This is a genomic window from Kushneria sp. Sum13 (genome assembly GCF_052692355.1).
In genome coordinates this window covers 1663086-1889729 of sequence record NZ_CP199847.1, presented here as the reverse complement: position 1 = coordinate 1889729, position 226644 = coordinate 1663086, and the positions used below count along the sequence as shown (strand labels likewise).

Sequence of the window (226644 nt, the reverse complement as noted above, 5' to 3'; positions counted from 1 at the left end):
GGCGTAAAGCCCTTCTTGTGACCGGCGTCCCCCGGGGTGAAGTAAAACTTCTCGTAAAACCCCGGATCATCCGGAATATGCATCTTGCGATAGGTACCGACCAGACCAAGGTCAGTATCCAGTACCACAGCGGTATTGTGATAAAGCCCCGGTGCGCGGCGCTCGAAAATGGAGCCCACGATGACGATATCGAGCTCTTTGGCCAGCTCACTCAGAAACTGTGTGGTCGGGCCTTCCAGCGGTTCTGCCAGATCAAAGACATCGGTGTCCTCACACTGACAGAAGTAGCGCGTGGCATGCAGTTCCTGCAACAGCACAAGACGCGCGCCTCGCGCGGCCAGTGCACGAATGCCTCGCTCGCTTTCCGCCAGGCTTCTGGGCTTGTCGTTCCAGGCTTTTTGCTGAACGATGCCGACTTCAATGCTTTCCTTCATTCCATCTCTCCGCACATCAGTGGTTGATCGCGTTTAGCGACCCGGCAGGCAGTTGCATGGTCAGGCAGTGCAGGCTACCGTGCTGTCGAATCACCTGCCTGCAGTCTATCGGGATGATATCGCGCGTCGGGAAGGCCTCCGACAATGCCTTGAGCGCTGCATGATCGGCCGGGTCGGCATAGGAGGGCACCAGGACCGCCCCATTGATGATCAAGAAGTTGGCATAGGTCGCCGGTAGACGGTGGCCGTCTTCCGGGTCAAGGCAGGCTCGCGGCCACGGCAGCGCAATCAGGCGGTAGGGCTCGCCATCAGTGCGTTGAAATGACCTGAGCTCACGCTCCATGGCCTTCAGGGCTTCAAAATGCGGGTCATTTTTATCATCGCAGCGGACATAGGCAATGGTGTGCTCATCGCAAAAGCGCGCCAGCGTATCAATATGGCTGTCGGTATCATCGCCTTCGAGATAGCCATTTTCGAGCCATAGAAAACGGTGGACGCCCAGCTGCTCTTCCAGCAGTTTCTCGACATTCGCCTGATCAAGATGCGGATTGCGATTGGGGTTCAAAAGACAGCTGCGAGTGGTCAGAAGTGTCCCGCAGCCGTCGGTCTCGACGGCGCCGCCTTCAAGGACCACCTGCTGCAGATTGTGTAGCCCGGGTTTGAAAATACCCTGATCTGCGAGGACTTTATTCAGCGCGTTGTCACGTTCGGCCGGGAATTTACCCCCCCAGCCTGTAAATCGGTAATCCAGCAGCAGGGGTGTGTCATGCTCGATGACGCTCAAGGGGCCATGGTCTCGCGCCCAGGTATCGTCACTGGGAGCGATGACCAGCGACAGCCGGTTGTCGGGCACACCAAGATTGGCCAGTGTCATGGCCAGGCGTTGACGCGTGCTGTCGTCCGGCAGGGTCACCAGTACATGCTGATAGCGCGCGATCACCTCGATCAGGGTGATAAACGTGGTTTCAATGGCATCCAGCAGCGATGCCCAGTCGCTGTCACGACCGGGCCAGCTGAGCATGATGGCCTGCTGGGGGGCCCATTCGGGTAGAAACTGACGGGGTGAAGAACCCTGATTCATGGCAACAGTGTTATCCGCTCGATCGGTGGGGCAGGAATCTGCAGGTGTTGGCGCATGGCCTGAGACGATATTTTACCACCGACAGGGATTAAGGCGACGCCTGATGCAGGGTGACTTAAAAGTCCGTACCATATCGGCTCCTGTCACTGGATCCCAGGCCAATAATGCTTGATCGAATTCCTTTCCTGATCGGGCTTCGCTATACGCGAGCCAAGCGGCGTAACCACTTCATCTCCTTTATCTCGCTGACCTCCATGCTCGGCCTGACGCTGGGTGTGGCAGTACTGATTCTGGTGCTCTCGGTCATGAATGGTTTTGACCATGAGCTGAGAACACGCGTGCTGGGCATGGTCCCGCACACTCGCATTGAAGCGCAAAACGGTGTCAATGACTGGCGCGCGCTGGCAGAGCAGATGCAACGACACAATCATGTCGTGGGGGCGGCACCCTATATCGAGCAGCAGGGCATGTTTTCTTCCAATGGTCAGACGCAGGGGGCAATGATTGAAGGCATCCTGCCCGAGGCGGAAGAGAAGGTCTCCATCATTGGTGATCACATGGTGGGAGGCGAGCTGGCGTCTCTTCAAAAGGGCAGCTGGAACGTCGTTCTCGGCAGCCTTCTGGCCAGAAATCTGGGCGTTGGCGTCGGCGACAGCGTGACCCTTCTGGTGCCTGAGGCATCGATCACGCCCGGTGGTGTGTTCCCGCGTTTGAAGCGCTTTACCGTTTCCGGCATCTTTCAGGTTGGCGCGCAGCTCGATGGTAGTCTGGCCTATACCAGCCTGGGGGACATGAAAACTCTGGCGCGGCAGCAGGGAGAGGCCCAGGGCATTCGTTTAAAGCTTGATGATCTGTTTCAGGCGCACAGCGTGACCCGTGACATCATCAATGGCATGCCGCCCGGCTATCGTGGGATCGACTGGACCTACACGCAGGGCAACCTGTTCCAGGCCATCCAGATGGAAAAGCGCATGATTGGTCTGCTGTTGATGGTCATTGTGGCCGTGGCAGCGTTCAATATTGTCTCGACTCTGGTCATGGTTGTGACCGACAAGCATGCCGACATCGCGATCCTGCGCACGCTGGGGGCCACACCACGCTCCATCATGGGCATTTTCATGGTGCAGGGCATTACCATCGGCATCATCGGCATTGTACTGGGCGTCATTGCCGGTATTGCGCTGGCGCTATCGATTGCCGACATCATCAGCTGGGTTGAATCCGTCTTTGGCATTCAGTTTCTGGATCCGAGCGTTTATTTCATCAGCTATCTGCCTTCACGCCTTGAGTTCTCGGATGTCATGGTCGTGACCGGGGTGGCCCTGCTATTGAGTTTTCTGTCGACCCTTTATCCGGCGTGGCGAGCTGCGCGGGTACAACCGGCCGAGGTGCTGCGCTATGAGTAGTCAACACGATGCGACAATGACAGAGCGCGACAACATGCTGGTCTGCCGAGGACTGAGCCGCGTTTATCAGGAAGGTCCGCAGGACCTGACCGTGCTGGACAATCTTGAGCTGACGGTGGCTGCCGGGGAGCGCATTGCGGTGGTGGGCAGCTCGGGCAGTGGCAAGACCACGCTGCTTAACCTGCTGGGAGGGCTGGATCACCCAACGCAGGGGGAAATCCTGATTGGCGGTCGCCCCATCAAGGGGCTTTCCGAGACGGCCATCGGTCGGTTTCGTAATCAGCACATTGGCTTTGTGTATCAGTTTCACCATCTGCTCGCAGAGTTCACGGCGCTTGAAAATGTTTCCATGCCGTTGATTATCCGCGGTCAGAGCCGTAGTGAAGCGGCCAAAAAAGCCAATGCACTGCTGGAAAGAGTCGGCATGGCGCCCCGAGGCGCACACAAGCCCGGTGAGCTTTCCGGCGGTGAGCGCCAGCGTGTGGCCATTGCCAGAGCGCTGGTTACAGACCCCAGCCTGGTGTTGATGGATGAACCGACCGGTAATCTGGATCAGGTGACGGCGCGCCAGATTCTGGATCTGATGGATGAGGTGGCCGAGCGTTCCCGCAGTGCCTTTGTGGTCGTGACCCATGACATGGCGATTGCCCGGCATCAGGATCGGGTGTTGCGTCTGGACAAGGGCCGCCTGGCACCTGATGTCATGATCTGATACTGATTTGATGCGCATTAAAAAGGCCCGCCAGCATTGCTGGCGGGCCTTTTATCGTCTGGACACTCTACTGTGTGTAAAGCCGCGGGTCAGTTTTGAACCGACATGACCGCGCCGCCATCCACACGAATGTTGGCGCCGCTGATAAACGAGCCACGTTCGGAGACCGCCAGAGCAATGGCTGCAGAGACTTCTTCCGGTTGGCCGCGACGCTTGAGCTTGATGCCGGGTCGCTCTTCTGCGAGAAAGCTTTCCACTGCCTCGTTAAGGGAGCAGCTGTTCTCTTTTGAACGCTTTTCCATCATGCCATCGGTCATGGGAGATTCAATGAAGGCAGGAGACACCGTGTTGCAGAGAATGCCGTTTTCCGCCTCTCCATAGGCCAGATTCTTGACAAATGTCGCCAGCGCGGCTTTGGACACGTTGTAAACCGCTTCATCCCAGTAGGGCTGTACGGCGTTTTCCGAGGTAATACAGACAAAACGTCCCCAGCCCTTGGCGCGCATGGTGGGGAAGGTGGCGCGCGCCATGCGCACGGCGGACATGAAGTTGATCTGCCAGGTGTCCGCGAAGTCTTCATCCTTCATGTCGAGTGGATGGCCCTTGGCGCCGGTAATGCCTGCCGTATGTACCACAATATCGATGGTACCAAAACGTTCGATGGCGGCCTGAGCCAGTGCATCGACATCTTCCTGACGAGTGATGTCGGCCTTGTAGCAGATAACGTCACCGTCGATCAGTGCGGCGTCCTTCTCAAGCTGCTCTATATCCATGTCAGACAGCACAAGCTTTACGCCTTCATTGGCCAGCTCACGTGCAGCAGCGAGTCCCAGGCCACCCTTGGCACCGGTAATGATGGCAACGCGATTGGTAATTCCCAGATCCATGATGTCGGCTTCCCTGTCGATAATGGATGGATGTGCCTGCAGGGCAGGCAGCATTAACATAGTTTAAAAAACGCCACAGAGACATGTTCATGTCTCTTGTCCGGTGTCGACAGGGCGCCTGCTTCAAGGACAGGGCCCTTCAAGGGCAGGTGTTATCGCTGGCGGCGGCGCTGACGACGCTTGCGCAAAACGCGCAGGATATGCCATCGCCAGCAAAGGCGCGTCAAGATGTTGGCCACAATGCCGATAACCAGCGCACAGACCAGTGACCCGATAATCAGGGCCGGCATCATGTCGACCACCTGATTGGCAAACCAGCTGACGCTGACCTCGTCAGGCAGGGCGCGGGGCGGGGTATGCAGTATCCAGGCGCCGGCGCGATAGGTGACATAGAAGACCACCGGCATGGTCAGCGGGTTGGTCAGCCATACCAGGGCGAGTGCCAGCGGCAAATGGCCACGCAGCCACCAGGCGCCGAGCGCTGCCACCAGCATCTGCCCTGGAATCGGCAGCAGGGCGCAAAAAAGCCCCACGGACATGCCATTGGCAATGCTTCGCCGCGTGACCAGCCAGAGGGCAGGGTTGCCAAGCAATGGATGAATCAGTCGGAGCGATTTTCGGCGCCGAATGGTCTCCGGGTCCGGTAGATAGCGTTGAATAAATCGGCGCAGCATCAGGCAGCGTCCAGACAGAACGAGGTCACCATTATCCCTGAACCCCATGGGTGAGGAAAATCTTTCTGAAAATCATGAGCGCCTTGTGCCCATTCGTCGTGAACTGATTGACTGTGTAGAAGGTATACGCCTTCCGCTGCTGTGTCTTGCGGCCATGATCGGTGCCCTGCTGGTACGTGTGCCGCAGGAGATATGGTTATGGGCGCTTGCCCTGATCTGGCTGCTGGCGGCGGCGCTGTATCACCGGGTATTGCTGCTCATGGCGGCGGTCCTGACCGTTGTGCTGTATCACGGCCTCGTTCAGTGGCCCGAACCTCTGGCGGATGGTCTGGCCAAACAGGATGTCACGCTGAGTGGACGTATTGTCTCGCTGGAAAGGCTCGAAGGGCGAATACGGCTGAGCCTGGCGGTCACGCGCTGTCAGGGTGCGCCTGAGCTGCCACGCTGTGACCATCTCAAAAACGTCCGCCTTGACTGGTATCGCCCCCCGGTGCTGGAGAAGGGAGATCGATGGCGTTTGACGGCGCGCTTGAAACCACCGCATGGCTTTCTCAATCCCGGTCGATTCGATTATGGCAACTGGCTCATGGAGAAGGGCTTTGGGGCCACCGGCTATGTGCGTGATGCAGACAACGCGATGCGCCTTCATGAGGGAAACGGGCCTGCGTTGACCGAGCGCTGGCTGACTTCACGGGTACACGATGATTTTACCCGGCGCTGGCTTCAGGCGTTAACACTGGGGGACGGCAAGGCGCTTGAGGCGTCGCAGTGGACGTTGCTCAGGGAGACGGGCACCACGCATTTGGCGGTGATTTCAGGTCTTCATGTTGGGCTTGTATCGGGCTGGGTGCTGCTGCTTGGCCGTTTTCTGGCTCGCCTTTGTCAGCCTTATCGCTGGCGCATGGTGATCTGGCCATGGGTTCTGGCGGGCCTGGCTGCCGTGGCTTATGCCGGTCTTTCCGGGTTTGCGCCGCCGGCCGTCCGCGCGGCCATCATGACGCTTATTGCCCTGTGGACTGCCAGTGGTCGTCATGCGCCCGGCGTATGGCAGGCTTGGTGGCTGGCGTTTCTGGTGGTGGTCATGAGTGCGCCGCTGTCATTGCTGCATGCCGGGTTCTGGCTTTCCTTTGGGGCGGTGGCCGTTTTGATCTTGGCGTGGCGTTGGCGGGAAAAACGTGTCTGGTGGTACACCATCCTTCGAAGTCAGGCGCTTTTGAGCCTGGCCACCGGCGGCGCAACGCTGATTTTGTTCGGACAGCTGGCAAGTTTTTCGCTGCTGACCAACCTCATTGCCATTCCCTGGGTCTCCATGGTGATGGTTCCTCTGGCCCTGCTGGGCTGGTTGCTGTCCCCCGTCCCGGGCGTCGGTCAGCTGCTCTGGTGGCTCTTTGGGCAAACTGCTCATCTTTTTGAAAGCGCTCTTGAGCAGGTACGGCAGTGGCAGCCCCACTGGCAGCCTGACTCTGATCAGATATGGCCGCTTGCCATCATGGCGTTATTGATCTGTCTGGTATGGCTGGTGCCGGGCCTTGCGCGGTCGTGGCGATGGATGGCCAGCGTCCTGACGGTTTCCTTGTGTCTTGGCGCAAGCAACACCCTGGCGCTTCGTAGCGGCGAATTGTCGCTGGTCATCCATGATGTCGGTCAGGGGCAGCTGATTGATATTCGCACAGCCCATGGCCGCTGGCTTTACGACAGCGGCCCGCGATCACGGTCAGGGTTCATGCCGGTGACCACGCTCTGGGATCAGACACAGCATTTCGACGGCGTTATCATCTCGCACGGGGATACGGATCATGCTGGCGGGGTGCCGGTACTCAAAAGCCTGCACCAGGTGGGCCGCTGGTGGTCACCGTTGTCGGATACCATTGACGTCGAAGAAATCACCCCCTGTCGTGCTGGCGCTTCATGGCGGGTCGATGGCGTGAATTTTACTTTCCTCTGGCCGCGCAGCAGGGCCACCATGCCGGCGGGCGAAAACGATCGTTCTTGCGTACTGCTGATCGAAACGCCCCACCATCGTGTTCTGATCACCGGTGATGCGGGCCAGGATGTTGAGTCCCGGATCGTTGCTCACTATCAAAAACCGGTTGATGTCCTCGTGGCAGGCCATCACGGCAGTCATGGCAGTTCTTCCCAGCGCATGATCGACATGCTTGAGCCGGCGCGGGTGATTTATAGTGCCGGTTATCTCAATGCCTATGGGCATCCCGCTGACAGCGTGGTCAGGCGGTTTCACCATGCTGGAAGCTGTCAGTGGAATACCGCCTTTGATGGTGCCATTGCCGTGACAAGTCGTGCTTCTGGAGTTCGGGTTGTTTCCTCGCATCCGGTCAGCGGTGTCGAAGCGTGTCGACCTAGGGTAGAATCCGGCCGGTGATTGCCAGGGGGCAGTCTTCGATCATGATTGGTCACGGCTCATCATGGAGCCAGGCGCCGTCCGCGCTGTGACATGTTCATCCGCTATCGCCATCAGCCAGGTAGGAGAGCCCGTGAAGTCAAACGCCAGCCTGACGCTGTACGCCCGTCTGCTGACCTATGTGAAGCCTTTCTGGAAGGCTTTTGCGATCGCATTGATTGGCAACGCCATTTATGCCGGGTCCAGTACTCTCATGGCACGTATCATGGAGTTTCTGACAGACGGTATACAAAATCCCGATGCCGATTTTCGTCAGGCCTTGCCCCTGATGATGATCGGCATCTTTGTTGCCCGTGGCTTTGGTACCTTTCTGGGGACCTATGGCATGGAGTATGTGGCGCGCAATGTGGTCCATCGTCTGCGCGTTTCGGTCTTCGACCAGATGCTGCATCTACCGGGTCGCTTTTACGATGAAAACAGCGGTGGCCACCTGATTTCTCGAGTGACCTATCACGTTGAGCAGGTCACCGGTGCGGCAACCAAGGCCCTGAACGTCGTGCTTCAGGAAGGCATGCTGGTGGTGGGGCTCACGTTTTATCTGTTTTGGGTCAACTGGAAGCTGATGTTGATCTTTATCGCGATCACGCCGCTGATCGGTCTGGTGGTGGCCTGGTGCAGCAAGCGCTTTCGCAAGCTCTCAAGGCGCATTCAGAAGTCGGTGGGAGAGGTGACGCATGTGGCTTCCGAAACCATCACCGGGTATCGCGTGGTGCGCACGCACGGGGCAGAGCAGCACGAATACGAGCGCTTTAACCGTGCGAGCCAGTACAATCGTGACCAGAGTCTCAAGGAGGCCCTGACCAAGTCCATCAGCGCACCAGTCATTCAGACACTGGTGGCCGTGTCGCTGGCAGTGCTGGTATGGCTGGCACTGGCCCCTGAACTATTGGGAAATATGAGCCCGGGGCAGTTTATCGGATTCATCACCGCTGCGAGCATGATCATCAAGCCCATCAAGTCGTTGACGGAAATCAATGGCGTTATTCAAAAGGGTCTGGCCGCCGCTCAGGAGCTTTTTGAACTGATGGACAGACCGCGTGAACCGGACAATGGCACGCACGATCCGGGCCGTGTTCAGGGGCGGGTCAGCTTTGAAGATGTCCGCTTTCGCTACGGCAGCGACCTGCCGGATGTGCTCAAGGGCATCAATCATGAGGTTCATGCCGGCGAAATGATTGCCCTGGTCGGGCGATCGGGCAGCGGCAAGAGCACCATGATGAATATGTTGCCGCGGTTTTATGATGCGACAGACGGTCGTATCTGCATTGATGGCGTGGATGTCCGCGATTATTCGATGCAGGCCCTGCGCCGCCAGATCGCGCTGGTGACCCAGAATGTGACGCTTTTCAACGCCACCATTGCCGATAATATCGCCTACGGCATTGATCATGCGTCACGTGAAGAGGTCGTGGCTGCCGCACAGGCGGCGTATGCCGATGAATTCATTGAGCGTCTGCCAAAGGGTTATGACACCCTGGTCGGTGACAATGGCGTCATGCTCTCCGGTGGACAGCGCCAGCGTATCGCCATTGCGCGTGCCATTTTCAAGAATGCCCCGATCCTGATACTGGATGAGGCCACCTCGGCGCTGGATACCGAATCCGAACGCTACATTCAGCGGGCCCTCGAAAAGGTTTGCGAGGGACGTACCACCTTCGTGATAGCCCACAGGCTGTCGACCATCGAACAGGCTGATCGCATTCTGGTCATGGATAACGGTGAGGTTATCGAATCCGGGAGTCATGCCGCGCTACTGGAGCAGGACGGTGCCTATGCCGCATTGCATCGCATTCAGTTCAGTGAGGAGCGAAGCAATGTCCCGGTGTGAGAGCTCAGCTGGGCTGATGGCGCCATGAAGCGCCTCGAACGGGCGTGGTACAGCGGCGCCCGATGGCCGGGTCTGCTGACACCACTGGAAGTCCTGTATAAAAACGTCACGGCTCGCCGGCGTCAGGCCTACCAGAGCGGCCGACGTGAAATATGGACATCGCCGGTACCGGTGATCGTGGTGGGCAATATTACTGTCGGAGGCACCGGTAAATCCCCGCTGACCGCGTGGCTGGGGCGCTGGCTGAAGGATAAGGGCTGGCAGCCCGGGATCATCTCGCGCGGGTATGGAGGTCATGCACCGCGCTATCCCTTCTATGTCAGCGACACCAGTGATGTGGCCCATGCCGGTGATGAACCTGTCATGCTGGCGCAGCAGACCCGGTTACCTGTCGTGGTGGACCCGGACCGTCCTCGTGCGGCACGTAAATTGATTGCGGCCGGCTGCAATATTTTGCTGTCTGACGATGGGCTGCAGCACCATGCGCTGGGACGCGATATCGAGCTGGTCGTGGTCGATGGCATGCGTGGGTTCGGCAATGGTTGCTGCCTGCCGGTCGGCCCGCTGCGCGAGCCACTTTCCCGACTGGAAGAGGTGGATGCCATTATCTCCAACGGCGATCTACAGTCTTCCGGTACGGTCGCGCAATATTCCATGTCACTGGTGCCCAGTGCATGGCGTCACCTCAATGATGGGGTTTGCTATAGTATCGACGCTCGTCCTTTCGATGGGCGAGTCCATGCCATTGCCGGCATTGGCAATCCCCAGCGTTTTTTTAAAACACTCGAGACGCTGGGCGTGGTGTTTGATCAACATCCGCTGCCGGACCATCATCGTTTTTCGGCGCAGGATGTGCGCTTTGCCGATAATCGCCCGGTGGTCATGACCGCCAAGGATGCTGTCAAGTGTCGTGCCTTTGCCAACGAGCGTTGCTGGTCGCTGGATATTGAAGCGTGCCCGGAGCCTGCCCTGATCAAGTGGCTGGCCTCGCGTCTTGAAAAACTTTGATGCAGGAGAAAGAGAATGGATCAGGAACTGCTTGCCATGCTGGTATGCCCTGAAAGTGGCGGAAAGCTTGAATACAACCGCGAGACCAATGAGCTGCTGTGTCGCGAAAGCGGGCTGGCCTATCCGGTGACCGATGGCATTCCGGTCATGCTTGTCAGCCGGGCACGGCGCTTGAGTGTTGAAGAGTCGCTGGGCAAACAGCCTGGAACATCGGCTGCATTATGAGTCAGGCCTTTACCGTCATCATTCCGGCCAGATTTGCCTCGCAGCGTCTGCCCGGCAAGCCGCTGCTTGAGATTGCCGGCAGGCCCATGATCGAGCATGTCTGGCAGCGTGCCATGACATCAGGGGCCTCTCGGGTGCTGATTGCCACTGACAACGAGCAGATTGCTGGCGTTGCGCGTGGCTTTGGGGCGGACGTTGTCATGACCCGTGAGGATCATGTCAACGGTACGTCGCGGCTGACAGAGGTCATCGACAGGCTTGATCTTCATGATGACGATTGCATCGTCAACGTGCAGGGTGACGAGCCGCTTCTACCCAGTGGCCTGATTGATCGCGTAGCCGAATCACTCAAGGCAGACGATGGGGCGGCGATGGCAACGCTTGCAGAACCCATTGCCGATCGAGCTACCCTGATGCGCACAAGCGTGGTCAAGGTGGTCTGCAGCCAGCAGGGGCGGGCCCTTTATTTTTCACGTGCGCCCATTCCCTGGGACCGTGATCGCTTTGATCCGTCGGATTCTGCTCACCCACCGGGAGAGCACGACCTGGGGCAGGGCTGGCTTCGACACATCGGTATTTACGCCTATCGCGCCTCGTTTTTGCGCGATTATCGAAATCTTCCAGTTGCGCCCATTGAAGCCTGTGAGCAGCTCGAACAGCTTCGAGCGCTCTATCATGGTTACGCCATTTCGGTGGCCGTGGCTACCGAGCAATATCCTGCCGGCGTTGATACGCCAGAGGATCTGGCACGTGTGCGTGAGCTGCTGACAAGGAGCTCAGATTGATTCGAGTCCTGTTTGTCTGCCTGGGCAACATCTGTCGTTCTCCCATGGCAGAAGGTCTTTTCCGCCAGGGGGTACAGCGCAAGGCCCTTGAGGATCGTATAGAGGTCGACTCCTGCGGTGTCGGCGACTACCACGTGGGGGAACCGCCCGACCCCCGAGCCCAGCGCGAAGCCCATCAGCGTGATGCTGATATCTCGGATCTGCGTGGCCGCGTCATTCGCCCGGATGACTTCGAGCGCTTTGACTACATCCTCTGCATGGATGCGGACAATCTGTCTGCCCTGAGAAGGATGGCTCCAAGGGATCGACGCGCCCATGTGGGATTGCTGATGGATTTTTCACACGAGGGGACAGGTGTGGAGATCGGTGATCCCTATTTTGGCAATACCGATAATTTCGAGCAGGTGGCTGATCAGATCGCTGCCGGCTGTCAGGGGCTGCTTGAGCATATCGAACGTCGGGAAGCACTGGGTTGAGGATGCAGTATGGCGTTTCCCTGAAGTCCCGCAACACGCTGGGTTTTGAGTCCCGGGCGCAGGCACTTGCCGAAGCCGACTCGTTGCTTTCCCTTCGTCGTGTCCTTTCTGCCGGCCGTCACCGATTCAGTCGCATTATCCCTCTGGGTGGCGGCAGCAATGTCGTCATGAACCCCTGTATTGATGGACTGGTGGTGCGCTATACGGGGCAGCGCATCTGGCAGGAGCCTGTCAGCGCGAATGAGGCGCTCTGGCATATAGAAGCGGGCGTTGACTGGCACGCGCTGGTTGAGAAAACCACCTCGGCTGGCTGGTGGGGCATCGAAAATCTGGCGCTGATTCCGGGATCGGTGGGCGCGGCGCCCATACAGAATATCGGCGCCTATGGCAGCGAAATCGGTGATGTCATCGACAGCGTGCATGTCATGCACCTTGATGATGGCCGCTACGAGATACTGGATCGGGCGAAGTGTGACTTCGGTTATCGACACAGCGTGTTCAAGACGACACTGGCTGGAAGGGTCATGGTCGTCAGGGTTGTCCTTAGACTTCATCTCGACGGCAAACCGCGTGTCGGCTATGGCGATCTTGCTCGCCGTCTGCCGGAAAATCCCGGTCCGAGTGATGTGGCCACGGCCGTGGCGGCCATTCGCCAGGAAAAGCTGCCTGACCCCCGCAGGCTGGGCAATGCCGGAAGCTTTTTCAAAAATCCTGTGGTACCCACCGAACGGGCTGAAGCCCTGATGACGCAGTGGCCTGCCATGCCGGTCTGGTCGACCGATCAGGGCACCAAACTGGCCGCCGGCTGGTTGATCGATCAATGCGGCTGGAAGGGCTATCGCAGCAATGGGGTTGGGGTTCATCAACAGCAGGCGCTGGTACTGGTGCATTACGGTGACGGCAGCGTGAGCGATCTACTGGATATGGCAAAACGTATCCGTGCGTCTGTTGAAGCACGCTTTGGCGTTATGCTCGAGATGGAGCCCGGTATTATTGGACAGTAAGATGCAAACTTGGGAATTGCAGACAAGGCCCGGATTCTGCAGACAAAAAAGGCCCACTCCATTGGAGTGGGCCTTTTCGATGCGGGTCAGGCGTTATTCACCAGAAGTCTGGTTATCACGCTGCTCGCGCTGCTGCTGACGACGACGTTCACGCGGATCATTATGTGCGCGGCGACGCTGACGCTGCTGAGAAGCGGCTTCCCTGGCGGTGGCTTCGTCTTTCACTGACGTGGTGTCAGAGCCTGTCGCCTTGTCGGCGTTTTTTTCAGCACTGGGTGATGCTTTGTCACTGGCGCCGGTAGTGGTCTCGCGCTTGCTGCTGGACGAGGCCGTGGAGGCTTCAACGTTTGCAGGCCTGGTGGCATCGATCGACGACGGTTTTTCAGCGTCTTTGGCAGTGGCAGCACTGGGCTTCTGTTCTGCTACCTGTCCGGCTTCAGGCGCTGTCGGGCTTTTCGGTGCGGATGTTTCCGCGGCCTTTTCGCGCGAGGTCACACTCTGCTTGTTGATGTCACGCGTCGGCGCCTCGCTTGAAGCTTTGGCCGTAACGGACGCTTTGGCTTCCTGCGATACCAGATGAGGCTGCTCACGCGGAGTGGCTTCATTGGCAACAGCCGGCTTGCCTGCGTCGGTCGCTTCCTTTTTGGCGTTGGAAGCCGGTTTGGCAGATGATGCTTCCTTGACGCTATCACCAGGCTTTTGAGTGGTGCTGTCTGCAGCCGTTGCGGTTGCATCTACCGGAGACTGTTGACCACTTTCCCTGACGGCTTTCGTGTCGGTCATGGCCGCAGCTTTATCCGACTTTGCAGAGGCCGCTTCGCCGGAGGGGCTGTCACCGGTCACATCGTCGCCTTTTGGCGACGTTTTGGCAGCGACCTTGTCCTGCTGCTCCGTATCAGCCTTTTGGACCGTATTGGCGGCAGACCCTGTGGTCTCGGCAGCCTTGCTCGTCTTGACACCTTTCTGATCAGAGGTGGTTTCGGCGGGCAGCGGTTCACGACCAAAGGTGGCGCTGACGGATTTGCGACCATTTCCTGAGGTAGACGGTGTCTTGTCTTCAGTGGCCGGCGCCTTGTCGTCAGAGCCTGAGGCTGTTTTCTCCGGCGCAGGCTTTGGCGCTTTGGAAGTGGCGCCGTCCGTGGTGGAAGCGTCACTGGTTTGAGCCGCCACTTTCGAATTGGTGCTGGTGGGCTCACTGGACGTCGCAGCGCTCAAGTTTGCCTGACTGGCAGTTTCTTTCGTGGCCACCTCTTTCGCAGCGTCTTCAGGAGCAGCAGAGGCTGCCGACTGGTCGGCTTCAGCCTGCAGGCGTTCCTGCTCAGCGACCGCTTCCGGGTTCAACGCCTGCTTGCGGCTGCGCTGACGCGGGTTGTTGCGGGTACGACGCGGCTTGCCGTCATCGCTGTCCTGAGACGCAGCGGGCGAGGGCTGGGCACGTTCATCCTGGGCACCCTCCGTTTTGGCAGGGGCCTCGGAGACAGGCTTTTTACGCTCGCTGTCTTCACTCGCCTTGTCAGTGCTCTTTTCTGTCGCGGCACCTTGCGGGCGCTTGTCGCTACGCTCGGGAGCGGTGTTGTCGCTTTTTGGAGTTGAAGCGCTTTGCTGACGCTTGTCATTGCGCTCGGCACTGGCGTTATCTGACTTGTCCGGGGCATTGTTTTGCTGGCGCTTGTCATTACGACCGCTCGCGTTATCGCCCTTGTCGGACTCGCGTGAAGGTCGGTCGCGACGGCTCTTGTCATCACGGCCCTTGTCAGAAGCGGTGCGTTTTTCGTTACGACCGTTTCTGCTTCCAGCGCTGTCGTCACGCTTTGTGCTGTCACGACGGTTATTGCGCTGTTCGCCATTGCTGGATGAAGATTTCTGCTCATCGCGGGCGATATTGTCCTGCGGGGCCGGCTTTGGTTTTTCTTCTCGCGCGTTTGGTGCCTGCCGGGTGCTTTCCTTCTGGGGCTCGGCGCTTGTCGTTTCCTGCTTGCTGCTGCTTTCATCGCTGCCCATCAGGCGATTGAAGCCTTTCATCAGACGGCTCAAAAAGCCTGAAGGTTCTTCTTCGACCGGGGCTGCCACGGGCTCGGGGGCCGGTGTGCGGTGGGCCACCGACCGAACCGCGGCTTCAGTGCGCTTGACGGGTTTGCGATAGGTTTCGCTTTCGTCTTCAGGGGCTTCGAAGTCGTCCGACATTTCAAAGCTCGAGCGCGCGGCCTCTTCAGGGTCGACCTGATCATCACGGTAGCGCTGCACGTCGTAATGCGGTGTTTCAAGTTCGGGCTGGGGCAGCAGCATGACGCGTACCCCCTGACGACGCTCGATGTCGGCCAGAACGTTGCGCTTTTCGTTGAGCAGGTAGGTCGCAACCGGTACCGGCAGCATGGCACGGATCTGTGAGCTGCGATCCTTCATTGCCTCTTCCTCGATCAGTCGCATGATCGAGAGTGACAGTGAGCGGACATCGCGAATGGTGCCCTGACCGTTACAGCGCGGGCACACCACGCCGCTGGTTTCGCCCAGCGATGGACGCAGGCGCTGACGTGACATTTCCATGAGACCGAAACGCGAGATGCGACCAATCTGAACGCGAGCGCGATCAAGCTTGAGGGCATCCCGGACGCGATTTTCGACTTCGCGCTGATTGCGGGCCGGGGTCATGTCGATAAAGTCGATCACTACCAGGCCGCCAATATCACGAAGACGCAGCTGACGGGCAATTTCGTCGGCAGCCTCGAGATTGGTCTGCAGTGCCGTTTCCTCGATGTCACCACCCTTGGTGGCGCGTGAGGAGTTGATGTCGATGGAGACCAGTGCTTCGGTATGGTCGATGACCACCGAGCCGCCTGAAGGCAGTTTCACTTCACGCTCGTAGGCCGTCTCGATCTGGGATTCGATCTGAAAACGAGAGAACAGCGGCACGTCATCGTTGTACAGCTTGATCTTCTGCTGATACGACGGCATGACCTGCTTGACGAAGTTAATGGCTTCTTCGTGTACGTCGGTATGGTCAATCAATACCTCGCCGATGTCCTGACGCAGGTAATCGCGCATGGCACGAATGATGACGTTGGATTCCCGATAAATCAGGAAGGGGGCCGAGCGCTTGCCGGCTTCTTCGGTAATGGTTTCCCAGACCTGCACCAGATAGTCCAGATCCCACTGCAGCTCCTCGGAGGAGCGGCCAATGCCGGCCGTACGAACAATCACGCCCATTTTTTCGGGCATGTTGAGCTGGCTCATGGCCTCCTTGAGTTCGGTACGTTCATCGCCTTCAATGCGACGAGAGATACCGCCGGCTCGCGGATTGTTGGGCATCAGGACCAGAAAACGACCGGCCAGACTGACAAAGGAGGTCAGTGCCGCGCCCTTGTTGCCGCGCTCTTCCTTGTCGACCTGGACAATGACTTCCTGGCCTTCCTTGATCACTTCACGAATATTTGGGCGACCGTTGCCGGAAGGCTCTTTCGAGAAATATTCGCGCGAGATTTCCTTGAGCGGCAAAAAGCCGTGGCGGTCAGCGCCAAAGTCGACAAAGGCAGCTTCAAGGCTGGGTTCAACACGGGTAATGCGTCCGCGATAGATGTTGGCCTTTTTTTGTTCGCGGGCACCGGATTCGATATCGAGGTCATAAAGTCTTTGACCATCGACCAGCGCGACTCTCAGCTCTTCGGGCTGCGTCGCGTTGATAAGCATGCGTTTCATATTGTCTCACTGACTGAGCGTACCGTCAGACAAATGCCGTGCCACAGGGGTTGTTAAACCTTGTCATTGAGTGCCTGTGGCGCCGGGCATCGGTGACGCCGAATCGCGGGCCAGAGTGTTTGTGCTCAGCGCATGTCTACAAGTATGTTTCAATTCCACGGGCGTCATACAGACAGGCCCCGGAAAGGCTTCATGATCATGTTGAGTACGTGACCGCCTGAAGACATGTCGCGGCAGCATGGTTGCTTAACCGGTCTTCCAGTAGGGCGGTCACACCTGGTAACCATCAATTCAACAGCACCGGCTTTCGGTACGGAAATGGTTTATCCCGTGATGCAAAATCCGGGTGCTTCAATACTGCCAGGTGTCAGGCATTGATAACCCGACGACTGTTCTGTTGCTTCGGCCTGCGTGTCATCTATTGCAGGCGCTATCAGGTCTTTTAAACCTTAAGGAAGCCCCCGGAATATAACAGTAAACCCTGGTGCCCACAATCAGGGTCATCACGGCGTTATTTCGCTACAATGCCGCCCCTTACAGCCGGTAAAAGAGGAAGCAGACATGGCCGAGGGGCGTGGAGTTCAGTGGCTTGAAATTGACGAGCATCATGATGGACAGCGACTGGACAATTTTCTTCTTGCCCATCTCAAGGGCGCGCCTCGTACCCTGATTTATCGCATCATTCGTCGTGGCGAAGTGCGCATCAATGGTGGGCGTTGCAAGGCCAGTCAACGCCTGGCTATCGGGGACCGTATCAGGGTACCGCCACTTCGGCTAACGCCTCAGGAGGCTGTGCAGGACGTCAGTGACAATTTGCGTCATGTTATCGAGCGTAGTCTTTTAAAGGAGACGCCGGACTGGATGGTGTTCAACAAGCCTTCGGGGCTTGCGGTGCATGGTGGCAGCGGGGTCAAGATCGGGTTGATAGAGGCGCTGCGCCAGATACGCGATGACCTGCCTTACTTGGAGCTGGTGCATCGACTGGACCGCGACACCTCGGGCTGTCTTCTGGTGGCCAAATCTCGCGATGCCCTAAATTTCCTCAGCGATGAGCTGCGCGGCCATCGAATGCAAAAGCATTATCTCGCTCTGGTCGAGGGGGCGTGGTCCGTTAAGCAAAATGAAGTGGATGCGCCGCTGCTGCGCTTTGAGCTGCCCAATGGGGAGCGTCGCGTACGTGTGGATGAAACCGGCAAGGCTTCCAAAACGCGTTTTATGCTGATCGAGTCGTTAAAGGGTGCCTCGCTGATAGAAGCGGAACCCGTGACCGGGCGCACCCATCAGATCAGGGTGCACGCTGACCATGCCGGGCATCCGCTGCTCGGTGACACCAAATACGGCAGTGTGTCCGGCGAGCGTCTGGCCAAACGCTGTGAGCTGTCCCGTCTTTTTCTGCATGCCAGAATGCTGGGGTTCACCGACCCCGCCTCAAAACAGCTCGTCCAGATGCAGGCGCCCTTGAGCGACGACCTGCAAGGCGTACTGGCACGCTTGCGCTAGCACAGTGATCAGGCGGATTTCCCCGAGAGTACAAATGGAGCACGACAGTGATGCGTTATCGTCTGATCATCTTTGACTGGGATGGCACGCTCATGGATTCGGCGGATCGAATCGTGGACTGCATGCAGCGGGCCGCTCTGGATGTTGACTGGCCTGCGCTGAGCCGTGAGGCCGTACTCGATATCATTGGTCTCGGGTTGCCTGAGGCCATTGCCCGATTGTGTCCAGGCATTGATGACGCAAGGGCCGAGCATCTTCGCCAGTGTTATGCCCATCACTTTGTAACCGCCGAGCGGGAAGGTCCTGTCCTGCCTTTTTTTGAGGGCGTGGAGGCAGGACTCGCTCGGCTGAAAGCCGCCCCCGGCGTCAAAATGGCCGTGGCCACCGGCAAGAGTCGGCGAGGGCTGGATCGCATTTTTGCCGAGCGGGACTGTGGTCACTGGTTTGATGGCAGCCGCACGGCCGACCTGACCCGGTCGAAACCTGATCCCCTTATGCTGATTGAGCTGCTGGAGACGCTCGATATGGCGCTTGAAGATGCCGTCATGATTGGCGACAGCGTTCATGACATGGGCATGGCACAGGCGCTGGGCATGGACCGGGTTGCCGTGACCTGGGGGGTTCACGATGCCAGACAGTTGAATGCGTTCTCGCCCATATGCGTGGTGCAGGATTTTCATGAGCTGATGGACTGGCTGGAGACAGCAGACTGCCAGCGCACAGGGGTAGAAAAGGCATGAGTGATCAAAAGGATCAATGGACGGGTCGTGAACGGGCGGGCGAGGGCGCAGCGACGGCAGGTCAGTCTCACGAGGGCGTGAGTCGTGAGGCCCTGATGGAGCGATGGCTGCTTGAGATGGTGCGCGAGCAGCGGCGCAGCCGACGCTGGAAGATTTTCTTTCGCCTGCTGTTCTGGACGTTCTGGATCATGGTGGCGGCCACTGTGGCATTCATGGCGACCGGTGAGCAGGAATCGCTGACCGGCAGGCAGGTTGGGGTGGTCAGGATTGAAGGCGTGATCGACAGTCAGTCGCCGGCCAGTGCTGACAGGGTCATTCGCGGTTTGAACAACGCCTGGCAGGGATCGGAGAAGGCTGTTGTGCTGGACATCAATAGTCCCGGCGGGTCGCCGGTGCAGTCACAGCGCATTTATGACGAGATTCGTCGTCTTCGCAGTACCGGTGACAAGTCCATCATTGCGGTCATCGAGGATATCGGTGCCAGCGGTGCCTACTATATCGCCTCCGCGGCTGACGAAATTTATGCAGCGCCGGCCAGTCTTGTCGGCTCCATCGGAGTGATCTATTCGGGTTTCGGACTTGAAGGGGCCATGGAGAAGCTGGGGGTCGAGCGGCGCGTGTTCACCGCAGGCGACAACAAGGACATGCTTGATCCGTTTCAGCCCGTCAGTGAAGCACAGCGGCGCTTCTGGCAGCATGTGCTGGATCAAACGCACGATCAGTTCATCAGTGCCGTCAAGGCCGGCCGTGGGGATCGGTTGTCAGACGATCCCGAGCTTTTTTCGGGGCTGGTCTGGACCGGGGAAGAGGCCGTGGACAAGGGGCTGACGGACGGCCTCAAAAGTGTTGGTGATATCGCGCGTGACATGACCGGTAGTGCAGAGACGACGGACTATACCCAGAGCGGCGATCCGCTGGAGCAGATCTCGCGTCACCTTGGCCGAATGGCGGCACAGTATCTCGGCATCAATTTCCATGCAGGAGAATCGCCTGTTCGTCTGCGTTGAGCCATCGCCGAACAGGCTGGCGTCACCTGCGCCCTGTTACTCGAGTAGCGGGTTGACGCCGGCCTCACGCAGCAATCGACACAGGGCGATCAGGGGTAGTCCGATCAGGGCGCTTGGGTCAGTGGTCTCGATACGCTCGAAAAGCGCTGTGCCCAGTTTCTCCATATAAAAGCCGCCAGCGCTATCGATGGCCGGCTCTTTTGTGAGATAGCCTTCGATTTCCTCTGGGCTCAGGGTTCTGATATCGACCGTTGTGAGATCGAGATGCGTCGTGCAGTGGCCGCAACGTGTGTCCAGCACCGCCAGTCCCGTTAGAAAGCGAACGCGTCGCCCTGAAAATCGTTGCAGCTGCTGGCGGGTCGCATCGAGGCTGCCCGGCTTGCCCAGAAGATCATTGTCGAGACTTGCGACCTGGTCGCTGCCGATGATCAGATGATGCGGATAGTGCTCTGCCAGCGCCCGGGCCTTGTCACGCGACAGACGCTCGGCCAGCATGCAGGGCGTTTCGCCGTCCCGGGGTGTTTCATCGATATCGGGTGCGTGGTGGTGAAAGGGCAGTCCGAGACGGCCCAGCAGTTCACGGCGTGAATGAGAGCCGGAGGCAAGAACAAGCAGGGACATTATCTCTCCTGAAATGGTGGTCCGTGAAATGGACTCAAGGATACCATCGCCATTTTAAATAGCGTCGGCCGCTCCAGGCACATCATTTGCAACAACTCTTTTGACACTTTCACAGACAATCCCTATTATTGCGCGCCTATGTCAACCACGCGACTACCCAAAACGGTCGAGCCCTATCGGCTTGCTGCCAGCGGCGAACGTCTGGAAGGGAGAATCATTCTCTCTGCCATGCCTCGTATCGTCGATGCCATCGGCCGGCAGGAGGCCGAATGTCATGTTGTCATGACGTTTGATCTTGATGCCCAGCGTCAGCATTATATCGAAGGCTCACTGGTGGCCGATGTCGAGATGCCCTGTCAGCGATGTTTGCAGGCCATGCCGGTTCATCTGGAAAGCACTTTTCTGCTTGGTATGGTGACCAGTGATGAGCGTGCAGCGACGCTGCCGGCACGTTACGAGCCGGTACTTGTGGAAGACGAGCATCTGGCTTTGCTGCCGGTTGTCGAGGACGAACTGCTTCTGACACTTCCGCAGGTGGTTTATCACGATGATGCGGATTGCGCCGTTTCTCGTGATGCACTGCAAAGTGGTGACGAAGTCGAGCAAACGCCGGCGCGAGCCGATAACCCGTTCAGTGTGCTTCGTTCCCTGAAGGATCACTGAGTCTTTTTTGACGTTACGTTACAACCGGAGACAACCCAATGGCTGTCCAAAAGAATCGCAAGTCCCGTTCCAAGCGCGGTATGCGTCGTGCACACGATGCACTGACTGCCCCGGCGCTGTCCCAGGACAAGGAAACCGGTACTACCCATCTCCGTCATCATGTTGCACCTGATGGATACTACCGTGGCCGCAAGGTCATTGACGTCGAAGAATAAATGATTCGGGCGATGCCGCCCTTGCGTATCGCCATCGACGCCATGGGCGGGGACTACGGTCCCCGCGCTACTGTTCCGGGAACAGCCCTTGCCCTGGCGCAAAGGCCGGATGCAAGCGCAACGCTTTATGGCAAGCGCCATCTGATTGATGTCGAACTCTCCCGATTGCCCGCTACCCTTCATCATGTCCGTGATCGCATCGATTTCATTGAAGCCGGTGACCGTCTTCCTGTCGACATGACTCCTTCTCGTATCTTGCGCGATGCTCCCTCTGGCAGTCTTCATGCATGCCTGGCGGCTCTGCGTGCCGGTGAAGCACAGGCATGTGTCAGCGCTGAGCATACCGGTGCCATCATGGCGCTGGCGCGGCGCGATGTTGGTATGCTGGCCAATGTGGCGCGTCCTGCCATCAGTGCCGCCATCCCGACCATCTCTCAAAGACCCTGCTACATGCTTGACCTTGGCGCCAATGTGGATGTCCGCGCAGAGCATCTCGTGGACTTTGCCTTCATGGGCGCGGCCATGGTCAGACTCGTGGACAGCATTCAATTGCCACGTGTCGGGCTTTTGAACGTGGGCACGGAAAGCAGCAAGGGAGAGCGTCGTGTACGAGAAGCGGATGCCCTGCTTCGCGCCCATGAACGCTCACATTTTGAATATGTTGGTTATGTGGAAGGGGATGCTCTTTTTACCGGCAATACCGATGTTGCCGTCTGTGATGGCATGGTGGGCAATGTTGCGCTTAAAAGCAGTGAAGGGCTGGCTCGAATGCTGGGTACACGACTTCGTGGAGAGTTTCAGACCGGCTGGTATGCCCGAATGGTAGGTTGGCTGGCCACACCGGTGCTGCGTCGTTTCATGCAGGAGCTCAACCCTGTGCGATATAATGGCGCCAGCTTTCTGGGGCTCAAGGCGACCGTGGTGAAAAGTCACGGCAGTGCACAAGCCGAAGGGTTCGCCTATGCTGTGCGCCGTGCCGTGGATGAAGCCACGATGAAGTTGCCGGAAAGACTGATGCCATAAGGTCATTTTCGTATGGCGAAGCCTGAAGTGAGCCGGCATCATGGTGTTTATAAAGCTTCGCTTATTTAATCTTCAATGAGTTAGTACAGGTGAATCAGATGAGCAATGCCCTCGCCCTGGTCTTTCCCGGTCAGGGTTCTCAGCAGCTGGGCATGCTGCGAGAGCTCGCCGAACGTTACAGCGTCGTAAGAACGACCTTCGAGGAGGCTTCTGATGCGCTGGGGTATGACCTCTGGCATGTCACTCAGGAAGGCCCTGAGGCGGCGCTTAACGCCACTGCCTGCACGCAGCCGGCGTTACTGACGTCCAGCGTGGCCATCTGGCGTGTGTGGCAGGAGCTGGAAGGCCCGCGGCCGGCGGCCATGGCCGGTCATAGTCTGGGTGAATACAGCGCCCTGGTCTGTGCCGGTGCGATGAGTTTTGCTGATGGCGTTCGACTGGTCCGTTTGCGCGGCGAAGCCATGCAGGACGCCGTGCCGGCAGGTCAGGGCGGGATGGCAGCCATCCTCGGCCTTGATGATGAGGTCGTGGAGGCGGTCTGTGCCGAGGCGGCTCAGGGCAGCGTGGTCTCTGCTGTCAACTATAACTCGCCCGGACAGGTCGTGATTGCCGGTGAAAAGACCGCGGTCGAGCGGGCCATTGCCCTTTGCCAGGAGCGCGGCGCTCGTCGTGCCATGCCCCTGCCGGTGTCTGTGCCTTCACATTGCGCACTGATGAAGCCCGCCGCCGAGCGTCTTGAACAGGCCATGGCCGACATCGACCTTCGCCAGCCCCGCTATCGTGTTATCCAGAATGTGGATGCCGCATGGCATGATGATCTTGATACCATCAAGGCGTGCCTGGTTCAGCAGCTGTATCGCCCGGTGCTCTGGACGCGCTGCGTCGAGACACTTTGTGAGCAGGGCGCCAGCATCTTTATCGAGTGTGGCCCTGGCAAGGTGCTGACCGGGCTGGGCAAGCGCATCGCTCGTCAAAGCCGCGGGCTGGCGGTGAATGACCCCGAATCATTGACGGCCGCCATTGAGCTGGCAAAAGAGATGCCGGAAAGCCGCTAATGGCGTGTCAATGCAGTACACCCAAAAGGGACAGTAAGCATGAGTGAAGCAAGAGTGGCACTGGTTACCGGTGCAACACGCGGCATTGGTCAGGCCATTGCTCGTGAGCTGGGTCGACAGGGCCATACGGTCATTGGTACGGCCACCAGCGAAGACGGCGCACGCCGCATCGAAGATGATCTTGCCGCGCATTCAATTGCCGGTGCGGGCATGGTGCTCAACGTGACCGACAGTGCGGCCATCGATCAGGTGCTCGGCGAGATCACCGAGCGTTTCGGCGCGCCCCTGATTCTGGTCAACAATGCCGGTATCACTCGTGATAACCTGTTGATGCGAATGAAGGATAACGAGTGGGATGAGGTTCTGGATACCAACCTTACCTCCGTCTATCGTGTCTCGAAGGCATGTCTGAAGGCCATGACGCGTGCGCGCTTTGGTCGCATCGTCAATATAAGCTCTGTTGTCGCCACGCTGGGCAACGCGGGTCAGAGTAACTATGCTGCGGCAAAGGCCGGCATGGAAGGCTTTACTCGTTCACTGGCGCGTGAGCTGGCCTCTCGCAATGTTACCGTTAACGCCGTGGCGCCCGGTTTCATTGCCACCGACATGACCAGTGAGCTGCCAGAGAAACACAAGGAATCATTGCTGAATCAGATTCCGCTGTCGCGTCTGGGGCAACCCGAAGAGATTGCAGCGGCGGCGTGTTTTCTGACCAGTGATGTCGCCGGGTATATCACCGGTGAAACGCTGCATGTCAATGGCGGTATGAACATGCGCTAGAACCGGCAAAGGACGCTGTTGCGTCCGAGAAAGACGGTCTATAAACTACCGCCAGTTTTGATCTGGCGACTCGTAAACCAGGAGTGATGATAAATGAGTACCATCGAAGAGCGCGTTAAAAAAGTTGTTGCCGAACGTTTGAACGTCAAGGAAGAAGAGATCCAGAACAGCTCTTCCTTCACTGAAGATCTCGGCGCCGACTCGCTCGACACCGTGGAACTGGTAATGGCTCTCGAAGAGGAATTCGATACTGAAATCCCCGACGAAGAAGCTGAAAAGATCACGACCGTTCAGGAAGCGATCGACTACATCGTTGCCCATCAGTAAGTTTTTGGCGCGATCCGGCCTTTTGGGCCAGGGTTGACCCGTAAAGCCGCCCCCTCTGGGAGCGGCTTTATTTTTAGATGGTATTGACCGGTGAATGGCACATGCTGCGCCGGCCCTTTCAAGCTCATCAAGGGTGTATCAGTCAGAGACCGAGACGACAGAATCGGTATAATGGCCAGGATATATCATGCAGCAGGCGGTCGGGTATCCAGCAGGAATTCAGGCTCTCGAGCGCACTCATCTGTCTTTTTTGGAGGAAAAACGATGCCTCGCAGAAGGGTCGTGGTGACCGGCATCGGTCTGGTAACACCGGTAGGTCATACAACGGATGCTACCTGGGAAAGTATCAAGGCCGGTAAAAGCGGTATCGGATCAATTGAGCACTTTGATGCCAGTGGTCTGAATACCCGCTTCAGCGGTGCCATAAAAGGATTTGATCCAGCGCCCTGGTTTAATCCCAAGGATGCCAAGAAGATGGATCTCTTTATCCAGTATGGCATCGCGGCATCCGTTCAGGCGGTTCAGAACTCGGGGATTACCTGTAGTGAAGAAAACGCCCATCGCATCGGGGTTGCCATCGGTTCCGGCATTGGTGGATTGCCAATGATCGAGGCCAATCACCAGTCGCTGTTGAAGTCGGGGGCACGTCGTATTTCTCCCTTCTTTGTGCCTGGTTCGATCATCAACATGATCGCTGGCAATCTGGCCATTCAATTTGGTTTCCGTGGGCCCAACATCGCCATTACTACGGCCTGTACTTCCGGGACGCACAATATTGGTTATGGCGCCCGCACGATTGCCTATGGCGATGCCGATGTGATGGTCTGCGGTGGTGCCGAGATGGCCAGCACGCCACTGGGCGTGGGCGGCTTTTCTGCCGCGCGCGCGCTTTCAACTCGTAATGATGATCCTCAGGCCGCCAGTCGCCCCTGGGATCGCGACCGTGATGGCTTCGTGCTTTCCGATGGTGCCGGAATTCTGGTGCTGGAAGAGTATGAGCACGCTAAAGCGCGTGGTGCCGACATTCTGGCGGAATGCACAGGCTTTGGCATGAGTGATGATGCCTGGCACATGACAGCACCGCCCAGTGACGGCGCCGGCGCTGCAATGGCCATGAGCAACGCCATTCGTGATGCCGGGCTTGATCCCTCAAGCATTGACTACATCAATGCCCACGGTACTTCCACGCTGGTAGGGGATGTTGCAGAGAGTCTTGCCATTGAAAAGGTCCTTGGTGCTTCAGCACGCGATGTGGCCATCAGTTCGACCAAGTCCATGATCGGGCATCTGCTGGGCGCTGCAGGCGCTGTCGAGGCGGCCTTCTCCATTCTGGCGCTGCGTGATCAGGTCGCACCACCGACCATCAACCTGGACAATCCCGATGAGCAGTGCCGTCTGGATTATGTGCCGCATACCGCACGTGAGATGAAAATCGAGCATGTGCTGTCCAACTCGTTCGGGTTTGGTGGCACCAACGGCTCGCTGGTGTTCTCGCGCATCTGATGACAGGGGACGCTGGCATGACGGGCACGGATAGCGGTGACCCCATGGTTGCCGTGACCGATCGAGGGCTGGCGTACGGCGACGGCCTTTTCGAGACCGTGCTGGTAAGAGATGGTGTGCCTCTGCTCTGGAATGAGCACTGTGCTCGCCTGTCGCGGGGCGCTGGGCGCCTTGGTTTTGAGGCGCCTTCCCGCGCGTGGCTGGATGCATTGCCCGGGCAGGCGCCGCAGGGGGAGCATGTACTCAAGATCATGCTGACTCGCGGCAGCGGTGGGCGTGGTTATCGCCCGCCAATACCGGCCGAACCGCGCTGCTACTGGCAGCTCATTCCTTTCAAGCCCATGCCCGAGCGGTGGGAGAAGGGCGTGAGCGTTCGACTTTGCCGCCTGCGGCTTGCGCGTCAACCAGCGCTGGCGGGCCTCAAGCACCTCAATCGGCTGGAAAACGTGCTGGCTCGGCAGGAATGGCAGGATGATGCCATTGCCGAGGGTATTCTGCTCAACGACCGTGATCAGCCCATCGAAGCAACGGCCATGAATCTGGCCTGGTTTGATCAGGGGCAGTGGTGGACGCCCGAGCTCACCGAATGTGGCGTAGAGGGCACGCTGCGTCGTGCCCTGATCGATAAGGGACTGCTGAGCATCGCTAGGGCAGGGGATGCTCCGCTGTCCAGGTTTCTGAATTCGCAGAGTGCGTGCCTTTTCAATTCCGTACAGGGCCTGTGGCCGATCGTTGAGTGTTTCGATTCGGATCATCAGCATGTGCCCGGTCAATGGCCCATCGATGGCTCGGTTCGCCGTCTTCAGGATAGCGCGCACACGCTGATGGGCTATCAATCCAATTTTCCAACCTCCTGATCAGAGTTTCATGTATGCGATGGTTAAAGGGTGTGCTTCTGGTACTGGTCATTATGGCGGCAGCCATTGGCGGGGGCTGGCTCTGGTGGCAGCACAAGCTGGATGCGCCGATTGCGCTGCAATCGTCGACGGTCTATGAAGTGCGCGCCGGCATGGGCGCCCGACAAATCATCAATGAACTTCAGGATCGTGGCATCATTGATGAGCGCTGGCCGTATCAGCTGCTGGGCGTCATCGAGCCTGCCCGTTTGAGAGCCCTGCGTGCCGGTGAATTTGAAATCCTGCCTGACATGAATGCCCATGCGTTGCTGGGCAAGCTGTCCAGTAATGATGTTGTTCGACATCGACTGACCATTCCTGAAGGGCGCACCTTTGCCCAGATGCGCAAGATTCTGAATCAGGCCGAACCGCTTGAGCACAAGACCCGTGACATGAGCGATGAAGACATCATGGCCGCGCTAGGGGAGAAAGGTGAATTCCCGGAAGGCTGGTTTTTCCCGGACACCTATCAATGGCTCAAGGGCGCCTCGGATCTTGAGCTGTTCAAGCGCGCTCATGACCGGATGGTCAGCACGCTCAATGACATCTGGGCCGAGCGCCAGCCTGATCTGCCGCTCGATAGCCCTTATCAGGCGCTGATTCTGGCGTCACTGATTGAAAAGGAAACCGGGGCTCCCGATGAGCGTACCCGGATTGCGGGTGTGTTCGTTCGCCGCCTTGAAAAGGGGATGCGTCTGCAGACGGACCCTACCGTGATTTACGGGCTGGGTCAGGCCTACAGCGGGTCCTTGACGCGTGCCAATCTGACCGAATCCACGCGCTGGAACACCTATGTCATCAATGGGTTGCCGCCCACGCCCATCGCAATGCCCGGGCGTGCTTCGCTGGAAGCTGCGGTCAATCCGGCAGACGGTGATGCCCTCTATTTCGTTTCAAAGGGAAATGGAGAGCATCAGTTTTCTGCCACGCTTGAAGAACACAATGCGGCGGTGCGTCGCTATATCCTCAATCGTTGAGAGTTGTAATGACCCAGCAAGGCCGATTTATCACTCTGGAAGGCGGGGAAGGTGTCGGCAAGAGCACCAATCTTTCCTTCGTTCGCGATTATCTGCAATCCCGTGGCATCCGTGTGGTCACCACGCGTGAGCCCGGTGGCACGCCCATGGCCGAGCGTATTCGCGCACTATTGCTTGCCGATGACGCACAGGAGCCACTGGACGATCTGGCAGAGCTGTTGCTGGTGTTTGCCGGTCGTGCCCAGCACCTGGCGCAGGTGATCCGCCCTGCGCTTGCCCGGGGGGATTGGGTCATCAGTGACCGCTTTACCGATGCCACCTTTGCCTATCAGGGCAGTGCTCGCGGGATTGCTCAGGAGCGTATTGCCATGCTCGAGCAGTTTGTGCAGCGGGGACTGACACCTGACCTCACGCTCTGGCTGGACATGCCGATCACCCATGCCGCCGATCGTCTGGTGGCGCGAGGTGGCGAGCGTGATCGTTTTGAACGTGAGCGCGGTGATTTCTTTGAGCGGGTACGCCAGGGATACCGCGCGCGTGCCGAGCAGGCCCCGGAGCGCATGGTGGCGGTAGATGCCGCCCAGCCGCTCGAGCAGGTCCAGCGTGATATTGCCACACGACTTGATCAACAGCTTACGACATGGAACTAACGCCCTGGCCCTGGCAGACCTCCATCTGGCAGCGCCTGACCGCGCTGGCAGATGAATCGCGTCTGCCGCATGCGCTCATGCTGACCGGACCGTCCGGGCTGGGAAAGGAGCGTCTGGCACAGGCACTGATCGCGCGTCAGCTCTGTCACTCACCGGGCGACACGGCCTGTGGCCAGTGCCACGCCTGTCAAATGCTGATGTCGGGATATCACCCCGATCTTCTGGAGATCCTGCCTGCCGACCGAGGCAAGCAGATTCGCATTGATGCCATTCGTGACATTAACGCCTTCGCGTCTCAGACGGCTCAGCAGGGGGGATACCGCATTATCCATCTGGCGCCTGCCGAGGCGATGACGGTGGCGGCCTCCAATGCGCTACTGAAAAGTCTCGAAGAGCCGGGTAACGACACACTGTTTATCCTGCAAAGCGATATTCCCTCTCGAACGCTGCCGACCATTCGCAGCCGCTGCCAGCAGTGGGCTCATCCTCAGCCGGGGCGTGATGTATCCATGGCGTGGCTGGCACACGAGCTTGAAGATCAGGAGCAGGCAGCGTTCTGGTGGCAGGTGGCCGGCGGTCGCCCGCTGCTGGCACGCGATCTGGCCGCACCTGAGGCTCGCCAGCTGCGCCAGGAGCTGCGGGAACTTTTCGAATCGCTGGTACGTGGCGGGGATCCGGTGGCAGAAGCTGCCCGTCTGGACAAGCAGGCCCTGCCCGATATTTTATGGCACGGCGTACTGTGGCTTGAGGATCTGATTCGTTTGGGCGTGTCCGGTGACATGGACAGTGTCCGCAATCGGGATCTTTTGCCGCTATACCGTCAGGCCCTCAAAAATGCCCGCGTTCGCGACTGGTTTCGCCTGCTGGATTACGCTCATGAACAGCGGCGTCTGCTGGCAGGGGGAGGCAACCCCAATGCGCAACTGGTCATCGAATCCTGGTTGATCCGATGGTCGGCCCTGTTGCGTTCCTGATCCAGAGCGCAACTTCTCGCACAAACGGCCGATAAGGGAAGCGTCATTTTCCCATCAGGAGGTTTGCGTGAGCGCCAGAGCATTGTCTTTTACGTTCAACGACACCAATGCACTCAGAACAGCCTGGATACCGCTTTTCGAGCGCGGCGGTCTGTTCCTTCCCACCCGTGTGCGTCATCGGCTGGGGCAGCGGGTCTATCTGCTGCTGACACTGCCGGAAGAGCCTGACGCGCGCCCGGCATCGGGAATCGTTGCCTGGATATCGCCGTCAGGGATGGCCGGTCAGCGAGAAGGCGGTGTGGGTGTTCATCTCGATGCTGAAGAGCAGGTGCTGCGCGAACACATTGAAGCGCTGCTGGCCTGACGACGCCCCCAATTCGATTCGCCCAATGCGTGTTTATTTATACCGTTATCTTGTTGTTCAAGGTTGCTTGAACCTGAAAGCGGCGAAACGGCATCTTTGATCCCCGTAAAAGTCGATGATCTGCGATAATACCCGGTCTGTATAGCTTCCAACCGGGTAGGTTCAATGAGCCAGTTAACCGAACAATTGTCGTGGCCTTCGGTACTGATCGATTCTCACTGTCATCTTGATCGTCTTGATGCTGAAAGCGGCAGCGTGGATGATGTGCTGTCACGTGCGCGCGCCGCTGGTGTACGCGGTTTTCTTGCCGTTGCCACCACGCTTGAGGGCGTGCCGGCGCTGGCCGAGATTGGCCGTCGTCATGATGACGTCTTTTTTGGTGTCGGTGTCCATCCGATGCAGCGTCTGGAGCGCGAGCCTACGCTTGAAGAGATCAAGGACTGCATCGATCGATTCGAGCCGGTGGTCGTTGGCGAAATCGGGCTGGACTTTCAGGCCGACGAGCAGGGTAGTCTTCGCGTGTCTCGGGAGATCCAGTTAAGCCGCTTTGAGCATCATCTGCGTGCTGCCCATGACGCTGAACTGCCGGTCAGCATTCACACACGCTCAGCGCGTGAAGAAACGCTGGAAATGATTGAGCAATATCTCGACCCGAATGTGGGCGGCGTATTGCACTGCTTTACCGAAGACGTGGAGATGGCACGCCGCGCCGTCGCTCACGGCTTCATGATTTCACTTTCCGGTATTGTCACCTTTGCCAGTGCCGAAAACGTACGTGCGCTGGCTCGGGTGCTCCCTCTGGATCGACTGCTGCTGGAAACCGACAGCCCGTGGCTTTCGCCGGTGCCTTACCGAGGGCGGGCGAACGAGCCGGCGCGCGTGCTCGAAGTGGCCCGCGTCATCGCTCGCGAGCGCAATATCAGTCTTGATGAAGTGGCCATGCAGACCACGGCCAACTTTCATCGCCTGTTTCGTCGGACTGCGCCTTTGCACGACGCCGCTGCACAGCTCACCAATGCCTGAGGAGCCTGCCATGTCACTGGAGCGCCTGCTGACGGTTCAGACCAATGATCAGCCTCTGCCGCTGGAAGAATGGGATCCGGCGCTGTCGGGGGCGCTGGACATCCGGGTGGATCGTTCGGGTATCTGGTGGCACGAGGGCGCGAAGGTCGCGCATCCACGGGTGCTGCGTACGTTGTCACGCCTTCTTCGACGTGAGGCCGACGGTCACTACTATCTGGTCACACCGGCTGAAAAATGGCGAATCCGGGTCGAGGATTATCCATTGCTGATTGTGACGGCAGTCTGTCAGGAAGACCCGGATGCCGGCGCCTGCTGGCAGCTGACCACCCAGACCGGTGAGCACGCTACGCTGGACAGTCATTGTCGCCTGATCACGGATGACGAGACGGACATTCCCCGAGTCATCTGGCGTCATGGTCTTTCGGCACGCCTGTCGCGCCAGTGCTGGTATTACCTGGTCGAACAGGCCGAATGTTTTGAGGACGCCCGGGGGCACCTGCACATGGGGCTTCAAAGCGGCGGCCACTGGCATGCACTCGGGTCACCGGTCGTGCCAGACGATATCCCTAAATCGCCATCATGAGGCTGACCGAACAGCAGCAGGCCGTGGTTCAGCACGGCCAGGGGCATGCGCGGGTTTTTGCCGTGGCCGGTGCCGGCAAGACATCGACGATGGTGGCGCGAGTGCTGCATCTCATGGCGATCGGGACGCCGGCGGATCGGATCATGGTGTTGATGTTCAATCGCGCGGCGCGTGAAGATTTCGCTGCGCGACTGCGCATGCTGGCGCCCGCTGGAAGCCGACTGCCTCAGGTGCGCACCTTTCACTCCATCGGGCATCGGCTGGGACAGAGTCTGGTGCGCTGGGGGGCGCTTCCAGCGCGTCGGTTGATCGAGGGAGAGTGGCAGCGAGAGCGTCTGGCGCGTCAGGTGCTGCAACAGCTGCTCGTTGACGAGCCCGCACAGCTGGCGCTGGCACTGGAAGAAGAGCGAATCGAAGCGCTTTTGCAGTTCTGTGATCTGGTCAAATCGGAATGCCTGCCACCGGCCAGACTCCACGAGCGTGGTGATTACGGTGCCGATACCGAGCACTTCGTGCCGGCCTTTCTGGAGATGGAGCGCCAGATGCACGGGCAGGGCGTCATGACCTATGCCGACCTGCTGTATCGACCGCTGCGGGCGCTGATTCGCGATGAAACGGCGCGAGGGCGTATTCAGGGGCGGCTTGATCACATCATTGTCGATGAGTACCAGGATATTAATGAGGTTCAGCTGCGTCTTTTATCGATGCTGGCGGGCAATAGTGCCAGCGTCATGGCGGTCGGCGATGCCAACCAATGTATCTATGAGTGGCGCGGGGCGCGTCCGGATGCCATGAACGCCCGCTTTAGCGAGCTTTTCGGGGCGCCGACCGATTACCCACTGAGCTGGACCTTTCGTCATGGCCATGCCGTGTCGCTGATGGCCAATCATGTGATTCGCGCCAACAAGGGGGCGGCTAACCAGCTCACGCTATCGGCCCCCGACAATCCCGAGACGCAGGTTGAATGCGACAGCGGCGGCGCACGTCTGATCAATGTGTTAAAGGGATGGCAGGCGCAGGGGCGTGATCTGAAGGAATGTGCCGTGCTGGTGCGCAGCTGGTCGCTCAGTGTCCCCGTGCAGCTGCGTCTTTTAAGAGACAATATTCCCTTTCAGCTGGGACAGCAGGATCGTTTCGTGTTTCGTTTGCCGCTGGTAAAGGCCTTGGCAGGGTATCTGGAGTTGACCCGTCGTCCGGAGCTTTTACAGGACAGCGAGCATCTGCTGTTGCTTTATAGTCAGCCCAGCGCCTTTGTCAGCCAGGAGCGCCTTGCCCCGCTGACGGCTGAACTTGCCCGCACCAATCGCTGGCCCGAGCAGCACATCGTTCTGGACGGCCTGAAACCCTTTCAGCGTCGACATCTTAAAAAGCGCTGGGCACTGCTGCAGAAACTGCCTTCCATGCGTGAGCAGGCGCCTGCTGATGTACTGTCTCATGTCGTCGACACTCTGGAGGCCGAAAAGCTTTTACGGCGTGCTGCAGCCCGGCGCGACAAGGGTGAAGAGGATATCCGCCTGCTGGATGTTCTGATCGAGCAGGCCGGGGAGCTGGCTGACGACCCGGATGCCTTTATTGCACTGCTCAAAAATCCGGTCATTAATCAGGAGCAGGGCGTGTTGCTGTCGACCGTTCATGGTGCCAAGGGGCTTGAATGGCCGCTGGTGGCGCTGGCCGGGCTTAATGAGGAGGATTTTCCTCTCTATTCCAGAGAAAATCCGCTGACGCCTCAGGCGCTGGAAGAGGAGCGGCGGCTCTTTTATGTCGGCATTACCCGGGCCCGCGAACGGCTGCTGCTGCTGTCTGATCCGGCGCCCCATCGCATCAGCCGATTTGTGGAAGAGGCCGCCTTTGAAGACAGTGTCAAAGTGACCCGTGCCATTGCAGCAGAGCCGGAGGCTGCCCCCGGGGTGCGCGACCCGGCGCTGGTTAATCGCTATCTTGAGGGTATCGGTGCTGATGCCTCATGTCGTGCCAGTGCCGGGCAGAAGACACCGGCAATACTTGCGCAGGCCGAGGACTGGCGGCCCGGAGAGCAGGTGCGTCACGCCGTATTCGGAGAGGGGCGCATCGAGCTGGTGGAAGGCGAGCGTGAGCGCTGTGTGCTGGAAGTCATGTTTCATCGGGCCGGCCGTCGCCGGTTAATTGCTTCACGCGCGCCGATCGAGCGCGTCAGTTAAATTCAGGGAGTTTTCATGACCACTGCACTGACAGATGTCACAACACTTCTGATGTGGCAGCGAGACAGCACCCCGCTGGTGATTCTGGACTGTCGGGCGCGACTGGATGACGCCCAGGCAGCGTCACGACTTTATCAGGAAGGTCATTTACCCGGTGCGCTGCTGGCGGATATGAATCAGGATCTTTCCGCGCCGCCGGGCGGTGCCAAGGGGGGGCGTCATCCGCTGCCGTCCCCTGACGCCTGGCAGAAGACGCTTCAGAACTGGGGCATTACGCCCGAGACCCGGGTCGTCGTTTATGACGATCTGGGCGGACAGCTGGCCGCGGCGCGCGCATGGTGGATGCTGCACTGGGCCGGTCACGACAATGTGTTTGTGCTCAATGGTGGACTCCAGGTCTGGCAGGCCGTCGGTGGCGCGTTGGAGCATGACATGGCCGAGTTACCGGCGCCCAGCGACTGGCAGTGTGAATTTCAGCATCAGATGGTGGCCAGTGCCGATGATGTGGCCGCAGGCGATGCCCTGCTGCTCGATGCCAGACCGCCGGCGCGCTATCGCGGCGAAAGCGAGCCGATCGATCAGGTGGCCGGCCATATTCCGGGTGCTGTTAACGTTCCGGGCGCTTCGCTTCTGGGCGGAGATAACTGCATGGCAGAGAGTGAGGTCCTCGAAAGGCTGATACCGGCCACCGGGCAGTCAAGCATCGCCTACTGTGGTTCCGGCATCTCCGCCTGCATGATCATTCTGGCGCATGCCGCGCTGAGCCGGCCGTTGCCAAGACTTTATCCAGGGTCATGGAGCGAGTGGAGCCGTGATCCGGCGCGTCCGGTGGCCACCGATACCAGTGCACCGATAGCCTGATCGACGAAGCATGCATGAAAAAGCCCCCGATGTTTTCAAACATCGGGGGCTTTTTTGTCATTTCCGGTCGGGTAAGTCTCTACATATTAGGATAGCCGGGGCCATTGCCGCCTTCCGGCGTGACCCAGCGGATATTCTGGGACGGATCCTTGATATCGCAGGTCTTGCAGTGAATGCAGTTCTGGAAGTTGATCTGAAAACGGGGCGTGCCGTCGCTGTCCTCGACCACTTCGTAGACGCCGACCGGACAATAGCGCTGGGCGGGTTCTGCGTAGCGGGGCAGATTAACGCTGATCGGAATGCTCGGGTCGCGCAGCTGCAGATGACAGGGCTGATCTTCTTCGTGATGTGTATTGGAAAGATACACCGAGGAAGGCTTGTCAAAGGAGAGCACGCCGTCGGGGCGCGGGTAGTCGATCCTTTCTACGGTGTCAGCAGCTTTCAGCTGCGCGTGGTCTGCAGTGGTGTCATGCAGCACGGGCAGGGGCAGACGCAGTTTCTGCTCCACAAAATTCCATACGCCCCCCATAACCATTCCGAAGCGGTGCATCGCCGGACCAAAGTTGCGATGTCTGGCAAGCGCCTCATGGGCCCAGCTGTCTTTAAAGCGCTTGCTGAAGTCGTCGAGCGTTTGGCCACCTTCCTCGCCGCCAGAAAGCGCTGCGACCACGCTTTCGGCGGCCAGCATGCCGGACTTCATGGCCATGTGAAGCCCCTTGATACGCGAAAAATCCAGCGTGCCGGCATCGCAGCCGATCAAAAGGCCACCGGGAAAGGTCATCTTCGGCAGACTGTTAAGGCCACCCTTGGTAATGGCACGTGCCCCGAAGGCCAGTCGCGTGCCGCCCTTGAGATGACGCGCGATTTCCGGATGGTGCTTCATGCGCTGAAATTCATCGAACGGGGAGAGCCAGGGGTTGTCATAGGCCAGATCCACAATCAGCCCGACCATGACCTGGCGGTCACTGCCGTGATACAGGAAGCTGCCGCCGTGCGCCTCGGAAGACAGCGGCCAGCCTGCCGTATGTACTACCAGCCCGGGCTCGTGCTGCTCGGCAGGCACCTCCCAGAGTTCCTTGAAGCCGATGGCATAGTGCTGTTCATCGCGCCCGGCTGCCAGATCAAAATGCTTGATCAGTTCCTGCCCAAGGTGGCCACGCGCGCCTTCGGCAAAGAGGGTGTGGCGCCCGTAAAGCTCGATACCCGGCTCATGTGAAGGTTTGGAATTGCCGTCATGATCAAGGCCCATATCGCCGGTAATGACGCCGGTAATTTCCCCATGGTTACCAAACATCAATGACTGAGCGGCAAAGCCCGGGAAGATATCAACGCCCAGTGCTTCTGCCTGTTCAGCCAGCCAGCGGCACAGATCGCCGGCACTGATCAGATAGCTGCCCTCGTTGAGCATGGAAGGCGGGATCAGCGCCTCGGGAAAGCGTATCGACCGCTCGCTGTCACGCAGATACAGCACCTCATCGCGCAGCGCCGGGGTATGCAGGGGCGCACCACGGTCCTTCCAGTCGGGAAAGAGCTCCTCAAGTGCGCGCGGATCAAAGGCGGCACCTGACAGGATGTGTGCGCCCACCTCGGCACCCTTTTCCAGTACGCAGACGCTCAGCTCATGCGCCTGCGCATTGGCGGCCTGCATCAGGCGACAGGCTGCGGAAAGACCGGCAACGCCTGCGCCGACAATTACCACATCAAATGACATGGACTCTCTGTCCATTGAGCAACTCCTTGCGTGATTCATCCCCCCATCCTGATGACGTATGGCGTGTTACACTAACGCTTTTGGATGGCAATGATTCTCAGCCGCTTTCGGGAGCAGCCTGGGGGCTGGATAATGCCTGATTATCGCATCAAGTCGGGGTCCGGCCCAATTCGAAGCCTTTTTTTCAGAGGCAATCTGTTGTCTTGAGCTGTTCTGGTCCCCATGTAGACTGACTGTCATCCTGAGAGAACCGCCCCGAAGCTCCCCGTGCATAGAAGATGGGCGGTCATGTTTACGAATTTCGAGATATCCGACACCACGAGGAAGGCATGAAAGTACTCGTCGCCATCAAGCGCGTGATTGATCACAACGTCCGGGTGCGCATCAGGGAAGACCACAGCGATGTGGACCTGACGCACGCCAAAATGGCCATGAACCCGTTTTGTGAGATTGCGCTTGAAGAAGCCGTCCGTCTCAAGGAGCAGGGCATCGCCGATGAGGTGGTGGCTGTTTCCATCGGCGACAAGAGCGTGCAGGAGCAGCTTCGCACAGCCATGGCGCTGGGTGCCGACCGCGCATTGCATGTCAACAGTGACACCGCGGTCGACTCACTGGGCGCTGCTCGGGTGCTGGCCGAAGTGGTCAAGCGTGAAAATCCGGGTCTGGTACTGCTGGGCAAGCAGTCCATCGACAGCGACAGCAGTCAGACCGGCCCCATGCTGGCCGCGCTGACGCAACTGCCGCAGGCCACCTTTGCCTCAAAAATCACCATTGATGGTGATCGGCTGGAGGTCACTCGGGAAATCGATGGCGGGCTGGAAACGCTGGCCATGTCGCTGCCGGCTGTTGTCACGACGGACCTGCGTCTCAACGAGCCGCGCTATGCCAAGCTGCCGGCGATCATGAAGGCGAAAAAGCGCCCCATTGAAAGTCTGGAAATTGACACGCTGGGAGTTGACGTGACCCCACGCCAGACGCTGATTCGGGTCGATATCCCGAGAGAGCGCCAGGCCGGAGTGCGCGTGGATTCAGTGGATGAATTGATTGATAGACTCAAGAACGAAGCGAAGGTGATCTGATGAGCGATACACGTATTCTGGTCATCGCCGAGCAGGAAAAGGGCCATCTCTCCAGCGCGACGGCGCGCGTCATGGACGCTGCTTCACGCCTTGGTGGCGTGGTCGATGTACTGGTGGCCGGCAATCAGGCCAATGAGGCGGCTCAAAAGGCGGCGCGCCTGACCGGCGTTTCCGGTGTGATCAGCGTGGAAGACAGCGCTTTTGATCATATGCTGGCGGAAAACATGGGGGCGCTGATCGTGTCACTGGCCGAGCCCTACACCCATCTGCTGTGCGCCTCGACCACCAGTGGGCGCAATGTCATGCCGCGCGTGGCAGCGCTGCTGGGTGTTGGGCAGATCTCTGATGTCATTGCCGTTGAGTCCGCTGACACCTTCGTCAGACCCATCTATGCCGGCAGCGTGCTGGCCACCGTACGCAGTCTGGATGACAAAAAGGTCATTACCATTCGCCCGACCGCCTTTGAGCCGGTCGGCGAGCAGGACGCGGCCAGCGTTTCAAGCGCGGCCAGTACCGGTGATCAGGGGCTGGCGACCTTTATTGATGAACAGCTGGCTGGCGGTGAGCGCCCCGAGCTGGGTGGCGCCCGTGTGATTATCTCCGGCGGTCGAGGCCTTGGCAGTGCCGAGAATTTCCGCCTGATCGAAGGTGTGGCAGACCGGCTCGGCGCGGCTGTAGGCGCCTCGCGCGCTGCCGTGGATGCCGGCTACGTGCCCAACGACCTTCAGGTCGGCCAGACCGGCAAGATGGTCGCGCCTGAGCTCTACATCGCCGCCGGTATTTCCGGGGCAGTGCAGCATCTTGCCGGCATGAAGGATTCAAAAGTGATCGTGGCCATCAACTCCGACGAGGAAGCTCCGATTTTTCAGGTGGCCGACTACGGTCTGGTCGCTGATCTGTTTCAGGCGCTGCCCGAGCTTGAACGCAAGCTTTGATCCGCGGTCTGAACAATGATCATGAGCCGGCTTCGTGCCGGCTTTTTTGTGGATGGCGTATCGGGCCACTAAAAAGCCGCCCGGCATGGCGATGTTAGCGATGATCATTTGATAATTGTTCTTGTTTCTATTAAGTTGCCCTGGTTATCCGATATCGCATATTCGGATTGTCCCCATTTTTACTGTACGCCTCTTCCTGGAGAATCATGTGAGGACCCACCGTCGTAATTGTTGTCTCAGAGGCGCTGCCTTTTCCCTATTGACGATAATGGCATTACCGACACTGGCAGGGGCGTCGTCACTTCGTGATGAAACCGCGCAGCAGCAGCAACAGCAGCAGGCCATTCAGACGCGTATCGATCAGGCAGATGACGAGACCCGCGAGCTTTTGATCCGCCTTCGCGACGCGCAGTCATCAACGCAGCGGCTGGAACGCTACAACGATCAGCTTTCCTCGACACTGGAGGAGCAGCAGCAGCGAATCGAGCGCCAGCAGCATGCACTGGAAACACTGGGCGAGACCCGTGAGGCGCTGCCAGACACCCTGCAGGACATGCTGGACCGCCTGCGAGCCCTGGTAGAGGCCGATATTCCCTTTCGCCATGCCGAGCGTGTGGCCCGCCTTGACGGCCTTGAGAAAACGCTGGTCGATCCTGCCATTTCCAACGAGAAACGCATGGAGCAGCTCCTTTCTGTCTGGCGTGCAGAGCTTGACTACGGGCGCAATATGGACAGCTGGCGTGGCCAGTTGACACAGGGCAATCAACAGCGCGATGTCCAGTTTTTACGCATGGGCCGTATCGGGTTTTATTACCTTACCCCCGATGGCGAGCAGGGCGGTGTCTGGAAAAACCGGGATCAGCAGTGGCATCCGCTGGACAACGCCGAACGTGCCGAGGTCAACCGCGGTATTCGCATTGCCAATGATCAGCGTGCTCCCGAGCTTCTGTCGTTACCGCTTTCCATTGAACCGGGGCAGGCATCGTCCGAATCCGCGTCGCAGGGGGCATCCTCATGAAGGTGGTCAAACATATGAACGGGCCTCTGGTTGGTGCCGCACTGGCCCTGATGGTGGGCATCTCTCTGCCGGTGTCTGCTGCCGAACCGTCAGCCCCCTCACTGGAAGATATTGTCCAGAACTATCAGCAGGGTTCTGCCCAGGCGCAGCAGCGTGATCTGTCGCGTCTCAATACCCTGCTGGATGATCGGGAGCAATTAAAACAGGCCGTGACAGACGCCGAGGCAAGTCAGCAAAAGGCGCAGGCGCGTCGCGACAGCCTCGACAGCACCCGAAAGCGTCAGGAAAAGGCCATTGCCGACATCAACGAGCGGCGCAGCAGTGAAGGCGACGATCTTCAGCCCATGTTTGATCGCTTGCACCATGAGATCGACGATACCCGGGAAAGCCTGCACAACAGCTGGTTGACGCTGGGCAGTGATATTCGCCTGCCGTCGCTGGACGACTCAAGCATTGCCTCCACCGAGGATCTCGAGCAGTACGCGCAGTCGATGAGCCAGCTGATCGCGCGCAGCGCTCAGGGCGAACACCTGCAACTGCCCGTGGCCGGAAAAAACGGCGATATTACCCAACTTGACGTGGTGCGTCTGGGGGGCATGAGCGCGTTCAGTGAAGGCGACCTGTTGCGGGCGCCAGCAGATGATCGACCGTTGGCCGTGGCAGCGCATACGCCGGGCAGTGTCTCAAGCCAGCTCGAAGCGCTGGCCGGTGGTCAGAGCGATATCATGGCCCTTGATCCTACCAATGGTGAGGTGCTTGACGCGCTGGCGCAGCAGCCTTCGCTGCTCGAGCGCATCAAGCAGGGCGGTGTGATCGGCTACATCACGCTGGCGTTGGGGGGCGTGGGTCTTTTGATTGCCCTGGCCCAGTTTGTATGGCTGGCGCTGGTCAGTGCGCGTACTCGTCGCCAGATGCACCAATTCGAGGATCTACGCAGCGATAATCCGCTGGGGCGCGTGCTCAAGCGCTTTGGGCAACAGCAGCGCTACCATGAGCCGGAAGTGCTCGAGGCCCGAATGGATGAAATGCTGCTGGCCGAGCAGCCAGGCCTTGAGCGCGGTCAGGCGGTCGTCAAGGTGATTGCTGCCATCGCTCCCCTGATGGGGCTTCTGGGTACGGTCACCGGCATGATTGGTACCTTTCAGGCCATCACGGTGTTCGGCAGCGGCGATCCCAAGATGATGGCCGGCGGTATCAGTCAGGCACTGGTGACCACCGTGCTGGGTCTGGTCGTGGCCATTCCGCTGTTGTTTGCCAACACCGCCCTCAACAGCCGCAGCCGCCGCCTGATGAACCTGCTGGAGCGACAGGCCAGCGCCCATCTGGCGGATCGCATGGACGAGCAGCACTCAGGGCTTGAAGCCGAAACCCGTCTGCATGGAAGTGCCACATGATTGAGGCGCTGGTGCATCCCATTGCACGGCTGGCCAGCGCCGGTGGCCCGGTGCTGGTGGTCATTGCCCTTGTCGCCGTGCTGCTGTTTACGCTTGCACTTGAACGGCTGATCTACTGGCAGTGGCGCTATCGGCGACAGCGCCAGGCACTGATTACCCGCTGGCAAAAGCGACATGAGCATGTCAGCTGGAGTGCCCGTACGCTGCGTGAATGCTGGTGCGGCGAACTCATCAGTGCGCTGAGAGCCTCACTGCCGTGGCTGAAGCTGCTGGTGGCCCTGTGCCCGCTGCTGGGGCTGGTGGGTACCGTTACCGGCATGATCCAGGTGTTTGATACGCTCTCCATCACCGGTGTGGGCCAGGCGCGCAGCATGTCGGATGGTGTGGCCCGTGCCACGCTGCCCACCCTGGCTGGCATGGCGGTGGCTGTGGTGGGCATCCTTTTTACCAGTCGGTTTGAACATATCGTGCGACGTGAAGATCAGTATCTTCACGATCGACTGACCCGAGCCACGGAGATCGATCATGCGTAGACGGCGAACTCGCATGGAAGAAGACACGACCGCTATCGACCTGACGCCGATGCTGGACGTGGTCTTCATCATGCTGATCTTCTTTATCGTCACCACCAGCTTTGTGCGTGAAAGCGGGGTAGACATTGACCGCCCCGAGTCGAGTGAAGCGACGCAGCGCAATGACACGCAGGTACTGGTGGCCATTACCTCGGAAGGGGCGGTCTGGGTAGACGGTCAGGCCGTGGACAGCAATGCCGTAGGTGATCGCGTGCGGGAAGCGCTGTCGGGAAGTGACGGCAACGTGGTCATCCAGGCCGATCGCGCCTCACAGACCGGACTTTTGATCCAGACCATGGACCGCATCCGTCAGGCGGGTGTTGAAAATGTGGCGGTGGCGGCGTCGCGAGGAGAAAACTGATGCGTCAGGCGCTTGCGCTGCTGGGCGCGCTGGCCCTTGCACTGCTGCTGTTCTGGGGGCTGGCGTTGATGGTCGCCCCGCCCGAGCCACGTGAAACGCCTCAGGAGACCATGACCATGTCGATCGTTGACGACGTGGCCGCGCCTGCCAAAGCGCCCGAGGCTTCGACCGATATCGCTGCGGCCGCACCGCCTCCGCCACCACCCGCGGCACCGGCGCGACCGGCGCCGGCGCCCCAGCCGGCCGAGGACGTGCAAAGTGATATCCAGCTCAAGACACAAAAGATCAGTGAACCTCAAGCGCCGGACGTCAAGATGAATGATGATCTACCGGAACTTGACGTCGAGCGGCCCGAGCCGACACCTGAACCAAAACCCGAGCCCAGGCCACGTCCGACACCGACGCCGCCCAAAAAGCAGACCACGCCCACGCCATCGTCTCAGGGCGCGCAGCAAAGCGAGCAGCAGGGTGAGCAAAGTGGGGGGACGCCGGAGGGGGCAACGGCTCAGGGCGGCGGCGTGGTACAGGCACAGCCTACCAGCCGGGTGCAGCCGGAATACCCCATGCGGGCAAGACGGCGGGGTGAAGAGGGCTTCGTCGAGATGAGCTTTATCATCAATGCCGATGGCAGTGTCGATGAAAGCTCCATTCAGGTCACGGCATCAGAGCCCGGCGGAGTATTTGACAGCGCTGCCCGTGATGCCATCGAGCAGTGGCAGTTCCCATCTCGTGATGCGCCTGCTCGTACGCGTCAGCGGCTGGTCTTCAAGCTGAGGTAATGCCATGTTTCGACACTATTGCCTTCGTCGTGTGAATCAACGGCAGGGCCGTTTAAAAGCGCTGATGGCCATGGGCATCAGCCTTGCCATGCTGTTGGGCGGCGAGCAGCGGGCTCTGGCCGCAGGCCCCGCACTTTCCCAGCAGAGCATCGACAGACTGCAGGGGCTTGAGCGCGAGCTTTCCGCCGGTCACTACCAGCAGGTTGTGGAAACGGCGCGTTCTCGCGCCGCCAGCGCTGGCAGCCGCCATAGCGATCAGTGGGCTCGTGCACTGTATCTACAGCTGGCGGCCAGTGCTGCACAGCGCATGGATCAGCCCGGCAGGGCGGCCGATCTGCTCTATCAGGCGCGTAGTATCGATACGGCGCCTCTGACACAGCGCCTGCAATGGCTCGAGCAGGAAGCGAAGCTGCGATTGAAGGCCGGCCAGCTTGATCAGGCGGCGGCGCTGTTTGATCGCTGGCAGGGTCAGGCATCGCTGACGGTGGATGATCTCTGGCTGGGGGCGCGCATTCATGCTCGTCTTGAACAGTGGGATGACGCCCTTCACTGGGTCACCCTGGCCCGCCAGGGGAACTCAATGTCGGACAGTGATCAACTGGCCCTGGCTGCGAGCATCTATCAGCAGGCCGGGCAATTTGAAGCAGCCTCTGATGTGGTCGAAGCCCAGCTTGATCAGGATGACAGTGACCCGGCCCGCTGGCAGCAGGCGGCTGCCCTGTATCAGCGCATCGGCCAGCCCGGCCGGGCCGCAGCGCTCTGGGAGGCTGGCTGGCAACGGGGTATTCTCACGGGCGAGAAAGCGTTACTGACGCGGGCAGAACTGCATATGGCCGGTGGGACGCCGGCGCGTGCTGCCGAGATGCTCTCGCAGGCGCTCGACAAGGGAGATCTCGAAGACAGTGATGCACACCGTCGGCTGGTGGCACGGGCCTGGGCGCAGACGCGCGATCATCAAAAGGCATTACAGGCCTGGCAGGTGGTTGCCGAGCGCACCGATGACGCCCACGACTGGTACATCCTGGGGGATCTCGCCTATGGCTGGGGAATCTGGTCGCAGGCCGAGCAGGGATTTGCAAAAGCGCGTGAGAAAGGGGCAGACAATCCCGGCCAGTTATTGCTGATGGAAGGGGTTGCGGTTTACGAGCAGGGCCATCTTGATCAGGCGCAGCAGGTTTTTCGTCAGGCCGAAAGGTTTGATGACAGTGCCGATCAGGCAGGCCAGTGGCTGGCGCTGATCGATAATGATCAGCGGGCGGCCGACAGGTCTTCATGAAGGCTCATGCGTTGAAAGACACCCGGCCCGCAACAGGGCGGGCCGGGTAGTGGGTCATCGCTTTTGATACGCCGCCGGAAGCGCTACTCAACTGCCAGCGTGGTCCAGACCGGGGCATGATCGGAAGGCCGCGTCATGGCGCGCAGTTCATAATCGATGCCGGCATCCTGCACGCGGGGCGAAAGCCCGGTGCTGGTCAGGATGTAATCGATGCGAAGCCCGCGTCTGGGATCGCGCTCAAAGCCCTTTGAGCGGTAGTCAAACCAGCTGAACAGATCGTCGCGCTGCGGATAACAGCGACGATAGCTGTCTTCAAGCCCCCATGAGGTCAAACGCTCGAGCCAGCTGCGCTCCTCGGGCTGAAAGCTTGTCTTGCCTTCTCTTAACCAGCGCTTGCGGGCGGGCTCACCAATGCCGATATCGATGTCGGCAGGCGAGATATTGAAGTCGCCCATGACCGCGATCAGTTCATTCGGCTGGTGGTTTTGTTCCAGATGGCGCGAGAGCTGGTCATAAAAGTGACGCTTGTTGGGAAACTTGGTCGGGTGATGAAGGCTCTCGCCCTGCGGAAAATAGCCGTTGTAGACCGTCAATGGCCCGGCAGGCGTATCGAGGGTCACCGCAATCATGCGGCGTTGCGCCTCATCGTCATCATCCGGCAGTCCAGGCTGCACCTGCGTTGGCGCCGCCCTTGTGAGCATCGCCACGCCGTAATGACCCTTTTGACCGTGATAGTGCACGTGATAGCCGAGACCGGCCACGGCATCGAGGGGAAACTCGCTGTCCTGAACCTTGGTCTCCTGCAGGCCGATGACATCGGGTGCATGAGCCTCGACCAGCGCTTCAAGCTGATGCTGGCGGGCGCGAATACCGTTGATATTGAATGAAACCAGGCGCATGTCAGCTGTCTTGTGATGAATCGGTCGAGGCGTTGGTGTCCTGCGAGTGCAGCGGCAGGGTCATGGCCTCACGGCGCTGTCGCTCCAGCTTGCTGGCGGCCTGCGCCTTGCGCTGGTCGCGTTTTTTGGCCGCAAATCGCGGCGTGGACTGTAACTGGTCCGGATTGTCATGCCGCCAGCGGCGGTAATCCTTGCGCTTGCCGGTACGGATGGTCACCTTGTCGGCCAGCGAGCGCGTCTTCTTGCGACGGGTCATAAAAACCTCTCGTGTCTCGCCTGAAGCAGTGTGCTGCAGTGGCGTGCAGTTTAACAATTTGCGCGCGCGCTGGCTTGCCCCTGACACGGTTGATGCACAACTCGGTCGGCGGTGCTGATACAATGGCTCGGTATCTTGTCTATTCATCTCAAGCCAAAGTGATCGCAGCATATGAGTGAGTCGGAAAACTCTCAGCCGGCACAGACGTCGGCGGAGGCTCCCGCCAATGCCAATCGTCGGCCCAAGCGCCGCCGTCGCAAGCCCCGGCGCAGCCAGTCCCGTAACAACGCTCAGACCGGCAGCGTGCAGGAAAACCAGGCGTCAGGCAGCGAAGGCTCGAATGCCCTGCCGGAAGTCACCGCCGTGGCCGGCAAATGGCGTTTTCAGGATTTTAACCTGCCGATGCCGCTGATGCAGGCCATTGCCGAGCAGGGCTTCCATTACTGCACCCCGATTCAGGCCGAAGCGCTGCGCCATACGCTGTTGGGTGGCGACGTGGTTGGCAAGGCCCAGACAGGCACCGGCAAGACCGCGGCCTTTCTGATCTCGATTCTGGCCTATTTTCTGGAAGAGCCGGCGCCGGATGGCCAAAAGCCCGGGGCACCCCGAGCGCTGATCATCGCGCCGACGCGCGAGCTGGCATTGCAGATCGAGAAGGATGCCAGGGCGTTGATGACCCATACCTCGTTGAGGGTGGCCAGCGCCGTGGGCGGCATGGATTACCAGAAACAGCGTCAGAAGCTTGAAAAGCCGCTGGACATTCTGGTGGCCACGCCCGGACGTTTGCTCGACTTTCATCAAAAGCGCGACGCCGACCTTTCCCAGGTCGAGGTGCTGGTGCTTGATGAGGCCGATCGCATGCTGTCGATGGGATTCATTCCGGACGTCAAGCGCATCATTCGAGCCACGCCAAAAACCGAGGAGCGCCAGACCTTCCTGTTTTCGGCGACTTTCACCCAGGACATTCTCAACCTGGCCAGTCAGTGGACGCATGAGCCTGCGCATGTCGAAATCGAAGTCGATGCCAGTGCAGCGGCCAACATTGACCAGCGGGTATATCTCGTCAGCGACGCCGAAAAATTTACCATTCTCAGGCGGTTGATAGAGCGGGAAAAGCTGGAAAAGGTGATGGTCTTTGCCAATCGACGTGATCTGGTGCGAAAGCTCGATGATCGTCTGCGCAAGGCAGGCATCAATGTGGCCATGCTGTCAGGCGAGGTGCCGCAGAAAACACGTGTGAGCACACTCGAGCGTTTCCGTGAAGGCAAGGTTGCCGTGCTGGTCGCCACCGATGTTGCCGGCCGTGGCATTCACATCAACGATATCAGTCACGTGGTCAACTACACGCTGCCCGATGACCCGGAAGATTACGTTCATCGTATCGGACGAACCGGCCGTGCTGGTGCACAGGGGACCTCGATCAGTTTTGTTGGCGAAGAAGACGGCTATGCACTGCCGGAAATCGAAGCCTACATCAAGGATCGGCTCCCCTGTCAGCAGCCACCGGCCCATCTTCTTACCGATGACTGACCACGCCGTGTACCACAAGGCGGAGAGGCACCGTGCTCGACGACGCGCTTAAACGCGATATTCAGGCGGCCTATCGACGCGTGATTGAAGCGCGCTCGCTCAGGCCCCGCTATGGTCAGCGCCTGATGATGGCTGAAATCGCCCGAACGCTTGGTGACATCAAGACCGACGAGCAGGGCAAGCGTGTCAGTCAGGAGCATGTCTGCGTGCTGGAAGCCGGTACCGGTACCGGCAAGACACTGGCCTATCTGCTGGCGGCACTGCCCATTGCCAAGGCACAGGGCAAACGCCTGGTAGTGTCCACGGCGACTGTCGCCCTGCAGGAGCAGGTGCTCCATCAGGATCTGCCGATGCTCAAGGCCAGCAGCGGGCTCGATTTCGAGTATGCGCTGGCCAAGGGGCGCGGGCGCTACGTCTGTGTGGCCAAGCTTGATCAGCTGATGGATGGGGTAGAAGACAACCCGACCATGTCGCTGTTCGAGCAGAGCCTGGTGAGCAGTCAGGAGGATATTGGTGAGCTGGCCCGGGAACTGGCTGAAGCCTATGGCAGCGGTGAGTGGCAGGGCGATCGTGACAGCTGGCCACAGGCCATTGCTGACCCGCAGTGGCGCCGCCTGACGGTCGATCATCGCCAGTGTACCAATCGGCGCTGTGGGCACTTCGGCGCCTGCGCCTTTTTCCGTGCCCGGCGCGGCATGGATGAGGCCGATATCATCGTGGCCAATCACGATCTGGTGCTGGCCGATCTGTCGCTGGGTGGCGGCATTGTGTTGCCCAACCCGAAGGATACGATCTACGTCTTTGACGAGGCTCACCATCTCCCGGACAAGGCGCTTGAGCACTTTTATCACCGTCAGGGGGTCAATGCGGCGATGCGCTGGCTGGGCCAGCTCAAGAAGTCACTGACGGACCTCAACACAGGGCTTGGCGCACAGCACACGATTGCCCGTCTGCTGGGGCAGTTCCCGGAGCTTCTGGCCAGCATCGAGCCCCGGCTCGGCGACGCCTTTCGACTGGCACAGCCTTTGGCCGAGCGCACGCCCGAGGACAACGAGCGGCTGCACTATCGCTTTACCATGGGCCGGTTGCCGGCGGCCTTTCGTGATCTGGCCCAGCAGCTTGTCACGCCCTTTGCCGAGCTGTCGCGGCATCTGGAGACCATCAGCGATATCCTTCGTGAAAGCCTTGATCCGGACAAGTCAACGGGGCTTGCCCGGGAGCAGGCCGAGGCCTGGTTACCGCTGATCGCGCTGGTGCATGGTCGCGCTCTTGAGGCGCACGCGCTCTGGCAGGCCTTTGGTGCTGATGAGGTCGAGGATGCCCCTCCGCAGGCGCGCTGGCTGACATTTGAGCAGCGCCCGGGCGAGGCGGAGCTGACCTTTTCGGCCAGCCCCGTGAGTGCTGCCGAAACACTGGCCCGCTATCTGTGGGGCAGCTGTCACGGCGCAGTGCTGACGTCCGCTACCCTGACGGCACTGGGGCGCTTTGACCGCCTTCAGGAGCGGGCGGGGCTTGCGAATCGCTATCGCTACCAGAGTTTGCCCAGCCCGTTTGACTACTCGCGTGCCGTGCTGTCAGTGCCGCGTGAGGCCGTTGACCCGGGGGATCGCGATGCGCACGAAAGTGCCATCGTCAACTTTATTGAAAACCTGGGTGAGAGTGAGGCGGCACTGGTGCTCTTTTCGTCACGCAAGCAGCTTCGCGCAGTCGTGGCCAGACTCGACAAGGCGCTCGCGCGCACGCTGTCCCAGGATGACATGCCGCGGCGGGAGCTGATCGAGCGCCATCGAAAGCGCATCGATGAAGGGAAGGGCAGCATCATTCTCGGACTGGCCAGCTTCGCTGAAGGCATTGACCTGCCGGGTGACTATCTGACCCATGTGGTTATCACGCGCCTGCCCTTTGCCGTGCCTGATGACCCGGTAGGGGCGACGCTTGCGGAATGGATCGAGTCGCGAGGGGGCAATCCCTTTATGCGCATTTCAGTGCCCGATGCCTCGATCAAGCTGGTGCAGGCCTGCGGGCGATTGATTCGCAAGGAAGTCGATACCGGTCGGATCACGCTGCTCGATCGGCGCGTTCTGACCCGTCGCTATGGCCGGGCGCTTCTGGATGCCCTGCCGCCGTTTCGGCGGGAGATTGAAGGGGCGGGCGCACCTGCCGCCCCCCTTGCTTCCTGATCAACATTTCTGATCATGATCAACAACAGGACATAAAAAACCCGGCCATGGCCGGGTTTTTTATGTGCGCTGTGTGCTTGAGCAGTGCTGCCTAGCGCTGGCGCGCCTTGAGCGGCTCGCTCAGCTTGTTGTCGACTTCCAGCAGCAGCTTCTCGGTGGTTTCCCAGTCGATGCAGGCATCGGTGATCGACACGCCATATTCAAGCTGTGCCGGATCGCTGGTCAGCTTCTGGGCACCCCAATTAATGTGGGATTCAATCATCAGCCCCATGATGGAGGTGTTGCCTTCCAGAATCTGCTGGGTGATGTTTTCAACCACCAGCGGCTGCAGGGCCGGATCCTTGTTGGAGTTGGCATGGGAGCAGTCGACCATGATATTGGTCTTGAGGCCTGCCTTTTCCAGCTCCTTCTCGGCCAGAGCCACGCTGACGCTGTCATAGTTGGGCTTGCCGTTGCCGCCCCGCAAAACGACATGAGCGTTGGCGTTACCGCGGGTACGAATGACGGCGACCTGACCCTTCTGATCAATCCCCAGGAAATTATGCGGCGAGGCGACAGAGCATAGCGCGTTCATGGCCACATCCAGGCTGCCATCGGTGCCATTTTTGAAGCCGACCGGACCCGAGAGACCCGAGGCCATCTCGCGATGCGTCTGTGACTCGGTAGTACGTGCGCCGATGGCAGACCAGCTGATGCAGTCCTGCAGATACTGCGGCGAGATCGGATCCAGAGCTTCGGTGGCCAGTGGCAGGCCCATTTCACAGAGTTCAACGAGCAGGTTGCGCGCCAGGTGAAGCCCTTTCTGGATGTCAAAGGAGTCATTAAGGTGCGGGTCGTTGATCAGTCCCTTCCAGCCTGTCGTGGTGCGGGGCTTTTCAAAATAGACACGCATGACGATAAACAGCGAGTCACTGACACGTTCTGCCAGCGCTTTCAGGCGTTTGGCATAATCCTGTGCGGCTTTTGTGTCATGAATGGAGCAGGGGCCGATGACGACAAGCAGGCGAGGATCCTCACCGCTGAGAATACGTTCGATCGTGCGACGGCTCTCGATAACGGTGCGCTCGGCTTCCTCCGACAGGGGAATCTCGCTTTTGAGCGCCTCGGGCGTGATGAGCACATCCTGAGAGAGAACGTTTAGATTGTTGACCTGTTGCTGTGACATGAGCGTGCAATCCGGCAGTGCTTGGGAGTCAAAACGAAGTGTGATCTGCATGATACGTGGCTGGTGGAGAATACTACCATGGAACCCGGACACTTTTTTGTGGTCTCAATACTTTACAGTTTCCGGGAGTTTCGTATCCGGTAGAGGGATGTCGACTTGATGAGGCGTCGATAAAGGGGAACACTTACGCCATGGATCAAGGCCCGGAGCTTTCAGGTTATCACTATGATTTTAATTGTTTGTTACTTTCCTGACGGGCCTGAAAAGACAGGTTCGAAGGGGTTGAACCCTGTCGTTGCGGGGGATCGCGAATGGGGTTAAAGGAAACGGATCACCAGCTGGTCGAGCGGGCACAAAAGGGGGACAACCAGGCCTTTGATCTTTTGATACGCAAGTATCAACACAAGGTGATTGGTCTGATAGGTCGCTACGTGCACGACCAGGCAGAAGTACATGATGTGGCACAGGAAGCCTTCATCAAGGCTTACCGGGCACTGGGACGCTTTCGTAACGAAAGCGCCTTTTATACCTGGATGTATCGCATCGCCATTAATACGGCGAAAAATTACCTTGTCGCCCGTGGACGTCGTCCACCCAACAGCGACATGGATATCAGTGATGCAGAAGTGCTGGATCAGAGCGGGCGGCTGGCAGATATCGACACGCCCGAGTCGGCCATTGCGCGTGACCAGCTCGAGAAGGCCGTATTCGAGGCCATCGAAAATCTGCCCGAGGATCTGCGAACGGCCATCACGCTTCGTGAGTTCGACGGCCTTTCCTATGAGGACATTGCCAGCATCATGCAGTGTCCCGTAGGGACCGTGCGCTCACGTATCTTTCGTGCCAGAGAGGCCGTGGACAACCGAATCAGGCCGCTGCTTTATCCGGAGCAGCAGGACGACATGGTACGTGAACACTGATGCCTGCCATGAAAGGATCCATGAACAGGAGAATGGCTGTTGAGAAGTGAGCCATTGGTAAAACTTAATCGATTTTGGACTGTCTACCATAGCGTGACGATGCGTCACGACAGGTTTGAGGGTGTCTGGGTATGAATCAGAAAGTACGGGAATCCCTTTCGGCATTGATGGACGGCGAGTGCAGCGAGTTTGAAACTCGCCGTGTGCTCAAGTCGCTGTCTGAAGATGCGTCCGAAGAGGCCGATACCTGGCGTCGTTATCATCTCATGCGCAGCGTCATGCAGCGTGAGAGCGCCATTGATGTATCGACCGACCTGTCTGCCTCCATCCGGGCGCGCCTTGAGCAGGAACACATGGAAGAAGGCGCCGTGAGTCAGGAAACACACCGGCGTACGGTGCCGTTTTCCTTCATGGGCAGCGCTGCCATTGCGGCCGCTGTCAGCCTGATGGTCATGACCGGGGTTCAGGTGTATCGGGCCAATACGGGCGTGGAAAGCGTGCCCGGCAGCGGCGGTACCAGCAGCCTGGCGTCAAGTGACGCGACCCTCAATAACGGGGCCGTGGTTGGCGGTGATGGGGCAATGGCGTCGCTGGCGGCCTTTCGTGGCACCGGTGCCGAGAGCGGTAACGTGATGCCCATCGGTGCACAGACGTCCTGGTTCATGGCGCCGGGCGAAGAGGATGCGGCGCGCAACGATCGCCAGCAGGCTGAAGTGCTTCAAAACTATCTGAATCGACATGTCGAACAGGCAGGCTATCGCAGCAATGTCTGGATGGCGAACATGCAGGGGCTGGCACCTGCCAGCGGCGAGTAAGGCGGACCTTTAAGCAATGCGACAGTGGTTTTGTGCTTCTCTGATGGGCGCTGTGCTGTTTTCTCCCCTGTCTGCCGTTCAGGCTGATGCCGGCGAGCCTGGCAGCAATGGCAGGGCACAGATCTCCTGCAGTCAACTGGACCAGGAGGTGGGTGACAAGGGGGATCAATGGTTCAGGCGCAGCCTGGTGGCCGAGCGTTGTCATGCCTTTCAGGCGGTGGCACTGCGGCTGGGCATGGGGTCGCTTCGCACCTTTCTCTTTGAGCATCGTATTGATGACGGCCAGGAGCAGGAGCGCATCCAGTTTCTTGACGGTCCTGCTGAAACCATTGAGCACCAGGGGCACTCTCCCGGACTCTGGTGGACGCAGCGCCCGGATGGTTCTGCGCATCTGGCCTCGATTGATGACACCGTGGAGCAGCTTCAAAAGCATTATGATTTCAGGCTGATTGCGCGCGATGTTGTCGCCGGTCGCAGGGCCGTCGTGCTTGATGTAACGCCTCGCGATGACCAGCGCCTGCCGCATCGGCTATGGCTGGATATTGCCAGTGGGTTACCGCTTCGACAGCAATTGTTGAATGCTCAGGGACAGGCCGTGGATACCGTGCAGATTGTGCGCATCGACTCGCTGGTACGCGCTCAGGGGAAAATTTATCTTCAGGAACCTGACAGCGATGACATGCTGGATGCTGCCTGGCAGCCGGACTGGTTGCCGCAGGGATTTTATCGCCAGCCGGCAGCACTTGATGTCACATTGAATGATGCAAGCATTGAGCGCGAAATCTATAGCGATGGTCTGGCAACGCTCAGTATCTTTGCCGGCCCGGTCAAGGACAACACGGCCCTGCGTGAAGGGGTTCATCAACTGGGCAACTTCCGTGCCGCTGCACGTCATCTGCAACACGATGGCCAGTCATGGCAGGTCATTGCCGTGGGGGCCATGCCGGCAAGTGTGCTTACCCATGTCGTGTCTCAGGTACATCTGCAACCGGCAGAGGATGGCGGACAGCCAGCCAGTAGTGAGACGTCTCCCTGAGTGGTCAGGTGGGGCACGCTGAGCTTACCCGAGAGAACATGGTCAGATTAGCCGGAACAGATCCGCCAAATTGCCGAAATCAAGAAACTTAATTCATCCTTAAGGGTCTACAGGGTGTTACAGGGCGAGCCTGCTCTTTCTGATGATGTCTGTCTCTGCTACCGCCATAGCCAATATGAGTATCCGGAGTCCCAAGATGGCCGATCTCTTATTTAATGACCTGACCGCTACTGATGCTTCTTCCCGTCGCTCGCCTGTCTATCGCTGGCAGGCCCTGTTTTTATTGATGCTGTTGATGACAGCGCTCATGTTCCTGTCCTTGCCGGCCAGAGCCGTTGAGCAGAAAAATGGATTGCCGGATTTTACCGCACTGGTTAAAAGCGCTGCTCCAGCCGTGGTTAATATTTCAACGACCCGGGAGGCGGCTGCGCGCGCCGGCATGATGCCGCCCAATCAGCAACTGCCAGACATCTTTCGTCATTTCTTTGGTGATCAAATGCCGCCCGGATTCGGCGGCATGCCTGACCAGGGGGGAAGCAGAACGCTGAGCTCACTGGGGTCGGGTTTTATCATCAGTGATGATGGTTATATCTTGACCAACGCTCACGTGATCGATGGTGCTGATACTGTCACGGTCCGGCTCAACGATCGTCGCGAGCTGAAGGCTAAAGTGATCGGGCAGGACCAGAAAACGGATATCGCCCTGATCAAGGTGGATGCCAGCGGTCTACCCACGCTCAAGATGGGGGATTCAGACGGCCTTGAAACCGGTGAATGGGTTGCCGCCATCGGTTCTCCCTTCGGTTTTGATCACTCCGTGACGGCCGGGATCGTCAGCGCCATCAACCGTACCCTGCCGACCGACAGCTACGTACCCTTTATCCAGACCGATGTGGCCATCAACCCGGGCAATTCGGGTGGGCCGCTGTTTAATCTTGATGGTGAAGTTGTCGGCATCAATTCCCAGATATTCACGCGCAGCGGCGGCTTCATGGGCGTGTCCTTTGCCATACCGATCAACGTTGCCATGGATATCGCCGACCAGCTCAAGGACAACGGCCACGTTGATCGAGGCTGGCTGGGTGTCGTCATTCAGCCGGTTTCCGATGACCTTGCCGACTCCTTTGGCCTGGACCGTGCCCGCGGTGCCCTGATTGCCGATGTGGCGCCGGACAGTCCGGCGGCAAAATCGGGCCTGCGCTCCGGCGATATCATCCTCAAGGCTGGAGACAGCGACATCGATACTTCTGATGCGCTGCCGCGTCTTATCGGTCGTGTATCTCCCGGTGACAGTGTCGACCTGCAGGTACAGCGTGATGGCAAGGAGCAGACGATCGAGGTCACGGTGGGACAGTGGCCTGACACTGACGGTAATACCGATGACGTCACTCAGGCCGGCAATGACAGCATTGGGCTGGCCGTCTCTGGCCTGAGCGCCGAACAGCGCCAGCAGCTGGGGATCGATGCCGGTGTGCTGGTTCAGCAGGTGGCACCGGACAGCGCAGCTGCACGTGCCGGGCTACAGCCGGGTGATGTGGTGGTTGAGCTGGCAGGCAAGCCGGTGGATTCCGTCAGTACGCTGCGCAAGCTGGTCGGTCAGCTCAACGACAAAAAGGCGGTTCCCGTGCGTATCAATCGCGACGGCGCCACGCTTTTTGTTCCATTGAGGCCGGGTTCGCGTTGATCGTTCGTTTCAATCGAGGGGGCCCCGGGTGGGCCCCTTCATGTGTCACCTGACGCGTATTGCTTTCAGGGCGTCCATCAAGGCACTGCCTATCACCTGATACGCCAACACGCTACAATGCGCCCATTTTCGGCCATGGACAGTATCGGCATTCAATCCGGCACTGACCTTTCATGGCTTACGACGCTTTAACAGGTGATCACCTCGAATGACGAATGACGCAAGCAACGGGACGCTGAAACACATCCGCAACTTCTCGATCATCGCCCACATCGACCATGGCAAGTCGACACTGGCCGATCGTATCATTCAGATTTGCGGCGGGCTGACCGAGCGCGAGCTCAAGGAGCAGGTGCTCGACTCCATGGAAATTGAGCGTGAGCGCGGCATCACGATCAAGGCGCAGTCGGTCACGCTGGATTACAAGGCCGAGGATGGCACGGTCTATCAGCTCAACTTTATCGATACTCCCGGGCACGTTGACTTTTCCTACGAGGTATCACGCTCGCTGTATGCCTGTGAGGGGGCGTTGCTGGTGGTGGATGCCGGGCAGGGCGTCGAGGCGCAATCGGTCGCCAACTGCTATACCGCCATCGAGCAAGGGCTTGAAGTACTTCCCGTACTCAACAAGATGGATCTGCCTCAGGCCGACCCTGAAAAGGTCATCCACGAGATCGAAGAGATCATCGGCATCGAGGCCGCCAACGCGTCTCGCGTTTCGGCCAAGAGCGGTCTTGGCATGGAAGGTCTGCTTGAGCAGCTCGTCCAGGTCATTCCGCCGCCCAGGGGTGATATTACCAAACCCGTTCAGGCGCTGATCATCGACTCCTGGTTTGATAATTATCAGGGGGTGGTTTCACTGGTTCGTCTTTTTGACGGTACGCTCAAAAAGGGCGAAAAGATCCTGATGAAATCCACCGGGCGCGAGTGGGAAATCAACGATATCGGCATCTTCACACCGCGCCAGACCAGCACCGGAATGCTGCGTGCCGGCGAGGTTGGGTACATTGTTGCCGGTATCAAGGATATCCATGGTGCCCCGGTAGGCGACACCATTACCCACGCCAAGACACCCCAGGTCGAGCGTTTGCCGGGCTTTCAGAAGGTCAAGCCGCAGGTGTACGCCGGCATGTTCCCGATCAGCTCCGATGACTACGAAGATTTTCGTGATGCGCTCGAAAAGCTCGCGCTCAACGATGCCTCGCTGGATTACATCCCGGAAAACTCGGATGCTCTGGGCTTTGGTTTCCGCGTCGGATTTCTGGGCACATTGCACATGGAGATCGTGCAGGAGCGTCTGGAGCGGGAATACGATCTCGATCTGCTCACGACAGCGCCGACCGTTATCTATGAGCTTGCGATGGAGAGCGGAGAGCTTTTGTACGTCTCCAACCCCTCCAAGCTGCCCGACATGTCTTCGGTTCAGGAAATCCGTGAGCCTATCGTGCGTGCCAATATTCTGGTGCCTCAGGAATACGTGGGTAACGTCATCAACGAATGTGTGGTTCGTCGCGGTGTCCAGCTCGACATGCAGGTGCTGGGCAGTCAGATGCAGCTGGTTTACGAACTGCCAATGAGTGACGTGGTGATGGATTTCTTCGACCGATTGAAGTCCATATCGAAAGGGTACGCTTCGCTGGATTACAGTTTCGAGCGCTTCGAGGCTGCCAAGCTTGCACGCCTTGATGTATTGATCAACGGCGAGCGCGTTGATGCGCTGGCCACCATTGTGCATCGCGATCAGTCGCATCATCGTGGCCGCGCTCTGGTCGAAAAGATGCAGGAAATGATCCCGCGTCAGATGTTTGATGTGGCCATCCAGGCAGCACTGGGGGGGCATGTCGTGGCACGTTCCACCGTCAAGGCGTTGCGCAAGAACGTAACGGCCAAGTGTTATGGCGGTGACGTGTCGAGAAAGCGCAAGCTGCTGGACAAGCAAAAGCAGGGTAAAAAGCGCATGAAGCAGGTCGGCAAGGTCGAGATCCCGCAGGATGCCTTCCTGGCCGTACTGAAAGTCAATGATTGAGCGTAGCGCAGGCTTCGCTCCCGTGAGTCGGGAAAGCACGTAATGGATTTTTCACTTCTGCTGGTGGTAGCCGTCCTTGTGACCGGGGCGATCTGGCTGCTCGATATCGTTGTACTGCGCCGCAGGCGCAAGCCCTCTCCGGGGGGCAGCCGGCCGCCGGGAGAAGTGACCCATGACACTGCAGTGCCCGGGGCGCCAAAGGAGCCCTGGTATGTGGACTATTCCAGAGCCTTTTTCCCGGTGCTTCTGGTGGTGCTGGTACTTCGCTCCTTCGTCATTGAGCCCTTCCAGATCCCGTCGCGCTCCATGGAGCCAACGCTTGATGTGGGAGATTTCATTGCCGTCAGCAAGTTCTCCTACGGCCTGCGCCTGCCGGTGATCAACACCAAAATTCTGGATATCGGCGAGCCCGAGCGTGGCGATATCATGGTGTTTCGTTTTCCGGGAGATACCTCGGTCAACTACATCAAGCGCGTGATCGGCGTGCCGGGAGATCGCATTCGCTATCAGGACAAGCAGCTCTACATCAATGGTCAGCCGGTTCGAAAGGACCTGCTGGATGACAATAGCGTTGATGATACCCAGGCGCTTTACCGAGAGTATCTCAAGGGCGCCGAGCATCACATTTTCAATAATCTGGATGCGCCCGGTCCGCAGATGAGTGAAGTCACCGTTCCGCCCGGTCACTATTTCATGATGGGCGACAACCGCGATGACTCCAACGATAGCCGCTACTGGGGCTTCGTGCCGGAGGAGAATATCGTGGGACGTGCCTTTGGCGTCTGGATGCACTGGAACGGTGGCCTGCCGGACTTCACGAAGGCCAGACTGCTGCACTAAAAGTGTCTCCCTTTCTTTCCGTCGGAAGGTTCTGATGGAAAATCCCATCTGACAGAAGCTGTCGAAGGACAGCTTCTGTTATCATTTATGCCTGTTTCATTGATCAAAGCGACTATCTCGTGAGCAGTTCCCTCAAAATCCTCAGCGACCGTCTCGGCTATCGTTTTGACGACAAGAGCCGTCTTGAACTTGCCCTGACGCACCGTAGCTACGGCGGTGCCAATAATGAGCGGCTCGAGTTTCTGGGCGACTCCATCGTCAATTTTGTCGTGGGTGAGGCGCTTTATGCGCGTTTTCCACAGGCACGCGAAGGGCAGCTATCAAGACTCAGAGCGCGGCTTGTAAAGGGAGAAACGCTGGCCGAACTGGCACGCGAATTCGAACTTGGCCAATTTCTGCGCCTGGGCTCGGGTGAGATGAAAAGCGGCGGCCACCGACGCGATTCCATTCTGGCTGACGCTGTGGAAGCCATCATCGGCGCCATCTATCTTGATAGTGACATGGTCATTGCCAGACGCTGTGTGCTGTCCTGGTATGAGGCTCGGTTGAACGCACTCAATCTTGAGGATACCCAAAAGGACCCCAAGACCCGGCTGCAGGAGTTTTTGCAGTCTCGCCAGATCCCTCTGCCGCGTTACGAGGTGCTCAATATTGAAGGGGAGGCTCACGCCCAGCAGTTTACGGTCAGCTGCCATGTAGACGTGCTCAAGGCACCGACCAGTGGCTCCGGTGCCAGTCGACGCCACGCCGAACAGCAGGCAGCCGAGCAGGCGCTGGCACTGATCGAGTCGGCCAGGCGATGATTGCTCGCCCTGACACGCCTGACCCCTCACACGCCATACTTTCAACACCGGACACACGTTAACGTGGAGCATTTCATGAACGATATCACCACGGACGACTCTCCCGAATCCGGTGCGACCACGCGCTGTGGATTTGTGGCCATTGTCGGCCGCCCCAACGTGGGCAAATCAACCCTAATGAATCGCATTCTGGGTCAAAAGATTTCCATTACCTCACGGCGCCCGCAGACAACCCGTCATCAGGTCATGGGCGTCAAGACAGAAGCCGACATGCAGACCATCTATGTGGATACGCCCGGTATTCACATCATGCAAAAGGATCGCAATCGGGCCATCAACGCCTTCATGAATCAGGCGGCGACTCAGGCGCTGAGGGACATCGACTGCGTGGTCTTCATCGTGGATCGCACGAAATGGACCAATGAAGATGATGTCGTGCTCGAGAAGCTCTCTCACGTGCAGGCACCGGTCATCGTGGCCGTCAACAAGGTGGACTGGATCGAGGACCGTGCCAGGCTCATGGAATGGCTTGCCGAGCTTGAAAAGCGCCGCAACTTTGCCGCCATCGTGCCGATCTCGGCGCGTCATGGCACCAACGTTGAGGCACTTGAAGCCGAAGTGGCCAAACATCTGCCTCAAAATGTTCATTTCTTCCCCGAAGATCAGATTACCGATCGCAGCCAGCGCTTTCTGGCCGCCGAACTGGTTCGTGAAAAGGTCATGCGCCAGCTGGGTGACGAGCTGCCCTACCAGATGACCGTGGAAGTCGAACAGTTTCGCGATGAAGGCCACATCATTCACATCCATGCCCTGATGCTGGTCGAGCGCGATGGTCAGAAAAAGATCCTGATTGGTGAGGGGGGCGAGCGCATCAAAAAGATCGGTCAGGAAGCCCGTCTGGAGATGGAAAAGACCTTTGACTGCAAGGTCATGCTCAAGCTCTGGGTCAAGGTCAAGCGTGGCTGGTCCGATGATGCCCGTGCTCTGAAAAGCCTTGGTTACGATCTGGACTGATCATGGAACTGCAGCCGGCGTATCTGCTGCACCGCCAGGCCTGGCGTGAAACCAGCGCACTGGCCGATATTCTGACGCTGCGTGATGGCCGTATACGTGCCGTGGCACGCGGCGTCATGCGTCCGGGCAGTCGAACGCGCCATCGGCTTCAGCCCTTTACACCGCTGCATTTGACCTGGCAGGGGGAAGGCGAGCTGAAGACGCTGAGAGTCATCGAATCCCAGGGGCCCGGGGCCATGCTGGCAGGAGAGGGGCTTATCTGCGGGCTTTACGCCAATGAGCTGATGACCCGTCTTTTACCGTTATCGTTGCCGGTCGATACCCTGTTTGCCTTTTACGCCGCGCTGCTTGAGGCCTTGCCCTTTCCCGAACGCCGCAGCGGTGCGCTCAGGCGTTTTGAGATTACGCTGCTTGAGGCGCTCGACAGTGAGCCGGTCTTTCTTGATGAGCAGGATCGACCGCTGGCGCGTGAAGGCCGCTATCTTTATAACCCTTCCCTGAAGCGGTTTTACCCGGCGCCCCCGGACGGGCCTGCCTTTGATGCGCGTGCACTGGGCTGGCTTGCCCGTGGAGACTGGGATTCCCCGGGGCTTGCCGGTACTGCGCGCGTGCTGACGCGCCAGGCGCTGGCGCCACTGCTGGGAAGTCGAGCGCTGCGATCGCGTGAACTGATGAATGAACTGATGCGTCGCCGCCGAACCGGCGTGCACTGAAGGAGAACCCCATGTCTGACCAAGTCGCCAACAACCTGCCACCCCGAATTCTGCTGGGCGTGAATGTCGACCATATTGCGACGCTGAGGCAGGCACGTGGCACACGGTTTCCTGACCCGGTGCAGGCTGCCCTTGTCAGTGAAGAGGCCGGCGCTGATGGTATTACCATGCATCTGCGTGAAGACCGCCGCCACATTCAGGACCGCGATATCGAGCTTGCCATGCAGATGCTCAATACGCGCCTCAATCTTGAAATGGCCGTGGACGAGGAGATGATCGTACTGGCCGAGCGTCTCAAGCCCGCCAATGTCTGTCTTGTGCCTGAAAAGCGCGAAGAGCTGACCACGGAAGGCGGACTTGATGTGGTCGCTGGCGGTGAGCGCATTCGCCATGCCTGCCAGCGGCTCAAGGCCGCCGGCTGTGAGGTATCGCTGTTTATCGACCCCGAGCCTGATCAGATTCGAGCCGCCTTTGATGCCGGGGCTCCTGTCATCGAGCTGCACACCGGTGCCTGGGTGGAAGCGTCACGTGAAGACAGTGATGTCGAGCTTGCCCGTATTGCTGCAGCGGCGGAAATGGCCCACACCCTTGGCATGACCGTTAACGCCGGCCACGGGCTTCACTATCACAATGTAGAAGCCATCGCGGCCATGCCCTGGTTTCATGAACTTAATATCGGCCATGCCATTGTGTCGCGTGCGGCATTGACTGGTCTTAATGATGCCGTTCGCGAGATGAAGCGTCTGATGGTTCAGGCGCGCACCTTCAGCACGTTCGAGCAGCCGACCTGAAGACGTCAATCCCCAAGACAATGCGTTAAGCGGGCCGCGCTATAATAGGCTCTTTTCTGGCATCCCGTTGATTCTGGAGCGCTGCATGGATTACCCCACAATTGAATCCACCATCGGGCATACCCCGCTGGTGCGCCTCAAGCGCATCCAGGTGGGCAGCAACACGCTGCTGGCCAAGCTTGAAGGTAACAATCCTGCCGGCTCGGTCAAGGACCGCCCGGCACTGTCGATGCTCACCCACGCCGAGGCGCGTGGTGAGATTGCCCCCGGTGACACGCTGATCGAGGCGACCTCAGGCAATACCGGTATTGCGCTGGCCATGGCCGCCGCCATTCGCGGCTACAACATGATCCTGATCATGCCGGATAGCGCCAGCAGCGAGCGCAAGCAGGCCATGGCAGCCTACGGCGCCCGACTAATCGAGGTCACAAGGGATCAGGGCATGGAAGGCGCACGAGACATGGCCGATGCAATGATTGCCCGTGGCGAAGGCAAACCGCTCAATCAGTTTGCCAACCACGACAATCCTCTGGCGCACTTTGAGACCACTGGTCCCGAGCTCTGGGCGCAGACAGGGGGCAATATCACCCATTTCGTCAGTTCCATGGGCACGACCGGGACCATCATGGGCGTGTCGCGTTATCTGAAGTCGAAAAATGAGGCAATCCAGATCGTGGGCCTTCAGCCCGAGGATGGAGCCAGCATTGCCGGAATCCGGCGCTGGCCTGAAGCCTATCGTCCGAGCATCTTTGAACAGGCACGGGTCGATAGAATTCTCGACATCGGACAGCAGGAAGCCGAAGAACACATGCGGCGTCTGGCGCGTGAAGAAGGCATTCTGGCCGGGGTTTCCTCGGGCGGTGCACTGGCCGGTGCCCTTCGTATTGCGCGTGAAGTCGACAACGCCGTGATTGCCTTTATTGTTTGTGACCGGGGAGATCGTTATCTCTCCACCGGTCTTTATGCCCCGGAGCAGCACTGATCATGGCCATGTTGGGACAGCGTCGTCAGCAGCGCCCCGCGACGCGAAAGCGTCTGGAATCACCGGGTGCCAAACGTGACGACGAAGGCAGTGTCGTGATCGAGCGTCTGGCACATGATGGACGAGGCGTGGCGCACAATCTTGATGGCAAGATACTTTTTATCGAGCAGGCGCTGCCTGGTGAAGAAGTCGAGGTGGCCGTGCATACCCAGCACGGTCGGTATGATGAAGGCCACGTGCGCCGAATCCTCAAGGCATCCGATGAGCGCGTGACGCCGGGCTGTGCCCATTTTGGCCGCTGTGGTGGCTGTGATCTGCAGCATCTGGCGATCGAAGGCCAGCGTCGACACAAGCAACAGGTGCTTCGTGAGCATCTGGCGCGTCATGACATCACACTGCCCGACCCGTTATCACTGGCGGCAGAGGCGTGGGGATATCGCCGACGCGCACGGCTGGGGGTTCGGGTCGGCAGCGATGATCGCATCCATATGGGCTATCGCGTCCGTGGACAGGATCGTCTGTTCAATATCGAGCAGTGTCCGATTCTCGATCCACGCCTTGAGGCGCTGCTTCAGCCGCTCAGAGCCCTGCTCGAAACGCTGGAAGTGCCGCGGCGGGTAGGGCATATCGAACTGGTGGCCGGTGATGATCATGTCATGATTACCCTGCGCCAGCTTCGTCGTGTTCCCGGTGATCTGGCACGCTGGCAGCAGTTTGCTCGTGAGCAGGATCTGCTGTTGAGTCTTCTGTGCGGCGAAGGTGAAAAGCCGGTGGCAGAGCGTCTGGACGACAAGCCTGACGTCTGGCCGCACTACCGAGCGCTGCCTGGTGATGATGCTTTGAGCATCCAGGTGCAAAGCGGCGATTTTCTCCAGGCCAATGCCGGGGTCAACCATCAGCTGGTCGCGCAGGTGCTTGACTGGGCCGAGGTTCACCAGGATATGCCGGTGGTGGACCTGTTTGCTGGGGTGGGTAACTTTTCCCTGACGCTTGCCGCTGCCGGAGCGCAGGTAATCGCCTACGAAGGTCGAGAATCCATGGTGCAGCGCCTGCGCGATAATGCCGAAAGCGCTGGCGTGTCGGCACGCATCGAGGCGCGCTGTACGGATCTTGCCAGTGCGCCGCCGGGCCTTGAGACGGCATCACTGGTCGTGCTGGACCCGCCCCGTGCCGGTGCCCAGGGCATCTGTCAGGCACTGGCGGAAAGCGGGCCGTCGCGGGTGCTTTATGTGTCCTGCGAACCGGCCACACTGGCACGCGATGTGCATCTATTGGTAAGCGGTGGCTATCGTCTGGTCAGGGCAGCAGTGGCCGACATGTTTCCGCAAACGGCACATCTTGAATCGCTGGTGCTGCTCGAGCGTCAGCCTAAATAAAAGACATGACGGGAATCGCGTTACATGGTCAAGGTTCGCGAAGATCAGCCGCTCGATGCCGATGGACGGGTCGATATCACGACCTGGATGACCCATCTTCAAGGCGAAGTCACCCTCAAGGACCCGGCCGAGCTTGAACGCGCCTGTCGGTTTGCCGCGAAGATCAATCAGGAGGCTGCCAGCCAGCAGCCTGCCTGGCGTGACATCTATTCCGCCTTTCGTATCGGCCTTGAAATGGCCGATATCCTCAGTGAGCTCAAGCTTGATCAGCAGGCCATCACGGCTGCCGTGCTGTATCGCAGCGTGCGCGAAGGGCTGACGCGCATTGAAGTGATCGAGCGCGAGTTCGGCTCTGAAGTCTCCAGTCTGATCGATGGCGTGCTGCGCATGGCCGCCATCTCTCAGCTGCAGGCGCCGGATCAGGCCATGACGCAGCACAATCAGCAAGAGAACCTGCGCAAGATGCTGGTGGCCATGGTCGATGACGTGCGGGTGGCGTTGATCAAGATTGCCGAGCGCACCAGCATGTTGCGTCAGGTCAAGGATGGCTCTCGCGAGCGCGCCCTGCGTGTGGCGCGCGAAGTCTTTGATATCTATGCGCCGCTGGCACACCGGTTGGGGATTGGCCAGATCAAGTGGGAGCTCGAGGATCTTTCCTTTCGCTACCTGCATGAAAGTGATTACAAGACCATCGCCAAACAGCTGGCAGAGAAGCGGCTGGATCGCAATCGCTACATCCATGATGTCGTGGACACGCTCAAGCGACTGCTCGAGGCGCAAAACATCACGCGCTACGACCTCTCCGGACGTGCCAAGCACATCTATTCGATCTGGCGCAAGATGAAGCGCAAGCACATCGACTTTTCACAGGTCTACGATGTGCGCGCCGTTCGGGTGCTGGTGCCGGAAGTTACCGATTGCTACACCGTGCTGGGCATCGTGCACTCCCTCTGGCATCACGTTCCCAACGAGTTCGATGACTACATCGCCAATCCCAAGAAAAACGGCTATCAGTCGCTGCATACGGCCGTCTTCGGGCCCGAGGGCAAGGTGCTGGAAATCCAGATCCGTACCTTCGCCATGCATGAGGATGCCGAGCTTGGGGTGTGCGCGCACTGGCGCTACAAGGGCACTGATGTCGACTCCAAAAGCCGCAGCTACGAGCAAAAGATTGCCTGGCTGCGTCAGGTGCTGGAGTGGCAGGAAGAAGTGGGCGAGCTGACCGATCTCACCGAAGGGCTCAACTCGGATATCGCCCCGGATCGCATCTACGTCTTTACCCCGGAAGGCCATGTCATCGACCTGCCGCGGGTGGCCACACCGATCGACTTTGCCTACCGGGTGCATACGGAAGTAGGCCACCACTGCCGTGGCGCGAAGGTGGATGGCCGCATCGTACCCCTGACCTACCAGTTGAAGACCGGGCAGCAGGTGGAAATCCTCAATGCCACCCAGGGCGGGCCAAGTCGTGACTGGCTCAATCCCTCGCTGGGATATGTCTGTACCTCGCGGGCGCGTGCCAAGATCCAGTCCTGGTTCAAGCTGCAGGCACGCGAACAAAACGAGGAAGAAGGGCGGGTTCTGCTGGAGCGCGAGTTTCGTCGTCTGGACCTGGAGCGTCTGGATCGAACGCGACTGGCCCAGGCGGTCAATTACAACACGCCCGAAGACATGTACGCCGCCATTGGTGCCGGCGATCTGCGTATTGGCCAGGTGCTCTCCCAGGCGCAGCATCTTTTCGGTGAAACCGAAGACGTCGATGAGCTTGATCGTCTGCTGGCGCGACCGCGGCGCCAGGGCGTGCGTGAAAGCACCGATACCATCACCGTGCTCGGGGTGGGCAACCTCAAGACGCAAATGGCCAACTGCTGTCATCCGGTGCCGGGTGACGACATCGTAGGCTTTATCACCCAGGGGCGCGGCGTCACGGTACATCGCCAGGACTGTCCCAATATCCTGCAGCTTCGAAGTGATGAGCCCGCCCGTGTGGTTCAGGTGGAGTGGGGCCAGCAGCAGCCGATTCAGTATCCGGTGGATATTGAAATCAAGGCATGGGATCGCTCCAATCTGCTGCGCGATGTCACCGGTATTCTCTCCAATGAAAAGGTCAACGTGCTGGGTGTGAACACGTCGACCAACCGTGACGATCACATGGCCACACTGAAAATCACCCTCGAGGTATCCGGTCTGGATGTGCTGTCAAAAGTGGTCAACCGGATCGGGCAGCTGACCAATGTGACCGATATTCGTCGACTGCGTCAGGGCGGGGGCAACCTGCAGTAGTCTCGGCGGGCTGCCATTTTCGGGATACAAGGATCCTTTGATGCAAGACACACACCGCTATACGCTTGATGATCTGCTGACACTGATGCAGGTACTGCGTGACCCGCAACAGGGCTGTCCGTGGGACGTTGCCCAGCACTGGGAATCGATCGTGCCTCACACGATTGAGGAGGCTCATGAAGTGGCCGACGCCATCGAGCGGCGCGCCTTTGACGAGTTACCGGGTGAACTGGGAGATCTGCTGTTTCAGATCCTCTATTACGCCCAGTTTGGCCGTGAGGAAGGACGCTTTGATTTCCACGATATCGTCCATGTACTGACGACCAAGATGGTCGCCCGCCACCCGCACGTCTTTCCCGATGGCCATCTCGATTCGCGCCGACAGGGCATGCCCGCGGCCAACGTGGACACTTCCGAGGTCGGGCAGCGCTGGGAGCGTCGCAAGGCCGATGAGCGTGACGCGCGGGCGGCAACCTCGCTTCTTGATGATATTCCGCTGGCACTCCCGGCACTGACGCGGGCCGGCAAGCTCTCAAGTCGTGCTTCCCGGGCGGGTTTTGACTGGCCCGATCATCGCGGTGCGCTGGACAAGGTTCGAGAAGAGCTGGCCGAGCTTGAAGTTGAAATTGACGCCGGTCATCAGGAGAACATGAGTGCAGAGCTCGGCGATCTTCTCTTTGCCGTTGTCAATCTGGCCCGCCACCTGAATATCGATCCGGAACAGGCACTTCGGGGTACCGGCAAGCGTTTTGAAAGCCGCTTTCGCCATGTCGAAAATGCCGTGCGCGCCAGTGGACAGGCCATCGAAAGCACCGAAATCGATCGCCTGGAACGTTACTGGCAGGACGCCAAGCGCATCGAACGCGAGTCGTGATGATGATGGTCTGCGACTTCGACTTTGGTCGTAAGTCATTGTTGTAGTGTTGTTGTTGTTCCCCGACCGCGTCAGGCTCTTGCTTCCTGTCATGAGCCTCGCGGAGTCTTTCATGCAACACGTTTCTTCTTCTGACCCTGAAGGTGTCTCTTCAGGGGAGGCCCCCACTAACGATCAAGCGCTGGAAGACAATGTGCTTCATGCCTCCCTGCGTGAGCATGTGCGTCTGCTCGGCGACAGTCTGGGACATACCATTGCCGACGATCTAGGCACCGAGTTTGTCGACCAGATCGAGAAGATTCGGGCACTGGCCAAAAAGGGTCGCAAGGACGCCGGTGCGCGTGCCGAGCTGATCGACTATCTGCGAGCCCTGCCTGAGGAGCGCATGCTGCCGGTCACGCGCGCCTTCAACCAGTTTCTGAATCTGGCCAACCTGGCCGAGCAGCACTATCGCGGCCGCTTTCGGCGGGTCGAGGATTATCGCCCGGGCACGCAGCCACGCCTGGACGAGCTGCTCGAACGTCTGACTCAGGCCGGACATGACGGTGAGGCGCTGCTTGAGCGGATTGCCTCAATGCGCATTGAGCTTGTGATGACGGCGCATCCGACCGAAGTCGTCAGGCGGACCCTGATTCGCAAGTACGATGCCATCGAGACCTGCCTGCGGGAAATCAATGGCAGTGAAGAGTATCCCGAGCGTGTGGATCAATTGCAGGGCCGGTTGAACGAGCTGGTCAGTCAGGCCTGGCACACCAGCGAAATTCGCGCCGAGCGCCCAACGCCGGTCGATGAGGCGCGCTGGGGGCTGGCGGTCATCGAACAGTCGCTGTGGCAGGCGGTACCGGCCTTCTATCGCGAGCTGGATCAGCTGCTGCTGACGCGTGCCGGCCGTCGTTTGCCGCTGGAGGCTGCCCCCATTCGGTTTGCATCATGGATGGGCGGTGATCGCGACGGCAATCCCAATGTGACCTCAAGCGTGACACGTGAAGTGTTGCTGCTCGAGCGTCACCGCGCGGCGGAAAGCTTTCGGCGCGACGTTCAGCAACTGCGCCTTGAGCTTTCAATGTGGAAGGCCACGCCCGAGCTGATAGAGCTGGCGGGCGGCCCCTGTCCCGAGCCCTATCGGAAGGTGCTCAGCGATCTGGAGCAGCGACTGGCGGCGACCCGTGACAAGGCCCAGATGATCTGGGAAGGGCACGGCTGGAGCGGCGAGCGGCCCACGGTGGATACCCGTGAGGCATTGCAGGCACCACTGGAGGCCTGTTATCACTCTCTGATGGCCTGTGGCCTCGATGTGATCGCCAACGGAGCACTGCTGGATACCCTGCGCCGGGTGGCCTGCTTTGGCACCACCATGACGCGTCTGGATATCCGCCAGGAATCTACGCGTCACACGCAGGTGTTCGAAGAGTTGACCCAATACCTGGGATTGGGCAACTACGCCGACTGGGACGAACCGGCCCGACGCAAATTCCTGCTTGATGAACTGAACTCGCCGCGCCCGCTGATTCCTGCGCAGTGGCCCTGCTCGGGCGATGTGCGCGAGGTGCTCGATACCTTTGAGGTCATTGGCTCGGAGTACAGCGAGGCCTTGGGCTCCTACGTGATCTCCATGGCCGGTCAGGCCAGCGACGTGCTCGCGGTGGCACTGCTCATGAAGGCAGTGGGGGGGCGGGTGAGCCTGCCCATCTCGCCGCTTTTCGAAACGCTTGACGATCTTGATCGTGCCGGTCACGTGATCGATGACCTGCTTGGCATGTCGGAATATCAGGCGCTGATCGATGCCCGTCAGGAAGTGATGATCGGCTACTCGGATTCGGCCAAGGATGCCGGGCAGCTGGCGGCAGCCTGGGCGCAGTATCGTGCTCAGGAGCGGTTGGTCAAGGTATGCGATGGGCACGGCGTGACGCTGACGCTTTTTCACGGCCGTGGCGGTACGGTCGGACGTGGGGGCGGTCCGGCGCATGCGGCCATCCTTTCCCAGCCACCGGGATCGGTGCAGGGCAGTCTGAGGGTGACCGAGCAGGGCGAGATGATTCGCTTCAAGTTCGGTCAGCCCAGAATTGCGGTGCGCTCCATGGAGATTTATCTCAGCGCGGTGCTTGAAGCCACACTGTTGCCACCGATCGAGCCGAAGCAGGAATGGCGTGAAGAGATGGATCATCTGGCCCGCCGCGCCCACCAGGTGTACTCGGGCATCGTGCGGGAAGATCCGGCCTTTGTGCCCTATTTCCGGGCCGTGACACCGGAGACGGCGCTTTCCGGCCTGCCGCTGGGCTCTCGACCGGCCAAGCGTCGTGCCTCTGGCGGTGTTGAAACGCTCAGAGCCATTCCATGGATTTTTGCCTGGACACAGACACGGCTGATGCTGCCGGCCTGGCTGGGCAGTGATGCGGCCTTTGCCGAGCGCAGTGACAGCGAGGAGGGCATGGCGCGGCTGCGCGAAATGATGAACGAGTGGCCTTTCTTTGGCACATTTCTGGACATGCTTGAAATGCTGCTGGCCAAGGCCGATGCCGAAATCAATGCCTATTATGAGGAGCGTTTGATCGATGATGACGATTCTCGCGCTTTGGGCACCTCACTGCGAGCGCGACTCGAGGGGCTTGAAAAAACACTTTTGCGTATCCGTGAGCAGGAACATCTGCTGGAACATGCGCCGATGATCCGTCAGGCCGTAGACGTGCGAAATCCCTATATTGATCCGCTGCACGGCCTGCAGGCCGAACTCCTGTACCGAAGCCGGGAGCATGAGGGCAATATGTCGCCGGATCTGCAGCGGGCCCTGATGGTCACCATGGCCGGCATTTCGGCAGGGCTTCGCAATACAGGTTAAGCATCGCTGCAGGGGCAATGACACGAAGCATGGATAAAGAATTGTGTTGTTGACCTTGAAAAGCCGGCGTTGGCACCTAATGTCTTATAGGACGTGCACAGGGGTGGCCCGCCATTTCCTGTGCCCTCAACTTGATGATGATTGCGGGCAGGTACATGCAGTCGTCAGTTTAAACCCGCTCAGCGAGCGAATAAGGAGTTTGACCATGGCTTATAAGCTTCCCGAACTGCCCTATGCATTTGATGCACTCGAGCCCCATATCGATGCGCAGACGATGGAAATTCACCATGGCAAGCATCACAACACCTATGTGACCAATGCAAACGCTGCGCTGGAAAAGATTCCTGAAGATCTGGCAGGACTCGAAGCGCCCGAGCTGCTCAAACAGCTGGATCGCGTTCCGGAAGAGCAGCGCACCGCCCTTCGCAACAATGCCGGTGGCCATGCCAACCATTCACTGTTCTGGGAAATCCTGACGCCCAACGCGCAGGGCCTGAAGGAATTTCCGACGCTGATGAATGACATCGAAAAGACCTTCGGCAGCGTCGAAGCCTTTGCAGAGAAGTTTGAAACGGCTGCCAAGGGCCGTTTCGGCTCTGGCTGGGCATGGCTGGTGGTTAAAAATGGCAAGCTGGAAATCGTTTCCACTGCCAACCAGGACAGCCCGCTGGCCTCCGCCACTTACGGTGGCCATGATGCCACGCCGATTCTGGGTGTAGACGTGTGGGAGCATGCCTACTACCTGAACTACCAGAACCGTCGTCCTGACTATCTCAAGGCGTTCTGGAACGTTGTGAACTGGGCAGAAGTTGAAAAGCGCTACAACGCTGCGAAGTAAGCACCTGATGCGCTGACAGACCCGTCTGTCTGCAACCCGCCCTGGCCATCGCCAGAGCGGGTTTTTTTATGGGCACTCGTTGGATGGGGCACTCATTGATGACGTGACAGACCAGGCGTGACCCGACGCCCTGCACCGGTCGTTATTGTTTGGTACGACCTTTTGAAGTGCTTCGTCCAGTGCTTTTACGGGCGGTTGACGTCGAACGCCGCGCACTCTTTTTGCGGCGAGCCGGCGTTTTTTGGTGGCCATTCGAGGTGGGCTGCTCACCTCCGGCCTGCTGCATGGCCTGATCAAGGCGTGCGGCATCGACGGCACTGACCAGTGTGTTGAGTTCGGCGGCCATGTCATCAAGAAAGGAGGTCAGCGTATCGCTGCCTTCTCGCACGCGTGACAGGCGCTGCTCCCAGAGCGCCGTTCGCTCGGGCCCGGAGAGACTTTCGGGCAGGGCATCGATCAGGCCACGACCGCGTTGGGTCGCGCGAATGGCGCCTGACTGGCGGTAAACATACTCACGGGTCAATAGTGTCTCTATCATGCTGGCCCGCGTGGCCTCTGTCCCCAGACCGTCCGTTTCCTTAAGCGTTGCCCGTACGGTGTCATCGGTCACATAGCGTGCCACATGCGTCATGGCATTGATCAGGCTGGCATCGGTAAAGGGCTCTGGCGGCCGTGTCTGGCGCGTTTGGACCTCGCACTGCGTGACCCGAGCGTTATCGCCCTGCGTCATGGCCGGCAGGGTGGCATCGTCATCGGGCGTATTAAAAAGCGCGCGCCAGCCGACCTGAAGAATTTCGCGGCCCTTCGTCATGAAGAGCTCTTCAAGGGCTTCTAGCGTGACGCGGGTATCCCGGTATTCAAAAGGGGGATAGAACTGGGCCAGCACGTTGCGTACCACCAGCATATAAACGTTTTGCTCCTCTCGGCTCAGGGTCTGCCAGCTCGGCGTCTGTCCGGTCGGTGCAATGGCGTGGTGGGCGCCGATCTGCTTGTCGTTGAAGGCACGTGATACGCGCGTGGTATCAATGCCCGCATGCCACTGTTTGAGGGTGTCCTCGCCCTGGCAGGCCCTTTGCAGCGTGGCATCGATGCCCTTGAGATAGTCTCGTGGCAGATAACGACAGTCCGAGCGCGGGTAGGTAATCAGACGGTGCCTTTCATACAGACGCTGGGCACAGTCGAGCACCGACTGCGCCGACATTTTATAGCGTCGCGCCGCATCGATTTGAAGTGTTGAGAGCGAGTAGGGCAGCGGCGCGCTCTGACGCTGATGCTTTTGTTCAACGCTTTTGATGATGGCGGGCTGGTCGGGCAGTTTCACTGCCAGGGCCTGAGCGGGTGCCGCATCCAGAAGGCGACCCTGATCATCAAGGCGATGTTGTTCGCCCGGCTGCCACCAGGCGCGGACAGTGCCATTGCGCGTGGCAAAATCGGCCCATAGCGGATAGAAGTCGACCGGCTGAAACTTCTCGATGGTTCTGTCACGGCGCACGATCAGGCCGAGCAGTGGTGTCTGTACCCGACCGATGGAGAGCACGCCCTTGATGCCGGCCTGCTGGCCGGTCACCGTCCATGCCCGGGTCAGATTGATGCCATATAGCCAGTCGGCCCGGGAGCGGGTCAGAGCGGCCTGATAGAGCGGCTGAAAACGCGCATTGTCTTCGAGTGCCTGCCAGGCCCGCTTCACGGCGGGCGTATTCATGTCGCTTATTAGAAGGCGCTCGACCGGTCCCTTCCAGCCCAGATACTCAATGGTTTCCTGCACGAGCAGCTGGCCTTCGCGGTCGGGGTCGCCGGCGTGGACAACCCGGTCTGCCGACTTGATCAGGCGGCGCAGGATGGCAAGCTGCCCGCGGGCCTTTGGTCGAGGGGTCAGCTTCCATTTCGAGGGGATAATGGGCAGATCATCCAGTCGCCAGCGCTTCAGGCGCTCATCGTAGGCTTCCGGTGCGGCCTGTTCGAGTAGATGGCCAAAGCACCAGCTGACCGTGATGTCGGTGCTGCTCAAGGCGCCTTCCGATTGACTGAAGCGCCCGGGAAGCGCCGAGGCAATGGCGCGACCCAGCGAGGGTTTTTCGGCAATAATCAGTTGCATAATTTCAGTTCAATGCCCTTTTGGCCTTGATCAGTGCCCGGTACCAGCGCCTTGGTACGGTGCCAATGCCCGCCGGGCGCTGGCTGAGCAGGCTGATGTTGCGATGGGCGGTCTGGTCGATGTTGGACAATATGTTCAGCGTTGAGGGACGCGCCCCGTACTGTCGGATCAGAAACTCGATCGCTTCGGGTTCAAGGGCCACCCGGTAATGGCGCACCAGAGCAATCGCCAGTGATTCGGCGCTGCGAGACAGATCATCGTTGATCTCGTTGACCATGGCGGCCCCGAGGGCGGTCTTGGCCGCCGCCGACAGGTCTGGTTCAAGATGACCGAAATAGGCCGCGTTGGTGGCATTGATGGCCCGCTGGACTTCCGGGCGTGACAGATGAATATACGGTTCGAGGGCCAGAGCGATCTCGATGGCCAGGTGCTTGGCCATGGCGATATGGCCGCTGGCGGAGGTCTCCTGCGGACCATGGTCCTGCTGGTGGTAACGTTCACGGTCTGCGCGAGTGTTATTGAGATAGCGCGCCAGGTGGCGGCAGACGCGTGCCTTTTCGCCATCGGTCAGTTCGATATGGTTTTCATGAATACGAAGCCCTCGCTTGCCCGGTCCAACCTGCAGATGGGTGGCCTTGTCGTTCATCTGTTCGGTAATGGCTTCCCAGCGCTGTGAGTGACGAATGAGCGTGGCATGGCTGCGGGCGATCTGACCATAGTTTTCCTGCACGCTGCGAAAGAGCTTCAGGGCATTGGTTAAAATTTCGGCACGCTCGCGCAGCTCCGGGCGCAGGTCGCTGCGACCGTATTGCACGCCACTGGCCAGATGCTCGATCTGTTCGGCAAGCGCATCCATGGCCTGGCGACAGCGGGCGGTGAGGGTCTCGGCGCGAAGGCCGGCGGCAGCATCCTCGACCAGCGTGCCCGACTGCTCTGCAAGATATACGGTCAACGCCTTGAGACGGGAAAGACCGGTAGCCTGCTGGATGCGATAACGAGAGCGGGTCTGTTCAAGGGCATCGAGCGCTCGGGCCAGATGCCACCGTCCGCGATACTCAAAGGTCAGCATGGGAATGCGACGACCGCAGAGCAGCTCAAAAGCCAGAATGATCATTTCCTCGACGTCCTGCAGCGTCATGAGCAGGGCGTTGTCCTGCTCGATGGCGGCCAGCACGCGTTCGATGAAGTTCTCATCGCGCGCCACACCCTGGTGCAGATCCGGTGCGCGTCCAGCAAAGCGGTCACGCAGCAGGGAAATGGCCTCCGGTGCCACGTCGGCCAGTTCGTTGAGCCGTGGGTCGATATGGTCACGATACAGGGCGACCAGATCACGAATGCGGGACTGCATGCCGATACGGCGGTAAACGTCGATCTGTGCAATGCGTCGGGCGCTTTCCTCGTCATCGAGCAGTTCAAGCGCTGCAAGCTGGACGCCTTCGGGAGCCAGATCATGCTTGCGAAGCAGCATGGCAGCGGCCTCACGCCGCCGGGCGTCGCCTTCAAGGCTTTCAACGATCAGATTGCGGGTGATCAGCACCAGTTCCGGGAGTGTATCGAGCACCTGAGATACCCGGGCGGCCGCACGTTCATGCTTGCGCCCTCGGGTCAGGTGGTGCGCAAAGTTGGCAATGATCCCGGCAAGACCCGTGATCAGGGCATAGCTGATGAAAAATACGTAGTTTTCCATCGATGGGCCGCGACCATAGCCGAGCAGATAGCCGACCCAGGCGCCCAGCAGCGTCACCGGGCCACTGACCCACAGAATCTGCATGGCGCTGTTGGTCCAGGGGACCTTGTTCATCGCCTGGGTAATGCGGCGGATGCGGTCGCGTCCTTCGCGCTCAAGGCGAACGCGAGGCTCATCGGGATTTGTGCGTCGGCGAAGCAGTAAACGGGCTGAAAACAAGCGGGTATTTCCGAAACTGAAGTGGGCGTCGTGACGCAGGGGCTGCTTCCAAAACATGCATGGAAGGTCTGGCTGATCCCCGTCGGGTAGTCAGTCAGGCAAACATGGTGGCGTTATCATGAGACGCAGGCAGTCAGCGTGATAGCATAAGCGTGATCATGGTGGAGGAACAATATGCTGGCAGCCTGGGTGGACCAACTCCTTGGGTTTTCGACGGGAGCACTTGAAGCCATACGTCGTGAAGAGCGCTATCCCTCACTGATGGGCTGGGCAAGAAAGGAAGGGGCGGAGCTGCTTGGTGGAGACGTGGCCCTGGCGCAGGCCCTGGCGCCGGTGCTCTGGAACCAGATGCCCCTGCAGCGCCTTGGTTATCACATCGAGACGCTGGCGGTCCCGTCACCTCAGGAACCCTGCTGGTGCGACTCCGGCAAACGATATGCCGACTGCTGTGATGGGGTCATGCTGCCGGGACAGGTCCCTCCGCATCTCATGTGGATGCTGTTGCTTCAGCGCCTTCGCGGCAAGGCGCTGAATGAGGCGCTGGCCTCCGATCATGTGCCGGCTCAGGCGCTGCTTGAGGCTGGTATCGTCAGTGCCGAGGGCGGACAGCTTGGGCGGGCGCAAACCATCCTGGAGGCGCTTTTCAATAACGCCGACTGGGAAGGGTTGCCGCTGGAAAGTGAACCGGCCTTTGAGCTTTTAAGCGATGTTTATCAGGAACGCGGCTTTACGCGTAAAAAGGCGGCCCTGATGGACAGTGCCGTTGAATACGGCCCGGGGTTTCTTCGTGGAGCAGCGTTGAAGCGGCTATGTCTGCGCTATCTGGACAGCGACGATCTGCCCAGTGCGCGCGAGACGTTCATACGCACCCTGGAAACCATGCCCAACGAGCCGGCGCTTGCCTATCTCGAAAGCATGCTGCTGTTGCATGAGGGGCGGCCCGAGCAGGCGCGCGCGCGCGCTGATTTCTGGCGCCGTCGATTACTGCATCGCAGTGACCTTGATGAAGATCAGCAGGCCTTTCTCGAACAGCTCGCTGAAGACCCCGAAGCCACCCTTGCCGAGCAGATGATTTACGCTGACGAGGAACTTGCCGAGCCTCTGGAGACACTGACTCGGCTGTTGCAGGAGTTTACCGAGGGGCCGCGGCTGTCGCTTTTGATCAATGCTGACGGACGTCTTGAGTACCAGCAGGACGATCTGGATCACGCCCGCTATGGGATGTGGCAGCAGCACTTTACGAGCGAGAATGAAGAAGCGCCCGGCAGTGGACTTCAGGGCGACCCCTGGCGTGATGCAAGGCCCTGGCTTGATGCGCTGTGTCTTCACCCGGAGTGGCTGTCGACCCCGGCCATCCTTCAGGAGCTTGCCATGGCGCTGGCCGGACGTTTTGGCAATCTGCCATGGATGTTTCAGTCCGTTTTCTCACCGTTGGCGCAGCGCTTCGAGACATGGCTTGCTGCCGTCGAGCGGGCCGAAAGCCCTTTTGTCTGGGGCGACGGTGATAACCATGTCCTGTTCCGGCTTGGGCTCGGGTTGATCATCGGCATGGAGCGCGGCGCTCGTGAGCAGTCACGACAGCTGGCTGAACGGCTGATTCGCCTGGATGGTGAGGACAGCATGGGGCTACGTGAGCTACTGCTGGAGCAGCTTCTAAGCGATGGTCAGAATCTGCGAGCCCTGACGCTTATCGAGGAGATCGAGCGCACCTGCGACGAGGACGAGCCCTGGCTGGGATTGCTGCTGGGCAAGGCGCTGGCGCTGTACCGACTGGCGCGGCTTGAAGAGGCGCGCCATGCCTTGATCATGGTTAAGCAGGCCAACCCCTGGATGCTCAAGCTGCTGGTTCGCGATAATCCTAGGCGAGAGCCCGTCACCGGTAACTCACCGGCCCCGGGGTCACGGGCTGAAGCATGGCAGTACCGCGTCCTTATGCGGCCTCACTGGGTCGCGACGCAGGGCGCGCTGCGCTGGGTGGATGCCAGACTAAAAACGAGCGTTGAATAACGAGCGTTAAGTAACGCCATGGCGGCCATGGCGTTACCTGTCCGCGCTTGTGTCTACTGCCGATTGGGTAGAAACACCCACATCTGACCGGGTTGCTTCATGCGTCCTGCATTGAGGCTTGCCTCGTCACCATGACCCCAGAAAAAGTCAGCGCGCACGGTGCCCTTGATGGCACTGCCCGTATCCTGCGCCAGCATCAGTCGCTGCATGCGCTGATTGGACAGCGGGCGCGTGGTGGAAAGAAACACCGGCGCACCCAGCGGGATCTGTTTGGGATCGATGGCGATGCTGCGCTCCGGGGTCAGCGGCACACCCTGCGCGCCGATCGGGCCATCGCTGTTTTTGTGTGTGCTGTCAAGCTCTCTGAAAAAGACGAAGCGGGGGTTAACGTTGAGCATCTCCTGAACTCGGCCGGGGTTGGCATTGGCCCATGCCTTGATGCCCGGAAGAGTGGCCTGAGCCGGCGTGATCTCGCCGTGATCAAGTAGCCAGCGGGCAAAGGACTGAAAGGGCTGGTCGGTGGCACCGGCAAACCCGACGCGCATTTCGCCGCCTTCAGCCAGCTTGATGCGACCCGACCCCTGAATCTGTAAAAAGGCAGCTTCGACCGGGTCATCCACCCAGACCAGCTCCCGGCCATGCAACACGCCGCTTTTGATCAGCTGGCTGCGGCTGGCGGCCATGAGGCTGCTGCTTCCCATGTTGCGATACAAGGGCACCTGATAAGGGCCATGCCGCGTACGTGAGCCTCGAAGGACCGGCTCGTAATAACCGGTAATGGTGCCGACCGTGGACCCATCGCTGTTGCTCAGGGTAAAGGGCGTAAAGCGCTGTTCGAAATAGCGTCGGATGGCGCGACTGTCCAGCGGATCAACATGGCGGGCATCGTTACAGACCGAGGCCCAGTCAGGCTTGCGTGAAAGCTTTTCGCAGCTGGTTTGAAAGGCACTCCATGCACTCAGAAGATTGTCGTCCTGCCAGCCGGGCAGCTGTTGCCAGCTGGTCGGGTGCATGGGCGTGCTCGAATCAGTGTATTGAGGCGTTTTGGCGGGCTGAAAGCCGGTCTGGCCGGTGGAGCAGGCGGCCAGCACCGCGCCTGTCAATATCAGGCAGGTGCCTCGGGCAACCAGACGAGTCAGCCGTAAAAGGCCCTGAGGGCGAGAAGTGTTATCAGATACAAAAGGCAAGATCAGGGTCTCTTCTGGGGGCGTGGCCAGGGCCTTTCGCCCGTGGAACAGTAAAGGCGTTAAAAAGCATTACCGGGTGGGCGGGTCGGTAATGTCGCGCCATTGGCGAAAATACCAGAGGATCATGAGCCCCGGAATAGCGGCCAGCGTGCAGATCAAAAAGAATCCATCCCAGCCTACAGCGTCTGACAGGATGCCACCGGGAGCTGAAATCACGACTCTGGGCAGCCCCATGATCGAAGACAGCAGTGCATACTGGCCTGCTGTGAATCGCTTGTCGGTCAGGGCGGCCATAAAGGCCAGAAAGGCAGCGGTGCCCATGCCGGCCGCGGCGTTTTCAAGACTGACCACCGTTGCCAGTACCGGAATCGAGTGGCCGACATGATTGAGCCAGATGAAGCCGGCGGTGGACGCCATTTGCAGGAGTCCGAACCACCACAGCGAGCGGTAGATACCGATGCGCAGGATCACCAGACCGCCCAGAAAGATACCGCCCAGCAAGGGCCAGAAACCAAAGATCTTGACCGTGGCGCCAATTTCGGCGTTGGAAAATCCAAGCGATTTGTAAAAGGGGGTGGTTAGATTGCCGGCAACTGAATCTCCCAGCTTGTAGAGCAGGATGAACAGCAGCAGCCAGAGTGCGCCCGGGCGCGTCAGGAAGTTGCGAATGGGATCAAGGAAGGTATCCCGCCAGTTTTGCGGGTGCATGGAACGCTGCGCGCTCGGCTCGGGTGCCATGAGGGTGACCAGCATACAGGCGCCCAGCAGTACCGCCATGGTCAGGTAGGTCGCACGAAACCCGATGCTGTCGGCAAGCATCAGGCCACCTCCGGAGGCAAACAGCATCCCGGTGCGATAGCCATAGGTGTAAAGGCTGGAGCCGATGCCGAGTTCCTTCTCGGGCAGGTGCTCGCGGCGATAGGCATCGATGATGATGTCCTGCGTGGCACTGAAAAAGCTGATGCCCAGCGCCACAACACCCACGGTCAACGGCGCCAGCCCCGGGTCGGAAAGGGCCAGCGCCACAATCAAGGCGGTCAGCAGCAGCTGGGTCAGCAGCAGCCAGCCACGACGCCGGCCCAGAAAAGGCAGTTCAAAGCGATCCAACAGCGGCGCCCAGAGGAACTTGAGCGTGTAGGGAATGCCGATCAGCGCCAGCAGGCCGACGGCGTCCAGAGAGACGCCGGCATCCGTCATCCAGGCCTGAAGCACACTGCCTGTCAGCAACAGGGGCAGGCCTGACGCGAGCCCCATGAGGAACGTGATACCATGGCGCGCAACGGCGGCCCGGGCTGTAGCAATCGAAGTCAACGGTGTTATCCAGAAAGTCGCGGGCATTTAAATGGCGCGCCGATTCTCTCAGACCGGTGCGCTGACGGCTACTGACCGGGGATGGTTTTAATGAAGACGACAGGACCTGAAGGACTGCGCTGGTACGCCGTTCAATGCAAGTCAGGCGAGTCCTTTCGTGCTGCCGAACACCTGAACCATCAGGGCTACACGGTCTTTCATCCTGTCATGCAAAGGGAAAAGCGTCAGCGCGGCAAAACCGGGCAGGTACTTGAGCCCCTGTTTCCCTGGTATCTCTTTATCCGAATGAATCCGCTTCAGGATAACTGGGCGCCCGTTCGTTCCACGCGAGGGGTGATCAAACTGCTGGCCTTTGGTCGAGAGCCGGTGCCGGTGCCGGATGCGTTGATCGATACCCTGCGCCAGCAGGTCAGTGATCAGGCGATGGTTTCAAAAGAGCCTCGTTTTCAAGCGGGCGAGCGGATCGAAATTACCGACGGGCCTTTCAAGGCGCTGGAGGGGCTGTTTGTTCATGGCAAGGAAGATGAACGCGTCGTGGTTCTGCTCAATATCCTGCAGCAGGAACACCGTATAACCCTTCAGTCCCGTCAGATTCAGGGCTCGCCAAAGTCCTGAAGCGGTTGTGTCACGAAGAAGGCTCTAGCTGTCTACCCACCAGCGGGCATCCCAGCTTGTCATCACCTGCTCCGGATAGCGCGTCTTGCCAAGACTGCCGTTATATCGCGCCAGAGCGCGGGTAATGTCTCCCTTTTCGACCTTGAGATACCACGCCAGAATCGTGCAGCCATAGCGCAGGTTGGTATCAGGGTCGAAGAGGTTGTCACTGTCCCTGCCGATCTCCTTTTTCCAGAAGGGCATGACCTGCATGAGCCCCTGTGCGCCGGCGCTCGAGCGTGCCCGTGACGTAAAACGACTTTCTACATCAATCACCGACAGTACCAGTTGCAGGTCCAGTGAGGCGCGCAGGGCTTCACGCTGAATGCTTTTTAGCAACTCAAGGCGTTGATGCGGGTCGGAAAGGTAGATGGCCAGACGCCGATTCATGTCCGTCATCCAGACCTCGGCTTCAAAATGATCATCAAAGTGCTGATCATTGGCTACGGCGCTGGAAAGCTGTCGGATCAATTGCGCTGATACATGCGCTTCCGGCACTGCGGCTGCTTGGGTCATGGGCGCAAAAAGGGCGCCTGTCACCAGACAGGCGCCCCATAGGCATGCTCGAAAGCCGGCGTTAGGCCAGCTTTTGACAAATGAACTCGATGGCCTCCTGTTGCGCCACCATTGTAATATCGTCGTCACGCCTTCCCTTGTACTCCAGTTCACCTGTTTTCAGGCCGCGATCTCCGATCACGATACGGTGGGGAATGCCAATCAGCTCGAGATCGGCAAACTTGACGCCCGGGCGCTCGTCACGATCATCCAGCAGGACTTCGACGCCCCTCTCGTTGAACGCGTTGTAGAGGCGCTCGGCCTCATCACGAACGGCCTGCGACTTGTGTGCATTCATCGGTACCAGCGCCACCTGATAGGGGGCGAGGGTGGCAGGCAGGGCAATGCCGCGCTCATCATGGTTCTGCTCGATGGCAGCAGCGACCACGCGGCTGACGCCGATGCCATAACATCCCATCTGTAGCGGTACGCTGTCTCCGTTCTCATCAAGAACGGTCGCGCCCAGTGCCTCTGAGTACTTCGTGCCGAGCTGGAAAACATGCCCGACTTCGATGCCACGCGCGATCGAGAGCGTGCCCTGGCCATCCGGTGACGGGTCGCCGGCGACAACATCGCGAATGTCGGCCACTATCGGCAGGGGCAGGTCGCGCTCCCAGTTGATGCCAAAAAAGTGTTTGCCATCAATGTTGGCGCCTGCACCGAAATCACTCATGACCGCCACGCTGCGATCGATGATCAGGGGTATTTCAAGGCCGACCGGTCCAAGTGACCCGGGACCTGCGCCGACGGCCTGGCGAATTTCTTCTTCATTGGCCATGACCAGCGGAGATGCCACCTGCTCCAGGTGCAGCGCCTTGATCTCGTTGAGCTGATGATCACCACGCACCATCAACGCCACTAGTCCGCCTTCGGTGCCATGAACCATCAGGGTCTTGACAGTCTTCTCGATCGGCAGGCCGTGTTTTTCCACCAGCGCTGCGATGGTTTTGGCATCCGGTGTATCGACCTCATGCATGTTTTCTTGAGGCGCTGCCCGTTCCTGACGATCAGGCAGTGCTTCGGCCTTCTCGATATTGGCGGCGTAATCGGAGCCCGTGGAAAAGATCACGGCATCTTCACCCGAGTCGGCCAGCACATGGAACTCATGAGAGCCGCTGCCCCCGATCTCGCCGTTGTCAGCCTGCACGGCACGAAAATCAAGGCCCAGACGCGTGAAGACGCGAACGTAGGCGTCATACATTTTCTGGTAGGAGGCCGCCATCGCTTCCTGGCTGATATCGAAGGAATAGGCATCCTTCATGATGAATTCACGTGCCCGCATGACGCCAAAACGGGGCCTTGTCTCATCACGAAACTTGGTCTGTATCTGATAGAAATTGCAGGGCAGCTGGCGGTAGGAACGCACTTCGTTGCGCACCAGATCGGTAATGACCTCCTCATGGGTGGGGCCATAGCAGAACTCACGATCGTGGCGGTCACGAAGGCGAAGCAGCAGATTGCCATACTTGTCCCAGCGGCCTGATTCCTGCCAGAGTTCGGCGGGCTGTACCGACGGCATCAATACTTCCTGGGCACCGGCTCGGTCCATTTCCTCGCGTACGATCTGCTCTACCTTGCGCAGCGTTCGCAGCCCAAGTGGCAGCCAGGTGTAAAGGCCGGAAGCCAGTTTTCGAATCATGCCGGCACGCAGCATCAGTTGATGACTGACAACCTCAGCGTTGGCGGGCGTTTCCTTGAGCGTGGATAGCAACAGTTGACTGGCGCGCATGAACCGAATGTTTCCCTTGGGCCGGATGAAATGAACCGCATTGTACGAGTATTCGTTGCCTGTCGGCAAAATGCGTTTCCAGTATTGTGCAATGATGGTATGTGTTTACTCATGCTGTGCGCTCAATCAGACAGCAGGAGCGCTCATTGAGCGTGCATTGATGACAACAGACAAGGAGATACCATGCAGCGTCGATGTTTCGGTGTGGTCATGACTGTTCTGATGCTGATGCTGGCAGGATGCGCGGGAAGGGATGATACGGAATTTGTCTGGCAGCCCCCCAGGGTCAATGATCAGGGCACTCAGGCAGGTCAGAGGGCCTGTATGCCAGGGCCTGACGGTCCCAGCAGCTGTAACCGATAAAGCCTTTACTGACAGATCGTCTTTAATGCCGGCTTAGTGGCCCATAAAAAAACGGCACCCGAAGGTGCCGTTTGTTCAGAACCTTTCGACAATCGTCGATTAGAACTGTACGCCAACCGAAGCCATGGCAGCGTCGATCTTGTAGTCGCTGTCCATGTCATAGCGCGTGTATTCAGCACGTGCAAAGACCGGAACGGTTTCGAACTGGTACTTGAGGCCCAGACCGTAAACCGGGTCAGTGCCGTACTGGTTGCTGGCCGGACCTTCCTGAGCATTGGCCTTCCAGTAAGCAGCACCAACGCGTGCATAGCCGGATACGCCGTAGAACAGGGGCAGCTCGCCGATGGCACTCAGGCTGTAGGCCTTGGTCTGGTAACGGCCGTTACCCTGATCGGTGCCGTAATCAATGTCACCCAGATCGGCGTAGTTGATTTCGGTAGAGAACCAGTCGTTGAACTTGTAACCAACGAAGGCGCTCTGAGCAGTGTCGTTGTTGTCAGTGATGCGATCGCCTGACAGGTTGCCACTGCTGAAGCTGTTGACGTCAGCATCATGGACCTGCGCGCTACCCACGCCAACACCTGAATAGATGCCGGAGTTGGTGTCAGCCATGGCCATCGGAGCGGCGACCAGGGAAGAGGCGAACAGCGGTGCTGCGAAAAGTGCGAATTTTTTCATGATGATCTCCTTGCATGAAACCTTTATTGACTGGAGCGTCCTGCTCCATGACAAAATCGATTCGGTGAGCTGTTATTACTCGAACAGTGTTTTCAAAAACATTTTTAGCATGAGAATCGATTCACGTAAAGACTAGAATGCATCAGTCTGTTCGATGACGACGTTTGCAAAAATTTCTACTCAATACGGGCTGACAGTATAGCAACAGTCTGCGTTTTCGCCCGGCGTCGGTCCGTATTGCGTTTCCAGACGTACTGACAGTGGGGAAGCTCATCCTTTCACCGGTACAATTCATCAGTACAATGTCTTTCTTAGCGGTTCTGCCTCCACAGTATCGCCTTTATTCTCGTGTCCTCTTGCCTGGTTTTGATATGTCTGACGACCTGATGCCTGCCGAACTGCTCGACTTTCTCCCTTGCCGAACTCCCCAGCTGTGGGTGGATGCAGCGCTTGGCAATGAGCGTCTTTTAATGATCGATCACGCCCAATGTGAAAAAAAGGCAGCCTCCACGGCCATGAGCCTGATGTATCGCTATACCAGTCGTGCAGATCTTTTGACCAAGATGTCCCAGCTGGCGCGCGAAGAGCTGCTTCATTTCGAACAGGTCGTCACGCTGATGCGCGAGCGTGGCATTGCCTATGAACACGTGTCGGCGTCACGCTACGCGCAGGGCCTGCGTGAGCATGTTCGAGAGCAGGAGCCGGGAAGGCTGATTGATGTACTGATCGTGGGCGCTTATATCGAGGCACGCTCCTGTGAGCGTTTTGCCTGTTTGATCCCTCACCTTGACGACACGCTGGCGAAATTTTATCGCAGCCTGGTGAAATCCGAAGGCCGACATTTTGAAGACTATCTTGAGCTGGCCGCACAGTATGCCGATGAGCCCATCGATGTGCGGGTGGCGTTTTTTGGCGAGGTTGAAAGATCGCTGATCGAGTCGCCGGATAGCGAGTTTCGCTTTCACAGCGGTGTTCCGGCTGCTGCCTGACAGGTTGCGCAGGATGGCTGTCAGATAAAGGACGCCCCATCACGGGGCGTCTTTTTTGTCAGTCTTGAGATAGTTTCGAAAGACGGAAGCTCGACAGCGTCAGGGTCGTGTCGTCCAGGCGAATCTCCCAGCCTTCATCCCTGCCATGATGCCAGTCACCCAGCACGTAGCGTTTGGCACTCTGACCGTCTTGCAGGGACAGGTCATGCACATCAGGGCGATGTGTGTGGCCCTGGATCAGCGTGCGAACATCGTACTGCTGCATGATGTCTTCAACGGCATCCTGACTGACATCCATGATGTCATCGGATTTACTGCCATTGGCACTGCCTGAGCCTTCACGCATGCGATCTGCCAGCAGACGGCGCTGTTCCACCGGCAGGGCCAGGGTTTTCTGCTGCCACTGCGGATCACGCGTCATGGCGCGAAACTGCATGTACTCACTGTCCTGTGTGCAAAGGCTATCGCCATGCATCAAAAGGGCAGGTGTCTTGTCATCAATGGTCATGATGGCGGGATCATCGATCAGTACGGCACCGGTGAGTTCGGCAAAATGCTCACCCAGCAGAAAATCGCGATTGCCGTGCATGACATATAGATGTCTGCCGCTGTCACTGAAGCGGCGCAGGGCATCAATGATCTGTTGCTCAAATTCGCCGATGGCATCATCGCCGATCCAGCTTTCAAAGAGATCGCCCATGATATAGAGCGCATGAGCATCCCGGGCACGATATTCCAGATAGTTCAGAAATGCGCGGGTCAGCTCCGGAGCGTCCTGCTGCAAGTGCAGATCGGCAATAAACAGTGTCGTCATGACCTCTCCTGCTTGAAGGGCGCAGTGTTGTGCTGCGCCTGAAACATTATTGTCCGGTGATCGGATCAGGCATCGACCAGACGAGCAGATTCGATGACAACGTCTTCTGCGGGGACGTCGGCGTGACCATGGCGGCGTGTAGTGGCCACACCCTTGATGCTGTCCACGACGTCCATGCCTTCAATCACCTGGCCAAAGACGCAGTAGCCCCAGCCGGGAGGGGTAGGAGAGGTATGGTTCAGAAAGTCATTGTCGGCCACATTGATGAAAAACTGGGCCGTTGCCGAGTGCGGGTCACCCGTGCGGGCCATGGCGAGATGGCCACGGGCGTTTTTGAGGCCGTTGTCGGCTTCGTTCTTGATAGGCTCGTGAACCGGCTTTTGAGAGAAGTCGGTATCAAATCCGCCGCCCTGGACCATGAAGCCATCAATCACGCGGTGGAAAAGCGTGTTGTCATAGTGGCCTTCACGGACGTAACGCTCAAAGTTGGCCGCCGTCTCGGGCGCCTTGTCATGGAAAAGCTCGATTTTGATATCGCCGGCACTGGTAGACAAAATGATCATGAAAAATTCTCTGAAAAAGCAATAAAAGGACAGCTTCAGGGCAGCTACGCAGGAGTGTCGCGCATCGGGCTGGCGCTTACTCGTGACGTCGGTACTGATACCTGCATGGCATGGTCCCGGGCGCTCACGCTATAATAGCGGCTTTGTCCGGGCAGGCGAAACCGCGCCTGCCGGTATCCGTTGTCAACAAGGTCTGATCACGCCCCATGAGCTCAGAAAGCACCAGCGCACCGAATTTCATTCGTACACAGATTCGTGAAGAGATCGAGCAGGGGCGCGTTGATACCATCGTGACGCGCTTCCCGCCCGAACCCAACGGCTTTTTGCACATCGGTCATGCCAAGTCGATATGTCTCAATTTTGGCCTTGCCGAGCAGCTCGGTGGGCAGTGTCATCTGCGCTTTGACGACACCAATCCCGCAAAGGAGGAGCAGGTCTACATCGATGCCATTCGTGAAGACATCGAGTGGCTTGGCTTCAAGTGGAGCGGTGAGGTGCGTTATGCCTCCAGCTATTTCGACCAGCTTCATGAATGGGCCTGCCAGCTGATTCGCGATGGACTGGCCTATGTCGACGATCTCAATGCCGAACAGATGCGCGAATATCGCGGCACGCTGACAGAGCCCGGTCGGCCCAGTCCGTGGCGTGATCGAAGCGTTGAAGAGAACCTGGCCCTGTTCGAGGGCATGAAAAACGGTGAGTTCGCAGAAGGTGAGAAGATACTGCGTGCCAAAATCGATATGGCCTCACCCAATATCAATCTGCGCGACCCGACCCTTTACCGCATTCGTCATGCCGTGCATCACCAGAGCGGTGACAAGTGGAAGATTTATCCTTCCTATGACTTTACGCATGGGCAGTCTGATGCCATCGAGGGCATTACACACTCCATCTGCACGCTGGAATTTGAAGACCATCGGCCGCTCTACAACTGGTTTCTGGACAATCTTCCAGTACCGGCTCGCCCGCGGCAGATTGAATTTGCGCGTCTCAATCTTAATTATACCGTTACCTCCAAGCGCAAGTTAAAGCTGCTGGTAGATCAGGGCGTTGTCGACGGTTGGGATGATCCTCGCATGCCGACCATTTCCGGCATGCGCCGTCGTGGCTATACACCTGCCTCGCTTCGTAAATTCTGCGACATGGTTGGCGTTTCCCGCGCGTCCGGTGTTGTCGACATTCAGATGCTTTATCACGCCATTCGCTCGGATCTGGAAGACAACGCCCCCAGGGCCATGTGTGTCATGAAGCCGCTCAAGGTCGTGTTGACCAACCTGCCCGAAGATCATGAAGAGATCTTTGAAGTGCCCGGCCACCCGGCACGCGAAGACATGGGCATGCGTCAACTGCCGCTTAATCGTGAAATCTGGATCGACCATGAGGATTTCATGGAAGAGCCGCCGAAGAAGTTCTTCCGTCTGGCGCCCGGCAAGGAAGTGCGCCTGCGCAATGCCTACGTCATTCGCTGTGATGATGTGATCAAAAACGAGCAGGGCGAGATAGAAGCACTGCACTGCAGTGTCGATCTGGAGACGCTGGGTCAGAACCCGGAAGGCCGCAAGGTGAAAGGGGTCATCCACTGGGTCAGTGCTCGTCACGGTGTCGAGGTTGAAGTGCGTAATTACGACAACCTGTTTCAGGTCGAAGCACCGGACCGCGACAAGGACGTTGATTTCCTTGAGCACCTCAACACTCAGTCCCTCGAAACGGTTTATGGCATTGGCGAGCCTTCGCTTGCACAGGCTGGCGCCGAGCAGCGTTTTCAGTTCGAGCGTGTTGGTTACTTCTGTGCCGATCGCCATGATCACAGCGGTGACAGGCTGGTCTTCAATCGTACGGTCAGCCTCAAGGATGGCTGGGCGAAGGCACAGAACAAGACAAACTGAAGGGGAGTATCCGCGTGCAGATTTACAACACCCTGACGCGTCAGAAAGAAGTCTTTGCTCCCATCGATGCCGGCAATGTGCGCATGTATGTCTGCGGCATGACCGTTTATGACTACTGTCACCTTGGGCATGCGCGCATGCTGGTGGCATTTGATGTCATTACCCGCTGGCTGCGTACCAGCGGTTATGGCCTGACCTACGTTCGCAATATTACCGATGTTGATGACAAGATTCTGGTTCGCGCCCGGGATAACGATGAATCGATCGAGGCGCTGACAGGGCGCATGATCGATGCCATGCATGAAGATGAGCGCCGGCTTGGCGTGTTGCCGCCGGACCAGGAGCCGCGTGCTACGGCACATATCGATGACATCATTGTCATGATCAGGACGCTGATCGAGCGTGGCTACGCCTACCATGCCGATAACGGCGATGTGTTCTATCGCGTTCGCCGTTTCGAGCAATATGGTGCGCTTAACAATCGCAATCCCGATGACATGCGTTCCGGCGCTCGGGTCGATATCGATCAGGCCAAGGAAGATCCGCTGGACTTCGTGCTCTGGAAAAGCGCCATACCGGGTGAGGCCAGCTGGCCATCGCCGTGGGGAGCAGGGCGGCCGGGCTGGCATATCGAATGCTCGGCCATGTCGACCTGCTGTCTGGGCAATACCTTCGATATTCATGGTGGTGGACCGGATCTTGCCTTTCCTCACCATGAAAACGAGATTGCTCAAAGCGAGGCGGCGACCGGAAAAAAGTACGTTAACACCTGGATGCACGCCGGGGCCCTGCGTGTTGATAACGAGAAGATGTCCAAGTCGCTGGGTAACTTTTTCACGGTGCGTGACGTGCTCAAGGAGCATGATCCTGAAGTGGTGCGTTACCTCCTTGTGGCCAGTCATTATCGCAGCGCCATCAATTACGCCCCTGACACCCTCAAGGACGCCCGACGTTCACTGGAGCGGTTTTATAACGCGCTGGAGGGTGTGAAGGTCGTTAAAGGCGAGGTCAGTGGTGATTTTGATGCACGTTTTACCCAGGCCATGAATGATGACTTCAATACGCCCGAGGCGTTGGCCGTCATGTTCGAACTGGCACGTGAGGTCAATCGTCATCGCGATGACGCCATTCAGGCCGGGGCTCTGGCCTTCGAACTGGTGCGTCTTGGCAATATTCTGGGACTTCTGGAACGTTCGCCTGAAGACTTTCTCCAGGGAGTACCGTCCGATATCGATGACAAGTATATTGCTGGTCAGATTGAAGCGAGAAATGCAGCGCGCCGGGGGCGGGATTTTGCTGAAGCCGACCGCATTCGCGATGCGTTGGCGGCACAGGGCATTATCCTGAAGGACAGTCGCGAAGGCACGACATGGGTCAGCGAGACCCTGTAGCGGCGACGCGGGATCCGGTTTGAAAGGGTCCTGAGCCCAATTAAAAGGCCCCGCCATTGGCGGGGCCTTTTAATGTCCGATGGGCCGATATAACAAGGTCGGCCTTGCTCAGCTGTTGTCGTGCAGGTCGGCAGCCATCAGTGTATTTTCAAGCAGTGAGGCTACGGTCATTGGACCGACCCCGCCCGGCACCGGAGTGATATGAGACGCGCGCGCCCTGGCGCCTTCAAATTCCACATCGCCGGTCAGTTTGCCGTCAGCGGTGCGATTGATGCCGACATCGATCACGATGGCGCCCGGGCGAATCCATTCACTCTTGACCAGATTCGGGTTGCCCACCGCCACGATCAGCAATTCTGCGCTCTCAACATGTTGTTGAAGGTTGCGTGTAAAGCGATGGCATACGGTAATGGTACAGCCTGCCAGTAGCAGTTCGAGCGCCATCGGGCGACCAACAATGTTGGAGGCGCCAACAATGGTGGCTGTCATGCCTCGCACATCAAGCTGGTGTTCGTTCAGCAGTGTCATGACGCCCATCGGGGTGCACGGACGCAGGGTGGGCATGCGCTGTGCCAGACGGCCAAGGTTATAGGGGTGAAAGCCGTCAATGTCCTTGTGGGGGTGAATGCGCTCAAGCAGGGGGCGCGCATCCAGATGACCGGGCAGGGGCAGTTGCAACAGGATGCCGTCCACGCTGGTATCCGCGTTGAGCTGATCTATCAGCGCTTCCAGCGCATGTTGTGTGGTCTCTGCCGGAAGCTGGTGCTGAAATGACAGGATGCCGGCCTGTTCGCAGGCGCGATGCTTGTTGCGGACATAAACCTCTGATGCTGCGTCATCGCCTACCAGTACCACAGCCAGACCAGGCACTCTTTTACCTTCCCGGCGCCGTTCGGCCACCTGCTGGGTAACTCTTTCACGCACCTTCTGTGCCGTGGCCTTGCCATCAATCAACTGTGCACTCATCTATATTCTGTCCTGGTGACGATTCAAGCGAGCTTCGCTCATTAGTGCTGCAATTGTCGCATCCCGCCGGGTGCAGTCAATGAATGTTCTTTGCAGGGTCGACGAAAGCCATGAAAGCACTCTCTGACAAGTTATGCTTGACCCCGTCCGGTTATCAGGTAAAATGCGCCTCGCATTGGCAGCGGCCTCGGCAGAGGTGCTGGCGTATCGGGATATAGCGCAGTCTGGTAGCGCGCCTGCTTTGGGAGCAGGATGTCGGGGGTTCAAATCCCTCTATCCCGACCAACCTTTTGATTTCAGTAGGGTTTTTGGGATCGCAGGTTGACAGCAAAAGCCACGGTCAATAGAATGCGCCCATAGCTCAATCGGATAGAGCAACGGCCTTCTAAGCCGTAGGTTGCAGGTTCGATTCCTGCTGGGCGCGCCAATTGAAGTGCAGCATCTTGCTGCAAGTGAAGTCAAAAAAAGTAATGGTGGGTGTAGCTCAGTGGTAGAGCCCCGGATTGTGGTTCCGGTGGTCGTGGGTTCGATCCCCATCATCCACCCCATTATTTTTAAGCACTGCTGGATTGGCAGTGTATGTATCTAAAGTGTTTGTGTTTAAAATGGTGGGTGTAGCTCAGTGGTAGAGCCCCGGATTGTGGTTCCGGTGGTCGTGGGTTCGATACCCATCATCCACCCCATTATTTTTAAACACTGATGATTGTCAGTGTTTGCATTGAAAAGGGCGGCCCTGTGGGGTCGCCCTTTTGCTTTGCGTGTCATCTGTCGAAGGGTTGTTCGGGAATCGGAGTGGTTTACTGACGTTCAGTGAGTAAAGAAATTCCAATTTTCCCCTTGAAATCGTATTAATCGGTGCCAATTAAGGCTTCGAGCTTGCCAGCATCTGATGGGGTTCTTAAAATCTGCGCCCTTGAGTTTTTTATTTCGAACACGCCACCTGAGTGGGTAGAGGATCATTCATGCAAGTTTCAGTCGAAACGACTTCACCGATCGAGCGTCGCGTAACCGTTCAGGTCCCGGCTCAAGAAGTGGACAACAATGTCGATGAGCGACTCAAGGATACTGCTCGTCGTGTACGCTTGGATGGTTTCCGTTCAGGGCACGTCCCCATGAGCGTTGTTCGCCAGCGTTTTGGTCGTGATGTACGCAATGAAGTCGTTGATGAAGTCATGCGCCAGCATTATGTGCGCGCCATCACCGAAAACGAGCTTAACCCGGCGGGCTATCCTTCACTGGAAGCCACCGTTAATGAAGCGGGCAAGGACCTTGAGTTTGTCGCAACTCTGGAAGTTTATCCTTCCATTGAGTTGACGCTGCCTGAAGACGAGCAGATCGAGCGTCCTCAAGCCGAGATCAACGATGCCGATATCGATGAGATGATCGAGACACTGCGCAAGCAGAATGCCCGGTGGAACGACGTTGAACGTGCGGCAGCTGATGGCGATCAGGTGACCATCGATTTTGAAGGCTTCCTCGGTGAAGAAGCCTTTGAAGGCGGCAGCGCCGAAGGCCATCAGCTGGTGCTGGGCTCCAACAGCTTTATTCCCGGCTTTGAAGAGCAGCTGGTCGGTGTTCAGGCTGGAGACGAGCGGGAAGTGACGGTTACCTTCCCCGAAGACTACCAGGCCGAACATCTGGCAGGTCAGGAAGCGCGTTTCAAGACCAAAACGCACAAGGTTCAGGCTCAGGAACTTCCTGAAATCGACAGCGAGTTCATGTCCCGCTTTGGCGTTGAAGATGGCGACAGCGACAGCTTCCGTACCGAGATTCGCAACAATATGCAGCGCGAGCTGGATAACGCGATCGACAATCGTGTTCGTCAGCAGTTGATTGATGCCCTCAAGGCGCGCAACGAAGTATCGGTACCCAGCTCTCTCATTTCTCAGGAAGTCGAGGGTCTCAAGCGTCAGGCCGCACAGCAGTTCGGTCTGGGCGATGATTTCGACGTGTCTCAGCTGCCTGATGAGCTGTTTGCCGAGCAGGCTCGTGGTCGCGTTGAAGTTGGCCTGCTTCTGGCAGAGGTGGTCAGCCACTTCGAACTGGATGCTGATGATGCCGAAATTCGTGCCTTCATCGAAGAGCAGGCCGGTCAGTTTGAACAGCCTGAACAGGTTGTCGAGCAGTACATGAGCAACGAGCAGATGAAAAATCAGGTGAAATCTGCTGTGCTGGAACGCAAGGCCATCGACAGTCTGCTGGAAAAGGCAAATGTCGTTGAGACGCCCATGAGTTATCAGGAAGCACTTCAGGCCGCGCAACAGCAAGAAGCTGACGAAGCCGAAGAAACCGAAGAGCAGGCCGGCTGATATCTGGCGTCACAGCCATACTCAGGCTGGCAGTCAGGACCCGGCGAAAGCCGGGTTCTATCATTGGCCCACATCACTGTAAGGTTGCTACATGAGAAGCGAGTCTGATATTACCAATGCTGGCGGGCTGGTCCCCATGGTGGTGGAGCAGAACGCACGTGGCGAGCGGGCCTACGATATTTACTCCCGCCTGCTCAAGGAGCGTGTCATTTTTCTTGTTGGCCCGGTCGAAGACTATAGTGCCAACCTGATTGTGGCACAGCTGCTCTTTCTGGAGTCGGAGAATCCTGACAAGGATATTCATCTCTATATCAATTCTCCGGGTGGTTCAGTGACTGCCGGCATGTCGATCTATGACACCATGCAGTTTATCAAGCCCAATGTTTCAACGGTCTGCATCGGTCAGGCCGCCAGCATGGGTGCATTGCTGCTGGCCGGTGGCGCAGAAGGCAAGCGCTACTGTCTGCCGCATTCACGCATGATGATTCACCAGCCGCTGGGTGGTTTCCAGGGCCAGGCCAGCGATATCGAAATTCATACGCGTGAAATCCTGACGATTCGGCAGCGTCTTAACGAAATTCTGGCGCATCATACCGGGCAGGATATCGACAAGATTGCGCGTGATACCGATCGCGATAATTTCATGAACGGCGAGCAGGCTGTCGAGTACGGCCTGATCGACGCAACGCTGGCACATCGCCCGGTATCCTGATAGCGTTGATTCAGAGTCTGACCATGATGGCGTGCCAGTGCGCCGCCATCTTCAAGAGGTACGCGAATGGCTGACGGCAAAGGCAAGGACGAAGGCGGCAAGCTGCTTTACTGTTCATTTTGTGGCAAAAACCAGAATGAAGTACGCAAGCTGATCGCTGGACCCTCTGTTTACATCTGCGATGAATGTGTTGATCTATGCAACGACATCATTCGCGAAGAGGTCGTGGAGTCCGAAGCGTCTTCCGACGACGAGCGTCTTCCTGCTCCGCGGGAAATTCGCAACACGCTTGATGATTATGTGATCGGTCAGGACCGCGCCAAGATGGTGCTCTCCGTTGCCGTATATAATCACTACAAGCGTTTAAAGGTAGGTCAGCAAAAAGGCGATGATCGCGTTGAGCTGGGCAAGAGCAATATTCTGCTGATCGGTCCGACCGGTAGCGGCAAGACGCTGCTGGCAGAAACAATGGCTCGCCTGCTGAATGTTCCGTTTACCATTGCTGATGCCACAACGCTGACCGAAGCCGGCTATGTAGGGGAGGATGTTGAAAACATCATCCAGAAACTCCTGCAAAAATGCGATTACGATGTAGAAAAGGCACAGCGTGGCATTGTCTATATTGATGAAATCGACAAGATTTCGCGCAAGTCGGACAATCCTTCCATTACACGTGACGTGTCAGGTGAAGGCGTGCAGCAGGCACTTCTCAAGCTGATTGAGGGTACCACTGCCTCCGTGCCCCCTCAGGGTGGGCGCAAGCACCCGCAGCAGGAATTTTTGCAGGTTGATACCGGCAATATCCTGTTTATCGTTGGCGGTGCTTTTGCCGGGCTGGACAAGGTCATCAGTGATCGTGCCGAGCGTGGTGGTATCGGATTTAACGCTGTGGTCAAAAGCAAGGATACCAACAAGGGCGTTGGCGATATCCTGGCAAGCGTTGAGCCCGAGGATCTGGTCAAATACGGACTTATCCCGGAGTTTGTCGGCCGTTTGCCGGTCATCGCAACGCTCAATGAGCTTGATGAGCAGGCGCTGATTCAGATTCTCACCGAGCCCAAGAACTCCCTCATTCGTCAGTACGTTCGCCTTTTCGAAATGGAAGGCGTTGAGCTGGACTTCCGTGAGGATGCGCTCAAGGCTGTGGCCAACAAGGCCATGGTAAGAAGAGCGGGCGCTCGTGGGCTTCGTTCAATACTGGAATCCGTACTGCTGGATACCATGTATGAAATCCCCTCCGCCGAGAATGTTGTCAAGGTGGTCATCGATGAGACTGTCATCAATGGCGACAGCAAACCGTTGCTGATCTATGCCAACCAGCAGGAAAGCAAGCTGGTCGTTGGCGACGATCGATAGTCAGCAAGATGACGCTTGACCGGGGGGCCGCCATGGCCCCCCAGTCATGTCAGACTCCTGTCCGGTAAGCGGTTGTAATTCCTGCCGTCATCCCCATATTGATGCCATCAAAGTCGCTTCGTGCGGCCCACACACAAGATTCGAGGTTGTCTGCGATGGAGCGTAACCCCGCACAGACGTTAAACATACCCCTGTTGCCGCTGCGAGACGTTGTTGTTTACCCGCAGATGGTCATACCGCTGTTCGTGGGTCGCGAGAAATCGATTCGTGCCCTGGAAGCGGCAATGGCGTCGGACAAGCAGGTATTGCTGGTCGCTCAGCGTGACGCCGGTCAGGATGATCCCGAAGTTGAAGATCTTTTCGACATCGGCACCATTGCCAGTGTGATGCAGCTGCTGCGTCTACCCGACGGTACCGTGAAGGTGCTTATCGAAGGCAGCTCTCGTGCTGACATCACGGATGTTGATGACGGTGATGAAGAAAATGGCTATCCGGTGGCCAGTGTTACCCTGAGAGAAAGCGAGCCTCTCAATGAGCGCGAGCAGGAATCTCTGGTACGTGTGCTGCTCGATCAGTTTGAGCAATATGTGAAGCTTTCTCGCAAGGTGCCCAATGAGGTGCTGAGTTCGCTTCAGGGCATCGAGGATGCCAGCCGACTGGTTGATACCATTAGTGCTCATCTGTCTCTTGAGATTGGCGACAAGCAGTCCCTGCTCGAGATGGACAAGGTTCGTGATCGCGTTGAGCATCTAATGACGCTGATCGAGTCCGAGATTGATCTATTGCAGGTAGAAAAGCGTATCCGCTCCAGGGTCAAGGAGCAGATGGAGAAATCCCAGCGCGAGTACTATCTCAATGAACAGATGAAAGCCATCCAGAAGGAAATGGGTGAGCTTGAAAATACGCCCAACGAGGCGGATCAGTACGAGCAGAAGATCGCCGAATCCGGCATGTCGGCCGAGGCCGAAGAGAAGGCCCGTCAGGAGCTTAACAAGCTCAAGATGATGGCGCCGGCGTCTGCTGAAGCCACGGTAGTGCGTTCCTATCTTGACTGGATTCTGGCAGTTCCCTGGAAAAAGCGGACTCGCGTTCGCCATGATATTGCTCATGCCGAACAGGTGCTGGAAGAAGATCACTATGGGCTGGAAGAGGTCAAGGAGCGCATTCTTGACTATCTCGCCGTGCAAAAGCGCGTGCGCAAGCTGAAGGGGCCGGTACTGTGTCTGGTCGGCCCTCCCGGCGTTGGCAAGACATCGCTGGGTCAGTCCATTGCCCGAGCGACCAACCGCAAATATACGCGACTGGCACTGGGCGGCGTTCGTGATGAATCCGAGATTCGCGGTCATCGACGCACCTATATTGGCTCCATGCCCGGCAAGGTATTGCAGCGCATGAGCAAGACCGGCGTTCGTAATCCGCTTTTCCTGCTGGATGAGATCGACAAGGTGGGTATGGACCACCGCGGTGATCCTTCCTCAGCGCTGCTTGAGGTGCTGGATCCCGAGCAGAACGACAAGTTCAGCGACCATTATCTGGAGCTGGATTACGATCTCTCGGATGTCATGTTCATCTGTACTGCGAATTCGATGAATATTCCCGGCCCGCTTCTGGACCGCATGGAAGTCATTCGTATCCCGGGGTATACGGAAGACGAAAAACTTGGCATCGCCAGACGGTATCTGGCTCCGAAGCAGCTCAAGGCCAATGGTCTGAAAAAGGATGAGCTGGTGCTGACAGATGAAGCACTGCTTGAACTTATTCGTTACTACACTCGTGAAGCGGGTGTTCGCGAGCTTGAGCGCCAGATTGCCAAGGTGGCGCGCAAGGTGCTGCGCGAGCGCATCGGTAACGAGGTCTCGAAGGTTGGCCAGACGGAGGCTCAGCACCTGGAAGCCGCCGACATCGAGCGCTATGCTGGTGTGAGGCGCTTTAGCTACGGTCTGGTTGATCAGGCCCCTCAGGTGGGTCGAGTGACCGGTCTGGCATGGACGTCTGTGGGTGGTGAGATTCTCAACATTGAGTCCGTGGTTACCCCGGGCAAGGGCCGTGTCAACAAGACAGGCTCCCTGGGTGATGTCATGAAGGAGTCGGTCAGCGCTGCGCATACGGTTGTGCGCTCGCGAGCTGCCCAGTTTGAAATCGACCCCGAACGGTTTGAGAAGGAAGACCTTCATATCCACGTGCCGGAAGGGGCCACGCCCAAGGACGGTCCGAGTGCCGGTATCGCCATGGTCACGGCGATGGTGTCTGCCTATACCAATCGGGCTGTGCGCGCCGACGTTGCCATGACAGGTGAGGTCAATCTGCGCGGTGAAGTCATGCCGATAGGAGGCCTCAAGGAGAAATTGCTGGCCGCCCGACGCAGTGGTATAAAGATTGCACTGATACCTGAAGAAAATCGCCGCGATCTCAAGGAAGTCCCTGATGCCATCAAGGATGCACTTGATATTCGACCCATGCGCTGGATCGATGAAGTCCTTGAAGTTGCTCTGGTACAAAAGGGCGATGACGATTTTGAAGAGACTCGGGTAGAAGAAAAAAATACTTCTCAAGCGTCTGTAAATACTCATTAGGGTTATTTTTGATAAATGTTGGCCGGCAAAGCCTGAAATGACGGGCTTTGTTGCCAACATTGCTTGACGGTATTTATGGTCGTTGATATAAAATGCGGCTCGTTATGATTGCGTATGCTGTTCGATTGCCGCGCTTAATCCTAGCAACGATTGTTATAGTCAAGGGGTGAAGAGTGAATAAATCCGAGCTGATTGAGGCTATTGCTGCTTCTGCAGATATTCCCAAGGCAGCGGCCGGTCGGGCTTTAGATGCCATGATCGATTCCGTTACCGATAGCCTTAAGCAGGGTGATTCCGTGGCACTGGTAGGTTTCGGAACATTCAGCATCAAGGAGCGGGCTGCACGTACTGGTCGCAACCCGCAGACTGGCAAGACCATTGAAATCAGCGCTGCCAACGTGCCCAGCTTCAAGGCCGGCAAGGCGCTGAAGGACGCTGTCAACTGATAGCGGTGTTAGCTGCAATGGAAGGCTTGTTTTTAAGTGCCTTCCCTGTATGAAATAAACGCATCGTGAAAACGATGCGTTTTTTTATGGGCAGGTCCGGACTGAGAGTGACTTCAGTCAGATCCCGGCTTATGGCGTGTCGGTTTGCGTCATGTGTCGTTATAATCCTTCGCCACACCCCTCCATCATCCATCAATTTCAAGGGCCTGCTGCATGCTGCAAAAGATCAGAGATCGGGCACAGGGCTGGATCGCCAGAATAATCGTGGCTCTGATCGCGCTGACATTTACGCTATTTGGCGCAGAGTCGTTACTGAGCTATTTCAATGGTAGCCAGCGTGACGAAGCTGCTTCTGTCAATGGTGAGAAAATCAGCCGTCAGACGCTAGATACTGAGGTTCAGCGCGCCGTACGCTCAGGGCGCGTACCGCCTGAACAGCAAAATGAAGCGCGACGAGCCATTCTGGATTCCCTGATTACTCGTACGGCCATCGAGCAGTATGCCCGAGAGGGTGGCATGAGCTTTTCAGATCAGCAGGTCGATCAGCTTCTGGTCAACCGACAGGAGTTTCAGGACAGCAGCGGACACTTTTCTGCCGAGCTCTTTCAGCGAAGGCTGAGTAGCGCCGGTTATACCCCTGAAGAGTTTCGTCGCCAGCTTCAGGAAGACATGCTTACCCAGCAGCTTCAAAATGGCCTGATTACAGGTACTTTCCTGCTGCCTTCGGAAATCAGGCATCTGGCGAAGCTTCGCTATCAAAAACGCGATTTTCGTTATGCCACGTTGAATGACAGCGCGCTCGAGCAGCCGGTCAACGTCAGCGATAAGGAAGTGCAGACCTGGTACGATGCCCACAAGGAAGCCTATCAGCGTCCTGAAGAGGTCAAGCTTGAATACGTTGTGCTCGATCGTCGCCAGCTGCCCGAGAATGATCAGCCCGTGGATGAGCAGCAGCTGCGCCAGCGCTATGAGCAGCACCGTGCGACAGCCCCACGTGAAGTGTCAGACATTGTAGTGACCTTCGGTGGAGAGCGAACGCGTGAGCAGGCGCAACAACGCGTTGACGACGTTGAAGCCCGCCTACAAAAGGGTGGGGATTTTGCCGAGCTGGCCAAACAGTACTCTGACGACCCGTCCAGTGCCGACAAGGGCGGTCGAATGGGCGCCGTCAGTGAAGGCATCTTTGGCCAACCCTTTGATGAGGCCGTTGCCTCCATGGCACCGGGTGAGGTATCTCAGGGCGTGGAAAGCGACGGTGTCTTTCATATCATCCGTGTTGATGACATCGCGATCGAAAGCTTTGATGACATGCGCGATGAGCTCACCAAAGAGGTTCGACAGGAGCAGCATGACGAGCGCTTCCAGCAGCTTGCCCAGCAGCTCAGTGACGAAAGCTTTTCGGCCGATGACCTCAAGGGAGTTGCCAACCGTCTGAAGCTGCCGCTGAAGCACACCGATTGGGTGTCACGGGATGATGAGTTCGAGGATGACAATGCCGTGCTGGGTGAAGCCGGTGTCATGGATGCTGCCTTTACCGATGACGTTCTCAACAATGGCTACAACAGCGAGCCTGTAGAGCTGGGTCAGGATCGCCGCGTGGTGCTGCGTGTCACCGAACATCGTCCGGCCACTACGCTGGCGCTGGATGAGGTCCGTGACCAGGTCAGGGGCTCGGCACTTCAGGAAAAACGTCGTCAGGCACTTGCCGACCAGGCTGAAAAAATGCTGGTGGCCCTTCGTCGTGGAGACACTCCCAAAGGACTTGAGTGGCAAAAGGTCAGTGGCATGACGCGTGACGGGCAGGGGGATCTCTCTGCCGATCTGGTCAATGCAGCTTTCGGCATGCCGCAGCCGCATGATGGTCAGCCAGGGTATGGTCATGCCGCCACAGATGAGAAACAGGTGATTTTTGCCATCGATCATGTGGACGACGATGTCAGCGACGATCAGGTCTCGGCCATGTCGGATGGCCTCTGGAATGCCCAGGCAGGACAAACGATCAGCGTCATGACAGATGCAATTCGTAACCATGCCGATATCTCGACAAATTAAATAGTCTGCTATCTTTCTCAGGGCGCAACTCGTGTTGCGCCTTTTTTTATATCTGGTGATTTATTCACCTCATTGTTGGCACCCCTTTCAGGGCATGCAGGAGCGTTTTATGACCCAGTCACGCTATTTTACGATCAGTGAGTATCCCGAGGGTCTGCCCGAGCGGTCTCTTTTTCAGCTTGAAACACAGGAACTGCCCGAGCTACAGGAAGGGGAAGTGCGTGTTCGCAATCACTGGCTTTCCGTGGACCCTTACATGCGCGGGCGCATGAGTGGTTCCAAAACGTACATTGAGCCCTTTGAGCTGAATAAACCCATGCAGGGTGGGGCATTCGGCGAGGTGATCGAATCACGTCACCATACGCTCAAGGAAGGCGATCGGGTCATTCATATGGGTGGCTGGCGCGATGTGGCGCAGCTTGATGGTGATCAGGTGCAGCCGCTGCCGGACATTGATGTACCGCCGCAGGCCTTTCTGGGCGTTTTGGGTATGCCGGGGATGACGGCCTGGGCCGGATTGACCCTTGTTGCCGAACTCAAGTCGTCTGACACCGTATTGATTTCGGCTGCCAGCGGCGCCGTGGGCTCGCTGGCAGCACAGCTGGCGCATCAGAAAGGGTGCACGGTCATTGGCAGTGCCGGCAGCCAGGAAAAGCGTGAGTGGCTTGAAGCGCGCGGTATCAAGGCCGTCGATCACCACCAGAGTGCTGATGATATCAAAAAGGCCCTGAAGGAAGCCGCACCGCAGGGTGTCGATGTCTATTACGAAAACGTGGGCGGCCCCATGCTTGAGGCAGCTCTGGATGTCATGAATGATTTCGGTCGCATAGCGGTGTGCGGCATGATTTCACGCTATAACGAATCGGCGCCCTCTGCGGGGCCGGCCAATATTGCCGCCGTGCTGACCAAACGTCTGCGCATGCAGGGCTTTATTGTCTATGAATGGATCAAGGGACACGAACAGGAGTTCTACAAGCAGGTGGGTCCGCTGGTGGCCGATGGCAGCATCGAATATCGCGAAACCGTGGAAGAAGGGCTGGAGCGAACTCCGGATGCTTTCCTGGCCCTGTTTGAAGGCAGCAATCAGGGCAAGATGCTGGTCAGGCTGGACTGATCTCTGGCTACTTGCGGGCACTTGATGCCATGACTGAACCCGCCGTGTGCGGGTTCAGTTGTTTTACGGCGTGCTGCCTGCTTCAAGCAGCGCAATATGGTGAAGCGCCTCATTTCGGGTATGGCCACAAAGCTCGCGGTCATAACTGAAGTCGTGACAGACCTTCGGTCGGCGAGCATCACCAAAAAGCCGGCAAAGATTGTCATCATCAAGCTGGATGCAGCGAATGCCTGCCGGTTTGCCCTGCGGCATGCCGGGTATTGCAGAGCTGATGGAGGGCGCAATGCAGCAGGCGCCGCAGCCCGGGCGGCACCCGGTCTGCTGGCTTGTCGCGATCACACCATGTAGCCCATCACTCATGCTCATGTCAGGTCCCGAGCACCATGTGCGGTGGCCACGGCACCCTTGTCGATCCCTTCAAAAGCCTGCACTCGAACACTGCCACCATGCAATGAGGCGATCTCCTGCGCCATCCAGTGGGCAATCTGTTCGACCGTGGTGGGGGTCGGCAGAATTTCGGCCCGTTCCTGTGGCAGCCGTATCGCAAAACGCCCCTGTGCCGATTCATATCCAACATGATACATATCGTTGTCTGTATCCATCAGATCGGCCCGATCAATCAGGTAGATATCTTCAAGACGCTGTGACCACTGTGTTTCGAGCGCTTCACTGCGCTGCCCGTTATGCCAGATGGCCAGACGGGAGCGATGACCATGCGCAATGCGCTGGCAGTTGCCCTTGTGACGTCGAAGGCCGTGACTGTACGTGTAGCCGCCGGCCTCATGGGGCTCTTCCCGCAGGGTCACGCGTATTTTTTCGACCTGCGCCGGCGGGCGCCGGGAAAGCTCCGCGGACAGATAGTCCCCCAGCCGTTCCGGGGTGATCTGCTGCCAGGGCAGCAGGGTATAGGCCTGGCGTGGTGCCCGTAGCTCCATGGGCCACGGATGACGGGTCTGCAGGCGAAGCCCCTCATTGCACTCAATGACCGTGATGTCATGTGCCTTGGTAGGTACCAGCAGGGTATGGTCCACGGTGCTGTCGATACGTGACTTGACCCAGGGTTTGACATCCCCGAAATCAAACAGCATGCCGTCTTCACCCAGCGACCCCTCCAGCTCAACATCGATATGGTAGCTGGCGCCGACCAGGCCTCGTTGTGGACACCAGATGGACACATCCAGCGCGCTGAGCGCGTTTACGAAAAGAATCATCAATCAATACCTGCAATCTTGTGTGTCTGCAGGGAAAGGCGCCACTGCGGGTTGGTCATGCAATACGCCACCGTGTCGGCCATGGTATTGCCTGTCTCACCGCGAGGGGCAAGGTCCATGGGCTGCAGAAAAAAGTGGTCAAACTCGAGCGCCCTGAAACGCTCGGGGAGCGCATCGGCCTGCGGATAAACGAGCTTGAGCTCATTGCCGGACAGCTGCTTGAGTTCGGCGCGCCCCTTGGGACTGACGCAGAGCCAGTCGATACCCTCAGGGGCCGGCAGCGTGCCATTGGTTTCCACCGCGATTTCAAAACCACGCTCATGGATGGCCTCAATCAGGGCACTGTCCAGCTGGAGCAGGGGTTCCCCACCAGTAAAGACCACGTAGGGGCGCGCGTGATCGTCACTCCGAGGCCACAGGGCCGCAATATGGTCTGCCAGTTCAAAGGCCGTTCGAAAGCGACCGCCATTTTGGCCATCGGTGCCGATAAAATCGGTATCACAAAAGCGGCAGATACTGCTGGCACGGTCCTTCTCGCGCCCGGACCACAGGTTACAACCAGTAAAACGACAGAACACCGAAGCACGTCCGGCCTGACCGCCTTCACCCTGCAGGGTGTAAAACGCTTCCTTGACGCTGTACATGGCTACACCTCCCGCGTGAGGCTGGTCTGGCTGCGATAGGGCAGCGGGTCCACAAGGCCTTGTGATGCAAAGGCCTGAAGACGCTCGCGACAGCTGCCACATTCGCCACAGGCAAGCGCTTCACCCAGATAGCAGGTCCATGTATGGGCATAATCAAGGCCCATTTGCAGCCCTTCGGCAAGGATGTCGTCCTTGCTGGCATGTAGATAGGGGGCACGTATTTCAACGGGCGTATAGTTGGCAATCGCTGCAACATCGTTCATGCGCGCCACAAACTCGGGGCGACAGTCAGGGTAGATGGCATGATCGCCCCCGTGTGCGCCGTAATAGCAGATCTCTGCTTCCAGATTAACGGCATGACCGATGGCCAGAGACAGCAGGATCATGTTGCGGTTGGGGACGACGGTCGCCTTCATGTTGTCTTCGGCGTAATCGGCCCGCGGCATGGGCTGGCTGGCATCGGTCAGGGCCGAAGCACCGATAAGTCCATGAATGGCGCGTATATCCACGACCTGATGCGCAACGCCCAAAGTCTGACAGACCTGACTTGCAACATCGAGTTCGCGCGCATGGCGCTGACCATAATGGAAGGAGAGGGCGTGAACGTCATACCCCTCGCGCAGGGCGCGATGTAAAACGGTGTAGGAGTCCATGCCGCCGGAATAGATAACGACGGCGCGTGATGCGTTCTGTAATGTCATGACGGAGAATTTCTTTGCCGATGGGAATCGACGCCCGGGATCCGGTCCGGGCGAATGAGGGGCGGCATTCTAACGCCAAACCGGGAGTGTGTCAGCAATATATTTTATACCGTTATCTTTGGTGTGCTGTTTACACAAAGGAGTGACGGGCAAAATATTGGAAGAAATGGCGTTAATGACGAACGGGACGAGCAAGCACCATCAGTAAACACAGGGTCGAAAAGCGACCCTGTGTTTGAAGGGCATTTAAAGATCGTGCCCCAGTACGACCGAGCGAATGGCCGAGAAGCTGTGGGCTTCGGGCGGATGATCCAGATTAACCCCCAGTGCGTTACTGACTTCGCGGGCAGAAATCACGCCGCGGATACGAAGGCCGCCATGTTCATCATGATCGGTCACCAGCACATGACGATCTCCTGACGTTTTCAGGGTCTGCACCAGATCGCCCAGCGTGGCGCGTTCAATGCGCTCGTAGTCGATGGAGTGCATGTCTTCACGTGCCAGCTTGATCATGTCGACCGTCACATCTGCCCTGGCAATACCACGCTCCTGCATGGCGCGTGTCACGGCGCTGCCGCCAAACAGGATGCGTGCGCTGATCACACCGGTAAACTCGCCCTGATCGTTGAGCACCAGCAGCATGTGAATGTTGTTTTGCTTCATCGTCTGCAGGGCATCATCAACGCCGCTTTCCGACGAGACAGTGAAGGCACGGACCTGCTGGAAGTCTGTCAACAGCGCCAGCGCCGAGCTGTCCATGTTCAGCGAGGCAGAAGCCGTATGGTGGCCCGGGCGACAGATGCTGGTGACGCTGTCCATTTCCTTGAGAGGCAGAGGACTGTAGGGCGTAGGGGTAGTGTTCATGAGCGTCTCCTGTGCAAGCCTTGTCAGGCATTTTACTCAAACATGAAAGACCGAAACCGGCATGACTCGATTACAGATGGGCCTTTAAATCGCCCCGGACCGCATCGACAAAGGTAATGAAACGGGTATCGCGATCATCATCGCTGCGATCGACCCGACAGCCCAGTTGCATGGTGTTTTTGACCAACAGCTCATCAAAAATATCCAGCGTCACCGCGTTGGCCGGCCTTGACCCTGGAGTGATGGCCCCGTGTTCCAGCGTAAAGGTTTCAAGCAGGGAAGCCCTGACTCGGGTAGTGCCACCTTCCGAGATGACGCGACGTACGAAAAGCCAGCCTTCGCAGGCCAGTTCTTCACCGTTGTCCTGACGGCGGCTGAACAGCGTACGGTAGCAGGCACCTTCAGCGGCGGCCCGCTCGGCCATGCTTTTGTAAGAGGCCGCCATCCTTGTCGCCATGGCGCCTGACTTTGCAAGCTTTTGCACGGCGCCGCGATGTTCCTGATCCAGTTTTTCCTGTCTGGAAAAACGCTGCCAGTGCCGGTATTCCTCTAAGATTGAAGTCACATCCATCCCTGTTTTCGCGGCCAATAATAGTGTCGGGGGCTATCTTGCCGATACACAGCGCTTCTCGCCAGCCCGGCCAATAAAATATGGCCTGTCACGGCGCTAAAATCGAATGATGCACCATCAGCGATGACTTGTCCCCGCTGCAGGGCCATTGCCGTAATGGCGTATCAGGCAGACCGGCCCGCCATCCGTTACAATCAAAGAATCTGACAGACTGACACTCGTGGGAAGCAAACCAAGATGATGACAAAGACATGGATGGGCGTGGCCGCGCTGACCCTGATGACAGGGTGCGTCTCCGGGCAATATATAGTGGATGATCAGGTCTCCGAGAGCCGGGAGATTCATCCCGTGCAGGGAGCGGATGGCAACTATCTGGGGTCCTTCGCGGTACGCAGGCCCTACACGGAAGTGACGCCCATGCAGCTTGAGCAGTGTCTGAATGCAAGCGTTGAGCAGCGTCAGGTCACTCTTGCAGCCGGAAAGCTGCGTCAGTTGACAGACCAGAGTGATGAGATGGCCTTTAATGGCATGTCCGATGATGGCAATAACGAAGTGTCGGGCGTTACTGGCGTCACGCACTACGAGGGACGTGATCTGGCCTATCGGCTGGATATTCAGCGTCTGCCGGAAGCCAACTATTATTATTTCGACCGTCTCGGTGAAGCGAGCACCGGGCAGGATAATCAGTTTGCCCCGATTGGCGCCTGGAGCAGCGCCGCACCCCTTCAGGCAAGCCAGGGGTTTGAAGCGGTTGCCGATCAAATGCAGTCCTGTCTGGAAAAGGTCGCCAGTAATACGCCGGGCGAAGACCCGACCGGCTGGCAGCCACAGCCCTGACCCTGATGTCCGGGGCAATCTCCCTTGAAAAAAGGGCCTCTTCCCAAAGAAGAGGCCCTTTTTATATGCCGGACGGATAGGTGAATCGGGTTAGAACGCCACAATCTGCTCCAGGAATCGAGGCCCGAGCGCCGGCTCCATGATCAGGGCAAACACGACGCCGTAGGCAGCCCCCCACAGGTGCGCGCTGTGATTGACGTTATCGCCCCCGCGACGGCCGGCATAAATCGACCAGCCGGTATAAACAATGGCAAAGACAATGGCCGGTACCGGAATCACCAGAACATAAAGCGTGGTCCAGGGGGCGGCCAGAATGAAGGCAAACAGCACGGCTGACACGGCCCCTGAAGCCCCCAGACTTCGATAGTTCGGGTCATGGCGATGCGCCAGATAGCTGGGCACGATGGCGGCAATGATGCCGCCCAGATAAAACCCGATAAAGCCGGCCACACCGATGTAGGAAACAAAAAAGCGCTCGATGGCGCGCCCAAAGAAAAAAAGCGTAAACATGTTGAAAAAAAGATGCGCGCTATTGGCGTGCACGAAGCCGTGGGTCACGAATCGATACACCTGACCTCGCACCACGGCCGGCGGCCAGAAAAGCAGCTTCTCAATCAATCGGTGATTGGTAAAGCAGGGGATGGAGACCGCGCAGGTCACCGCAATGAGCAAAAGCGTCAGCGTCATGCCTTTCTCGCCTTGAGGATGAGATGGGTTTGATCATAACGCAGAGCACATCGCTGTGCGCGTGTCGCTGGCAGGTGTTCCTGTGGTCAGTCTCTGTCTGTCTCGTTTATGCTGAAAGCCGGCATCACGACAAGACCAATAACGATCCGGAGGCACCCATGAGCGGCTATCACCATGATATCGGCAGCAAACGCTACCGCTTTGAAAACCTGAAAACGCTGATGGCCTGCGCCACGCCCGAGCGCTCCGGCGATCAGCTGGCAGGCATTGCCGCGAAGGACAGCGAGACACGGGCTGCAGCGCAGCTGGCGCTGGCGGAAGTCCCGCTCACGCAATTTCTCGAAGAGATGCTGGTGCCCTATGAAGACGATGAGGTCACGCGCCTGATCGTTGATGGCCATGACCGGGAAGCCTTTGGGCGCATTGCCCACCTGAGCGTGGGCGAGTTTCGCAACTATCTGCTCTCTCATGAAGTCGACAGTGATGTGCTGGCGGCCCTGTCGCCGGGGCTGACCCCTGAAATGGTGGCCGCCGTGGCCAAGATCATGCGTTTGCAGGATCTGGTGCTGGTCGCGCGCAAATGTCGAGTGGTCACGGCCTTTCGCAATACGATCGGGCTGGAGGGACGGCTGTCGACCCGGCTACAGCCCAATCACCCCACCGATCATCCAACCGGCATTGCGGCCAGTATTCTGGATGGGCTGCTCTACGGCAACGGAGATGCGGTGATCGGCATCAATCCGGCGACCGACAATACCGGCGCGGTCGTGACGCTTTTGAAGATGCTCGACGACATCATCAGCCATTACGAGATTCCCGCCCAGAGCTGTGTGCTCACTCATGTCACCACCGCGATCGAGGCCATCAACCGCGGCGCACCAACGGATCTGGTCTTTCAATCGATTGCCGGCACTCAGGCGGCCAATCAGGGCTTTGGCATCGATCTGGCCCTGTTGCAGGAAGGCCAGGACGCGGCGCTATCGCTGGGGCGCGGTACGGTCGGCAATAACGTCATGTACTTTGAAACGGGTCAGGGCAGCGCGCTGTCGGCCAACGCTCATCACGGGGTCGATCAACAAACACTTGAGGCGCGGGCCTACGCGGTGGCGCGTCGATTCAATCCTCTGCTGGTCAATACGGTCGTGGGCTTTATCGGGCCCGAGTATCTTTTCAACGGCAAGCAGATCACGCGTGCAGGGCTGGAGGATCATCTCTGCGGCAAGCTGCTGGGTGTGCCAATGGGGTGTGATGTTTGCTATACCAATCACGCCGAAGCCGATCAGGATGACATGGACGCCCTGTTGACCCTGCTGGGCGCCGCCGGCTGTAACTACGTGATGGGCATTCCCGGTTCTGATGACATCATGCTCAATTATCAGACCACCTCCTTTCACGATGCCCTTTACGTGCGAGAGGTGCTGGGGCTGCGCGCGGCACCCGAGTTCGAAGCCTGGCTTGAGACCATGGCGATCACCGACCGGAAGGGCAGAATCATCGTGGATCAAAGCCTGCCAGCCCCCTTTGCCCATGCCCTGACACGAGCGAACTGATCGGAGAGCCACCATGACAGACAAGTCACAGCCCCCCGAGACAGGCACGCCGCGGACGGTGATCACCAACCCCTGGCAGCCACTGCGTGAGCACACCGATGCCCGTATTGGGCTCGGTCGTGCCGGCGGCAGCCTGCCCACCGCGCCACATCTGGCCTTTCAGCTGGCCCATGCCCAGGCACGTGATGCCGTTCATCTGGCACTCGACACCGAGAAAATGATGGCCGAGCTCGAATCGCGGTTTGACAGCGTCGTTCGCCTGCACAGCCAGGCAGGAGATCGCAGCGAGTATCTGCGTCGCCCGGATCTGGGGCGACAGCTCAGTGATGAGAGTGTGGAGCAGCTCACCGGCATGAACGTCGCGCAGTGCGATCTATCGATCACGGTTGTGGATGGTTTGTCGGCGCGCGCCGTGCACGAACATGCCGCAACGCTGCTGGATCACCTGATCCCGGCATTTGAATCGCGCGGCTGGTCGGTGGGGCCGGTAGCGCTTGTCGAGCAGGGGCGTGTGGCCATTGGTGATCCGGTAGGCCAGGCGCTGGGGGCGCGCATGGGGCTGGTGCTGATCGGTGAGCGGCCGGGACTCAGCTCACCGGACAGTCTGGGCGTCTACTTCACCTGGGGCCCGCGGGATGGTCGGCGCGACAGCGAGCGTAACTGCATCTCCAATATTCGCCCGCGTGGCCAGTCGTTTGACGCGGCGGCAAAACTGGTCCTGTATCTGCTGGATGAAGCCAGCCGCCGTGAGCTTTCGGGCGTCGAGCTCAAGGACGACTCGGTTGTGGACTCCGAGCTGGGGGACGGCAATCAGGGTAATTTCCTGCTGCCTCGGGATCAAAAGTCCTGAACCGGCGTTACCGAATCGGCCGATGTCAAAACATCCTCCGGCATCGGCCAGCGGGACCAGTCAATTGCTGCCTCGACGTGATCGGCCAGTCGGTCGATTTCCCTCATGCGATGGGCGTCGTAATCAAAATGCGCCGGTGCTGCAAGCCCGGCCCATGCCAGCAGCACGTTCAGCGTGGCCGGATGATCGAACACCCCGTGCAGGTAGGTGCCCAGAATCTGACCATCCTCGGAAATGGCGCCATCCAGCCGGCCGTCATCAAGCGCAAATACCCCGAGGGAAAGACCTTCGCCCAGACTTTCGCCCACATGAATCTCGTAGCCCGTAACCGGGGCCCGCGCCTCACCCAGCAGGCAGTGCCCGGTCACGCGATGCAGCTGCTTGGTGGCCTTGAGCGTCGTGGAAAGGTTCAGCCAGCCCAGGCCCGCACTGCTGCCGGCCGAGCCTTCCACGCCGTCCGGGTCGTCAATGTGTGTGCCCAGCATCTGATAGCCGCCGCAGATACCGATGATCCGGCCACCATAGCGCAGGTGGCGGGCAAGTGCCGCGGACCAGCCCTGCTCACGCAGCCAGTCCAGATCGGCGCGAACGTTCTTGCTGCCCGGCAGAAGGATCAGATCCGCTGTGTCGAGCTCTTCAGGACGGCGCACAAAGCGCACATTGACCTGGGGGTGCAGGCGCAGGGCGTCAAAGTCGGTGTGGTTACTGATGCGCGGCAACAGGATGACCACAATGTTGAGCCCGTCCGCAGCGCCGGTACTGTCACCGGCGCGGGACAGGCCGTCTTCGGCTTCCAGGTGCAGGTCTTCAAGCCAGGGCACCACGGCCAGCACCGGCTTGCCGGTACGTGCCTCGAGCCATTCAAGGCCGGGTTTGAGCAGATTGATGTCGCCACGGAAGCGATTGATTACCAGACCCACGACCCGCTCGCGCTCCGAGGCGCTGATGATGTCCAGTGTGCCCACCAGATGGGCAAATACGCCCCCGCGGTCAATATCGGCCACCAGAATGACCGGGCAGTCGACGGCTTCGGCAAAGCCCATGTTGGCCAGGTCATGGGCGCGCAGGTTGATCTCGGCGGCGCTGCCGGCGCCTTCCACCACAACCCTGTCATAGCGATCAACGAGCCGCCCATGGGCCGCCACAACCTGTTTCAGCAGTTGAGGTTTATAGGCGTAGTACTCGGCTGCTTTCATGTGGCCGATGGCCTGACCCGCCACAATGACCTGAGAACCCTGATCGCAGGTGGGCTTTAACAGCACCGGATTGAAATCAACGTGGGCGTCCACTTCGGCCGCCATGGCCTGTACCGCCTGGGCGCGGCCGATCTCGCCACCATCCACCGTCACGGCACTATTGAGGGCCATGTTCTGCGGCTTGAAGGGGGCAACCCTGTGCCCGCGGCGCGTCAGTATCCGACACAGGGCGGTCACCAGCGCACTCTTGCCGGCATCCGAGGTGGTGCCCTGAACCATCAGGGTGCGGGATGCCCGAAAACGCTTCGGCTGACTCATGATGCACGTTCCTCCTGCTCGTCGATGCCCAGCAGCAGGTCGCGCAGGCGTTCGTGATACTGCTCGGGAGACTGCCACAGGCCTCTGGTGATGGCCTCCATCAGCGTCTCGCCCATTTCCTTGAGTGCCTGCGGATTGTGATCGTTGAGAAAACGCTGATTGTCCGGATCCAGTACCAGCGCATCGGTAATCTGTTCGTACTGGTAGTCACTGACCAGCGCCGTGGTGGCATCCCAGGCAAAGAGATAATCTACACTGGCCGCCATCTCGAAAGCACCCTTGTAACCGTGGCGCTGCATGGCGCTGATCCACTTTGGATTGGTCACCCGTGAGCGCATGACCCGGTTGAGTTCTTCCTTGAGGGTGCGCATGCGCGGGCTGGCGGGGTTGGCGTGATCGCCGAAATAAAGCGCGGGCGTGGCACCCTGCTGGCGGGCAGCGGCGCTCATGCCGCCCTGAAACTGGCTGTAGTCGCCGGAATCGAGCAGGTCATGCTCACGGTTGTCCTGGTTCTGGACGATGCCTTCAAGCGTTGAGAGCCGTTTTTGAAAGGCCGCCATGGCAGGCTCTCCATCGACTTCCTTGCCGTAGGCGTAGCCGCCCCAGTTGACATAGGCGCGCGCCAGATCCGCCTCATCCTGCCAGTGGCCGTTATCCAGCAGCTTCTGCACGCCGGCCCCGAAGGTCCCTGGGCGGGCGCCAAAAATGCGAAAGCCGGCCTGGCGCCGCGCGGTGGCCTCATCGACGCCTTCCGCCAGCAGTGCCTCGCGCCGTGCCTCGACGTTAGCGGCGATGGTGTTGCCATTGCCGGGCTCGTTGAGATCGACAAGCTTTTGCACCGCGCTGTCATATAGCGCCATCAGCCCCGGGAAGGCGTCGCGGAAAAAGCCCGAGACCCGCAGGGTCACGTCTACTCTGGGGCGGCCGAGCAGAAAGCCCGGGATGATTTCAAAGTCGATCACACGCTGTGAGCCCGAAGCCCAGATCGGGCGTACCCCCATGAGGGCAAAGGCCTGGGCGATGTCATCGCCCCCCGTGCGCATGGTGGCGGTGCCCCACACCGAGAGTCCAAGGCTTGTCGGATAGTCGCCATGCTCCTGAAGATGTCGCATGACCAGCGCCTCGGCCGATTTTTGCCCCAGCGTCCAGGCCGTTCTGGTGGGCATGGCGCGACTATCCACGCTATAGAAATTGCGTCCGGTGGGCAGGGTGTCGAGTCGCCCGCGGCTGGGCGCGCCGCTGGCGCCTGGTGGCACGAATTTGCCTGAAAGGCCATCCATCAGCGCCGAGAGTTCATTGTCCACGCTTTGATGCAGGACCGGCAGCAGCGTCTCGCACATGAAGTGGATCACGGCGTGCGTCCGGGGCCAGTCAGCCTCACAGGGCAATCCGGCCTCCGAAGAAAGCACGTGCTGCTCGATCAGCTGCGCGCCAAGAAGTTCCAGGCGCTCGCGAGTGTGCGCTGAACTGCGCCAGCTGGTGGCCTCCAGATCGGCGAGGCATTCAGGCCATGGTCCCTGCCAGGGCCGGGCTTCAACGGCCAGCGGGTCGAAATCTTCATGTATTTTAAAAAGCCCCAAATCCCTGGCCATCGCCTGCAACAGGCTTTGCTCGTGGGGCTTACTGCCCCGCGACAGGCGCACCAGCGCCATAAGGGTGTCACGCAGTGAGGCATGTTCGGGTAGCTCGCCGAGCACGTGCAACCCGTCACGAATCTGAGCCTCCTTGATGTCACAGAGATAGTTGTCCAGCGCGTCCAGCAGGGTCTGATCGTCTTCCAGCGCTTCATTGATCGAAGGCCTTGTGCCTGCACTGGCTGAAGGGGACAGGCTCAGTTCCTCAAGCACATGGGTATGGCGTACCCGCTCGATGATCGCCTCGCGCAGGAACTGCTCGCGGCGCTGATCCAGGCCGAGGGCCTGATAATACTCATCGGTCAATCGCTCGAGTTCGGCCAGGTCATCATGGATGCCGGCACGCGTCATGGGCGGCATCAGGTGATCGATAATCACGGCCTGCGTTCGACGCTTGGCCTGAGCGCCTTCCCCGGGATCGTTGACGATAAACGGATAGAGATGCGGCATGGGACCCAGCACGATATCCGGCCAGCAGGTTTCTGACAGTGCCGTACCCTTGCCGGGCAGCCACTCGAGATTGCCATGCTTGCCGACATGCACGAAGGCATCGACGCCATAGACGTGGCGCAGCCAGAAATAGAACGCCAGGTAGCCGTGGGTCGGCGGCAGGTCCGGGTCGTGATAGGCCGCGTTCTGGTCGATATCAAAGCCGCGCGCCGGCTGCACGCCGACAAAGGTCTCGCCCAGTCGCATGCCGGCAATCATCAGGCGCCCCTGACGATAGAGCGGATCATTTTCCGGGGTGCCCCATCGCTCAAGTACGGCCTGCTGACAGACGGCGGGCAGGTGCGCGAAATGCTGACGGTAGGTCTCAAGCGCCAGGCTCTGTGCCGCCGGCCGGGTCTCGATGCCGGTCGCGTCATTGGTCACGGTCTGCGTCAGCCATTCGATCAGCGCCGTCGGGTCGTGGGGCAGGGCCTGTCCGACCGGATAGCCTGTCTCGCGCAGGCGATGCAAAATGTTGAGCGTCGAGGCCGGCGTATCAAGTCCCACGCCATTGCCGATACGAGCATCGCTTGAGGGATAGTTGGCCAGCACCAGCGCAATACGCTTGTCCTGGTTGGCTTTCTCGGCAAGCCGGACCCAGCGTCGGGCCAGCTCGGTGACAAAGCGGGCGCGTTCCTCATGAAGCTGATGAATCACGATATCGTGCTGACAGCGCGTGGAGTGATAGTGCGCTGACTTGAAGGCAATCGGGCGGGTGATGATACGTCCGTCCAGCTCCGGCAGGGCGACCTGCATGGCAATATCACGCGGCCGGAGCCCAATGGGCTGCGCCTGCCAGTCCTCGAGCGTGGTACCCACCATGATCAGCTGCAAAATGGGGATGTGGCGCGTCCAGGGGTGCTGATAGCCGGCATGCGTGGCATCAGTACTGCCGGCCAGCGCAAAGCCGGTGGTGTTGAGCATGATCGAGGCATTGCTCTGCTCGATCAGTTCATCAAGGGTGTCCAGACACAGGCGTTCCTTGAGCGAGGCCACGGCGACCGGTAATACGTTGAAGCCGCCTGCTTCCAGAATACCGATCAGGCCGTCGAAAACGCTGGTGTTGCCCTGCTGGAGATGGCTTCGGTAAAACACCAGTGCTGCCACCGGACGCGCCGGCTGCCAGTGCGCCTGCCAGTCAGCCAGAGTGACGTGACCGGGAGAGGCGTTGTGATCATCGAGCGGGGCGTGCAGAACTACTCGCGGCAGCGGTTGGGGCTCCCGCCATGTCCGGGGCCGATCCAGGAAGCGATCATCCAGCCAGGCGAGCAGGGCGCGGGTATTGTCGATGCCGCCTTCACGCAGATAGCGCCATACCCGGCGTGCGTCCTGATAGCTGACCGTGCCGGCCTCGAGCAGGCTTTCATCCTCGACGTCTTCACCGGGCACCACGATCAGTGTGCGGCCATCCCGCTGTGCCCACTCCTTTAACTGCTCAAGACCATAGGTCCAGTAGGAAGCGCCACCCAGCAGGGAGAGCACCACTACGCGGGCGCCCTTTGGTGCCTCATCGCCCCGGCTGTCCAGCACCCGGTCGCGATAGAGATCAAACGCGGCGGGTTTTAACAGGTTCATCCAGTTGGCCAGGCGAATACTGGTGTCGTGCTCGACGTCATCGGCCTCGATCACGGTGGCCAGCAGGGCCAGGGTGCTGTCAGCGGCGGACAGCATCACCAGTTCGGCAGGCGACTGACCGAGATCGACAATGCCATTGTCATCGCTGAACCCGCCGGGCTGGGCGGCGAAAAGGTGCATTCATCACACTCCGCTACGGGGCTTTCAGGTTTTCGGCGCTGGCTGATATCAACCAGTGTGTTCGTGGTGCTCGGCTTCGGACAGTGCGGCCTGCAGGCGATCACGATCCAGACCCTTGCCGATCACTACCAGCCGGGTCTGGCGCGTCTCGTCGCTGCGCCACGGCCGGTCGAAGTGGTGAGTGAGGCGGTTGCCCACGGCATGCAGTACTTGACGCATGGGCTTGTCGACATCGACAAATCCCTTGACCCGATAGATGGTCTGCTCGATCAGTGCCTGCTCCAGCGCTCTGACCAGGGTGGGGCTGTCCACGCTGCCCAGCGTCACCACGCAGGAATCAAAATCATCGTGGGCATGATGGTGTTCGCGCCCGTGAGCGTGATGATCATCATGATGGGTGTGAATGTCGTCGGCCCGGCCTTCCGAGGCCAGCTGCAGACCCATAACGGCAGCCACATCCACTTCGCCATGCGTGGCCCAGAGCGTTTTGACCCGCTCGGGAAGCTCCCCGCGTAGCTGTTGCTCCACTACCCGGCGCGCCTCGTCGTCCAGGGCGTCGCCCTTGCTGATGATGACGAGATCTGCCGAGGCGAGCTGGTCATCGAGCAGCTCCTGCAGGCTCGGATCATGATCCAGACTCTCGTCGGCCTGACGCTGCGCCTCGATACGCTCATGATCATGAGCGACCCGTCCGGCGGCCAGTGCCGGGCCATCAACCACAGTGATGACGCTGTCGACCGTGCAGAACTGTTTGATGTCGGGCCAGTTGAACGCCTGTACCAGCGGCTTGGGTAGTGCAAGGCCCGAGGTCTCGATCAGGATATGATCGATCTGGTCGCGTCGCTCGACCAGCTTTTGCATCACCGGTAAAAACTCCTCTTCCACGGTGCAGCAGATACAGCCATTGGCGAGCTCGAAAACGCCCTGTTCGCGCTCAACGGCATCTTCCTCACAGCCTTCAATCTGACAGCTGCGCACCAGCTCGGCATCGACATCCAGCTCGCCAAACTCGTTGACGATCACGGCGATACGCTTGCCGCCGGCGTTGCGCAAAAGGTGTGACAACAGCGTGGTCTTGCCGCTGCCGAGAAAGCCGGTGACGACGGTAGCAGGGATCTTGTGCAGCTCGGGGCGTGATTCGATAGAGGACATGAGGTTCTCCTGACAATAAAAATTATTCGGCAAGGGCGGTCATTGACGCTGATACCGCCAGCGCACAGGTGGCCTGCGCGCACTGTTGCCGGTTAATGAGCAGTCGGGCCGACGTGCCCATCTGCTGGCGGATGGCGGCCAGTGCTGCAGCCTCGGCGACACCGGGCACGCCATGGAGGCGCCAGGTGGTGTCGCTGACATGGCTCATGGCGGGCTCGCTGTCTCTCAAGGCCTGCGCCGGCAGGGCGATCAACGGGCAGCGCCAGGCTTTTGCCAGTGAGGCGATGGCCGTTTCATGCTGGCGGCCCGCCAGGGTTGCCAACAGCGTGATCTGGCCCGGCTGTGCCCTGGCCATGGCCAGTGTGGTCATGGCCAGTGCCATGAGTGCGTCAGGTGGGCAGTCGCGTCGGCAGCCCACCCCCATGGCGATAGGACCGACCTCAGCGGACATGCGGGCCTCGAGCATTCTGCTCCAGAGAGCGTGTGGTTTCTTCTGCGCCCAGCAGGGCTGCGATGGCCTCGGGATTGGAGGGAAAGAACAGATGCAGATAGCTGGCCGTGAGTCGGCCTCGGCGGAAGATCGCCTCGCCCGGTGCCGGATGGCTGGCGCGCCGACCGTGCGCGATCGGTGTCAGCGTGTCGTGACTTCGCGAGTGATGGTGAGCATGCCCCCGAATCTCGCCTTCCGGCAGGGGCGCACTCTGCATGCCCTGACAGCCCCGTTTGGTGCGCATTTCGCCATGTCCTGGCAGCACGCCGGCCATGGGATGGCAGGTGCCGTGCTGGTCGGTCAGGGTCTGCTGTAGATAGAGCATGCCACCGCACTCGGCCAGAATCGGCAGGCCGCGGGCATCAAGGTCTCGAATGGCCTCGCACATGCCATGATTGGTGCCAAGCGCTGCAGCATGTAGTTCCGGATAGCCACCCGGCAGCCACAGCGCATCAAGGTTATCCGGGAGCGTCGCGTCATGAAGTGGTGAAAACCGGCAGAGCTCGGCGCCCATGGCTTCCAGCAGTCGGGTATTGGCCGCGTAGATAAAGCTGAAGGCAGCATCCTCTGCAACGCCGATCCGTTGGCCGCTCAACGCTTGAGGCGGCGTGTCGATATTCTGCGGTTTGAAGGCGACAGCCGGGGGCAGTTCGGTCAGCTTTTGTCCTTCAAGGAGATCGGCGGCGGCATCGAGTCGGGCTTCCAGCGACAGATTGTCAGGATCATCCTGCTCGCCGGGCTGGACCAGACCCAGATGACGCGAGGGCAGGGCAAGGTGCTCTTCTCGGGGCATGGCGGCCAGCAGCTGGACATCGTCGGGCAGGCTGTCTTCGATCAGCTGGCGGTGTCGCTCGCTGCCGAGTGCATTGGCCACCAGACCATGAAAGGTCATTTCCGGACGATAGCGCGCCAGCCCCAGCCCGATGGCGGCGACGGTCTGGGCCATGCCGCGGGCGTTGATGACACAGGCCACCGGGATATCAAAGGCAACCGCCAGATCGGCACTTGAGGGCGTACCGTCATGGAGCCCCATGGCGCCTTCGATCAAAATCAGATCTGCTTCAAGGGCGGCGCGATACAGCTGCTCGCGACAGAAGGCGTCGCCTGCCATCCATAGATCAAGGGGCTCAACCGGCGCCCCCGAGGCCAGCGCCAGGATCTGTGGGTCCAGATAATCCGGCCCGGTCTTGAAGACCACCACTCGGCGGCCCTGACGGCGGTGATAGCGCGCCAGCGCGGCGGTCATGGTGGTCTTGCCCTGACCCGAGGCCATGGCAGAGAGGAACAGTGCGGGGCAGTACGCGATATCCTGCATCAGTATTCGATCCCCGCCTGCGCCTTGACGCCAAGTCGGAAGGCATGGCGCTCGTCGTGAATGACACTGATGGTATCGGCGATGTCCTGAATCTCGCGGGCCATGGTGCGCCCGGTGATCATCACGTTTTGATGCTCGGGACGCGCCTTGAGTGCCCGGGCGACCTGCTCGGCATCAAGATAGCCGTACTTGATCATGTAGGAGAGCTCATCAAAGAGCAGGAAGTGATACTGCGGATCACCGAGCAGTGTCTCTGCCAGTGCCCAGGCCTCCTGAGCAGCCTGGCATTCCCGTTCGGGGTCGCGCACTTCCCAGCTGAAGCCATGGCCCATGACGTGGAAGTCGACCTGCGGGTGGTCGTTGAAAAAAAGATATTCGCCGGTGGCGCGTCGCCCCTTGATGAACTGGATCACCGCGCAGCGCTGACCATGACCCATGGCGCGTGCCATGGTGCCAAAGGCCGAGCTGCTCTTGCCCTTGCCATTGCCCTTGAGCACGATCAAAACGCCGCGCTCCTGATCGGCGCGAGCGATACGCTCATCAACGATGCGCTTTTTGGTCGCCATGAGTTGCTGATAGCGATCGATGCCCTGATCGCCGGTGCTATCGTCGCTATTGCTGTTGTCACTGTTGGTATCATCACCAGGGTGCTGATTCACGGTGTTCTCCCGGGTGCTGTTGTCGTAGCAGGTTGAGAAGGCGATGAGCTCGAGGTATCTACACTCAGGGCATCAAGGATGTGACAGGTGGCGGCCAGCGTTGTGGCCAGCTCCCGCGCCCTGCCCAGTGTGTCGCCTTGGGGGGCGCAGTCCACGACGTGTGTCTCACAGCCAAACGGGGTGAGTTCAAGATCGTCCCGGCTGCGGGCATCGGTCAGTATCCAGAGACGCGTCGTTTCAGGTGTCTGGTGCTGAAGTCGGGTCAGGCGCTGGCGAGTGTCATCCAGTCCGCGTCGTAGTGGGGTGCCACCGCCCGGCACGAGGTTGTTGAGCAAAGGCGTGATCGTGCGTGGCGCGCGCCGGGGGGCCATGACTTCGGTGACGCCATCGCCGCCCAGGGTTATCAGCATCAGCTGTTCGCGAGCAAGATAAACGCTGGAGGCAATCTGTGTGACCAGCGCCATTGCTTTCTCGAGCTGACGTGTTCGTTGACTGTGGTTCTGACGGTTCAGGCTGGAGCCGGAGATATCGAGAACAATGCAGGTCAGTCTGTCTGGGCGGCGACGTTCGCGCTGCCAGACCAGTGACGGCAATGAATCAAGCGGCGAACCGGCGTAGGGCATCGCTGCCTTGCGCAGGCTTCCAGGCCAGTCGATGCGCGGTCGCCCAATGGCGTCACGGCCTTTTATTCGTGCCCCCTGCTGTCGAATTTTCGATCTACTCGGGAGTGCACTACTTGAGGGGGACGGAAGCTTGATATGCCAGCCGGTGGCGGTGTCCAGAGCAGACGATGCGTGATCGGCCGGCAGGTTGCCCCAGTCACCGCTGCCCGGATCATGATCATCACGATCCGGGTCAGCGCCACGCTGCTCGTCGCTGTTTGCCGAGGGCAGTTGCCGTTCCGGCCCGCTATCGGGTCGGGTGGTCGACGCATCGTGGCTGGAGGTCAGATCCGGACGATGAGGGGCATCGGTAGGGGGACGACGGCCCGGGTAGCGTCCTGTCCGAGGGGAAGGCGTCTGGTCAGATGATGACTCGTGCTCGGAGCCAGCGTTGTCTTTTTGATGGTTACCCTCATTCCCCTGATTGCCATCAGAGCCGCCTTCCGGCGTGGTGTCCGCTGCCCACTGAGGAGCACGATGCGCCATGACCAGTGCGGCCAGCGCATCGATGTCTTCCAGCGTCACGGTCTGTCGTCCCTGCCAGGCGGCATGGGCCAGCGCGCCACGACGCCAGGCCAGATCCGCGCGAACGCCTTCCACGCCGGCCTCAACACAGCGTGTGGCAATAATTCGGGCGAGATCCGATGGCAGGGTGACTGTCGAGAGGCGGTGGCGGGCAGTAGACAGTCGCTCACGCAGCAGCGCCTGTTCTTCCTGCCAGTCAGCCATGAAAGTATCCGGATCACGATCGAAGGCCAGCCGGCGTTCAACAATCTGCAGGCGCTGCTCGATATCCGGTGCGGGGTGATCCAGTACGGCGAGCCCGAAACGGTCCAGCAGCTGCGGACGTAGTTCGCCTTCATCGGGATTCATGGTGCCGATCAACAGAAAGTCCGCGGGATGCTGATGGCTGATACCGTCGCGCTCGACATGGTTGATGCCGCTGGCGGCTACATCGAGCAGCAGATCCACCAGCGCGTCGGGCAGGAGGTTGACCTCGTCGATATAAAGCACGCCTTCGTGGGCACGGGCCAGCAGCCCGGGCTGGAAGGCGACCTCGCGCTCTCCAAGGGCGCGGCCCAGATCCAGCGTGCCGGTCAGCTGTGCTTCGTCGGCCCCCAACGGCAGGGTCACCAGCGAAGATCGTGAAAAGGGCAGCAGCTCGGCAAGGCTTCGCGCCAGCGTTGATTTGGCTGTGCCCCGCGGACCGCTTACAAGTACCCCCCCCAGTCGGGTATCCAGTGCTGCCAGAATAAGGGCCAGCTTGAGGCGGTCATGACCGGTGACAGCCGTGAATGGAAAGAGCGGGCGTGGGGTGCTGGTCATGTCATCTCCATAAACGCAGAGACGTGATAACGCGACATGACTGTCCGCCACCTGCTCACATGATGAGGGGGCGTCAATAAGCGCAGCGGCTGTCGGCACGGGCAGCCACCTGATAAGGAAATACGTCACTTGTGTGCTCCTGCGTATCGACCCGTACGCGTGGCAGTCATTACTGATGATGCCGTGGGCATCACCACCCTGTATCATCGCCGGGCCGGTCTCCGGGCTGACGAGCTGGCGGACACGATGTCTGCCGGGCTGAAGCACCTTCCCGACTCATTGGAGTCAGTGGTCACGCACAAGGCGTCTGCTTCAAGCCACTCGATTACCGTTGCGGGGACAGCAGTGAACTTGCATCACTTTCCCGATTATCCCGTGCAGACTGCACGGGCACCCGAGCGCTGCTCATCGTGAGCCGGGGCAATGATGGAGTCAAGTCCGGCACGAGGGTGTGTTCGGGCGGGCAGTACAGGGGTGTATCCCTTTATCGTTGTCCCACTGCCGGGTGCCTGGTAGCGTCTGTACATGTTTACCCGAGTCAATGTCATGACCTTTAATATTTCGCCCCCTGACAATGCCAAAGATGCCGGTATTCAGGCCCATATCGATAGCCGACTGAAGCCCCCGGGGGCACTGGGTACGCTGGAGGCTACCGCGGCGTCGCTGGTGCGTATTCTGGGGCCTTCAAGCACCACCATTAATGCACCGGCCATGCTTCTTTTTGCCGGCGACCATGGTGTGGCGTTCGAGGGCGTTTCCATTGTAGAGCCCTCAACCACCCAGTTGATGGTGCATCACTTCCTCGAGGGGAGTGCCGCCATCAACGTTTTCTGCCGTCAGGCCGACCTGGCATTGAAGGTCATCGACTGTGGGACGCTCACCGTGCATGAGCCGCACCCACAGCTTGTCAGCCACCGGCTGGGCGAGAAGACAGCGCCTTTCCACCGGGAGCCTGCCATGACTCTGGAGCAGCTCGATACCGGTTTTGACAATAGCCGACGGCTGGTCGAGGAACTCCATGCCGACGGCTGCAATCTGATCGCCCTGGGTGAGATGGGGATTGGCAACACGACCAGTGCCAGCGCTCTGATGGCGGCGTTGACGCATTTGCCGTTTGAGGCGTGCATCGGTGCCGGCAGCGGCGTGACGCCCACCATCATGAAGCGCAAGCAGGACATCGTGCAGCTGGGGCTTCAACGCCATGCACAAAGCCTGGAGGATCCGCGGCTGGCGCTGGCGGCCCTGGGCGGGTTCGAGATCGTGAGTATGGTCGGGGCGATTCTGGCCGCCGCTGAAAAGGGCATGGTGATTCTGGTGGATGGTTTTATCACGACCGTGGCCGCGCTGTGTGCCTGTCGTATTGCCCCGGAAGCGCGCGGTTATCTGATCTTCTCGCACTGTGGCGACGAGCGCGGTCACAGGCCATTGCTGGATCAGCTCGAGGCGGCACCGCTGTTGCACATGGGGCTGCGACTTGGAGAGGGCTCGGGTGCTGCGCTGGCACTTCCGCTGCTGCGCTCGGCGCTGGCCTTTTATTACGAGATGGCCTCGCTTGAAGAGGCTGGTCTGACGCTATGACACGCAAGGCCCTCGCCCGTCAATGGCAGTGGGGCTGTCTGGCGGTGAGTTTTCTGACTCGCCTGCCAGTGCGTGTTCATGGTGACGTGACCCCGCAGGCACTGGGGCGCTGTCATCGCTGGTTTTCACTGGTCGGGGCGCTGATTGGACTGGCGCTTGCGCTTGTCTACTGGAGTCTGGTGCAGGTTCTGCCTGTGTCGATTGCAGTGTTCATGACGCTGGGGCTGTCTCTCTGGCTGACAGGGGCCCTGCACGAAGACGGGCTGGCGGATTGCATGGACGGCCTCGGTGGTGGGCAAACCGTGGCTCAGCGGCTGGCCATCATGAAGGACAGTCGGGTCGGCAGCTATGGCGTACTGGCGCTGGTCATCAGTCTGGTCGGACGCTGGTTGCTGTTGAGCGCTATGGCGCAGCAGGACACCATGCTGGTGATGATGGCCCTACTGACGGCTCATGCTCTGAGCCGTGGGCTGGCAGCCTTCATGATGGGCATGCTGCCGTATCTGCGATGCGATGGTGACAGCAAGGTGCATGCACTGACCGGCCATCAGCGTCTGGAGGATCGTGTCTGGCTGACCGGCGTTGCTGCGTTTGTTGCCGTGTTTTCTGCCGGCGTGGGGTCGGGCATCCTGCTGCTTGTGGTGACGGCACTCTCGGGGCTGGTCCTGTATGGCTGGTTGAAAAAACAGCTTGGCGGCGTGACCGGCGATGCGCTGGGCGCCGTGCAACAGATTACCGAAATTCTTTTATATCTGGCGCTGGTGATGGTTCATGCATGAGTTGATTCTGGGGGGGGCGCGCAGCGGCAAGAGCGTCCATGGCGAAGCGCTGGCGGTTCAGAGTGCCTGTGAGGTCACCTATATTGCGACGGCGCAGGTATACGATGACAGCGAAATGCGCGCCCGTATCGAATCCCATCGCGAGCGCAGACCTTCTCATTGGGTGCTGGTAGAAGCACCGCTGAGCCTTGGTGAAGCCATCGAACGTCATGCCCGGGCTGATCGTCTGCTGCTGATCGACTGCCTGACCCTCTGGCTGACCAACCTTTTACTCGAGGGCGATGAGCGATTCGTACAGGAACGTGCTCGATTGCTGGAGGTGCTTGATCACGCTCCGGGGCGTGTCGTGATGGTCAGCAATGAGGTGGGGCAGGGTGTGGTCCCCATGAATGCCCTGTCACGACGTTTTGTGGATGAAGCCGGCCAGCTTCATCAGGTATTGGCATCACGGTGTCAACGCGTCTGGTGGGTGGTGGCCGGCCTGCCACAGTGCCTCAAGGGCAACGTGACATGAGCTTTCAGACCCTGATGATCGATTGCCTGCGTCACGGCGCCTGTGAAGGGCCTCAGGAATGTTTGCGCGGCCATACGGATGTGGCGTTGAGCGCGAAGGGTCATGAACACATGCTGGCGGCAGCAAAACGGTTGCCGCGACCCCATGCCATTCTCTGTTCGCCGTTGATTCGCTGCAAAAGGGTTGGCGAGTTACTGGCACAGGACTGGAACGTGCCCTTGCATGTCGTACCCGAAATCATGGAGATGAATTTTGGAGACTGGGATGGGGTAGCCACGCAGGATCTGCTGCAACACGCCCGCCCGGCGCTGGAAAATTTCTGGCGTGACCCGCAGGCATTTCCACCCCCCGGGGGAGAGAGCCTTGATGATTTTCTGGCCCGCATCGATCAGGGGTGGCAACACCTTCTTGTGAAGGGCATGACGCTGGCGGACAAGGGCCAGCAAAAAAAGGAAGAGGGCCCGGTACGCCTTCTGGTCTGTGGCCATGCCGGTGTCATTAAAAGCTGGATGGCAATGCGGCTGGGTATGCCTCTAACTCAGGGCAGCTATCTCCATCGCTTACATTTGCCCTATGCCGGTGTCGCACGTCTACGAGTCGATATCGATCGACAAAGCGGCGAGCAGTTTGAACAGTTATATGCGCTTGGTTCATAAGATGACCCCCAGCCGTAAGAACACATTAAAATTATACCGTTATCTTTTATGTTGCTAACCATTTCGTTATCTTTAATTGTTGATCAACTGTTGGGGGAACCTTGTCGGTTTCATCCACTGGTCGGGTTAGGGCAGTGGGTCACCGCTGTTGAAAAATGGGTTTACCCCCAAAAAAAGCGACATTTCAAAACACTTGTTGCCGGGTTCGTAGGCTGGTTCGTGGTCATCACGCCCATCATGCTGGCCACCCTTTGGGTGGATCAGATTGTTGAGGGTTTCTGGCATGAGCTGCTGGCGGTCCTGATACTTTATCTGGCCATTGGACGACAAAGCCTGATTGAACATGCCCGGCGCGTTTACCAACCGCTTTTAAAAGATAACCTTGAGGCTGCACGTCAACAGGTCGCCATGCTGGTCAGTCGGGATACCCAGCAGCTGGATGCTTCCGAAATATCACGCGCTACCTGTGAGTCGGTGCTCGAAAACGGCAGCGATGCGCTTTTTGCCGCGATTTTCTGGTTTGCCGTCGCCGGAGTCCCGGGGGTTGTCCTTTACCGGGTGGTCAATACGCTCGATGCCATGTGGGGCTATCGCAGCGAGCGCTATCTCTATTTCGGACGCATTGCTGCACGTGCAGATGATGTCATGAACTGGATACCGGCTCGATTGACCGCGTTTTCCTATGCACTGGCCGGCTGGCACTGGCAGGCCACAAGAAACACCTGTGGCACAGCCATGCGATGCTGGTGGAAGCAGGGCAGAAGCTGGAAAAGCCCCAATGCCGGGCCGGTCATGGCTGCCGGTGCCGGGGCGCTGGGGATACAGCTGGGCGGTGGCGGTATCTATCACGGCAAACGTGTCGAAAGCCCGCTGCTGGGCATCGGGCGTCCTGCGGCCCCCCTTGATATTGAGCGCGCCTGCACACTGATCTGGAGGGCGTTGCTGATCTGGCTGACCGCACTGTTCATTATCGCGTGGATATTGTCATGACCGTTGCACCTGACGCTTCTCCCTTACACGGTGGTCGACTGTTTGAGGTCAGTCGTCGTTATGGTATCGAGCGACGTGACTGGCTGGACCTGTCTACCGGAATCAATCCCTGGCCCTATCCGATCACGCCTATCAATGCGAGTGCCTGCCAGGCACTGCCGGATCAGGATCAGGCGCTTCATGAAGCGGCGGCGCGCTATTATCTGGGCAGCTCGCTCGGGGCTGGCGAAAACGGCTTTTCAGCGTCACTGATGCTTTTGAACATTCCCGGGTCGCAGTGGGCCATCGAGCACCTGCCACGCTGCATTGAATCGGGAACAGTGGCCCTGCCGGATATCGGCTACCGGGAGCATGAATGGGCCTGGCAGCGGGCCGGGCACCAGACGCTTTTGTACGATGCCGACCGCCCTGAAGCCGTGATTGAAAAAAAAGCGGATACAAACAGTCTGCGGGCCGTGGTTGTCATTAACCCCAACAATCCCGGTGGGCAACATCTATCGCCAGGCACTCTGCACGCGCTGGCCGCCGAGCTTCAGCACAAGGAAGCCGTGTTGATTGTCGATGAAGCCTTTGCTGATGCAACGCCCGAGCAAAGCCTACTGCCCGATATCGCTGATAACGTTATCGTACTGCGCTCGCTGGGCAAATTTTTTGGCCTGGCCGGCCTGCGTCTGGGTACCGTCGTGGGGCGAGCACAATCAGACGTCATGACGCATTTATCGTCTTTACAGGGCCCCTGGCAGGTCACATCGCCGACTCAACAAGCCGGCATGGAAGCCTTTTCGGATGATGCCTGGCAGTGCCAGATGAGAGGGCAGCTACAACGAGCCAGCCAACAGCAGGGACAGTGGCTTGAAAGACAGCTCAAGGCTCATGGCGATATCCTCCGCTGGCGTCAAAGCGCACTATTCAATGGATTTGAGATGTCGCTTGAACATGCCAGCCAGTGGCATGAGGCGTTTTTACCTCAGGGCGTACTGACGCGGCTTTGGTTGATGAATGAACAACGCGCTATCTTGCGCTTCGGATTGCATGATGAAAGTGCAGACGCCATTCGTCATCTGGAGCAGGCAATGTCAACGGCCCAAAAGATCATGGCGGCGCGATCATGAATCAACACGCATATAGCGGGGCACAAAGAGAGGCGATCTATCGCGTCATTCGTGAGCGGCGTGATATGCGCCATTTCCTGCCTGATCCGGTAGATCAGGACGTGATACAGCGTATGCTCGAGGCCGCCCATGACGCGCCAAGCGTAGGGTACATGCAGCCGTGGCGATTCGTCTGTATTCAAGACCCCGCACTGCGTGAGGCCATGGCGCAGATGGTCGATGATGAGCGTCACGCCACGGCGCAGGCACTTGATGAGCGCGGTCAGGCGTTTTTGAAGCTCAAGGTTGAAGGGATTCGTGAATGCCCGGAGTTATGGGTCGTGGCACTATGCGAGGCGCGCGAAAAATATGTCTTCGGGCGACGCACGCTGAACGAGATGGATCTGGCCTCTGCCAGCTGCGCGATCCAGAATCTCTGGCTGGCCGGTCGGGCCGAAGGTATCGGTGTGGGCTGGGTGTCACTTTTTGATCCCGAAGCGCTGAAATCACTGATTCAGGCCCCCGAGAGCGCATGGCCCATTGCCATTTTATGCATCGGCCATGTCGATGCCTTTTATAGCATGCCCATGCTGGAGCAGCAGGGGTGGGACCAACGCCGTTCGCTCAAGGATTTGATCGGCATTGATGGCTGGCCCGAATAGCGGCGTTTTCGAAAGCATTCTGGCAGCTCAGCGCTTCGAATCACGAGCCTGTCGGTAGGGTCTCTGCAATAAACTCGTCGGACTGCATGCGCCACATTGAGGCAAAGACACCGCCCTGACGGCGCAGCTCGCCCGGCGAGCCATCCTCTATAATACGACCCTGCTCCATGACCACGATGCGATCGAAGTTGGAAATGGTCGATAGCTTGTGAGCGACAGCGTGCACCGTGCGGCCCTTGATCAGGTCGTTGAGGCCAGCTGAATTTCTCGCTCCGAGTGTGTATCCAGGGCTGATGTCGGTTCATCGAGCACCAGAATGGGGGCATCCTTTAAAAAGGCGCGCGCAATCCCCAGGCGCTGACGCTGGCCACCTGACAGTCGTACGCCACGCTCTCCGATCATCGTGTCATAGCCATCCGGCAAAGTTCGAATGAACTCATCACACCAAGCCTGCCAGGCAGCCTTTCGTACTTCCTCATCGCTGGCTTCGGGACGTCCATACCAGATGTTTTCCATGATTGAGCGGTGAAAGAGCGCGCTTTCCTGCGGGACTACTGCCATGGCCGCCCTCAGGCTGTCCTGATCCACCTCCTGAACGGGCTGTCCATCGATCAGAGTGTGTCGGCAATGGCCCCAAACTGCTGCGAAATATCCACCAGTGCCAGCGCCAGATCACGCGAACCATGCAAAATACGAAATGTCAGGGCACTCACCACCATATCGCCGGCGGTTATCGCTTCCTGATGCCATAGCCAGAACGCCCAGAAAATCGACGCAGGGTGGGGTGACGTTCCAGGTCAGCGTTGAAAGAATGCTGTTGGTCGAAGCACCGGTCGCTGAAATACGCGCCCCTAGTGCCCCGGTTGATTGACGATTGAAATATCGCATCGACTGCCCGGTAAGATAGTGGAAAAGATCCACTCTCAGTTCGGCACAGGTAGATACGATCACTCGGCTTCCAAACCAGCCGCTGCCTCGCCATAGCACGCTTTCCAGCACAATCAGGGCAATAACTCCCTGCGATCCAGTTATCGGCTTCAAAAGCCTGTCATTAATTCGAGACAAAAAGGCATGAAGTGTTAATTATCACCATTACAAATGATTAACAATCCATGCGTATCAATGCCATGGATGTTCATGCCCTCGTAGGGAGCATCTGATTTTCATTCGATCATTTGTTAAATCATGAGATGCGCTATATTGAATCGTGCAGGACTTATCGACTCAAGGAGGATGCTGGATGTCATTTATTAAAAAAGGGGCCACCACGCTGGCCATAGCAGGCGCCATGTTTGCCGTGGCAGGCTGCTCAAGCTCCGAGCCGAAACAGCAGGATCCCAATATTGACAGTGTGATCCAACAATCCGAGCAGGGCTATCGCAATACAACGGTCGGCTACAGCTTTACTTATCCTGAAAATTGGCAGAACAGCGTTGTCCAGCGCGATACGTTTGAGTGGAATGATCAACGCATTGATGCGCAGAACATGGCAGTGTTCTATTACAAGAATTTCGAGCTCAATAACACCCCTGAACCCTTGCTGGCTCTGGCGACCTATCCGCAACAGGAGTGGGAGCAGATGCAGCGTCAGGCGAAGGATCGTAGTGGCTCAACGCCGCCTTATGTCATCGCCACCAAGGACGATCAGGTACTGGTCGCCTACATCAACACACAAAATCCATATGATGCCGGTTCCAGGCAGGGTCAGGAGTACGCTCGTCACGTCCTGACACCCGGGCAGGTCCAAAGCGCCATCAACTGGTAAACCGGTATACTGGCGGGGCCCTGAGGGGCTCTGCCATTGAGACCCTGCCAATGGATCCTGTCTCCCTGATTGTGCTTTCCTTTCTATTGCCTCCTCTGGCGGTCTATCTGGCTGTCGGTATCGGCGACCCTTTCTGGCTGAATCTGCTTCTTACCCTGATGGGTTATGTACCCGGTATTATTCATGCCCTCATCGTTGTCACATGACCTGTCAAAAAAGGTGCGCATTTCGTTTATGATGCGGCCTTTGCTCAATACTTATCGGAGTCCATGAATGCTCAAGCGATTCGAGCGCAATGACAGCGGTCATGACTATGTCGTTGGCGATCTGCACGGGCATTACGCATTACTCGAGCGTGAACTGACCCGAGTTGAATTTGATACCGGCAAGGATCGGCTTTTTAGCGTGGGAGATTTAATCGACCGCGGCCCTGATTCCCTGAAATGCTTGGAGCTGGTACATCAGCCCTGGTGCTTTGCGGTAACCGGCAATCACGAAATGATGGCGCGCAATGCACTGTTTGATAATCATTGGGGACAGTGGTTAAGCAATGGGGGAGAGTGGTCTCGGGATCATGACAAGGTCGTGCTGAGAAACCGCCTCGCAGACGCCATGATGAAAATGCCGCTGGCGTTCGAGATAGAGACCTCAAACGGTACGGTGGGCATCGTTCACGCCGAGCCTCCAAAGGACTGGGCGGACATTCGCAAGACATCTCGTGAAACGCTTCTCTGGTCGCGACAGCGCATCGAATCCGGTCTTGATGACGTTGTCTCCGGCATTGACGCCGTAGTGGTGGGGCATACGCCCGTGCCTGCGCCCAAAACGCTTGGGAACGTACGCTACATTGATGTTGGGTCGTTTTTCAGTGGTCGCGTGTGTCTGGAAAAACTCGAAGACATCGCTGCCTTGATGAAAAAGGACGGGAATCCCTGAATGTTCGTGAACTACCTCTTTCCTTTTGCATAACAGTGATGTAGGATACGCCCCGTTCTCGCAAATATCGGGAACAGCGTCGGGGCGTAGCGCAGCTTGGTAGCGCGCCACAATGGGGTTGTGGAGGTCGCAGGTTCGAATCCTGTCGCCCCGACCAAAAGTTTGATGAACAAGCCGCTTCAGGTTAATCGCCGAGGCGGCTTTTTCGTGTCCAGACGTTGGCGAAATGATATTGGCAGGTCTCTTTTACAACCGCATTTTCATGTCACAAGCATTCGCTTGTCCGATAGGGTGAGTGAGCCAATACATCAGGAGACAGGGCGATGAAAAAACTTCCCGGAATGCTTGTCGGCACAATAATTGGTCTGGTGGCGTGGTGGCCGACCCAGAGCATGGCATCTGCCATTCTTCTCGGCGTGGCCTGCGGTGTGGCATGGGATCTCTGGCGTAAAAAATCTTCATAGACTCTTCGTAACTGAACTCGAGAGCCCTACAAAAATACCAGGGACAAGGCTGCCGAGTCGCGGTTATGCTGACGCGCGCGGCCGGTAAACTTGCCTGCTGCTTAAGAAGCATTAATCTTCAGTCATTGCAGGCTCAGGAGAAAAGCGTGGCTCGTCAATTGAAAAGCGCTACACGAGGACTGATCATCATGACAGTCCTTGCGACATTGTCAGGTTGTTCCCTTTTTTCGTCAGATAAACCGGAAAGCGCTGCAGCAGTGCCGCCACCGCCATCGCTGATTGGATATAACGGCATGAGCATGTGCCAGCCCTACAGTGACAAGCTCTGGGGAAATTTTCTGATGATTGGCAAGGTGGTTTCTATCGATTCCCCGCAAAACATGCATGTCAACATTTTGCGTTCCGAAGCCATGAAGCATCCTGCCATCCAGATGACCGGCTATCCGCGTCAGATCATCGATCAGCGCCAAAAGTGGTATCCCTGCGAAGGGCAGGGGTAAGCACGATGGGGTAGATTCTGATAATGGCATTCATTGTCAGATTTACGCCAAAATCCCGCAAAAAGTGCGGTATACTGTTTACATATGATTACTGCTTGATGAGGAGCAGTGACAGTTGGCTTATCCTGACTAAACGGCTGACTGTCCAAACCTCACACCGCCTCCTTGAGGCGGTTTTTTTTGGCCACTGCTCAGTAGATGCCACATCCTCTCAAATAAAAATTATTCTCTTTTGCATTGATTTCCTTTTCAGGATCGTTCAAAGTGTTTCTCAGACGCCGCGGCGTCTGATTCATTTCGGTATGTCAGGTGCTGAAATGGATTCTCTCCTCATCATCAGGTCCTTTCGCCGCCTTTCCTCTGGAAAGGCGGCTTTTTATGGTTCGCTTCCATGGCATGCAGGCATTGAGACGCTGAGCTATCCTGCGGCTATGACGCACGGCAAGCCCTCGTCAGGCGACGTACCCGCAAAGGAGACCGATTCATGGCCTACGCCAATATTGTCGACAGCAACAACAATGTGATCGACCTTTACTATCAGGATTGTGGTCAGGGGCCGGCAGTGGTGCTGATCCACGGTTGGCCGTTGAGCCACCGCATGTGGGAGTACCAGATCAATGCCCTGACCGAAGCCGGCTATCGCTGCATCGCTTATGACCGTCGCGGCTTTGGTGACTCGGAAAAACCCTGGAATGGTTACGACTACGATACGCTGGCCGACGACTTGGAAGGGTTGCTTGAGCATCTGGATCTTGCCGATGCCACCCTGGTTGGTTTTTCAATGGGTGGGGGGGAAGTTGCACGCTATCTGGGACGCCACGGCAGCAAACGTATCCGCAGTGCCGTGCTGATCGGAGCCGTGCCGCCTTACATGCTCAAAACCGATGACAATCCCGAAGGCGTGGATCAATCAATTTTTGATGACATGCTGGCCAATGTGAAAAAGGATCGCCCCGGCTTTCTGGGTGGGTTCGGCAAACTGTTTGTCAATCATGATGGTCGAGCACCAACGCTTTCCGATGAGCTTTTGGCCTACAATCAGAGCATTGCCAATTTTGCCTCTCCCAGAGCCACGCAGGAATGCATCAAGGCCTTCGGCTTGACGGACTTTCGTCAGGATCTGGAAAGCATCGATGTGCCCACGCTGGTCATTCATGGCGACGACGACCAGATCGTGCCGCTGGCCAACAGCGGGCAACGCTCGGCAGACATGATTAAAAATGCCCGGCTTGAGATCGTGAAGGACGGCCCACATGGCCTGAACTTCACTCATGCTCAGGAACTTAATGCGCTGCTGATTGATTTTCTGAAGCAGGGGCGTTAATCAAAAAACGAAGTAATCACTAAAAAAATTCGGCCAGCGGATGGGCTGGCCGTTAGACATGATACCTGTCGCTGTTACCGGAAGTCGTGCCAGGGTTAATCAACCTCCTGTTGCCATCGAACTCCCTGTCAGTGTGCTTCCCTGCACAATGTTTTTCTCTTTTCCGGCAAAGACATCATGACCGGCTAAAATGACAAAAATATGATGGCAACGTGTCTTTTTGCAAAGGCCGAGATAGCAATCAACACACTCACTTTCAGCTTCTAAGCTGTCAGGCATCGGGCCATTATCATGAGCGAACTTAGAACCACACTGGTACAGGCCGATCTTCGCTGGGAAGATATCGACACCAACTGCCAGCTGCTCGATGAGTGGCTGCAGGAGGTCACTACCAGCGATCTGATCGTTTTGCCGGAGATGTTTGCAACTGGGTTTACCATGGCGCCTGAGCGCATGGCGCAATCCATGCAGGACAGTCAGGCCGTGGCGTGGATGCAGCAAACAGCGCAAACCCACAACGCCGTGGTTACCGGCAGTGTGGCCATTGCTGAAGATGGGCACTACTTCAATCGTCTCATCTGGGCCCGGTCGGATGGCACCATGGCGACTTATGACAAGCGCCATCTCTTTCGAATGGGGGAGGAAAACGAACACTATGGTATGGGAAATCAGCGTGCCATCGTGGAGCTCAACGGTTTCAAAATTTTGCTGACGGTGTGCTACGACCTTCGCTTTCCCGTGTGGTTACGCAATGTTGATTGTGAATACGATGTTCTGGTGTGTGTTGCCAACTGGCCATCGGCCAGGCGTATGCCATGGCGCACACTGCTGCAGGCACGGGCCATCGAGAACCTGAGCTATGTGATCGGTGTCAATCGCGTTGGCGATGATGCCCGCGGGCTGAACTACAGCGGTGACTCGATGCTGATCGATTATCGCGGTGATGCCCTGATTGATGAGGCGCGCGATCGCGCCTTTGTGCGTACGGGTGTGATCGGCAAGCAAAGCCTTGACGACTTCCGTGAAAAGTTTCCTGCCCATCACGATGCTGATCGTTTCACGCTGCATATGTGACGGCATTCTCATCCTCATGCAAAAGTCCCGGCCGCTTGCCGCGCCCGGGACTTTTGCATGACCGCGCCAACGCAGCCCGGATCAGCTCGAACGATAAAACGCTGCCTTTATAAGCTGGCGAGTATAGGCATGGCGTGGTCGCTCGATCACCTCCTGTGTTGTGCCGTGCTCGATCATCTCACCATCCTTGAGCACCATCAGGCGATGGGCCATGGCACGAACCACTGACAGGTCATGACTGATAAACAGATAGCTGAGCTTTCGTTCGTGCTGAAGCGCGCGCAGCAGTTCAATCAGCTGGCGCTGAATCGTGCGATCAAGCGATGAAGTAGGCTCATCAAGTACCAGAATGCCGGGGGTTAAAATCAAGGCGCGCGCCAGCGCAATACGAGCACGCTGGCCACCTGAAAACTCATGCGGATAGCGTGTCAGTACCTTCGCGTCCAGACCGACCGATACCAGCGTCTCGATCACTCGCTCACACACCGCATGTCGGTCCAGTTCGGGAAAGTGAAAGCGCAACCCTTCACTGACGATCTCCTCAACGGTCATGCGAGGTGACAGCGCGCCGAAGGGGTCCTGAAACACGATCTGCATGTGCCGACGTTCAAGGCGCAGCGCACGGCTACCCAGCACATCAAGGCGGGTATCGCCCAGCCATATCTCGCCACTTGAGCCGATCAGCCTCAACAGCGCAAGCGCCAGCGTACTCTTGCCGGAGCCGGATTCGCCCACAATGCCAAGTGTTTCCCCCTGATATAGCGTCAAGGAAACAGGTTTCAGGGCCATAAAGGCAGCAGGTCGAGGCTGCAAGAGCCGACGGGGCCGTTGAAAGGCGACCGACAGATTCTTCGCCGACAACACCTCGGGTGCGTGTATTGGTATGGGTGCCGGTTTGCCTTCCGGCTCGGCATCAACCAGGGCCTGAGTATAAATACTGGTGGGGCGCGACAGTACTTCTCGAGTGATTCCGGTTTCCTGCACACGTCCATGGTGCAGTACGCATACCCGATCAGACCAGTGACGCACTAAATTGAGATCGTGCGTGATTAAAAGCATCGCCATGCCCATCGAGTCAGCCAGTTCACGCAACAGCGAGAGGATCTCGCGCGCCACGGTGACATCAAGCGCGGTGGTGGGCTCATCGGCGACCAGAAGCTCGGGGCGATTGGCAATCGCCATGGCGATGACCACGCGCTGGCGCTGCCCGCCGGAAAGTTCATGAGGCCAGGCGTTGATCAACTGCTCGGGGCGCGGCAACCGCACCTGCTCCATCAGTTCAAGGATTCGCGCGCGCAAAGGCGCCCCGCGCAGCGGATGGTGCAGGGTAATGGCCTCACCGATCTGCCGACCGATGCGATGCAGCGGGTTGAGCGCACTCATCGGTTCCTGAAAGACGACGCCCACCCGGCTGCCATGCAGAGTTTCCCAGTCACGGTGGGACAGCGTTTCAAGCCGGGTGTCTCCCAGAGAGCGCCTGCCCTCAACACGAATGCCTGCCGGCACCAGATTTAGCGCGGCCATGGCCGTCATGGTTTTGCCAGAGCCGGATTCTCCTACCAGGGCCAGCGTTTCACCGGCCGCGACACTCAGGCTGATACCATGCACGATAGGGGTGTCATCAGCGAACACGCGCAGTTTTTCCAGCAACAACACGGTTTTTTCGCAGGCGTTGTTCATGATGACGCGCGACCTCCTACGGAAAGTACGGCATGGCGCGGGTCAAAGGCATCACGCAGCCCCTCGCCAATAAAGATCAGCAGCGAGAGTAAAACGGCCAGTGTCATGAAGGCCGTTAGTCCCAGCCAGGGTGCCTGCAGGTTGTTCTTGCCTTGGGCCACCAGCTCGCCCAGCGAGGGCGACCCCGGTGGCAGGCCAAAGCCCAGAAAGTCGAGCGCCGTCAGCGTGGTGATCGCGCCCGTAAAGATAAAGGGCAGAAAGGTCAGCGTGGAGACCATGGCGTTGGGCAGGACGTGGCGCCACATGATCAGCCGAGCCGGTAACCCCATGGCGCGCGCAGCGCGCACATAGTCAAGGTTGCGTGCGCGCAGGAACTCGGCGCGCACGATATCGACAAGCCCCAGCCATGAAAAGGCGATCATGATCAGCGCCAGCCACCAGACGCTGGGCACGACCAGACTGGAAAGAATGATCAGGATAAAGAGCATGGGCAGGCCGGCCCATAGCTCGATGACGCGCTGACCGACCAGATCTACCCGGCCACCGAAATAGCCCTGCACAGCGCCCACGATAACGCCAATCAACACCGACCCCAGCGTGACAAGACCGGCAAACAGCACCGACAGTCGAAAGCCATGGATGACGCGCGCCAGCACATCGCGCCCCTGGTCATCGGTGCCCAGCCAGTGCGCAAGGCTCGGCGGTGACGGGGCAGGGGTATCAAGTGCCATATCGATACTCTGCCAGGAAAACGGGATGGGAGGCTGGATCAGCCATCCCCTGGCGTGAATCAATGCCTGCACGGCCGGATCACTATAAAGCGCCGTGGTGGGCAAAAAGCCCCCAAAGGCGGTTTCGGGATAGTCCACAAACAATGGCCAGTACCACTGACCGTCAAAACGCACGACCAGCGGTGTGTCATTGGCAATCATCTCGGCGGGCAGGGTTACCAGCAGCAGTGCCAGAAACAGGGCGCTGGCGACCATGGCCCGCCGATTGCCACGAAAAGCGTCCAGCCGACGGCGCATGAGGGGAGAAAGCCGAAAAAACGAGATATTGGCCAAGGGCTAGCTCTCCCGCCGTTCAAAATCGATACGCGGATCGATCGCCACATAGGTCAGATCAGAGATGAGCTTGAGCACCAGGCCTATGAGCGTAAAGAGAAAGAGCGTGCCAAAGATGACCGGATAGTCTCGCTGCAGCACGGCTTCATACCCAAGCATCCCGAGTCCGTCGAGCGAGAAAAGCACCTCGATCAAAAGCGCCCCAGTGAAGAAAATACCCACCAGTGCAGAAGGCAGGCCCGCAATCACGATCAGCATCGCATTGCGAAACACATGACCATAAAGCTGGCGTCGCTCGGAGGCGCCCTTGGCACGCGCGGTCATCACATATTGCTTGTGAATCTCTTCAAGAAAACTGTTGCGGGTCAGAAAGGTCAGGGTGGCAAAACTGCCGATGGTCAGGGCGGCGACCGGCAGGGCGATATGCCAGAAATAATCGAGGATTTTCCCCCACCATGAGAGCTGGTCAAAATCGGGCGAAGTCAGTCCGCGCAGCGGAAACCAGTCGAGATAGCTGCCACCGGCAAAGACCACGATCAACAGCAGCGCGAACAGAAAGCCCGGAATGGCGTAGCCCACGATCACCAGTGCCGAACTCCACAGATCAAATCGGCTGCCCTGACGTACTGCCTTGAGAATTCCCAGCGGTACGGAGACAAGATAGACCAGCAGCGTGCTCCAGAGCCCCAGAGAGATGGATACCGGTAGTCGATCAATGATCAGCGTCGTGACTGACTGGCCCCGAAAAAAACTCTCGCCGAAATCCAGCCGGACGTAGTCGCCCATCATCATGACAAAGCGCTGCCACAGGGGCTTGTCGAATCCGAACTGCGTATTGAGTTCCTCGATGAAAACAGGATCGATACCGCGTGTACCGCGGTTGGCATCACCGCTGGCCACAACGCCATCGCTGCCGCCACCCAGTGCTGCACTCGAGCTCATTCCTTCGATACGCGACAGCATCTGCTCGACCGGGCCGCCGGGGGCGGCCTGCACGATCATGAAATTGAGCAGCAGGACCGCCAGCAGGGTCGGCACCATCAACAGCACCCGCATTACGATATAGCGTGCCATGAGCGCTACTCCTGATGGGCATCCACCGTGTCGGCGCCCTGAGGGTCGACCCACCAGCTGTCGAGATCCAGGCCGTATTCGGGACTTTGATCGGGCATGGCAATTTTTTTCCAGTAGGCCAGGCGTGTGACCGGCGAATGGTACTGGGGGATGACGTAAAATTCCCAGCGCAGGACACGATCCAGAGCCGCTGCGGCAGCCTCCAGATCCCTGCGTGAATCGGCTCGAATGATGTGATTGACCAGATCATCAATGACCGGACTCTTCAAACCAATCAGGTTGCGACTCTGAGGCTGGTCGGCATACTCACTTCCCCAGTACTCGCGCTGCTCGTTGCCGGGGTTATTGCTCTGGGCAATGACAGTCGTCGTCATGTCAAAATCGAATTGACGCATTCGTACCAGATACTGACTTGAATCCACGGTACGCAGGTTGACCTCCACGCCCAGGCGCGCAAGATTGCGCACCATAGGCAGCGCCATGCGCTCGAGTCTGGCGTCACTCAGGAGCAGCTCAAAGCGCAGCGGCCGGCCGGTATCCCGGTTGATCATCCGGTTGTCCTTTACCTCATACCCGGCTTCATTGAGAAGCGCCAGTGCCTTTTTGAGTCTGGGGCGCAGCGCCTCGGGTGCTTCAATGGGCAGAGGAGATTCAAACACCTCCCGGGGCAGCTGGTCGCGCCAGGGCGATAGAAGAGCACGCTCGGCGGCGCCCGGCACCCCTGTGGCCTCCATCGAGGAGTGATCGAAAAATCCACGTGTGCGGGCATAGAGACCGTAAAACAGATTGCGGTTGAGCCAGTCGAAATCAAACGCCAGCCCCAGTGCCTGGCGAACACGCCGATCCTTGAAGATCTCCCGACGCTGGTTCATCACAAAGCCCTGCATGGGCGCGGGATTGTGATCCTCGATTTCGACACGCTTGATCAGTCCCTGGCGCGCAGCCGGGAAGTCATAACCGGTGACCCAGTGACGTGCGGTGGTCTCGATACGAAGATCAACCCGACCGGCTCGAAAAGCGGTCAGGGCAACGCTGGGGTCGCGGTAGTAATCAAAGATCAGGCGATCAATGTTATATCGCCCCTTGTTGACCGGCAGGTCCTTGCCCCAATAGTGATCGTCACGCTGGTAGACAATGCGCTGACCGGGTTGAGTGGAGGCAATGCGATAAGGGCCGGAGCCCATCAGGGGATTAAGCGTGGGCCGCGTGATATCACGCCCCTGAAGGTCTTTTGCTGACAGTACTGGCATCTGCCCAACAATCAGCGGCAGCTCACGCGAATTATGTTCGCCAAATTCAAAGCGCACGGTGCGTGGGGAAAGTCTTTTGATCCCGGCGACATCGGCATAGTAGGCCCGATACATGGGCGAGCCCATGGTCTTCAGGGTCTCGAAGGTAGTGACAACATCCTCGGCCGTCACCGGGCTGCCATCATGAAAGTGGGCCCGGGTGTCCAGATCGATTTCCATCCAGCGCCGGTCCGGGTCCAGCCGAATCCCCGCCGCCAGCAGCCCGTAAAGGGTAAAGGGCTCACCCGGGCTTTCCACCATCAGGGTATCGAAGGGCAGTCCTCCCATCGAAGTGAGCCCGTCGGCAGGGTTGCCACGCACGATAAAGGGATTGAGTGAGTCAAAGCTTCCCGGTGCCGAACGCACCATGTCACCGCCTTTAGGGGCATGCGCATTGACCCAGGGAAAGTGGTCAAAGCCGTCAGGAAGTGCCGGAGTGTCATAGAGCGAGAGGCCATGCACGGTGGGCACATCGCCGACCGGGGTTGCCTGAACCCCGCCAGCGAGCAGCGCCATCATGAGCACGGCCCAAAGCACGCCATACCCTCGAGTCATGCGTGCCATGTCATAAAGGCGCCTTCAAAACCGATCTTTCCAGGCACGCAGGGTGGCGAAGGTGGCCAGTGCATCATGGCTCTCTCCCTGCTCGGATACACCACGCTGTACACTTTCAAGATGCGCCCGCATAAAGGGGTTGATAAGGCGCTCACGGCCGATGGTGCTGGGCAGGGTGGGGCGGTCCAACGCGCGCGCCTTTTGACACTCGTCGAGCAGGGCATCGCGAGCGCTGTTGTCCGGCTCGGCGGCCTGAGCAAATTTCAGGTTGGACAGCGTATATTCATGTGCACCAAAGACCAGCGTGTCATCATCAAGCTCGGAAAAGCGGGTCAATGCCTGATGCATCTGCTCGGGGGTGCCTTCGAAAAGACGGCCGCAGCCACCACAAAACAGGATATCGGCACAAAAGAGCAGCGACGGTGTACCGCTGGAAAGAAACGAGATGTGATCCAGTGTGTGGCCGGGCGTGGCCATGACCTCAAAGTGGCGTCCCATCAGTCGAAAGCGATCACCTTCTCCGACAGTGTCATCGATGCCGGCAATATCGGGGTTGTCCGGGCCGATGACTCGCGGGGCGTAGCGCTTTTTAAGCTCGGCAAGCCCGCCGGTATGGTCCTTGTGATGATGGGTGATCAGGATGGCGTCAAGGCGTGCGCCCGTGCGCTCCAGATAGTCGATGACCGGCTGTGCTTCGCCCGGGTCGACAACGACAACGCTGCCCGAGTTGTCCTGTTCCATCACCCAGATGTAATTATCCTGGAACGCCGGCAGTGGTTTGACGGTCAACATGACAATCCTTGATGAAGTAGGTTGAAAAAAGGGTATAAGGTGCCCGATATGGCGAGCGTGTCGGGTAACCGTCAGCCTCGATAACCGGGGTGGTCATTTAATGCGATAACCATGCGATCAGGGGCTTTGCATGTCAAATCACCACGCAGATCAGGCAACGTTCAGTGAACAGTTTCTTGCCGGACAGCGTTACTGGCAGACCTCCCATGGCAGGCGACAGTGGCAGGCCGAAAAACAGTGCCTGCATCAACTGCTGGCACGATCCGGCGTGCAGCATGCGCTCGAGCTGGGTGTGGCGCCGCCACTGCTGGCCCACGACAGTATTCGCCACCGCATTGGATGGGCACCACAGCGCGAGCTGGCCGAACACCCCTCGACACTCATCTGCCGCCCGGAAGCCCTGCCGCTGGCCGATGAGTCACTGGAGCTGGTGCTTGTTCATCATCTGCTGGAAGTGGCCCCTCAGCCCACCCATGTGCTGCGTGAAGCTGCACGGGTTACCAGCGACAGCGGTCGCCTGATTTTAATCGGCTGGCATCCGCTGGGCATCGCAGGCCCTGCACGACTCAAGCGATGCCAAGAGCGCTTTTATCAGCGTAGCCGCTGGCTGACGCCGGGACGACTGCGCGACTGGTTGAGGTTTATCGATTTCAATATTGAGCGCATCGATTACTGCGGCTTTGTGCCCTTTGAAAATACGCCGGACTGGCTGCTGATGGAGCACTGGGGACGGCATCATAATCTCCCCCTTGGCCGGGCATGGGTCATCAGTGCCAAACGCCAGATGTGTCGCATGATCCCGCTTAAAAAGCGCTTTGACCCCGCTGCCATGCTCGGCAGCAAGGTGTCTGCGTCTGCGCTGGCCTGCAGGCGCTCTGAGTCATCTGAATCGCTTTATACTGTCTTGCCGTCTGTAACGCCTGAAAAGCCACTCCCTGGTCCCGCCGGTCATGTTCACCGCGAAAAATGCAGCTCGGCAGCCTCCCCGGGTGTCATGGCATAATGGCGTCCTGATACCGGATACCACGAGGCGCGCAGTGAGTGATGACGCAGTGAGTGATGACATGCGTCCCCATGTCATTATCCATACTGATGGTGGGTGTCGGGGCAATCCCGGCCCGGGCGGATGGGGTGCGGTGCTGCGCAGCGGCCCTCATGAAAAGTGCCTGAAGGGCAGTGAGGCGCATACGACCAACAATCGCATGGAACTGATGGCCGCCATCTCCGCCCTGCGGGCATTGACCCGCCCTTGTCGAATTGAGCTCTGGACCGATTCGCAATACGTCCGTCAGGGCATTACCCAGTGGATCCATAACTGGGTCAAAAAGGACTGGAAAACAGCTTCAAAAGCGCCGGTCAAGAATGCCGAACTCTGGAAGATGCTGTTGGAAGAGTCTCATCGACACGATATCGAATGGCACTGGCTCAAGGGCCATGCCGGCCATGAAGGCAACGAGCTGGCCGACCAGCTGGCCAATGCTGCCATGGATGAACTTAAAACCCGCGAGAAAACGTCATGAGACAAATCGTTCTTGATACGGAAACCACGGGCATTGAGGTCAGGGACGGGCATCGCCTGATCGAAATCGGCGGCGTCGAGGTCATTAACCGCCGCCTGACCGGGCGACACTATCATCAGTACGTCAACCCCGAACGTCCCATCGACCCGGAAGCCATTGAAGTGCATGGCATTACCGATGCTCGCGTGGCCAATGAGCCTTTATTTGCAGACATTGCCCACGAGTTCTGGGCGTTTGTTCAGGGCGCTGAACTGGTGATCCATAACGCCCCTTTTGACGTTGGCTTCATCGATCACGAATTTGCCATGGTCAACCGGGCGCGCGGCAATGATGCGCTGGGCCCGCTGGCGTCAAAATGCAGCATCCTCGACACCCTGAAGATGGCCCGTGACCGCCATCCGGGGCAGCGCAATAGTCTGGATGCACTGTGCAAGCGCTACGATATCGATAACGGTCATCGTGAGCTGCACGGCGCCCTGTTGGACTCCGAAATACTGGCTGACGTCTATCTGGCCATGACCGGGGGGCAGACCGCACTGACGCTGGGTGCCGAACGTGACAACGACAGCAATAACAGCGGCCACACGGGATTTTCCATTCGCCGGCTGGCAGCCGACCGTGCGCCGTTGCGAGTCATTACCGCCAGTGACGAGGAAGTGCAGGCGCACCAGCAAAAGCTGGCCAAACTGCGTGAAAAGGGTATCTGTCTCTGGGACAAACTGGGGGGTTGAGGTGCTGACACGCGATATTCGAACGCTTGGCAACTGCCACGAAGGCTATCTGATTCGTATCGGTGAGCATGGCATTGCCGACAATGGACAGGGCGGAGTCCTGCAGCCTCGCGCTCGCTGGCCTGACGGCGCCATTGCCATCGGGTACTGGCACGAGGTGCCGGTGGCCGTATTGTCAGAGCCCGGTGATGAGCATTGGCTGCCGGCACGTCACTGGCTGGGCGCACTGCCCGAACAATCCTTCGGGCTTCTATCCACGGCGCTCCAGATTGTGCGCTGGTCACAGGATCATCGATTCTGCGGACGCTGCGGTACCCGCATGCGGCGTCGCCCCGGCGAGTTCATGATGGCGTGTCCTGCCTGCAGCTTTCGAAGCTATCCCAGAATATCGCCGTGCATTATTACGCTGGTAACCTGGCGTGATCAGCTGCTGCTGGCACGCAGCCCACGTTTCCCCACGGGACGCTTTAGCACGCTGGCCGGATTTATTGAGCCGGGAGAATCCGCAGAAGAGGCCGTACGCCGCGAGGTTTTTGAAGAGGTCGGTGTCAGAGTGGGGCGGGTCAGCTACTTCAAAAGCCAGTCATGGCCGATGCCGCACTCTTTCATGATGGGGTTTTACGCCGAAGCCGCCAGCCGTGAACTTCATATCGATGGGGTCGAGATCGAGGCAGCGGACTGGTTTACCGCCGATCAGTTGCCGGGATTGCCGCCATCCTATTCCATCTCGAGCGCCCTGATCGAAAACTTCCTTAAAGGGAGTGCGGTCCGGGAGTAGACCATCAGGGCATGGTAGTACTGGCTCAAGCGTCGTTGCGACGTCGAAAAAGGCGCGTCAGGCGAGAGGCCAGCATGATGTCGCCACGTGCGCGCACCTTACCGGACATGACGGCCTGCATGCCGCTGAGCTCCTTGTTGATCAGTCGCTCAAAGGTACGAGTGTCTGTCATCAGCGTGACGGAAGGGGCGTCATGATTGCCTTCCTGAACATTTAACGTTCCGTCATTGATGACAACGAAATAGCGGGGCCCTTCATCCAGCTCGAGCTGCAGGGTCTCGTGAACACCCGCTGCTGCTTCTGCGTCAAAGCGTTCGTGAAGTTTTGCAATAAGCGGTGCGGTATCGACCATCTTCATATCCGGTTGATGATTAAAAAATACATGATAGCCATTTCATGGCTCGCGATGTCTGGTCTTCAGCACATTCAGACGTCATGTGCGATGATGGCGCGCATTCTATCCGTTATACCCGGGAGGTGAAAAACGTGGGCGAATGGTTATCCAGCTACGCGCTGTTTCTGGCACAGAGCGTCACGGTCGTCGCGGCCATTGCCGTGATACTGATGCTTGTGGTTCGAGCGCGTGGCCAGCGCCAGGAACGCGGCGCCAGACTTCATGTGCGTAACCGCGGAGAATATTTTCGGCGCCACCGCGAAACACTTGAGGATGCCACTCTTAAAGAAGGTGCGCGCGAGCGTAACATCAAGGCTCGATTGAAGGCGCGCAAGGCAGAACAGAAAACAGCCAAAAAACATGAACAGGCTGATGAGCGTCGCAATACCCTCTGGGTGCTGGATTTTGACGGAGACCTTCGCGCCTCGCGTGTACCGGCCTTTACAGAAGAAATTACCAGTATCCTCATGACGGCAAGCTCTGGAGACGAAGTGCTGGTGCGCCTGCAGTCCGGCGGGGGGCTGGTTCATGCCTATGGTCTGGCCAGCGCTCAGCTGGACCGCCTGCGCGAGGCCGGCCTCAAACTCACGGTCAGCGTCGACAAGGTGGCCGCCAGCGGGGGCTACATGATGGCCTGCTGCGCCGATCATTTAATTGCCGCGCCCTTTGCCGTGATTGGATCGATTGGCGTCGTCGCTCAGATTCCCAATCTGCATCGCCTGCTCAAGAAAAACGATGTCGACGTCGAAATTCTGACTGCCGGACGTCACAAGCGTACGCTCACGATGCTGGGCGAAAATACCGAAGAAGGGCGTCAGAAGTTTCTGGACGATCTGGAAAAGACCCATGATCTATTCAAGTCGTGGGTGGCAAGCCGGCGCAAGACGCTGGATATCGAGCAGGTCAGTGAAGGTGATATCTGGTACGGCCAGCAGGCCATTGATCTGGGATTGATCGATGAGGTCAATACCAGCGAGGCATGGCTGCAGGCACGCAGCGATCAGTGGCAGATTCTGGAAGTCGGTCTCAAGCCGAAGCGCTCGATGCTTGAGCGTCTTGGAAAGGGCGCCGAAGGGGCGATTGAGCGTGGCGTCGACCGAGCCATCGATCGCGTGGTGCGGTTGCGCTGGGAAAAACAGTAGCGCCTTTTGAAATATTAGCGTCTTTTGAAAGACAAGCGGCCTGCCCATGTCAGGGGGCAGGCCGCTTACTCAAACCACGTACCAGAATCAGGACCGATCAAGTCCTGCCAGCGTATCGATGACTGCCTCGGCGTGCTTGCCACGCAGGGAGTAATAGATCGTCTGGGAAGCACGGCGTGTGTTAACAAGCTCCTCACGGCGCAGGACAGCCAGATGCTGTGACAGGGCCGACTGGCTCAGGTCCAGTTTGCTGTTCAGTTCCGAAACGGACATTTCACCTTCCCTGAGAAGACAGAGAATGCGCAGTCGGTTTTCGTTGGCCATGGCCTTGAGCAGCGGTGCAGAATCGAGAATGACCATTTCGCACCCCGCTGTCGCGATCGGTGCAGTGGCACATACACTCATTTTTAACTCCTTGTGAAAAAAAACGCTCTGCATGTTGGTGCGCTATTGTCCAAATATTGTGTCTGGCAACCTTCGGCGTCCCAACAGTGCAGTACCGTGTGCCATGGCATCGATGAATCGATTAACTCGCTCATCAAACAGCCTCTGGATTAGCGCTCACGGTTAGATGATTTTATACCTTTCTGGTTCACATAAATCGATTAAAAAACCCGACAATGCTCATATTTGACTATGCCAAAATGCGTATTGCGCTTTTTGTGCTCTGCATTTTTCATATTCTGGTGATTGCAGCCAGTAACTATCTTGTTCAACTGCCCATCACGCTTGCGGGCTTTCATACGACCTGGGGCGCTTTCAGCTTCCCCTTTTTGTTTCTCGCCACTGATCTTACCGTTCGTCTCATGGGTCGGCGTGCGGCAAGACGTCTCATCGCCCGCGTCATGCTGCCGGCACTGGTGGTTTCCTATCTGATTTCCGTGCTGTTTCAACAGGGGCAGTGGCGAGGTCTGGAGTCCCTCTGGTCCTTTAATCTTTTTGTCGGCCGTATCGCGCTGGCAAGCTTTATGGCCTATGTCCTGGGTCAGGCACTGGATATCCTGGTGTTTGATCGGCTGCGACGAATGTCGCCCTGGTGGCTGGCCCCGGTAGGTTCCACTATTCTCGGCAATCTGCTGGATACCTTTATCTTCTTTTTCGTGGCGTTCTGGCATAGCCCTGACCCCTTCATGGCCGAGCACTGGATTGAAATAGCACTGGTCGACTATGGTGTGAAACTCACCATCAGCCTGCTGTTGTTTCTTCCCCTCTACGCCATGTTGTTGATCTGGCTACAGCGTTGCCTGCTTCGACTTTCCGGCGTGGAACAGTCTTCCAACGTGGAAACGCAGTCATCTGATGGCAGGGAACACCGGTGATGCAGGTTCAAAAGCGATCAGGGCATCATGGCATTGACAGGAACAGGGTGACGGAGACTTCATGAGTATCGAGCTTCACTACGCGGATTCGGGTGTACCGGAACAGGCAGGGACCTTGCCACTCGTGGTTTTGCACGGCCTTTTCGGCAGCGCCGACAACTGGCGCTCTCATATCAGGCACTGGCGTCAAACACGACGTGTAGTGGCCGTGGACCTGCGCAATCATGGCCGCTCGGGCCATACGCCCGGCATGCGTTATGAGGATATGGCAGCCGATGTGCTCAGCGTCATGGATCAGCTGGATATACAACAGTGTGACCTGCTGGGGCACTCCATGGGGGGCAAGGTGGCCATGACCCTGGCCAGATGTCACCCGCAGCGCATTGCCCGCCTGATCGTGGCCGACATTGCCCCCATCGCTTATGAGCACGGTCATGACGATATCTTTCGTGCCCATCGACTGGTCGAGGATGCCCTGCCAGAATCGCGCAAGGAGGCCGATGAGGCCATGGCAGAGGCCATCGACAATCGCACCACAAGGCAGTTTCTGGCCACCAATCTGATGCGTGACGATCAGGGGATTCTGGGCTGGCGTGTCGGGCTCGACTTTATCGAAGAAGGGTACGGCGACATCGTGGCGCCACCGGGAGGAGAGGCTCCCTATACAGGACCGGCGCTGGTGCTGCGCGGTGAACATTCCGACTACGTCACAGACGACGCGCTGCCCGTGATTGCCGATATCATGCCGGCATCAAAAGTCGACACCATCAAGGGCGCCGGCCACTGGCTCCATGCCGAACAGCCCGAGGCCTTTATTCAGGCCATTGATGCCTTTTTGAATACTGACCGAAGCAGGTAACACGGCGCGCTCATTATCCCGCCGGGTCCTTACTCTTCGAGCGGGATAATGCTGATGCCCTCATGTTCGTTGACAAGAAAGCGCGTCAGGATCTTATAGGTATCGGCATCAAAGGCGATATCTTCTACAGCCGGCGCCGCTTTCAGATCTTCCACACTGCCGAGATAGCACCAGTGGTCCACCAGGTGGTAAACCACTTCCCGATCACTGGCCATTTCTTTGAAGGCCACGCGGCCCTCCCAGGGCCAGTGTCTGATACGCAGGCTTTCAAGCGCATCGCGAGCGCGCAGGGTATGCGATTCCAGACTTTCCTGATCGCAGCAGGCGCCGGCACAGCGTCCGATCTGATAGGCAAAGCAGCGCCCCTTGCCTCGCTCCAGCCCCATGACGCGCGGGCATAGGCGCTGCTGTTCCACGATGCTTGTCAGCGCCTGAGTGGCCTCTCTTCGCGACCGAAACATACCATAGCGTGTACCTGACACATCCTCGTGCAGCGTCTTTTGTCCGGCCAGTTGCGGCGCCTGCGCGTCCGTTGGCCAGTACCAGGTATGAAGTCCGGCGCTGCGGCGTAGCCGGCGGTTATAAATGGGGGAGAGCTGTTTGATCAGACGTGCCTCAAGCAGCTGCGCTCCAAGATCGCCTGCGGTTTCATGCCATTCAAGATGACGCGTCTGCTGACAGATTTTCATCTCACGATCGTTACGGTGATCGTTATTGAAATGGCTCAACACTCTGGAACGCAGATTGATGCTCTTGCCCACATAAAGGGGCAGCTGGTTATGTCCATAAAAAAGATAAACGCCAGGCCGGGAGGGGATCTCATCGAGAAGCCCGGGGTCAAGCTGCGCGGGAAGACTGCGCCGACGCTCCTGATCAAGTACCTGGGTCTCGATCTGCTCGGTACAGTGATGTCTTGACCAATATTGCCAGACAGAGAACAGCGTCATCGTATCCCCCATTGCCCGGTGGCGTGGCGGATGCGGCTCGAGTTGATAACGCGTCAAAAGAGCGTCCAGACCATGATGGTGCGAGCTCTTGTCCAGCGCTCGCGACAGCTTGAGCGTACAGACGACGCGTCGCCGGAACTCGCGCCCCATCCGTCGAAACTCGTTACGCAAAAAGCTGTAATCAAAGCGAGCGTTATGGGCAACCAGCCAGCCGTCTCCCAGCCACTGTTCGAATCTGTCGGCGATGTCCTCAAACGCCGGCGCCCCCGCCACCAGCGCATTGTCGATACCGGTCAGCGTGGCAATACGCTCGGGGATATCAATGCCCGGGTCCACCAGCGACTCGAAGCGATCAACAATCCGGCCATCCAGTACACGAAGGGCTGCAATTTCGGTAATACGGTCCCGCGTAGCGCGCGTGCCGGTAGTTTCAAGATCAATAAAGATCAGCGGCGTATCCGCCAGTGGCGGGTGCGTCTGCCCCCTTGGATGAGACGACATGACCGGAGTCTCCCGACGCCTGTAGCGTCGTGCTGGAACACAAAAAATGAACACGCCTGCAGACAAGCCATGACGGCCGCAGGCGAAGCACTTCATTCAGGATAGGTAGTGAAGATAGGTAGTGAAACGTCAGGACGGGAAACGAGAGGCGCTAACGGCTGGTCATGCGAGAAATGGAATCAGGCACCAGGTGGGGATTATCGGCCAGAAAGCGATGCATGGCGGCGACGGTTTCATCGCTGCAGTGATGCTCAATACCTTCGGAATCGGCACGTGCAATGCTTTCGGGCACCCCAAGGGCCAAAAGCGCCTGCAGCACGACACTGTGGCGTGCCGCCACCTTGTGGGCCAGTTCTTCTCCCTGCTCGGTCAAAAAGATACCCCGGTAGGGACGCGCATTGACCAGCCCATCACGCTTGAGCCGCGTAACGACCTTGGAGACGGCCGCCGGGCTGACACCGAAACGGTCAGCAAGATCACTGGCACGCGCTTCCCCCAGATGACGATGCAGATGCGCGATTTCCTCCACATAGTCCTCTACCAGTTCACGCTGGTGATCCTGGCGCACGCGCTCAAAATGTTCGTGGTGGGACGTTGATGGCATGACTCTCTCTTGATCGATCGCCGAAACGGAAATAAAAGTAACACATAAAAGTTGACTATTATAATAAGGATTGTAAACAACGCCGTATTCAACAACCCCTGTCCCGAGCTGTCCCCGGACCTTTATTTCAAAGCCCCGTGACCCTTTTTATGTACTCGAGTTTTACCCTGCTTTTCGCTCAGACTTTTTGCCGTCATGTCTGTGCTTTTTCCGACACTTTCATGAGTGCTTTCATAAAAAGATGAAAACATTTCCCTCACTCGCCGGCTGCATTGACGTCTTCGGCCAGACGGTCGACAGGTACCCGCTTTTTAATCACGCCGCGATCCAGCAGAAAGCTTTCGAAGTCCCGGTAGCGGGCCGTATCAAAAGCTGCGGGGCGCAGTGAAAATCGAGCAATGCTGGCCTCCCATGCCTTGTGATTGACCTCATTGTCCAGCGACGAATCGTAGGCCTTGAACAGCGTCCAGCTCTGCTCGGGATGGTTTACGATCCACATCGTGGCCTGCTCGATGGCCTTCATGAAGCGCGAGACCATCGGGCGTTTTTCATCAAGTGTTTCGGTATTGGCCAAAAAGATCAGCTCATCATAGATGGGCACGCCCTGCTCCTCGATAAAGAAGGCGCGACCTTCGACGCCTTCCTGTGCCAGCTGGGCCGGTTCAAAATTGCGAAAGGCGCCTGTCACCGCATCGACCTGTCGGCTTAAAAGGGCAGGGGTGAGGGCAAAGTTGACGTTGATGGGCTCGATGTCACTCATGGCAAGGCCTGAATGATTCAGCATCGCTTCCAGCAAAACCTCCTCAACGCCACCCACCGAGTAGCCCACTCGCTTGCCCTTGAGATCGCTGAACTGATGAATATCGCTGTCAGCGCGCACCATCAAGACATTCAGCGGTGTACCGATCAGCGTACCGACGCGTTTTACCGGCAGCCCCTCGTCGACCTGTAAATGAAGCTGGGGTTGATAGCTCACGGCCAGATCCTCCCGGCCGGCGGCCACCAGCTTGGGCGGCGCGGTCGGGTCGGCGGGCGTGTCGATGGTCACCTTCAGACCAAGATCGCGGAAAAACCCTTTTTGCTGGGCAATGATGATCGGCCCGTGACTGGGATTGACGTACCAGTCCAGCATCAGGCGAAGGGACGCCTCGGGGGGAGAGGACAGCGGCGCTGGCGCATTTTTGTCAGCACGCTCGTCGGCCCGGGCAACCCCGGTCAGCAAAACGGCGATAAGGGCTGTCCAACACAGCCGATCCAGCATTTTTTTCATGTTATCTCTCCATTGATAAGCGCGTGCCTGCCGGTACTATCCGGCTGCCAGGGCATGGCCAGACGGCACAAACGGTCGACCGTAAAATAAAGCGTGATAGTGATTGCCAGCAGCACGATCAGGGCAGCAAACATGAGATCGGTCTGCATGCGGCCGTTGGCCTGCAGCATGAGATATCCAAGACCGGCGCTGGAGCCAACCCATTCGCCGATAATGGCGCCGATGGGGGCAGCCGTGGCGGCCATGCGGAGTCCCGAGGCCAGCGACGGCAGGGCCGCCGGCAACCGGACATAAAAAAGCTGACGATGCGCACTGGCGCCCATGGTGGTGGCCAGATCAAGCCAGCCGGTCTGTGTCTGACGCAGGCCGTCGTAACAGGTCGAGGCAATCGGGAAATAGATGATCAGGGTCGCCATGACGACTTTCGATCCCGGGCCGTAGCCGAACCAGAGGACCAGCAGCGGGGCAATGGCAAACACCGGTATCGCCTGAGTCAAAAGCAGCAACGGCAGCACGGTCGAGCGCAGAAAGGCCCAGCGCGACAGCGTCAGTGCCGTGACGGTGCCCAGAAGGGTTCCGCACAGAAAGCCGGCCACGATTTCACCAAGTGTGATCAGCGCGTGATGCCATAAAAGCCCGGACTGTGCGACCAGAGTTTGCATAACGCTTACGGGCGCCGGCAGCATATAGCGCGGTACACCGCATAGGATGACCAGCTGCCAGAGCCCTGTCAGCACGACAGAGGCCAGAATCAGGCGCATCAGGGCCGGACAGGGAAATCGTGTCATGACGCCTGCTCCGTCAGGGCGTTTAAAAGCTCGCCGTGATGGCGACTCATGGCAGGCGTCGCCGGGTTACGCGGTGGGTTGCCCTCGGGCGGCAGAACACGCTCGACCCGCGCAGGGCTACCTCGCATGACCAGCAGTTGATCCCCCAGACGCAGCGCTTCAAGGGGATCGTGCGTCACCATCAATACAATACGATCCGCCAGCAGCTCACAGGCCTGAGCGTGAATATCCAGACGGGTCATCGCATCCAGTGCGGCGAAAGGTTCATCCATTAACACCAGCGGTGCCTGTTCAAAAAGCGTCCGTGCCAGCGCCACGCGCGCACGCTCTCCACCGGAAAGCGTTTGCGGATAGCGCCGCGCAGCCCGGCCCAGCCCGACTCTTTCAAGAAGCGCCATGGCACGATCACCCTCCTGCGGCTCACCGCGCATGACCGCCCCCAGTTGAACGTTATCAATCACACGTCGCCAGGGTAGCAGGAGATCCTGCTGACCCATCCAGGCAATACGCTGATCAAAAGGGCGGTCGGAGTTATCGACCAGTGTCAGATATGCGTTACTTGAGACGTCAAGCCCTGCGATCATGCGCAAGAGCGAACTCTTGCCACAGCCGCTTCTGCCCAGAAGACAGCTCCAGCTGGATGCGGGAAGTGACAGGAATATATCGTCAAAAAGCACTCGAGCATCGAAGGCAAGGTGTGCGTTGAGTACACGAAGCCCATCAGGCACGAGAGAATCGGAAGATGAAGCTGATGGTCGCATGAAAGCCCTGTTGAAAGGGCGAAGGGCACGGCTTGCGTGATTCGAAATCCCTCCGCCGGCATGAACCGGATCAGGTAATGGGCGCTTTTTGAACGCCTTGCGGGTTGTGGCTGGCCACTCTCAGCATCGATATGTGTCGATACACCCCGTTCGAACACCGCCGAGTCTAGCGCCTTGCGTTAGTGCTCACCATGATTTCATGCGTAAAAATGCCATTATCAGAACAATCGACATAAAGGACTTTTTTATAAGGGCGTTATTTGCATACTAAAGGGAGGGCAAGCGTTTCCTGAGCACTTCATCAACAAGGACTGCCTTTGCATGACACCACCGTGTGAACTGACCGAGCGACTCTCGTTTTTTCTGGGACGACAGCTCATTGCCCAGCCACTGGACTGGGCAGATGCCTCCAACTGGCGCTGGAAGAGTGAGGCACTGTCGCCGGAAATGATTCGCATGGCGCGAACCAGCATCAACGACCCCTTCTGGCACGGGCTGTGGGCGCTGTTCGGGTTTGATCGCTGGGCGCATGCTGAACACCTGACGCGGCTGGCTGGTAATCTGCCGGGGCATTTACCCATGCTGCCGCTGCCCATGACATGGCTGGGCGAGCTTCAGGGGGCCCCGATCTGGAGTCTGCCCTGGCGCGCCGGGCGTACTGCCACCATGGACATATCGTTCACCTCAAGGCTTGGGGAACAGATCGGGCGTCTTCATGGTGTGCCGGTATCGGGCTGGGGACACCCGCTGGCAACCATATGGCCCCTGTCTGCCTGGCCACAGAAAGCAAAACGCTATCTTGATCAGTATGTGCCGCCAGAGGTACTTCACGATCTACCCGCTCGGATCCCTGTCCCGGATGCTGCGGTATGGTGTCTGCCGGATCTGCGCGATGACCAGTTCATCCAGGGGGCTACCGACTGGTGCTGGAGCGACTGGGAAGCGCTGGTATGGGCGCCTCGCGAGTTTGACTGGGCCCTGATCGAGCTTTTGATTACCGCCCCTGATCAACAGCGTCATTTTCTGGACCGCTACTGGCACTTCTGCGAAGTCATTGACATCAGGGCGCATCGATTGATCTGCCGGGCCATTCTATGGCGATTCAACTGCTTTGGGCCTTGTCCCTGGACACAGATACGCGACGCTTCCAACTGGCTGGACTATCAGTGAATCCACCCTTGATATGAAACGTTCGATCATGGCCATTCAGAGGCGTGGATGATAATGGGCAGAGTTCATGGCACACTACTGCTTATTACAAGAGGTTATTAAAGAGACGCCGTGACCGACTTTAACAGCATATTCCTGATTGGTGGGTTACTGGTGGCCATGAGCATTCTGGCCAGCCGGGTATCTGCGCGTATTGGCCTGCCGCTGCTTCCCCTGTTTCTCGGTATCGGCATGCTGGCAGGCGTCGATGGCCTGGGTCTGATCAATTTCAGCGACTACAACCTGGCCTATCTGATCGGCCAGCTGGCGCTGGCCATGATTCTATTGGACGGTGGTCTTCGCACACGGATGAAGACCTTCAGGGTCGGTCTGCGACCGGCGCTGTCGTTGGCCACCCTGGGCGTTTTTCTGACCAGCGGCCTGACCGGTCTGTTTGCCATGTGGGTCTTTGATCTCAGTGTATTTCAGGGACTATTGGTCGGGGCCATCGTTGGTTCCACGGATGCCGCGGCCGTATTTTCAATGCTCAGCGGACAGGGGATTCGCCTTAACGAACGTGTAGGGGCAACGCTTGAGATCGAGTCGGGCACCAATGACCCGATGGCGATCTTTTTGACCCTGATTCTGTCGCAGACCCTGGCCGGGTCCATCGACAGTATCTCCGGTACGCTTTTAATGTTTGTCGAGCAGTTCGGCATCGGCGCTGTGGCCGGCATTGCCAGCGGCTGGCTTCTGGGACGTTTATTGCGCTGGCTGGATCTGGCGCCCGGGCTTTATTCGCTTCTGGCAGCGGCCATGGGATTTAGCGTCTTTGCGTTGACCAACATGCTGGGCGGCAGCGGTTTTCTGGCCATCTATCTGGCCGGCGTCATGATTGGCAACATCCGTGGCAAGCATCTCGAGTTCATTTTACCCGTCCATGACGGTCTCGCGTGGCTGAGTCAGATCGGGCTTTTCCTGACGCTGGGTCTTCTGGTGACGCCCAGTGAAATGGTCGACTATGCCTGGTCCAGCGTCATGGTGGCCGTGGTTTTGATCTTTGTGGCACGTCCCCTGTCGGTACTGCTGAGCCTTAAACCCTTTTTTGGCTTTCGCTGGCGAGAATTGGCCTTTATCTCCTGGGTAGGTCTGCGCGGGGGCGTGCCGATCGTTCTGGCCATTTTTCCGGTCATTGCAGGAGTCGAGAATGCCTCGCTCTACTTCAACGTGGCTTTCTTCGTGGTACTGATCTCGCTGGTACTGCAGGGCACCACCATCGGCCATATGGCCCGCTGGCTCAGGGTCGAAATTCCTGCAGAAACCGCGCCGGCTCGACGCCGATTGCTGGGCGTGCTGCCTGAAGATGACTACGAAATGTTCGTCTACAAGGTGGACAGCAAACGCGTTGAAAATACCCCGCTTAGAATGCTTCGCTTTCCTTCCGGTGCCGTGGTGGCCGCCGTTTTTCGTGAACACGTCATGATTCATCCTACCGGCAGCACGCGATTGCAGTCCGGAGATGTGGCCTGTGTGATTGCCCGAACCCACGACCTCAATGCCATCAATCACCTGTTCAATGGCGATGCAGAGCTCAAGCGCGAGCGCGATTTCTTCGGCGCCTTTGCCCTGTCGGGAGAGGCCTCAATGGGCGATGTGGCCGATGCCTATGGGTTGACACTGTCACGCTGGGAGCGTGAAGAAACGCTGGGCGCCTTTATTGCGCGTCGCGTTGGGGGCTATCCGGTTGTGGGCGATGATATTGACTGGCACGGTATTCACTGGGTCGTGCAGGACGTGGAAGGCAACAATGTGACGCGAGTGGGACTGAGACTACATGGCTAGTTCAGCGCTCGTCAGTGCTCGAACACCAAAGCGCCCGCTATTAAGCGGGCGCTTTGGTATCAAAGTGGCCAATCAATTCATGACGCGCCACTTATTGTTCTTTTGCGAGGTCGGCGGCAACGGCTCATCATCATGATCGAGCTGAATGCGCGTCGACTCATCCAGTAAATCGCCCTGAGGCGTACATTCCTGAAACTCACCAGCATGGCCCGGACGATCCCCGACATCAAAGATACCGGGCGGGTTGTCGCCCTGATGTTCGCCTTCCCGATCCATGTTGCCCTTGGTAAAACCGCGTCCGCTGTTGGCCATTGGAGCTTCTCCCTGTCATTTGATGCCACTGAAATGAGACTAGGCAAGGCAGCATCACTCTGCAACCAACGACGCAATGTCAAAAGTCTCAAGAATAGAAGGGCAAAAGGGTGCAGAACGAAACATCAGCGCCCGCCAGCGTCTCCAGTACTGTTTAACTGTCGAAACGCATGCATGGCACTGTCATTGATGCCCTGCTGGCGATAACAGGCTTCAATGTTGATAAAGACTTCCAGCATGTCCTGATCAAGGTAGAGCTCGTCTACTTTGTCGCCGCCCTGCCAAAGCTCCAGGCAGGTGGCACCCGAGTCACAGGGCTGCTGAATGACTTCGCTCGGAAAATGCTCACGGGCAGTATCAAAAGCTCTTTGCAAACGCACAGGTGTCAAAGCCATGGCCTCGGTATGCGGGTTGATGGCTTGACAGTAAGGGCAGATGAATGGATTGTAAATTTCTAATCCAGAAAAATTAATGCCTGAAGCTTGCAGGGTCTGGTAGCGAAGCGTTGGATGACAGGTATGTGCCGGACCATGGACAACTATTCGCCTGCCCATGGACAACCCTCTGAAACGGAAAAATCCTGCCAATCGATAATTGGCAGGATTTTCAAATAGTGGCGGAGGGACAGGGATTCGAACCCTGGAAGGGCATTAACCCTTGCCGGTTTTCAAGACCGGTGCATTCAACCGCTCTGCCATCCCTCCGGCTTACGGCGATGCATCTTAACAGCCTGTCAGCAAAGGTCAAGGAGCTTAATTCAATCAAAAGGGTCATAACTTGCAGAGACGGCGTTTGAAGCTCATTCTTGGTTAAAATTCCACCATAATCAGACACAAGGCAGGGAGTGATCCATGGTCGATAGAACCTATGGAGTCTCGCAGACCGGGACCAGAAGCGTTGAGTCACACAAGGTATTGCGCAATACCTACATGCTGCTTGCCATGACACTGCTGTTCTCGGCCGTCACCGCCGGGATCGCGATGTCGATGGGCATCCAGCGCATGAATATTTTTGTCTTTTTCATTGGCGCCTACGGACTGATGTTTCTGGTCCACAAAACCGCCAATTCGGCAGCAGGGCTGCTGGCGACCTTTGCGTTTACAGGCTTTATGGGCTTCACCCTCGGGCCGATCCTAAGTGCCTACCTGACGCTTTCCAACGGCCCTCAGCTGATCATGACGGCGCTGGCCATGACCGCAGTTACCTTTGTTGGACTTTCAGCCGTGGCGCTGATTACCCGCAAGGATTTCAGCTTTTTAAGCAATTTCATCATGGCCGGTGCCATTGTGCTGATTCTGGCCATGGTCGTGGCGATGGTCTTCAACATTTCCGGTCTGGCGCTGGCAGTGTCAGCAGGTTTTGTCCTCTTTGCCTCGGCCGTGATTCTGTTTGAGACAAGTCAGGTGATCCATGGCGGACAGGACAATTACATTCTGGCCACCATCAGCCTCTATGTCGCCATCTACAACCTGTTCATCAGCCTGCTGTCGATTCTGGGCCTGACCTCCAGCGACTGAACCAGAGCGACACCATGATCTGTTAACATGGAACCCTGCCTTCGGGCAGGGTTTTTTGGTTCCACAAGGCTTGTTTCAGGAGAGTTGTCTTGGTCTCTCAAGGATTGACCTATGCCCTGATGGTGCAGGGGTCCCCCTATAGCCAGCAGGCGTCTCATAGCGCTCTACGGTTTGCCGAGGCGCTACCGGCGCAGGGGCATCGTGTGGCAGCGGTCTTTTTCTATCACGATGGCGTTTATAATGCCGCCAGCATGATGACACCGCCGAGGGATGAGCCTCATCTTCTCGAGCGCTGGCGAGCGCTTCATCAGACCCAGCAGTGCGAGCTTCTGGTCTGCGTAGCTTCGGCCGTGCGCCGTGGCCTGCTGGATGAAGGCGAAGCGCGCCGCCATGGGCATTCACACCCGACGCTTGAGGCGCCCTTTGAACTGACGGGACTGGGGCAGCTCATGCAGGCGGCACTTCATCACGACCGTTTGATTACCTTTGCGCCTTGAGGCAGACATTACGGGCAGGGCAGTAACATCATGGATTCAAAAAGCATACTGGTGATCGTGCGCCACCCACCGCATGGCTCAAGCTGGGTACGCGAAGGGCTTGAAGCGGCCCTGGTCGGGGCCGCACTGGGGCAGCCGCCAACCCTTCTTTTCAGCGGAGATGGTGTTCTGGCGCTGCTGGCCCATCAGCAGCGAGGCGCACTGGGTCAAAAGGGCAGTGCCGCCATGCTTGAAGGGCTGTCGCTTTATGACATCGAGCCACTCTGGTATGACCAGGGCTCGCTTGAAGACCGCGGTCTAGCCGTCGACCAGCTGATGTCAGGGTGTCAGCAGGCCTATATTGCTGACATGATTGCCAAACACGACGTGGTCATGAGTTTTTAATACGCCATTTTCTTTATCGACGAGTGTCCCCATGAGCACGCTTCATCTGATCAACCGATCTCCCTTTAGCACCAATATCCTGCAGGAGCTTGCTGCTGGCGTATCGCAGGGCGATCATGTGCTGCTGGTCGAGGATGGCGTCTACGCAGCATCCGGGACGCTACTGCACGCCCTGCCCGAAGGCATTGAGCTCTGGGCACTCGAAGAAGACTGCGTGTCGCGTGGGGTCACATCCTCCGACACCTCAAAAATGGTCGACATGGCAGGCTTTATCGCCTTGACCGCCACTACGCATCGCACCGTCAGCTGGTTTTGACCCTCGGGTCAGCTTCGCTTTTTTATCGCCATAATCTCTTTCATTTTCCAAAGCGCCAGAACTCATGACCCCGGACACGGACACCCTGACACTTGCTGATGGCACGATCATCGCGCTTGATAGCGACGGCCACCTGCAGGATCTTGAATGCTGGTCTCCTGAAGTGACCGAAAAAATGGCCGAGCACGAGGGCCGCATACTAACGCCCGAACATTGGGAAGTTATCGAGCTGCTGCGTGATTTTTACGCCCGCTTTGAGATGGCCCCGGCCATGCGCGCCCTGGTCAAGGCCACTCGCCAGCAGCTGGGTGAACAGAAGGGCAGCTCGATTTATCTGATGTCGCTTTTCCCCGAAAGCCCGGCACGCGTGGCAGCACGCCTGGCCGGGCTGCCACGTCCTACCAACTGCCTTTAGGTCGATCGATTGAATTTTCTTGCCCACGCCGAACTGGCACGACACGGCAGCGACGTTTTCATGCTGGGTAATCTAGTGGCCGATGGCATCAAGGGAACGGCGACAGCAGATACCGAACTGGCCCGGGGCGTACGGTTTCACCGTAAAATGGATGCCCTGATCGACCAGCACGAGACGACCCTGGCGCTCAAACAGCAATCCCCCAGCGCGCAGCGGCGTGTCTGCGGCATTGCCCTTGATATCGTCTGGGATCACTTTCTGGCCAGGCTGTATCACGATGAGCATTTGAACCAGCGCGTTTATGGCATCCTGACCCGACATGCGTCCATGATTCCCGAGCGGCAGGCGCGGCTTTTTGAGCACCTGTGCCGTGAAAACTGGCTAAAGGGCTATGGGGATTTTGGTTTTACCTGTCGCGCCATCGCAGGGGTAGGGACGCGTCTCTCGGGCCCCAATCGGCTTGCCGAACTGACGCCCTGGCTGGAAAGAGAATATTCGCTGCTGGAAGACGGTTTTCACGAGATCTGGCCATGGATGCAGCGTGCGGCATGCGAACATGCCGCAACATTAGCTGACCAGTAAAAGACACCTGACGCGCTCACCCGGCATGATTTTCGAGTGGGCCTTGATCACGGCCAGTGCATTGGCCGTCACGCAGGAGCGCAGGATGGAGGAATCCTGATCTTCAAACGCGTGCGCGCGGTAGCTGTCCCCGTCCCACTGCAGGGTGACGCGCATGTAATGATCGCGCCCGGCAGTTTCGGTCTCGAAATCCGCTTGAGCGGTGACCTCCGGCAGGGCATGCATCTCTTTACAGCCCTGCAGGCCGCCCAGAAGCGGGCGCAAAAAAAGCCACGCACCGACAAAGCTCGATACCGGATTGCCCGCCAGCCCCACAAAGCGACACTGATCAATGTGCCCCAGCGCCAGCGGCTTGCCGGGGCGAATCGACAGACGCCAGAGATCCAGCTCTCCCAGTGATTCCAGCGCACGACGGACATGGTCGGCGTCCCCGACCGAGACCCCCCCGGTAGTGACAATGACATCGACCTGACGAGAGGCACGATCAAGTGCCTGTGTCATGGCGTCGAGCGTATCCGGCACCTGCTCCACCAGCGAGAGCTCGGCCCCAAAGCGCACCAGAAGATCCATCAGCATGAATCGGTTGCCGTTATAGATCTGTCCGGGGGCCAGCGACTCTCCCGGCAGCTTCAGCTCATCACCGGTAAAGAGCAGCGCCACACGCGGCTTGCGATAGACCGGCACCTGGTCAAACCCCTGACCTGCCAGAAATCCCAGCGCGGCACTATTGAGCCGCGTGCCCTGAGATACAAGCTCTGTACCGGTAGTGATTTCTCGACCCTTGATGCGGACGCTGTTGCCCGCCGCAAGACCGGCAGGAATAAAAGCGCCATCATCACGGACATCCACCTCCTCCTGCATGATGACGCTGTCGGCGCCATCGGGCAGAGGTGCCCCGGTGAAGATTCGTGCACAGGTACCGGCCTCAAGCGGCAGCGCCTGCTGGCCGGCCATGATGCGCTGACTGACGGGCAGCACCTTGCCACTGTCCGCGGCACGCAGGGCATAGCCATCCATCGCGCTATTATCAAAGGGCGGCGTATCGTGACGGGCATGAAGCGTTTGCGCCAGTACGCGGTCACCGGCCACTTCAAGCGCTACCCATTCGCACGCCAGCGGTGCGAGCCCCCTTGAAAGCGAGTCGAGTGCCTCCTGTGGGGTATGCAGCCGACTGCCATCAGCCATGCTGCCTCCGTCCGGGAATCACCAGATTGGCAAAGTTGCAGGGCTTGTGTCGGCTATCGAGCTGTTCGGCAAGAATGCCGTTCCAGCCGGTACGACAGGCGCCGGTCGAGCCGGGCAGGCAAAACACCGCTGTATGGTTGGCAAAACCTGCCAGCGCGCGGCTTTGTATGGTAGAGCTGCCGACATCATCCTGCGAGAGCCGACGAAACATCTCGCCAAAGCCTTCGATATGGCTATCAAATAAAACGCTGACGGCTTCGGGCGTGGAGTCCCGGCCGGTGAAACCGGTCCCCCCGGTGGTGATCACGATCTGTACCTGCGGGTCGGCAATCAGGCGCGCCACTTCTGCGCGAATCTGATAGAGCTCATCACGAATGATCTGTCGAAAAACGCAGCGGTGACCCGCGTGCTCAAGCGACTCGATCAGCAGGGCGCCGGAACGGTCGCTGCTTTCATCGCGAGTGTCGGAAATCGTTAAAACGGCAATCTCGAGCGGGATGAAGTCGTCACTCACGAGGAGGGTTTCTCCTTTGCGTTCTGACGTGCTTCAAGTGCCTTGAGCTGTTCATCGGTGGCCGGCGGCTGGTGATGCGCCTTCCATTCGCCGTAGGGCATGCCATAGACATGCTCTCGGGCGCTGTCCAGATCCAGCTCGACATGACGCTCTTCGGCAGCCGTTACCAGCCACTTGGAAAGGCAGTTGCGACAGAAGTCGGCCAGAATCATCAGGTCAATGTTTTGTACGTCACGATTGTCATCGAGATGCTTGAGCAGACGACGAAAGGCGGCTGCCTCAAGCTCGGTCCGGGTCTGCTTGTCCAGTTGTTCCATGTTCAGCTCCTGTAAGCGCCCTGAAGGCTGAAAGCCAATGATAAGAAGAGGGCAAAACCATTGTAGGCCGTCATTACGGCCTGGTGTAGTGACAACAGGGGTGACGACAGGGCCGGCATGTCAGGCGCGCTCACCCGGCGCACATACCGACAGTACCAGGGCATCGGTATCGCTGATGGATACCTTGGCGTGGCCCATGTCGCTGTCGAAGTAGAGACTGTCACCGGCGTCGAGCTGAAGAGGCTCATAAAACTCGCTGTAGAACAGAATAGAGCCCTCCAGCACCAATAAAAACTCTTCACCGCCATGACGCACCCAATCCGGAAATGCCTCGATGCTGCGGGCGCGAACGATCGTCTTGAAAGGCGTCATCAGCTTTTGCGCCAGCTGTGCCGATAAAAGCTCATGCTCGTAGGTGGGCGTCGGGTGCTGTTCTCCCTGGCCGCTGCGCGTCAGCTCACGCCGGCCGGCATTGCAGGGCGCGCTGCGCGGGCTCTTCAAAAGCTGGGGCATATCCAGCTCAAGCCCGATCATCAGCTTTTGCACGACTACAAAACTGGGGGATACCAGATCGTTTTCAATCTTGGAAAGCGTTGAGCGTGCCACCCCGGTGCGCCGGCTGACCTCTTCGAGCGTCAGCTGCTGGGCACGGCGAATTTCACGCAGACGTTCCCCCAGCCGCAGGGGTTCGACAAAGGGTTTTTGCCCGCGGGCGACCGTCATGCCGGCCCCTGCTTTTGCCTCACGATCTGTCATTCTGGACGGATATCCTTGTCGACGCCGAGCGTGTGTACCGTCAGGGCGCCAGCCGGCTTTTCAGCCAGTGACCATCGGATGTCCGCAAGCGGTAGCGGATTCGATCATGAAGGCGGCTGGGCTGGCCCTGCCAGAACTCGACCATGACCGGCACCACTCGATAGCCCCCCCAGTGCGGCGGCCGTTCGACCTCATTGTCCTGATAGGCATGTTCAAAGCGATGGGTACGCTCATCGAGCCATTGGCGGTTCGGAATTTCAACGCTTTGCTGAGAGATCCAGGCGCCCAGCTGACTCGCTCTCGGGCGCGAGTGGAAATAGGCATCCGAGGCTTTTTCAGAGACCTGCTCCACGTGCCCTTCAATACGGACCTGACGCTGCAGGGTCGGCCACCAGAACACCAGCGCTGCGTGAGGACAGCTGCCCAGCTCGCTTCCCTTGTGGCTTTGATAGCTGGTGTAGAACACCATACCGTTTTCATCGAAGTCCTTGAGCAGCACGATACGCGCGTGTGGCACGCCTTCATTGTCTGCCGTGGCCAGCGTCATGACGTTGGCGTCATCTCGCTCGCTTTCGACTGCAGCGTTGAGCCACTCGGAAAAAAGAGGCCATGGCGTTTCAGGCGTATTGTCACGGTCAAGCGTCTCCCCGACATAATCGCGACGCAGATCAGAAATGGTGCTCATAAGCGGTTTCCTTGAAGCTTCGGGAGGCATCATCCGGTCTGCCTCGCAATGTTGTTTCGGGCCTGATCCAGTATCCTGCCCGGGGATCACCCGGTGCCCGGGGGATTATCATTGCGTTGCCAGCGATGAATGTACAACGCATAGCTGCCGGCACTGAGCAGCAGAGTCAGGGCAGAAAGCGCCTCGACCAGGCCCAGCCACCACAATCCCGGCAGCTGCAGCATGACCGCCCCCTGAATGATATAAAGCACGCTGACAAACGCCAGCCAGCCGTAGCCGCGCCGGCGCTCGGTGCGCAGTACAATACCCAAAAGCGCCAGCGGGGCGAGCCGCACCAGCACGGGAAGCAGTGTTTCGGTGCCACCTCGTTGTGACAGGATCACCCCCGTGAGCAGGGTCACGGCCATGAGCGTGATCCAGCTGATTATCACGACCCGACGCGCCCTGTGTCTGGCGCCGCTGGCGCCATAGCGCTGCTCAAAGGTACGAAACAGCACGGTTACTGCCCTCGCGTCGCTTCAAGTGCCAGCGCCAGACGTGCCAGACGCTTGCCCTGAGCCATGGCCAGCGCGCGCTCGTGCTCGTCGATGCTGCGGTCATTGTCAGGTCCGGCAAAGTGACTGGCCCCGTAGGGGGTGCCGCCGGTACGCGTGGTAAACATTTCATCCACGCTGTAGGGAATGCCTGCGATGACCATGCCATGGTGCAAAAGGGGATTCATCATCGTCAGCAGGGTGCTTTCCTGACCACCATGAATGCTGGACGTCGAGGTAAAGACCGTGGCCGGCTTGTCGACCAGTGCACCGTTGAGCCAGAGCGTACTGGTGCCATCCAGAAAGTGCTTGAGCGCCGCTGCCATGTTGCCAAAGCGCGTAGGGCTCCCCATGGCAAGCCCTGCACAGTCACGAAGATCATCATGACTGGCATAGACAGGCCCTTCATCGGGGATATCGCTGGCCACCGCTTCACATTCGGCAGACACCGCGGGTACTGTGCGAAGGCGCGCCTCGATACCGCCTACCGATTCAATGCCTGCGGCAATATGGCGGGCAATATCACGTGTCGCGCCCTGCCGGGAATAATAAAGCACCAGTACGTAGGGTCGGGTCATGACATATCCTTGTGGGAACGATAGAGACCAATTCTGGCAGGAATGCCACCATTGTGCCCATTGAGGCCCAGGTTGTCAGGCCACACCGTCTTCAGATTCGATTGGCCAGGGCGCCAGCCAGTCGCTATGTTTCAGGGAGACATCAAGTGGTTATCGTCAGGAGCGGGACAAGGTGAGACGCTTTTCCATACCCCAACCCTTGTGGCTGTTGCTGACGCCGTTCAGGGCCATGATCAAGCTCGTCAAACGCTTTAATGCTCATGACGGCCTGCAGACAGCAGCCTCGCTGACGTACACCACACTGTTTGCCGTGGTGCCGCTGACCACCGTGGTGTATGCCCTGTTTGCAGCGATCCCCGAGTTTCAGGATGCAGGGGATCGTATCCAGCAGTTCGTGTTTCAGCAGTTTGTCCCGGAAACGGGGCAGACCATTCTGGATACGCTGCGCGGGTTTACCCAGCAGGCACGTGGGCTGACCATGGTCGGCGGCGTCTTTTTGCTGATCACCTCTATTTTGATGATGATGACCGTGGAAAGCGCGCTCAATCGAATCTGGGGGGTGCGTCATAATCGACATGGATTGATGGGGTTTCTGGTGTACTGGGCCGTTTTGACGCTGGGCCCCATTTTGATTGGTAGCGGCTTTCTGCTGTCTTCCTATCTTGCCTCCATCAGCATATTGAATTCGGCAGCGTCCTGGCTGGGCGGCAGTGATTTCATTTTGCACTTTCTCCCGCCGATCCTTAGCTTTCTGGCGTTCTGGTTTATCTACATCACCGTGCCCAACGCGCGTGTGCGCTTCAAGCATGCCGCGGCCGGCGCGCTACTGGTGTCGATTTCGCTGGAGCTGGCCAAATGGGGCTTCTCCCTCTATGTCACCAACTTCCCTTCCTACCAGATCCTTTATGGCGCCTTCGCCGCCGTGCCACTGTTTCTGCTCTGGATATTTTTGAGCTGGTTCATCATTTTGATGGGGGCAGAGCTGTCTGCCTGGCTGGGAGAAACCCAGCATGCCGACTGGCGTCGCTGGCCGCCGTTCTGGCAGGCCATGGGCATGCTGACCCTGCTGCATGAGAGACAAATTCGCGGCGAAGGGGCATTGCGAGCTTCAAATGTGCGAAGACGACTGGGAGGGCACTATCACAAGCTGTTGAACGTGTTGTCCGAGCGGGGCTGGATCGTGATCAGTGCAGAGGATGAGTGGGTACTGGCCAAATCGCTTGATACCCTGACGCTTAGTGAAGTCGTGGCCGGCCTGCCCTGGGACATGCCCGAACACTATCGGCCACCGGAAGGCTATAATGCGCTGGCTGACCTCATGCGCGCCGCGCATCAGCGCTATCATGAGGCGCTGGATGTTTCGATGACATCAGCCCTGAACAACCAGGCCGGCGATAAAACGCCTGCCACTCCATGACGGCATTTGCCGGGAGGCTCGGCACTTCATATCCTGTTCCCGATGCGACGCTCTGACATTGATGCTGCGTAACCCACAGCAAACCCTGTTCGAACGACAAGCCTGCTGGTGACGCTGCCAACAGGCGAGGAGTAGCCCGATGAATGCCAATCAACGCGATGAGCAGCTTTTTTTCAGCGAAATGGCCGACGTCATCCCGCTCAACAAGGGGCGCAACCGCGCTGATGCTGGAAGTACCGGCGCGCGAACGCCCAGCGATGCCCAGCTGGCGCGACGTGCCAGTGCTCAGGATGGCGAGCAGGAGAGCAACTTCCTGTCCGATGAGTTTGTCGACCTGCTGCCGGCCAACGATCCGATCGAGTTTCGACGCGACGGTATTCAGACCGGCGTTATCGAGAAATTGCGCCATGGCGGCTACCAGGTCGATTCCCAACTTAACCTGATCAAGCGACCCGTCATCGAGTGTCGTCGAGAGCTTTTTAACTTCATCCGTCAGGCGCATCACCATGAACTGCGCTGTGTGATGATCATCCACGGCCGTGGCAAAAGCGATGAGAGCCATGCCAACGTGGTGCGCTCCTATGTGGGCAAATGGCTTGAGCAGTTTGATGAAGTGCAGGCCTATGTTACGGCCCAGCCGCGTCACGGCGGCATCGGTGCCACCTATGTCATGTTGAGAAAGGCGCCCCGTGCACGCCAGCGTAACCGTGAAGTGCATCAGCGCCGTCGCGCGCCCTGAGCACAAGCTTTACGACTATCGATCAAAAGACCGTTAACAAAAAGACCGCCAGCAAAAAGGGCCTCTTATCAAGAGGCCCTTTTTCGTTGCCAGGCTCATGCTACTGACGGGACGTTACGGCTATTCGTCGGGGTTATAGGAGAGAATCGGCGACAGCCAGCGCTCCATGGTGTCGCGCGACATGTCCTTGCGCGCGGCAAGCGCATCGATCTGGTCGCGGCTGATCCGCCCGGTCGAGAAATAGCGCGACTGCGGGTGCGAGAAGTACCACCCGGACACCGCGGCCGCCGGCCACATGGCAAAGCTTTCGGTCAGCGTCAGTCCCGTGTTTGCCGTGGCGTCCAGCATTTCGAACAGGGCGGCCTTTTCCGTATGGTCCGGGCAGGCCGGGTAGCCAGGGGCAGGACGAACGCCCTGATACTTTTCGCTGATCAGGTCGTCGTTGTCCAGCGTCTCCTCCGGGACATACCCCCAGTGCTCGCGGCGCACGCGCTCATGCATGTGTTCTGCCAGTGCCTCAGCCAAACGATCTGCCAGCGCCTTGACCATGATGGCATTGTAGTCATCGCCGTTTTGTTCATAGTGCCTTGCCAGCTCATCCGCGCCATGGCCTGACGTTACGGCAAATCCGCCGATCCAGTCCGCACGACCGCTCTCTTTCGGTGCCACGAAGTCGGCCAGGCTATAGCAAAGGCCATCGCGGTTTTTGGTGGTCTGCTGGCGAATATGATGAAGCTGATGAATCACCTCGGTGCGAGACTCATCGGCGTAAACCTCGATGACATCGTGATCGACCGTGTTGGCCGGCCAGAAGCCGATCACGCCACGCGCCTGCAGGTGGCGCTCGTCGATGAGCTTGTCGAGCATGGCGGTCGCATCCTGATAGAGATTGCGGGCGGCCTCACCGACCACATGGTCTTCGAGAATTTTGGGGTACTTGCCCGCCAGCTGCCAGCTCATGAAAAAGGGCGTCCAGTCGATGTACCTGACCAGCATGCGCAGATCGATGTCATCAAACACCCGCAGCCCGGTGAAGGCCGGTCTGGGCGGCTCATAGTCGGCCCAGCCCCCATCAAAGCGCCGTTCACAGGCCTGGGCGTAGTTAAGATCGGCTGATTTCGGGCGTCGCTTGCTGTTACGTTCCCGCACCTTTTCATACTCGGCGCGAATCTCGCCGACGTAGGCTTCCTTGAGTCCGGGCGAGAGCAGCTTGCTTGCCACGCCGACGGCGCGCGAGGCGTCGGTAACATAAACCACGGGATGGCTGTAGGCCGGCTCGATCTTGACCGCCGTATGGGCCTTGGAGGTGGTGGCGCCCCCGATCAGAAGCGGAATATCAAAGCCCTGACGCTCCATTTCCTTCGCCACATGCACCATCTCATCCAGCGACGGTGTGATAAGGCCTGAAAGCCCGATGATCTGAGCGTTATGTTCGCGCGCGGCCGCAAAGATTTTCTCGGCGGGCACCATGACGCCCAGATCGATGACCTCATAGTTATTGCACTGCAGCACCACGCCCACGATGTTCTTGCCGATATCGTGTACATCGCCCTTGACCGTGGCCATGATGATGCGGCCCTTGCTGTGATCCTCATCACTCTTTTCAGCCTCGATGTGCGGGATCAGGTACGCCACGGCCTGTTTCATGACACGTGCGGATTTCACCACCTGCGGCAGAAACATCTTGCCGGCACCGAACAGATCACCCACCACGTTCATGCCGTCCATGAGCGGGCCTTCGATCACCTCGATAGGGCGGTCAGCACGCTGACGCGCCAGTTCGGTGTCTTCCTCGATATAGCTGGTAATGCCCTTGACCAGCGCATGCTCGATACGCTTTTCGACTTCCCAGCTGCGCCACTCGAGATCCTCCTTTTTCTGAACGCCGCTGCCGTCATCCTTGTAACGCTCGGCAATGTCCAGCAGCCGCTCGGTGGCATCCTCGCGGCGGTTGAGCACCACGTCTTCCACTGCATCGCGCAGCTCCTGAGGCAGATCGTCGTACACCGCCAGTTGACCGGCGTTGACGATGCCCATGGAAAGCCCAGCATGAATGGCGTGATAGAGAAAGACCGAATGAATGGCTTCACGAACCGTGTTGTTGCCGCGAAAGGAGAAGGAAACGTTAGAGACACCGCCGGAAATCATGGCATGAGGCAGGTGCTGCTTGATCCAGCGCGTGGCCTCGATGAAATCGACCGCGTAATTGTTGTGCTCCTCGATGCCGGTAGCGATGGCAAAGATATTGGGATCGAAGATGATGTCTTCTGCGGGGAAATCGATCTCGTCGACCAGGATGCGATAGGCGCGCTCGCAGATTTCGGTCTTGCGCGCCATGGTGTCGGCCTGACCCTGCTCATCAAAGGCCATGACCACGATGGCAGCGCCAAATCGGCGGCACTGTTGTGCCTGGTAGCGGAAGCTGTCTTCGCCTTCCTTCATCGAGATCGAGTTGACGACGGCCTTGCCCTGAACGCACTTGAGGCCGGCCTCGATGATCTCCCACTTGGAGGAGTCGATCATGATGGGCACGCGCGAGATATCCGGCTCGGAGGCGACGAGCTTGAGAAAGTGCTCCATGGCCCCCTTTGAGTCGAGCATCCCCTCATCCATGTTGATATCGATGACCTGAGCGCCGCTTTCGACCTGCTCAAGGGCCACTTCAAGCGCGGTATTGAAATCCTCCTCCTTGATCAGCCGTTTGAAGCGGGCAGAACCGGTCACGTTGGTGCGCTCGCCGACGTTCACGAACAACGATTTTGCATTGATATTGAACGGCTCAAGCCCCGAGAGACGACAGGCCGGCGCAATATCGGGCACCTTGCGCGGGGGAAGGTCGGTCATCACCCGCTTGATCGCGGCAATATGCTCAGGCGTCGTGCCACAGCAGCCGCCCATGATATTGACCAGCTGCTGCTCGCCAAAGGTGCGCACGATCTCGGCCATCTCATCGGCTTCCTGATCGTATTCGCCAAATTCGTTGGGCAAACCGGCATTGGGATGGACCGATACATGGGTGTTGGCGCGTCGTGAAAGCTCTTCCAGGTAGGGCCGCAGGTCCTCTGCGCCAAGTGCGCAGTTGAGCCCTACGCTGATCGGGCGAGCATGACGTACGGAATTCCAGAATGCCTCGGTCGTCTGTCCCGACAGCGTCCGCCCGGAGGCATCGGTGATGGTGCCCGAGATCATGATGGGTACGCGGTAGCCGAGCTCTTCAAACAGCACATCGAGCGCGTAGATGGCCGCCTTGGCATTGAGCGTATCGAAAATGGTCTCGATCAGGATCAGATCACTGCCGCCTTCGATCAGAGAGCGCGCCGCTTCGACGTAATTGTCGACCAGCACCTCGAAGGTGACGTTACGCTTGGAAGGATCATTGACGTCCGGCGAGATGGAAGCCGTGCGGCTGGTCGGCCCCAGCACGCCGGCGACAAAGCGCGGTAGCCCCGTTTCCAGTGCCACCTCATCGCACACGGCGCGGGCAAGCCGGGCAGCTTCGTAATTCAGCTCAACCACCAGCTCCTCGGCATGATAGTCCGCCTGGGAGAGCCGGGTGCTGTTAAAGGTATTGGTTTCAATAATATCCGCACCGGCTTCCAGGTACTCGCGGTGTAATCGGGTAATGATTTCGGGCTGGCTGAGTACCAGCAGATCGTTGTTGCCCTTGAGATCACTTTCCCAGTGCGCAAAGCGGTCGCCGCGAAAGTCCTGCTCGGTCAATCGCTCGTTCTGGATCATGGTGCCCATACCGCCATCAAGGATCAGTATGCGATCCGACATCAGGCGGGTCAGCGTCTCCAGAACCGGCGAATCGGCAGCTTGAGGCATGGAAGAAGATCTCCGGGTAAATGATAAGGCGTCCATGAAAGAGGGCGTATTCTAGCAAACCCCCGTCAGGCGGACAGGTTTGTGGCCTGAAAGACATTCACGACCGGCATGAGCACCAATCATTCATGGCTTCTCGGGCAAGGCCCCGGCTTGTGGTCAGTCCTTTTTATTTACCCGAGTATTGCACTCGGATTTGTCGCGAGCTGCTGGCTAGCATAAAATATCAACAGATTTCTTTATTGCGATTGCGCACGAGGCCATCAATGAGTCAGAGCATCGAAATTACCGAAAGCGCGCAGGAGTATCTCGCCGACCTGCTTTCGCGTCAGGACGTCGAAGGCATCGGTGTGCGCGTCTTCATTACTCAGCCGGGCACGCCCTACGCTGAAACCTGTCTGGCCTACTGCAGGCCGGGAGAGGAAGAAGAGAGTGACGAGCGCATTCCGCTTGAAAGATTTGACCTCTTTCTTGAAAAGCACAGCGTGGCCTTTCTGGAAGATGCTGTCGTTGATTTCAATGCCGATCGCATGGGCGGGCAGCTCACCATCAAGGCGCCCAATGCCAAGATGCCCCAGGTCAGCGACGACAGTCCGCTCGAAGATCGGGTCAACTACATCCTGTACAGCGAGATCAACCCCGGGCTTGCCGCACACGGTGGCGAGATTCGCCTGATTCAGCTGACAGAAGACAATGTGGCCGTGCTGCAGTTCGGCGGCGGCTGTCAGGGCTGTGCCGCCGTTGATGTCACGCTCAAGCAGGGCGTTGAGAAGACGCTGACCGAGCGCATTCCGGAGCTTACGGCGATTCGTGACGTGACAGACCACACCGATACGACCAACGCCTACTATTGATCGACCGCTCAGGGCTTTCGTTAGCCAGCCAAGGACGTTGAACGTAAGAACCCCGGCATGCCGGGGTTTTTTTATGGGCGCTTTCAGGTGAAACAGCTTTATTCAGTCAGTTCAGCCTAATAAACGAAAGGCGGCATGGGCGCCTTGGACAGGCGCTCCTGCAGCACCCTGAGCTCGGTACGAAGTCGTGCCAGTTCCTGGTCACGCTCGGCAAGCAGACCCGAGAGATGATCCTCCCGCCCGCGGCTTTCCTGAAGCTGCTGCTCATTGTGACGAGCATGCTGGCTTAGATCGCGCATCTTGCGCTCTTCTTCCTGCAGGGTACGCCGCTGCTGCTCCATCTGGGTCGTGAGCTTCTCGATACGCTCTTCAAGCTGCTCGTGGCGACGGCGCGCCTGCTTCTCGAGCTCCTGCTTTTCATGACGGGCGCTGTCGAGCAGCTGCATCAGACGATTTTCAGCGCTTTCATGGCGTGACTCTTCCTGCGCCAGGCGCCGCTTGTGCGTTTGATCAAGCTGCTCAAGGCTTTCGTGATGCTCACGCTCAAGACGATCGCGCTCTTCGCTGAGCGTATTGATCTGTCGGTCCCGCATGGCCAGCCGCTGATCCCGTTCTTCAAGCTGTCCGCGCAGATGCGCCGCTTCGCTTTCCAGGCGGGCGAGGTTGGTCGCCTTTTCCTCAAGCCGGGCGGCCGTACTGTCCAGTCGCTCGCTCAGGGCGGACAGTCGCTGCTGGGTGTCTTCAACCCGGCGCTGGGCCTGTCGGGTTTCCTCTTGTGCCTGCTCTACCTGCTCATCGGACTGCTGACGATAGAAGGCGAGTGCCTCACCAGCTTCCTCCTGAGCCTGCTGCCACAGGCCTGCCAGCGCATCGTGCAGGCGCTCCGGAATGGCCTGCGGCAGAGGCACGTCCCGATTTTCCTCGCGCCTTGCCCGCCACTCCCGCAGGTGATCACTGATCGTGGTGAAGCTCCCGGTACCCAGCACTTCACGGATGCGCTGAACACTCGGGACATCACCGCGCTGTATCAGGGTTTCTATCGCCCTTTGTACATCTTCGAATTGCACGCCACTTCGTGCCATGACGGCCTCCTGAGTTCCCTGTAATCGCCCGGTAGTTGCTTGTTATTGAAGATGGGCTGCGTATGGCCATCACTATAGCGGGTTATTGTGTCAAAAGCATTATTACGTAAATACATATTACGTAATATTATTTATCATAAGATGAATAAATTCATGATTACGCGTCTTATCATGATTTTATCCATCATAATGAGTATCCTGTGGCACCAAGGCAACCGAAGGCCCTGAATGGGGAAGCCATGAAAAAAGCGTTAAATATCGAGCCTGATGCCGAGAGGGTACAGAACGGCGTACTGGTAAAGCGCGACCATCAGGTGCTACCCGGTCAATTGGTCGAAGCCGGCAATGATCGAGAGATTGTGGCGGCGTGGCTCAAGGAATATCGCGCCAGCCCTCAGACCTTCAGACAGTACCGCAAGGAGGCTGAGCGGCTGCTGTTATGGCTTGAGGGGCAGGGCAGACGCCTTGTGGATATTGATCGACGGGCGCTGGATGAGTTTGAACACTTTCTTGCCGACCCAAGGCCTGCCAGTGACTGGATCGGGCCACCCAGACCCCGGTACAGCGAAGAGTGGCGTCCATTTCGAAAGGGGCTTTCTGCCGCCAGTCGTCGCCAGAGCCTGGTCATCCTGCAGACGCTTTTTGGCTGGCTGATAGAAGCAGGGTGGCTAAGCCGGAATCCGTTTCGATTGATGCGTGACAAGCGTCGGCGGCTGGATAATACGCAGGCAGGGATCGAGCGCTATCTGGAGCGCCCGCTTTGGCAGTGGTGCTGGCAGCGGCTCAACACGCCAGCTCCGGTCGATGCCACACCCAGAAGGCGATACGAGATTGAGCGGCGGCGCTTCATCTTTGCCTTTGCCTATTTGCTGGCTCCTCGGGTGAGTGAAATGAGCCATGCGCGCATGAACGACTTCCAAAAGCGCGAAGGCCATTGGTGGTGGCAGGTCATGGGCAAGGGCAGCAAGCAGGCCAGCATTCCCGTACCGGACGCTGTAATGACGGCCCTGGCGCAGTGGCGTGCCGTGCTGGCGCTGCCGGCCACGCCATCACCGGAGGAAGATACGCCCGTGATCAGGGCGCTGGATGGCAGGCGAGGTGTCGGTGACAACCAGCTCTATCGCATGATCAAAACTGCCTTCGAATCTCTGGCAGCAGAAAAAGAGCAGGGCGTTGAAGGGGAAAGGCATGAAGCGCAGCGCCTTCGTCAGGCGACCCCGCACTGGCTTCGTCACACCGCCATTACCCATCAGGCCCAGCAGGGCGTAGAGCTGCGTTACCTGGCACGCACGGCGCGTCACTCAAGGCTTGAGACAACGGCCCGCTATCTTCACGCTGAAGCACAGGAGTGGCACGGGCAGATCAATCGACACACGCTCGATCTGCCAGACGAAAGCGGAGATGACACGCTATAATGCCCTCCTTTCCCCTATACCAGCACATGGAGCCGGCATGAGTCCGCAAGAGGCGCAGCAGGAATTGATCGAAGAGTTCGACATGTTTGATAACTGGATGGACCGTTATCAATACATCATCGATCTGGGCAAACAACTGCCCGATTTTCCTGATGAATGGAAAAACGACGACACGCGCCTTGACGGTTGCCAGTCCAATGTCTGGGTTCATCCCGAGCGTCAGGACGAAACACTGCATTTTCATGCCATGTCCGATGCCGCCATCGTGTCGGGCCTGATCGCCATATTGCTGCGCATTTACAATGACCGAACGCCGCAGGAAATCCTCGACACACCGCCCGATTTTCTGGCGGCACTGGATCTGGACAAGCATTTGTCACCGACCCGCAGCAATGGGCTGCACGCCATGCTCGAGCGCATTAAAACGACGGCGCACGCTCATGTCTGATACGAATGCGATCCAACCTGCGATTCTCTGGCACGCGGCAGGGCAGGCATGAAGCCGTTCGAGATTTATCAGCACTCTGATGGTCGGCTTGAGGCAGTCAAACAGGGCTGGAACTGGCCGGCCTTTTTCTTTGGTGCGCTCTGGGCACTGTACTGTCGGCTCTGGAAGATTGCCGTACTGACTTTCGTGGGCGTTTTTATAGTGTCGATGGCAGGCGCGCTCGATGAGAGCGGTGTGCTTGATGTAATGGTCAACATTGTATGTCTGGGGCTTTATGTCGCTTTTGGCCTCAATGGCAATCACTGGAAACAGCGCCATCTGGTGGCCAGCGGCTTCCAGTCTGCCGGCACCCTGGAAGCCAAAAGTATCAAGCAGGCCATTGCCGAGCACATTGAGAGACAACAGACTCAAGGCGCCGACAGGGCGTTTCATACCTTTCAGGCCTGATCCCGATGCTCCTGATCAAGCTGTTCATCCGGCCCGGCGTCACGGCCGGATCCTGAATCAGGATGTCTGCAGTGGCGGCATGACGCCCCGGCAGGGGGCACCAGGTCGACGCCACCGGCACAAAACGGATGGCAGCGCAGGATGCGCCTGAGCGCGAGCCACCCGCCGTGAATGGGGCCATGAATCTGAATGGCCTCGATCGCGTAGTTGGAACAGGTTGGCCAGAAGCGGCATCGCGGTCCAATGAGTGGGCTGATGCCATATTGATAGGCACGCACCAGCCCGATCAAAACCCCACGCAGTCCCTTTAACAGCCCACGCTTTAGCTGACGCAGCGCATCAGCTGTTGCCATACAGGGCCTCGGCCGACATCAGGGGTGCCGTATCCACCTGCGCGCCCTTGTCATCAAGGGCCAGATAAAAGCAGGTCCGCCGTCCGGTGTGGCAGGCAGGTCCGGTCTGGTCCACCTTGAGCAGCAGCGTATCGCCATCACAGTCCAGCCACGCCTGATGCAGCATCTGTATCTGCCCCGAAGATTCGCCCTTGCGCCACGGCTTTTGTCTGGAACGTGACCAGTAGCAGACACGCCCTGTCTGCAGCGTCTCTTCAAGCGTCTGGCGCGTCATCCACGCCATCATCAGCACTTCACCACTGTCGAACTGCTGGGCAATGGCGGGTATCAGGCCATCATCATTCCAGCCGGCCGCTTCCAGCAGCGTCTCGATATCTGCCTGATGACCAACGCCTGCCTGCTCGAGCGCCTTATAGGTCGGTGAGGATGCACTCATGTCTTCACGCACTCCATGATGATTGATGACGGATGGTTATCGGCGACGGTAGGTCACGCGCTCGCCAGCCGGGGCGCCGGCAAGCCTTGTACCATCCCAGGCAACGACGCCATTAACGATGGTGGTGTCGATGCTGCCTCGCAGCGCCGTGTTCTCAAAAGGGCTCCAGCCGCACTTGTAGAGCAGTTCATCGCGGGTAACGGTAAAGCGCTTTTCAAGATCCACCAAAACCAGATCCGCCATATAGCCTTCGCGAATAAAGCCACGGTCTGCCAGCTCAAAACGTCGTGCCACGTTATGGCTGGTTTTCTCAACGATGGTGGTCAGCTCAAAGTGGCCGGCGTTGACCTGATCGAGCAGGGAGGAGAGGGCGTGCTGCACCAGCGGCATGCCGGAAGGGGCACTGAAATAAGGGTTGTTCTTTTCTTCCAGCGTATGCGGCGCATGATCAGTGGCCACGATGTCGATTCGCCCGTCGTTGACTGCCTCGCGAATGGCTTGGCGATCGGCCGCGGTCTTGATGGCCGGATTGCACTTGATCCATGACCCCAGCCGCTCGTAGTCCTCATCGCAGAACCACAGGTGGTGCACACAGGCTTCCGCCGTGATCAGCTTGCCCTCCACGGGACCGGGCTCGAACAGCGCCATTTCTTCTGCCGTGGTCAGGTGAAGCACATGCAGGCGAGTGCCGTGCTTGCGCGCCAGATCGATCGCCATGCTGGAGCTTTTATAGCAGGCCTCGCGCGAGCGGATCTCACCATGCAGCGAGAAAGGCACCTGCTCCCCGAAACGCTCGCGCGCCTGGCGCTCGCTTTCCTGAATCATCGGCGTGTCTTCGCAGTGCGTGATCACCGGAATTTTTGCACTGGCAAAGATGTCTTCCAGCGTTTGCGGTGCATCGACCAGCATGTTGCCGGTAGAAGCCCCCATAAAGATCTTGATGCCACAGGTCGCCGACGGATCCAGTGCCTTGATGGCTTCCAGATTGTCGTTGCTGGCCCCGTGATAAAAGGCATAGTTGGCATGTGAGCGCCCGCGCGCCAGTGCGTACTTGCCTTCCAGTGCCTGACTATCCAGCGTCGGGGGTTTGACGTTGGGCATTTCCATATAGGTCGTGATACCACCGGCGACCGCCGCGGCCGATTCCGTGGCCATATCTCCCTTGCTCGTCAGGCCTGGTTCACGAAAATGCACCTGATCATCGATCATGCCGGGGAGCAGATAGCGACCCTGCGCATCGATGACCTTTTTGGCATCGCGTGACAGAGAGGGAGCGATGGCATCAATGCGCCCATCAAGGATGCCGACATCCAGTTCGCAAATGGTGCCTTCATTGACGACGCGGGCATTGACGATCAGCAGATCAAACATGGCATGGGACCTGTGTGATGGAGTAAAACGAAAGTCATGATAAAACCGGACCACCCTCGATCAGGGTGACTGCCGGCATTTCTGACAAACGCCGGAAAGTTCGATGGTCTGGCGCTCAATGACAAACCCGTGGCCGGCCGCCGTCTCTTCCAGACGTGCCATGGTGTCATGATCATGCATTTCTTCGACAAGACCGCAATGACGGCAGATCATGAGCTGAAACCCACGGGCATGATCCGGGCACGGGCAGGCAACATAGGCATTGAGCGATTCGATGCGATGCACCAGTCCCTGTTCGAGCAGAAAATCCAGAGCGCGATACACTGTAGGCGGTCGCGCTGAGGCATGTTCGGTGGAGAGCAGGTCAAGAAGCTCATAAGCCTTGAGACCGCTGGAGTGTGCACTGATGATTTCAAAGATTCGGCGACGGATGGGCGTAAACCGCACGTTATTGTCATGACAACGCGCTTCGGCCATGCGCAGCAGGCTGGATACATCAGGCATTGAATGTTCTCATCGTTGAAAGCGCAGGACAGCATATGAAATATGCGCTTATGGTAACGTCATCGGGCAGGGCTCGCACCTTGAGGCACCCATGAGATGTCACTGACCGGTAAATGGTAAAATCCTGTCCATATTGTATTTAACATAATATATATTATGCGAAGTTATTGTGCATGGTCAGTGCAACCTCATATGGTCGGGCCCATAATGGTTTATATTCACCACATCGAATAATGTTGTGTTGTTTCTCAGGAGATCGTCCCATGAAGTATTCACGTCCGTTGACAGGCTGCTCGACGCTTGCATTGACACTGGCAGCGCTCTGTCTGCCCACACTGGCCTTTGGTGCCTGTCAGGATGTTCGCGACCGGATTGCCCAGAACATTGAATCCAACGGCGTTGAACCCATGGGCTACTCCCTTCAGGTCATCCCAACGGCCGATGCCGATCAGGCGGATGGTCAGATCGTTGGCCACTGTGAAGGCAACCAGTACCAGATTGTCTATCAGCGTCACTATCGCACCAGCAGCGCCGAAACAATAGAAGACACGTCTTCCGACGAAGATGAAATTGATGGTGCTTCCTCGCCAGAAACAGAAAATGTGTCACCCAAGGCATCGGATACCTCACCGGCATCCGTGGAGGCTCCCGAGACATCCTCACCCAACCAGGCCGACAGTGATCCTTCATCAGACAGACGCCGAATCGAGACGTCCGATATGCCGGTCAACCCTGAAAGCTCTGCCCGTTAAGGGCCGTCCACCTTAAAGTGTTGCACCTTCTGAAAAATGAAAAGCCTGCTCATTTGAGCAGGCTTTTTCAGGCCATCAAAGAATGCCAGGGTCAATCAACGCCGTATTTCAGTCATCTGCCGGCGCATAGGAGCCATCTTCGCGGTGCACCTCCCGGCCGGTCAGCGGCGGATTGAACACACAGGCAACGGTCATACCCTTTTCCTTGCCACGCAGCCAGTGTTCATCGTGCTGATCCAGCAGATACATGTCACCGGCCTTGATGGTGTGCTTTTTGCCGTCGGCAATGGTTTCTACCTCGCCTTCGCCCTCATAGCAAAAGACGGCTTCAATATGGTTTTTGTAATGAATGTGGGTTTCCGTGCCCGGGCGGATTCGGGTGATATTAAAGGAAAAGCCACAGTTGTCTTCGGCCAGCATCAGACGCGTGCTGTCCCAGTTGCCGTTTTCGGCTTCAACAAAGCGGTCGGTTTTGCGGCACTCTTCAAGGTTACGAACGATCATCGGTCTATCTGCCTTTTCTGGTCACAATGTTTTCTGGTCACAATGAACAGGGATCACTGTCACGGCGGACGTCATACGCCCGCCAAAGCCACGCTAATGACAGTTATTCGATGAGACTACGAATGCTTCTTTCAAGAATGGTCAGGCCCTGCTCGAGCTCATCATCGGTAATGGTCAGCGGACAGAGACACTTGACGACCTCGCCTGCCTGGCCGCTGGTTTCAATAACAAGACCGCGCTGAAAGGCGCCGTGGGTAATCTCGTCGGCCAGCTCACCGCTTCCGACATCGATGCCGCGCATCATGCCACGCCCACGCTCTTTCGCGGGGTGGCCGGCATCGCTGAGCAGTCCGGCCAGCATTTCGAAGCGCTCGCGAATCACCTCGCCCTTGCGCTGGACATCCTGTTCAAAGGTATCGTCCTTCCAGTAATGACGCAGCGCCTCGGCGGCCGTCACCATGGCCAGCGTGTGGCCCCGGAATGTGCCGTTATACTGACCGGGCGTCCATTTATCGAGATCACGACGCATCATCAGCATCGCAAACGGCAAGCCATAGCCGGACAGGGACTTGGAATTGGTCACCATGTCGGGCTTGATACCGGCATGCTCGAAGCTGAAGAACTTGCCGGTACGACCACAGCCGGCCTGAATGTCATCCACAATCAGCAGGATATCGCGCTGCCTGCAGATCTCGGCCAGCCGTTTGATCCATTCAATGGACGCTGCGTTAATGCCGCCCTCGCCCTGCACCAGCTCAACGATGGCCGCCGCCGGGCGGTCCAGCCCGCTGGATTTGTCATCCAGTGCCTTCTCGACATAGTCGAGCGTGTCCACCCCTTCACCCAGGTAGCCGTCATAAGGCATGAACTGGGCGCCAATGGCCGGCACGCCGAGCGCATCGCGGAACTTGGCATTGCCGGTGGTCGCCAGCGCCCCCATGGTGACGCCATGAAAACCGTTGGTGAACGTCAAAATATTGGAGCGCCCCGTGATACGACGCGCCAGGCGAATGGCGGCTTCAACCGCGTTGGTACCGGTAGGTCCGGGAAGCTGAATCTTGTAGTCCAGACCGCGCGGCTTGAGGATCAGCTCTTCAAGGGTCTGATAGAAATCCTGTTTGCCGTGGGTCCAGAAATCGAGTCCATGGACGATGCCATCGCGCTCGATATAGTCCATCAGTGCCTTTTTCAGCACCGGATTATTATGACCATAGTTCAGGGTGCCGGCACCGGCGAGAAAATCGATGTACTGCGTGCCGTCGGTAGTCCAGAGATGAGCGCCACAGGCGCGGTCAAAAATAATGGGAAAAGAGCGAGAATAAGTGCGAACTTCAGATTCCATCCGTTCAAAATACTGCGTGTCCATTAACAACACTCCTCCGTATCAATAGGGTTGGGTCAGAAACTCAAACTGTCATGCTCAGATTTGCTGCGGATCAAAGGGTCCTATCCGTACCAGATTTTCCGGATCGTGCTCTCCACCAAGCTGTTCTTCAGAAAAATATTCGCGGCTGTTAAGCGGCGCCTGCCAGCGCTGTGCCAGGCGCCTGAAAAGCCCCCATGACGCTTCGTTGTCTGGCGTAATGGTGGTTTCAAGATGGCGTACGCCCGCCTGATGCTCACGCCTGAGGACAGTCTCTACCAGTTTACGGGCAAGCCCTGTGCCTCGGGCCTTTTCGCCGACTGCAACCTGCCATAAAAAGAAGGTATCCGAGGCATTGGTTTTGACATAGCCCGAAACAAAACCAACGATTTCGCCATCACCCAGAGTGGCCACGGCGCAACGGTCACGAAACTGCGTGGCCAGCAGCAGATAGGCGTAAGCGGAATTGACGTCCAGCGGCGGGCAGGCCTTGATCAGTTCATAGATGCCCCAGCCATCATCCGTCCCGGGTGGGCGAATCAAAATGGGGGACTCCCCTTCAATGATCATCTCGGCCAGATCGGGATGAGAGATATCGCTTGCCGCCGTCGTTGTTTGATTGGTTGGTATCATCGATATTTCGCAGTTGGCGAATTAGACACGCATAATAACAATAACTTATAGAACCATCAAATCCTGTTGTTATGACTTGCCGGCAGATCCATAACCCTTCTTTATGGAAAAGGGGCAATTTTCTCTGCAACCAGAGCCTTCAGGACCAGATCTTAAAGCCGGTCATCTCGGTTAACTATAGACAAGAAAAAGCCGCCTGCAGGCGGCTTTTTGGCTCATGTTGCTGGTCAGGCATTACGTTCTTGTGACACTGCGCAAAGTGACAAACTCTTCGGCGCTGGTGGGATGCACCCCAATGGTGACATCAAAGTCACGCTTGGTCAGTCGGGCACGTACGGCAATGGCCAGCCCCTGAATCAACTCACCGGCCTCTTCACCCACCATATGGGCACCCAGCACACGATCGGTATTGTCATCGACCACCAGCTTCATCAGGCAGCGTTCATCACTGCCCGAAAGCGTGTGGCGCATGGGCTTGAAGTTCGTGGTGTAGACACGAATGCTGTCATGTCGTTCTCTGGCCTGCTCTTCGGTCAAACCTACCGTACCCATATTGGGATGACAGAACACGGCGGTCGCCACGCTGTCGTAATCAATGGGGTCGGCACTGCCGCTGCCATAGTGGAGCTCGACCAGGCGCATGGCCTCTTCAAGCGCCACAGGCGTGAGTTCGGGGCCTTCGATAATATCGCCCAGGGCCAGAATCGACGACACGGAAGTCTGATAGCGATCATCGATTTTCAGCTTGCCATCAAACTCACGCTCGACATCGACATTTTCAAGGCCCAGACCCTCAAAGCGCGGACGGCGTCCGGTGGCGCCCAGGATGGCATCCACTTCCAGCGTTTCACCGTTGCTGAGTTCCACGTCGTAGACCTCATCGCGCTTTTCAACACGGGTGATCGTGGATTCGAAATGCAGGTTCACGCCCTTTTTCATCATCTCGTCACGGATGAAGTCACGCAGTTCGTTATCGAACCCGCGCAGAAAAAGCGGGCCTCGATATGCCAGATGAGTTTCTGCACCCAATCCATTGAAAATGCTGGCAAACTCGACGGCGATATAACCACCGCCCATCACGAGAAATCGCTTGGGAAATGCCGGCAGATCGAAAATCTGATCGGAAGACAGCACATGCTCACGCCCTTCAAATTCCGGCATCCAGGGCGTGCCACCGGTCGCGATCAGAATTTTTTCAGCGCTGACATGACGGCCGTTAATGGCCACCGTATGCTCATCAACGATTTCGGCACGTCCCTGGATCAGTTTAACACCTGAATTGGTCAGCAGCTTTTCGTAGATGCCGTTAAGGCGCGAGATTTCAGCCTTTTTGTTGTCCCGAAGCCTTGACCATTCAAAACGCGGGGCGCTATCGAAGTGCCAGCCAAATCCCTGACTGTCTTCAAAGGCATCCTGGAAATGAGCGGCATAGGAATACAGCTTTTTGGGAACGCAGCCTACGTTGACGCAGGTGCCGCCCAGGTATCGATCCTCGGCGATGGCTACCCGGACGCCCTTGCCGGCTGCGGTGCGAGCAGCCCTGACGCCACCTGATCCTGCACCGATGACAAAAAGATCGACATCATATTGCGACACGTTTGTTGCTCCAGCTGAAAAATATTTGAAACGAAGGCGCTTCCGTTGGAATCCTGCCCTGGGAATAATGGTCATGATGCTATCACATGAGCGTGCGCCATAGCCGTTCCGGCGTGTTTACCATTCTCTATGCTGTTCATTGAAAAGGCCGTAAAAAACGATGTGTGACCACAAGAATTGTCAGGATATCTCGCAGCTTCTCGAGCAGAATCGACTCTGGGCCGATCAGATGGTTGAAAACGACCCTGACTTTTTCAAGCGTCTGTCCGACCAGCAAAATCCCGATTTTTTGTGGATAGGCTGCTCTGATAGCCGCGTGCCTGCCAATCAGATCATCAATCTTCCGCCGGGTGAGGTTTTCGTTCATCGTAACGTCGCCAACGTGCTGCATCACAACGATATGAACGCCCTTTCCGTCATTCAATTTGCCGTTGATGTCCTCAAGGTCAAGCACATCATGATCGTGGGTCACTATGGCTGTGGTGGTATCAAGGCTGCAGTTACCGGCGGGGACAACGGTATTGTTGATTATTGGCTCAACACCGTTCGCAACCTGTATCACCAGCACCAGAAAAGCCTGGCGCATCTGTCACAGGATGAGCAGATCGATCGCATGTGCGAAATCAATGTCAGAGCGCAGGTTTCCAACCTCTGTCAGACCAAGATTTTGCAGCGGGCCTGGGAGCGCGAGCAGAATGTCTCGGTACACGGCTGGTGTTACAGCCTGGAAAATGGTCTGGTCAAGGATCTTGATTGCACGGTAACCACATTTGATGAGGCCGAAGCCTTCCGGCTGTCCTGCTGACGGGATAACCGCCCTATCGAATTGCCTAGACAGACGTCACATCAATAAACACGACAACGCTTGACCTGCCCTTGGCTCTCGGTGATAACGGAACCTCACCGTTTGCGGGTAGAAAGAGTCAACATGTCGGGAATGATCTACAAGGCCAGCTTTCGCGCGCCGCGCGGGCTGGCCAATCCTCATATTCAGACTCTGCTGCCCCTGCTCCTGCCTCGCAGCAAACTCTGTTTTGAGACAGAGCTTTTAACACTGCCCGATAACGATATCGTGGAGCTCAGCTGGGCTCAGCCCTCTCCCGCTGATGCACGAGCGCCCATCATGGTGCTGTTTCACGGACTGGAAGGCTCGGTCGATTCCCCTTATGCCCGAATGCTCATGCGAACGGCGGCTGATATGGGCTGGCGTGCGGTATTGATGCATTTTCGTGGCTGCGGGCATGTGCCCAACCGTCATGTGCGAAGCTACCACGCGGGGGAAACGGCCGACGCCTACTGGATGCTTTCTCAGCTTACCCGGCGTTATCCCAACGCATTGAAGGTTGCCGTGGGCGTGTCACTGGGAGCCAATGTGTTGCTCAAGCTGGCTGCAGAACAGGGTGGTGACGGGCTGGATCTGGCCGGCGCCATAGCGATCAGCCCACCGCTGGATCTGGCCGCTTCAGCGGATGCCATCAATATAGGCTTCGCCCGCTGCTATCAGCGCCACATTCTGAAATCCATGAAGCGCAAGATGATGCGTCATGTCGACGATGGCCGCCTGGGTCGCCTTGACCGTCAGCAGCTCAGGCAACTCGATACCTTTTGGGCCTTCGACAATGAAATCACGGCGCCACTACACGGTTTTGGGTCCGCCACGGATTATTATCAACGAGCTTCCTCGGGGCTCATGCTGCATCGCATCGAACTCCCAACCCTGATATTGCATGCAGCAGACGATCCCCTCATGCCCAGGAGTCTGCTGGACCGGCTGCCGGTACCGTCAAGAAGTGTGCGTATCGAGATGGCCGAACATGGCGGACACGTTGGCTTTATAGAATATCGTCAGGGGCTGCTGCGACCGTGGCTTGCCAGACGGGTGGCGCAGCAGCTTGAAAGCTGGCGTTTTGTACCCGGTCGACAACTGCAGACCCGGCCGCTGGGGCGCAATCAGCCACAGGATTGAAGCGCCCCGAACGCCCGGTAAACCAGCCTCAGATCGGGCAGCTGACACCGGTCCCCTTGAGGCCGCAGTACCCCATGGGATTTTTGCTTAGATACTGCTGGTGATACTCCTCGGCATAGTAAAAGGCTTCGAGAGACTCGATTTGAGTGGTGATGTCTCCCTTGCCGCCCTCTTTTAGCGCCTGCTGATACTCTCCAAGGCTTTTGCGCGCCTCTTCACGCTGATGTTCATTGCGTACCAGGATAACGGAGCGGTATTCATTGCCAATATCGTTGCCCTGCCGCATGCCCTGGGTCGGGTCATGGGCTTCCCAGAATACCTTGAGCAGTTCAGCCAGGCTGATCTCTGACGGATTGAACACGACTCGAACAACCTCGGCATGCCCGGTCTTGCCGGTGCAGACCTCGTCATAGGTCGGATTAGGCGTGTAACCACCGGCATAGCCGACTGCCGTTGCCCATACTCCGGGCAACTGCCAGAACAGACGCTCTGCGCCCCAGAAACAGCCCAGCCCCAGAATGATGTCTTCAAAACCCTCGGGCGGTGGCGCTGCAATGTCACGGTCATTGACGTGATGGACGCCGCTGATGGTCATGGGCGTATCACGGCCAGCCAATGCTTCTTCTGCACTGGGCATACGCGTTCTGTCGTATCCGAACATGGTGCCTCCTTAACGGGTCTTGAAACAGACGAGTTTCAAAACAGGATAAACGTTAACAGGCTACAGGTTATCGGGGCTGACGGGGCAAAACACAAGCCCCCTCACCCCCTGAACGGTTTTTCCCTGTCAATATGCTCTCTCGGGCGTGCGTCCCAGACTGAAGGTATAGATTAGATCCACGGCCTGATTGGCTCCCGAGACAGCCTGAAGATACAGGTTCTGAATCAACCGGTAGCGCAGGGTCAATTCAGCAATCGAGGAGAAAAGCCCTACGCCATAGCTGACCTGAAAATCATCAAAGAGATAGCCGCTGACCACCACCTGACTTTCATCGCCGCTGCCGGACGTATCCAGTGACAGATCATCGATACCGAAGCTTTCGCCCAGCTGTCCAATGGCCTTGCCACTTCTGGACAGCGACAGCCCGATCAGGGCCGAGGTCAGCATGCCATCGCTGTCGCCATCAGCATCCGGGGCACGACCGCGCAGCAGATAGGAGAGCGCTCGCGATTCGTTCATGGCAGGCTCGGAGAACACATCAAGCTCCGGCTGATCGGCAGGACCGGTCACCTGCAGCCCGGCGGTCACATTATCGGCCGTGCTATCGGGGTTACGGATGGCATCAATATTGAGATACGGCTGGCCCGGTGGGCCGCTGAACAACACCTGACCGCGGCGAATGATCAAATCCTGACCGAAGGCCTGAAAGCGACCATCCTTGAGCGCAACATCTCCAAACAGCTGGAGCTGATTGGCGCTCTGGCGAACATTGAGACGCCCCTGCACATTGGCGTTCAGGCCATAGGCTTCCAGCTGAACATCGTTGCCCACAATAATATTGACGCCAACATTGACCTCCATGCCGGCCGCTTCGAGATCCTGAGTGTTGGCCCAGGCCAGCTGACGCTCGATGTCGTTGCTCGCCTCTATTTTTGCCTGACGTTGCTGGCGGTCCTCGTACTCCTGTTGAGTCACGATGACTTCATCGGATGAAGGCTTGACGGCCGAGGCCGGAATCTGGCCAACCTCAAGGCGCGCCCAGGGAATGCGAACATCCCCACTGATGTCCAGACGCTTTGGATTGGCGGCCACCTGGATATCGGGTGCTACCCGCAGACGACCGAACTCCGGCATGCGAATTTCCAGCGGTGAATTGCCGCCGCTGAGTGCCATGTTGGCCTGCCAGTTTTCGGTGGTCGGCCAATTGGCATTGCCGTCAAGACCCCAGCGAGCGTCACCCACCTGTAGATAGCCCTCCAGAGTCCCGCGATCGCCCTGAAAGGCCATGGCCATGCGCGCATCGTCCAGACTGACCGGCAGTTGAGGACCGCGCGCACGCACATCGCTGAGCACCATGTTGCCATTCAGGCGCGGTTCGACCAGTGTCCCTGAAAGGGAGACATCGCCATTGAGCTGGCCGGCCAGTTCATTCAGCGCGGCGACCAGAGGCGTATAGGGTGATAGCGTGACACCATTGACCACCAGTCTGCCCGAAAGCGTTCGACGACCGAGCGGGTCACCCACATCAGCATTGAGACGCAGGCTGCCGGCATCGCGCAGATTCAGGTTCAATTGGGCCTGCGCCCTGTCAGGCGTGGCCTCGGCATTCATGCGAACGCCCAGATGCGGCAATGAGAAAGGCTGGCCCTGGGCATTCTGGCCGCGGACATCAACCTCGCTTTTCAGATCGGTGCCGACATTCCATCGGCGTCCCGCCTGTGACCACTGGGCGTTAATGTCGCCTTCAAGCCCGCCGCCCAGACGCCACTGGGGGGGAAGGTAATCGTTGGCCAGCGCCAGATCGATATCCGATAGGCGCAGAGCTGCGCGACCGCTGTCAGCACTGGCCTGAAGTGTATCGACCGAACACAACCGACCGCCCTGACGTCTGGAAAGACAAAATGGTGAGGCCGTCACACTGGACTGCTTCAACAGTGCCGTAAACTTCAGCGGCCCCTCAAGGGCAATATCCCCACCCTGAGGTGCGCTGACTTCCAGCGGCGTGATCGTTCCTGTGTAGCGCTGCGCCGGTTGATCAAGGCTGCCATCAAGCACCATGCGTGCTCGACTGACAGGCAGGCCGTCGCCACCGTCCACATCCAGCGTCAATCGATGCTGTTTCAGTGTCCCTTTCAGGGTGGTAGCCACCTGACGAATCTGCTGACCGGCAGCACTGATGCTACTGGCATCAAGATCCACATCAAAACTTGGGTTATCAAGCCCCTGTGCTTTGGCTGTCAGGCGAAGTGCACCGATGCGGTTCTCCTGATAACGAAGTCCCTGCCCTTTCAGGTCAACATTGCCATTGGGATTGTCCAGCGTCCCTCTGAGCCTGATCTGACCGCTGGCGCTACCGTCCAGATCCGGCAGGATCGTGCCCAGAGCCGGTGCCGAAATGTCAGCATCCAATGACAGCTGCTTGTCGATATCCCCTTTGGCCGAAACGCGATTGTTGCCCTGTCGCAAATCCAGCTGATCGATGTGCCACTGCATGTCGCTATTGCCATTCAAACGGCCTTTCAGGGACAGCGCGCGTTTTTGCAGGGTGCCATCGATGGCAAGCTCGGGAACATCGACACGCCATTGATCGCCCTGCTGCTGGAACCCGGCACGCAGCGTGCCATTGAGGCGCCCGGTCACGGCACTGGTCAGGTTCTCCAGGGGCAGATTGCTCATGTTCAGCGATGACGCGACATCCAGAGAAGGCGACCATGTCGCCGTGCCTCTGGCTTCCAGTTTTCCGTTCCCGGTGGTCACGGTCAGGGGCGCCCAGCTGAAATGCGAGATATCACCGTCGCCCTTGAGGAGAATATCCAGCGGCGCGATATTCGGTCCTTCCACATGGCTGCCCAGTGCCAGCTGGTAGCCTTCGAGCGAGCCTTCGGCGTCAAGGTTGATATCGCGGGCACGCCAGGGCGCTACCCCGGGAATATCTTCGAGCGGCCAGCGCACCTGTGGACTGGAAAGATTGAGTCTGAATGGCAGCTCGGGAGCCAGCACATCGGCATGGGCATTCAGCGCAGCAACAATGGGTCCGGCAGCCTTGATATCAAGATTTAGATCGGAGAGTGCGCCATGGGCACCAACGTCAATATGCTCCCCCTGAACAGGGGCCTGCAGCGCCTCGGCACGCATTGACAGCGTCAGCGGATAGTCGCCGCTGAGCGTGGCCTGTGCGCTCATGGCAAGACGTGCGATGGACGAATCAAGCGTCAGCTGGCGTAGCTCAACGTCCGAGTCTTTCGTATGTACCGATAGCGCCAGCTGATGAACGATCAGTGGCGTTTCTCCATCAAGCCTTAGCCGATTGATGGCGACATCTTCAGCATCGATATCCAGTGGCAACATGATCTCGGGCATGACGATGCGATCCTGAGCGTCCGTCTGTCCGATGACCTCTGCCAAAGGGTTGGCCAGCGGTTTCTGACCAAGCTCGGCCAGCATTTCAAGCACAGTGGGCGGCTCGGGATTGGCGACATTCAGGGCACCGTCAACGGCGTTGGAAGACAGGGCAAAGGTGGCATCATTGTCCAGCAATACAGGCGGTGCCGACGCTGCGATTGACTCGGCAGCCGCAATGGCCGGCGCGATCACCATATCCGGGCGTACCACACGTCGGGCGGTGCGCACGTCAACGCTTGAATCAAGAAGATCCGGCTGATCAAGCCCCGGCGGGGACGGAAGCATCACTCGGGTATCTTCCAGCCTCGTTTCACCCAGCGTCAGGTGGCTGCCTTCAAGCATGGCGCTACTGTGAAAGTGGCCCAGTTCGACATGGGTGCCATTGGCCAGACTCAGATGAATATCATCCAGACGCAGATCACGCAGCTCTACAGGCAGCGGCGTGCTGATACGCTTCATGGTTGACTCATCGTCCGTGGTCTCGGGCGTGGCGGCGTCACCACTGCGCAATACGACATCAACGCCGCTGACCTGCAGCTGATCCAGGCACAGTCGACCACGCAGCAGGCAGTCACTGCTCCAGTGCAGTGCAAATTGATCAACATTCAGTCGAATTGCCGGCAGGTCCAGATGCAATCCCTGAATCGTGAAGTCATCCAGCAGCGCCCCTTCCGCGTGGTCATAAGTCATGAAACCGCGTGACTGCGCCTGCTCAAGCAGTTTGGCGGTGCCCCATGGTGACAGGGCTACCCCTGCCACCATGAGCACGAGCGCAATCAGCGTCACCACTATCCAGAGGACAGCGCGAGGCAATAACATCAAAATTCCGGGCCGATGCCGAAGTGCAGACGCCAAGAGTCCTCCTCACTATCAAAGGGATGGGCGATATCCAGACGAACCGGCCCAACAGGTGAAATCCATCGCACGCCTACGCCTGCGCTTGTCTTGAGCTCATCCGGCCACCATTCACTGAAGGCGTTGCCGGCATCCACGAAGGTGGCACCCCACCAGTTTTTGGCCACCTGGCGCTGATACTCCAGAGACCCGACCAGCAGGTGCTTGCCGCCCAGAAGATCACCATCGCTGTTTTCAGGTGCAATGGTTTCGTACTCATAGCCACGCACGCTGCTGTCGCCACCGGTGAAAAAGCGTAGTGAAGGCGGCACCTGGCTGAAGTCATCCGTACTGGTGGCCCCGACCGTGGCGCGACCGACAAAACGGTTATTCTCTCCAAGGCTTCGGATCCACTGACTATCCAGACGGGTACGCAGGAAATTGGCGTCCGAGCCCCACGCATTGTTTGACCCTTCCACCAGAATGTCCTGTCGGTCTCCCCACATGGGAAAGCGGGTATTGTCGGTGCGCGTGCGAGACCAGCTCATGCCGGGAATGAACAGCAACACCTTGTCTTCTTCATCCCCCTGGGTGAAGTCCTCGTACGTGGTACGCAGATAGGCATTTTGTATCCAGTCGTTCTCGAAACGCCATTCCCGACCAAACGCCACCGAGCTCTCAAAACTGCGGGTATCGCTTTCGGTGCGATCAGTATTTTTGAAGCCGTAGCGCATGTAGTAGTTATCACGCGCCGGGTTGGCCAGCGGTACATTGTATTCGCCGGTGAGCGTCTGTTCGGGGCCTGACAGGACCAGATCATTATTGAGGCTGTCTCCCCGATCATTGAGCCATGGCATGTTCCAACCGAAGTTGATTCGCGGTCCTACGTCCGTGGAGTAGCCGATACCGGTTTCAAACTTGTGGCGGTCTTCCGGGGTGACGTTGATATCGATGGGCACGGTGGCCTGCTGCGGCCTTTCCTGAGCGTCGATATCGTCCTGGAAGTTTTGACGCTTGCCGTCAGGGCCTTCCACGCTCACATCCGGTGATGAGGTCACCATTGGTGAAGCGCTTTTGCGCGCGCGCTCATCCAGCCGGGGCCGAACGCTGATGCTTCTAAACCAGCCTGAATCGCCAAGACGCTGGCTGTAACGGGCAACATCGGTGGCCAGATATCGATCATTGGGATCAAAGGGCGCCATTTTGCGCAGCCGCTCTTCACGAATCTGGCTGCCGGTGACAAAGATGTCACCAAAGCGATAACGCTCCCCGCTTTCAAATATCAGCGATATATAAGCGGCATGTTCCCATGGATGAACTTCGATACGGCTCTGTCGATAGCGGGCATCGAAATAGCCCCGCTCAAGTGCCAGTGCCGTCAACCGAGACTTGAGCGTATCGTAAGGGGTATGCAGAAGGCGTTCACCTTCCATGCCTGTCAGTGGGCTGGCCTGAAGTGCCTGCTGAAAGGGCTCGTCATCTTCTGCCGCGCCCTCAACGCGAACCACGACGGAACGCACACGCACAGGCGCGCCGTGATCAACATCGACAGTCACCTGTTCACGATTTTGAAAGCTGACCGCAATGTCAGGCTCATAGTAACCGAAGGGTTTCAGGGCATCCTGCACCCGTTGTGTCACCTCGGCGCTATAGCTTTGCGTGTCGGCATTTTCAGGAATGTTCAGGGACTGGAGGTAGTTGCGAATATTGGTCGCAAGCTCTCCTCGCACTCCCTTGACGTCTGCATCAATGGCCAATGCAGTAGAGGACTGACAGACGCTGGCCATCACAAGCGTCAGCAGCAGCACTCTGCGGGTTGGCGTGCCGGCGTTCATGCGGTGACGACAAAAGAATCGCATAACGTTCAGGATCTTCCTTGATGATATGAATCACACCGTATGCCTACGGCGCTGGCGGCACCCTTCAAGGATTCAAAAGATCCTGAAGCGACTCCTGGGCGGCATGCAGACTTGTCTGACTCTGTTGAAGCCGTTCACCCTGAGCAGCCAGTTCATCGACGCGCGACTTGATCGAGGCCAGTGTCTTTTCCTGATCATCCACACTGGCGGCAAGCGTCTGCAATTGTTGACGACTGTCCTGCATGGCCTGCAACCGCTCCGACTGCTCGGCGTTAGTATTATCTACATCCTTGAAACGTGCATCATAAGTGCTTTTAAGACCTTCGATAACAGCATCAAGCGAATCCATGGATTGCTGTAACGACACCAGTGTTTGCTGACGTAATGCGTCGGACTTTTCCAGCTGACTTAGCCGCGCCTTTTGATCATCATCGCCGGCCTGTTGCTCAACACGCGTCTGCAACTTTTCAAGCTGCAGACGCTGATTTTGCTGTTCCCCTCGAATGCCATCAAGAATGTGATCAAGGTTTGTCGACATTTCCTGACGACTGGCTGCAACGTTTTGCGTCTTTTCCGTCAGCTCTGACATCCTGTCAGACCAGTACTGGCGGTCCTGATAATACTGCACGCCCATGGCCACCACCGCGGCAACAAGCAACAGTAAAAGCACATAGACAGGCCATGGAGAGGACCTGCGCGAACCACCTCGAGCATGAGGAGGCCGTGGTTCTGTACGGGTTGAATACGCAGCGTTGCGATCAGCGCCTATGACGGGCTCTTCATGATCTTTTGGCGGCATGAAAATCTCGAGAAATGTAGCAGTCGGAAATATAACCTGACCCTTTCGGCCAGGTCATGACACTGCATGCATGCTACGATGCATGGCCTGTGAAAAGCCAGTACAGGCTATCCGGCAGACAGGTACAAACGGCAATACCAGGGGCTCCCTGGCCAGAATGGAACGTTGATCATGCCCCTTGAACTTCCCTCTTTGCCCTATGCAACGGATGCATTGGCACCCGTGATTTCCGAACATAACCTGCGCATGCACCACGAAGGTGTTCATGCAGGCTATTTGAAGCGCCTGAATACGCTGCTTGAAGGCGATGACCAGCCCAAACGCTCACTTGAAAACATTATGGGCACCGGCCGGGGTGAGGCTCAGGCCTGCGCCTGCCAGGCATGGAACCATACCTTTTTCTGGCAGTGCCTGACGCCCTGGTACCATCCTCCCGGTCAAGCCATTGAGAAGGCGCTTTCGGCACAATGGGAAAGCCTTGAAGGTTTTCAGGAAGCCTTTATGGCCAGTGCCATGGCCCACTTCATGGGCGGCTGGACATGGCTGGTGTATACCCCTCAGGGGCGGCTGGATATTCATAATGCAGTGGATGCGAGTTCCCCACTGCTCAAAGGCGTTACGCCCCTGCTGGCCATCGACATGTGGGAACATGCCTGGTACGTCGATTTTGGAAGCGATCGACGCAAATATCTTCAAAAACTCTGGGATATTATTAACTGGCCGTTCGTTGAGCAGTGCCTCGAAGACGCCATCGCCACCGCACAAGGCAGGCGCAATCAGCTACACGCCTGAGTTTTACCGGAATTTTGGCAACAAAAAAACGGGCTGGCCCGATATGAATGAAAACATATCGAACCAGCCCGCCTTTAGAGCATCAGCGGTCGTCGTCTGCTGCTCTTTCCTGCGGATTGGCACTGCGTCCGATACCGCGGTAACAGAACCCGTGTTGCGCCACGAAGGCCGGATCGTAAATATTACGGCCGTCCAGAATCAACGGTGTTGTCATGAGAGTCGACAAACGACGCCAATCCGGATTCCAGTACTCTTTCCACTCGGTCACCAGCAATAGCGCATCAACATTTTCACAGGCTGACTGTGCCGTACCTGCCAGTGTTAGAAGCGGATGCTGACCGTAATAGTTCTCGATGGCGGGCAGTGCGGCCGGATCGTGAAGTCTGACATGCACGCCCTGCGCCCATAGAGCGTCCAGCAGACGAAGTACCGGTGCATGTGCGATACGTGCGGTGCCCGGCTTGAAGGCCGCCCCCCAGATCGCCACCGTACGCCCTTTCAGGTTGCCATCGTAATACTGCCAGAGCTTTCGGAAGAGCTCTTCCTGCTTCTGCTCATTGACCTGTACGACCTGCTCAAGCAGACCATTATGCTGCCCCTCGCGGGCACGAATGCTCGACAGGCGATAAAGGTTACGAGCAAAGCTCGGGCCACCAAAGCCACACCCCGGATAGAGATATTCGCGACCGATACGGCGATCAGACCCCATCGCCTGACGCACCAGCTCGATATCCACATCCAGACTGTCTGCCAGGCTTGCCAGCTCATTCATGTAGCTGACACGAGTCGCCAGCATGCCAATGACGGCAAGCTTGGTCAGCTCGGCTGCGCGCCGTGGCATCAGGCGAACGTTATTCTCACGCCGGTTGAAGGCACGCAGAAGCTCACCGATCTGGCGAGTGGCCCAGTCATCCTCACTGCCCATGATCCAGCTGTCGGGACGCGTAAAGGTGGCCATGGCACGGCCCTCTTCAAGCATGTCCGGCAAGGCAACGGCAACCTGACGCTCCTTGCGAAGCAGGGTTTCAAGAATTTCCGTATGGCCGATCGGAAACGTACTGTTGTTGACCAGTACAAAATCATGCGGCTCGCGTCCCAGCGTCTGCTCAACCCACTGGTCAGCGTCATTGCGCTGATCTGCCGAAACAGCCAGCCAGTAGACGCTGGCACTGGGCAGGGACTTGGAGCTTTCACACAGCGTTAAGGAGCCATTGTCGATGCTCTGTGACAGCTGGTGATAAAGCCCTGGCTCATTTCTGATCCAGTCTGTCTCGGCCAGAACATTCCATGGCTGAGCAGGATGCGGCCACCAGTATACTTGGTGGCCCACCATTGAAAGTGCAGCGGCTGCTGTTGCTGCACTCAGTTCGCTTCCATGCACTACCACCTGCATGATTATGCCTCGCTTTGATAGCGCTTCAGCAGCTCACGGAATCCTTCACCGTACTTGGGATGACGGCGTGCAAACGACAGTGTCGCTTCCAGATAACCAAGCTGATGACCGCAGTCGAAAGTTTCGCCTTCCATACGATAGGCAGCAACATCCTGCTTGCTGCGCAAGGTATCGATGGCGTCGGTCAGCTGAATTTCATTACCTGCACCAGGACGCGTTTCGGCCAGCACCGGGAAGATGCTTCCGGGCAGCAGATAACGACCAATAACAGCCAGTGTAGAAGGCTCTGTGCCCGTTTCAGGCTTTTCTACCATGCCCGTAATTTTTTCGCTCTTGCCGGCTTCAGGTGTCTCGCCTTCAAGGGCTACGATACCGTACTTATAGGCGACTTCAGCCGGAACATTCTGAACCATGATCTGAGCGGCACCTGTCTGATCATGAGCATCAATCATGCCACCCAGATCATTGCGCGTCATGCCTTCATCATCGACCAGAACGTCCGGAAGCATCACGGCAAACGGTTCATCATCACCAATGATCGGGCGAGCGCAGAGAATGGCATGACCAAGCCCCAGCGCTTCCGGCTGACGTACGCTGATGATGGAAACATCATCAGGGATAATATTGCGAAGTTCTTCAAGAAGCTCTTTCTTGCCTTTCGCTTCAAGCTGGTGCTCAAGTTCGAAATGCTTGTCGAAATGGTTTTCGATGGCTGATTTCGAAGAGTGAGTTACCAGTACGATTTCCTTGATGCCGGCCTTGACGGCTTCCTGAACGACATACTGGATGACCGGCTTGTCGACAATGGTGATCATTTCCTTGGGGATTGCCTTGGAGGCAGGAAGACAACGCGTACCAAAACCGGCAACAGGCAATACAGCTTTACGAATCATTCATTTTCCCTTTCTATCAAATAACATAAATATATGGGCTTATGGCACGGTGATGCCTGCCATGACAGTATCGTGATCGATAAGCGGCTCAAAATCTTGCCTGAACAGGCGAATCTCGCGACGATACTCGGTAATCGGCTTATAACCCCATAAAATACCGAAGCTTTGCTTCTATATCCTTGGCAAAATGTTTCTTTTTGTACAAATCCACCTACATTTATTTTTACCTATAGGTAGATAACGGTATAAATATATTAAAATGTACATCCATTCAGGTTGATGCAGATAGACAAGCTTTCTGAACTGACTTCATCATCCGCGTCATCAATCAATTCTACTACAAGGGCTACAGATCATGATGCATAAGCTCATGACACTGGTTGAGCTCAAACAGTCATGACACTTTTACTGCATCGGGCGATTAACAACAGGTCTGACTGTTTCCTCTTGCAAGCGGTTCCCTTCATGGCCGACATGATCATCGTGTAGTGACCTCTCAATGCAAAACGCTTGTTCAAGGACAAAATTGGCCCTCTTGAACTCTGCAACGGCAAGAATATGAGCATCATGTGAAAACCGTATTGGTTCATGATTCTCGCAGACCCTATACAATACAGACCAATATAAAAGATGGCACAGGCTGCCCTATTCCTACAGGAGCTCATTGATGAGCGAGAAACAGTATTCCAATGTTGATCCGGGTGAAATTGCCAAGTTCGATGATCTTGCCAGTCGCTGGTGGGATCGTGAAGGTGAGTGCAAGCCGCTTCATGACATCAATCCATTGCGCCTTGATTATATTGATCAACGTGCAGGCCTGACCGGCCATCGTGTCATTGATGTCGGCTGTGGCGGCGGTATTCTGAGCGAAGCCATGGCGCATCGTGGCGCCGAAGTCACCGGGATCGATCTGGGCGAAGCCCCCCTCGCCGTTGCCCGCCTTCATCAACAGGAAAGCGGTGTTGAGGTGGATTATCAGTGCATCAGCGCCGAGGACATGGCAGCCAGCCAGCCGGGCAGTTTCGATGTCGTGGTCTGCTTTGAAATGCTTGAGCATGTCCCGGATCCGGGCAGCGTTATTAAAGCCTGTGCTCGCATGGCCAAACCCGGTGGCCATGTCTTTTTTTCCACCATCAACCGCAACCCGAAGTCATGGGCAATGGCCATCGTTGGTGCCGAATATGTCCTGAATCTTCTGCCTCGGGGCACTCACAGCTTTCAGCGCTTTATCCGCCCTTCCGAGCTGGCCCGCTGGGCACGCCAGGCAGACCTTGAAGTGCGCGATATTACAGGCATGATCTATAACCCCTTTACTCGCCACTACCGGCTCTCCAACAAGGATCTGGACGTCAACTACTTCATGCATACCCGTGTGCCACATTCATGAGTGGTTTGTCCGATATTCCGCAGGCCGTTTTGTTCGATCTGGATGGTACTCTGGTCGATACAGCGCCGGATCTTGCTCGTGCCACCAATGCGCTTAGAAAGGCGCACGGGCTATCGCCTCTGCCCTATGCAGACATTCGACGGGAAGTTTCACACGGTGGAAGCGCGCTGGTAATACTGGCGCTGGGCCTGGAAAAGAAGGTTGCTGGACATGATGAGGCGCGAACGCTCTTACTTGAGAGCTACGGTGAAAACGTGGCTGAAGAGAGCTGCCTTTTTGAAGGCTTTTCAGAGCTCCTTGAGCATTATCGCCGCACAGGTCGTGCGTGGGGAATCATTACCAACAAGCCCAGAGAATACGCCGTACCATTGCTCAAGGCGCTGAATATAACGCCGGATGTCCTGTTGTGCGCTGATGACCTTCCGGTCAAAAAACCGGATCCTGCCCCGCTTCTTGAAGCAGCAAGACGCCTTGGCATTGATCCGCACAGGTGCTGGTATATCGGTGACCATCTACGTGACATTCAGGCGGCCAACAACGCCGGCATGACGGCCATTGCAGTGACATATGGCTACCTTCGCGAGGAAGACAACCCCAACGACTGGCCTGCCAGTCAGTTTTTTGAAACACCAGAAGCACTTTGCAGGGTACTGCTACAGCAGGATTCGAGCGAGACAATGAGCCTTTAGGCCACGATATTGGCCAATGACAAGCAGCGGGCATTTCGCCTTTAACGAAGTGCCCGCGAATTCAGACCGGTAATATCAGCCGCTGGTTTTTTGCATGAACTCGCGTGCAAGGCCTGCTGCATCACTATCGGAATGCTCGCTGATCACTTTTTTCAACATGCTCTGACTTTCAGCACCCTTCCCCTGACGCGCATAAACAAGACCCAGCTTATACATTGCATCAGGAACCTTGTTGCTTTGAGGGTAGTCACTAATGACCTTGCCAAAGGCCGTTGATGACTTGTCCAGCTGTGACTTGGCGGAATAAAGCTCACCCAGCCAATACCAGGCATTTCCGTTTAAACCGGATTGCGGATAGTCACGATTAAAGGTTTCAAAGGCAGAAATGGCCTGATCAAACTCGCGCTTTTGTACATGCGAAAAGGCAGCCTGATAAGCGCTTTGGGCATCGCTGGAAGACGACGCCGTACCTGATGGCGAAGGAGACTGACTTCCACCCGAAGCGGCCTGGGTTATCGGGTCGCTGTCAGCGGCCGAACCGGTATCATCACCGCTGGAACCACTGGTGCTTCCCTGTGAATTGCTCAAGCGCTCATCGAGATCCAGATAGCGTTGCTGAGAAAGCTTTGTCTGTTGCTCGAGCTGATGGCGAAGCTCTTCAATCTGACCGCGTAGCTGATTGATATCCTGCTCCTGGCTCTGCAAACGATTAAATATTTGCAGATTGCCCGAACCGGAATCCGTGGACGCCTGATTATAAAAAGAGCCGGTTTGTGCGGATGCCCAAACGGACAGCGGGAGCACAAGGGCTCCCGCGCCGCACAGTCGAATAAGACTGTGTTTCATTGCTTACTCCGGGATCAGTAGTCGATTACGACGCGACGATCCTGAGAATAGGCCTGGTCAGAGTTGCCGGAAGCAGCACGACGCTCTTCACCGTAGCTGACAACTTCAATCTGCGAAGCAGGCACGCCCTGGATGGTCAGGTACTGACGTACGGCATTGGCACGACGCTCGCCAAGACCCAGGTTGTACTCACGAGTACCGCGCGGATCAGTGTGGCCTTCCAGTACGATATTGGTGCTGGAATTACGCTGCAGGTACTGAGCATGCTGGTTCAGCATGGATTCGTACTGCGGGCGAATGCTGTCACTGTCGAAATCGAAGTAGACGCGATTTTCACTCGGCATTTGTGCCTGCTGGCCGCTGTTTTGGCCGGTAGCACCAGAGCTGCTGTTCATGCCCTGAGTGGAAGAACCGCTGTTCATGCCACCATTCTGCTGATCGCCATCCTGTGTACCGCCGCCGCTGGAACAACCAGCAACAACAGCCAGAGAGAGTGCGGCAGCCAGAGTTTTGGCGTAGGAAGAAAACTGCATGATGATCTCCTTGCTTTTATAAAGAATGACAAAATTCATTCTAGTCGTTTAATTCAAAAACGGCGACCAGGAAGGTTCACGAACCTCACCATTAGGTGAAGGTATTACGAAAGACGCCCTGCCATCTGCCGAAACAGCACCAAGCACACCACGTGCTCCCTGCTGAGTGGCATATATCACCATTGTGCCATTGGGCGCAACTGCCGGCGCTTCATCCTGATAAGTATTGGTTAATGTTGTCACACGTCCTGACGATAAATCCTGCTTCGCAACCTGAAAACCACGATCGGTTCGAGAGGTCATGAAGATGAATTTATTGTCGGGTCCATACAGACCACCTGCATTGTAATTGCCGGTAAAGGTCATGCGCTTTGCGTTGCTGCCGGAAGCATCCATCTGATAAAGCTGAGGCTGACCACTGCGATCGGAAGTAAACAAAATCGAGCGACCATCAGCACTCCAGTCCGGCTCGGTATTAATGGAGCTTGAATTGGTCAGCTGCTTAAGCGACCGAGAAGCAATGTCCATGACATAAATTTCGGGATTGCCATCCTTTGAAAGTGACATGGCAAGCTTGCGACCGTCCGGTGACCAGGCCGGTGCCCCATTGATGCCTTTAAAGGAAGTCAGCTGGACGCGACGACCACTGGAAAGCTGCTGGACATAAATGGCAGGTCGACCCGACTCAAAAGAGACATAGGCAAGCTTTTGACCATCCGGTGACCAGGCCGGAGAAAGAATGGGCTGATCGGAAGACAGGATCTGCTGCGGACGATGTCCGTCCTGATCGGCAACATACAGGGCGTAGCTGATGTTGGGATCAACACCCCTGGCCGTGACATAGGCAATGCGCGTCTGGAAAGCCCCGCGAATCCCGGTGATTTTTTCAAAGATTTGATCGGCAATGTAATGCGAACGAGACCTCAGCTGATCTTCACTCGAGGTAACGACTTCTCCCAGTTCGCGACGCTGGCCTGACACGTCATGCAGCTCATAGCTGATCTTGTAGCCATTACCGGAAGCTTCAACGCGCCCCACCACCAGGTAATTGGCCCTGACACGGCGCCAGTCCCCATAATTGATATTATCACCGCTGGCAGGACGTGAGATCAGGTCCTGCGGCGCCAGTGGTGCAAACTGACCGCTGTGCTCAAGATCGTCGGCAATGATTTTACCAATATCCTCGGAAGGGCTGATGCCTTCACCCCGAAAAGGCACCACTGCAATCGGTATGGCATTGTCATTGCCACGTGTGATCTCGATGGTGAGATCACCAGCTGCCTGCGCCATCAGACTGGCCATCATGAGCATCATGAAACCAGCCAGTGCCATTAGTTTTTTCATCAGCACACACCCTCGGGTTTTAACGATCCTTGATCCCTGCTACCTGCCAATAAAACAGGCGCACTATCGACCACGTCCTTACACCACATAGCAAACCTTCCTGATCCTAGCGCACATCCTCGGGATTAAAGCGCAGGTTGAAGCTCCTGAATTTCTGCCTTGCCTCGGCCGGTAACTGACTCATTTCAGTAAATGGCGCGGCTCTTTCCACAGCCTGTACGGCAGAGCGGTCAAATCCTGGATCACCACTACTGCTGGAGACAGAGGCAGACAGAAGCTCACCGGTGGGCAAAAGCTGCACTCTGACCACGGTGACAAGCCCGGAAGTTGCATTGGGCGGACGTGACCAGCTCTGCTCGACGGCGCGACGCACCAGGTTCATGAAGCCATTGGACGCCTCCTGAGCCTGCCGCGCATTGGCAATCGATTCTGCCTCATTGGTAATCTCATCGCCAAAAGCGTTCTGGCTTGCAGCGGCGGCGGCTTCTGCAGCCCGCTTGCGATCAGCTTCCGCTTTCTTCTTTGCAGCGGCCTCGGCAGCAGCCTTTTTCTTCGCAGCAGCATCGGCTTCTGCCTTCTTCTTGGCCTCGGCGTCTGCCTTCTTCTTGGCCTCAGCGTCTGCCTTCTTCTTGGCCTCGGCGTCTGCCTTCTTCTTGGCCTCGGCGTCTGCCTTCTTCTTGGCCTCGGCGTCTGCCTTCTTCTTGGCCTCGGCGTCTGCCTCTTTCTTGGCCTCGGCGTCTGCCTTCTTCTTGGCCTCGGCGTCTGCCTTCTTCTTGGCCTCGGCGTCTGCCTTCTTCTTGGCTTCAGCGTCTGCTTTCTGTTTGGCTTCAGCGGCTGCCTTTTGCTTGGCCTCGGCGTCTGCCTTCTTCTTGGCTTCAGCGTCTGCTTTCTGTTTGGCTTCAGCGGCTGCCTTTTGCTTGGCCTCGGCGTCTGCCTTCTGCTTGGCTTCAGCGGCTGCCTTTTGCTTGGCTTCAGCGGCTGCCTTCTGCTCGGCCTCGGCTTTTTCGCGCGCCTGCTGCTCCTGTTGCTGTTGAGCAGCTACCTCACTGGCCTGTTCGGCACGCCGCTGCGCAGCTTGCTGTGCGGCCTGGGCAGCCTGCTCGGCGGCTTCAGCCTGCTGGCGCGCCGTCTCTTCAGCGGCGTCATCCTGAGTAGCCTCCGGCTCAGGCTGCTCACGCTCCGGCCCCTGCTGAGCCCGCGGCTGTGCCTCGGTGGCCTGCTGCGCCTGATCGGTCGCTGTCTCCATTGAAATCAACTCGGCCTGCACGACGGCATTGGAGGTTTCAACAGGATCACTTTGTGGCCAATGAAAAACGGTCAGCCCAATAACGCCCACGTGCAGCAAAACCGCAAGCACGGTGGGCAACGTATAGCCTACACGGCGATCGTGTCTGGCCATTGTTTCTCCCTACTGCTGGTCGCCAGGCGGTGGATCAGAGATCAGTCCAACATTGGGCACACCTGCGTTTTGCAGGGCTCCCATAAGCGTTACGACCTGACCATAGGAAACATTGCGATCACCGCGCACCATAACAGGGGTGCCCGGATTACGGTTGAGCACTGCCATGACCTGCTCGCGGATGTCATCGATTGATTTGCTCTGCTGCTCATCGCCCAGGCTGATGTAATAGTCCCCATCACGATTGACCGTGACGACCAGTGGTTCATTGTCGCTTTGCACCGGTTCGGAGCTGATCTGCGGCAGATCAACATCAATGCCCTGATTGATGGTAGGCGCTGCAATGATAAAGATGACCAGCAGCACCAGCATGACATCGATGAACGGAACAACATTCATCTCGCTGGAAAGCTTTTTGCGCCGGTTACGTCGATACGGTCCCTGCATGGAGCGCTCCTCAGGTGTTCTCGCCAGTACTGCGGTTTTGCAGATTGCGATGCAGGAAGGCATGAAACTCTTCGGCAAAGTTCTCCATACGTACCATCAGCTTGTCCGCCTTATGGGTCAGACGGTTGTAACCAATGTTGGCGGGGATGGCTGCAAAAAGGCCCATGGCAGTGGCCACCAGCGCTTCAGCAATCGCCGGCGCGATGGTACCCAGTGACACCTGCTGGGCGCCACCAAGCGCCTGAAAGGTACCCAGAATCCCCCAGACCGTCCCAAAAAGGCCCACATAGACGGCAGAGGAACTGATAATGGCCAGTATCGCCAGATGCGTGGTCAGCCGCTCCTCTTCACGCGATACGGACACGCGCATAGAGCGCTCAACGCCTTCGAGTACGGCATTGTGACTGCGCGATTTTGGCAGCAGTCGATTGAACTCGCGAAACCCCGAGCGAAAGATATGCGCAGCGCCCTGCGGGTTATCGGCAGGCACTTCCCGATAAAGCTCGTTGAGATCAACCCCCGACCAGAAGTGTGACTCGAACTCATCCAGATCCCGTGCGTCACGCTTCAGGGCAAAGGCTCGCTGAAAGATCAGCACCCACGAAAGAACAGATGCAGCCAGCAATATCAGCATGATCAGCTGAACGATCAGGCCAGCATGAAAAAACAGCGAAATGATCGACATTGAATCGTTCACGAAAAACCTCTTCAGGCGTTCTGGGAATCAAGCGTCATGGCCGAAAGCAGATCTTCAGGCCAACGAGCTGGTTTGTAACGTGTTGCATCGATACAGGCAATATCGACCATGCCGCGGAAAAGAAGTTTTCCATCTCGCATGACCTGTTGCTCAAATGCCACGGTGCAGTGGCGCGGCGTTCCCGCCACGGTCTCAACGGTCAGAAGATCGTCCAGTTGTGCCGGCAGGCGATACTGGCATTCCAGACGACGAACGACCAGCGCAACATTGCGCGCCAGCAGTGAGTTTTGATCGAAACCTTTCCCGCGCAGCCATTCAGTGCGGCCACGTTCGAGATAATTGAGATAGTTGGCGTGGTAGATGATACCGCCGGCATCGGTATCCTCGATATAAACGCGTAGATCAAGAGAGGTCATGCCGTTCAGGGCTCCACCGTTGCCGCACCCTCACCGACATCCGGAATGTCATCCGTCGGTGAAAGGTCAAAATGTAGATAGGCCAGGCGCGTCACCATACGACCACGTGCCGTGCGCAGCATGAACCCCTGCTGAATCAGATAGGGCTCAAGGACATCTTCGATGGTGTCACGTTCTTCACTGATCGCTGCGGCCAGGCTTTCCACCCCTACCGGGCCACCGTCAAACTTCTCGATCATGGTCAGAAGCAGCCGTCGGTCCATGTGATCAAGCCCGTGACGATCCACATGCAGCATATTAAGTGCCTTGTCCGCCACATCTGCAGTAAGCCGGCCATCACCCCGCACCTGAGCAAAGTCACGCACACGGCGCAGCAGCCGATTGGCAATACGTGGCGTGCCCCGCGCACGGCGCGCGACTTCAATGGCGCCGCCCTCGTCGGCCTCGAAATTCATGAGACGGGCACTGCGGTTCACGATATGGGTCAGTTCGTCAATATTGTAAAACTCAAGACGCTGTACGATCCCGAAGCGGTCTCTCAGAGGCGCCGTTAAAAGCCCCGCGCGGGTCGTTGCCCCCACCAGCGTAAAGCGCGGCAGATCCAGTTTGATGGACCGCGCCGCCGGCCCCTCGCCGATCATGATATCGAGCTGAAAATCCTCCATCGCCGGATACAGCACTTCCTCCACGGCCGAAGACAATCGGTGAATCTCATCGATAAAGAGCACATCGCCCGGCTGAAGATTGGTGAGCATGGCGGCAAGGTCACCGGCCTTTTCAAGCACCGGCCCCGAGGTCGATTTGATATCTACCCCCATCTCGCTGGCAATGATATGGGCCAGCGTGGTCTTGCCAAGTCCGGGGGGACCAAAGATCAGCGTATGATCGAGACTATCCTCACGCTGGCGCGCGGCCGTGATGAAAATATCGAGCTGTTCGCGCACCGGCGCCTGCCCGATATAGTCATCGAGCATGCGAGGGCGAATGGCATGATCCACTCGTTCTTCATCGGGACGCTCGGCCCCGGCAATGAGCCGGTCGCTTTCAATCATGAGGTTCTGCCTTTCCCGCTACGTGTCTCACTACCGGCAAGCCGGTCGGAAAGCGCCATCTTGATTAACGCCTCGGTAGACTGCCGGGTATCAAGCCCTGACAGCATTCTGGCGGCTTCAGTTGGCTTGTAACCCAGTGCAATCAGCGCTGCTTCGGCATCAGCATGGTTGTCACTTTCCAGCGGCAGCTCGGCTTCTTCAACGCCCTGCGCCATCTGTTCGAACTCGGGCCAGTGCTTGAAGCGGTCGCGCATTTCGATGATCAACCGCTCGGCCGTTTTCTTGCCCACGCCTGGCAATCGCGTCAGCGTTTTGGTGTCATCTTCCATGACACTTTTCATGAACTGCTGGCGCTCCATCCCGGAAAGTATCGCCAGTGCCAGCCGAGGGCCGACCCCCGAGATTCTGATCAATTCGCGAAAAAGGCGACGCTCAGGCTCGTCAATAAATCCGTACAGCAGATGGGCATCCTCGCGGACACTCAAGTGGGTATAAAGGCGTACGGCTTCGCCCGGTGCCGGCAATGCCAGCAACGTGTTCATGGAAGCTTCAAGCTCATACCCGACCCCATGAACATCGACCACGATCAGGGGCGGTTTCTTTTCAAGCAGTTGACCGTGCAGACGACCTATCATGCGTTGTATATCCAGACAAAAAAGATAAACGAAAAAAGGCATGGTGTTTAAATGCCATCGATATTGAAACACCCCATCAGGGTCGATAATGACGCCAGCTGGATGAGCGCGACCTTGTTGAACGTGCCGGCGCCGGCATGGCCAACGCCCCGCGATGGGTAAAAAAGTGCGTCAGCGCAATGGCCAAGGCGTCAGCAGCATCTTCCTGGGGAAGGCCTGAAAGCTTGAGCGTTGACTGTACCATATGCTGCACCTGCGTCTTGTCAGCTGCCCCGCTACCCGTCACCACCTGTTTGATGCGTCGAGCGGCGTATTCATGGACCTCAAGCCCATGATTGGCCGCACAGACAATGGCCGTACCACGTGCCTGGCCCAGCTTCAGGGCGGAATCGACGTTTTTGGACAAAAACACCTGCTCGATGGCCACCTCACCGGGGACATACTGCGCGATGACTTCCGCCACGCCGGCATATACCTGCGACAGTTTCTGGGCAAGCGTTGTGGCTTCAATCCTGATACAGCCACTGGCGACATAGCGCGGCGCCGCCCCCGAAACATCGATAACGCCAAATCCGGTACGACGCGACCCCGGGTCAATGCCCAGAAGAATCATGAGACTCTCCGTAACAGGTCAACGACGCTCATGACGCCTCCTCGAGTGCCTCAAGCACATGGGGCTCGAAATCGGCATTGGCATACACGTTTTGAACATCGTCCAGGTCTTCAAGCCGGTCAAACAGCGCCACGATCTGACGCGCAGTCTCGACATTATCGATGCCTGAATAGCTGTCCGGGAACATGCCTACTTCACTGTGCATCACCTCAAGATTCGCCTGATCAAGGGCGTCCCTGACCACGCCAAATTCATTGGGGCTGGTGACGACTTCCAGAGTGCCATCGTCTCGAAACTGCACATCTTCGGCCCCCGCCTCCAGAGTCGCCTCGATTACCCTGTCTTCCGGGATACCGGCAGGCAGCACAATACGGCCCTGCTTATGAAAGAGAAAGGCGACCGAACCACTCGTCCCCAGGTTACCGCCGTACTTGTTGAAGGCGGAGCGTACCTCCGAGACGGTCCGGTTGCGATTGTCACTCATGCACTCGACCAGAATCGCCACGCCATCCGGCCCGTAACCTTCGTAGACCAGCTCTTCCATGGCATCGCTATCGCCATTGCCGGCACCACGCGTGATGGCACGCTCGATGGTGTCGCGCGTCATGTTGTTGGAAAGCGCCTTGTCGACGGCCGCCCGAAGCCGCGGATTGTCTTCGACAACGCTGCCGCCCTGGCGCGCCGCTACGGTCAGCTCACGAATCAGGCGCGTAAAGATCTTGCCCTTTTTGGCATCCTGAGCCGCCTTGCGATGTCTGATGTTGGCCCATTTACTGTGTCCGGCCATGAAATGACTCCTTCACCACCCGCCACCGCTGATGCAATGGCGTCATACAAAAATACGGGTGTGCAAGGCACACCCGTATTAACCCTAACACTCCCGGGAACCAGCAACAGAAACGTTTCGTTTCCGATTGCCCGTTGATCAGGAGGTTGTGTTATCAGACGCTTTCGGGCGCAGGCGAATGTGCAGGTCCTTGAGCTGGTCACTGCTGACCGTGCCAGGTGCCTCGGTCATCAAACAGGCCGCACTCTGTGTTTTGGGGAAAGCGATCACATCACGAATGGTGCGTCCACCGGTCATGAGCATCACCAGTCGGTCAAGACCGAAGGCAAGACCGCCATGGGGCGGCGCGCCATGTGCCAGACCATCCAGCAGGAAGCCGAATTTCTCGCGTGCTTCCTCATCGCTGATTCCCAGAGCTTCAAATACCTGACGCTGCATGCCCTGATCATGAATACGAATCGAACCGCCACCCAGCTCGGTGCCGTTAAGCACCATGTCATAGGCGCGGGAAAGCGCATTTTCGGGATCACGCTTGAGCGTTTCCGGATCACAGGACGGGGCCGTGAACGGATGGTGCAGCGCCGCCAGACGGCCACTGTCATCACGCTCGAACATCGGGAAATCAACCACCCACAGCGGTGCCCAGGCTTTCGTGTAGAGATCAAGATCCCCACCCAGTTTGACACGCAGGGCACCCAGCGCTTCGTTGACGACCTTGGCACGATCGGCGCCGAAGAAGAGGATATCGCCGTCTTCTGCGCCGGCACGATCCAGCAGCGTCTCGATCACGCCTTCCATGAACTTGACGATGGGTGACTGGAGACCTTCGATGCCTTTCGAGCGATCGTTGACCTTGATCCAGGCCAGTCCACGAGCGCCATAGATACTGACAAATTTGGTGTACTCGTCGATCTCCTTGCGGGAGAGCTTCGCACCACCGGGCACCCTGAGCACGGCAACACGGCCATCTTCGGCATTGGCCGGGCCCGAAAAGACCTTGAAGTCGACATCCTTCATCAGATCGTCAACGTCGACAAATTCCAGCGGAATGCGCAGGTCAGGTTTGTCGGAGCCATAAAGGCGCATGGCATCATGCCAGGTCATGCGCGGGAACTGCGGCAGTGATACATCAAGCACTTCGGTGAAGAGACGACGAATCATCTCTTCGGTAATGCCCATGACATCGTCTTCCTCGACAAAGGAAGCTTCGATATCGATCTGGGTGAACTCCGGCTGTCGGTCGGCGCGAAGATCTTCATCACGAAAGCACTTGGCGATCTGATAATAGCGGTCAAACCCGGCCACCATCAGCAGCTGCTTGAACAGCTGCGGTGACTGCGGCAGCGCAAAGAACTCACCGGCATGTGTACGGCTGGGCACGAGATAGTCACGTGCGCCTTCAGGTGTGGCCCTGGTCAGAATAGGCGTTTCGATATCCAGAAAGCCGTTGTCTTCAAGGTAGGCTCGAACGCTGTGCGTAATGCGCGAACGCAGACGCAGGCGATCGATCATTTCCGGACGACGCAGATCGATATAACGGTACTTGAGACGAACGTCTTCACCGACCTTGCCATGCTCGTCGAGCTGGAAAGGCGGCGTTACGGCCGTGTTAAGCACCTCGACACTGGTAGCAAGGACTTCGATCAAGCCCGTCGGCATATTGGCGTTCTGGGTACCTTCCGGACGCATGCGAATACGACCGGTAATACGCAGTACATACTCGCTGCGGGCTCGATCTGCATTGGCAAAGGCATCCGGCGTATCCGGATCGACCACAACCTGTGCAACGCCATCACGATCACGCATGTCGAGGAAAATCACCCCACCATGATCGCGGCGGCGGTGGACCCAACCGCAGAGTGTGACTTCCTGATCGACAAGGCTTTCGTTTAGCTGGCCGCAATAATGACTGCGCATCTTTAATCCTGTGTTGTAACGCTTGATGTAATACCTGAGCTGTCTTGATGCCGAATGCATTCTGGTGCATTCGGCATGGGGCAATCCCGAAGACAACGTCAGCTGTCGGACGTACCGCCCTTGTCGGATTTGCTGTCACCGGCAAGGTTGCGACGACCGGAGCTTTTAAAGTCGGTCTCGTACCATCCGCCCCCCGAGAGCCTGAAACCCGCCGCTGAAATCAGGCGCTGGAGTGCGCCTTCGTGACAGGACGGACATTCCACCAGAGGAGCAGCATCAATCTTTTGAATCTTTTCAAGACGCGTACCGCAGGCGCGGCACTCATATTCGTAAATCGGCATGGTCTTTCATACCCGATATTTGATGTTACTGCAGGCGCGCTCAAGCGACCTGCCCCTGCCGGGAAACAATAGCCATCGGATGGCAGACATTATTCCCGATGTTTTATTGACGCATCATTGATGTGACACGACGATACAACGTTATACAAGGCACGCATTATAGCGCGGCTGACATCATGATGGGCAAGGAGTGGGCACCCATGAAAGCAGTAATTCTCGACAGCGACACACTGGGAAGCAACATTGATCTTTCTCCCCTTTCCAGCCTGACCGAGCAGTTTGACTGCTGGGGTACCACTTCTTCTGAAGATGTCGTGACACGCCTTGAAGGTGCCACCATTGCCATTACCAACAAGGTCGTCATTGATGAGGCCACGATGGCCTCATTACCTGAGCTCAGGATGATTGCCGTAACGGCTACGGGCACCAACAACATTGACATGCAAGGCGCCCGCAAGCGGGGCATTACCGTAGCCAACGTTACTGGTTACGGCACACAAAGCGTGGCTCAGCATACGCTCATGATCATGCTGGCGCTGGCCACACAACTGCCCCTTTACCAGCACGATGTGGCAGACCACCGCTGGGAACAGGCATCGTCCTTTTGCCTGCAGGATCATTCCACCATGCAGCTGGCCGGCAAGCATCTGGTGCTGGTGGGCAGCGGCGAACTCGGTCAGGCCGTGGCGCAACTGGCCCGGGCCTTTGGCATGAGGGTCAGCTTCAGCGCACGCCCCAACGCCGAGCAGGATGACCGGCCATCGCTGGAAACGCTGCTGCCAGAGGCGGACGTGGTATCACTGCACTGCCCGCTCACATCAGAGACGCATCACCTTATCAGTCAGGCGCGTTTGCAGCTGATGAAACCGCATGCCCTGCTGATCAATTGTGGGCGCGGTGGCCTGATCGATGAAGAGGCTGCCCTTGAGGCCTTGAGAAACCAGCAACTGGGTGGCCTGGGCGTCGATGTGCTGCCGGTGGAGCCGCCTCGGGAGGGTCATGCCTTGATAGAGGCACTGACACAGGACCCGCTCAACCTGATCGTTACCCCCCACAATGCGTGGATTGCCCCGGAAGCCCGACAAAATATAGTGTCGCTGACAGCAGAGAATATTCGTCGCTTCCTTACCGAGTTGTAGATAAACAGGTAAATTCGCTTTCTAACAAACTCGAGATAACGGTATAAAAATTACAGGGCGATTACTCGATCACCCTGAAAATAAATTTTTGAGCACTGCAATCATTGTCATAATCCTTTGGTCCAAGAGTGTGCCCTGTTACAGGCACCCATCCACGAACCATTTTTCAGGTACATGACAGCAGCATGGAAGCACTCAATCAGCATCTTTTTCTTGCCCTTAACGCTCAGCCAGAGAGCCAGCCACTGGTCATCTGGTTTGCCATTATCATGGCTAAATATGCCATTTTTTGTATCCCCCTGATCATGGTCAAGGGCTGGCTTGGCAAGAGTGAAGCGCATCACAAGATGACCCTGACGGCGCTTCTGGCCACCGCTGGTGCCCTGTTGATCAATCATCTGATTGGCTCGCTGATCTGGTATCACCCTCGTCCCTTTGTGATGCCATTGGGGCATACGCTGATTTCACATGCGCCCACGCCCTCCTTCCCCAGCAATCACATGACCATCGTTTCAACGGTTGCCTTCAGCTTTATCCTTCGCCCGGCGCTTCGCACAATGGGCATTGCACTGGCGGCACTGGCATTGCCCATTGCCTGGTCACGTATCTATCTGGGCGTACACTTCCCGCTGGACATGCTGGGCGCGGTCATTGTTGCCGGACTGGCATCCCTCATGATGCTCTGGCTGCAGCCGCTGTATCTTGAAAGGTTTTACGCCCTGACACGCGGGTTGTATCGCCTTGTTTTTGCGCCGTTGATTGCTCGTGGCCTACTGCATCGATAGCACGATCGTACCTTTCAAAAGCCCGCTTTCAGGCGGGCTTTTTCATGTCATCGGTCTCCTTCCCGGGGATCGGCTAAGCACAAACACGGAACTTATGTCAGACTTGCATTACAGTATTTTCAGCAACTTAAAGAAACGCTGCTGCCTTGAGCACGGTGGTTTCCTTATCTGATACAAACGTGGAGGCCTTGCATGACACACACCATTATCTTTGATACTGATCCAGGCGTTGACGATGCGCAGGCCATTGCCCTGATCATGGCGCATCCGGACATCGAAGTACTGGGTATGACCACCACCTTCGGCAATGTCAGAGTCGAAACGGCTACCCGCAACGCTCTGCTGCTCACCGAACTGGCCGGCCAGAATATTCCGGTGGCTCAGGGTGCAGATTACCCGTTGGTCAAAACGCCTTATCCGGTACCGGCCCATATTCATGGCGCCGACGGTCTGGGCAATCAGACGCTGGATGCTCCCTCCGGGCAGGCCGAAAAAATCAGTGCCGCGCAGTTCATCGTGGACAAGACACGTGAGCAGCCGGGTGAAATCACGCTGATGGCGGTAGGCCCGCTGGGCAATCTGGCCATGGCCATCGCTCTTGATCCGGACGTCGTCAACCGCGTCAAGCAGGTTGTGATCATGGGGGGCTCAGCAGCGCGCGGTGGCAACGTCACGCCGCTGGCAGAAGCCAACATCTTTTCCGACCCTCACGCCGCCAAACGCGTGCTGACCGCAGGCTGGCCGCTGGTCATGGTCGGACTTGATGTCACCCTGGATACGGTCATCACGCCCGATCGCATGGCGCGGATCGCAGAGGGCCAAGGCGCTCTGGGTAAGGTGCTGTCTCACAGCTATGACTTCTATGCCGACTTTTATCGCAGTGCCATTGGCCTTGATGGCTGCTGTCCACATGACAGCTGCGCCGTGGCATGGCTGGTCCATCCGGAATTTTTCGAAACCGTGACCGGACATCTGGATGTGGTGACAGAAGGTCCAGCAGAAGGCCAGACCATTTTTGCACCGGCAGAGCGCCAGTACGTCAGCGACCGATGGTCCCGGACACCGGCCGTTCAGGTATGCATGAAGGTAGACGGTGAAGCCGTCTCGAACTGGATCGAACAGACCCTGACCTCATCATCCGGCGCATAACCGTCATGCCATGACAGGGAGTCAACGGTGAGCACAACAAACAACAAGGACATGCCTGAGTTGCCGGCAAGCGACCGGGCATGGGCGCTTTTTCTGGACCTTGATGGCACGCTGGTCGACCTGGTGGATCATCCTGACAATATTGCCGTCGATGATGCTCTCAGAGCACGCCTTGAAACCCTCACCGACCTGCTGGATGGGGCGGTGGCGGTCATCAGTGGTCGAGCCATTGATGATCTGGACAAACACCTGCATTTACCCACGCTTGCCATGTCGGGCCAGCATGGCGCTGAATGGCGTAATAGCCAGGGTGACCGCCAGATTGCCGGCGACCATCAAAAGGCACTTGAAGCCGTGCGTCAGCAGGTCAAGGAACAGGTAGAACGTGATGATGCGCTCTATCTGGAAGATAAAGGCGCCAGCATTGCCCTGCATTATCGCCATCGGCCCGAGGCAGGCGATATGCTCAAGCAAAACCTGGGCTCGATGATCGGTGAATATTCCGATCTTCTTGAGCTTCATCAGGGCAAGTTCGTGTTCGAGATCAAGGGTCAGGGCTATGACAAGGGCGTGGCCCTTGAACGCTTTCTGGCCATACCGCCCTTTGCAGAACGATGCCCGGTATTTATCGGTGATGATCGAACCGATGAAGACGGCTTTCGCGTCGTCAATGCGCATCAGGGGATCGCCATCAAGGTTGGCACGGGCGATAGCCTTGCTCACGAGCGATTAACGGATCCCGGGGCCGTACATGCCTGGCTTGATCAATGGATCATGCAACTAGAACGCTCATGAATGCATCACAGATTTCACGGAGGAAACCTTGAAGCAACTGATCGTAGTGTCCAATCGTGTCCCCTCGCCCGACAAGGACAGCGGTAGTCAGGGCGGGCTGGCGGTAGGTGTCATGAACGCCCTGAGCCGTACCCAAGGGTTATGGATGGGTTGGAATGGCCAGCTGATAGACGATGCAGAGCAGCACACACCTCAAAGCTATGAAAACGAGGGCGTGCAGTTCGCTACCTTCCCGCTCACCGAGCAGGAGCACGAGCTTTTCTACGTTGGTTATTCCAACGAAGTGCTCTGGCCCCTTTTCCACTACCGCTCGGATATGGTCGAGTATTCGCGCGAAAAGGATGCCGGTTACCAGCACGTCAATGAGCGGTTTGCTCGTCAGGTGGCCGGCCAGATACCGGAAAACAGTGATGTCTCCATTTGGGTGCACGATTACCAGCTGCTCTCCACGGGCCATTATCTGCGCCAGATGGGTATTGAATGCCCGATCGGCTTCTTTCTTCATATTCCGGTGCCGCCCTGGGAGGTATTTCGCATCCTCCCGCATCATGAGCGCATGATTGAGCATCTGTGCGCCCATGACACCATTGGCTTCCAGACTGCCACCGACCTCAGGCATTTCCTGGACAACGTTGAGCGCAGTGGCGTGGCCTCCGTTGAAGGCAATACCGTGATTTATGATCATCGGCGCATCAATACCGGGGTCTTCCCCATCTCCATCGATGTGGATACCGCGCGTGAGATGGCCGAGAAAGGTGAACAGTCTTCGCGCAGCAAACGCTTGAAGGATTCCCTGCAGGGGGGCCCTCTGATCATTGGCGTGGACCGCCTTGATTACAGCAAGGGTCTTTACAAGCGTTTTCAGGCCTTTGAGCAGCTGCTGGAAAACACCCATACCCGCTATGGCAATGTGACCTATCTGCAGATTGCTCCGCTTTCCAGAACCGGCGTGGAGCGTTATGCCAGCCTGCGACGCGAGCTTGAGCGCATTGCCGGACACGTCAACGGCCGCTTCTCGACCTATGACTGGATGCCCCTGCGCTATCTCAATACGGGCTATGACCGTGAAACCCTGATGGGCTTCATGCGCCAGAGCCGTGTCGGGCTGGTCACGCCGCTGCGTGATGGCATGAATCTGGTGGCCAAGGAGTATGTCGCGGCTCAGGACCCGGAAGACCCGGGGGTGCTACTGCTGTCAAATCTGGCCGGCGCTGCTGAAGAGCTGGACGGTGCCATGCTGTGCAACCCCTTCGATGTCGAAGAGATGGCCGACATGCTCGATGCAGCGCTTTCCATGTCGCTGGAGGAGCGCAAGGAACGCTGGCAGCGTCTTCACAAGGTCATCAGCACCAACGATATCCACCGCTGGGGCGAAAGCTTCATTACTGCGCTGGATCAGTCTGCGGCTGCCCGACATGCTGACAAGCAATAGTCACCGCATGCCGTAGCGGTCATTAAACGCCGCGCTACCAAAACGCCATGTCACTTCGACATGGCGTTTTTTTAATATCAGGCAGGTGTATTGCACATCAACCGGTGCGAAAATCAGACCACGCTTGCGGTTTGATCTCCTCGCTTGTCACCCGATCTACCCGAGCAGAAGCAGGCCCCGTCTCCAGCCACTCTATCAAAGTCGTCACGGCGTCATGGCTGCCTGCCATACCGACTTCAACGCTGCCGTCATCGCAGTTACTGGCATGGCCAACCACACCGAGTTCACGGGCACGATGCGCTGTCGCCTGACGAAACCCTACCCCCTGAACATGACCGGTTACTCGAGCCTGCATATAGCGCATGACGCTCTCCCTGGATAAATAATGATGCTCCAGAGCCTGGCACAGTCGCGCCCGGACACTGCAAGCTACATCTTGAGAAAGTCGCGTGGGAGCTTTTGCAGCTGATGCCATAGTCGCTCGACATCGGGCTTGTGCACCAGAGAGCAGCGATAAAGCCGAATATCCAATGGAATATTCCATTTTTCATCGCCGGCACGCACCAGCTTTTTGGACGCCAGCTCCTCGTGGATACAGAAATCCGGAATCCACGCCATGCCCACGCCCTGCAGGGCCATGCCCTTGAGCCCCTCGGCCATGGCCGTTTCGTAGATGGTTCGAAGCCGCAGTCGCAGCGGATCATTTTTCAAAAGCATGTGAACGCTACGTCCCAGAAAGGCGCCCTGGGTATAGGCCAGATGCGGAATGCTGTCACTGCTTTCGAGGTTGAACAGGGGCTTGCCCTGAGCATCCGGCACACATACCGGCAACATGCAGACCTGACCGATGGAGAAAGAGGGAAATATTTCGCTATCGAGCTGCATGGTGGCATAGGGATCATGATAGGCCAGCATCAGGTCGCAGTTGCCATCCCGCAGAACATGAATGGCGTCTCCGACATTCATGGCCATCAATCGTGTCGGCAGCTCCCCCACCCCCTTTTGCAGCCGGGAAATCCAGCGCGGAAAAAAGGCCAGTGCCAGAGAGTGCGCTGCTGCGATATCCAGTGCTTCGTTGGCAATATTGAGCCCACGCAGATGGCTGATGCTTTCATTGAGCTGCTCGACCAGACTGCGAGCGGTCACCAGAAAAAGCTGGCCTTCGGGGGTCAGACTGACGGGCGTGGTAGAGCGGTCGACCAGCATGACGCCGGTCGCCTGCTCAAGTGCCCGGATGCGACGGCTAAAGGCAGGCTGAGTGACGTGTCGGCGGCGAGCGGCGGCGGAGAAGCTGCGCGTGGCATTGAGGGCCACAAAGTCTTCCAGCCATTTGGTTTCCAGATTCAACGCGTATTACCTGCTTTTTTGTCAGCCTGACCCCGTAGGGGACGAGGCGGCGATTCTAACCGGCCAGAGCTTGTAAGTGATAGGCTGGCGGCCCCAGACATGGCACATTTCACAACCGCAAAAAAGAGACAGCCTCATGTCCCAACGTATGCATTTCCTCACCGCTATTCCCCTGTGGCAAAAGATCATGGCAGGTCTGTTGCTGGGCATTATTGCCGGCTGGCTGCTGGGTGATCACGCTCAATGGCTTTCTCCCATTGGTACGCTATTTATCAATGCCATAAAGATGTTGATCGTGCCGCTGGTATTTACTTCCCTGATCAGTGGCATTGTCTCCATGGGCGACCCGGCCAAGATGGGCCGAATCGGTGGCAAGGCCGTCGCGCTCTATCTGATCACCACGGCCTTTGCCATTGCGCTGGGCATGCTGGCGGCCTCGATCCTGCAGCCGGGCATCGGGGTTGAAATGCAAATGGACAACAGCGTCTCGCCCGGTGACGCGCCAACATTAACCGAGATTCTGGTGGGTCTGGTACCGACCAACCCGATCAGTGCCATGGTGGATGGCAATATCCTGCAGATCATTGTCTTTGCCATTGCGCTTGGCATTTCGCTGGTGTTGATCGGTGAACGCGGCCAGCCCGCCATTCGGGTCATCGACTCCGTGGCCGAGGCCCTCTACAAGCTGACGTCCCTGATCATGGCCTGCGCTCCAGTCGGCGTTTTTGCGCTGATTGCCGTCGTTGCCGGTCAATATGGTCTGGCAGTGCTGATTCCTCTGCTCAAGGTGATCGGCGTGGTGTATCTCGCCTGCATCCTTCACGTGCTGGTGGTCTACAGCGGCATGCTTGCCCTGCTGGCACGGCTTAACCCGAGGCGCTATCTGGCCGGTAGCCTGGATGCCATTGTGGTGGCATTTTCATCGGCATCCAGTGCAGGCACCCTGCCCGTTTCCATTCGATGCGCGCGTGAAAAGCTGGGGATTTCACAGGGCGTGTCGGGGTTTGTACTGCCGGTGGGCGCGACCATCAATATGGATGGCACAGCGCTTTACATGGGGGTGGTTGCCCTGTTCGTGGCGCAATTAACCGGTACGGATCTGACCACGACCGACTATGTCATGATTGTCCTGACCGGCACCCTTGCCTCGATCGGCACGGCAGGCGTTCCAGGCGCCGGGCTGATCATGCTGTCGATCGTGTTTGCTCAGACCAACCTGCCGCTGGAGGCACTGGGGCTGATTGCCGGCATTGATCGTATTCTGGACATGGCAAGAACCGCCGTGAACGTCTCGGGCGATCTGATGGTGACCACGCTGGTGGGCAAGAGCGAGCGCGAGATCGATCTGGATATCTACAACGGCAGGTCCGCCAGCCAACCCTCCTGAGCCTCCATCGAGCAACGACGCCCGGTCGCCTTTTCGGCTTCACCGATCACTGGATCGGTGAAGCCAGATACGCTGCCCGGGCTGCCAGCTTGTGCCACAGCGGGCGCTTTTCAATCTCTTCGAGCGTCACCTGTCGACAGTTGGCAAAGTCTTCTTCAAGCATGTGCGCCACCTGTGCCGCAAATTCACGATCTGCCACATAGGCGGTCACTTCAAAGTTGAGTCGAAACGATCGGTTGTCCAGATTAACCGTTCCCACTGCACTGGCGTGACCATCAATCAAAAACGTTTTCTGATGTAAAAAACCGGGTTGATAACGGTATATTTTTACACCCGCGCGAATCATGTCACCCAGAAACGAGAACGCCGACAGAAATACCAGCAGGTGATCAGGACGTTCCGGAATCATCACCCGTACATCGACCCCTCTCAGGGCCGCCAGCTTGAGAGAATCCTGTACGCCCTGATCCGGTACGAAGTAGGGACTGGTCACCCAGAAGCGCTCGTTGGCCTGATTGATGGCGTGCTGGATCAAAAGACTGGCGGTCTCCAGCGGATCGGAGGGCCCCGACGGCACAATCACCACATGCTGTCGCGCCGCGCCCGGCGCACGGCGCGGGTGCCACGCCAGCGACAGGATATCGCCGGTGGCCCAGTGCCAATCCTCCCAGAAGGACTCCTGCAGGCCCAGCACGGCAGGCCCGACCAGCTTCAGGTGGGTATCTCGCCAGTGACCGTGCTTTTTGCTTTCGCCGCGATACTCCACGCCGACGTTCAGGCCACCCACCCAACCCTGACGACCATCCGTCACCATGATCTTGCGATGATTGCGGAAGTTGACCTGAAAGCGATGCCGCCAGCCCTTCGAGGAACCAAAGGGATGCACAGCAATGCCCGCCGCACGCAGCTCGTCAAAGTAGCGATCCGGCATGCCATGTGAGCCGATCTCGTCATACAGGAAAAACACCTGCACGCCACGTTCGGCGCATTCGATCAATCGCCTCTTGAGAGCCTGACCCAGCGCATCGTTGCGCACGATGAAAAACTGGATAAGCACGTAGTCTTCCGCCTGCTCAATGCCCTGAAACAGACTGTCGAAGGTGTCATGACCATTGATAAGCAGCTGACAGTGGTTGTCACCGGTCATCGGCAGCATGGCCAGTCTTTCTACCGCGCGAAGCCGGGCATCTTCCGGGCGCGCAAAGGCAGGCTCTACCAGCGTTCGAAATTGATCCAGCACGCGACGCAGAGACGTATCCCGCTGTTCACGCGCCGACACATAGCCATAAAAGCGCGGTCGTCCCAGAAACCAGTAGGCCGGAATGGCCAGGTAGGGAAAGGTGATCAGGCAAATGATCCAGGCAATGGCCCCCTGAGACGTGCGACTCGACATCAGCGCCATGAGCCCCGAAAGCGCTCCCAAAAGGTGCAGACAAATAATGAGCAGACCGCCCAGCAAGGCTGTCATGTCGGGGTACCACCCTTGTCATTGAAGCAGTAAGTGGGCGGAGCATAACCCACTATGGTACATGGGTCATTTCCGCCGGGGTGCGTATGCTTTTGAGGATGTCACGCCCCCTGACAGCGGGGGCAGAAATATAACCTTCGCGAGGACACTATGATTCTTTCAATGGGCGTCCCGCAGGCGTGACAGGGCAGCGTGGCGCGATTGAAAACCGCATGGCGCCAGCGCCCTCTTGGCTCGCCGGCTTCGATCATGGGCTCCCGCCATACCCTGAGGTTGGTCACACCGGCATGGCGCCAGGCCCTTGCCGTTACCTCCAGAATCTTCTCGGCCAAGCGCTGGCATTGGGCATCATCAAGGTCCATGGGCCGATAGCGCTCATGAAGCGCTGCAAAGAAAAGGATCTCCGAGCGCAGATAATTGCCAATGCCCGCATAGAAATGCTGATCCATCAGCAGCGCCCCCAGTCGCCGGCGCATGAAACGCGGGCTTTGCAGTCGAGCAACGATATCGTCAGGCGTGACGTTGTGCGTCAGCAGGTCAGGCCCGAGTTTTGATAAAAACGGATGCTGATCAAGCTCCTCGCGCCGCCAGAGCGAAATATCGGACGCGCTCATCAGCCACGCCGAATGCGTTGCCGTGCTCAACCGCAGCCGCGGGGAGCGATTGCCGACGGGTTCACTATCGCGGCGCATGATGCGCCAGACCCCATAGAGCTGATTGTGAGAGTAAATGACATGGTCATCCTCAAAGCCGGTCAACAGCGCCTTGCCCCAGCTATCGACACGGGTCACCTTCTGGCCTCTGAGGCGGGCCTCAAAAGGCTTAAGCCGATCAAAGGCAAACCAGATATCTTCAATGGTTCGCCCCGCCAGCACCTTGCCCAACCGATCGGCGATACGGCGTATTTCGGGTCCTTCCGGCATGTGATGACATTCCTTGTCAAAACGAATGAAGGATGACAGCACCTGTCTCCTGACACGAGACAGGCAAGCATTGTTTCAGCGAGCGTTATTTCAACTCGAGCAAGCGGGCGTTGAGGGTCTGCATCTGATCGCGCAGCGAGGCGGCCGTTTCAAACTCAAGATTCTGTGCGGCTTCATGCATGCGGTCCTCGAGCTTTTTGATCTCGCGATTCACATCCTCAAGGCTCATCTGGCCAATGGCCTCGGGCGTATACTGCCCCTCGGTCTCGGCCACCTGGCGATCACCCTTGCGCTTGCTGCGGCGTGTGCCGGGCGCCTGAGCGGCTTCCATGATGTCTGCCACATTCTTGGTGATCGTGCGCGGTGTAATGCCGTGTTCTTCATTAAAGGCAACCTGCTTTTCACGTCGACGCGCCGTTTCATCCATGGCGCGCTGCATCGACCCCGTAATGCGATCGCCATAAAGGATCGCCTTGCCATGCGCGTTACGGGCGGCACGACCAATGGTCTGGATCAATGAACGCTCGGCACGCAGGAAGCCTTCCTTGTCGGCATCCAGTATCGCCACCAGCGAGACCTCGGGAATGTCCAGGCCCTCGCGCAGCAGGTTGATGCCGACCAGCACATCAAACTTGCCCAGACGAAGATCACGAATGATTTCAACACGCTCGACGGTATCGATGTCCGAGTGCAGATAGCGCACGCGAATATCGTGTTCACCCAGATAGTCGGTCAGATCCTCAGCCATGCGCTTGGTCAGGGTCGTGACCAGTACACGCTCGCCGACACCGACCCGCAGTCGTATTTCAGACAGCAGATCATCCACCTGAGTGCTGGCTGGACGCACTTCGATTTCCGGGTCGACAAGCCCTGTCGGGCGCACGACCTGCTCGACCACCTGACCGGCATGCTCTTCTTCGTACGGCCCGGGTGTTGCCGAGACAAAAATGGTCTGCGGCAGGATGAGTTCCCACTCCTCGAACTTCATCGGGCGGTTGTCCAGCGCCGAGGGCAGTCGAAAGCCGTATTCGACCAGCGTTTCCTTGCGCGAACGGTCGCCCTTGTACATGCCACCCACCTGCGGAACGCTGACGTGGGACTCGTCGATAAATACCAGAGCGTCATCAGGCAGATAGTCGAAAAAGGTCGGCGGCGCCTGCCCCGGATCGCGTCCGGACAGATAGCGAGAGTAGTTTTCGATCCCGTTGCAGTATCCCAGCTCCAGCATCATTTCGATGTCGTAGAGCGTGCGCTGCTCAAGACGCTGGGCCTCGACCAGGCGATCATGATCGCGCAGGTACTTGAGGCGCTCGGCAAGCTCTTCCTTGATCGAATCAATCGCACCGAGAATCGTGTCACGCGGGGTGACGTAGTGTGTCTTGGGGTAGATCGTCATGCGGGGCACCTTGCCACGCACTTCCCCGGTCAGCGGATCGAACAGACTGATGGTGTCGATCTCGTCGTCAAAGAGCTCGATGCGCACCGCTTCATCCTCGGCATCGGCCGGAAAGACGTCGATCACATCTCCCCGCACTCGATAGGTACCACGACGAAAATCGGTATCGTTACGCGTGTACTGAAGCTCCGCCAGACGGCGTAGAAAGTCCCGCTGATTGATCAGCTCCCCACGGGTGAAGTGAAGACGCATTTTCAGATACTGATCCGGATCGCCCAGACCATAGATGGCCGATACCGACACCACGATCAGGGCATCACGACGTTCCAGCAGCGCCTTGGTCGCCGACAGACGCATCTGCTCGATGTGATCATTGATCGAGGCGTCCTTCTCGATGAAGGTGTCAGACGAGGGCACATAGGCCTCGGGCTGATAATAGTCGTAGTAGGAGACGAAATACTCGACGGCGTTGTCGGGAAAAAATGACTTGAACTCACCGTACAGCTGCGCCGCCAGCGTCTTATTGGGCGCCATGACAATGGTCGGCCGCTGCAGACGCTCGACCACATTGGCCATGGTGAAGGTCTTGCCCGAGCCGGTCACACCCAGCAGGGTCTGGTGCGCCAGGCCGGATTCCAGACCCTTGATCAGCCCATCGATGGCCGCCGGCTGATCACCTGCCGGCTTGTAGTCGGAGGCAATGCGAAACTCACGATTCATGCGCACTCCGTGCAGGTAGCGAAAAGATTGGAAAATACCGGGGCCATCGCACACGCGCTGGCCAATGGACGGCGTTATCGCCGAAAGCGTAGTCGATAGACCTTCATTGCGGGGCAACAAAACGCGTCAGAACTGACGCCCCTGAATCATATGATGGCAGGCAGGAAGGATTGCAAGGCACACCGCCCTGAAACGGTGGCATGCCCTGTGATTGCGAATGCCGATAGTGAAAACGTTGCGCTTTGCGTGTCGAAAGAGGCCTTCAGGCCCCGCCCAGATGGGCTCGTGTCTCTATTTCGATCTGCCCGGAGGTCATGAGCCTGTGAATCGGGCACTGATCGGCCACTTCGAGCAGGCGGTCACGCGCCTGAGCACCGAGATCGCCGATCAGGCCGATGTCCACCTGCAATCGATACTGCCCATCGCGCTCATCACTGCTGCCGCGCGTGATTCGGATACTGACCCCATCAAGGGGCATCTCCTTTTTGCGGGCATACATCATCAGCGTCAGTGCCTTGCAGGTAGCCAGCGAGATATCGAAATAGTCATGCGGGTCGGGGGCGCTCTCATCGCCTCCGACACTGGCAGGGGCATCGGCGTAAAGCGCGTCATGATCGTTGAACACGATGCGCTGTCGCAGCATCCCCTCACGCTCTGTCTCGATAAGAATGCTCATCGTGGCTTGCCCCCGGGTCGTAATGCACGGCAGATCATGTTTATCTACCGTTGAGATTCAAACGCTTCAACGCCTTGACGAAAATCCCAGCTTCTCGATGACTTCAACCACTTGTCCCGGCTGAACACGCCCTTCCACTTCCAGCCATTCGCGGGCCACCTGAACGGTATCCACACCATCCAGCTCCATCAGAGCCGTGGTCAGTCGATTCACATCATCGGAATCCTTCAGGCCACTGAGGGTAAATGTTAACGCCATGACGTTCCTGTCTCCTGGTAGTAATGCAATGATTGCGTCTGCTTGTAAAGTCGTGCCGTCGCCCAGATATGCTCTCTCATGGAGAAACGGGGGTCAGGCAGATCAACCCTGCGTTATTGGCACCGTTTGCGCAAATTTTTCTGGAGTTATCATGAGCCACCCGCACTGGCAGACATTGCTGCAACATCCGTCGGCCGAATCTTCACTGCAGGCAGGTCGCCATTTTGACGGACAACACGAGACGGCCATTGTCCCTCTGGAAGGTCGTGTCATTCTGGAGGTTCGCGGCCCGGACAGTGAAAAATTCCTGCAGGGTCAGGCAAGTGCCTCCACGGCCCATGCCACCGACACCATTGCCCCACCGGCCGTCTTCTGCACGCCCAAGGGGCGCGCCATTGCCAACGCACAGCTCATCAAGGCCGCGCCGGAGTGCTACTGGCTACTGCTGGAGCGCAGCATTGCCGATGCCCTGCATCAGCATCTGGCCAAATATGCGGCGTTCTACAAGGCCGAGCTGACCCTGCGTGACGACCTGGTTATCGCCGGTCTGGCCGGTCATCGCCTTGACGATGTGTTTGGCGACACGTTGGCGCTGCCACACTCGGACTGGGGCGTACGTGTCAGCACCAATGGTGATGATACCAACGAGACAATGGCGATTACCCGCCATCCACATGCCATGATGCGCCTGGTATTGATTGCGCCGAGTGAAAGGCTTGCCGAACTGTGCCGGACCAAGGCTTCCGATCTGACGCTGGCATCGAACGATCTCTGGCAACGGCTGGACATCGAAGCCGGTCTGCTGTGGCTTGACGAACCCCAGCGCGAGAAATGGCTGCCGCAGATGTTCAACTGGGAAGCACTGGCGGGCATCAGCTTCAAGAAGGGCTGCTATACCGGCCAGGAAGTCGTGGCCAGAGCCCACTACCGCGGTCAGGTCAAAAAACGCCTGATGCGGCTATCCGTTCCCACCACCGAGCTTATTGAGACGGGAACGGACATCAAGGATGCAACGGGCGACAAGACACTGGGGGAAGTGGTCCGCAGCGCTGTGACGGCCGAAGACCATGTTGAACTGCTCGCGATCATGACCACCAAGGACGATATGCCGTCGCTGACCATCAACGATCAGCCGGCCCACATCAAGCCGCTGCCCTATGCGCTGGAACGTCGGGACCCGGAAACCCTGTCGGACTGAGCTCTGATGACGCCAGTCATTTCTGGAACAAAAGGGGGCCTCCATATGGAGGCCCCCTTTTGTTTGAGGTTTTTGTCCGTTCCGGAATGCAGAGAGCTACGCCATGGGCACGGCGTCCTTTGGTAGCTCAATGACGGATGTACAGCTGGGGCAGCGCGTGGCCTCGATCGAAATGGGGGTAATGCAGTAGGGGCAGTTGCGCACGGTCGGTGCTGCCGGCGCCGCCGGTGCTTCTTCCTTGCGTGCGCCCAGTTCGCGCAGGCGATGAATATTGCGAATCAGGACAAAGCAGACCATCGCCACCAGCGTGAACGAGATCATGGCATTGAGAAAGATACCATAGTTGATGGTCACCGCACCCGCCGCCTGAGCATCCGCCAGCGTATTGTAGGGCCCTGCTGTCTGCGCGCCTTCCTTGAGGACAAAAAACAGATTGGTGAAGTTGATCCCACCGGTGATCAGTCCCAGCACCGGTGTAAAGACATCCTTGACCAGGCTGTTGACGATGGCGGTAAAGGCCGAGCCGATAATGATCCCGACGGCCAGATCCACGACATTTCCCTTGACGGCAAAATCGCGAAACTCCGTTAAAAACCTTGGCATACCACTCCCTCCCCGAGCTCGAACATCATGGCCGGTGGCCGGGTATCGACCACCGCGCCGCTGTTGTAAGCCTTACTATAGCGAATGAATCACAAGACGCGCCGCACGAAGCTTGCGCGCCTTAATGCTCGCGAGTCGCATCAAAGGAGAGATCGGGCCAGCGCTCTTCCATCAGCTGCAAATTGACCCGGGTCGGTGCCAGATAGGTCAGATGACCGCCGCCATCAATGGCCAGGTTGGTGCTGACCTTGTTGCGCAGTTCATCGAGCTTGCGCTCGTCGCCATGAATCCAGCGGGCCGTCTGGACGTTGACCGGCTCATAGATGCAGTCGACCTTGTATTCATCCTTGAGACGGTGCGCGACCACGTCAAACTGAAGCATGCCGACTGCGCCCACGATCATGTCGTTATTGTCCAGCGGCATGAACACCTGAGTGGCGCCCTCCTCGGAAAGCTGCTGAAGCCCCTTCTGAAGCTGCTTGGTCTTGAGCGGGTCTCTCAGGCGCACGCGACGAAACAGTTCGGGCGCAAAGTGCGGAATGCCGGTAAAACGCATCTGCTCGCCGCTGGAGAAGGTATCACCGATCTGAATGGTGCCGTGGTTGTGCAACCCGATGATGTCCCCCGGCCAGGCTTCCTCGACATGCGCGCGGTCGGCAGCCATGAAGGTCAGGGCATCGGCAATCTTGACGTCCTTTTTGATACGCACATGGTGGATTTTCATGTTGCGCTCGTATTTGCCCGAGCAGACACGCAAAAAGGCGATACGGTCACGGTGACGCGGATCCATATTGGCCTGGATCTTGAAAACGAAGCCGGTAAAGCTGCCATCCTCGGCGGCCACTTCACGCGTATCGGTGTCGCGAGGCTGAGGAGATGGCGCGTATTCCACAAAACCATCAAGCATTTCACGCACGCCGAAATTGCCCATGGCCGTACCGAAAAATACCGGCGTCAGCTCACCACGGCGGTAGGCCTCAAGATCGAACTCATGAGAAGCACCGCGCACCAGCTCGATCTCTTCACGCAGTTCGGCCGCCTGGGCAGCGCCGAGCAGTTCATCGACTGCGGGATTATCGATGCCCTTGATCTGCACATCCTCCGGAATGCGATTACCCTGCCCCTGCTTGTAGACATGAATAATGTCATTGACCAGGTGATAGACCCCGCGAAAGTGTCGCCCCATGCCCACAGGCCAGGTCACCGGCGCACAGGCGATATTGAGCACGGTTTCGATTTCATCCATGACTTCAACAGGATCCCGCGTATCGCGGTCCATCTTGTTGATGAAGGTCAGAATCGGCGTGGTACGCAGTCGACAGACCTCCATCAGCTTGATGGTTCGATCCTCGACGCCCTTGGAGCCATCCACCACCATCAGGGCCGAGTCGACGGCCGTCAGCGTACGATAGGTATCCTCGGAGAAATCCTCGTGCCCTGGTGTATCGAGCAGATTGACCATGCGCCCCTTGTAGGGGAACTGCATGACAGAAGTGGTGACGGAGATACCACGCTCCTGCTCCATCTTCATCCAGTCAGAGGTAGTGGTACGCTCCTGACGCTTGCTCTTGACCGCACCGGCGACCTGAATGGCATTACCAAACAGCAGCAGCTTTTCGGTAATGGTGGTCTTGCCCGCGTCGGGGTGGGAAATGATCGCAAAGGTTCTGCGAAGGCTGGCTTCCTGGGCGATCCGGGTATCAGTCATGGATGCTTCAATAGTCATTATGTACACAGTCTGTACGTGAACGGGTTTGGCCGCATTCTACAGGCAGTGCCAGGTGCGGGGATAGAAGGCCCGAGTATTGGCCTGCATCGTCAGCCTTTGATAACCCTCCAAAACGCTATTAAAAAGCCGACGCTTTTCAGAGTCGGCTTTCCGGTTACGCTCATCTTCAACCACTCAACCCTTCAAACATCAGGCATCAGGGCTGATAAGGCGGCGTCTGCTCCGGCGGCACCTCGGGCGGTGGCTGCGATGGCGGCGGATCCTGCAGGGGCGGATCTTCCATCGGTGGCTCTTCAAACGGAGGTTCCTGCGGCTGCGGTGGCTGCTCGGGCGGAGAATGTGGCTCCGGGTCCGGTGGCTGAACCGGTGGCTCGCTCATGGCCTGCCAGGGCGGCTGGCCGGCATCAATACGGGATTGCATCATCATGATCATCTCCTCCTTCGAGGCACAAGGCGGGGCGGGTGTCTCGGAAAAATTCCATTACCTGCCCTGCTCTCATCACGTTAGGCACAAAGCCACCATCGTGCCAGCGCTGTGGCGCACAACGTCATTCTTTACTCCACGACCGTATGACGATTGCGATATCATGGACACACAACGCTACATTCTCTGCTCTGGACACTCATGACGCAGACGCTACTGCTGACGACCCCGGCCCGCAATCTGGTAAGACTGACCATCGCCCGTGGTATCACATGGACCTGCTTTCTGGTCGTGATCCTCTTTGGTATCGAGGTCATGAACTTCAAGCTCAGGGTCGTGCCGATCATCGCCATTATCGTTGCGATGGGGCTGTTCAATGTGGCCACCTGGTGGCGGTTGGGTCAGACGCGTCAGGTCACGGCCATCGAATACCTGATTCATCTGCTCATTGATGTGGCCGGACTGACCCTGATCTTTTATTACACCGGCGGCGCCACCAACCCGGCCATTACCTACTATCTGATTCCGGTGGCGATGGCAGCGGCCACTCAGCCCTGGCGCCATGCCTGCATTACGGCGGCCTCGGCCTTTGTGGCCTACTCGGCGCTCATGGTCTTCTTCGAGCCGGTGCCGGAGCTTCGTCATACAATCGGCGATAGCCTTTTGACCCTCAATGTCCTGGGGATGTGGCTCAACTTTGTTCTATGTGCTGCGCTCATCACCTTTGTCATCTTTCGCATGGCCGATACCCTGCGCCAGCGCGACCGATCGCTTTCCCGCACCCGCGAATCAGCCCTGCGCAACGAGCAGATTCTGGCCGTGGCCAGTCAGGCCGCAGGTACGGCACACGAGCTGGGCACGCCGCTGTCCACCATGATCATGTTGATCGATGAAATGAAGTCCGACCCCATCACCGACACGCAGCGCGCCGACCTTGATCTGCTTCGCAGCCAGGTCGATACCTGCAAACGCCATCTGCGTGAACTGGTGGCCAGCGCCGAACGTCGCCAGAGTGATCCGCCGGCGCGGGTCAATGCTGCCGAATGGCTTGAAGCCCTGATCCAGCGCTGGCTGGTCATGCGCCCCGATGTGACCTATCAGCTCAATGTCGATCATCGCGCAATAACGCTGATGGCCGATCCCACGCTGGATCAGGCCATCATGAACCTTCTCAACAATGCCGCCGATGCCAATCCCCGGGATATCGCCATTACACTGAGTGAAACCTCGCTCAAGGAAAATCGGCGCCAGGTCGTCATCTCGATGATCGATCACGGCCCGGGCATCTCGATGGAAATTGCCAGCCACATGGGAGAGAGCTTCATCTCCGGGCGCTCCAGAGGGCTGGGCATCGGCCTTTTTCTGACCCATTCGACGCTCGACCGCTTCGGTGGCAGTGTCAGTCTCTACAATCAGACCGAAGGGGGCACGCTGACCGAAGTCAGGCTGCCACACCCGGACACCGACCCGTCCTCGCTCTCTTCACGCTCACAGGAATGACACGTCATGCATGAAAAGGCTTCCTTTCTGGTCGTTGATGACGACCCCGTATTTCGCCAGATCATGGAGCGCGCCCTGACGCGCCATGAGTTTGATGTCATGGTGGCCGCCACCATCGAAGATGCCCGCCAGCTGGCCCAGCGACGCCCACCGGAATACGCAACGCTTGACCTGAAACTCGAGGAAAGCTCGGGGCTGCAGTTTCTGCCCACGCTGCTCTCGATCAGCCCTGCCTGCCGGGTCGTGATCCTGACCGGCTATTCGAGCATTACCACTGCCGTTGAAGCGATCAAGCTGGGCGCCGTGAACTATCTCTGCAAGCCGGTCGAGGTCAGCGAGGTGCTGCAGGCCCTGGATGCCCAGGAAGGCAATCCGGATGCCGAGATCGCCGAAAATCCGCCTTCCGTCAACCGCTTGACCTGGGAACACATCCAGCGCGTGCTACAGGATAACGAGGGCAACATTTCGGCCACTGCCCGCAGCCTGGGCATGCACCGGCGTACCCTGCAGCGCAAACTGCAAAAGCGCCCGGTCAAGCGCTGAGCGCCCTGTCAAGTTCTGAGCGGAATCCGCCAGTGCCTCATCCTTCACGACAATACTGACACGACGACAACTGACAGGAGTTTGCATGACTCTCGAAGAGCGCCTTGAAAAGGCTACCCGCATCGCCCACGAAGCAGGCCGTCGTATCAAGGCGGCACGCGAGGGGGGCAGCCTTCAGCGCAATATCAAGCATGGTAACGAACTGGTCACCGACATCGACGTCGCCGTTGATCGCTACATCAGTGAACAGCTGGAGTCGCTGTTCCCGGGTGAGGCACGCCTGACAGAAGAGCTCTCGCCGGATCGTCGTGACCTGAGTGATGAAAAACCGCTGTGGGTGGTGGATCCCATTGATGGCACCGTCAACTTTGCCCATGGTCATCATCATGTCGCCGTCTCCATTGCCTGGGTCGACAAGGGCCGCGTTCAGGTGGGGGTCGTGCACGCCCCGTTTCTGGAAGAAACCTTTACCGGCATTCGCGGCAGCGGGGCCTGGTGCAACGACGAGCCGATCTCGGTCAGCGGCACGCGCGAGCTGGACGCCTCACTGATTGGCACCGGGTTTCCCTATGACCGCGATGCCCGCTTCCCGTTGCTCAGACGACTGCACGCCGTACTGGAAAACTGCCGCGACATTCGCCGCAACGGCGCCGCCGCGCTGGATCTGTGCGCCGTAGCCTGCGGTCGGCTTGATGGCTACTATGAAAGCTGCTCTCCCTGGGATTTTGCGGCAGGGCTTTTGATTGCCCGGGAAGCCGGCGCCCGTACCGGCCATGTCTATGACTGCCCGGAAGGCATTGCCACCGAGCTTTACGGCGAAAACCTGCTGGTTTGTACGCCGGAGATCTATTCTCCCCTGAAGTCATTGATCAAAAAGGGGGACAGCGGCCAGTACCGCTGACCCGGCGTCATCCGGGGCTCTGATGGTCCGGGCAGTGGCCATGACGTCACTGCCCAATCCGCTGCATCCGCCTGTACGGCTCGGGACACACTGCCATGCATTTTCTGTTGGAAGCGACCGTCATGCTCGGGGCTGCCGTCGTGGCAGTTCCCCTGTTTGCACGATTCGGGCTGGGCTCGATACTAGGGTATCTGTGTGCCGGCCTGATTCTGGGCCCCTCGATCAGTGGCTTTATTGCCGACCCCGAGTCGGTGCTTCATGTCTCCGAAATCGGCGTGGTCATGCTGCTGTTCGTGATCGGGCTGGAACTCGAACCTGCCCGGCTCTGGCGCCTGCGCGGCCGGCTTTTCGGTCTTGGCAGTCTGCAGCTTTTCCTGACCGGGCTTTTACTGACCCCGCTGGGGTTCATGCTGGGACTGGGTCAGGCCGCCTCGATCCTGCTCGGGCTGACCCTGGCCCTGTCGTCGACCGCCTTCGCCCTTCAGCTTTTGACCGAGCATCAGCAGCTTGCCAGCCCTCATGGTCAGGCGGCCTTCGCCATCCTGCTGTTTCAGGATCTGGCCGTCATTCCCCTGCTGGCGGTGATCCCCATCCTTGCCGGTAACGCCGGCGCTGAAGATGCCAACCTGTGGCTGACCATTGCCAGAACCACTGCCATCGTGATGGCCACACTGCTGGTGGGGCGCTTCATTTTTCCGCGCGTGTTGCGCATTGTGGCCCGCAGCGAAGTCCATGAAGTCTTTACCGCCGCTGCGCTGTTGATGGTGCTGGGAACCGCCTGGGTAATGGAAGAAGCCGGGCTTTCCATGGCACTGGGCGCCTTTCTGGCCGGGGTACTGCTGGCGGATACGCCCTATCGTCACGAACTCGAAGCCAATATCGAACCCTTCAAGGGCATCCTGCTCGGCCTGTTCTTTCTTTCGGTCGGCATGTCGGTTGACCTGTCGCTGGTCATGCATAACCTGCTGAGCGTGCTGGGCATCACCCTGGCCATTCTGGTGGTCAAGATACTGGTGCTGTGCGTCGTGGGTCTGGTGGCACGTCTACCGCGTCAAAACATTCCACGACTGGCCGCCGTGATCGCACAGGGCGGCGAGTTTGATTTCGTGCTATTGACCACGGCCGTGGCTGCAGGCGTGTTCGAGCAACGTATCGCCAGCCTTTGTATCGCGGCCGTGACGATGTCGATGGCCTGCACGCCCTTTCTCTATACGCTCGGAAGTCGACTGGGCAATCGCCTCAAACCCTCGAAGAGCTGGGACAATCAGTTTCCCGATGATGACCCGCCCGTCATCATTGCAGGGCTGGGGCGCTTTGGGCAGATGGTGGCGCGCGTACTCAAGATGCAAAACGTGCGTTTTACGGCACTGGACCCCAACATCCGTCAGGTGGAATTCATTCGCCAGTTTGGCTCACGCATCTATTACGCCGATGCCACTCGGCTGGAACTGCTGCGCTCGGCAGGCCTTGATCGCGCTCGCATGCTGATCATCTGCGTGGACGATGAGCAGGCGGCCGTGACCATTGCACGCCGGGCACGGGAAAACTACCCCGATCTCATCATTCATGCTCGAGCCCGTAATCGCCATCATGCCTGGCGCCTGCAGGAGCTGGGCGTGAACGTCGTCGTGCGCGAAACCTTTTCGGCAAGCCTTGAGCTGTCCCAGGAAGTTCTGGTCGGGCTGGGCTATCCCAGTGCCAGTGCGAGCCAGGCGGTCAGAACCTTTCGCGACTTCGATGTACGCCTGTTTGAGGAGTCCTACCAGTATCGCAACGACAATGACCAGCTGCTTGAAAGCGATCGCGCCGCCATCGAAGAGTTCTATAAGCTCTTTCAAAGAGAGGACAGGCCTCACCGGGATGCGCCCAAAGCCGGAGAGCATGACGACGACCGCCAGGAGCCGCGCTGACCTCTCATGACGTCATGGATATTCACGGCGATGCTACGCTGAAAAGACATTTTCCATGTCAACACGGAGCAGCACGTCATGACGTCATCCACGCCCCAGGAAACGCTCGAGGCCCTCGGCATCTGCATTACGGGAGCGCCTGAACCTCTCGGTGGCGGAGACATCGGACAGGTCTGGCGAGTGGCCACCTCAGAGGGTGATTTACTGGTCAAGCATGCCGACCCGGCAGGGCTTTCGGCAGAAGCCGACGGTCTGAAAGCCCTGCAGAAAGCCAATACCGGGCTGGTCATTCCGGAGATTCTGGGGGAATTGCCCGGCGCGCTGGTCATGACCTGGTTGCCACCGAGCAGACCCGATCGGCAGGCGCAGGCAGATTTCGGCCGTGGGCTTCTCGCGCTGCATGCCCATACAAGCCCCGAACATGGCTGGCATCGCGATAATTTTGCCGGTACAACACCTCAAATCAATACCTGTCATGAAGATGGCCGTGTCTTTCAGCGCGAGTGCCGTCTGCTGCCGCTGGCGGCACTGTGCCTGCAAAAAAAGCGCATGGATCATGACCTGCATGATCAACTGGTTCAGGTGGCCAATGCACTGGAAAGCTGGCTGCCCGATGCTTCCGCCAGCCTGGTCCACGGCGATCTATGGTCCGGCAACGTGCATTTCAGTACGCAGGGGCCGGCGCTGATTGATCCCGCCATCCACCGTCACTATCCGGAAGTAGACATTGCGCTGCTGGAGCTTTTCGACAGCCCTTCTGACGCCTTTTACGAGGCCTACTGGGACGGCAACGCCCCGGACGACTGGCCACGC

Annotated in this window: 219 protein-coding genes, 6 tRNA genes and 1 riboswitch (2 of these 226 running past the window's edge); of the genes, 127 read left to right on the top strand and 98 right to left on the bottom strand. The window is 58.0% G+C overall.

Annotated features, from left to right (window positions below; translation table 11 throughout):
• A protein-coding gene (locus ACUN8C_RS08930) for a carbon-nitrogen hydrolase (protein ID WP_445618900.1) crosses the window boundary here: on the bottom strand, positions 1-434 show its start. The gene continues 466 nt to the left of window position 1, outside the view; the window shows 434 of its 900 coding nt (coding positions 1-434); it begins with the start codon at positions 432-434; its stop codon lies beyond the left edge, outside the window.
• A gap of 16 nt (positions 435-450) precedes the next feature.
• On the bottom strand, positions 451-1515 hold the full coding sequence (locus tag ACUN8C_RS08925) for an agmatine deiminase family protein (RefSeq protein WP_445618899.1): 1065 nt from the start codon (positions 1513-1515) through the stop codon (positions 451-453).
• A 164-nt stretch (positions 1516-1679) separates the two neighbouring features.
• Between ACUN8C_RS08925 and ACUN8C_RS08920 the strand changes: the two genes are divergently transcribed.
• Both ACUN8C_RS08920 and ACUN8C_RS08915 read left to right on the top strand, forming a co-directional pair.
• On the top strand, positions 1680-2921 hold the full coding sequence (locus ACUN8C_RS08920; RefSeq protein WP_445618898.1) for a lipoprotein-releasing ABC transporter permease subunit: 1242 nt from the start codon (positions 1680-1682) through the stop codon (positions 2919-2921).
• The gene (locus ACUN8C_RS08915; RefSeq protein WP_445618897.1) at positions 2914-3633 is read left to right on the top strand and encodes an ABC transporter ATP-binding protein; all 720 of its coding nucleotides are present in this window, start codon (positions 2914-2916) and stop codon (positions 3631-3633) included. Before ACUN8C_RS08920 ends, ACUN8C_RS08915 begins: the two co-directional genes overlap by 8 nt.
• Before the next feature lie 89 nt (positions 3634-3722).
• Here the strand turns inward: ACUN8C_RS08915 and ACUN8C_RS08910 are convergent, their stop codons facing one another.
• Together ACUN8C_RS08910 and ACUN8C_RS08905 are read right to left on the bottom strand one after the other, a co-directional pair.
• Positions 3723-4520 (bottom strand): SDR family NAD(P)-dependent oxidoreductase, encoded by a 798-nt coding sequence (locus ACUN8C_RS08910; RefSeq protein ID WP_445618896.1) that lies wholly within the window; start codon positions 4518-4520, stop codon positions 3723-3725.
• A 152-nt stretch (positions 4521-4672) separates the two neighbouring features.
• Entirely contained in the window at positions 4673-5194 is a 522-nt protein-coding gene (locus ACUN8C_RS08905) for a DUF2062 domain-containing protein (protein ID WP_445618895.1), read from the bottom strand.
• A 46-nt stretch (positions 5195-5240) separates the two neighbouring features.
• On the opposite strand from ACUN8C_RS08905, the gene ACUN8C_RS08900 reads away from it, so the two are divergent.
• The 7 genes from ACUN8C_RS08900 to murB all read left to right on the top strand — a co-directional run bounded on the left by ACUN8C_RS08900 (position 5241) and on the right by murB (position 12939).
• The gene (locus tag ACUN8C_RS08900) at positions 5241-7574 is read left to right on the top strand and encodes a DNA internalization-related competence protein ComEC/Rec2 (protein ID WP_445618894.1); all 2334 of its coding nucleotides are present in this window, start codon (positions 5241-5243) and stop codon (positions 7572-7574) included.
• 112 nt (positions 7575-7686) lie between these two features.
• A complete protein-coding gene (gene msbA / locus ACUN8C_RS08895) occupies positions 7687-9441 on the top strand; it encodes a lipid A export permease/ATP-binding protein MsbA (RefSeq protein WP_445618893.1) in 1755 nt (584 codons plus the stop codon).
• 24 nt (positions 9442-9465) lie between these two features.
• Positions 9466-10449 (top strand): tetraacyldisaccharide 4'-kinase, encoded by a 984-nt coding sequence (gene lpxK, locus ACUN8C_RS08890; protein WP_445618892.1) that lies wholly within the window; start codon positions 9466-9468, stop codon positions 10447-10449.
• Between the two features lie 15 nt (positions 10450-10464).
• Positions 10465-10674: a Trm112 family protein gene (locus ACUN8C_RS08885; RefSeq protein ID WP_445618891.1), complete on the top strand. Its 210-nt coding sequence runs from the start codon at positions 10465-10467 to the stop codon at positions 10672-10674.
• On the top strand, positions 10671-11459 hold the full coding sequence (gene kdsB / locus ACUN8C_RS08880; RefSeq protein WP_445618890.1) for a 3-deoxy-manno-octulosonate cytidylyltransferase: 789 nt from the start codon (positions 10671-10673) through the stop codon (positions 11457-11459). The genes ACUN8C_RS08885 and kdsB overlap by 4 nt, the downstream gene beginning before the upstream one ends.
• The gene (locus tag ACUN8C_RS08875; RefSeq protein WP_445618889.1) at positions 11456-11935 is read left to right on the top strand and encodes a low molecular weight protein-tyrosine-phosphatase; all 480 of its coding nucleotides are present in this window, start codon (positions 11456-11458) and stop codon (positions 11933-11935) included. Before kdsB ends, ACUN8C_RS08875 begins: the two co-directional genes overlap by 4 nt.
• 2 nt (positions 11936-11937) lie before the next feature.
• Positions 11938-12939, top strand: a complete 1002-nt coding sequence (gene murB, locus ACUN8C_RS08870; protein ID WP_445621846.1) for a UDP-N-acetylmuramate dehydrogenase — start codon at positions 11938-11940, stop codon at positions 12937-12939.
• Between the two features lie 93 nt (positions 12940-13032).
• Here the strand turns inward: murB and rne are convergent, their stop codons facing one another.
• Positions 13033-16632, bottom strand: coding sequence for a ribonuclease E (rne, locus tag ACUN8C_RS08865; protein ID WP_445618888.1), 3600 nt, complete (start codon positions 16630-16632; stop codon positions 13033-13035).
• A 561-nt stretch (positions 16633-17193) separates the two neighbouring features.
• Between rne and ACUN8C_RS08860 the strand changes: the two genes are divergently transcribed.
• Genes ACUN8C_RS08860 through ACUN8C_RS08850 form a run of 3 tightly spaced genes read left to right on the top strand, consistent with a single transcriptional unit; the run spans position 17194 to position 19879 of the window.
• The gene (locus ACUN8C_RS08860; RefSeq protein WP_445618887.1) at positions 17194-18132 is read left to right on the top strand and encodes an RluA family pseudouridine synthase; all 939 of its coding nucleotides are present in this window, start codon (positions 17194-17196) and stop codon (positions 18130-18132) included.
• A gap of 50 nt (positions 18133-18182) precedes the next feature.
• Positions 18183-18872: an HAD family hydrolase gene (locus ACUN8C_RS08855; protein ID WP_445618886.1), complete on the top strand. Its 690-nt coding sequence runs from the start codon at positions 18183-18185 to the stop codon at positions 18870-18872.
• Entirely contained in the window at positions 18869-19879 is a 1011-nt protein-coding gene (locus ACUN8C_RS08850; RefSeq protein ID WP_445618885.1) for a S49 family peptidase, read from the top strand. The genes ACUN8C_RS08855 and ACUN8C_RS08850 overlap by 4 nt, the downstream gene beginning before the upstream one ends.
• A gap of 36 nt (positions 19880-19915) precedes the next feature.
• Here the strand turns inward: ACUN8C_RS08850 and ACUN8C_RS08845 are convergent, their stop codons facing one another.
• Entirely contained in the window at positions 19916-20500 is a 585-nt protein-coding gene (locus ACUN8C_RS08845; RefSeq protein WP_445618884.1) for a Maf family protein, read from the bottom strand.
• Between the two features lie 138 nt (positions 20501-20638).
• Between ACUN8C_RS08845 and ACUN8C_RS08840 the strand changes: the two genes are divergently transcribed.
• From ACUN8C_RS08840 to ACUN8C_RS08765, 16 genes are all read left to right on the top strand, one after another.
• Positions 20639-21163, top strand: coding sequence for a YceD family protein (locus ACUN8C_RS08840; RefSeq protein WP_445618883.1), 525 nt, complete (start codon positions 20639-20641; stop codon positions 21161-21163).
• A gap of 38 nt (positions 21164-21201) precedes the next feature.
• Complete coding sequence (rpmF, locus tag ACUN8C_RS08835; RefSeq protein WP_108843438.1) at positions 21202-21378, top strand: 50S ribosomal protein L32; 177 nt, start codon at positions 21202-21204, stop codon at positions 21376-21378.
• A 12-nt stretch (positions 21379-21390) separates the two neighbouring features.
• Complete coding sequence (gene plsX, locus ACUN8C_RS08830) at positions 21391-22401, top strand: phosphate acyltransferase PlsX (RefSeq protein WP_445618882.1); 1011 nt, start codon at positions 21391-21393, stop codon at positions 22399-22401.
• A 98-nt stretch (positions 22402-22499) separates the two neighbouring features.
• The gene (fabD, locus tag ACUN8C_RS08825) at positions 22500-23456 is read left to right on the top strand and encodes an ACP S-malonyltransferase (RefSeq protein WP_445618881.1); all 957 of its coding nucleotides are present in this window, start codon (positions 22500-22502) and stop codon (positions 23454-23456) included.
• A 39-nt stretch (positions 23457-23495) separates the two neighbouring features.
• On the top strand, positions 23496-24236 hold the full coding sequence (gene fabG, locus ACUN8C_RS08820; protein WP_108843441.1) for a 3-oxoacyl-ACP reductase FabG: 741 nt from the start codon (positions 23496-23498) through the stop codon (positions 24234-24236).
• Between the two features lie 93 nt (positions 24237-24329).
• Positions 24330-24563, top strand: coding sequence for an acyl carrier protein (gene acpP / locus ACUN8C_RS08815; RefSeq protein ID WP_019951639.1), 234 nt, complete (start codon positions 24330-24332; stop codon positions 24561-24563).
• 264 nt (positions 24564-24827) lie between these two features.
• Positions 24828-26066, top strand: a complete 1239-nt coding sequence (fabF, locus tag ACUN8C_RS08810) for a beta-ketoacyl-ACP synthase II (RefSeq protein ID WP_445618880.1) — start codon at positions 24828-24830, stop codon at positions 26064-26066.
• A 17-nt stretch (positions 26067-26083) separates the two neighbouring features.
• Positions 26084-26923 carry an aminodeoxychorismate lyase gene (gene pabC / locus ACUN8C_RS08805; protein ID WP_445618879.1) on the top strand — a complete coding sequence of 280 codons (840 nt, stop codon included), beginning with the start codon at positions 26084-26086 and terminating at the stop codon, positions 26921-26923.
• Between the two features lie 14 nt (positions 26924-26937).
• Complete coding sequence (mltG, locus tag ACUN8C_RS08800) at positions 26938-27939, top strand: endolytic transglycosylase MltG (RefSeq protein WP_445618878.1); 1002 nt, start codon at positions 26938-26940, stop codon at positions 27937-27939.
• 8 nt (positions 27940-27947) lie between these two features.
• The gene (tmk, locus tag ACUN8C_RS08795) at positions 27948-28589 is read left to right on the top strand and encodes a dTMP kinase (RefSeq protein WP_445618877.1); all 642 of its coding nucleotides are present in this window, start codon (positions 27948-27950) and stop codon (positions 28587-28589) included.
• Positions 28580-29563 carry a DNA polymerase III subunit delta' gene (locus ACUN8C_RS08790; protein ID WP_445618876.1) on the top strand — a complete coding sequence of 328 codons (984 nt, stop codon included), beginning with the start codon at positions 28580-28582 and terminating at the stop codon, positions 29561-29563. Before tmk ends, ACUN8C_RS08790 begins: the two co-directional genes overlap by 10 nt.
• A gap of 67 nt (positions 29564-29630) precedes the next feature.
• Positions 29631-29927 (top strand): PilZ domain-containing protein, encoded by a 297-nt coding sequence (locus ACUN8C_RS08785; RefSeq protein ID WP_445618875.1) that lies wholly within the window; start codon positions 29631-29633, stop codon positions 29925-29927.
• A 165-nt stretch (positions 29928-30092) separates the two neighbouring features.
• The gene (locus ACUN8C_RS08780) at positions 30093-30950 is read left to right on the top strand and encodes a TatD family hydrolase (protein WP_445618874.1); all 858 of its coding nucleotides are present in this window, start codon (positions 30093-30095) and stop codon (positions 30948-30950) included.
• Positions 30951-30960: 10 nt separating this feature from the next.
• Entirely contained in the window at positions 30961-31533 is a 573-nt protein-coding gene (locus tag ACUN8C_RS08775; RefSeq protein WP_445618873.1) for a DUF1285 domain-containing protein, read from the top strand.
• On the top strand, positions 31530-33710 hold the full coding sequence (locus ACUN8C_RS08770; RefSeq protein WP_445618872.1) for an ATP-dependent helicase: 2181 nt from the start codon (positions 31530-31532) through the stop codon (positions 33708-33710). Before ACUN8C_RS08775 ends, ACUN8C_RS08770 begins: the two co-directional genes overlap by 4 nt.
• 15 nt (positions 33711-33725) lie before the next feature.
• Entirely contained in the window at positions 33726-34571 is an 846-nt protein-coding gene (locus ACUN8C_RS08765; protein WP_445621813.1) for a sulfurtransferase, read from the top strand.
• A 79-nt stretch (positions 34572-34650) separates the two neighbouring features.
• Here ACUN8C_RS08765 and ACUN8C_RS08760 read toward each other — a convergent pair whose 3' ends face one another.
• Entirely contained in the window at positions 34651-36297 is a 1647-nt protein-coding gene (locus ACUN8C_RS08760; RefSeq protein ID WP_445621812.1) for an electron transfer flavoprotein-ubiquinone oxidoreductase, read from the bottom strand.
• 314 nt (positions 36298-36611) lie between these two features.
• Between ACUN8C_RS08760 and ACUN8C_RS08755 the strand changes: the two genes are divergently transcribed.
• From ACUN8C_RS08755 to ACUN8C_RS08720, 8 genes are all read left to right on the top strand, one after another.
• Complete coding sequence (locus ACUN8C_RS08755) at positions 36612-37361, top strand: electron transfer flavoprotein subunit beta/FixA family protein (protein ID WP_445621811.1); 750 nt, start codon at positions 36612-36614, stop codon at positions 37359-37361.
• Positions 37361-38296 (top strand): electron transfer flavoprotein subunit alpha/FixB family protein, encoded by a 936-nt coding sequence (locus ACUN8C_RS08750; RefSeq protein WP_445621810.1) that lies wholly within the window; start codon positions 37361-37363, stop codon positions 38294-38296. Before ACUN8C_RS08755 ends, ACUN8C_RS08750 begins: the two co-directional genes overlap by 1 nt.
• A 268-nt stretch (positions 38297-38564) precedes the next feature.
• The gene (locus tag ACUN8C_RS08745; protein WP_445621809.1) at positions 38565-39314 is read left to right on the top strand and encodes a DUF3450 domain-containing protein; all 750 of its coding nucleotides are present in this window, start codon (positions 38565-38567) and stop codon (positions 39312-39314) included.
• A gap of 14 nt (positions 39315-39328) precedes the next feature.
• Positions 39329-40708, top strand: coding sequence for a MotA/TolQ/ExbB proton channel family protein (locus ACUN8C_RS08740; RefSeq protein ID WP_445621808.1), 1380 nt, complete (start codon positions 39329-39331; stop codon positions 40706-40708).
• Positions 40705-41241, top strand: a complete 537-nt coding sequence (locus ACUN8C_RS08735; protein WP_108843456.1) for a MotA/TolQ/ExbB proton channel family protein — start codon at positions 40705-40707, stop codon at positions 41239-41241. The genes ACUN8C_RS08740 and ACUN8C_RS08735 overlap by 4 nt, the downstream gene beginning before the upstream one ends.
• Positions 41234-41641: an ExbD/TolR family protein gene (locus tag ACUN8C_RS08730; RefSeq protein WP_108843457.1), complete on the top strand. Its 408-nt coding sequence runs from the start codon at positions 41234-41236 to the stop codon at positions 41639-41641. Before ACUN8C_RS08735 ends, ACUN8C_RS08730 begins: the two co-directional genes overlap by 8 nt.
• Positions 41641-42420 carry an energy transducer TonB gene (locus ACUN8C_RS08725; protein WP_445621807.1) on the top strand — a complete coding sequence of 260 codons (780 nt, stop codon included), beginning with the start codon at positions 41641-41643 and terminating at the stop codon, positions 42418-42420. Before ACUN8C_RS08730 ends, ACUN8C_RS08725 begins: the two co-directional genes overlap by 1 nt.
• Before the next feature lie 4 nt (positions 42421-42424).
• Positions 42425-43696 (top strand): tetratricopeptide repeat protein, encoded by a 1272-nt coding sequence (locus ACUN8C_RS08720; RefSeq protein WP_445621806.1) that lies wholly within the window; start codon positions 42425-42427, stop codon positions 43694-43696.
• 83 nt (positions 43697-43779) lie between these two features.
• Here ACUN8C_RS08720 and xthA read toward each other — a convergent pair whose 3' ends face one another.
• Both xthA and ACUN8C_RS08710 read right to left on the bottom strand, forming a co-directional pair.
• Complete coding sequence (gene xthA / locus ACUN8C_RS08715) at positions 43780-44595, bottom strand: exodeoxyribonuclease III (protein ID WP_445621805.1); 816 nt, start codon at positions 44593-44595, stop codon at positions 43780-43782.
• 1 nt (position 44596) lies between these two features.
• A complete protein-coding gene (locus ACUN8C_RS08710) occupies positions 44597-44851 on the bottom strand; it encodes a hypothetical protein (RefSeq protein ID WP_445621804.1) in 255 nt (84 codons plus the stop codon).
• 171 nt (positions 44852-45022) lie between these two features.
• On the opposite strand from ACUN8C_RS08710, the gene ACUN8C_RS08705 reads away from it, so the two are divergent.
• Positions 45023-46381 (top strand): DEAD/DEAH box helicase, encoded by a 1359-nt coding sequence (locus tag ACUN8C_RS08705; RefSeq protein WP_445621803.1) that lies wholly within the window; start codon positions 45023-45025, stop codon positions 46379-46381.
• Between the two features lie 32 nt (positions 46382-46413).
• Positions 46414-48561 carry an ATP-dependent DNA helicase DinG gene (dinG, locus tag ACUN8C_RS08700; RefSeq protein WP_445621802.1) on the top strand — a complete coding sequence of 716 codons (2148 nt, stop codon included), beginning with the start codon at positions 46414-46416 and terminating at the stop codon, positions 48559-48561.
• 91 nt (positions 48562-48652) lie between these two features.
• Here the strand turns inward: dinG and ACUN8C_RS08695 are convergent, their stop codons facing one another.
• The gene (locus tag ACUN8C_RS08695) at positions 48653-49726 is read right to left on the bottom strand and encodes a 3-deoxy-7-phosphoheptulonate synthase (protein ID WP_445621801.1); all 1074 of its coding nucleotides are present in this window, start codon (positions 49724-49726) and stop codon (positions 48653-48655) included.
• 311 nt (positions 49727-50037) lie between these two features.
• Between ACUN8C_RS08695 and rpoE the strand changes: the two genes are divergently transcribed.
• The 16 genes from rpoE (at position 50038) to ACUN8C_RS08615 (ending at position 69557) form a co-directional block, all read left to right on the top strand.
• A complete protein-coding gene (rpoE, locus tag ACUN8C_RS08690) occupies positions 50038-50646 on the top strand; it encodes an RNA polymerase sigma factor RpoE (RefSeq protein ID WP_108843464.1) in 609 nt (202 codons plus the stop codon).
• A 131-nt stretch (positions 50647-50777) separates the two neighbouring features.
• Complete coding sequence (locus tag ACUN8C_RS08685; RefSeq protein ID WP_445621800.1) at positions 50778-51461, top strand: sigma-E factor negative regulatory protein; 684 nt, start codon at positions 50778-50780, stop codon at positions 51459-51461.
• 16 nt (positions 51462-51477) lie between these two features.
• On the top strand, positions 51478-52497 hold the full coding sequence (locus ACUN8C_RS08680; protein ID WP_445621799.1) for a MucB/RseB C-terminal domain-containing protein: 1020 nt from the start codon (positions 51478-51480) through the stop codon (positions 52495-52497).
• Between the two features lie 286 nt (positions 52498-52783).
• Positions 52784-54181 (top strand): DegQ family serine endoprotease, encoded by a 1398-nt coding sequence (locus ACUN8C_RS08675; RefSeq protein ID WP_445621845.1) that lies wholly within the window; start codon positions 52784-52786, stop codon positions 54179-54181.
• 208 nt (positions 54182-54389) lie between these two features.
• On the top strand, positions 54390-56207 hold the full coding sequence (gene lepA, locus ACUN8C_RS08670) for a translation elongation factor 4 (protein WP_445621798.1): 1818 nt from the start codon (positions 54390-54392) through the stop codon (positions 56205-56207).
• Positions 56208-56249: 42 nt separating this feature from the next.
• Positions 56250-57047 (top strand): signal peptidase I, encoded by a 798-nt coding sequence (gene lepB, locus ACUN8C_RS08665; RefSeq protein WP_108843468.1) that lies wholly within the window; start codon positions 56250-56252, stop codon positions 57045-57047.
• 119 nt (positions 57048-57166) lie between these two features.
• Positions 57167-57850 carry a ribonuclease III gene (rnc, locus tag ACUN8C_RS08660; protein ID WP_445621797.1) on the top strand — a complete coding sequence of 228 codons (684 nt, stop codon included), beginning with the start codon at positions 57167-57169 and terminating at the stop codon, positions 57848-57850.
• Between the two features lie 75 nt (positions 57851-57925).
• Entirely contained in the window at positions 57926-58864 is a 939-nt protein-coding gene (gene era, locus ACUN8C_RS08655) for a GTPase Era (RefSeq protein WP_445621796.1), read from the top strand.
• Between the two features lie 2 nt (positions 58865-58866).
• Positions 58867-59577, top strand: a complete 711-nt coding sequence (gene recO / locus ACUN8C_RS08650) for a DNA repair protein RecO (protein WP_445621795.1) — start codon at positions 58867-58869, stop codon at positions 59575-59577.
• A gap of 11 nt (positions 59578-59588) precedes the next feature.
• A complete protein-coding gene (pdxJ, locus tag ACUN8C_RS08645; RefSeq protein WP_445621794.1) occupies positions 59589-60368 on the top strand; it encodes a pyridoxine 5'-phosphate synthase in 780 nt (259 codons plus the stop codon).
• A gap of 85 nt (positions 60369-60453) precedes the next feature.
• Positions 60454-61350, top strand: coding sequence for a cysteine synthase CysM (cysM, locus tag ACUN8C_RS08640; protein ID WP_445621793.1), 897 nt, complete (start codon positions 60454-60456; stop codon positions 61348-61350).
• Between the two features lie 2 nt (positions 61351-61352).
• Positions 61353-62726, top strand: coding sequence for a TRAM domain-containing protein (locus tag ACUN8C_RS08635; protein ID WP_445621792.1), 1374 nt, complete (start codon positions 61353-61355; stop codon positions 62724-62726).
• A 24-nt stretch (positions 62727-62750) separates the two neighbouring features.
• Entirely contained in the window at positions 62751-65009 is a 2259-nt protein-coding gene (relA, locus tag ACUN8C_RS08630) for a GTP diphosphokinase (protein WP_445621791.1), read from the top strand.
• A gap of 40 nt (positions 65010-65049) precedes the next feature.
• A complete protein-coding gene (gene mazG, locus ACUN8C_RS08625; protein WP_445621790.1) occupies positions 65050-65883 on the top strand; it encodes a nucleoside triphosphate pyrophosphohydrolase in 834 nt (277 codons plus the stop codon).
• Between the two features lie 112 nt (positions 65884-65995).
• Positions 65996-68719: a phosphoenolpyruvate carboxylase gene (gene ppc, locus ACUN8C_RS08620; protein ID WP_445621789.1), complete on the top strand. Its 2724-nt coding sequence runs from the start codon at positions 65996-65998 to the stop codon at positions 68717-68719.
• Positions 68720-68924: 205 nt separating this feature from the next.
• Positions 68925-69557, top strand: coding sequence for a superoxide dismutase (locus ACUN8C_RS08615; protein WP_108843478.1), 633 nt, complete (start codon positions 68925-68927; stop codon positions 69555-69557).
• A 142-nt stretch (positions 69558-69699) separates the two neighbouring features.
• Here ACUN8C_RS08615 and ACUN8C_RS08610 read toward each other — a convergent pair whose 3' ends face one another.
• Positions 69700-71652, bottom strand: coding sequence for a DNA topoisomerase III (locus ACUN8C_RS08610; protein ID WP_445621788.1), 1953 nt, complete (start codon positions 71650-71652; stop codon positions 69700-69702).
• A 4-nt stretch (positions 71653-71656) separates the two neighbouring features.
• A complete protein-coding gene (locus ACUN8C_RS08605) occupies positions 71657-73615 on the bottom strand; it encodes a hypothetical protein (protein WP_445621787.1) in 1959 nt (652 codons plus the stop codon).
• A 117-nt stretch (positions 73616-73732) separates the two neighbouring features.
• Between ACUN8C_RS08605 and ACUN8C_RS08600 the strand changes: the two genes are divergently transcribed.
• Complete coding sequence (locus ACUN8C_RS08600) at positions 73733-75565, top strand: SEC-C metal-binding domain-containing protein (RefSeq protein WP_445621786.1); 1833 nt, start codon at positions 73733-73735, stop codon at positions 75563-75565.
• Between the two features lie 53 nt (positions 75566-75618).
• On the opposite strand, the gene mltA is transcribed toward ACUN8C_RS08600, so the two are convergent.
• Both mltA and ACUN8C_RS08590 read right to left on the bottom strand, forming a co-directional pair.
• Positions 75619-76752, bottom strand: a complete 1134-nt coding sequence (gene mltA / locus ACUN8C_RS08595; protein ID WP_445621785.1) for a murein transglycosylase A — start codon at positions 76750-76752, stop codon at positions 75619-75621.
• A gap of 69 nt (positions 76753-76821) precedes the next feature.
• Positions 76822-78090, bottom strand: coding sequence for an AmpG family muropeptide MFS transporter (locus tag ACUN8C_RS08590; protein WP_445621784.1), 1269 nt, complete (start codon positions 78088-78090; stop codon positions 76822-76824).
• 63 nt (positions 78091-78153) lie between these two features.
• Here ACUN8C_RS08590 and rfaH point away from each other — a divergent pair, with 63 nt between their 5' ends.
• Positions 78154-78678 (top strand): transcription/translation regulatory transformer protein RfaH, encoded by a 525-nt coding sequence (gene rfaH, locus ACUN8C_RS08585; RefSeq protein ID WP_445621783.1) that lies wholly within the window; start codon positions 78154-78156, stop codon positions 78676-78678.
• Between the two features lie 24 nt (positions 78679-78702).
• Here rfaH and ACUN8C_RS08580 read toward each other — a convergent pair whose 3' ends face one another.
• From ACUN8C_RS08580 to ACUN8C_RS08570, 3 genes are all read right to left on the bottom strand, one after another.
• Positions 78703-79233 carry a lytic transglycosylase domain-containing protein gene (locus tag ACUN8C_RS08580; protein WP_445621782.1) on the bottom strand — a complete coding sequence of 177 codons (531 nt, stop codon included), beginning with the start codon at positions 79231-79233 and terminating at the stop codon, positions 78703-78705.
• A gap of 61 nt (positions 79234-79294) precedes the next feature.
• On the bottom strand, positions 79295-81001 hold the full coding sequence (locus ACUN8C_RS08575) for a proline--tRNA ligase (RefSeq protein WP_445621781.1): 1707 nt from the start codon (positions 80999-81001) through the stop codon (positions 79295-79297).
• 462 nt (positions 81002-81463) lie between these two features.
• Entirely contained in the window at positions 81464-82042 is a 579-nt protein-coding gene (locus ACUN8C_RS08570) for an outer membrane beta-barrel protein (protein WP_445621780.1), read from the bottom strand.
• A 371-nt stretch (positions 82043-82413) separates the two neighbouring features.
• Here ACUN8C_RS08570 and ACUN8C_RS08565 point away from each other — a divergent pair, with 371 nt between their 5' ends.
• Positions 82414-83031 (top strand): tRNA-(ms[2]io[6]A)-hydroxylase, encoded by a 618-nt coding sequence (locus tag ACUN8C_RS08565; protein WP_445621779.1) that lies wholly within the window; start codon positions 82414-82416, stop codon positions 83029-83031.
• Between the two features lie 58 nt (positions 83032-83089).
• Here the strand turns inward: ACUN8C_RS08565 and ACUN8C_RS08560 are convergent, their stop codons facing one another.
• Positions 83090-83845: a UDP-2,3-diacylglucosamine diphosphatase gene (locus ACUN8C_RS08560; protein ID WP_445621778.1), complete on the bottom strand. Its 756-nt coding sequence runs from the start codon at positions 83843-83845 to the stop codon at positions 83090-83092.
• A gap of 65 nt (positions 83846-83910) precedes the next feature.
• Positions 83911-84408, bottom strand: a complete 498-nt coding sequence (locus ACUN8C_RS08555) for a peptidylprolyl isomerase (protein WP_445621777.1) — start codon at positions 84406-84408, stop codon at positions 83911-83913.
• Between the two features lie 206 nt (positions 84409-84614).
• Between ACUN8C_RS08555 and ACUN8C_RS08550 the strand changes: the two genes are divergently transcribed.
• Together ACUN8C_RS08550 and cysS are read left to right on the top strand one after the other, a co-directional pair.
• Positions 84615-86294: a glutamine--tRNA ligase/YqeY domain fusion protein gene (locus ACUN8C_RS08550; protein ID WP_445621776.1), complete on the top strand. Its 1680-nt coding sequence runs from the start codon at positions 84615-84617 to the stop codon at positions 86292-86294.
• 14 nt (positions 86295-86308) lie between these two features.
• Positions 86309-87685, top strand: coding sequence for a cysteine--tRNA ligase (gene cysS, locus ACUN8C_RS08545; protein WP_445621775.1), 1377 nt, complete (start codon positions 86309-86311; stop codon positions 87683-87685).
• Positions 87686-87793: 108 nt separating this feature from the next.
• Here cysS and folD read toward each other — a convergent pair whose 3' ends face one another.
• The gene (gene folD, locus ACUN8C_RS08540; protein ID WP_108843491.1) at positions 87794-88651 is read right to left on the bottom strand and encodes a bifunctional methylenetetrahydrofolate dehydrogenase/methenyltetrahydrofolate cyclohydrolase FolD; all 858 of its coding nucleotides are present in this window, start codon (positions 88649-88651) and stop codon (positions 87794-87796) included.
• A gap of 208 nt (positions 88652-88859) precedes the next feature.
• Between folD and ACUN8C_RS08535 the strand changes: the two genes are divergently transcribed.
• From ACUN8C_RS08535 to ACUN8C_RS08485, 11 genes are all read left to right on the top strand, one after another.
• Positions 88860-88936: transfer RNA gene (locus ACUN8C_RS08535), tRNA-Pro, on the top strand.
• A 65-nt stretch (positions 88937-89001) separates the two neighbouring features.
• A tRNA-Arg gene (locus ACUN8C_RS08530) sits at positions 89002-89078 on the top strand.
• A 46-nt stretch (positions 89079-89124) separates the two neighbouring features.
• Positions 89125-89199: transfer RNA gene (locus ACUN8C_RS08525), tRNA-His, on the top strand.
• 60 nt (positions 89200-89259) lie between these two features.
• Positions 89260-89334: transfer RNA gene (locus ACUN8C_RS08520), tRNA-His, on the top strand.
• 279 nt (positions 89335-89613) lie between these two features.
• A complete protein-coding gene (gene tig, locus ACUN8C_RS08515) occupies positions 89614-90960 on the top strand; it encodes a trigger factor (protein ID WP_445621774.1) in 1347 nt (448 codons plus the stop codon).
• 91 nt (positions 90961-91051) lie between these two features.
• Positions 91052-91672, top strand: coding sequence for an ATP-dependent Clp endopeptidase proteolytic subunit ClpP (gene clpP / locus ACUN8C_RS08510; RefSeq protein WP_108843493.1), 621 nt, complete (start codon positions 91052-91054; stop codon positions 91670-91672).
• 66 nt (positions 91673-91738) lie between these two features.
• The gene (clpX, locus tag ACUN8C_RS08505; RefSeq protein WP_086622765.1) at positions 91739-93028 is read left to right on the top strand and encodes an ATP-dependent Clp protease ATP-binding subunit ClpX; all 1290 of its coding nucleotides are present in this window, start codon (positions 91739-91741) and stop codon (positions 93026-93028) included.
• 155 nt (positions 93029-93183) lie between these two features.
• The gene (gene lon / locus ACUN8C_RS08500) at positions 93184-95601 is read left to right on the top strand and encodes an endopeptidase La (RefSeq protein ID WP_445621773.1); all 2418 of its coding nucleotides are present in this window, start codon (positions 93184-93186) and stop codon (positions 95599-95601) included.
• A 173-nt stretch (positions 95602-95774) separates the two neighbouring features.
• On the top strand, positions 95775-96047 hold the full coding sequence (gene hupB, locus ACUN8C_RS08495; protein ID WP_086622767.1) for a nucleoid-associated protein HU-beta: 273 nt from the start codon (positions 95775-95777) through the stop codon (positions 96045-96047).
• Between the two features lie 213 nt (positions 96048-96260).
• Entirely contained in the window at positions 96261-98099 is a 1839-nt protein-coding gene (locus ACUN8C_RS08490) for a SurA N-terminal domain-containing protein (protein ID WP_445621772.1), read from the top strand.
• Between the two features lie 109 nt (positions 98100-98208).
• Entirely contained in the window at positions 98209-99213 is a 1005-nt protein-coding gene (locus ACUN8C_RS08485) for an NADP-dependent oxidoreductase (protein ID WP_445621771.1), read from the top strand.
• 63 nt (positions 99214-99276) lie between these two features.
• Here the strand turns inward: ACUN8C_RS08485 and ACUN8C_RS08480 are convergent, their stop codons facing one another.
• The 6 genes from ACUN8C_RS08480 to ACUN8C_RS08455 all read right to left on the bottom strand — a co-directional run bounded on the left by ACUN8C_RS08480 (position 99277) and on the right by ACUN8C_RS08455 (position 103204).
• A complete protein-coding gene (locus tag ACUN8C_RS08480; RefSeq protein WP_445621770.1) occupies positions 99277-99579 on the bottom strand; it encodes a YkgJ family cysteine cluster protein in 303 nt (100 codons plus the stop codon).
• Complete coding sequence (locus ACUN8C_RS08475; RefSeq protein WP_445621769.1) at positions 99576-100424, bottom strand: 6-pyruvoyl trahydropterin synthase family protein; 849 nt, start codon at positions 100422-100424, stop codon at positions 99576-99578. Before ACUN8C_RS08475 ends, ACUN8C_RS08480 begins: the two co-directional genes overlap by 4 nt.
• Complete coding sequence (gene queE, locus ACUN8C_RS08470) at positions 100424-101068, bottom strand: 7-carboxy-7-deazaguanine synthase (RefSeq protein WP_445621768.1); 645 nt, start codon at positions 101066-101068, stop codon at positions 100424-100426. Before queE ends, ACUN8C_RS08475 begins: the two co-directional genes overlap by 1 nt.
• A 2-nt stretch (positions 101069-101070) precedes the next feature.
• The gene (gene queC, locus ACUN8C_RS08465) at positions 101071-101769 is read right to left on the bottom strand and encodes a 7-cyano-7-deazaguanine synthase QueC (RefSeq protein ID WP_445621767.1); all 699 of its coding nucleotides are present in this window, start codon (positions 101767-101769) and stop codon (positions 101071-101073) included.
• A 246-nt stretch (positions 101770-102015) separates the two neighbouring features.
• Positions 102016-102633, bottom strand: coding sequence for a CBS domain-containing protein (locus ACUN8C_RS08460; protein ID WP_445621766.1), 618 nt, complete (start codon positions 102631-102633; stop codon positions 102016-102018).
• 70 nt (positions 102634-102703) lie between these two features.
• Positions 102704-103204, bottom strand: coding sequence for a hypothetical protein (locus ACUN8C_RS08455; protein WP_445621765.1), 501 nt, complete (start codon positions 103202-103204; stop codon positions 102704-102706).
• 237 nt (positions 103205-103441) lie between these two features.
• Here ACUN8C_RS08455 and ACUN8C_RS08450 point away from each other — a divergent pair, with 237 nt between their 5' ends.
• A complete protein-coding gene (locus tag ACUN8C_RS08450; RefSeq protein WP_445621764.1) occupies positions 103442-104041 on the top strand; it encodes a hypothetical protein in 600 nt (199 codons plus the stop codon).
• A gap of 90 nt (positions 104042-104131) precedes the next feature.
• Here ACUN8C_RS08450 and ACUN8C_RS08445 read toward each other — a convergent pair whose 3' ends face one another.
• On the bottom strand, positions 104132-104728 hold the full coding sequence (locus tag ACUN8C_RS08445) for a rhomboid family intramembrane serine protease (RefSeq protein WP_445621763.1): 597 nt from the start codon (positions 104726-104728) through the stop codon (positions 104132-104134).
• Between the two features lie 158 nt (positions 104729-104886).
• Here ACUN8C_RS08445 and ACUN8C_RS08440 point away from each other — a divergent pair, with 158 nt between their 5' ends.
• Positions 104887-106278: an ethanolamine ammonia-lyase subunit EutB gene (locus tag ACUN8C_RS08440; RefSeq protein ID WP_445621762.1), complete on the top strand. Its 1392-nt coding sequence runs from the start codon at positions 104887-104889 to the stop codon at positions 106276-106278.
• 13 nt (positions 106279-106291) lie between these two features.
• On the top strand, positions 106292-107128 hold the full coding sequence (gene eutC, locus ACUN8C_RS08435; protein WP_445621761.1) for an ethanolamine ammonia-lyase subunit EutC: 837 nt from the start codon (positions 106292-106294) through the stop codon (positions 107126-107128).
• On the opposite strand, the gene ACUN8C_RS08430 is transcribed toward eutC, so the two are convergent.
• The 7 genes from ACUN8C_RS08430 to ACUN8C_RS08400 all read right to left on the bottom strand — a co-directional run bounded on the left by ACUN8C_RS08430 (position 107116) and on the right by ACUN8C_RS08400 (position 118124).
• Positions 107116-108642: a cobyric acid synthase gene (locus ACUN8C_RS08430; protein WP_445621760.1), complete on the bottom strand. Its 1527-nt coding sequence runs from the start codon at positions 108640-108642 to the stop codon at positions 107116-107118. The two genes, eutC and ACUN8C_RS08430, sit on opposite strands and share 13 nt — an antisense overlap.
• The gene (cobN, locus tag ACUN8C_RS08425) at positions 108639-112520 is read right to left on the bottom strand and encodes a cobaltochelatase subunit CobN (protein WP_445621759.1); all 3882 of its coding nucleotides are present in this window, start codon (positions 112518-112520) and stop codon (positions 108639-108641) included. Before cobN ends, ACUN8C_RS08430 begins: the two co-directional genes overlap by 4 nt.
• A 48-nt stretch (positions 112521-112568) precedes the next feature.
• Positions 112569-113672 (bottom strand): cobalamin biosynthesis protein CobW, encoded by a 1104-nt coding sequence (gene cobW / locus ACUN8C_RS08420; protein WP_445621758.1) that lies wholly within the window; start codon positions 113670-113672, stop codon positions 112569-112571.
• Between the two features lie 22 nt (positions 113673-113694).
• The gene (locus ACUN8C_RS08415; protein WP_445621757.1) at positions 113695-114123 is read right to left on the bottom strand and encodes a cobalamin biosynthesis protein; all 429 of its coding nucleotides are present in this window, start codon (positions 114121-114123) and stop codon (positions 113695-113697) included.
• Entirely contained in the window at positions 114113-115477 is a 1365-nt protein-coding gene (locus tag ACUN8C_RS08410; RefSeq protein WP_445621756.1) for a cobyrinate a,c-diamide synthase, read from the bottom strand. Before ACUN8C_RS08410 ends, ACUN8C_RS08415 begins: the two co-directional genes overlap by 11 nt.
• Entirely contained in the window at positions 115477-116043 is a 567-nt protein-coding gene (gene cobO / locus ACUN8C_RS08405; protein WP_445621844.1) for a cob(I)yrinic acid a,c-diamide adenosyltransferase, read from the bottom strand. Before cobO ends, ACUN8C_RS08410 begins: the two co-directional genes overlap by 1 nt.
• 89 nt (positions 116044-116132) lie before the next feature.
• On the bottom strand, positions 116133-118124 hold the full coding sequence (locus tag ACUN8C_RS08400) for an AAA family ATPase (protein ID WP_445621755.1): 1992 nt from the start codon (positions 118122-118124) through the stop codon (positions 116133-116135).
• Between the two features lie 195 nt (positions 118125-118319).
• Positions 118320-118538: riboswitch (cobalamin riboswitch) on the bottom strand.
• 132 nt (positions 118539-118670) lie between these two features.
• On the opposite strand from ACUN8C_RS08400, the gene cobT reads away from it, so the two are divergent.
• The 7 genes from cobT to bluB are packed head-to-tail and all read left to right on the top strand — an operon-like array spanning position 118671 to position 124394.
• Positions 118671-119702, top strand: coding sequence for a nicotinate-nucleotide--dimethylbenzimidazole phosphoribosyltransferase (gene cobT, locus ACUN8C_RS08395; protein ID WP_445621754.1), 1032 nt, complete (start codon positions 118671-118673; stop codon positions 119700-119702).
• On the top strand, positions 119699-120481 hold the full coding sequence (cobS, locus tag ACUN8C_RS08390) for an adenosylcobinamide-GDP ribazoletransferase (protein WP_445621753.1): 783 nt from the start codon (positions 119699-119701) through the stop codon (positions 120479-120481). The genes cobT and cobS overlap by 4 nt, the downstream gene beginning before the upstream one ends.
• On the top strand, positions 120474-120995 hold the full coding sequence (cobU, locus tag ACUN8C_RS08385) for a bifunctional adenosylcobinamide kinase/adenosylcobinamide-phosphate guanylyltransferase (protein WP_445621752.1): 522 nt from the start codon (positions 120474-120476) through the stop codon (positions 120993-120995). The genes cobS and cobU overlap by 8 nt, the downstream gene beginning before the upstream one ends.
• Complete coding sequence (locus tag ACUN8C_RS08380) at positions 120992-121651, top strand: histidine phosphatase family protein (protein WP_445621751.1); 660 nt, start codon at positions 120992-120994, stop codon at positions 121649-121651. Before cobU ends, ACUN8C_RS08380 begins: the two co-directional genes overlap by 4 nt.
• Positions 121652-121699: 48 nt before the next feature.
• Positions 121700-122641, top strand: coding sequence for an adenosylcobinamide-phosphate synthase CbiB (gene cbiB / locus ACUN8C_RS08375; RefSeq protein ID WP_445621750.1), 942 nt, complete (start codon positions 121700-121702; stop codon positions 122639-122641).
• On the top strand, positions 122638-123753 hold the full coding sequence (locus tag ACUN8C_RS08370; RefSeq protein WP_445621749.1) for a threonine-phosphate decarboxylase: 1116 nt from the start codon (positions 122638-122640) through the stop codon (positions 123751-123753). The genes cbiB and ACUN8C_RS08370 overlap by 4 nt, the downstream gene beginning before the upstream one ends.
• Positions 123750-124394: a 5,6-dimethylbenzimidazole synthase gene (bluB, locus tag ACUN8C_RS08365; protein ID WP_445621748.1), complete on the top strand. Its 645-nt coding sequence runs from the start codon at positions 123750-123752 to the stop codon at positions 124392-124394. The genes ACUN8C_RS08370 and bluB overlap by 4 nt, the downstream gene beginning before the upstream one ends.
• A 40-nt stretch (positions 124395-124434) precedes the next feature.
• On the opposite strand, the gene ACUN8C_RS08360 is transcribed toward bluB, so the two are convergent.
• The 3 genes from ACUN8C_RS08360 to ACUN8C_RS08350 all read right to left on the bottom strand — a co-directional run bounded on the left by ACUN8C_RS08360 (position 124435) and on the right by ACUN8C_RS08350 (position 125435).
• Entirely contained in the window at positions 124435-124620 is a 186-nt protein-coding gene (locus tag ACUN8C_RS08360) for a hypothetical protein (RefSeq protein ID WP_445621747.1), read from the bottom strand.
• A gap of 14 nt (positions 124621-124634) precedes the next feature.
• On the bottom strand, positions 124635-124955 hold the full coding sequence (locus tag ACUN8C_RS08355; RefSeq protein WP_445621746.1) for an ATP-binding cassette domain-containing protein: 321 nt from the start codon (positions 124953-124955) through the stop codon (positions 124635-124637).
• 111 nt (positions 124956-125066) lie between these two features.
• Entirely contained in the window at positions 125067-125435 is a 369-nt protein-coding gene (locus ACUN8C_RS08350) for an ABC transporter transmembrane domain-containing protein (protein WP_445621745.1), read from the bottom strand.
• A 199-nt stretch (positions 125436-125634) separates the two neighbouring features.
• On the opposite strand from ACUN8C_RS08350, the gene ACUN8C_RS08345 reads away from it, so the two are divergent.
• The 8 genes from ACUN8C_RS08345 to ACUN8C_RS08310 all read left to right on the top strand — a co-directional run bounded on the left by ACUN8C_RS08345 (position 125635) and on the right by ACUN8C_RS08310 (position 130457).
• Complete coding sequence (locus tag ACUN8C_RS08345) at positions 125635-126159, top strand: hypothetical protein (protein WP_445621744.1); 525 nt, start codon at positions 125635-125637, stop codon at positions 126157-126159.
• 50 nt (positions 126160-126209) lie between these two features.
• Positions 126210-126365, top strand: a complete 156-nt coding sequence (locus ACUN8C_RS08340) for a YqaE/Pmp3 family membrane protein (RefSeq protein WP_445621743.1) — start codon at positions 126210-126212, stop codon at positions 126363-126365.
• Positions 126366-126432: 67 nt separating this feature from the next.
• Positions 126433-127095: a metallophosphoesterase gene (locus tag ACUN8C_RS08335; protein WP_445621742.1), complete on the top strand. Its 663-nt coding sequence runs from the start codon at positions 126433-126435 to the stop codon at positions 127093-127095.
• 80 nt (positions 127096-127175) lie between these two features.
• Positions 127176-127252, top strand: a tRNA-Pro gene (locus ACUN8C_RS08330).
• A 166-nt stretch (positions 127253-127418) separates the two neighbouring features.
• Positions 127419-127559: a hypothetical protein gene (locus tag ACUN8C_RS08325; protein WP_445621741.1), complete on the top strand. Its 141-nt coding sequence runs from the start codon at positions 127419-127421 to the stop codon at positions 127557-127559.
• Positions 127560-127705: 146 nt separating this feature from the next.
• Positions 127706-128059 (top strand): hypothetical protein, encoded by a 354-nt coding sequence (locus ACUN8C_RS08320; RefSeq protein ID WP_445621740.1) that lies wholly within the window; start codon positions 127706-127708, stop codon positions 128057-128059.
• 484 nt (positions 128060-128543) lie between these two features.
• Positions 128544-129383, top strand: a complete 840-nt coding sequence (locus tag ACUN8C_RS08315; protein ID WP_445621739.1) for an alpha/beta fold hydrolase — start codon at positions 128544-128546, stop codon at positions 129381-129383.
• A gap of 291 nt (positions 129384-129674) precedes the next feature.
• Positions 129675-130457 (top strand): amidohydrolase, encoded by a 783-nt coding sequence (locus ACUN8C_RS08310; RefSeq protein ID WP_445621738.1) that lies wholly within the window; start codon positions 129675-129677, stop codon positions 130455-130457.
• Positions 130458-130538: 81 nt separating this feature from the next.
• Here the strand turns inward: ACUN8C_RS08310 and ACUN8C_RS08305 are convergent, their stop codons facing one another.
• The 5 genes from ACUN8C_RS08305 to gloB are packed head-to-tail and all read right to left on the bottom strand — an operon-like array spanning position 130539 to position 136911.
• Complete coding sequence (locus tag ACUN8C_RS08305; protein WP_445621737.1) at positions 130539-132137, bottom strand: ABC transporter ATP-binding protein; 1599 nt, start codon at positions 132135-132137, stop codon at positions 130539-130541.
• Positions 132134-133201 carry an ABC transporter permease gene (locus ACUN8C_RS08300; RefSeq protein WP_445621736.1) on the bottom strand — a complete coding sequence of 356 codons (1068 nt, stop codon included), beginning with the start codon at positions 133199-133201 and terminating at the stop codon, positions 132134-132136. The genes ACUN8C_RS08305 and ACUN8C_RS08300 overlap by 4 nt, the downstream gene beginning before the upstream one ends.
• Before the next feature lie 3 nt (positions 133202-133204).
• Positions 133205-134275, bottom strand: a complete 1071-nt coding sequence (locus tag ACUN8C_RS08295) for a microcin C ABC transporter permease YejB (RefSeq protein ID WP_445621735.1) — start codon at positions 134273-134275, stop codon at positions 133205-133207.
• A gap of 5 nt (positions 134276-134280) precedes the next feature.
• The gene (locus ACUN8C_RS08290) at positions 134281-136128 is read right to left on the bottom strand and encodes an ABC transporter substrate-binding protein (protein WP_445621734.1); all 1848 of its coding nucleotides are present in this window, start codon (positions 136126-136128) and stop codon (positions 134281-134283) included.
• Between the two features lie 15 nt (positions 136129-136143).
• A complete protein-coding gene (gene gloB / locus ACUN8C_RS08285) occupies positions 136144-136911 on the bottom strand; it encodes a hydroxyacylglutathione hydrolase (RefSeq protein ID WP_445621733.1) in 768 nt (255 codons plus the stop codon).
• Between the two features lie 130 nt (positions 136912-137041).
• Between gloB and ACUN8C_RS08280 the strand changes: the two genes are divergently transcribed.
• From ACUN8C_RS08280 to nudC, 4 genes are all read left to right on the top strand, one after another.
• Entirely contained in the window at positions 137042-137914 is an 873-nt protein-coding gene (locus ACUN8C_RS08280; RefSeq protein WP_445621732.1) for a methyltransferase domain-containing protein, read from the top strand.
• A 61-nt stretch (positions 137915-137975) separates the two neighbouring features.
• Positions 137976-138431, top strand: a complete 456-nt coding sequence (gene rnhA / locus ACUN8C_RS08275) for a ribonuclease HI (RefSeq protein ID WP_445621843.1) — start codon at positions 137976-137978, stop codon at positions 138429-138431.
• Positions 138428-139162, top strand: a complete 735-nt coding sequence (gene dnaQ, locus ACUN8C_RS08270) for a DNA polymerase III subunit epsilon (RefSeq protein ID WP_445621731.1) — start codon at positions 138428-138430, stop codon at positions 139160-139162. Before rnhA ends, dnaQ begins: the two co-directional genes overlap by 4 nt.
• Before the next feature lies 1 nt (position 139163).
• A complete protein-coding gene (gene nudC, locus ACUN8C_RS08265; RefSeq protein WP_445621730.1) occupies positions 139164-139940 on the top strand; it encodes an NAD(+) diphosphatase in 777 nt (258 codons plus the stop codon).
• 25 nt (positions 139941-139965) lie between these two features.
• Here the strand turns inward: nudC and ACUN8C_RS08260 are convergent, their stop codons facing one another.
• Positions 139966-140292 carry an SCP2 sterol-binding domain-containing protein gene (locus tag ACUN8C_RS08260; protein WP_108843965.1) on the bottom strand — a complete coding sequence of 109 codons (327 nt, stop codon included), beginning with the start codon at positions 140290-140292 and terminating at the stop codon, positions 139966-139968.
• Between the two features lie 134 nt (positions 140293-140426).
• On the opposite strand from ACUN8C_RS08260, the gene sohB reads away from it, so the two are divergent.
• On the top strand, positions 140427-141476 hold the full coding sequence (gene sohB / locus ACUN8C_RS08255) for a protease SohB (protein WP_445621729.1): 1050 nt from the start codon (positions 140427-140429) through the stop codon (positions 141474-141476).
• A gap of 87 nt (positions 141477-141563) precedes the next feature.
• On the opposite strand, the gene ACUN8C_RS08250 is transcribed toward sohB, so the two are convergent.
• Positions 141564-141836: an ArsR/SmtB family transcription factor gene (locus ACUN8C_RS08250; protein WP_227876013.1), complete on the bottom strand. Its 273-nt coding sequence runs from the start codon at positions 141834-141836 to the stop codon at positions 141564-141566.
• A gap of 260 nt (positions 141837-142096) precedes the next feature.
• Here ACUN8C_RS08250 and ACUN8C_RS08245 point away from each other — a divergent pair, with 260 nt between their 5' ends.
• Together ACUN8C_RS08245 and ACUN8C_RS08240 are read left to right on the top strand one after the other, a co-directional pair.
• Positions 142097-142795, top strand: coding sequence for a 7-cyano-7-deazaguanine/7-aminomethyl-7-deazaguanine transporter (locus tag ACUN8C_RS08245; RefSeq protein WP_445621728.1), 699 nt, complete (start codon positions 142097-142099; stop codon positions 142793-142795).
• Positions 142796-142856: 61 nt separating this feature from the next.
• Complete coding sequence (locus ACUN8C_RS08240) at positions 142857-143654, top strand: alpha/beta fold hydrolase (protein ID WP_445621727.1); 798 nt, start codon at positions 142857-142859, stop codon at positions 143652-143654.
• A gap of 29 nt (positions 143655-143683) precedes the next feature.
• On the opposite strand, the gene ACUN8C_RS08235 is transcribed toward ACUN8C_RS08240, so the two are convergent.
• From ACUN8C_RS08235 to ACUN8C_RS08215, 5 genes are all read right to left on the bottom strand, one after another.
• The gene (locus ACUN8C_RS08235) at positions 143684-145102 is read right to left on the bottom strand and encodes an exonuclease domain-containing protein (protein WP_445621726.1); all 1419 of its coding nucleotides are present in this window, start codon (positions 145100-145102) and stop codon (positions 143684-143686) included.
• Positions 145103-145253: 151 nt separating this feature from the next.
• Positions 145254-145706: a manganese-binding transcriptional regulator MntR gene (gene mntR / locus ACUN8C_RS08230; RefSeq protein ID WP_445621725.1), complete on the bottom strand. Its 453-nt coding sequence runs from the start codon at positions 145704-145706 to the stop codon at positions 145254-145256.
• A gap of 256 nt (positions 145707-145962) precedes the next feature.
• Positions 145963-146976, bottom strand: a complete 1014-nt coding sequence (locus ACUN8C_RS08225; protein WP_445621724.1) for an ABC transporter substrate-binding protein — start codon at positions 146974-146976, stop codon at positions 145963-145965.
• Positions 146973-147764 (bottom strand): ABC transporter permease, encoded by a 792-nt coding sequence (locus tag ACUN8C_RS08220; RefSeq protein ID WP_445621723.1) that lies wholly within the window; start codon positions 147762-147764, stop codon positions 146973-146975. The genes ACUN8C_RS08225 and ACUN8C_RS08220 overlap by 4 nt, the downstream gene beginning before the upstream one ends.
• Entirely contained in the window at positions 147761-148525 is a 765-nt protein-coding gene (locus ACUN8C_RS08215) for an ABC transporter ATP-binding protein (RefSeq protein ID WP_445621722.1), read from the bottom strand. Before ACUN8C_RS08215 ends, ACUN8C_RS08220 begins: the two co-directional genes overlap by 4 nt.
• A gap of 321 nt (positions 148526-148846) precedes the next feature.
• Between ACUN8C_RS08215 and ACUN8C_RS08210 the strand changes: the two genes are divergently transcribed.
• Together ACUN8C_RS08210 and ACUN8C_RS08205 are read left to right on the top strand one after the other, a co-directional pair.
• Positions 148847-149695, top strand: a complete 849-nt coding sequence (locus ACUN8C_RS08210; RefSeq protein WP_445621721.1) for a hypothetical protein — start codon at positions 148847-148849, stop codon at positions 149693-149695.
• Positions 149696-149806: 111 nt separating this feature from the next.
• The gene (locus ACUN8C_RS08205; protein WP_445621720.1) at positions 149807-151516 is read left to right on the top strand and encodes a potassium/proton antiporter; all 1710 of its coding nucleotides are present in this window, start codon (positions 149807-149809) and stop codon (positions 151514-151516) included.
• A gap of 72 nt (positions 151517-151588) precedes the next feature.
• Here ACUN8C_RS08205 and ACUN8C_RS08200 read toward each other — a convergent pair whose 3' ends face one another.
• The 3 genes from ACUN8C_RS08200 to ACUN8C_RS08190 form a co-directional block, all read right to left on the bottom strand.
• The gene (locus ACUN8C_RS08200) at positions 151589-151828 is read right to left on the bottom strand and encodes a hypothetical protein (protein WP_108843541.1); all 240 of its coding nucleotides are present in this window, start codon (positions 151826-151828) and stop codon (positions 151589-151591) included.
• 125 nt (positions 151829-151953) lie between these two features.
• Positions 151954-152382 (bottom strand): hypothetical protein, encoded by a 429-nt coding sequence (locus ACUN8C_RS08195; RefSeq protein WP_445621719.1) that lies wholly within the window; start codon positions 152380-152382, stop codon positions 151954-151956.
• 60 nt (positions 152383-152442) lie between these two features.
• A tRNA-Ser gene (locus tag ACUN8C_RS08190) sits at positions 152443-152532 on the bottom strand.
• 147 nt (positions 152533-152679) lie between these two features.
• Between ACUN8C_RS08190 and ACUN8C_RS08185 the strand changes: the two genes are divergently transcribed.
• The 6 genes from ACUN8C_RS08185 to ACUN8C_RS08160 all read left to right on the top strand — a co-directional run bounded on the left by ACUN8C_RS08185 (position 152680) and on the right by ACUN8C_RS08160 (position 155539).
• The gene (locus tag ACUN8C_RS08185) at positions 152680-153345 is read left to right on the top strand and encodes a Bax inhibitor-1/YccA family protein (protein ID WP_445621718.1); all 666 of its coding nucleotides are present in this window, start codon (positions 152680-152682) and stop codon (positions 153343-153345) included.
• Between the two features lie 104 nt (positions 153346-153449).
• On the top strand, positions 153450-153842 hold the full coding sequence (gene tusD, locus ACUN8C_RS08180) for a sulfurtransferase complex subunit TusD (RefSeq protein ID WP_445621842.1): 393 nt from the start codon (positions 153450-153452) through the stop codon (positions 153840-153842).
• A gap of 30 nt (positions 153843-153872) precedes the next feature.
• On the top strand, positions 153873-154226 hold the full coding sequence (gene tusC, locus ACUN8C_RS08175; protein ID WP_445621717.1) for a sulfurtransferase complex subunit TusC: 354 nt from the start codon (positions 153873-153875) through the stop codon (positions 154224-154226).
• Positions 154227-154257: 31 nt separating this feature from the next.
• Positions 154258-154542 (top strand): sulfurtransferase complex subunit TusB, encoded by a 285-nt coding sequence (tusB, locus tag ACUN8C_RS08170; RefSeq protein ID WP_445621716.1) that lies wholly within the window; start codon positions 154258-154260, stop codon positions 154540-154542.
• 64 nt (positions 154543-154606) lie between these two features.
• Positions 154607-154957 (top strand): TusE/DsrC/DsvC family sulfur relay protein, encoded by a 351-nt coding sequence (locus tag ACUN8C_RS08165; RefSeq protein WP_445621715.1) that lies wholly within the window; start codon positions 154607-154609, stop codon positions 154955-154957.
• A gap of 9 nt (positions 154958-154966) precedes the next feature.
• Positions 154967-155539, top strand: a complete 573-nt coding sequence (locus tag ACUN8C_RS08160) for an acyl carrier protein phosphodiesterase (protein WP_445621714.1) — start codon at positions 154967-154969, stop codon at positions 155537-155539.
• Here the strand turns inward: ACUN8C_RS08160 and ACUN8C_RS08155 are convergent.
• The 7 genes from ACUN8C_RS08155 to wrbA form a co-directional block, all read right to left on the bottom strand.
• On the bottom strand, positions 155525-156724 hold the full coding sequence (locus ACUN8C_RS08155) for a molybdopterin molybdotransferase MoeA (protein WP_445621713.1): 1200 nt from the start codon (positions 156722-156724) through the stop codon (positions 155525-155527). The two genes, ACUN8C_RS08160 and ACUN8C_RS08155, sit on opposite strands and share 15 nt — an antisense overlap.
• Complete coding sequence (moaB, locus tag ACUN8C_RS08150; protein WP_445621712.1) at positions 156717-157238, bottom strand: molybdenum cofactor biosynthesis protein B; 522 nt, start codon at positions 157236-157238, stop codon at positions 156717-156719. Before moaB ends, ACUN8C_RS08155 begins: the two co-directional genes overlap by 8 nt.
• Positions 157235-157555, bottom strand: a complete 321-nt coding sequence (locus ACUN8C_RS08145) for a DUF1244 domain-containing protein (protein ID WP_445621711.1) — start codon at positions 157553-157555, stop codon at positions 157235-157237. Before ACUN8C_RS08145 ends, moaB begins: the two co-directional genes overlap by 4 nt.
• Positions 157556-157675: 120 nt before the next feature.
• Positions 157676-158311, bottom strand: coding sequence for a helix-turn-helix domain-containing protein (locus ACUN8C_RS08140; RefSeq protein ID WP_445621710.1), 636 nt, complete (start codon positions 158309-158311; stop codon positions 157676-157678).
• Positions 158312-158351: 40 nt separating this feature from the next.
• Complete coding sequence (pdxH, locus tag ACUN8C_RS08135; RefSeq protein ID WP_108843552.1) at positions 158352-158996, bottom strand: pyridoxamine 5'-phosphate oxidase; 645 nt, start codon at positions 158994-158996, stop codon at positions 158352-158354.
• Positions 158997-159082: 86 nt separating this feature from the next.
• The gene (locus tag ACUN8C_RS08130) at positions 159083-159493 is read right to left on the bottom strand and encodes a DUF2069 domain-containing protein (protein WP_445621709.1); all 411 of its coding nucleotides are present in this window, start codon (positions 159491-159493) and stop codon (positions 159083-159085) included.
• A gap of 2 nt (positions 159494-159495) precedes the next feature.
• A complete protein-coding gene (gene wrbA, locus ACUN8C_RS08125) occupies positions 159496-160107 on the bottom strand; it encodes an NAD(P)H:quinone oxidoreductase (RefSeq protein WP_445621708.1) in 612 nt (203 codons plus the stop codon).
• Between the two features lie 172 nt (positions 160108-160279).
• On the opposite strand from wrbA, the gene ACUN8C_RS08120 reads away from it, so the two are divergent.
• Both ACUN8C_RS08120 and smrA read left to right on the top strand, forming a co-directional pair.
• On the top strand, positions 160280-161524 hold the full coding sequence (locus ACUN8C_RS08120) for a YihY family inner membrane protein (protein ID WP_445621707.1): 1245 nt from the start codon (positions 160280-160282) through the stop codon (positions 161522-161524).
• A gap of 139 nt (positions 161525-161663) precedes the next feature.
• Complete coding sequence (gene smrA / locus ACUN8C_RS08115) at positions 161664-162263, top strand: DNA endonuclease SmrA (RefSeq protein ID WP_445621706.1); 600 nt, start codon at positions 161664-161666, stop codon at positions 162261-162263.
• 120 nt (positions 162264-162383) lie between these two features.
• Here the strand turns inward: smrA and metH are convergent, their stop codons facing one another.
• Positions 162384-166091: a methionine synthase gene (metH, locus tag ACUN8C_RS08110; protein ID WP_445621705.1), complete on the bottom strand. Its 3708-nt coding sequence runs from the start codon at positions 166089-166091 to the stop codon at positions 162384-162386.
• Between the two features lie 263 nt (positions 166092-166354).
• Between metH and nfuA the strand changes: the two genes are divergently transcribed.
• On the top strand, positions 166355-166942 hold the full coding sequence (gene nfuA / locus ACUN8C_RS08105; RefSeq protein WP_108843558.1) for a Fe-S biogenesis protein NfuA: 588 nt from the start codon (positions 166355-166357) through the stop codon (positions 166940-166942).
• Positions 166943-167058: 116 nt separating this feature from the next.
• Here nfuA and ACUN8C_RS08100 read toward each other — a convergent pair whose 3' ends face one another.
• Entirely contained in the window at positions 167059-168024 is a 966-nt protein-coding gene (locus tag ACUN8C_RS08100; protein WP_445621704.1) for a DNA-binding protein, read from the bottom strand.
• Between the two features lie 239 nt (positions 168025-168263).
• On the opposite strand from ACUN8C_RS08100, the gene ACUN8C_RS08095 reads away from it, so the two are divergent.
• The 3 genes from ACUN8C_RS08095 to ACUN8C_RS08085 are packed head-to-tail and all read left to right on the top strand — an operon-like array spanning position 168264 to position 170334.
• Complete coding sequence (locus ACUN8C_RS08095) at positions 168264-169439, top strand: tyrosine-type recombinase/integrase (protein WP_445621703.1); 1176 nt, start codon at positions 168264-168266, stop codon at positions 169437-169439.
• Positions 169440-169476: 37 nt separating this feature from the next.
• Complete coding sequence (locus tag ACUN8C_RS08090) at positions 169477-169887, top strand: SufE family protein (RefSeq protein WP_445621702.1); 411 nt, start codon at positions 169477-169479, stop codon at positions 169885-169887.
• A gap of 48 nt (positions 169888-169935) precedes the next feature.
• A complete protein-coding gene (locus ACUN8C_RS08085) occupies positions 169936-170334 on the top strand; it encodes a DUF2628 domain-containing protein (RefSeq protein WP_445621701.1) in 399 nt (132 codons plus the stop codon).
• On the opposite strand, the gene yidD is transcribed toward ACUN8C_RS08085, so the two are convergent.
• From yidD to ACUN8C_RS08065, 4 genes are read right to left on the bottom strand one after another with little or no spacing between them, the layout of a single operon-like run.
• Positions 170325-170687, bottom strand: coding sequence for a membrane protein insertion efficiency factor YidD (yidD, locus tag ACUN8C_RS08080; RefSeq protein WP_445621700.1), 363 nt, complete (start codon positions 170685-170687; stop codon positions 170325-170327). The genes ACUN8C_RS08085 and yidD overlap by 10 nt on opposite strands.
• The gene (gene hisI, locus ACUN8C_RS08075) at positions 170674-171123 is read right to left on the bottom strand and encodes a phosphoribosyl-AMP cyclohydrolase (RefSeq protein ID WP_445621699.1); all 450 of its coding nucleotides are present in this window, start codon (positions 171121-171123) and stop codon (positions 170674-170676) included. The genes yidD and hisI overlap by 14 nt, the downstream gene beginning before the upstream one ends.
• 36 nt (positions 171124-171159) lie before the next feature.
• Positions 171160-172494, bottom strand: coding sequence for a dihydroorotase (locus ACUN8C_RS08070; protein WP_445621698.1), 1335 nt, complete (start codon positions 172492-172494; stop codon positions 171160-171162).
• A gap of 60 nt (positions 172495-172554) precedes the next feature.
• Entirely contained in the window at positions 172555-172998 is a 444-nt protein-coding gene (locus ACUN8C_RS08065) for a Fur family transcriptional regulator (RefSeq protein ID WP_445621697.1), read from the bottom strand.
• A gap of 263 nt (positions 172999-173261) precedes the next feature.
• Here ACUN8C_RS08065 and ACUN8C_RS08060 point away from each other — a divergent pair, with 263 nt between their 5' ends.
• Positions 173262-173750, top strand: a complete 489-nt coding sequence (locus ACUN8C_RS08060; protein WP_445621696.1) for a DUF1161 domain-containing protein — start codon at positions 173262-173264, stop codon at positions 173748-173750.
• A gap of 108 nt (positions 173751-173858) precedes the next feature.
• Here the strand turns inward: ACUN8C_RS08060 and ACUN8C_RS08055 are convergent, their stop codons facing one another.
• The 4 genes from ACUN8C_RS08055 to gorA form a co-directional block, all read right to left on the bottom strand.
• A complete protein-coding gene (locus tag ACUN8C_RS08055) occupies positions 173859-174254 on the bottom strand; it encodes an ectoine synthase (protein WP_108843568.1) in 396 nt (131 codons plus the stop codon).
• A gap of 103 nt (positions 174255-174357) precedes the next feature.
• Positions 174358-175620, bottom strand: a complete 1263-nt coding sequence (ectB, locus tag ACUN8C_RS08050) for a diaminobutyrate--2-oxoglutarate transaminase (protein ID WP_445621695.1) — start codon at positions 175618-175620, stop codon at positions 174358-174360.
• Positions 175621-175674: 54 nt separating this feature from the next.
• Entirely contained in the window at positions 175675-176187 is a 513-nt protein-coding gene (gene ectA, locus ACUN8C_RS08045; RefSeq protein ID WP_445621841.1) for a diaminobutyrate acetyltransferase, read from the bottom strand.
• A gap of 297 nt (positions 176188-176484) precedes the next feature.
• Complete coding sequence (gene gorA / locus ACUN8C_RS08040; protein WP_445621694.1) at positions 176485-177846, bottom strand: glutathione-disulfide reductase; 1362 nt, start codon at positions 177844-177846, stop codon at positions 176485-176487.
• Between the two features lie 160 nt (positions 177847-178006).
• Here gorA and can point away from each other — a divergent pair, with 160 nt between their 5' ends.
• Positions 178007-178651, top strand: coding sequence for a carbonate dehydratase (gene can, locus ACUN8C_RS08035; protein ID WP_108843572.1), 645 nt, complete (start codon positions 178007-178009; stop codon positions 178649-178651).
• Positions 178652-178774: 123 nt separating this feature from the next.
• Positions 178775-179812, top strand: coding sequence for a hydrolase (locus ACUN8C_RS08030; RefSeq protein ID WP_445621693.1), 1038 nt, complete (start codon positions 178775-178777; stop codon positions 179810-179812).
• A gap of 28 nt (positions 179813-179840) precedes the next feature.
• Here the strand turns inward: ACUN8C_RS08030 and msrA are convergent, their stop codons facing one another.
• From msrA to ACUN8C_RS08010, 4 genes are all read right to left on the bottom strand, one after another.
• Positions 179841-180473 carry a peptide-methionine (S)-S-oxide reductase MsrA gene (msrA, locus tag ACUN8C_RS08025; RefSeq protein WP_445621692.1) on the bottom strand — a complete coding sequence of 211 codons (633 nt, stop codon included), beginning with the start codon at positions 180471-180473 and terminating at the stop codon, positions 179841-179843.
• A gap of 126 nt (positions 180474-180599) precedes the next feature.
• A complete protein-coding gene (tamB, locus tag ACUN8C_RS08020) occupies positions 180600-184694 on the bottom strand; it encodes an autotransporter assembly complex protein TamB (protein ID WP_445621691.1) in 4095 nt (1364 codons plus the stop codon).
• Positions 184694-186568, bottom strand: coding sequence for an autotransporter assembly complex protein TamA (gene tamA, locus ACUN8C_RS08015; protein ID WP_445621690.1), 1875 nt, complete (start codon positions 186566-186568; stop codon positions 184694-184696). The genes tamB and tamA overlap by 1 nt, the downstream gene beginning before the upstream one ends.
• A gap of 64 nt (positions 186569-186632) precedes the next feature.
• On the bottom strand, positions 186633-187238 hold the full coding sequence (locus ACUN8C_RS08010; protein ID WP_445621689.1) for a hypothetical protein: 606 nt from the start codon (positions 187236-187238) through the stop codon (positions 186633-186635).
• A gap of 300 nt (positions 187239-187538) precedes the next feature.
• Here ACUN8C_RS08010 and ACUN8C_RS08005 point away from each other — a divergent pair, with 300 nt between their 5' ends.
• Positions 187539-188159, top strand: coding sequence for a superoxide dismutase (locus tag ACUN8C_RS08005; RefSeq protein WP_445621688.1), 621 nt, complete (start codon positions 187539-187541; stop codon positions 188157-188159).
• An 82-nt stretch (positions 188160-188241) separates the two neighbouring features.
• Here the strand turns inward: ACUN8C_RS08005 and ACUN8C_RS08000 are convergent, their stop codons facing one another.
• Together ACUN8C_RS08000 and galU are read right to left on the bottom strand one after the other, a co-directional pair.
• Entirely contained in the window at positions 188242-189552 is a 1311-nt protein-coding gene (locus ACUN8C_RS08000; protein ID WP_445621687.1) for a nucleotide sugar dehydrogenase, read from the bottom strand.
• 2 nt (positions 189553-189554) lie between these two features.
• Positions 189555-190445, bottom strand: a complete 891-nt coding sequence (galU, locus tag ACUN8C_RS07995; protein WP_108843579.1) for a UTP--glucose-1-phosphate uridylyltransferase GalU — start codon at positions 190443-190445, stop codon at positions 189555-189557.
• A 667-nt stretch (positions 190446-191112) separates the two neighbouring features.
• Here galU and ubiG point away from each other — a divergent pair.
• Both ubiG and ACUN8C_RS07985 read left to right on the top strand, forming a co-directional pair.
• On the top strand, positions 191113-191832 hold the full coding sequence (gene ubiG / locus ACUN8C_RS07990) for a bifunctional 2-polyprenyl-6-hydroxyphenol methylase/3-demethylubiquinol 3-O-methyltransferase UbiG (RefSeq protein ID WP_445621686.1): 720 nt from the start codon (positions 191113-191115) through the stop codon (positions 191830-191832).
• Entirely contained in the window at positions 191829-192521 is a 693-nt protein-coding gene (locus ACUN8C_RS07985; protein ID WP_445621685.1) for an HAD-IA family hydrolase, read from the top strand. The genes ubiG and ACUN8C_RS07985 overlap by 4 nt, the downstream gene beginning before the upstream one ends.
• Before the next feature lie 75 nt (positions 192522-192596).
• Here ACUN8C_RS07985 and ybgF read toward each other — a convergent pair whose 3' ends face one another.
• The 13 genes from ybgF to ACUN8C_RS07920 form a co-directional block, all read right to left on the bottom strand.
• Entirely contained in the window at positions 192597-193325 is a 729-nt protein-coding gene (gene ybgF, locus ACUN8C_RS07980; protein ID WP_445621684.1) for a tol-pal system protein YbgF, read from the bottom strand.
• A 56-nt stretch (positions 193326-193381) separates the two neighbouring features.
• Positions 193382-193900 (bottom strand): peptidoglycan-associated lipoprotein Pal, encoded by a 519-nt coding sequence (gene pal, locus ACUN8C_RS07975; protein ID WP_108843969.1) that lies wholly within the window; start codon positions 193898-193900, stop codon positions 193382-193384.
• Between the two features lie 48 nt (positions 193901-193948).
• Positions 193949-195244: a Tol-Pal system beta propeller repeat protein TolB gene (gene tolB / locus ACUN8C_RS07970; RefSeq protein WP_445621683.1), complete on the bottom strand. Its 1296-nt coding sequence runs from the start codon at positions 195242-195244 to the stop codon at positions 193949-193951.
• A gap of 106 nt (positions 195245-195350) precedes the next feature.
• Positions 195351-196643 (bottom strand): cell envelope integrity protein TolA, encoded by a 1293-nt coding sequence (gene tolA / locus ACUN8C_RS07965; RefSeq protein ID WP_445621682.1) that lies wholly within the window; start codon positions 196641-196643, stop codon positions 195351-195353.
• Positions 196644-196652: 9 nt separating this feature from the next.
• Positions 196653-197090 carry a protein TolR gene (gene tolR, locus ACUN8C_RS07960; RefSeq protein WP_108843585.1) on the bottom strand — a complete coding sequence of 146 codons (438 nt, stop codon included), beginning with the start codon at positions 197088-197090 and terminating at the stop codon, positions 196653-196655.
• Positions 197091-197100: 10 nt separating this feature from the next.
• Complete coding sequence (gene tolQ / locus ACUN8C_RS07955; protein ID WP_445621681.1) at positions 197101-197787, bottom strand: protein TolQ; 687 nt, start codon at positions 197785-197787, stop codon at positions 197101-197103.
• A gap of 11 nt (positions 197788-197798) precedes the next feature.
• Positions 197799-198203 carry a tol-pal system-associated acyl-CoA thioesterase gene (gene ybgC, locus ACUN8C_RS07950; protein WP_445621680.1) on the bottom strand — a complete coding sequence of 135 codons (405 nt, stop codon included), beginning with the start codon at positions 198201-198203 and terminating at the stop codon, positions 197799-197801.
• Positions 198204-198208: 5 nt separating this feature from the next.
• Positions 198209-199255, bottom strand: coding sequence for a Holliday junction branch migration DNA helicase RuvB (gene ruvB, locus ACUN8C_RS07945; RefSeq protein WP_445621679.1), 1047 nt, complete (start codon positions 199253-199255; stop codon positions 198209-198211).
• On the bottom strand, positions 199252-199890 hold the full coding sequence (gene ruvA, locus ACUN8C_RS07940) for a Holliday junction branch migration protein RuvA (protein WP_445621678.1): 639 nt from the start codon (positions 199888-199890) through the stop codon (positions 199252-199254). Before ruvA ends, ruvB begins: the two co-directional genes overlap by 4 nt.
• 76 nt (positions 199891-199966) lie before the next feature.
• Complete coding sequence (ruvC, locus tag ACUN8C_RS07935) at positions 199967-200503, bottom strand: crossover junction endodeoxyribonuclease RuvC (RefSeq protein ID WP_445621677.1); 537 nt, start codon at positions 200501-200503, stop codon at positions 199967-199969.
• A gap of 28 nt (positions 200504-200531) precedes the next feature.
• Positions 200532-201290, bottom strand: a complete 759-nt coding sequence (locus tag ACUN8C_RS07930; RefSeq protein WP_445621676.1) for a YebC/PmpR family DNA-binding transcriptional regulator — start codon at positions 201288-201290, stop codon at positions 200532-200534.
• A gap of 138 nt (positions 201291-201428) precedes the next feature.
• Positions 201429-203207, bottom strand: a complete 1779-nt coding sequence (aspS, locus tag ACUN8C_RS07925; RefSeq protein WP_445621675.1) for an aspartate--tRNA ligase — start codon at positions 203205-203207, stop codon at positions 201429-201431.
• 98 nt (positions 203208-203305) lie between these two features.
• The gene (locus ACUN8C_RS07920; RefSeq protein ID WP_445621674.1) at positions 203306-203548 is read right to left on the bottom strand and encodes an FmdB family zinc ribbon protein; all 243 of its coding nucleotides are present in this window, start codon (positions 203546-203548) and stop codon (positions 203306-203308) included.
• Between the two features lie 200 nt (positions 203549-203748).
• On the opposite strand from ACUN8C_RS07920, the gene ACUN8C_RS07915 reads away from it, so the two are divergent.
• The 5 genes from ACUN8C_RS07915 (at position 203749) to ACUN8C_RS07895 (ending at position 208848) form a co-directional block, all read left to right on the top strand.
• Positions 203749-204687 (top strand): D-2-hydroxyacid dehydrogenase, encoded by a 939-nt coding sequence (locus ACUN8C_RS07915; protein WP_445621673.1) that lies wholly within the window; start codon positions 203749-203751, stop codon positions 204685-204687.
• A gap of 185 nt (positions 204688-204872) precedes the next feature.
• Complete coding sequence (locus ACUN8C_RS07910; protein WP_445621672.1) at positions 204873-205472, top strand: phosphatase PAP2 family protein; 600 nt, start codon at positions 204873-204875, stop codon at positions 205470-205472.
• A 192-nt stretch (positions 205473-205664) separates the two neighbouring features.
• Complete coding sequence (locus tag ACUN8C_RS07905) at positions 205665-206621, top strand: nucleoside hydrolase (protein WP_445621671.1); 957 nt, start codon at positions 205665-205667, stop codon at positions 206619-206621.
• Between the two features lie 27 nt (positions 206622-206648).
• A complete protein-coding gene (gene otsB / locus ACUN8C_RS07900; protein ID WP_445621670.1) occupies positions 206649-207416 on the top strand; it encodes a trehalose-phosphatase in 768 nt (255 codons plus the stop codon).
• A gap of 28 nt (positions 207417-207444) precedes the next feature.
• Positions 207445-208848 carry an alpha,alpha-trehalose-phosphate synthase (UDP-forming) gene (locus tag ACUN8C_RS07895; RefSeq protein ID WP_445621669.1) on the top strand — a complete coding sequence of 468 codons (1404 nt, stop codon included), beginning with the start codon at positions 207445-207447 and terminating at the stop codon, positions 208846-208848.
• A 97-nt stretch (positions 208849-208945) separates the two neighbouring features.
• Here ACUN8C_RS07895 and yccX read toward each other — a convergent pair whose 3' ends face one another.
• Both yccX and ACUN8C_RS07885 read right to left on the bottom strand, forming a co-directional pair.
• Complete coding sequence (gene yccX / locus ACUN8C_RS07890) at positions 208946-209212, bottom strand: acylphosphatase (protein ID WP_445621668.1); 267 nt, start codon at positions 209210-209212, stop codon at positions 208946-208948.
• 65 nt (positions 209213-209277) lie between these two features.
• Positions 209278-210195, bottom strand: a complete 918-nt coding sequence (locus tag ACUN8C_RS07885) for a LysR substrate-binding domain-containing protein (protein ID WP_108843600.1) — start codon at positions 210193-210195, stop codon at positions 209278-209280.
• 136 nt (positions 210196-210331) lie between these two features.
• Here ACUN8C_RS07885 and ACUN8C_RS07880 point away from each other — a divergent pair, with 136 nt between their 5' ends.
• Entirely contained in the window at positions 210332-211582 is a 1251-nt protein-coding gene (locus ACUN8C_RS07880; RefSeq protein ID WP_445621667.1) for a dicarboxylate/amino acid:cation symporter, read from the top strand.
• Between the two features lie 46 nt (positions 211583-211628).
• Here ACUN8C_RS07880 and cls read toward each other — a convergent pair whose 3' ends face one another.
• From cls to ACUN8C_RS07855, 5 genes are all read right to left on the bottom strand, one after another.
• Positions 211629-213050, bottom strand: coding sequence for a cardiolipin synthase (gene cls, locus ACUN8C_RS07875; protein ID WP_445621666.1), 1422 nt, complete (start codon positions 213048-213050; stop codon positions 211629-211631).
• A 101-nt stretch (positions 213051-213151) separates the two neighbouring features.
• On the bottom strand, positions 213152-213973 hold the full coding sequence (nei, locus tag ACUN8C_RS07870; protein ID WP_445621665.1) for an endonuclease VIII: 822 nt from the start codon (positions 213971-213973) through the stop codon (positions 213152-213154).
• Positions 213974-214058: 85 nt separating this feature from the next.
• Positions 214059-216089 (bottom strand): excinuclease ABC subunit UvrB, encoded by a 2031-nt coding sequence (gene uvrB / locus ACUN8C_RS07865; protein ID WP_108843603.1) that lies wholly within the window; start codon positions 216087-216089, stop codon positions 214059-214061.
• Between the two features lie 262 nt (positions 216090-216351).
• Positions 216352-216765, bottom strand: a complete 414-nt coding sequence (locus tag ACUN8C_RS07860; protein WP_445621664.1) for an OsmC family protein — start codon at positions 216763-216765, stop codon at positions 216352-216354.
• Between the two features lie 66 nt (positions 216766-216831).
• Positions 216832-217023 carry a heavy-metal-associated domain-containing protein gene (locus tag ACUN8C_RS07855; RefSeq protein WP_108843605.1) on the bottom strand — a complete coding sequence of 64 codons (192 nt, stop codon included), beginning with the start codon at positions 217021-217023 and terminating at the stop codon, positions 216832-216834.
• 151 nt (positions 217024-217174) lie between these two features.
• On the opposite strand from ACUN8C_RS07855, the gene ygfZ reads away from it, so the two are divergent.
• Positions 217175-218221 (top strand): CAF17-like 4Fe-4S cluster assembly/insertion protein YgfZ, encoded by a 1047-nt coding sequence (gene ygfZ, locus ACUN8C_RS07850; RefSeq protein ID WP_445621663.1) that lies wholly within the window; start codon positions 217175-217177, stop codon positions 218219-218221.
• A 96-nt stretch (positions 218222-218317) separates the two neighbouring features.
• Here ygfZ and mscL read toward each other — a convergent pair whose 3' ends face one another.
• The 3 genes from mscL to ACUN8C_RS07835 form a co-directional block, all read right to left on the bottom strand.
• The gene (mscL, locus tag ACUN8C_RS07845) at positions 218318-218824 is read right to left on the bottom strand and encodes a large conductance mechanosensitive channel protein MscL (protein WP_445621662.1); all 507 of its coding nucleotides are present in this window, start codon (positions 218822-218824) and stop codon (positions 218318-218320) included.
• Positions 218825-218945: 121 nt separating this feature from the next.
• Entirely contained in the window at positions 218946-220532 is a 1587-nt protein-coding gene (locus ACUN8C_RS07840) for a peptide chain release factor 3 (RefSeq protein ID WP_445621661.1), read from the bottom strand.
• Between the two features lie 217 nt (positions 220533-220749).
• Positions 220750-220980: a hypothetical protein gene (locus ACUN8C_RS07835; RefSeq protein WP_445621660.1), complete on the bottom strand. Its 231-nt coding sequence runs from the start codon at positions 220978-220980 to the stop codon at positions 220750-220752.
• Positions 220981-221178: 198 nt separating this feature from the next.
• Here ACUN8C_RS07835 and ACUN8C_RS07830 point away from each other — a divergent pair, with 198 nt between their 5' ends.
• The 5 genes from ACUN8C_RS07830 to ACUN8C_RS07810 form a co-directional block, all read left to right on the top strand.
• Positions 221179-222477: an ATP-binding protein gene (locus ACUN8C_RS07830; protein WP_445621659.1), complete on the top strand. Its 1299-nt coding sequence runs from the start codon at positions 221179-221181 to the stop codon at positions 222475-222477.
• A gap of 6 nt (positions 222478-222483) precedes the next feature.
• Complete coding sequence (locus tag ACUN8C_RS07825; protein ID WP_445621658.1) at positions 222484-223020, top strand: response regulator transcription factor; 537 nt, start codon at positions 222484-222486, stop codon at positions 223018-223020.
• Positions 223021-223105: 85 nt separating this feature from the next.
• Positions 223106-223921, top strand: coding sequence for an inositol monophosphatase family protein (locus tag ACUN8C_RS07820; protein ID WP_445621657.1), 816 nt, complete (start codon positions 223106-223108; stop codon positions 223919-223921).
• 95 nt (positions 223922-224016) lie between these two features.
• Positions 224017-225831 carry a monovalent cation:proton antiporter-2 (CPA2) family protein gene (locus ACUN8C_RS07815; protein WP_445621656.1) on the top strand — a complete coding sequence of 605 codons (1815 nt, stop codon included), beginning with the start codon at positions 224017-224019 and terminating at the stop codon, positions 225829-225831.
• Positions 225832-225909: 78 nt separating this feature from the next.
• Positions 225910-226644, top strand: the 5' portion of a protein-coding gene (locus tag ACUN8C_RS07810) for a fructosamine kinase family protein (protein WP_445621655.1). It continues 108 nt past the right edge of the window; 735 of the gene's 843 nt are visible here — the first part of the coding sequence; it begins with the start codon at positions 225910-225912; the stop codon falls past the right edge of the window.

Excerpts from the sequence above, each read along its gene's own strand:
- ACUN8C_RS08770 (WP_445618872.1), top strand. The coding sequence starts at position 31,530 with ATGAGGCTGACCGAACAGCAGCAGGCCGTGGTTCAGCACGGCCAGGGG.
- ruvC (WP_445621677.1), bottom strand. The coding sequence starts at position 200,503 with ATGATTCTTCTGGGCATTGACCCGGGGTCGCGTCGTACCGGATTTGGC.
- ACUN8C_RS08725 (WP_445621807.1), top strand. The coding sequence starts at position 41,641 with ATGCGTCAGGCGCTTGCGCTGCTGGGCGCGCTGGCCCTTGCACTGCTG.
- ACUN8C_RS08325 (WP_445621741.1), top strand. The coding sequence starts at position 127,419 with ATGAAAAAACTTCCCGGAATGCTTGTCGGCACAATAATTGGTCTGGTG.
- ACUN8C_RS08100 (WP_445621704.1), bottom strand. The coding sequence starts at position 168,024 with ATGGCACGAAGTGGCGTGCAATTCGAAGATGTACAAAGGGCGATAGAA.
- ACUN8C_RS08590 (WP_445621784.1), bottom strand. The coding sequence starts at position 78,090 with ATGCCCGCGACTTTCTGGATAACACCGTTGACTTCGATTGCTACAGCC.
- ACUN8C_RS08455 (WP_445621765.1), bottom strand. The coding sequence starts at position 103,204 with ATGGATGTGACTTCAATCTTAGAGGAATACCGGCACTGGCAGCGTTTT.
- ACUN8C_RS08560 (WP_445621778.1), bottom strand. The coding sequence starts at position 83,845 with ATGACGACACTGTTTATTGCCGATCTGCACTTGCAGCAGGACGCTCCG.
- ACUN8C_RS07835 (WP_445621660.1), bottom strand. The coding sequence starts at position 220,980 with ATGATGATGCAATCCCGTATTGATGCCGGCCAGCCGCCCTGGCAGGCC.
- ACUN8C_RS08400 (WP_445621755.1), bottom strand. The coding sequence starts at position 118,124 with ATGACCAGCACCCCACGCCCGCTCTTTCCATTCACGGCTGTCACCGGT.
- ACUN8C_RS08200 (WP_108843541.1), bottom strand. The coding sequence starts at position 151,828 with ATGGCCAACAGCGGACGCGGTTTTACCAAGGGCAACATGGATCGGGAA.
- ACUN8C_RS07985 (WP_445621685.1), top strand. The coding sequence starts at position 191,829 with ATGAGTGGTTTGTCCGATATTCCGCAGGCCGTTTTGTTCGATCTGGAT.
- rfaH (WP_445621783.1), top strand. The coding sequence starts at position 78,154 with ATGAAGACGACAGGACCTGAAGGACTGCGCTGGTACGCCGTTCAATGC.
- ACUN8C_RS07855 (WP_108843605.1), bottom strand. The coding sequence starts at position 217,023 with ATGGCGTTAACATTTACCCTCAGTGGCCTGAAGGATTCCGATGATGTG.
- galU (WP_108843579.1), bottom strand. The coding sequence starts at position 190,445 with ATGATTCGTAAAGCTGTATTGCCTGTTGCCGGTTTTGGTACGCGTTGT.
- ACUN8C_RS08055 (WP_108843568.1), bottom strand. The coding sequence starts at position 174,254 with ATGATCGTTCGTAACCTTGAAGAGTGCCGCAAAACCGACCGCTTTGTT.
- msrA (WP_445621692.1), bottom strand. The coding sequence starts at position 180,473 with ATGTTCGGATACGACAGAACGCGTATGCCCAGTGCAGAAGAAGCATTG.
- ACUN8C_RS07920 (WP_445621674.1), bottom strand. The coding sequence starts at position 203,548 with ATGCCGATTTACGAATATGAGTGCCGCGCCTGCGGTACGCGTCTTGAA.
- ACUN8C_RS08600 (WP_445621786.1), top strand. The coding sequence starts at position 73,733 with ATGCTGGCAGCCTGGGTGGACCAACTCCTTGGGTTTTCGACGGGAGCA.
- tig (WP_445621774.1), top strand. The coding sequence starts at position 89,614 with ATGCAAGTTTCAGTCGAAACGACTTCACCGATCGAGCGTCGCGTAACC.
- dnaQ (WP_445621731.1), top strand. The coding sequence starts at position 138,428 with ATGAGACAAATCGTTCTTGATACGGAAACCACGGGCATTGAGGTCAGG.
- mntR (WP_445621725.1), bottom strand. The coding sequence starts at position 145,706 with ATGCCATCAACGTCCCACCACGAACATTTTGAGCGCGTGCGCCAGGAT.
- ACUN8C_RS08710 (WP_445621804.1), bottom strand. The coding sequence starts at position 44,851 with ATGACCCGTCGCAAGAAGACGCGCTCGCTGGCCGACAAGGTGACCATC.
- cobO (WP_445621844.1), bottom strand. The coding sequence starts at position 116,043 with ATGGCGACCAAAAAGCGCATCGTTGATGAGCGTATCGCTCGCGCCGAT.
- ACUN8C_RS08225 (WP_445621724.1), bottom strand. The coding sequence starts at position 146,976 with ATGAAAAAAATGCTGGATCGGCTGTGTTGGACAGCCCTTATCGCCGTT.
- pdxJ (WP_445621794.1), top strand. The coding sequence starts at position 59,589 with ATGTCTGACCAAGTCGCCAACAACCTGCCACCCCGAATTCTGCTGGGC.
- ACUN8C_RS08605 (WP_445621787.1), bottom strand. The coding sequence starts at position 73,615 with ATGTTTTGGAAGCAGCCCCTGCGTCACGACGCCCACTTCAGTTTCGGA.
- ACUN8C_RS08215 (WP_445621722.1), bottom strand. The coding sequence starts at position 148,525 with ATGCGACCATCAGCTTCATCTTCCGATTCTCTCGTGCCTGATGGGCTT.
- ACUN8C_RS08065 (WP_445621697.1), bottom strand. The coding sequence starts at position 172,998 with ATGCCTGATGTATCCAGCCTGCTGCGCATGGCCGAAGCGCGTTGTCAT.
- rnhA (WP_445621843.1), top strand. The coding sequence starts at position 137,976 with ATGCGTCCCCATGTCATTATCCATACTGATGGTGGGTGTCGGGGCAAT.
- ACUN8C_RS07840 (WP_445621661.1), bottom strand. The coding sequence starts at position 220,532 with ATGACTGATACCCGGATCGCCCAGGAAGCCAGCCTTCGCAGAACCTTT.
- nei (WP_445621665.1), bottom strand. The coding sequence starts at position 213,973 with ATGCCGGAAGGACCCGAAATACGCCGTATCGCCGATCGGTTGGGCAAG.
- ACUN8C_RS07905 (WP_445621671.1), top strand. The coding sequence starts at position 205,665 with ATGACACACACCATTATCTTTGATACTGATCCAGGCGTTGACGATGCG.
- ACUN8C_RS07880 (WP_445621667.1), top strand. The coding sequence starts at position 210,332 with ATGTCCCAACGTATGCATTTCCTCACCGCTATTCCCCTGTGGCAAAAG.
- ACUN8C_RS08745 (WP_445621809.1), top strand. The coding sequence starts at position 38,565 with ATGGCATTACCGACACTGGCAGGGGCGTCGTCACTTCGTGATGAAACC.
- clpP (WP_108843493.1), top strand. The coding sequence starts at position 91,052 with ATGAGAAGCGAGTCTGATATTACCAATGCTGGCGGGCTGGTCCCCATG.
- ACUN8C_RS08855 (WP_445618886.1), top strand. The coding sequence starts at position 18,183 with ATGCGTTATCGTCTGATCATCTTTGACTGGGATGGCACGCTCATGGAT.
- eutC (WP_445621761.1), top strand. The coding sequence starts at position 106,292 with ATGACAGACAAGTCACAGCCCCCCGAGACAGGCACGCCGCGGACGGTG.
- gloB (WP_445621733.1), bottom strand. The coding sequence starts at position 136,911 with ATGTTGACCGTCAAACCACTGCCGGCGTTCCAGGATAATTACATCTGG.
- ACUN8C_RS08210 (WP_445621721.1), top strand. The coding sequence starts at position 148,847 with ATGACACCACCGTGTGAACTGACCGAGCGACTCTCGTTTTTTCTGGGA.
- ACUN8C_RS08705 (WP_445621803.1), top strand. The coding sequence starts at position 45,023 with ATGAGTGAGTCGGAAAACTCTCAGCCGGCACAGACGTCGGCGGAGGCT.
- ectB (WP_445621695.1), bottom strand. The coding sequence starts at position 175,620 with ATGGACACGCAGTATTTTGAACGGATGGAATCTGAAGTTCGCACTTAT.
- ACUN8C_RS08145 (WP_445621711.1), bottom strand. The coding sequence starts at position 157,555 with ATGGAACAACTGGACAAGCAGACCCGGACCGAGCTTGAGGCAGCCGCC.
- ACUN8C_RS08450 (WP_445621764.1), top strand. The coding sequence starts at position 103,442 with ATGATGACAAAGACATGGATGGGCGTGGCCGCGCTGACCCTGATGACA.
- bluB (WP_445621748.1), top strand. The coding sequence starts at position 123,750 with ATGAATCAACACGCATATAGCGGGGCACAAAGAGAGGCGATCTATCGC.
- ACUN8C_RS08335 (WP_445621742.1), top strand. The coding sequence starts at position 126,433 with ATGCTCAAGCGATTCGAGCGCAATGACAGCGGTCATGACTATGTCGTT.
- ACUN8C_RS08765 (WP_445621813.1), top strand. The coding sequence starts at position 33,726 with ATGACCACTGCACTGACAGATGTCACAACACTTCTGATGTGGCAGCGA.
- ACUN8C_RS07830 (WP_445621659.1), top strand. The coding sequence starts at position 221,179 with ATGACGCAGACGCTACTGCTGACGACCCCGGCCCGCAATCTGGTAAGA.
- rpmF (WP_108843438.1), top strand. The coding sequence starts at position 21,202 with ATGGCTGTCCAAAAGAATCGCAAGTCCCGTTCCAAGCGCGGTATGCGT.
- pal (WP_108843969.1), bottom strand. The coding sequence starts at position 193,900 with ATGCAGTTTTCTTCCTACGCCAAAACTCTGGCTGCCGCACTCTCTCTG.
- ACUN8C_RS08845 (WP_445618884.1), bottom strand. The coding sequence starts at position 20,500 with ATGTCCCTGCTTGTTCTTGCCTCCGGCTCTCATTCACGCCGTGAACTG.
- cysM (WP_445621793.1), top strand. The coding sequence starts at position 60,454 with ATGGATTACCCCACAATTGAATCCACCATCGGGCATACCCCGCTGGTG.
- tolA (WP_445621682.1), bottom strand. The coding sequence starts at position 196,643 with ATGGCCAGACACGATCGCCGTGTAGGCTATACGTTGCCCACCGTGCTT.
- ACUN8C_RS08565 (WP_445621779.1), top strand. The coding sequence starts at position 82,414 with ATGTCTGACGACCTGATGCCTGCCGAACTGCTCGACTTTCTCCCTTGC.
- ACUN8C_RS08220 (WP_445621723.1), bottom strand. The coding sequence starts at position 147,764 with ATGACACGATTTCCCTGTCCGGCCCTGATGCGCCTGATTCTGGCCTCT.
- ACUN8C_RS08570 (WP_445621780.1), bottom strand. The coding sequence starts at position 82,042 with ATGAAAAAATTCGCACTTTTCGCAGCACCGCTGTTCGCCTCTTCCCTG.
- ACUN8C_RS08925 (WP_445618899.1), bottom strand. The coding sequence starts at position 1,515 with ATGAATCAGGGTTCTTCACCCCGTCAGTTTCTACCCGAATGGGCCCCC.
- ACUN8C_RS08720 (WP_445621806.1), top strand. The coding sequence starts at position 42,425 with ATGTTTCGACACTATTGCCTTCGTCGTGTGAATCAACGGCAGGGCCGT.
- ACUN8C_RS08185 (WP_445621718.1), top strand. The coding sequence starts at position 152,680 with ATGGTCGATAGAACCTATGGAGTCTCGCAGACCGGGACCAGAAGCGTT.
- pdxH (WP_108843552.1), bottom strand. The coding sequence starts at position 158,996 with ATGAGCACCATTTCTGATCTGCGTCGCGATTATGTCGGGGAGACGCTT.
- ACUN8C_RS07860 (WP_445621664.1), bottom strand. The coding sequence starts at position 216,765 with ATGAGCATTCTTATCGAGACAGAGCGTGAGGGGATGCTGCGACAGCGC.
- ACUN8C_RS08250 (WP_227876013.1), bottom strand. The coding sequence starts at position 141,836 with ATGGTCATTCTCGATTCTGCACCGCTGCTCAAGGCCATGGCCAACGAA.
- ACUN8C_RS08695 (WP_445621801.1), bottom strand. The coding sequence starts at position 49,726 with ATGTCACAGCAACAGGTCAACAATCTAAACGTTCTCTCTCAGGATGTG.
- kdsB (WP_445618890.1), top strand. The coding sequence starts at position 10,671 with ATGAGTCAGGCCTTTACCGTCATCATTCCGGCCAGATTTGCCTCGCAG.
- ygfZ (WP_445621663.1), top strand. The coding sequence starts at position 217,175 with ATGAGCCACCCGCACTGGCAGACATTGCTGCAACATCCGTCGGCCGAA.
- ACUN8C_RS08885 (WP_445618891.1), top strand. The coding sequence starts at position 10,465 with ATGGATCAGGAACTGCTTGCCATGCTGGTATGCCCTGAAAGTGGCGGA.
- ACUN8C_RS08460 (WP_445621766.1), bottom strand. The coding sequence starts at position 102,633 with ATGAACACTACCCCTACGCCCTACAGTCCTCTGCCTCTCAAGGAAATG.
- ACUN8C_RS08240 (WP_445621727.1), top strand. The coding sequence starts at position 142,857 with ATGAGTATCGAGCTTCACTACGCGGATTCGGGTGTACCGGAACAGGCA.
- ACUN8C_RS08155 (WP_445621713.1), bottom strand. The coding sequence starts at position 156,724 with ATGGCTGATGGCAGTCGGCTGCATACCCCACAGGAGGCACTCGACTCG.
- relA (WP_445621791.1), top strand. The coding sequence starts at position 62,751 with ATGGTCAAGGTTCGCGAAGATCAGCCGCTCGATGCCGATGGACGGGTC.
- ybgC (WP_445621680.1), bottom strand. The coding sequence starts at position 198,203 with ATGACCTCTCTTGATCTACGCGTTTATATCGAGGATACCGATGCCGGC.
- ACUN8C_RS08280 (WP_445621732.1), top strand. The coding sequence starts at position 137,042 with ATGTCAAATCACCACGCAGATCAGGCAACGTTCAGTGAACAGTTTCTT.
- ACUN8C_RS08760 (WP_445621812.1), bottom strand. The coding sequence starts at position 36,297 with ATGGACAGAGAGTCCATGTCATTTGATGTGGTAATTGTCGGCGCAGGC.
- murB (WP_445621846.1), top strand. The coding sequence starts at position 11,938 with ATGCAGTATGGCGTTTCCCTGAAGTCCCGCAACACGCTGGGTTTTGAG.
- ACUN8C_RS08915 (WP_445618897.1), top strand. The coding sequence starts at position 2,914 with ATGAGTAGTCAACACGATGCGACAATGACAGAGCGCGACAACATGCTG.
- ruvB (WP_445621679.1), bottom strand. The coding sequence starts at position 199,255 with ATGATTGAAAGCGACCGGCTCATTGCCGGGGCCGAGCGTCCCGATGAA.
- tusB (WP_445621716.1), top strand. The coding sequence starts at position 154,258 with ATGAGCACGCTTCATCTGATCAACCGATCTCCCTTTAGCACCAATATC.
- ACUN8C_RS08260 (WP_108843965.1), bottom strand. The coding sequence starts at position 140,292 with ATGGTCGATACCGCACCGCTTATTGCAAAACTTCACGAACGCTTTGAC.
- lpxK (WP_445618892.1), top strand. The coding sequence starts at position 9,466 with ATGAAGCGCCTCGAACGGGCGTGGTACAGCGGCGCCCGATGGCCGGGT.
- ACUN8C_RS08750 (WP_445621810.1), top strand. The coding sequence starts at position 37,361 with ATGAGCGATACACGTATTCTGGTCATCGCCGAGCAGGAAAAGGGCCAT.
- cobN (WP_445621759.1), bottom strand. The coding sequence starts at position 112,520 with ATGCACCTTTTCGCCGCCCAGCCCGGCGGGTTCAGCGATGACAATGGC.
- ACUN8C_RS08480 (WP_445621770.1), bottom strand. The coding sequence starts at position 99,579 with ATGAGCATGAGTGATGGGCTACATGGTGTGATCGCGACAAGCCAGCAG.
- ACUN8C_RS08555 (WP_445621777.1), bottom strand. The coding sequence starts at position 84,408 with ATGATCATTTTGTCTACCAGTGCCGGCGATATCAAAATCGAGCTTTTC.
- fabF (WP_445618880.1), top strand. The coding sequence starts at position 24,828 with ATGCCTCGCAGAAGGGTCGTGGTGACCGGCATCGGTCTGGTAACACCG.
- ACUN8C_RS08165 (WP_445621715.1), top strand. The coding sequence starts at position 154,607 with ATGACCCCGGACACGGACACCCTGACACTTGCTGATGGCACGATCATC.
- ubiG (WP_445621686.1), top strand. The coding sequence starts at position 191,113 with ATGAGCGAGAAACAGTATTCCAATGTTGATCCGGGTGAAATTGCCAAG.
- xthA (WP_445621805.1), bottom strand. The coding sequence starts at position 44,595 with ATGCGCCTGGTTTCATTCAATATCAACGGTATTCGCGCCCGCCAGCAT.
- ACUN8C_RS08315 (WP_445621739.1), top strand. The coding sequence starts at position 128,544 with ATGGCCTACGCCAATATTGTCGACAGCAACAACAATGTGATCGACCTT.
- lepB (WP_108843468.1), top strand. The coding sequence starts at position 56,250 with ATGGATTTTTCACTTCTGCTGGTGGTAGCCGTCCTTGTGACCGGGGCG.
- cls (WP_445621666.1), bottom strand. The coding sequence starts at position 213,050 with ATGACAGCCTTGCTGGGCGGTCTGCTCATTATTTGTCTGCACCTTTTG.
- ACUN8C_RS08780 (WP_445618874.1), top strand. The coding sequence starts at position 30,093 with ATGAGCCAGTTAACCGAACAATTGTCGTGGCCTTCGGTACTGATCGAT.
- metH (WP_445621705.1), bottom strand. The coding sequence starts at position 166,091 with ATGCCTCAAGCTGCCGATTCGCCGGTTCTGGAGACGCTGACCCGCCTG.
- cobW (WP_445621758.1), bottom strand. The coding sequence starts at position 113,672 with ATGTCCTCTATCGAATCACGCCCCGAGCTGCACAAGATCCCTGCTACC.
- aspS (WP_445621675.1), bottom strand. The coding sequence starts at position 203,207 with ATGCGCAGTCATTATTGCGGCCAGCTAAACGAAAGCCTTGTCGATCAG.
- ACUN8C_RS08755 (WP_445621811.1), top strand. The coding sequence starts at position 36,612 with ATGAAAGTACTCGTCGCCATCAAGCGCGTGATTGATCACAACGTCCGG.
- ACUN8C_RS07825 (WP_445621658.1), top strand. The coding sequence starts at position 222,484 with ATGCATGAAAAGGCTTCCTTTCTGGTCGTTGATGACGACCCCGTATTT.
- era (WP_445621796.1), top strand. The coding sequence starts at position 57,926 with ATGAACGATATCACCACGGACGACTCTCCCGAATCCGGTGCGACCACG.
- queE (WP_445621768.1), bottom strand. The coding sequence starts at position 101,068 with ATGTACAGCGTCAAGGAAGCGTTTTACACCCTGCAGGGTGAAGGCGGT.
- ACUN8C_RS08410 (WP_445621756.1), bottom strand. The coding sequence starts at position 115,477 with ATGCAGGATATCGCGTACTGCCCCGCACTGTTCCTCTCTGCCATGGCC.
- ACUN8C_RS08245 (WP_445621728.1), top strand. The coding sequence starts at position 142,097 with ATGCTCATATTTGACTATGCCAAAATGCGTATTGCGCTTTTTGTGCTC.
- ACUN8C_RS08445 (WP_445621763.1), bottom strand. The coding sequence starts at position 104,728 with ATGACGCTGACGCTTTTGCTCATTGCGGTGACCTGCGCGGTCTCCATC.
- ACUN8C_RS08550 (WP_445621776.1), top strand. The coding sequence starts at position 84,615 with ATGAGCTCAGAAAGCACCAGCGCACCGAATTTCATTCGTACACAGATT.
- ACUN8C_RS08920 (WP_445618898.1), top strand. The coding sequence starts at position 1,680 with ATGCTTGATCGAATTCCTTTCCTGATCGGGCTTCGCTATACGCGAGCC.
- ACUN8C_RS08675 (WP_445621845.1), top strand. The coding sequence starts at position 52,784 with ATGCTGTTGATGACAGCGCTCATGTTCCTGTCCTTGCCGGCCAGAGCC.
- ACUN8C_RS08740 (WP_445621808.1), top strand. The coding sequence starts at position 39,329 with ATGAACGGGCCTCTGGTTGGTGCCGCACTGGCCCTGATGGTGGGCATC.
- recO (WP_445621795.1), top strand. The coding sequence starts at position 58,867 with ATGGAACTGCAGCCGGCGTATCTGCTGCACCGCCAGGCCTGGCGTGAA.
- ACUN8C_RS08085 (WP_445621701.1), top strand. The coding sequence starts at position 169,936 with ATGAAGCCGTTCGAGATTTATCAGCACTCTGATGGTCGGCTTGAGGCA.
- can (WP_108843572.1), top strand. The coding sequence starts at position 178,007 with ATGTGTGACCACAAGAATTGTCAGGATATCTCGCAGCTTCTCGAGCAG.
- ACUN8C_RS08615 (WP_108843478.1), top strand. The coding sequence starts at position 68,925 with ATGGCTTATAAGCTTCCCGAACTGCCCTATGCATTTGATGCACTCGAG.
- ACUN8C_RS08090 (WP_445621702.1), top strand. The coding sequence starts at position 169,477 with ATGAGTCCGCAAGAGGCGCAGCAGGAATTGATCGAAGAGTTCGACATG.
- yidD (WP_445621700.1), bottom strand. The coding sequence starts at position 170,687 with ATGGCAACAGCTGATGCGCTGCGTCAGCTAAAGCGTGGGCTGTTAAAG.
- ACUN8C_RS08430 (WP_445621760.1), bottom strand. The coding sequence starts at position 108,642 with ATGAGTCAGCCGAAGCGTTTTCGGGCATCCCGCACCCTGATGGTTCAG.
- ACUN8C_RS08310 (WP_445621738.1), top strand. The coding sequence starts at position 129,675 with ATGAGCGAACTTAGAACCACACTGGTACAGGCCGATCTTCGCTGGGAA.
- ACUN8C_RS08380 (WP_445621751.1), top strand. The coding sequence starts at position 120,992 with ATGAGCTTTCAGACCCTGATGATCGATTGCCTGCGTCACGGCGCCTGT.
- ACUN8C_RS08680 (WP_445621799.1), top strand. The coding sequence starts at position 51,478 with ATGCGACAGTGGTTTTGTGCTTCTCTGATGGGCGCTGTGCTGTTTTCT.
- ACUN8C_RS08905 (WP_445618895.1), bottom strand. The coding sequence starts at position 5,194 with ATGCTGCGCCGATTTATTCAACGCTATCTACCGGACCCGGAGACCATT.
- ACUN8C_RS08440 (WP_445621762.1), top strand. The coding sequence starts at position 104,887 with ATGAGCGGCTATCACCATGATATCGGCAGCAAACGCTACCGCTTTGAA.
- ACUN8C_RS07915 (WP_445621673.1), top strand. The coding sequence starts at position 203,749 with ATGAAAGCAGTAATTCTCGACAGCGACACACTGGGAAGCAACATTGAT.
- ACUN8C_RS08900 (WP_445618894.1), top strand. The coding sequence starts at position 5,241 with ATGGGTGAGGAAAATCTTTCTGAAAATCATGAGCGCCTTGTGCCCATT.
- ACUN8C_RS08575 (WP_445621781.1), bottom strand. The coding sequence starts at position 81,001 with ATGCGCGCCAGTCAACTGTTGCTATCCACGCTCAAGGAAACGCCCGCC.
- mscL (WP_445621662.1), bottom strand. The coding sequence starts at position 218,824 with ATGCCAAGGTTTTTAACGGAGTTTCGCGATTTTGCCGTCAAGGGAAAT.
- fabD (WP_445618881.1), top strand. The coding sequence starts at position 22,500 with ATGAGCAATGCCCTCGCCCTGGTCTTTCCCGGTCAGGGTTCTCAGCAG.
- ACUN8C_RS08860 (WP_445618887.1), top strand. The coding sequence starts at position 17,194 with ATGGCCGAGGGGCGTGGAGTTCAGTGGCTTGAAATTGACGAGCATCAT.
- rne (WP_445618888.1), bottom strand. The coding sequence starts at position 16,632 with ATGAAACGCATGCTTATCAACGCGACGCAGCCCGAAGAGCTGAGAGTC.
- rpoE (WP_108843464.1), top strand. The coding sequence starts at position 50,038 with ATGGGGTTAAAGGAAACGGATCACCAGCTGGTCGAGCGGGCACAAAAG.
- ACUN8C_RS08290 (WP_445621734.1), bottom strand. The coding sequence starts at position 136,128 with ATGGCACGCATGACTCGAGGGTATGGCGTGCTTTGGGCCGTGCTCATG.
- ACUN8C_RS08475 (WP_445621769.1), bottom strand. The coding sequence starts at position 100,424 with ATGATTCTTTTCGTAAACGCGCTCAGCGCGCTGGATGTGTCCATCTGG.
- yccX (WP_445621668.1), bottom strand. The coding sequence starts at position 209,212 with ATGCGCTATATGCAGGCTCGAGTAACCGGTCATGTTCAGGGGGTAGGG.
- ACUN8C_RS08235 (WP_445621726.1), bottom strand. The coding sequence starts at position 145,102 with ATGTCGTCTCATCCAAGGGGGCAGACGCACCCGCCACTGGCGGATACG.
- pabC (WP_445618879.1), top strand. The coding sequence starts at position 26,084 with ATGACGGGCACGGATAGCGGTGACCCCATGGTTGCCGTGACCGATCGA.
- hisI (WP_445621699.1), bottom strand. The coding sequence starts at position 171,123 with ATGAGTGCATCCTCACCGACCTATAAGGCGCTCGAGCAGGCAGGCGTT.
- cbiB (WP_445621750.1), top strand. The coding sequence starts at position 121,700 with ATGTTGCTAACCATTTCGTTATCTTTAATTGTTGATCAACTGTTGGGG.
- ACUN8C_RS08735 (WP_108843456.1), top strand. The coding sequence starts at position 40,705 with ATGATTGAGGCGCTGGTGCATCCCATTGCACGGCTGGCCAGCGCCGGT.
- ppc (WP_445621789.1), top strand. The coding sequence starts at position 65,996 with ATGCAACACGTTTCTTCTTCTGACCCTGAAGGTGTCTCTTCAGGGGAG.
- ACUN8C_RS08305 (WP_445621737.1), bottom strand. The coding sequence starts at position 132,137 with ATGAACAACGCCTGCGAAAAAACCGTGTTGTTGCTGGAAAAACTGCGC.
- smrA (WP_445621706.1), top strand. The coding sequence starts at position 161,664 with ATGAATGCCAATCAACGCGATGAGCAGCTTTTTTTCAGCGAAATGGCC.
- tusC (WP_445621717.1), top strand. The coding sequence starts at position 153,873 with ATGGATTCAAAAAGCATACTGGTGATCGTGCGCCACCCACCGCATGGC.
- ACUN8C_RS08580 (WP_445621782.1), bottom strand. The coding sequence starts at position 79,233 with ATGACCCAAGCAGCCGCAGTGCCGGAAGCGCATGTATCAGCGCAATTG.
- ACUN8C_RS08005 (WP_445621688.1), top strand. The coding sequence starts at position 187,539 with ATGCCCCTTGAACTTCCCTCTTTGCCCTATGCAACGGATGCATTGGCA.
- ACUN8C_RS08490 (WP_445621772.1), top strand. The coding sequence starts at position 96,261 with ATGCTGCAAAAGATCAGAGATCGGGCACAGGGCTGGATCGCCAGAATA.
- nfuA (WP_108843558.1), top strand. The coding sequence starts at position 166,355 with ATGAGTCAGAGCATCGAAATTACCGAAAGCGCGCAGGAGTATCTCGCC.
- ACUN8C_RS08790 (WP_445618876.1), top strand. The coding sequence starts at position 28,580 with ATGGAACTAACGCCCTGGCCCTGGCAGACCTCCATCTGGCAGCGCCTG.
- ACUN8C_RS08685 (WP_445621800.1), top strand. The coding sequence starts at position 50,778 with ATGAATCAGAAAGTACGGGAATCCCTTTCGGCATTGATGGACGGCGAG.
- ACUN8C_RS08775 (WP_445618873.1), top strand. The coding sequence starts at position 30,961 with ATGTCACTGGAGCGCCTGCTGACGGTTCAGACCAATGATCAGCCTCTG.
- tmk (WP_445618877.1), top strand. The coding sequence starts at position 27,948 with ATGACCCAGCAAGGCCGATTTATCACTCTGGAAGGCGGGGAAGGTGTC.
- ACUN8C_RS08345 (WP_445621744.1), top strand. The coding sequence starts at position 125,635 with ATGTCATTTATTAAAAAAGGGGCCACCACGCTGGCCATAGCAGGCGCC.
- lepA (WP_445621798.1), top strand. The coding sequence starts at position 54,390 with ATGACGAATGACGCAAGCAACGGGACGCTGAAACACATCCGCAACTTC.
- ACUN8C_RS08355 (WP_445621746.1), bottom strand. The coding sequence starts at position 124,955 with ATGGCAGTAGTCCCGCAGGAAAGCGCGCTCTTTCACCGCTCAATCATG.
- fabG (WP_108843441.1), top strand. The coding sequence starts at position 23,496 with ATGAGTGAAGCAAGAGTGGCACTGGTTACCGGTGCAACACGCGGCATT.
- ACUN8C_RS08140 (WP_445621710.1), bottom strand. The coding sequence starts at position 158,311 with ATGACAGATCGTGAGGCAAAAGCAGGGGCCGGCATGACGGTCGCCCGC.
- cobU (WP_445621752.1), top strand. The coding sequence starts at position 120,474 with ATGCATGAGTTGATTCTGGGGGGGGCGCGCAGCGGCAAGAGCGTCCAT.
- ACUN8C_RS08070 (WP_445621698.1), bottom strand. The coding sequence starts at position 172,494 with ATGTTTGATCTGCTGATCGTCAATGCCCGCGTCGTCAATGAAGGCACC.
- acpP (WP_019951639.1), top strand. The coding sequence starts at position 24,330 with ATGAGTACCATCGAAGAGCGCGTTAAAAAAGTTGTTGCCGAACGTTTG.
- ACUN8C_RS08850 (WP_445618885.1), top strand. The coding sequence starts at position 18,869 with ATGAGTGATCAAAAGGATCAATGGACGGGTCGTGAACGGGCGGGCGAG.
- ACUN8C_RS08370 (WP_445621749.1), top strand. The coding sequence starts at position 122,638 with ATGACCGTTGCACCTGACGCTTCTCCCTTACACGGTGGTCGACTGTTT.
- queC (WP_445621767.1), bottom strand. The coding sequence starts at position 101,769 with ATGACATTACAGAACGCATCACGCGCCGTCGTTATCTATTCCGGCGGC.
- ACUN8C_RS08415 (WP_445621757.1), bottom strand. The coding sequence starts at position 114,123 with ATGTCCGCTGAGGTCGGTCCTATCGCCATGGGGGTGGGCTGCCGACGC.
- cobS (WP_445621753.1), top strand. The coding sequence starts at position 119,699 with ATGACACGCAAGGCCCTCGCCCGTCAATGGCAGTGGGGCTGTCTGGCG.
- ACUN8C_RS08030 (WP_445621693.1), top strand. The coding sequence starts at position 178,775 with ATGTCGGGAATGATCTACAAGGCCAGCTTTCGCGCGCCGCGCGGGCTG.
- ACUN8C_RS07930 (WP_445621676.1), bottom strand. The coding sequence starts at position 201,290 with ATGGCCGGACACAGTAAATGGGCCAACATCAGACATCGCAAGGCGGCT.
- lon (WP_445621773.1), top strand. The coding sequence starts at position 93,184 with ATGGAGCGTAACCCCGCACAGACGTTAAACATACCCCTGTTGCCGCTG.
- mazG (WP_445621790.1), top strand. The coding sequence starts at position 65,050 with ATGCAAGACACACACCGCTATACGCTTGATGATCTGCTGACACTGATG.
- ACUN8C_RS08635 (WP_445621792.1), top strand. The coding sequence starts at position 61,353 with ATGGCCATGTTGGGACAGCGTCGTCAGCAGCGCCCCGCGACGCGAAAG.
- ACUN8C_RS08060 (WP_445621696.1), top strand. The coding sequence starts at position 173,262 with ATGAAGTATTCACGTCCGTTGACAGGCTGCTCGACGCTTGCATTGACA.
- clpX (WP_086622765.1), top strand. The coding sequence starts at position 91,739 with ATGGCTGACGGCAAAGGCAAGGACGAAGGCGGCAAGCTGCTTTACTGT.
- ACUN8C_RS08000 (WP_445621687.1), bottom strand. The coding sequence starts at position 189,552 with ATGCAGGTGGTAGTGCATGGAAGCGAACTGAGTGCAGCAACAGCAGCC.
- ACUN8C_RS07820 (WP_445621657.1), top strand. The coding sequence starts at position 223,106 with ATGACTCTCGAAGAGCGCCTTGAAAAGGCTACCCGCATCGCCCACGAA.
- folD (WP_108843491.1), bottom strand. The coding sequence starts at position 88,651 with ATGAGTGCACAGTTGATTGATGGCAAGGCCACGGCACAGAAGGTGCGT.
- plsX (WP_445618882.1), top strand. The coding sequence starts at position 21,391 with ATGCCGCCCTTGCGTATCGCCATCGACGCCATGGGCGGGGACTACGGT.
- ACUN8C_RS07815 (WP_445621656.1), top strand. The coding sequence starts at position 224,017 with ATGCATTTTCTGTTGGAAGCGACCGTCATGCTCGGGGCTGCCGTCGTG.
- ACUN8C_RS08095 (WP_445621703.1), top strand. The coding sequence starts at position 168,264 with ATGAAAAAAGCGTTAAATATCGAGCCTGATGCCGAGAGGGTACAGAAC.
- uvrB (WP_108843603.1), bottom strand. The coding sequence starts at position 216,089 with ATGAATCGTGAGTTTCGCATTGCCTCCGACTACAAGCCGGCAGGTGAT.
- ACUN8C_RS07910 (WP_445621672.1), top strand. The coding sequence starts at position 204,873 with ATGGAAGCACTCAATCAGCATCTTTTTCTTGCCCTTAACGCTCAGCCA.
- ACUN8C_RS08195 (WP_445621719.1), bottom strand. The coding sequence starts at position 152,382 with ATGGGCAGGCGAATAGTTGTCCATGGTCCGGCACATACCTGTCATCCA.
- ACUN8C_RS08840 (WP_445618883.1), top strand. The coding sequence starts at position 20,639 with ATGTCAACCACGCGACTACCCAAAACGGTCGAGCCCTATCGGCTTGCT.
- wrbA (WP_445621708.1), bottom strand. The coding sequence starts at position 160,107 with ATGACCCGACCCTACGTACTGGTGCTTTATTATTCCCGGCAGGGCGCG.
- ACUN8C_RS08730 (WP_108843457.1), top strand. The coding sequence starts at position 41,234 with ATGCGTAGACGGCGAACTCGCATGGAAGAAGACACGACCGCTATCGAC.
- cobT (WP_445621754.1), top strand. The coding sequence starts at position 118,671 with ATGACCTTTAATATTTCGCCCCCTGACAATGCCAAAGATGCCGGTATT.
- ectA (WP_445621841.1), bottom strand. The coding sequence starts at position 176,187 with ATGATCATTGAAGGGGAGTCCCCCATTTTGATTCGCCCACCCGGGACG.
- ACUN8C_RS08910 (WP_445618896.1), bottom strand. The coding sequence starts at position 4,520 with ATGGATCTGGGAATTACCAATCGCGTTGCCATCATTACCGGTGCCAAG.
- tolR (WP_108843585.1), bottom strand. The coding sequence starts at position 197,090 with ATGCAGGGACCGTATCGACGTAACCGGCGCAAAAAGCTTTCCAGCGAG.
- tamA (WP_445621690.1), bottom strand. The coding sequence starts at position 186,568 with ATGCGATTCTTTTGTCGTCACCGCATGAACGCCGGCACGCCAACCCGC.
- ACUN8C_RS08340 (WP_445621743.1), top strand. The coding sequence starts at position 126,210 with ATGGATCCTGTCTCCCTGATTGTGCTTTCCTTTCTATTGCCTCCTCTG.
- ruvA (WP_445621678.1), bottom strand. The coding sequence starts at position 199,890 with ATGATAGGTCGTCTGCACGGTCAACTGCTTGAAAAGAAACCGCCCCTG.
- tolB (WP_445621683.1), bottom strand. The coding sequence starts at position 195,244 with ATGAAAAAACTAATGGCACTGGCTGGTTTCATGATGCTCATGATGGCC.
- ACUN8C_RS08295 (WP_445621735.1), bottom strand. The coding sequence starts at position 134,275 with ATGGCACGCTATATCGTAATGCGGGTGCTGTTGATGGTGCCGACCCTG.
- tamB (WP_445621691.1), bottom strand. The coding sequence starts at position 184,694 with ATGTTATTGCCTCGCGCTGTCCTCTGGATAGTGGTGACGCTGATTGCG.
- ACUN8C_RS08485 (WP_445621771.1), top strand. The coding sequence starts at position 98,209 with ATGACCCAGTCACGCTATTTTACGATCAGTGAGTATCCCGAGGGTCTG.
- ACUN8C_RS08610 (WP_445621788.1), bottom strand. The coding sequence starts at position 71,652 with ATGCAACTGATTATTGCCGAAAAACCCTCGCTGGGTCGCGCCATTGCC.
- mltG (WP_445618878.1), top strand. The coding sequence starts at position 26,938 with ATGCGATGGTTAAAGGGTGTGCTTCTGGTACTGGTCATTATGGCGGCA.